Genomic DNA, 230686 nt, shown 5'->3' with positions numbered 1-230686 from the left:
AGGATGTCTACTCGGAAGAGGCGGCGGCCAAGGTTATCGAAACCGACGAGAAGGTGTTCCGCCATAATGTCTCTCTCACCTACGAACAGTGGCTGGATTACCCCGACGGGCGCAAAGCCTGCTTTGAAATCCGTAAAGTGCCTTATTACGACCGCGTGGGCAAACGCCACGGCCTGATGGGCTTTGGCCGCGATATTACCGAGCGGAAGCGTTATCAGGACGCGCTAGAGCGTGCCAGCCGCGACAAGACCACCTTCATCTCGACCATCAGCCACGAGCTGCGTACGCCGCTGAACGGCATCGTGGGGCTTAGCCGTATTCTGCTGGACACGGAACTGACCGGCGAACAGGAAAAATACCTCAAAACTATCCACGTTTCCGCTGTGACGCTCGGTAATATCTTCAACGATATTATTGATATGGATAAGATGGAACGCCGAAAAGTCCAGCTGGATAATCAGCCCGTCGACTTCACCGGATTCCTGGCGGATCTGGAGAATCTCTCCGGTCTGCAGGCGCAGCAGAAAGGGCTGCGCTTTGTGCTGGAGCCTTCACTGCCGCTGCCGCATAAAGTGGTGACGGACGGTACGCGTCTGCGCCAGATCCTGTGGAACCTTATCAGCAACGCCGTCAAGTTCACCCAGAAAGGGGAAGTGGTGGTGCGTATTCGCTTCGATGCAGGCGATATGCTGCACTTCGAAGTGGAAGACTCCGGCATCGGCATTCCGCAGGAAGAGCAGGACAAAATCTTCGCCATGTATTATCAGGTGAAAGACAGCCACGGCGGGAAACCGGCAACGGGCACCGGGATTGGCCTGGCCGTTTCACGCCGTCTGGCGAAGAGCATGGGCGGGGATATTACCGTCTCCAGCCAGCAGGGGAAAGGCTCTGTCTTTACACTGACGGTACATGCGCCTGCGGTTGCAGAAGAGGTGGAAGATACCTTCGAGAACGATGAACTGCCGCTGCCCGCCCTTCATGTTCTGCTGGTGGAAGATATTGAGCTGAACGTGATTGTCGCCCGGTCGGTGCTCGAAAAACTGGGTAACAGCGTCGATGTGGCCATGACCGGGACTGCCGCGCTGGAGATGTTTACGCCGGGGGAGTATGACCTCGTGCTGCTGGATATTCAGCTCCCGGATATGACCGGGCTGGACATCTCCCGCGAACTGACGCGTCGTTACGCGCGCGATGAATTACCGCCGCTGGTGGCCCTGACCGCTAACGTCCTGAAGGACAAAAAAGAGTACCTCGATGCCGGTATGGACGATGTGCTCAGCAAACCGCTGGCGGTGCCTGCCCTGACCGCTATGATCAAAAAATTCTGGGATACCTGTGATGAAGAGGAGAGCACGATGACGCCTGTAGACAGCGAAAAAGCACAATCACTTCTGGATATCGCCATGCTGGAGCAGTACATCGATCTGGTCGGGCCGAAACTGATCACCGATGGGGTGGCAGTGTTCGAGAAAATGATGCCGGGCTATTTAAGCGTGCTGGAGTCCAATCTGACGGCGCGCGACCAGAAAGGTATCGTCGAAGAGGGGCACAAAATTAAAGGCGCTGCCGGATCGGTCGGGTTACGCCATTTGCAGCAGTTGGGTCAGCAGATCCAGTCTCCGGATTTACCGGCGTGGTGGGATAACGTGGGTGAATGGGTTGAGGAGATGAAACAAGAGTGGCAGAACGATGTGGATGTGTTGAAAGCGTGGGTGGAAAATAGCAAAAAATGACCCCGGCTAAACCGGGGTGCGCGAATACTGCGCCAACACCAGGGAAATCTTGGCAGCGCCTGTTTTTTTAGTATTGTGACTGCATGGACGCTGCCCGAAAATTTAGGCCGCACGCAGTTAAGATAGCAAATCTTAAATGATTTGTTACAGGAATCAGTGAAATGTGTGAAGCATAGCGTTTTAATCAGAATTTTTAATGTGCTTCAGAGAGTTGGAGAGAAGGGACGGCGAAATGAAAAAGGTAGGTGTTGTACTGAGCGGCTGCGGCGTTTACGACGGCGCAGAGATTCATGAGTCAGTTCTGACGCTGCTCGCACTGGCGAAACAGGGTGCAGAAGCGATCTGTTTTGCGCCGGATAAAAGCCAGACGGATGTTATCAATCATTTATCTGGTGAATTGATGCCGGAAACCCGCAATGTGCTGATTGAAGCGGCGCGCATTGCCCGTGGCAATATCCAGCCGCTGGCACAGGCCGATGCCGAGGAGCTGGATGCCCTGATCGTGCCAGGTGGTTTTGGTGCCGCCAAAAATTTGAGTAATTTCGCCAGCCAGGGCAGCGAGTGTCGGGTCGATGATGCGCTGAAAGCGCTGGCGCAGCGCATGCACGCCGCAGGAAAACCGCTGGGCTTTATGTGCATCGCCCCTGCGATGCTGCCTAAGATTTTTGATTTCCCGCTGCGCCTGACCATCGGCACTGACATCGATACCGCTGAAGTGATCGAAGAGATGGGCGGCGAGCATGTGCCGTGCCCGGTGGAAGATATCGTGGTCGACGAGGACAATAAAATCGTGACTACACCCGCCTATATGCTGGCGCAATCTATCGCTGAAGCGGCCGTCGGTATTGAGAAACTGGTCGAACGCGTGCTGGTGCTTTCCCGGTGAGTAAAAATCGCTCTCCTGTCGCCTGGGCGAAACGCATTGTGCTGCGCGCGCTGCTGGCGCTTGCGGTGTTCTGGGGCGGTGGCATCGCGCTGTTCAGCATTGTGCCAGTGCCGTTTTCTGCGGTCATGGTTGAGCGCCAGCTCGGCGCATGGCTGACGGGGGATTTCAGCTATGTGGCCCACTCGGACTGGGTGAGCATGGACGAAATCTCCCCGTGGATGGGACTGGCGGTTATCGCGGCGGAAGATCAGAAATTCCCGGAACACTGGGGCTTTGACGTCTCGGCGATTGAAAAAGCGCTGGCTCACAATGAGCGGAATGAAAATCGCGTGCGCGGTGCCTCGACGCTCTCTCAGCAGACGGCGAAAAACCTGTTTTTATGGGATGGCAGAAGCTGGATGCGCAAAGGGCTTGAGGCAGGTCTGACGCTGGGCATGGAGACCGTCTGGAGTAAAAAACGCATTCTGACGGTGTATCTCAATATCGCTGAGTTTGGTGATGGGGTGTTTGGCGTGGAGGCGGCGGCACAACGCTATTTCCACAAACCCGCCAGCCGCCTGACCCAAGCCGAGGCCGCACTGCTGGCCGCAGTGTTACCTAACCCGATTCGCTATAAAGCGGATGCCCCGTCAGGGTATGTCCGCAATCGTCAGGCGTGGATCATGCGCCAGATGCGACAGTTGGGTGGGGAAGGGTTTATGACCAGGAATAAATTGTACCGATGAGGACTTAGTCCTCATCAAATCCGGCGTTGAACAGCGCGACGACCGCAGCCAGCGCTTCGACTTCCTGCGGACCGGTCGCTTCCACTTCAATCTGTCGGCCCTTTGCGGAATCCAGCATCAGCAGCGCAATCACGCTGTTGGCTTCTGCTTCTGTGCCTTCATCGTTACGCAGCAGCACTTCCGCATCAAATCCTTGCATCAGTTCAAACAGTTTCATCGCCGGGCGTGCGTGCATGCCCAGCTTGTTGGTGATCTCAACGGTATGTTTTACGGTCATGTTTTACGTTTTTCCAGCGTGCGATGACGAGACTGAACGTTTTTACCGCGTGAGCGGAAGTAATCAGCCAGCTGTTCGGCTATATACACCGAACGATGTTTACCGCCGGTACAACCAATTGCGACCGTCAGGTAGCTACGATTGTTGGTTTCCAGCATAGGTAACCATAGTTCAAGGTAGCTTCGCGTCTGGTAGATAAAATTGTGAACTTCTGTGTGACGATCGAGGAATGCCGCCACGGGCTTGTCCAGACCGGTCATTGGACGCAGTTTCGGGTCCCAGTGCGGGTTCGGCAGGAATCGTACGTCGAACACATAATCCGCATCGATTGGAATGCCGTGTTTGAAGCCAAAGGATTCGAACACCATGGTCAGCTCGCGCTCGCGTTTACCCAACAGGCGGGTACGCAGCATTTCTGCCAGCTCATGCACGGACATTTCAGAGGTATCGACGATCAGATCTGCACGGGAACGCAGCGGTTCCAGCAGATCGCTCTCTTCGTCGATGGCACTTTCAAGCGACAGATTCTTGCTGGAAAGGGGGTGTAAACGACGGGTGTCACTGTAGCGACGGATTAGCGTGTTACGGTCAGCGTCAAGGAACAGCAGCTGCGGCGTAAAGTTATCCGGCAGGCTGTTCATCGCCTCTTCAAAGATTTCCGGGGATTCCGGCATGTTGCGCACGTCGATACTGACCGCCGCAGAGATCTGCCGGTCAGCAAGCGTTCGCGCCAGGTCGGGCAGCAGGACAACCGGAAGGTTGTCGACGCAGTAAAATCCCATATCTTCGAGCGCTCGCAGGGCCACGGATTTCCCCGAGCCTGAACGACCGCTGACGATCATCAGCACCATGTTCCGTTTCTCCTCACGACTGCAGATGTGAAGGCCATCTCCTGGTTACGCATCATCCTGATTGCCTTCCGCTTCGGTGATAATTTGGTACAGCTCTTCATCACTTTGGGCTGCGCGCAGACGGCGGCAAATTGTTTTATCCGCCAGACGTTTTGCGACCAGAGAAAGCGTATGCAAATGGGTTTTCGTCTGGTCAGCAGGCACCAGCAGAGCGAAAAGCAAATCAACCGGCTGGTTATCAATCGCATCAAAAGCGATAGGCGTTTCAAGCTGCACAAAAACGCCCACGGCGCGTAATGTGTCTTCTTCCAGTTTGCCATGCGGAATGGCGATGCCATTGCCGATGCCGGTACTGCCCATTTTTTCACGGGTCAGAATGGCCTCGAATACCACCTGAGGCGGCAGGCTTAACTGTTTTGCAGCCAGTTCACTGATAATTTCCAGAGCCCGTTTTTTGCTCTGACAGTGAACGCCACTGCGGGTACATTCCTGGTTAAGGACATTACTCAATTGAAGCGAGGAATCGTTGTTCATCATAATTTCACCTAAGCGCTAACTGTACAAATGGCCTGTTGTGTTTGACAACAGGCCGCCCTGCACCCGTTAACTGCCCGGACAATTAGTGTTGTTTCAGTTTATCTTTATGTTTATTAAGCTGTCGTGCCAGCTTGTCAATCAAGCCGTCGATAGCCGCATACATGTCTTGCCCTTCCGCACTGGCATGGATTTCGCCCCCGTTGACATGCAGGGTTGCGTCCGAGATATGAGTCACTTTCTCCACTTTTAACACAATGTAGACCTGATTGATCCTCTCGAAATACTGCTCCAGTTTGGCGAATTTTGTATTCACAAAATCACGCAAGGCTTCAGTGATCTCGACATTCTGTCCTGTGATGTTGAGCTGCATAGTGTCTTCCTTATCGGTTGTGTCAAACCAGTTGTTTACGCTGGTTAGACGGCGGAATGGATAAAGACTCTCGATACTTCGCAACAGTACGACGTGCCACCATAATACCCTGGTCGGACAGCATGGTGGTTAACTTACTGTCACTCAGTGGCTTCGCGGGGTTTTCCGCGGCGATCAACTTCTTCACCAGTGCGCGAATGGCCGTTGACGAGGCTTCGCCACCGCCTTCGGTATTCACATGGCTGGAGAAGAAATACTTAAGCTCAAAAATACCGCGCGGGCTGTGCAGATACTTCTGCGTAGTCACGCGCGAAATGGTCGATTCGTGCATCTCGACGGCCTGGGCGATATCCGCCAGCACCATCGGTTTCATAAACTCTTCGCCCTGATCGAAAAACGCCTGCTGCTGTTCGACGATGCAACGACTCACCCGTAGCAGCGTATCATTTCGGCTCTCAAGGCTTTTGATCAGCCAGCGCGCTTCCTGAAGATTGCTACGAATATATTGATTGTCGGAGTCGTTGCGCACGCTGGTGCACATGGAGGCGTATTGCTGATTGATTTGCAGGCGAGGAATGCTGTCGGAATTCAGTTCAACGGCCCAGCGGCCATTGTGTTTGCGCACCAGAACGTCAGGGATCACGTACTCGGGTTCGCTGGTCTGGATCGACTGTCCGGGGCGCGGATCGAGGGACTGAATCAGATTCACCGCCTCTTTCAGCACATCTTCTTTCAGGCGGGTAACGCGCATCAGCGAGCGGAAGTCGTGATTCGCCAGCAGATCGAGATGATCGCTGATGATCAACCGCGCTTCGTCGATCCACGGCGTCTCTTTCGCAAACTGCGACAGCTGGATCAACAGGCAATCACGCAGATCTTTCGCCGCCACGCCAACCGGGTCAAAGCGCTGGATGCGTTTTAGCACCGCTTCGATCTCATCGAGATCGATATCGCCGTTCCCGATGCTCTCCAGAATATCTTCCAGAGAAACGGTCAAATAGCCGGTGTCATCCACGGCATCGACAATCGAGGTAGCAATCGCGCGATCGGTTTCGGTGAATGGCGTCAGCTCCACCTGCCACATCAGATAATCCTGCAGGGACTGGGTGGTTTCACCCTGATAGACCGGTAGCTCGTCATCCTGGTAATCTGCACGCGTCCCGGAAGGGGTTCCGGCGGTGTAGATTTCATCCCAGCTGGCGTCCAGCGGTAGCTCGTCCGGCATCTCTTTTTGTTCAAGAGCGTCTGCGGTATCAAGCGATTCGGTGTCCTGCTTTTCCTGGGTATCAACCTCGTCATGAAGATCGGTTTGCTCCAGCAGGGGGTTACTGTCCAGCGCCTGCTGGAGTTCCTGCTGAAGTTCTAACGTGGACAGCTGCAACAGACGAATCGCCTGTTGTAGCTGTGGCGTCATTGCCAGTTGCTGGCTGAGCCGTAATTGCAAACCTTGCTTCATGTTCAGAGCGTTTTTCCCCGCTTTGGCGTGACTTAACCTCTACCCTATCAGAGTCTGAAGTCTTCCCCAAGGTACACACGCTTCACATGCTCGTCTTCGAGGATTTCGAGTGGCGTGCCGTGGGCGATTAAATGGCCCTGGCTGACGATATAAGCGCGTTCACAAACTGCCAGCGTTTCACGTACGTTGTGGTCCGTGATGAGCACACCGAGGCCGCTGTCGCGCAAATGCTCGATAATACGTTTGATGTCGATAACGGAGATAGGGTCAACGCCCGCAAAAGGTTCATCCAGCAGGATAAATTTTGGATTCGCGGCAAGCGCACGGGCGATTTCCACGCGGCGGCGTTCACCACCGGAGAGCGCCTGACCGAGGCTGTCGCGCAAATGTTCGATGTGGAACTCTTCCATCAGTTCGTTAGCACGATCCTGACGCTGCTCGGAGGTCAAATCATCACGGATTTGCAGCACGGCCATCAGGTTGTCGAACACGCTCAGACGGCGGAAAATCGACGCCTCCTGCGGCAGATAGCCAATACCACGACGCGCGCGCGCATGCAGTGGCAGCAAGCTGATGTCTTCATCATCAATGATAATGTTGCCCGCATCGCGTGAAACGATGCCGACCACCATGTAAAAGGTGGTGGTTTTGCCCGCACCGTTTGGGCCTAACAGGCCTACGATTTCGCCGGAGTTTACGGTCAGACTGACATCTTCCACGACGCGGCGGCCTTTATAGGCTTTGGCGAGGTTCTTTGCAGTTAATGTTGCCATAACGAATTAGTTACTCTTTTTCTGTGCCGGGGCCTGGTCTTTGTTCTTGTCCTGCAGCTGAGACGGAACCAGAACGGTAGTGACGCGCTTACCTTTTTCGCTGAAAGCCTGCATTTTCTGCTCTTTCACCAGATAGGTGATCTTATCGCCGGTGATGTTGCTATCCAGCTGTTCCAGATAGGCATTGCCGGTCAGGATGACGAGATCTTTAGCCAGCTCGTAGTGCATATGAGAGGCGCGGCCTTTCACCGGCTTGCCGTTATCCTGCATCTGATAGAAGGTGGCCGGATTACCGTAGCCATCAATAATCTCTTTGCCCTGCTCGCCGCCCGGACGGGTGACAACCACTTTGTCGGCATTGATTTTGATCGTGCCCTGGGTCATGACGACGTTGCCGGTAAAGGTCACGACGTTACCCTGCATATCAAGCGACTGAGTGTCAGATTCGATATGGATAGGCTGCTCAGTGTCGCCCGTAACAGCAAGCGCGGGGAGACTGGCGGCCAGCAGCGCGCTGGCAATGATAAAGTTAAGGCTGAGTTTGTTTGTTTTGAATTTCATAGGAGGTTCTAACCTTTTCAATCAGCTCGGCGTTTTTGCTGCGTAAGTTCCCGCGCATTCTTAGACCGCTGGAATTAAATGTTGTGCCGTATAACGTCACCAGATCCTGAGACGTGACATCCTGGGTGACCAGGTTGATCTGGGCATTATCCGTAGTAATTTTGCGCAGTTGAGAATCTGGCGTCAGGGCGTTGACTTCAACATGACCATACAAATAAAGCATACGGTCATTCGTCAATTTTGCTCTGTCAGATTTAATCGACCACGTTGGAATTTTGTTGGTATCAAATGTGGTCATCACCGGCCGGGTGAACCACGAGATGCCATCATCGGAAAAATACTCTACATGCTGCGCAATCAGGCGATAGTTCAGGGCGCCTTCAGGGCTGTAAACCACGGTGTCGCTGTGGTCGCTTTTGTAGGTTGGATCATTGGTGCTGACCACTTCATCCGGCGTGTCGTCCTGGTCGGCGAGATTCACGCCAATCAGAACCAGTACGGCCAGTGAAAGCAGAATGATAACCCAACGTCTGGTTTTACTCATATCGATTGCCCTTTGGCCTCATCAAGCTTGCCCTGCGCCAGCAGTAACAAATCGCAGACTTCACGAACGGCGCCGCGACCGCCGTTGATCCGGGTGACATAGTCAGCGCGCGGGATCAGCAAAGGATGAGCATCCGCCACGGCGATGCTCAACCCGACTTCAGCCATGACCGGCCAGTCGATCAGATCGTCTCCAACGTAGGCGACGTTTTCAGGGGCGATGGCAAGCTTCGCCAGCAAATCCCGGAACGCGACCATTTTGTCGGATTGCCCCTGATACAAATGGGTAATGCCTAATGTTTCGCAGCGATCTTCTACCAGTTTAGCCTTACGCCCGGTGATGATAGCAACTTCGATGCCGGATGTGATCGCACAGCGAATTCCGTAGCCGTCGCGCACGTTGAATGCCTTCAGCTCTTCGCCGTTATTGCCCATAAAAATTAAGCCATCGGACAGTACACCATCCACATCCAGAATAAGCAGACGGATGTTTTCCGCCTTTGCCATCATCTGCGTAGTGACCGGGCCATAACAGGTTGCAAGGGATGCACCCGCATTACTCATTGTCTTATCCTTCATTACACTACGCCTGCGCGCAGAAGATCATGCATATGTACCACACCCAGCAGTTGGTCGCCATCGGCAACCATGGCTGAGGTAATATGACGGGATTGCATCAGGTTCAAAACTTCCACCGCCAGCGTACCAGGCCGGACCCGAATTCCGCCGGGGGTCATCACATCTGCAATGCCCAGCGTGCGCACGTCAACGCCCATATCAAAGACGCGACGCAAATCACCGTCGGTGAAGATGCCTTCGATCTTCATCAGGTCGTCGCAAATGACCGTCATACCGAGATTTTTACGGGTGATTTCCAGCAGCGCATCACGCAGCGAGGCATCTTTGCTGACGTGCGGGATTTCCGTGCCGGTGTGCATAATATCATTCACGCGCAGCAGAAGTTTACGTCCCAACGCACCGCCTGGGTGAGAGAGGGCAAAATCTTCGGGGGTAAAACCACGCGCTTCGAGCAGCGCCACGGCGAGGGCATCGCCCATCACCAGCGCCGCAGTGGTGCTGGACGTCGGCGCCAGGCCGAGCGGGCAGGCCTCTTGCGGGACTTTCACACACAGGTGAATATCCGCCGCACGCGCCATGCTGCTCTCCGGGCGACTGGTCATGCAAATGAGGGGAACGTGCAGACGCTTGAGCACCGGGATCAGCGCCAGGATTTCGTTGGATTCACCGGAGTTAGACAGCGCAATCACCACGTCCTGCGGCGTGACCATTCCGAGATCGCCATGGGCGGCTTCACCCGGATGGACGAAGAAGGACGACGTTCCGGTACTGGCGAAGGTCGCGGCCATCTTACGACCGATGTGACCGGATTTGCCCATCCCCATCACCACGACTTTACCGGTGCAGGCGGCAATTTGCTCACATGCCTGACTAAAGTCCTGATTTATGTATTGATCTAACTGCGCCAGACCTTCACGTTCAATCTCCAGAACTTTTTTGCCTGCTTTCTGAAAGTCAAAACCCGGCTGCAATTCTATTTGCGACATAATGCGTTTCCGTTTACCCAGAGAGAAGAGGCGACAGCCAGTACAGCATCGCCATCCATACGATAAAACCACCTGTCAGCAAGGCGCCCGCCCCTTTGCCTATTTGCTGCTTCCGCCGCCAGCAGAGCAGGGCGAAAATCACGCTGACGAACAGCATCACACCGTAATCGCGGGAGAAGGCCAGCGGGTTAAATGCCCCTGGCGCAATCAGTGCGGGTAAACCCATAACGATAGCGATGTTGAAGATATTCGAGCCAATGATATTGCCAATTGCAATATCACCTTCGCCTTTCCGTGCGCCCGCGATCGCCGTGGCCAGTTCTGGCAGGCTGGTACCGATCGCAATTACCGTCAGGCCAATCGTCAGTTCGCTAATCGCGAAGTAGTTGGCCAGTACCGTGGCGTTGTCGACGACCATGCGGGTGGCCATCGGCATAATAATCAGCGCCACGCCGAGCCACAGCAGGGCAACGGGCAGGGTGCCTTCACGCGGAAGTTCAGCCACCTGCTCACGCGTCAGGCTATCATTCCCCTGTTTTTCCGCCAGCCGGGCAATCTTAACGATATAGAGCAGCCAGATGATCGCCAGCGCCAGCAGTAAAATACCGTCGTCGAAGGTCAGTTGCCCATCATAAAGCACATAGCCTGCCAGCAGGCTGACAATTAACATTAGCGGCAATTCACGGCGCAGAACATCAGAATCCACGCGAAATGGATGCAGCAGTGCGGCAAGGCCCAGGATCAATAAAATATTAACGATATTTGAGCCAATCGCGGTACCAATGGCGAGATCGACCTGGCCATGGAGCGACGCGGAAACAGAGACAATAATTTCCGGAAGCGATGTGCCGACGCTCACCACCGTCATGCCGATAATCAGCGGCGGTATCCCAAAGAGTCTGCACAGGATGGATGCGGCGAAAACCAAACGGTCAGCACTGTAGACCACCAGAAGTAAACCAATTATTAACAGTGCCGTTGCTAAAAGCATCAAAAATCCTTTATTCAGGTATACTCGCCGGTCCACTGAGAATGAATCTCTGGCGCCGCATGCAGTCTGTAGACGTAACGAATTCCTAATTTTGACTTTATGCGCCGGAAAAGTAAAACAAATGCCAGCTTTCGCTAACCTGAGCGGATAATTATCTGCAAAAATGTCGGGTTTAAGGCTGAATTAAGCGCCATGCTTAACCTTGATGGGAAAGAAAGGAACGTTAAATGAGCCAAACGATGGCGAATTTAGTCGACGTCCGTGACGTCAGCTTCTCGCGCGCTAACCGATTGATATTCGAAAACATCACGCTGACGGTGCCGCGGGGTAAGATCACCGCGATCATGGGGCCATCCGGCATCGGCAAAACCACACTGCTGCGTCTGATTGGTGGGCAGATCCCACCGGACCGCGGTGAAATTCTTTTCGACGGTGAAAATGTTCCGCAGATGTCGCGCTCACGCCTGTATACCGTCCGTAAACGGATGAGCATGCTGTTTCAGTCTGGCGCGCTATTCACCGACATGAACGTCTTTGATAACGTCGCCTATCCGTTGCGCGAGCATACGCGTCTCTCCCCGGAACTGTTGAAAACGACGGTGATGATGAAGCTGGAAGCCGTGGGATTGCGCGGGGCGGCCAAACTGATGCCGTCGGAGCTGTCCGGCGGGATGGCGCGTCGTGCCGCACTGGCGCGTGCGATTGCGCTCGAACCCGATTTAATCATGTTCGATGAACCTTTCGTCGGCCAGGACCCGATTACCATGGGCGTGCTGGTCAAATTGATTTCAGAACTGAACAGCTCGCTGGGTGTCACATGCATTGTGGTATCACACGATGTGCCAGAGGTACTGAGCATCGCGGATTACGCCTATATTGTGGCGGATAAAAAGATCGTCGCCCACGGCGGTGCTCAGGCGCTGCAGAACAACAGTGACCCGCGCGTTCGCCAGTTCCTCGACGGGATAGCGGATGGTCCTGTGCCGTTCCGTTATCCGGCGGGTGACTATCATCACGATTTACTGGGAATAGGGAGTTAAGCCGCTGATGCTGTTAAATGCGTTGGCCGCCCTTGGACACCGTGGCATAAAAACCATCAGGACGTTCGGGCGTGCCGGGTTGATGTTGTTCAATGCGCTGGTGGGTAAGCCGGAATTCCGCAAACACTCCCCGTTGCTGATTCGTCAGCTCTATAATGTCGGCGTGCTGTCGATGCTGATTATCATCGTGTCGGGTCTGTTTATCGGCATGGTGCTGGGGCTGCAGGGCTATCTGGTGCTGACCACCTACAGTGCAGAAACCAGTCTCGGTATGCTGGTGGCGCTTTCGCTCTTGCGTGAGCTTGGCCCGGTGGTGGCGGCACTGTTATTCGCCGGCCGCGCCGGTTCTGCGTTAACCGCCGAAATTGGTCTGATGCGTGCGACGGAACAGCTCTCCAGTATGGAGATGATGGCGGTCGACCCGCTGCGCCGCGTGATCTCGCCGCGTTTCTGGGCGGGGGTGATCTCTCTGCCGCTGCTGACCATTCTGTTTGTCGCCGTCGGTATCTGGGGCGGTTCATTAGTTGGCGTGCAGTGGAAAGGGATTGATGCCGGTTTCTTCTGGTCTGCAATGCAGGATGCCGTCGATCTGCGCATGGACCTGGTGAACTGCCTGATTAAGAGCGCGGTATTCGCCGTGACTGTGACCTGGATTGCGTTGTTCAATGGATATGACGCGATACCAACTTCTGAGGGCATCAGTCGCGCGACAACGCGTACTGTGGTTCATTCGTCGCTGGCCGTTCTTGGCCTGGATTTTGTGCTCACCGCACTGATGTTTGGGAATTGAGTTCATGCAAACAAGAAAAAGTGAAATTTGGGTAGGTGTGTTTCTGCTGCTGGCGCTTCTGGCTGCGCTGTTTATCTGTCTCAGAGCGGCGGATATCACCTCCATTCGGACTGAACCCACTTATCGTCTCTATGCGACCTTCGATAATATTGGTGGTCTGAAGGCGCGTTCGCCGGTGCGTATCGGCGGTGTGGTGATTGGCCGCGTTTCAGACATCACGCTGGATGAAAAAACCTATCTGCCGCGCGTCGAAATGGATATCGAAGAGCGCTACAACCACATTCCGGACACCAGTTCGCTGTCTATCCGCACGTCCGGTCTGCTGGGCGAGCAATACCTGGCGCTGAACGTCGGCTTTGAAGATCCTGAGCTGGGAACGTCTATTCTTAAAGACGGCGGCGTGATTCAGGATACGAAGTCAGCCATGGTGCTTGAAGATATGATTGGTCAGTTCCTTTACAGCGGTAAAGGAGATGATAAGAAATCCGACGATACCTCTGCACAGAGTGAAGGCCAAACTGACGTCGCGCCGACCCCTGGCACGACGAATTCATCTCAGGAGAAGTAATTCATGATTAAACGACTGTTAATGGTTGCCATGCTGGTGATTGCCCCGTTGAGTGCAGCTGTTGCTGCGGATCAGAGCAACCCCTATAAACTGATGGATGAGGCGGCGCAGAAGACCTTTGATCGCCTGAAAAACGAGCAACCTAAAATTCGTGCAAACCCGGATTACCTGCGTGATGTGGTGGATCAGGAACTGCTGCCGTATGTGCAGGTGAAATATGCGGGTGCGCTGGTGCTGGGCCGTTATTACAAAGATGCGACTCCTGCGCAGCGCGATGCTTACTTTGCCGCTTTCCGTGAATACCTGAAACAGGCGTACGGCCAGGCGCTGGCGATGTACCACGGCCAGACCTATCAAATCGCTCCGGAACAACCGCTGGGTGACGCGACCATCGTACCGATTCGTGTGACCATTATCGATCCGAACGGCCGTCCTCCGGTGCGCCTGGATTTCCAGTGGCGTAAAAATTCCCAGACGGGCAACTGGCAGGCCTATGACATGATCGCCGAAGGGGTGAGCATGATCACGACCAAACAGAACGAGTGGAGCGATCTGCTGCGTACTAAAGGTATTGATGGCCTGACCGCACAGCTGAAATCGATCTCCAGCCAGAAAATTTCTCTGGACGAGAAAAAGTAATGACGCAGCCATTTAGCTGGTCGCGTGAAGGCGACAAACTCGCGCTGTCCGGTGAACTTGACCAGGATTTGCTCAACCCCCTGTGGGATGTGCGTCGTGACGTCATGCAGGGCGTTAAGCTTATCGATTTAACCCACGTTACCCGCGTGGATACGGCAGGCGTTGCGCTGCTGGTCCATCTGGTGGCTGAAGGTAAAAAGCTGGGCCAGGCGGTCACGTTAAGCGGGGTCAGCGAAAAGGTGCTGACGCTGGTGCAGCTCTATAATCTGCCCGAAGACGTTTTACCTCGTTAATATTTTCAGTGCGTTACTTCTGAAAGCCTCGACTGTTTCATCGTCGGGGCTTTTTGCCTGTTTAAGCCTGCGTCACTTTGCTCTAAGATGTTGGGCTTGTTTCACTACCCGATGATTTAGAACCCATGGAAAATCATGAAATCCAGACAGTGCTGATGAACGCACTCTCCCTTCAGGAAGTCCACGTCACTGGCGATGGCAGTCACTTTCAGGTTATTGCTGTGGGTGAGATTTTCGACGGCATGAGCCGTGTGAAAAAACAGCAGGCTGTCTACGCGCCGCTGATGGAATACATTGCAGATAATCGCATTCACGCTCTGTCGATCAAAGCGTACACCCCGCAAGAGTGGGAACGCGATCGCAAGCTAAACGGTTTTTGAGCTGAGGGTGTCTAGCCCGCAGCACGGTTGAATTCATAAGAGAGCACATCATGGACAAATTTCGTGTACAGGGACCTACGCGTCTCCAGGGCGAAGTCACAATTTCCGGCGCGAAAAACGCTGCGCTGCCGATCCTCTTCGCTGCACTGCTTGCGGAAGAGCCGGTAGAAATCCAGAACGTACCGAAACTGAAAGATATCGACACCACCATGAAGTTGCTCACTCAGCTGGGCACCAAAGTGGAGCGCAATGGTTCCGTGTGGATCGATGCCAGCAACGTCAATAACTTCTCCGCACCGTACGACCTGGTAAAAACCATGCGCGCATCCATCTGGGCGCTTGGCCCGCTGGTGGCACGTTTTGGTCAGGGCCAGGTTTCTCTGCCGGGCGGCTGTGCTATCGGTGCGCGTCCGGTCGACCTGCACATCTTTGGTCTGGAAAAACTGGGCGCAGAGATCAAGCTGGAAGAAGGTTACGTGAAAGCGTCCGTCAATGGCCGTCTGAAAGGCGCGCACATTGTTATGGATAAAGTGAGCGTTGGCGCGACCGTCACCATCATGTCTGCGGCGACGCTGGCTGAAGGGACCACGGTTATCGAAAACGCCGCGCGTGAGCCGGAAATCGTGGATACCGCGAACTTCCTCGTGGCGCTGGGTGCGAAGATCACCGGGCAGGGTACCGATCGCATTACCATCGAAGGCGTTGAGCGCCTGGGCGGCGGTGTGTACCGTGTTCTGCCAGACCGTATCGAAACCGGTACTTTCCTGGTTGCTGCTGCCATTTCTGGCGGCAAAATCATCTGCCGCAACGCGCAGCCGGACACGCTGGATGCGGTTCTGGCAAAACTGCGTGACGCAGGTGCGGATATCGAAATCGGGGAAGACTGGATCAGCCTGGATATGCACGGCAACCGTCCAAAAGCGGTGAACGTGCGTACGGCACCACACCCGGCTTTCCCGACGGATATGCAGGCGCAATTCACGCTGCTGAACCTGGTGGCGGAAGGGACTGGCTTCATCACTGAAACCATTTTCGAAAACCGCTTCATGCACGTACCGGAACTGATCCGTATGGGTGCACACGCAGAAATCGAGAGCAATACAGTTATCTGCCACGGTGTAGCAACGCTTTCTGGTGCGCAGGTAATGGCAACGGATTTACGTGCCTCTGCGAGCCTGGTGCTGGCGGGTTGTATTGCGGAAGGGACGACGATTGTGGATCGTATCTATCATATCGATCGCGGCTACGAGCGTATTGAAGACAAACTGCGCGCGCTGGGTGCAAATATCGAGCGTGTGAAGGGCGAGTAATCGTTCGCGCAGCCCCCTGCCAATATTGACCGGGGGGTTGCTGTTCCTGTCTGAGTCAAAGCGTCAGTTCTGGCGCTCTTTTCCCTCTGTCTTCTTGCGCATCATGCGTGTTCTGTCGATAAATTCGTGGGTAATGGGATCGTGATAGCGCGAGGGCCAGATAATCCAGGGCTGCGTTTCCAGCGCACTGGCAATGATCAACTCTCCCTTGGGCCACGGACGGGTTAACGCGTTAGCCAGCGTAGAAGAACTTAATCCACTTCGTCGCGATTCGGCGGCCAGCGATGTCCCTTTTTTGCGCAATGCGGCAATAATGTCGGCCGAATGCCAGTCGATAAATTTCTTATCCATATCCTGTCCTCTGGTTCAAATACGTCCACGTCATTTCGGCTGAACTGACATGGCGATTATACCTTCTTCGAACGGTCGTTCTAAAAAGTTCGAATAACAGGATGCAACATTCAGAATATAACAAGGGTTTATACACACGGCATGTAAGCCGAATGTGTAACGGAAGATGGGGTGTTTTGAGAACTTATTGAAACTCCCCGCGAATGCCGCGGGGAGAAAAAGGAACTTAACGATCGCGCTGAACGGCGATGTGTGCCAGCCCGATTAGCGCATCTCGCCATGGGCTGTCTGGGATAACCTGAATAGCGGCAATGGCTTTGTCGGCTTCTTCTTCTGCACGCTGACGCGTCCAGTCCAGCGATCCACAGATCGCCATTGTTTCCAGGACGGGTTCCAGAAGATGTCTGCCGTTTCCTTGCTCAATCGCTTCGCGGATAAGCTTAGCCTGCTCTGGGGTGCCGTTACGCATTGCGTGCAGCAGCGGTAGGGTCGGTTTACCTTCGTTCAAGTCGTCTCCGACGTTTTTGCCCAGCGTTTCGCCATCGGCGCTGTAGTCGAGCAGATCGTCAATCAGCTGGAACGCGGTGCCCAGGTAGCGGCCATAATCCTGCAGACCCCGCTCCTGCGCCTCGGTGCAGCCCGCAAGAATACCGGAGCACTGAGCCGCAGCTTCAAACAGGCGCGCAGTTTTACTGTAGATGACGCGCATGTAGTTTTCTTCAGTGATGTCCGGGTCGTTGACGTTCATCAGCTGCAGCACCTCGCCTTCAGCGATGACGTTCACGGCTTCAGACATCACCTCCAGCACTTTGAGCGAGCCGAGACGCGTCATCATCTGGAAGGCGCGGGTATAGATAAAATCGCCGACCAGAACGCTGGCGGCGTTGCCAAAGGCGGCGTTCGCAGTGGCTTTACCGCGACGCATATCGGATTCATCTACCACGTCATCATGCAACAGCGTGGCTGTGTGGATAAACTCAATCAGGGCCGCGATATTGACGTGATCATTTCCCTGATAGCCAATGGCTCTCGCGGCCAGGATGGCGATCATCGGGCGGATACGTTTACCGCCGCCACTGACAATGTAATAACCCAACTGATTGATGAGTTGAACATCAGAGTTGAGTTGCTCCAGGATTGCTGCATTCACACCCGCCATATCTTGCGCGGTTAACTCGTTGATTTTTTCTAAATTCATCGCAAAAGCCGGGCTTCTTATTCTGTTTAGCGCATGACTACTGGGCTAATGAAGGTTTCGGTTTATCAATAGTATTGCTGATTGTACTGAAAAAACGGCTCAGATAAACGTTAGCGTACGCGTTGTGTTTTTTTTCTTCATGTATTGATGGTAGCACTTGTCAAAGGCTCGCGTTTTGCGTAATATTCGCGCCCTATTGTGAATATTTATAGCGCACTCTGAATCACACGAGGATGTGCGCGGAAGCGGAGTTCTATATGTACGCGGTTTTCCAAAGTGGTGGTAAACAACACCGAGTAAGCGAAGGTCAGACCATTCGCCTGGAAAAGCTGGACATCGCAACTGGCGAAGCTGTTGAGTTCGCTGAAGTTCTGATGATCGCAAACGGTGAAGAAGTCAAAATCGGCGTTCCTTTCGTTGATGGCGGCGTGATTAAAGCTGAAGTTGTTGCTCATGGTCGTGGCGAGAAAGTTAAAATCGTTAAGTTTCGTCGTCGTAAACACTACCGTAAGCAGCAGGGCCACCGTCAGTGGTTCACTGATGTGAAAATTACTGGCATCAGCGCCTAAGACCTGAGGAGAGATTTAAATGGCACATAAAAAGGCTGGCGGCTCAACTCGTAACGGTCGCGACTCAGAAGCTAAACGTCTTGGCGTTAAGCGTTTCGGTGGCGAATCTGTTCTGGCGGGTAGCATCATCGTTCGTCAACGTGGTACCAAATTCCACGCTGGCAACAACGTAGGTTGCGGTCGTGACCACACTCTGTTTGCTAAAGCAGACGGTAAAGTGAAATTTGAAGTTAAAGGCCCGAACAACCGTAAATACATCAGCATCGTTGCTGAGTAAGTTTTTCGTGGTCCGGTAACGGATTAAAGCCCCGCAACGTGTTGCGGGGCTTTTTACATTGAAAACCCGGAAAATTTTCTGCAGGGAAAACCGGCATGAAACAGCAGGCTGGCATCGGCATTCTTCTGGCACTCACTACAGCGGTGTGCTGGGGGGCGTTGCCAATTGCAATGAAGCAGGTCCTGGAAGTGATGGAACCGCCGACAGTGGTGTTTTATCGCTTTCTGATGGCCAGTATCGGCCTTGGCGCGATTCTGGCGATAAAAGGCAAACTGCCGCCGCTGCGGATTTTCCGTAAACCACGCTGGCTGGTGCTGCTGGCTATTGCGACGGGTGGTCTGTTCGGTAACTTCATTCTGTTCAGCTCTTCCTTGCAGTATTTAAGTCCCACCGCGTCTCAGGTGATTGGTCAGCTTTCACCGGTTGGCATGATGGTGGCCAGCGTCTTTATCCTCAAGGAAAAGATGCGTGGCACACAGATCATCGGGGCAATCATGTTGCTGTGTGGTCTGGTGATGTTCTTTAACACCAGCCTGATTGAGATCTTTACCCGACTGACAGATTACACCTGGGGTGTGATTTTTGGCGTCGGGGCAGCAACGGTCTGGGTGAGCTACGGCGTCGCGCAAAAGGTGTTATTGCGCAGACTTGCCTCACAGCAGATCCTCTTTTTGCTGTACACTTTGTGTACGATAGCACTACTGCCGTTGGCGAAACCGGGTGTGATTACTCAGTTAAGCGACTGGCAACTGGCGTGCCTCATTTTTTGTGGGCTTAACACGCTGGTCGGTTATGGCGCGCTGGCCGAAGCGATGGCGCGCTGGCAGGCAGCACAAGTGAGTGCCCTGATTACACTCACGCCGCTGTTTACGCTGTTATTTTCAGATTTGTTATCAATGGCCTGGCCCGATTTCTTCGTCAAACCGATGTTAAACCTGTTGGGTTATCTCGGTGCGTTTGTCGTGGTTGCGGGCGCGATGTATTCCGCCATTGGTCATCGTCTTTGGGGACGTTGGCGCAAAAGTGAAGCGGTTGTAGTTGTCCCCCGCTCAGGCGAATGATTTACGGAGAGTAAGATGAAGTTTGTTGATGAAGCAACGATCCTGGTTGTTGCAGGTGATGGCGGTAATGGTTGCGTTAGCTTCCGCCGTGAAAAATACATTCCTCGTGGCGGCCCTGACGGTGGCGACGGTGGAGATGGTGGTGACGTGTGGTTAGAGGCGGATGAAAACCTCAACACGCTGATCGACTACCGCTTTGAAAAATCTTTCCGCGCGGAGCGTGGGCAGAATGGTCAGAGCCGCGACTGTACCGGTAAACGCGGCAAAGACGTCACTATTAAAGTGCCTGTCGGTACGCGTGTTATCGATCAGGGTACGGGCGAAACCATGGGTGACATGACCAAACACGGTCAGCGTCTGATGGTGGCAAAAGGTGGCTGGCACGGTCTGGGTAACAGCCGTTTCAAATCCTCTGTGAACCGTACTCCGCGTCAAAAAACGATGGGTACGCCGGGCGATAAACGCGATCTGCAGCTGGAACTGATGCTGCTGGCGGATGTGGGTATGCTGGGCATGCCAAACGCCGGTAAATCGACGTTCATTCGTGCGGTCTCTGCGGCGAAACCAAAAGTGGCGGATTATCCGTTTACGACGCTGGTACCAAGCCTCGGCGTTGTCCGAATGGATAACGAAAAGAGCTTTGTAGTCGCCGATATCCCTGGTCTGATTGCGGGTGCGGCTGAAGGCGCAGGCCTCGGTATTCGCTTCCTGAAACACCTTGAGCGTTGTCGTGTTCTGTTGCACCTCATCGATATCGATCCGATCGACGGTTCTGATCCGGTTGAGAATGCGCGCATCATCATCGGTGAGCTGGAAAAATACAGCGATAAGCTGGCCGCTAAACCGCGCTGGCTGGTCTTTAACAAGATCGACCTGATGGACAAAGCCGAAGCAGAAGCGAAAGCGAAAGCCATCGCTGAAGCAATGGGTTGGGAAGACAAATACTACCTGATCTCTGCGGCAAGCCAGATGGGCGTGAAAGATCTTTGCTGGGATGTGATGACGTTTATCATCGAAAACCCAGTTGCTCAGGCAGAAGAAGTGAAAGGGCCTGAGAAAGTTGAGTTTATGTGGGATGACTATCATCGCCAGCAGCTCGAAGAACAAGAAGTTGACGTCGAAGATGACGAAGACTGGGATGATGACTGGGACGAAGACGACGAAGAAGGTGTCGAATTCATCTACAAGCACTGATCCGCTAAGAAGCCCCCTCTCGAAGGGGGCTTTTTTTTAGCTCAGCGTGGAGGGCAGCCAGCAACTGGCGATTAACCCGCCCTCAGGCGCATTCTCCAGCGTCAGATTGCCACGGTGCAGCTGCACGATACGCTGGACAATACTCAGCCCCAGCCCACTGCCACCAAAACGTTGGTCGAGACGACGGAACGGCTCGGTAATCGAGTGGCGATGCGCCTCGTCGATGCCTGGCCCCTGATCGATAACGCTGACCTGGGTGCCCTCGTCGTGCTCCGTTAGCGTGACGGTGATAGTCGTACCCGCCGGGCTATAGCGCGCCGCATTCTCCAGCAGATTGCGCAGCATCAATCTCAGAAGTACCGGATCGCCCTGAACGGTCAGTGGACTTTGAACCGGCCAGATGACGTTGTGCTCTTTCGCCTCATGCTCTAACGCCAGCGGCGCGATAATATGCTCACTCCAGTTGACCGTATCATAATGGCCGCTGGCCATTGCCTGCCCCGCTCGCGCCAGCATTAACAGCTGTTCGACGGTGTGCATCAGCTGATCGATGCGATGAATCAGCGTCGCAGCCTGTGGTGAGCCTGACTGAGACATGAGTTCCAGATGAAGCCGGATGCCAGCGAGCGGCGTACGCAGCTCATGGGCCGCGTCAGCCGTGAATAAGCGCTCCTGCTTGATGGTGTGGTCCAGACGCGCAAGCAGCTGATTCAGCGATGTAGTCACCGCTCCAATCTCTTCCATATCGGAAAAAAGAGGCAGGGGAGTGAGATTATCCGCCGAGCGGTTGGCGAGACTGACGCGCAGTTTGTTTAGCGGGCGCGTAATCCAGGTGATGGCCCAGAAGGAGAAGAGCAGGGTAAAACCGACCATGACCAGCGAAGGCACCAGCAGCGAGGCTATGGCTTCGCGAATCTCCTTCTCGACATGTTGGTTACGCGATTTTGCCGACAGGGTTTCACTCACCAGAAAGCCAATTTGCTCGCGGCTTTCGTGCCACAGCCAAATCACACTAATCAACTGGAAAAATAACAGAATGACCGCCAGCAAAACCATCAATCGCCGACGCATGCTGTTCATTTTTGACTCACCAGGCGATAGCCCACGCCGCGAACGGTTTTGATGCGGTCTTTACCGAGCTTGCGCCGCAGATTGTGAATATGGACCTCAAGGGTGTTTGATCCCGGATCGTCCTGCCAGGAATAGATATCCTGCTGGAGAGTTTCGCGGTGCACCGTTTGTCCGGTGCGCATAATCAGCCGCGTGAGCAGAGCGAACTCTTTCGGAGTGACTTCGACCGCCTGCGAATGACGCATCACCTGCTGGGTTTGCAAATTCAGCGTCAGATCGCCATCCGTCACCAGATTGTCACTGTGCCCCTGATAGCGGCGAATCAGCGCCCGAACGCGAGCCTGTAGCTCGGCCAGGGCAAAGGGTTTCACCAGATAATCATCGGCGCCGGAGTCGAGGCCATTGATTCGGTCTGCGAGGGCATCGCGCGCTGTCAGGATCAGCACCGGATTATCAACGCCGCGGCGACGCCACTGGCTCAGCAACGTGGCGCCATCTTTATCGGGCAGCCCTAAATCCAGGATCACCAGGCTGTACTCGCCGCTTTGAATCAGCGAGTCAGCTTCTGCCGCAGTGGCAGCACAATCAAGCGCATATCCTTCGTTGGCCAGCGCCAGCGCCAGACCTTCCTGTAATAACAGGTCGTCTTCAACAATGAGTAATTTCATCGCTAGTTATTCTGGTAGATGTCCTTGTAAAGCCTGCTTTCGAAACGCACCAGAGGGATACGGCGATTACGCTGGTCGCTCGGTTCGACGGCATAGCCGGAAAGATACTGCACAAACGCCATGCGTTGCCCGCTGGCCGTGGTAATAAAGCCTGCCAGGTTATACACCCCTTGCAATGAACCCGTTTTGGCGGAGACTTTTCCGTCTACGCCAGCAGCGTGCAGACCCGCACGGTACTGCAGAGAGCCATCGTAACCCGCGAGAGGGAGCATCGAGATAAAGTTTAGCTCAGTGTCGTGCTGCGCAATGTACTGAAGAACCTGCATCATTGTTGCAGGTGAGATCAAATTATGGCGCGAAAGGCCGGAGCCATCGACCGCAATAGTGTTACCAAGATCGATCCCCGCCTGCTGGCGCAAGATCTGGCGAACGGCATCGGAACCTGCCCGCCATGTACCGGGAACGCCGAATCGGGCATGGCCGATCATGCGGAACACCGTATCGGCGATCATGTTGTCGGACTTTTTCAGCATAATCTTAAGCAGATCGTGCAGCGGCGCGGACTGTTTGCTGGCAATTACCGTACCGGGTTCATTGGACTGCGTCTGGCGCAGCAGCGTCCCGGAATAGCTGATATTGGCCTGTTTCAGCTCGTCTTTCAGAATGGCACCGGCGTAGCTGGCACCATCCTGAATGGCGAACGCTAGCGGCAGCGGGTCGGCACGCTGCGTCAGGCATCCGGTCAGGGTAAAGCGGTTCAGATCGCCGGGTACCACATCCAGCTCGCAATACTGTGCATCAGGCGAGCCTTTCGCCAGCGTTCGTACCTGGCTGAACATGGTGACAGGGTAGTAGGACGCCACGCGAATAAAGGCTAAATCATTGGCCTTAGGCGCGCTGTACAGCGAGACGGAGAAGCAGTTACGGTCGACGATTGCCGCAGACGGCGGGGCGCTAAAGCACTGGGTCATGTCGTTCCACGGCCAGCCGGGGGCTTTATCGTGGCTGGCAAAAATGGAGGTATCGATCAGCACATTGCCGTCGATTTTCTGCACCCCGGACTTTTTCAGCACCGCGACCATATTGCGGATATCCTGACGCTTAAAAGTCGGATCGCCGCCAAAACGGGCGATTAAATCGCCTTTCAGGACGCCGTCATCCACGCTGCCTTTGCTTTCCAGCGTGGTGGTGAAGCGGAAATCGGGCCCCAACTGCAAGAGCGCAGCCAGAGCTGTAATCACTTTCTGTGTACTGGCGGGAAGTGCCATTTGCTGGCTGTGATAGTCAATCTCCGGCGCCTGGGCACCCACTTTTTGCACCATCAGCGCAAGGTTAGCGCCAGCTGGGAGTTGATTAATATACTCATCCACATTCGCTGCCTGGACAGTGAACGCCACACTGGTAGTCAATCCGATGATAAATCTGGAAAATCGCATAATCTCGCGCTAACAACCCGTAAACAAACCGTCATACTACGGTGCAACGCCCTGTAAAGTAAACGATGACCCATAGTGAACTTCGCGGTAAAATGCGCATCAAATTGAAAAATTGCTGCTGACCTGGAACTTTGCTTCCGGGCAGTTTTCTTTTGCTCCCGACCTGTGACACGCTTTGACGCCTGCGAGGCCGGAAGTCGGAGTGAGTGAGTCGCTCCCAACAGGAATGTTTAAGAGGTATAACAAATGCAAGCTATTCCGATGACCTTACGTGGTGCCGAAAAACTGCGCGAAGAACTGGATTTTCTGAAATCTGTTCGCCGTCCTGAAATCATCGCCGCAATCGCGGATGCGCGTGAGCATGGCGACCTGAAAGAGAACGCGGAGTATCACGCCGCGCGCGAACAGCAAGGCTTCTGCGAAGGCCGTATCAAAGATATTGAAGCGAAACTGTCGAATGCACAGGTGATCGATATCAGCAAAATCCCGAACAATGGCCGCGTGATTTTTGGTTCTACCGTGACGGTGCTGAACCTGGACAATGACGAAGAGCAGGCTTACCGCATTGTGGGCGATGACGAGGCGGACTTTAAACAGAACCTCATCTCCGTTAACTCGCCGATTGCCCGTGGTCTGATTGGCAAAGAGCAGGACGATGTGGTGGTGATCCGCACGCCGGGCGGCGAAGTGGAATACGAAATTATCAAGGTCGAGTACCTGTAATTCGCATCTCACCGTAGTTGTTGATACATTGTAAAGAAAGGAAAAAGGCCGCATAGCGGCCTTTTATCAACTCACGGAGCATGGCATTTTGCTCACCTGCTATTGGAAATCCCTCGTTTTACACTGAAAAAGTGTTCGATTCAGGATATTCTTAGCGTGGCAGCGAGATTTTACGCTCTTTAGACGGGCGGTAGAGCACCAGCGTTTTACCGATAACCTGTACATTACAGGCACCGGTATTGCGCACGATAGCTTCCACGATCAGGGTTTTCGTGTCTCTGTCTTCAGAGGCAATTTTCACCTTAATCAGCTCGTGGTGCTCCAGCGCTTGTTCGATCTCGGCAAGCACCCCTTCGGTCAAACCATTGTTGCCAAGCATGACTACAGGCTTGAGTGGATGTGCCAGACCTTTAAGGTGCTGTTTTTGTTTAGTACTCAGATTCATCGTATATTTTTGCTTACGTTGGGATTGAAAACGGTTCATTCTACCGCCATCTCCCTTATATCGCCAAATAGCTGCGTAGAAATTTACGTCAAAGGCAGGTTACGATGAACCAGGACGGAAAGTTAAATGACAGGTAAAAAGCGTTCTGCCAGCTCCAGCCGCTGGCTCCAGGAACACTTTAGCGATAAATATGTTCTTCAGGCACAGAAAAAGGGGTTACGTTCCCGTGCCTGGTTTAAACTTGATGAAATACAGCAAAGTGACAAACTCTTTAAACCGGGAATGACGATTGTTGACCTCGGTGCGGCACCTGGCGGATGGTCACAGTATGCTGTGACACAAATTGGTGGCCAGGGGCGAATCATCGCATGCGATCTTTTACCAATGGATCCGATTGTCGGTGTTGACTTCCTTCAGGGCGATTTTCGTGATGAATTAGTCCTGAAAGCATTACTCGAACGTGTAGGTGACAGTAAAGTTCAGGTTGTCATGTCTGATATGGCGCCAAATATGTGCGGAACACCAGCGGTGGATATTCCCCGTTCCATGTATCTGGTTGAACTTGCGTTAGAAATGTGTCGTGATGTTCTAGCGCCTGGTGGTAGTTTTGTAGTGAAGGTGTTCCAGGGCGAAGGTTTCGAGGAGTATCTTAAGGAAATTCGCTCCCTGTTTGCGAAGGTGAAAGTTCGTAAGCCGGACTCTTCCCGTGCTCGTTCACGTGAAGTGTATATTGTAGCGACCGGGCGGAAATGATAACCGGCTGACTTCGGACGAACGTTCGAAAGACACTGGATAGAGAGTCTCCTGACGCTGTTTTTAACACAGTTGTAATATGAGGTTAATCCCTTGAGTGACATGGCGAAAAACCTAATACTCTGGCTGGTCATTGCCGTTGTGCTGATGTCAGTGTTCCAGAGCTTTGGGCCCAGCGAGTCGAATGGCCGCAAGGTGGATTATTCTACCTTCCTGCAAGAGGTCAATCAGGACCAGGTTCGCGAAGCGCGTATCAACGGACGTGAGATCAACGTTACCAAGAAAGATAGTAACCGTTACACGACTTACATCCCGGTGAACGATCCTAAGCTGCTTGATAACCTTCTGACTAAAAACGTCAAGGTGGTAGGTGAGCCGCCTGAAGAGCCAAGCCTGCTGGCTTCTATCTTCATTTCCTGGTTCCCGATGCTGCTGCTTATCGGTGTCTGGATCTTCTTCATGCGCCAAATGCAGGGCGGCGGTGGCAAAGGCGCCATGTCGTTCGGTAAGAGCAAAGCGCGCATGCTGACGGAAGATCAGATCAAGACCACGTTTGCCGACGTCGCAGGTTGTGACGAAGCAAAAGAAGAAGTGGCGGAACTGGTTGAATACCTGCGTGAGCCGAGCCGTTTCCAGAAACTGGGCGGTAAGATCCCGAAAGGCGTTCTGATGGTTGGTCCTCCGGGTACCGGTAAAACCCTGCTGGCGAAAGCCATTGCGGGTGAAGCGAAAGTCCCGTTCTTTACCATTTCAGGTTCTGACTTCGTTGAAATGTTCGTGGGTGTTGGTGCATCTCGTGTGCGTGACATGTTCGAGCAGGCCAAGAAGGCAGCACCGTGCATTATCTTCATCGATGAAATCGATGCCGTAGGCCGCCAGCGTGGCGCGGGTCTGGGCGGCGGTCATGATGAACGTGAACAGACTCTGAACCAGATGCTGGTTGAGATGGACGGCTTCGAAGGTAACGAAGGTATCATCGTTATCGCGGCGACTAACCGTCCAGACGTACTTGACCCTGCGCTGCTGCGTCCAGGCCGTTTCGACCGTCAGGTTGTGGTCGGTCTGCCAGATGTTCGTGGTCGTGAACAGATCCTTAAAGTCCACATGCGTCGCGTACCACTGTCTCCGGACATCGATGCGGCAATCATCGCACGTGGTACGCCGGGCTTCTCCGGTGCTGACCTGGCAAACCTGGTCAACGAAGCAGCGCTGTTTGCCGCTCGCGGTAACAAACGTGTCGTGTCGATGGTGGAGTTCGAGAAAGCGAAAGACAAAATCATGATGGGTGCGGAACGTCGCTCCATGGTGATGACTGAAGCGCAGAAAGAGTCCACGGCATACCACGAAGCAGGCCATGCGATTATTGGTCGTCTGGTACCGGAACACGATCCGGTGCATAAAGTGACCATTATCCCGCGCGGTCGCGCACTGGGTGTGACCTTCTTCCTGCCGGAAGGCGATGCGATTAGCGCCAGCCGTCAGAAGCTGGAAAGCCAAATTTCGACCCTGTACGGCGGTCGTCTGGCTGAAGAGATTATCTACGGTGTGGAGCATGTTTCTACCGGTGCGTCTAACGACATCAAAGTCGCGACTAACCTGGCACGTAACATGGTTACTCAGTGGGGCTTCTCCGACAAACTCGGTCCGCTGCTGTACGCGGAAGAGGAAGGCGAAGTGTTCCTGGGCCGCTCTGTAGCGAAAGCGAAACACATGTCCGATGAAACTGCGCGTATCATCGATCAGGAAGTGAAGGCACTGGTTGAACGTAACTATGGCCGCGCACGTGAAATCCTGAATGACAACCTGGACATTCTGCACTCAATGAAAGATGCGCTCATGAAATATGAGACCATTGATGCTCCGCAGATTGACGACCTGATGGCTCGCCGCGAAGTGCGTCCACCAGCAGGCTGGGAAGATCCAGGCGCTTCCAATAATTCTGACAACAATGGCACCCCGCGTGCACCGCGTCCGGTCGATGAACCGCGTACGCCAAATCCGGGCAATACCATGTCAGAACAGTTAGGCGACAAATAAGTCACCGCTGAAGATGTATTTATCTTCACCTGAAACCCTGGAGCTTGCTCCGGGGTTTTTCTTATCTGCATAACTCAAAATACCAGGGATTTAGCCATGAAACTTTTCGCCCAGGACACGACTCTCGATCTCTCACATCCCCATGTGATGGGCATCCTGAACGTTACCCCTGACTCCTTTTCCGACGGCGGCACGCATAACACGCTGATTGACGCGGTGAAGCATGCCAATCTGATGATCAATGCAGGCGCAACGATTATTGATATCGGCGGCGAATCGACGCGCCCCGGTGCGGCGGACGTGAGTGTGGAAGAAGAGTTATCACGCGTGATCCCGGTGGTTGAGGCAATCGCCCAGCGCTTTGAAGTCTGGATCTCCGTCGACACCTCTAAGCCGGAAGTTATTCGTGAATCGGCGAGAGTGGGTGCTCACATCATTAATGATATTCGCTCTCTGTCTGAGCCTGGAGCTCTTGAGGCTGCCGCAGAAACCGGTTTGCCGGTCTGCCTGATGCACATGCAGGGCCAGCCAAAAACGATGCAGGAAGCTCCAAAATATTCTGATGTGTTCGCGGACGTGAATCGCTACTTTATTGAGCAAATCGCGCGCTGTGTGCGTGCCGGTATCGCAAAAGAGAAATTGCTGCTCGACCCGGGATTCGGTTTCGGTAAAAATCTCTCCCATAACTATGAGCTGCTTGCACGCTTATCGGAATTTCACCATTTTGGCTTGCCGTTGCTGGTCGGGATGTCGCGAAAAACCATGGTCGGGCAATTGCTGAATGTTGGCCCGAGCGAACGTCTGAGCGGCAGCCTTGCCTGCGCGGTGATCGCGGCTATGCAAGGTGCTCACATTATTCGCGTCCATGACGTCAAAGAGACAGTAGAAGCTATGCGTGTGGTTGAAGCCACATTGTCAGCGAAGGAAAACAAACGCTATGAGTAATCGTAAATATTTTGGCACCGATGGTATCCGTGGGCGCGTGGGTGATGCACCTATTACTCCTGAATTTGTGCTTAAGTTGGGTTGGGCGGCAGGTAAGGTACTGGCGCGTCATGGCTCGCGTAAGATCATCATTGGTAAAGACACCCGTATTTCTGGCTATATGCTGGAGTCGGCATTAGAGGCGGGGCTTTCCGCCGCCGGGCTTTCCGCTTCCTTTACCGGTCCAATGCCAACCCCTGCGGTGGCTTATCTGACGCGCACCTTCCGCGCTGAAGCCGGTATTGTGATTTCAGCTTCCCATAACCCGTTCTACGACAACGGCATCAAATTCTTCTCCATCGATGGCACCAAACTGCCGGATGAAGTCGAAGAAGCCATCGAAGCAGAAATGGAAAAAGAGCTGACCTGCGTTGACTCTTCTGAGCTGGGCAAAGCCAGCCGTATTGTGGATGCGGCGGGCCGTTACATCGAATTCTGTAAAGGCACCTTCCCGAACGAACTGAGCCTGAGCCACCTCAAAATTGTGGTCGATTGTGCCAATGGCGCGACCTACCACATTGCGCCAAACGTGTTCCGTGAACTCGGCGCTAAAGTGATTGCTATCGGCTGTGAGCCAGACGGCGTCAACATCAACGAAGAAGTGGGCGCCACTGACGTGCGTGCGCTGCAGGCCCGCGTTCTGGCTGAAAAAGCCGACCTGGGGATTGCGTTCGACGGTGATGGCGACCGCGTCATCATGGTTGATCACGAAGGTAATAAGGTCGATGGCGATCAGATCCTCTATATCATCGCCCGTGAAGGACTGCGTCAGGGCCAGCTTCGTGGTGGCGCGGTAGGTACGCTGATGAGCAACATGGGTCTCGAGCTGGCGCTGAAGCAGCTGGGTATTCCATTTGCGCGTGCTAAAGTGGGCGACCGCTATGTGCTGGAAAAATTGCAGGAAAAAGGCTGGCGCATTGGGGCTGAAAACTCCGGTCACGTGATCCTGCTCGATAAAACCACTACGGGTGACGGTATCGTGGCCAGTCTGCAGGTGGTTGCCGCGATGGTGCGCAACCATATGAGTCTGCACGATCTCTGCACCGGCATGAAAATGTTCCCGCAGATTCTGGTGAATGTTCGCTTTACCGCGGGTAAAGGCGATCCGCTGGAAAATGAGAACGTGAAAACGGTGATGGCGGACGTCGAAGCTGCCCTCGGGAATCGTGGCCGCGTGCTGCTGCGTAAATCCGGAACTGAGCCGCTTATTCGCGTGATGGTTGAAGGTGAAGACGAGCAGCAGGTCACTGAGTTTGCTCATCGAATCGCCGATGCGGTGAAAGCCGCATAACTTTGCACAGTAAGTGTTTAAAAAGGCGACGCTTGTCGCCTTTATTTTGCCCGACAGATGCGCTTTTGCTGTTTTTTTCCGCAGTTGATACAATGCGCTGAAATTGCCCTTGCGAAGGTCATTCGCTTTGGTTAGTATTCACACCCGCTTCAGTGGGAAACACAATTCCTGCTAAATTGGTCGAAGCATTGGTATGCGGCAACTCCGCAAGGAACAGGTTGATTATGTACGAAGCTCTTTTAGTTGTTTTCCTTATTGTAGCCATCGCTCTTGTAGCGCTGATCATGCTGCAGCAAGGTAAAGGCGCTGATATGGGAGCCTCCTTCGGAGCAGGCGCTTCCGGTACGCTGTTTGGTTCAAGTGGTTCTGCGAACTTCATGACCCGTACAACGGCTATTCTGGCTACGCTGTTCTTCATCATCAGTCTGGCGCTTGGCAATATCAATAGCAACAAGACCACAAAAGGAAGCGAGTGGGACAATCTGAGTGCTCCGTCTAAAACTGAGCAAACTCAGCCAGCTGAACCGGCTAAGCCGACCAGCGATATCCCGCACTAAGTACTCAGTACCGAGGTGGTGGAATTGGTAGACACGCTACCTTGAGGTGGTAGTGCCCTAACGGGCTTGTGGGTTCGAGTCCCATCCTCGGTACCAATATTCCAGAAAAAAGACGTCGAAAGACGTCTTTTTTTTTCGTCTGTATCTTTTGAGTCCCTGTTTCACAGACCCGGTAAACGCAGTACCACCGGCCATAACGAGCTTTTGGCAGTGCGCTTACCCGCCCGACAAAAGAATATCAGGCCAACAAAAAAGGCGCCCTCAGGCGCCTTTTGCATGTCTTTATTAAGAATTACTTCTTGTCGCTGTGTTCCAGGTTCTCAACCTGCGGCAGGCCATTGCCGGAAGAGGCAGAGAGCAGACCGGTTTCGATGTAGTTGAAGAGCTTCTCACGGGTGTCGGTGATATCCAGGTTACGCATGGTTAACTGACCGATACGATCGTCCGGGGAGAACACGGAATCACCTTTCTCCATCGTCAGACGCTCTGCTTTATAGGTCAGGTTGTCAGACACGGTGTTCAGGATGGAATAATCATTGCCACGACGCAGTTCCAGAGTCACTTCACCGGTGATAGCGCTTGCAACCCAACGCTGCAGAGCATCACGCAGCATCAGTGCCTGTGGATCGAACCAGCGGCCCTGGTACAGCAGTTTACCCAGTTGACGACCGTGGGAGTGATACTGCTCAATGGTGTCTTCGTTGTGAATACCGGTCAGCAGACGCTCGTAAGCAATGTGCAGCAGTGCCATCCCCGGGGCTTCATAGATGCCACGGCTTTTAGCTTCGATAATACGGTTTTCAATCTGATCGCTCATGCCTAAGCCATGGCGACCACCGATGCGGTTTGCTTCCAGCATCAGCTCGACGTCATCAGCGAACGTTTGACCATTCAGGGCAACCGGGTGGCCACGCTCAAAGCGTACCGTTACTTCTTCAGCCTGGATTTTGACGTTTTCGTCCCAGAACTTCACGCCCATGATCGGGTTAACGATCTTCACGCTGGAGTTCAGGAATTCCAGGTCTTTCGCTTCGTGCGTCGCACCCAGCATATTGGAGTCGGTGGAGTAGGCTTTCTCAACTGACATTTTGTAGTCGAAGCCGCAGGTGATCATGAATTCGGACATCTCATGGCGGCCACCCAGTTCGTCAATAAAGTCGGTATCCAGCCACGGTTTATAAATCTGCAGCTCGGCGTTTGTCAGCAGACCATAGCGATAGAAACGCTCAATGTCGTTGCCTTTATAGGTGCTACCATCGCCCCAGATGTTCACGCCATCGTCTTTCATGGCGGCAACCAGCATCGTGCCCGTCACCGCACGACCCAGCGGTGTGGTGTTGAAATAGGTCAGACCGCCCGTGGTGTTATGGAATGCACCGCACTGAATCGCAGCGATACCTTCCGCAACCAGCTGCTTACGGCAGTCAATCAGACGTGCGTTTTCTGCGCCATATTCCATGGCACGACGAGGGATCGCATCATAATCTTCCTCATCCGGCTGACCCAGGTTCGCAGTATAAGCATAAGGAACCGCTCCCTTTTGGCGCATCCACAGCAGTGCAGCGCTGGTATCCAGGCCGCCAGAAAAAGCGATGCCAATACGTTGTCCTACCGGAAGATGCTTGAGAATCGTCGTCATAAAATAAAACCCTGCTTGATTGACTGATTAGAGACCGCTTTCGCTCTCATTGCATGTTTATGCAAAATAAGTGAGTTTTCATTTAATCATCTTTTGTCGATGACCGGAAGAGATTCGTGCATTTTTTGTGAAAAATCCTGTGCTGCTGCCTGTTGCGAGGCAAACAGGAAAAAAGACACAAGCCTTTAACGTTATTCAGCGTAGCGCATGGAAACCAGAGTTGACAGCGGAATGCTCTAACCAATATAATGCATGCAGATTTTACGTCCCGTCCTCGGTACCAAATCCCAGCATTATTTGCATTTTTTACCCAAAACGAGTAAAATTTGCCACGTTTCAGGCGCGGGGTGGAGCAGCCTGGTAGCTCGTCGGGCTCATAACCCGAAGGTCGTCGGTTCAAATCCGGCCCCCGCAACCACTTTCCTATAAAGTTCTTTTTCAAATATACTGTGAAGACTCAGAGCCTTCGTAGCTGGATTTGAAAAAATTCTTTCAGAAAGTGCTCCAGGCCGCAGTTGCGGCTATAGGGTTCAGTTATCTAAAGCCCCGATTTATCGGGGTTTTTTGTTATCTGACTACAGAATAACTGGGCTTTAGGCCCTTTTTTTATGTCTTGGGGGTGGGCTTGTCCACATTAGAGCAAAAATTAACAGAGATGATTAAGGCACCGGTCGAAGCACTGGGCTACGAACTGGTCGGCATCGAATTTATTCGCAGCCGCACATCCACGCTGCGCATCTATATTGATAGTGAAGATGGCATCAATGTTGATGATTGTGCTGATGTCAGCCACCAGGTTAGTGCAGTTCTTGACGTTGAAGATCCTATTACTGTTGCCTATAACCTGGAAGTTTCCTCGCCTGGTCTCCACCGTCCGATGTTCACCGCTGAGCACTACACGCGGTATCTCGGTGAAGAAGTGACTGTCGTTCTGCGTATGGCTGTGCAAAACCGCCGTAAATGGCAGGGCATTATTAAGGCCGTTGATGGTGAGATGATTACGGTGACAGTCGAAGGCAAAGATGAAGTGTTCGCGCTGAGTAATATCCAGAAGGCGAACCTGGTTCCCCACTTTTAACAGTCTGGATTGAGGTGAAAAGCCCGCGATGAACAAAGAAATTTTGGCTGTTGTTGAAGCCGTCTCTAACGAGAAATCACTGCCGCGTGAGAAGATTTTCGAAGCGCTGGAAAGTGCACTGGCTACAGCAACCAAGAAAAAATACGAACAAGAGATCGATGTTCGCGTAGAAATCGATCGTAAAAGTGGTGACTTCGATACCTTCCGCCGTTGGGTGATCGTCGAAGAAGTGACCCAACCAACCAAAGAAATCACGCTTGAAGCGGCTCGTTACGAAGACGAAAGCTTCAACGTTGGCGAATATGTTGAAGATCAGATCGAATCTGTCACCTTCGACCGTATCACCACCCAGACCGCTAAGCAGGTTATCGTACAGAAAGTACGTGAAGCTGAGCGCGCGATGGTGGTTGATCAGTTCCGCGAACACGAAGGTGAAATCATCACCGGTGTGGTGAAGAAAGTGAACCGTGACAACATCTCTCTGGATCTGGGCAGCAACGCTGAAGCCGTGATCCTGCGTGAAGACATGTTGCCGCGTGAGAACTTCCGTCCAGGCGACCGTATCCGCGGCGTTCTGTACGCAGTGCGTCCGGAAGCGCGTGGTGCGCAGCTCTTCGTCACTCGCTCTAAGCCAGAAATGCTGATCGAACTGTTCCGCATTGAGGTGCCAGAAATCGGTGAAGAAGTTATCGAGATCAAAGCAGCGGCCCGCGATCCGGGTTCTCGCGCTAAGATCGCGGTAAAAACCAACGATAAGCGTATCGACCCGGTCGGTGCTTGCGTTGGTATGCGTGGCGCACGTGTCCAGGCTGTTTCTACTGAACTGGGCGGCGAGCGCATTGATATCGTGCTTTGGGACGACAACCCGGCACAATTCGTGATTAACGCTATGGCTCCGGCTGACGTGTCTTCTATCGTTGTCGACGAAGACAAGCACACCATGGATATCGCCGTTGAAGCAGGTAACCTGGCACAGGCTATCGGTCGTAACGGTCAGAACGTCCGTCTGGCGTCTCAGCTGAGCGGCTGGGATCTGAACGTAATGACGGTTGATGACCTGCAGGCTAAGCATCAGGCTGAAGCCCATGCAGCGATCGATAACTTTACGAAGTACCTGGACATCGACGAAGATTTCGCCACAGTCCTGGTCGAAGAAGGTTTCTCTTCGCTTGAAGAACTGGCCTATGTGCCAATTAAAGAACTGCTGGAAATTGACGGCCTGGATGAAGCAACCGTTGAAGCCCTGCGTGAACGCGCTAAAAACGCACTGACCACCCTGGCGCTGGCTCAGGAAGAAAGCCTTGGTGATAACAAGCCGGCTGATGACCTGCTGAATCTGGAAGGTCTTGATCGTGCGATTGCGTTCAAGCTGGCTGCCCGTGGTGTTTGTACGCTGGAAGATCTCGCTGAGCAAGGCGTTGATGACCTGGCTGATATCGAAGGTTTAACCGACGAGAAAGCCGGCGAACTCATCATGGCCGCACGTAATATTTGCTGGTTCGGCGACGAAGCGTAATAAACTGTAGCAGGAAGGAACAGCATGACTGATGTAACTGTAAAATCGCTGGCTGCTGAGATTCAGACCCCTGTGGACCGCCTGGTACAGCAATTTGCTGATGCAGGGATCCCAAAGGCTGCTGATGACTCAGTAACTGCACAAGAAAAACAAACTTTGTTAGCGCACCTGAACCGTGAACACGGTTCAACGCCTGACAAACTGACGTTGCAGCGTAAAACGCGCAGCACGTTAAATGTTCCAGGTACCGGTGGAAAAAGCAAATCGGTACAAATCGAAGTCCGCAAGACACGCACCTTTGTAAAACGTGATCCGCAAGAGGCCGAGCGCCTTGCAGCGGAAGAGCAGGCGCAGCGTGAAGCGGAAGAGCAAGCCCATCGTGAGGCAGAAGAAACAGCCAAGCGTGAGGCAGTATTAAAAGCTGAACGTGAGGCCGCTGAAAAAGCGAAACGCGATGCCAGTGATAAAGCAAAGCGTGAAGCTGCGGAAAAAGACAAAGTGAGCAATCAACAAACTGACGAAATGACCAAAACCGCCCAGGCAGAAAAAGCCCGTCGTGAAACCGAAGCAGCCGACCTGAAGCGTAAAGCGGAAGAAGAAGCACGTCGCAAGCTCGAAGAAGATGCGCGTCGCGTGGCTGAAGAAGCACGTCGTATGGCGGAAGAAAATGCCGGTGTTTGGGCTGAGCAAGAAAAAGAGAAAGGTGAAGAGGATAAGAGCGATTATCACGTCACGACTTCTCAGCATGCTCGCCAGGCCGAAGATGAGAACGATCGTGAAGTTGAAGGCGGCCGTGGCCGTACTCGCACGACTAAAGCGGCTCGTCCTCAGAAGAAAGGCAACAAGCACTCAGAATCTAAAGCTGACCGTGAAGAAGCGCGTGCCGCTGTTCGCGGTGGTAAAGGTGGCAAGCGTAAAGGTTCCTCTTTACAGCAGGGCTTCCAGAAACCTGCTCAGGCCGTTAACCGCGACGTTGTGATTGGCGAAACCATCACCGTGGGCGACCTGGCAAACAAAATGGCTGTTAAAGGTTCTCAGGTCATCAAAGCGATGATGAAACTGGGCGCAATGGCAACCATTAACCAGGTTATCGATCAGGAAACCGCGCAGCTGGTTGCTGAAGAGATGGGCCACAAAGTTATCCTGCGTCGTGAAAACGAGCTGGAAGAAGCGGTAATGAGCGACCGTGACACTGGCGCTGCGGCAGAATCCCGCGCACCCGTTGTGACCATCATGGGTCACGTTGACCACGGTAAAACCTCTCTGCTGGACTACATTCGTTCAACGAAAGTGGCCTCTGGCGAAGCGGGCGGCATTACCCAGCACATCGGTGCTTACCACGTTGAAACTGACAACGGTATGATCACCTTCCTGGATACCCCGGGTCACGCCGCGTTTACCTCTATGCGTGCTCGTGGTGCACAGGCAACGGATATCGTTGTTCTGGTTGTTGCAGCAGACGATGGCGTGATGCCACAGACAATCGAAGCAATCCAGCACGCGAAAGCGGCGCAGGTGCCAGTGGTTGTTGCTGTTAACAAGATCGATAAGCCAGAAGCTGACATGGATCGCGTTAAAAACGAACTGTCCCAGTACGGCGTTATGCCGGAAGAGTGGGGCGGTGAGTCTCAGTTCATCCCAGTATCTGCAAAAGCGGGTACCGGTATTGATGACCTGCTGAACGCAATCCTGCTGCAGGCTGAAGTTCTGGAGCTGAAAGCCGTTCGTAAAGGCATGGCAAGCGGTGCCGTTATCGAATCCTTCCTGGATAAAGGTCGTGGTCCGGTTGCAACAGTTCTGGTCCGTGAAGGTACGCTGAACAAAGGCGACATCGTACTGTGTGGCTTCGAATACGGTCGTGTTCGTGCGATGCGTAACGAACTGGGTCAGGAAGTTCTGGAAGCAGGTCCATCCATTCCTGTGGAAATCCTGGGTCTGTCCGGTGTTCCGGCTGCCGGTGATGAAGTGACCGTTGTTCGTGACGAGAAGAAAGCGCGTGAAGTTGCATTGTATCGTCAGGGCAAATTCCGTGAAGTTAAGCTGGCTCGTCAGCAGAAATCTAAACTCGAGAACATGTTCGCTAACATGACTGAAGGCGAAGTTCACGAAGTGAACGTCGTACTGAAAGCGGACGTTCAGGGTTCTGTGGAAGCGATCTCCGACTCTTTACTGAAACTGTCTACCGACGAAGTGAAAGTGAAGATCATCGGTTCTGGTGTCGGTGGTATCACCGAAACCGACGCAACCCTGGCTGCGGCGTCCAACGCGATTCTGGTTGGCTTCAACGTTCGTGCTGATGCTTCTGCGCGTAAAGTTATCGATTCAGAAAGCCTGGATCTGCGCTACTACTCCGTCATCTACCATCTGATCGACGAAGTGAAAGCAGCGATGAGCGGTATGCTGTCTCCAGAACTGAAACAGCAGATCATCGGTCTGGCTGAAGTTCGTGACGTGTTCAAATCACCGAAATTTGGTGCGATCGCGGGTTGTATGGTTACCGAAGGTACCATCAAACGTCATAACCCAATCCGCGTTCTGCGTGACAACGTGGTTATCTACGAAGGCGAGCTGGAATCCCTGCGCCGCTTCAAAGATGACGTTAACGAAGTCCGTAACGGCATGGAATGTGGTATCGGCGTTAAGAACTACAACGATGTTCGCGTTGGCGATATGATCGAAGTGTTCGAAATCATCGAAATCCAGCGTAGCATTGCTTAATCCCCGAAAGGATTAAGAAAATTGTAAGCCGGGTAAGCGAAGCGCCACCCGGCATGAAATATCAAAAGGGGCTTATGGCCCCTTTTTTGTCTGGAGAATTTATTATGGCGAAAGAATTTGGTCGCCCACAGCGCGTGGCTCAGGAGATGCAGAAAGAGATCGCACTCATCCTGCAACGCGAAATCAAAGACCCACGCGTGGGTATGATGACCACTGTTTCGGGCGTTGAGATGTCCCGTGATCTGGCCTATGCCAAAGTGTTCGTCACGTTCCTGAACGACAAAGACGAAGCCGCTGTTAAGAATGGCATTAAAGCATTGCAGGAAGCCTCTGGTTTTATCCGCTCTCTGCTCGGTAAAGCGATGCGTCTGCGTATCGTGCCGGAGCTGACTTTCTTCTACGATAACTCGCTGGTAGAAGGTATGCGGATGTCCAACCTGGTGACCAGCGTGGTTAAACATGACGATGAACGTCGTGTGAACCCGGACGACAGCAAGGAGGACTGATGAGTCGTCCTCGTCGTCGCGGCCGCGACGTGCACGGCGTGCTGCTGCTGGATAAACCTCAGGGCGCATCCAGCAATGACGTGCTGCAAAAAGTGAAGCGTCTTTATAACGCTAACCGCGCCGGGCATACCGGTGCGCTGGACCCACTGGCGACAGGCATGCTGCCTGTCTGTCTGGGCGAAGCAACCAAGTTTTCCCAGTACCTGCTCGATTCTGATAAGCGCTATCGCGTGATCGCGAAACTTGGTCAGCGTACGGACACCTCCGACGCAGACGGTCAGGTTGTCGAAGAGCGTCCGGTGACCTTCAGTGCCGAGCAGCTTCAGGCCGCGCTGGAAAGCTTCCGTGGCGATACTCTGCAGGTGCCGTCCATGTATTCGGCACTGAAGTATCAGGGCAAAAAGCTCTACGAATATGCCCGCCAGGGGATTGAAGTCCCGCGTGAAGCGCGCCCGATCACCGTCTACGAACTGCTGTTCATTCGCCACGAAGGTGACGAGCTGGAGCTGGAAGTTCACTGCTCGAAAGGCACGTACATTCGCACCATCATTGACGATCTGGGTGAAAAACTGGGCTGCGGCGCGCATGTGATTTACCTGCGTCGTCTTGCGGTCAGTAAATATCCGGTTGAACGTATGGTGACGCTTGAGCATCTTCGCGCGCTGGTCGATCAGGCAGAAGAGCAGGGGATCTCCCCGGCCGATTTGCTTGACCCGCTGCTGATGCCGATGGACAGCCCGGCTGCTGATTTCCCGATTGTGAATTTGCCCCTGACTTCATCCGTTTACTTTAAAAACGGCAATCCGGTTCGCACGACAGATACCCCGCATACTGGGCTGGTCCGCGTTACCGAAGGCGAAGAAAACAAGTTTATCGGAATGGGTGAAATCGATGACGAAGGCCGCGTAGCACCGCGTCGCCTGGTTGTTGAATATCCCCTCTAAGCGATTTACTTGCCTTGCGATAAGCAGGGGAGACGGGTAGAATATCGCCGCTTAACGTCGGGCAAATTGTTTAACAATCTGCGCGGCGTAAACTGGGGTTGCTGAATTAGAGATCGGCACCCTTTCATTCTTTATTTTTTGGAGTTCATCATGTCTCTAAGCGTTGAAGCTAAAGCTAAAATCGTTTCCGAGTTCGGTCGTGGTACTAACGACAGCGGTTCTACCGAAGTTCAGGTTGCCCTGCTGACTGCACAGATTAACCACCTGCAGGGTCACTTTGCAGAGCACAAAAAAGATCACCACAGCCGTCGTGGTCTGCTGCGTATGGTTTCTCAGCGTCGTAAACTGCTCGACTACCTGAAACGTAAAGATGTTGCACGCTACACCGCGCTGATCGAGCGTCTGGGTCTGCGTCGCTAAGTCTTGCGAGTTTCAGAAAAAGGGGCCTAATGGCCCCTTTTTTCAACCAGACGGCAGCAATTCACTGGAAACTATTGTATTGTTGCTATAAATGATCTTCATTGCAGAGGTTCGCGCGGCTAATGAGAGGCTTCACCCATGGGGGTGTCGGTTGTCATTAGTCGCGAGGATGCGAAGAAGGTCGGGTTAAATCGACAGCACACCGAAGGTGTGCTGTCATTCATTAAGAAAGGACAGAATTTTGCTGAATCCGATCGTTCGTAAATTCCAGTATGGTCAGCATACCGTCACGCTGGAAACCGGCATGATGGCACGTCAGGCTACTGCTGCCGTTATGGTAAGCATGGATGACACCGCTGTATTCGTGACCGTTGTAGGCCAGAAAAAAGCAAAACCAGGTCAGGACTTCTTCCCTCTGACCGTTAACTATCAGGAGCGTACTTACGCTGCTGGTAAAATCCCGGGTGGCTTCTTCCGTCGTGAAGGCCGTCCAAGCGAAGGCGAAACCCTGATTGCGCGTCTGATTGACCGCCCGGTTCGTCCGCTGTTCCCGGAAGGCTTCGTAAACGAAGTTCAGGTTATCGCGACCGTTGTTTCCGTTAACCCACAGGTTAACCCGGACATCGTGGCGATGATCGGTGCATCCGCTGCACTGTCCCTGTCAGGCATCCCATTCAACGGTCCTATCGGTTCTGCTCGCGTTGGTTATATCAACGACCAGTACGTACTGAACCCGACTCAGGATGAGCTGAAAGAAAGTAAGCTGGATCTGGTTGTTGCCGGTACCGAAGCTGCCGTACTGATGGTTGAATCCGAAGCAGAACTGCTGAGCGAAGACCAGATGCTGGGCGCCGTGGTATTTGGCCACGAGCAGCAGCAGATTGTTATCCAGAACATCAACGATCTGGTGAAAGAAGCCGGTAAACCACGTTGGGACTGGCAGCCAGAAGCCGTTAACGAAGCGCTGAACGCGCGCGTTGCAGCCCTGGCAGAAGCGCGTCTGAGCGATGCATACCGCATCACTGACAAACAAGAGCGTTACGCGCAGATTGATGTCATCAAATCTGAAACCATCGCTACGCTGGTTGCAGAAGATGAATCCCTGGACGCGAACGAGCTGAGCGAAATCCTGCACGCTATCGAGAAAAATGCTGTACGTAGCCGCGTTCTGGCTGGCGAACCGCGTATCGATGGCCGCGAAAAAGACATGATCCGTGGTCTGGATGTGCGTACTGGCGTTCTGCCACGTACTCACGGTTCCGCACTGTTCACCCGTGGCGAAACTCAGGCGCTGGTAACCGCAACGCTGGGTACTGCACGTGACGCACAGAACATCGACGAACTGATGGGCGAGCGCACTGACAGCTTCCTGTTCCACTATAACTTCCCTCCGTACTCCGTAGGTGAAACCGGTATGGTTGGCTCGCCTAAGCGTCGTGAAATTGGTCACGGTCGTCTGGCGAAGCGCGGCGTGCTGGCAGTTATGCCGGAAGCTGACAAATTCCCGTACACCGTTCGTGTGGTTTCTGAAATCACCGAATCTAACGGTTCTTCTTCCATGGCTTCCGTGTGTGGCGCTTCCCTGGCCCTGATGGATGCGGGCGTGCCAATCAAAGCTGCTGTTGCGGGTATCGCAATGGGCCTGGTGAAAGAAGGCGACAACTTTGTTGTTCTGTCTGACATTCTGGGCGACGAAGATCACCTGGGCGATATGGACTTCAAAGTAGCGGGTTCCCGCGAAGGTATCTCTGCACTGCAGATGGATATCAAAATTGAAGGTATCACCAAAGAGATCATGCAGGTTGCACTGAACCAGGCTAAAGGTGCGCGTCTGCACATCCTGGGCGTGATGGAGCAGGCGATCAACGCGCCACGCGGCGACATTTCTCAGTTCGCACCGCGTATCCACACCATTAAGATCAGCCCAGACAAGATCAAAGACGTGATCGGTAAAGGCGGTTCTGTTATCCGTGCTCTGACTGAAGAGACCGGCACCACTATCGAAATCGAAGATGACGGTACTGTGAAGATCGCAGCGACCGATGGCGAAAAAGCGAAATTCGCGATTCGTCGTATCGAAGAGATCACTGCAGAAATCGAAGTGGGTCGCATCTACAATGGTAAAGTGACCCGTATCGTTGACTTTGGCGCGTTCGTTGCCATTGGTGGCGGTAAAGAAGGTCTGGTTCACATCTCTCAGATCGCTGACAAGCGCGTTGAGAAAGTGACCGACTACCTGCAGATGAACCAGGAAGTCCCGGTTAAAGTTCTGGAAGTTGACCGCCAGGGCCGTATCCGTCTGAGCATTAAAGAAGCGACCGAGCAGTCTCAGCCTGCTGCCGCGCCGGAAGCCCCGGCCGCAGAACAAGGCGAGTAAGGTTGCATTTGCCCTCCGCTTCGGCGGGGGGCGTATTATCAGGCAGGACGCCTTGTTAGCAGCCGGGGGACAGGACGTTCATCCAATAGTTGTCTTCGGGAGTGGGAAATGAAGCCTTTTTTGCGCTGGTGTTTCGTTGCGACAGCTTTAACGCTGGCAGGATGCAGCAACTCTGCCTGGCGTAAGAGCGAAGTCCTCGCAGTGCCATTGCAACCGACTTTGCAGCAGGAAGTGATTCTGGCACGCATGGAACAAATTCTTGCCAGTCGGGCTTTAACCGATGATGAACGCGCACAGCTTTTATATGAGCGCGGAGTGTTGTATGATAGTCTCGGTCTGAGGGCACTAGCGCGAAATGATTTTTCACAAGCGCTGGCAATCCGACCTGATATGCCTGAAGTATTCAATTACTTAGGTATATATTTAACGCAGGCAGGCAATTTTGATGCTGCCTATGAAGCGTTTGATTCTGTACTTGAGCTTGATCCAACTTACAACTACGCGCACTTGAATCGCGGTATCGCATTGTATTACGGCGGTCGTGACAAGTTAGCGCAAGATGATCTGCTGGCGTTTTATCAAGACGATCCTAATGATCCTTTCCGCGTCCTGTGGCTTTATATCGTTGAGCAGAAGCTCAATGAGAAGCAGGCGAAAGAGGCGTTAAAACAACGCTTCGAGAAATCGGACAAGGAACAATGGGGATGGAACATTGTCGAGTTCTACCTGGGCAACATTAGCGAAGCAACGCTGATGGATAGGCTCAAGGCGGACGCAACGGATAACACCTCGCTCGCTGAGCATCTCAGTGAAACCAACTTCTATTTAGGTAAGTACTACCTAAGTCTGGGGGATATGGACAGCGCTACGGCACTGTTCAAATTAGCGGTTGCTAACAACGTCCACAACTTCGTTGAGCACCGTTATGCATTGTTGGAATTATCGCTCTTGGGCCAGGAGCAAGACGACCTGGCAGAATCGGACCAGCAATAGCTGACGTCACCACATCAGCCCGTAATCATTTTTTGATTGCCATCACCTTAACTGGTGAGGGCGTTGTTGTTCGTCAATACACCTACTTTGAGCCGGTTCACACTTTTCAATGAAAATTGCTAATCATTTTCACGACGAGTTATGTAGACTGGCCGCCATTAATATCGAGGCACTTGTACTACATGGCTGAATTCGAAACCACTTTTGCAGATCTGGGCCTGAAGGCCACTATCCTTGAAGCCCTTAACGATCTGGGTTACGAAAAACCATCTCCGATCCAGGCTGAATGCATCCCGCATCTGCTCTCTGGTCGTGACGTGCTGGGCATGGCCCAGACTGGTAGCGGTAAAACCGCAGCGTTCTCGCTGCCACTGCTGCACAACATTGATCCGGAACTGCGTGCACCGCAGATCCTCGTACTCGCTCCGACCCGTGAACTGGCTGTTCAGGTAGCGGAAGCGATGACTGAATTCTCTAAACACATGCGCGGCGTGAACGTGGTAGCCCTTTACGGCGGCCAGCGTTATGACGTGCAGTTACGCGCCCTGCGTCAGGGTCCACAGATTGTTGTCGGTACACCTGGCCGTCTGCTGGATCACCTGAAACGCGGTACTCTGGATCTCTCTAAACTGAGCGGTCTGGTTCTGGATGAAGCTGACGAAATGCTGCGCATGGGCTTCATCGAAGACGTAGAAACCATTATGGCGCAGATCCCAGAGGGTCATCAGACCGCTCTGTTCTCTGCAACGATGCCAGAAGCGATCCGTCGTATTACTCGTCGCTTCATGAAAGATCCGCAGGAAGTGCGTATCCAGTCCAGCGTAACCACTCGCCCGGACATCAGCCAGAGCTACTGGTCTGTATACGGTATGCGTAAAAACGAAGCGCTGGTGCGTTTCCTGGAAGCAGAAGATTTTGATGCGGCGATTATCTTCGTTCGTACCAAAAACGCGACCCTGGAAGTGGCTGAAGCCCTGGAACGTAGCGGCTATAACAGCGCAGCGCTGAACGGCGACATGAACCAGTCCCTGCGTGAGCAGACTCTGGAGCGTCTGAAAGACGGTCGTCTGGATATCCTGATTGCAACCGACGTGGCAGCACGTGGTCTGGACGTAGAACGTATCAGCCTGGTTGTGAACTACGACATCCCTATGGACTCCGAGTCTTACGTTCACCGTATCGGTCGTACCGGTCGTGCGGGTCGTGCTGGCCGTGCTCTGCTGTTCGTTGAGAACCGCGAGCGTCGTCTGCTGCGTAACATCGAACGCACCATGAAGCTGACCATTCCAGAAGCAGAACTGCCAAACGCAGACCTGCTGGGCAAACGCCGCCTGGAAAAATTCGCCGCGAAAGTACAGCAGCAGCTGGAAAGCAGCGATCTGGATCAGTACCGCGCTCTGCTGGCGCAAATCCAGCCGACTGTGGAAGGCGAAGAGCTGGACATCGAAACTCTGGCTGCAGCGCTGCTGAAAATGGCGCAGGGCGAACGTGCTCTGATCGTGCCACCTGATGCACCGATGCGTCCTAAGCGTGAATTCCGTGAGCGCGATGAGCGTTTCGAGCGTCGCGGTAACGATCGTAATGACCGTGGTCCACGTGGCGACCGTCCAGAGCGTAGCGGTGAAGACCGTCCACGTCGTGAGCGTCGTGACGCAGGCGATATGGAACTGTACCGCATTGAAGTTGGCCGTGATGATGGTGTTGAAGTTCGTCATATCGTTGGCGCTATCGCGAACGAAGGCGACATCAGCAGCCGTTACATCGGTAACATCAAGCTGTTCGGTACGCACTCTACGATCGAACTGCCAAAAGGCATGCCGGGCGAAGTTCTGCAGCACTTTACTCGCACCCGCATCCTGAACAAACCGATGAACATGCAGCTGATGGGCGATGCCCAGCCGCGTCCTGATCGTGGTCCTCGCCGTGAAGGTGATCGTCCTGCGGGCGAGCGTCGTTTCGGTGGCGGTGAGCGTCGTGAAGGCGGTCGTGGTCCTCGTCGTGATGGCGCAGCACCAGCCGGTGCAGGTCGCTTCAGCGGTGAGCGTCGCGAAAACCGCGGCCCACGTCGCGATGAAGGTACTGCACGTCGTCGTGACGCGTAATTGCCACGCCTGATACACGCCTGATAGCGTAAAGTAATCATTACAGCCCCGATATTTTTTATCGGGGCTTTTTTTATTCCATTTGTACTATCGTACTGGTACAGTGCGACACATTAAAATGCAGTAGCAAAATGTTTAACTGGAGAAACGGCTGTATGGCGACACTAACCACCACACAAACTTCACCTTCGCTGCTCGGCGGCGTGGTGATTATCGGCGGGACGATAATCGGTGCAGGGATGTTTTCCCTGCCGGTGGTCATGTCCGGTGCGTGGTTCTTCTGGTCGCTGGCAGCGCTGGTGTTTACCTGGTTCTGCATGCTGCATTCGGGGTTGATGATCCTTGAGGCGAACCTGAACTACCGTATCGGGTCGAGCTTCGACACCATCACTAAAGACCTGCTGGGGAAAGGCTGGAACCTGATAAACGGCATCTCGATTGCTTTCGTGCTGTATATCCTGACCTACGCCTACATTTCGGCGAGCGGTTCGATACTGCACCACACGTTTTCTGAAATGTCGCTGAATGTCCCGGCGCGTGTGGCGGGTCTGATCTTTGCGCTAGCCGTGGCGTTTATCGTCTGGATGAGCACCAAAGCGGTGAGCCGCATGACCGCCATCGTCCTCGGTGCAAAAGTCATCACTTTCTTCCTGACCTTCGGCAGCCTGCTGGGTCATGTCACGCCCGCGACGCTGTTTAACGTTGCCGAAAGCCACGCATCGTACTCGCCGTACCTGCTCATGACCTTGCCATTCTGCCTGGCGTCATTTGGCTACCACGGTAACGTCCCGAGCCTGATGAAGTATTACGGCAAAGATCCTCGCACCATTATTCGCTGCCTGGTTTACGGCACGCTGCTGGCGCTGGGGCTGTATGTGATTTGGCTTTTGGGGACGATGGGTAACATCCCGCGTCCGGAATTCATCGGCATTGCGCAGAAGGGCGGCAACATCGATGTGCTGGTGCAGGCGCTGAGTGGCGTACTAAACAGCCGCAGTCTGGATCTGCTGCTGGTGGTGTTCTCGAACTTTGCCGTGGCGAGTTCGTTCCTCGGGGTGACGCTGGGGCTGTTTGACTATCTGGCGGATCTGTTTGGCTTTGACGATTCCGCGTTGGGTCGTCTCAAAACCGCGTTGCTGACCTTCCTGCCGCCGATTGTCGGTGGCCTGCTGTGGCCGAACGGGTTCCTGTACGCTATCGGCTATGCCGGTTTAGCGGCTACCATTTGGGCGGCGATCGTTCCGGCGCTGCTGGCCCGTAAATCACGTAAACGCTTTGGCAGCCCAAAATTCCGCGTCTGGGGCGGCAAGCCGATGATTGCCCTGATTCTGATCTTTGGTGTCGGAAACGCGCTGGTACACGTGCTGTCGAGCTTTGATGTGTTGCCGGTGTATCAGTAAGACGATTGCCGGATGGCGGCTGCGCCTTATCCGGCATAAAAATCTGCAGGCCCGGCAGGCGTATCGCCACCGGGCACAAACGCTATCCTAACAACTCTTCTTTAACCTGCATGGCCAGATCAAACGAGTGCAAACGCGCCTGGTGATCGAAAATCTGCCCGTTAACCATAATCTCGTCGGCCTGCGTTTCTCGTAGCACCGCCTCCAGCCCGTGACGCACTTTCGCTTTATCGCCCACCAGCGACATACTGAGCGCCTGCTGTACACCGTACTGTTCCGACGCTGACCACAGCTGATGCATATTCTCCACCGGCGGCGGCAGCTGTCCGCTCTCGCCGCGGCGCAGCTTCGCAAACGCCTGCTGCATGGAGGTAAAGAGGAATTCCGCATCGCGGTTACTGTCGGCGGCGATAATGTTGATACACACCATCGCGTGCGGTTTTTCCAGCCGTTCGGACGGTTTGAACTGAGTGCGATAGAGATGCAGCGCCTGATGCAGCATATCCGGGGCAAAGTGTGAGGCAAACGCAAACGGCAGGCCGAGCTGCGCCGCCAGCTGTGCGCTATACAGACTCGAACCGAGCAGCCACACGGGAATCTTCTCGCCGTACCCGGGGACCGGGCGCACCTGCGGATGAGGATCGCGCGCATCAAACCAGTCCACCAGCTCCGCCACATCGCGCGGGAAGTTATCAATATCACCGCCCATATGACGACGCAGCGCGCGCATAGTCGGCTGATCGCTGCCTGGAGCACGGCCAAGCCCTAAATCAATTCGCCCGGGATAGAGCGTATTCAGGGTGCCAAACTGTTCGGCAATCACCAGCGGGGAGTGGTTCGGCAACATTACGCCGCCCGAGCCGAGATGAAGAGTCGTGGTGTTTGCCGCCAGATAGCCAATCAGCACCGAGGTCGCCGCGCTGGCGATGCCCACCATGTTGTGATGTTCCGCCAGCCAGTAGCGATGATAGCCACGCTGTTCAGCGAGACGGGCGAGATCCAGAGAGTGAGAAAAAGCTTCTCGGGCCGAGGAGCCTTCTGGGATCGGCGCCAGATCGAGCACCGAAAAAGGAATGGATTTATCAGTCATAACAGCTCACTTTGTCGACGGTGAATCTTTTAATAGTGCATTAAAAATTAATAACCGTTGTTAACAAAGTGAGCTTTTACACTTCATCCTTCAAACTGCCTGTGCGTAGGCTTGATCTGTTTATCCCGACACTGACTTGAGTATGGTCCCGTGGATTTCCAGACTTGCCGCTTTCATGCAGCTTAAAAGATGTCTACATTTAGGCCTGCAGCTCCAGCCCGGCCACACGTTTCCAGTAACCGTTGCAGTCGCTGTTTGCCTTCAGCGGCAGGGGAGCGGTGCCATTTTCGTTGGCACGAAACGCATCCAGCATCGCAAACACGTTAGTGTCCAGCGGGGACAGGCGCACCATATCCACCACGCCTTGCATCGACGTCAGCTCGTTGCCGAGATTGTAAACATAGCCGCTCATGGTCTGAATGCCGTTAAGGACAAAGACCTGCTGGTTCTCCTGCGACAGCATATTGCGTCCGTTGGGATACTTGATGCAGCAGGTTTCGCACTCGTCTTTCGGGCGGTCTTCGGAGCGGGCAGTGAAGCAGCGCGCGGAATACGCCAGCGGCAGATGCCCGTAGCTCAACACTTCCACTTCAAACTGATTGCGGATGCCCAGCTCTTCACACTGATTCAGCAGGTTGACCAGCCAGTCGCGGGAGAGTTCCACCGGCATACACCAGCGCGTCATCCCCTGTTTCAGCAGCAGGCGCAGGGTCACGGCGTTATAGCAGTTGAGCGCGTGTCCGGCGACAAACGGCAGATTGCGTTCAGCGCACATGTTCACTACACCGAGATCGCTCGCTTCCAGCAGGAAATCACCGTTCTCGACGTAGCGTTTAATCTCGCCCAGCTCCGATGAGGCCTGCACCAGCGCAAGCGTCGACAGCACCACCTGCTTGCCGCTGCCGGCGAGGCTTTTCGCCATATCCAGCCAGTCGCCCACTTTGGTTGCACGACGTTTGCTGCAGACGGACTCACCGAGATAAATCGTATCGGCGCTACTGCCCGCCGCCTGCTGGTAAAAGTCTTCCAGCGTCTCTTTTGACCAGTAGTAGAGCACGGGTCCTAATGAATATTTCATGGATTATCTCACTGCCATTTACGGTGATACGCGCCAAGCGTGGTTTGCGTGCCTTCGGACATCGCGCCCAGGGTGTCCATCCAGGCCGGTTGTGGGGCGTAATTCTGCGGATCGGCCATGCAGCGATCGATCGCCTGTCGCCACACTTTCGCCACCTGGCTGACGTACGCCGGGCTGCGCTGACGACCTTCGATTTTCACCGAGGCAATGTTCGCCGCCAGCAGTTCCGGCAGCAGTTCCAGCGTGTTCAGGCTGGTGGGTTCTTCCAGGGCGTGATAACGCTCGCCGTCGACCAGATAACGGCCTTTGCACAGCGTCGGATATCCGGCGTTTTCCCCGTCCTGATAGCGGTCGATCAGTACGTCATTCAGACGCGACTCCAGCCCCTGTGGTGTCTGCTGCCAGCGCACAAAGCGGGCAGGGGAGCAGGCCCCGACGGTGTTCGGTGATTCGCCGGTCAGATAGGACGAGAGATAGCAGCGGCCTTCAGCCATGATGCACAGGCTGCCGAACGCAAAAACTTCCAGTGGAACTGGCGAGACCCGCGCCAGTTGCTTAACCTGATGAATAGACAGCACGCGCGGCAACACCACGCGGGCGACGTCAAAGTGACGATGATAAAAGCGCACGGCCTCTTCGTTGGTGGCCGAGGCCTGAACAGAGACATGGCGCTCAATATGCGGATAGCGTTCTGCGGCATACTCCAGCATAGCGAGGTCGGCTAGGATCAACGCGTCTGCCCCGAGCTGTGCCGCCATATCCACCGCGCGCTGCCAGCGTACATAGCCATCGGGATGCGCAAAGGTGTTGATGGCGATATGTAACTTGCGGCGGTGCTGGTGGACGAAATTGACCGCTTCCTGGAGCTTCTTCTCCGTGAAGTTCAGACCAGCAAAGTGGCGGGCGTTGGTGTCATCTTTCAGCCCGATATAGACCGCATCGGCGCCGTTTTCGATGGCCGCTTTAAGTGCCGGAAGGTTTCCGGCTGGACAGAGCAGCTCCATAATTTATCCTGACGTTCGCTGCCCCAGAGGGCACAAAATTGTTAACGAACGGGGAGTTTAATTAACCTCCACGCGACAATTTTTGATTTAAGGCAGTTAATGGCGTATTGATGACACCAATAATCAATCATGCCGCAATACGGTTTGTTGATTTACGCCGCTACGATGGCTGCCGGATATGGCAAAATAACAGGATTATCGACATCAGGGAGTAAAGCTCGTGCTGGAAAAACTGCGTTCACGCCTCGTACAATTTGGTCCATCTCTGCTGAGCGTGCCGGTCAAACTCACGCCGTTCGCTCTTAAACGCCAGGTGATTCAGCAGGTGCTGAGCTGGCAGTTCCACCAGGCGCTGGAAGAGGGTGAGCTGGCGTTTCTCGACGGGCGCTGGCTACGCATCGAGGTGCGTGACATCGGACTGTGCTGGTTTACCTCCGTGGAGAACGGCAAGCTGATGGTCAGTGATTCCGCCCCGGCAGATGTCAGTTTCAGCGCGAATGCCAGCGATCTGCTGATGATCGCCGCGCGTAAGCAGGACCCGGATACCCTCTTCTTCCAGCGTCGTCTGGTGATTGAAGGGGATACCGAGCTTGGCCTGTACGTCAAAAATTTAATGGATGCCATTGAGCTGGATCAGATGCCGAAGGCGCTGCGCACGGTGCTGATGCAAATGGCCGATTTCGTTGAGGCGGGTCTGAAAACCCCGCCCGAAAGTAAACACACTTCAGTAGGTGAGCCATGCTGATTCGAGTTGAAATTGGGATTGATGCCCCTGGCATTGATTCATTATTACGTCGGTCATTCCCGGAAGACGCCGAGGCCCGACTGGTCCACGATCTGCGTGAAGACGGGCTGGTCACGCTCGGCCTGGTTGCGACGGATGACGAAGGACAGGTTGTGGGTTACGTGGCATTTAGCCCGGTCGCCGTTCAGGGCGAAGATCTTCAGTGGGTCGGAATGGCACCGCTGGCTGTCGACGAAAACTATCGCGGTCAGGGGCTGGCGCGCCAGCTGGTCTATGAAGGGCTGGATTCTCTGAATGAGTTCGGATACGCGGCGGTGGTCACGCTGGGCGACCCGTCATTCTATGGCCGTTTAGGTTTTGAGCCTGCCGCCCCTTACGATCTGCACTGCCGCTGGCCGGGTACTGAGACCGCCTTCCAGGTGCATCGTCTGGCAGATGACGCTCTCAATGGCGTCAGCGGTCTGGTTGAGTATCACGAACACTTCAATCGTCTTTAATCGACGCGTTTTGCAGGCTCTCGCGTAGCGCCTCAAACGAATCATCCCCGGCGACGAGGCGCTCTTTCTGGCGCTTCGTCAGCTGCTTAATGCGGTACTCCATCTTCAGTGCCAGTGAGCGCTCACCGACATGCGCCGAAAAGGCCAGCGTCAGTTCACCTTTCCCCCGCAGCGCTTTGGCGCCTTTTCCCATTTGATGTTCAAGGAAACGCCGCGCTACATCGGTGGTAATCCCGGTGTAGAGTGCATTATTGGCCGTTCGGACAAGATAGAGAAACCAGCACACAGTTTGCAGATTCAGTATGTTAAGGTGAACGCACCATAGCATGAGAGAGCGCGAAAATGGAAACTCTGGCCGCTATCAGCCGTTGGCTGGCAAAGCAGCACGTCGTCACCTGGTGTGTCCATCAGGAGGGCGAGCTGTGGTGTGCGAATGCGTTTTACCTTTACGATCCCGAACGCGTCGCGTTTTACCTCTTAAGCGAAGACAAAACCCGTCATGCGCAGATGTCCGGGCCACAAGCGCCTGTCGCCGGCACCGTTAATGGCCAGCCGAAAAATGTCGCGCTGATTCGTGGCGTGCAGTTCAAAGGCGAGATCCGCCGTCTGGAAGAGGAAGAGAGCGACGCGATGCGCAAGCGCTATACGCGTCGCTTCCCGGTGGCGCTTGCCCTGTCAGCGCCCGTCTGGGAAATTCGCCTCGATGAGCTGAAGTTCACAGACAACACGCTGGGCTTTGGCAAAAAGCTTCACTGGCTACGAGCCGAGCAGGCGTAACGCTTCGCGATTAAAGGCGGGAAGATCGTCCGGCGTACGGCTGGTCACCAGCTGATTGTTGTCGACGACCACTTCCTGATCGTAAAAATCAGCGCCCGCGTTTTTAAGATCGATAACGATCGGTTTAACCGCCGTCAGCTTGCGCCCGCGCACCACTTCGGCGCTGATCAGCAGCTGTGGGCCATGGCAGATCGCGAAGACAGGCTTGCCGCTGGAGACAAAATCGCGCGTGAACGTCACAAAGCGCTCGTCACCGCGCAGCGTATCCGGGGAGTGACCGCCAGGCAGCAGCAGGGCGTCGAAATCCGCCGGACGCACCTCATCAATGGCTTTGTCGATAGTAACGCTGGCTTCGCCTTTATGGCCTTTCACCGTTTTTCCGGCCTGCTTGTCGATGGTGATGACCTCATGTCCCGCTTTGCGGAACGCCTCTGCAGGAGAGGTGAACTCTGAATCTTCAAACTCATCGGTGATCAAGACGGCTATTTTCTTGCTCATGCTTCCTCCGTTGTTTTGGCTTCAGACAGATTTTTTGCCGTTTGTGGTAAATACTTACCCGTAACAGACTTTTAAGTGTGGCTAAGCAGACTGAAATCGCAAACGGACTAATCTGCAAAGGAGACAAAATGAGCCAGGTATTAATCACAGGTACCACCGGGCTGGTGGGCGGACACTTGTTGCGAATGCTGATCCAGCAGCCCTGGATCAACTACATTGCCGCGCCGACGCGACGCCCGCTGGCGGATATTTCCGGCGTCTTTAACCCCCACGATCCGCAGCTAACCGATGCACTTGGCCAGGTGCAGGATCCGATTGATATCGCCTTCTGCTGCCTGGGCACGACCCGCCGCGAAGCCGGGAGCAAAGAGGCTTTTATCCACGCCGACTACACGCTGGTGGTGGACACGGCGCTCACGGCTAAACGGCTGGGCGCAAAGCATTTTCTGGTGGTCAGCTCAATGGGGGCCAATGCCAGCTCGCCGTTCTTTTACAACAAAGTGAAAGGCAAAATGGAAGATGCGCTGATTGCGCAAAACTGGGAGCGGCTCACGATTGTGCGACCGTCAATGTTGCTGGGCGATCGCGAAAAGCAGCGTTTTAATGAGTCCATTTTTGCGCCCCTGTTCCAGCTTTTTCCGGGTAACTGGAAATCTATTCAGGCGCGTGATGTGGCGAGCGCTATGCTGCACGAAGCGCGTTCTCCCTCAAAAGAGGGCGTCAATATTATCCCCTCGGCTAAACTGCGTGAAATCGCCAAAGGTGAGGCGTAAACTCCCCGGGCTAAATTAATTACACTCCCCGGGGAATGCTATGACTGGTCAGTCTTCATCTCAGGCGGCAACGCCATTTCAGTGGTGGAAGCCCGCACTCTTTTTTCTCGTCGTTATTATTGGTCTTTGGTATGTGAAATGGCAGCCCTATTACGGCAAAGCGTTCACCGCCGCGGAAACCCACAGCATCGGTAAATCCATACTGGCGCAGGCAGAAACTAGCCCGCTGCAGGCGGCCTGGGATTACGCGATGGTCTACTTTCTGGCGGTCTGGAAAGCTGCGGTACTGGGTGTGCTGCTCGGTTCCCTGATTCAGGTGCTGATTCCGCGCCACTGGCTGATGCGTACGCTTGGACAGCCACGCTTTCAGGGGACGCTGCTTGGCACGATCTTCTCTCTGCCTGGAATGATGTGTTCCTGCTGCGCGGCGCCCGTGACGGCGGGGATGCGGCGCCAGAATGTGTCAATGGGCGGGGCGCTGGCTTTCTGGATGGGAAATCCTGTGCTCAACCCGGCGACGCTGGTCTTTATGGGCTTTGTGCTGGGCTGGCATTTCGCGCTGATCCGCCTGGTGGCCGGGGTGATCATGGTGCTGGTCGTTGCTTCACTGGTGCAGTATCTGGTGAAAGATCGGCTCGTGCAGCCTGTGCCAATCGACGTTGCCACGCCTGAACCGCAAGGGACGTTTTTCTCCCGCTGGGGTAAGGCGCTGTGGCAGCTCTTCTGGAGCACCATCCCGGTCTATATTCTGGCGGTGCTGGTCCTTGGCGCGGCGCGTGTCTGGTTGTTCCCTCATGCGGACGGGGCGATCGATAACACGCTGCTGTGGGTGATTGCGATGGCGGTTGCTGGATGCCTGTTTGTCATCCCGACGGCGGCAGAAATCCCGATTGTGCAAACCATGATGCTCGCGGGGATGGGCGCTGCACCTGCGCTGGCGCTTTTGATGACGCTTCCGGCGGTCAGCCTGCCGTCACTGATTATGCTGCGCAAATCATTCCCGGCAAAAGCCCTGTGGCTGACGGGACTGCTGGTGGCGATAGGCGGGGTTATCACGGGCAGCATTGCGCTGCTTTAAGACATAAAAAACCCGGCAATCGCCGGGTTTTTTATTATTTGATGAAGGTAAAGGCGGTCGTGACTTTCTTCACACCGCTCACGCGGCTGGCAATATCAGCTGCCGCTTTGCCTTCACGATCCGTGACCAGACCGAGCAGGAACACTTCGCCATTCTCGGTGGTCACTTTCACGTTGGACGATTTCACCTGATCGCTACCCAGTAGCTGGGAGCGCACTTTGGTGGTGATCCAGGTATCCGACGACGCAGTGCCCAGACCAATCGGCTGGCCCTGACGCACTTCGTTAAACACCTCGGTGGTGCCTTCTACGCCCATGGCAATCTGTTTCGCACGGGATGCGAGATCCAGATTCGGCGCCTGGCCTGCCAGCAGCACTTTGCCCTGATAGGCGGTGACGTTGATACGCGCTTCTTTCTTAATTTGTTCGTCTTTCGACAGGGCGCTGTTCACGCGCAGTTCCAGCGTACCGTCGTCCACCTGAGTTCCCACAGAGCGCGGGTCGGTTGCGGCTTTGGTGCCAACAGCCGCAGTACCCACAACGGCCGCCGCGATGCATCCCTGAAGCAGCAGCGCAGAAATAAGGACTGCGAGGGGCGTTAATGCCTTCATTAGTACTCCTTAATCATCCTGGTGAGGGAAAAGCGTGTTATCGATCAGATCGCATAAGCAGTTCACCGTCAGCATGTGCATTTCCTGAATGCGCGCGCTGCGATGCGAAGGAATGCGGATTTCCACATCCTGCGGCCCTAAAAGACCCGCCAGTTCGCCACCGTCATAGCCCGTCAGCGCGACGATAGTCATATCGCGCGTCACGGCCGCTTCAACGGCTTTGACGATATCGCGGCTATTACCGCGCGTGGAAATCGCCAGCAGAACATCCCCCGCATGCCCTAAGGCGCGTACCTGTTTTGCGTATATTTCGTCATGCAGACGATCGTTGGCAATCGCCGTTAAGACCACATTATCGGTATTAAGTGCAATGGCGGGTAAACTTGGGCGTTCTGTTTCAAAACGATTGATCATGCTGGCAGCAAAATGCTGTGCGTTGGCGGCCGATGTGCCATTGCCACAACAGAGGATTTTGTTGCCATTAAGCAGGGACTGCACCAGCGTCATCGCGGCACGAGAAATAGCATCCGGGAGGGCTTCCGCCGCTGCAATCTGAGTTTGAATGCTTTCTGTGAAACAAACCTTAATTCTTTCGAGCACGTTATCCCTTTAAAACTTTGTTTTAGACGTCTTCGCCAAAGGCGTTTTTAAGCCATTCTACGTCGTTTCCGGTGAAGGCTACCACATCGAACCGGCAATCCACAGTATCAAAACTCCCATTATGGCGGGCGAGCCACAAGTGGGCAGTTTGTAATAATTTACGTTGTTTGGCGAGCGTCACGCTGGCGGCAGCGCCACCAAAGCGGGACGACTGTCGGAAACGGACTTCAATAAACACGGTGACCTGACCCTCTTTCATGATCAGATCAATTTCGCCGCCCCGTCCACGAACGTTGGCGGCGATAAAGCGCAGTCCTTTGCCTTCCAGCCAGCGACGCGCTGTTAATTCCCACGCGTCGCCCATCTGTTTACGGCTTAACTCGCCGGGACGATCTGCCCCTGCTGGTATTTGAGCCATGATAACTTCCTGTTAATCACGCAATCCTGGGTCGCGGTGAGATCGCCGGTGTTGCCGTTAAGCTCAAAGCCCGGCACCTGACGCATCTGGGTAAAGTGGTTAGCCAGCGCCCACGCATCCACGCCCATCGCATAAAGACGTGCGAGGGAGTAATCATTACGTACGCTGCTCAGCGCCTGCTGCATCAGGGCCGGATTGCTGCCCGCCAGCATTGGAATTTCGCTGTACTGCAGGCCGTCCATCTCCAGACGGAAATCCGGGCCAGCCGTACCTTGCGCGCTACGTGAGCTGGCATACAAGGTTACACCGCTCTGGCTACCGTTACGCATCGCAATCATCGGCTTGATAAAGGCAATCTCTTCTGGCGTGGCGACAATGTACGCCGCGTCCACTTTACCGCCACCGCTGATTTGTGCATCAGTCGGCGGAGCCGGGATGGTCAGGCCGCCGATGGTGACGCTCTGCTGCTGAGGCAGGCTGGCCGAAATCGGGCTGCCAGTCAGGGCGATACCTGAACCGCCGTTGACGCCTGCACGCAGTTCAGACGTTGAACCGAATTTCTGCTGCAGTACCACGCTGCCGCCCAGCTGTTGCCACTCCTGAGCAAACGCATTCGCCACGCGATCGCCGAGAGCACTACGCGGTGTCAGCAGCAGCGGAGCCTGTTTCCCCTGTTCGTGGATATGACGTGCAGCGTCACGCGCCTCATCTTCCGGCGAAAGTGCGAAATAGCAAATGTTCGCGCGGTTTTGCACTTGCTCAGGTTGATTGAGCGCCAGCACGTTCAGCGTGGTGTTGCTCTTCATCAGCTCTTCAACGTTATTCTTCAGCAGCGGGCCGACCACAATGCTGGCACCGTCCTGCTGAACCTGCGCCAGAACCTGATCGATCGGCTGTGAGCTGGTGTCGTAAATCTTCAGTTCGGCGCCTGGATTTGCGGTGGTGGCCGCAACGGCCTGTGGCTGAGCGGCAGGCTGCTGTTCCGGTGCGGTGGTTTGCGGGGCAGTGACAGCGGCATCGGTTGCCGGGGCTGCTGGCGCTTGCGCCGGAGTCTGTTCCTGCGCTTCGGGCGCTGGCGCAGCCACCGGAGGCGTGGTTGGCGCCGTGACCGGATTCTGCATCGTGCCCTGGGCAGGCGCTTGCGAGGTCGTTAAATCACTGGTTTCCGCCGCTGACGGGCTAATCACATCATTGACGTTGGCGGCCTGTGCAGCCTGTGCCGGGACGGCGTTCCCCGCAACGGCGGTGGTGCCGTTTTTCGCCGCTTCAAAGCCCTGCTGAATGGTGCGACCAAACACCGCCGCCTGACCGTTCAGGGGCAGTAACAGGGCGATTTTATTGACGGAAGCCGGTTTGAAGTTCTGCACGTTCACCAGCTGCGTTGGCAGCATTTTCGCGCCTGGATTTTGAGGATAGCGAGTCTGCCAGTCGGTGATCCCGGCTTTGAGCATTTTCGGATCGCTGCGGTTGTTGAACCACATCTGCTGCAAATCCAGCCAGCCCTGAAGTACGTTTTCGTCGGCGTTGATCACCAGCGTTTGCGCCTGTTCCGGCGTCATAGCGGAAAGCGCCTGCCAGGTGGCGTCGATATTTTTCTGCTTAGCATCGCCGCTCAGCAGCGGCTCCTGCGCAATCAGCGCGCGGAGCAGGGCCAGAGAAGGGCGGCCCTGTTCGGCGGCGATGGTCGCCTGCCAGTAGCGTGCCTGTTGGTTGTTATCCAGCGCTTTCACGTCGATATCAGCGAGGATCTTTTTCGCCGCCGCGTAATCTTTCTGCGCGGTTTTCACTTCGGCCGACAGCAGAGTCTGTTCGCGGCGCTGGGTATCGTTCAGTTCCTGCGGCAGCTGGTTGTACAGATCGACCGCTTGCTGCGTTTTGCCTTCTTTCAGCAGTGAACGAATGGCAAGTAATTGCCAGTTGGTCTTGGTATCATCTGAGCTTTGCGACATTTGTTGCAGATAATAGCCAGAATCAGCCTGCGCAGTACCCTGCATATGGGCAGCAGTCTGATCGGGCGCCTGAGTGCCACAGCCTGCGAAAATCAGCGCTGCCAGCACAATGGGCAGGCTGCGCGAAGCTTTTGTTCGAAGAAACGTTAAGGGTACCATACTGTATCCAGTGATATTTTTTAGGCAATGCTCAATATTAAATCGGCAATACGGACTAAACAATGAAACAACACGAAACGGCAGATAATTCTCAAGGCCAGCTTTATATTGTACCTACTCCTATCGGGAATTTGTCTGATATTACCCAACGTGCGCTCACCGTTTTACAAGCTGTTGATTTAATTGCCGCTGAAGATACCCGCCATACTGGCCTGCTGCTGCAACATTTCGCGATCAGCGCCAAAATGTTTGCCTTGCACGATCACAATGAGCAACAAAAAGCCGAATCGCTGGTGGCTAAACTGAAAGAAGGGATGACTATCGCGCTGGTGTCCGATGCAGGGACGCCGCTGATCAACGATCCGGGCTATCACCTGGTGCGTACCTGCCGCGAAGCGGGGATCCGCGTGGTGCCGCTGCCGGGTCCGTGCGCAGCGATTGCCGCTTTAAGCGCGGCGGGCCTGCCATCCGACCGCTTCTGTTACGAAGGCTTCTTACCGGCAAAATCCAAAGGCCGTCGCGATGTTCTGAAGGATCTCGAAGCCGAACCGCGCACGCTGATTTTCTATGAATCAACCCACCGTCTGCTGGACAGTTTAGAAGATATGGTTGCCGTCTGGGGGGAGTCTCGCTATGTGGTGCTGGCCCGCGAGCTGACCAAAACCTGGGAAAACATCCACGGCGCACCGGTCGGTGAACTGCTGGCATGGGTGAAAGAGGACGAAAACCGCCGCAAAGGGGAGATGGTGCTGATCGTCGAAGGCCATAAAGCGCAAGAAGAGGCGCTACCTGCCGAAGCGCTGCGCACTCTGGCGCTCCTGCAAACGGAACTGCCGCTGAAAAAAGCCGCCGCCCTCGCCGCCGAAATCCACGGCGTGAAAAAGAATGCGCTATATAAGCATGCCCTGGAGCAGCAGGGGGAATAATCTATGACCCGCTACCAGCCTCCTTTCACCATTACTCCAACCATCCTCAATCAGGTTGTGGAAATTGGCGAACTGCTGGGACATTGGGCGGCTCAGTCTGGACGCGCGTCACCACTGCTTCGTAAAGAAAATCGAATTCGTACCATTCAGGCATCGCTGGCGATTGAGCATAACTCTCTAACGACCGGCCAGGTGACGGCGATCATGGAAGGCAAGAGAGTGCTTGCGCCTGAAAAGGATATTCAGGAGGTGCGAAACGCAATTCTCGCCTATGAGAAAATGCCTGACTGGAAAGCCTGGCAGCTTAACGATCTCCTGAACGCTCACCGCCTGTTAATGAACGGACTCGTTGATAGCCCCGGGAAAGTGAGGTCTGGTGATGTGGGTGTTTATCGTGGTAACGCGCTGGTGCATATGGCTCCTCCCGCTTCGCAGGTGCCTCGCCTCGTTGATGAACTGCTGGACTGGCTTAAGAAGACAGAGCTCCATCCCCTGATTGCCAGCTCGATCTTTCACTATGAGTTTGAATTTATTCACCCGTTTGCCGACGGAAATGGCCGCATGGGCCGGTTGTGGCAAACCTTGATTCTGAGTCAATGGCGCAATGAACTGGCGTGGTTACCCGTTGAAACCCTGATCCATTACCAACAGGCCGATTACTACCAGATTCTGGGCCAGTGTGATAAAGCGAGCGATTGCACAGCTTTCATCGAATTTATGCTCAGGAATATAGCTGACGCGCTTCGGGAGGGCATATCTCAGTCCCCATCAGTGTCGGAAGAAATGTCGGAAAAAGTGTCGGAAGAAAATGCTGCACATCTTACTGACGGTGAACGCCGCATTCTTAAACTCCTGCAGGATCATCCGAAGATGTCGGCGGCTATGCTGGCGGAACAAATCGGTGTCACGTCGCGAACAATTGAACGTTATCTCAAACAGTTACAGGAAAAATCCCTGCTTCAGCGTATCGGGCCGAAGAAAGGCGGTCACTGGCAGGTGAATTCAGTGTCCCTTGCCGGGCAAGCATAGCTATGCCCGGCACACTCTTAATTACAAAATCCCCAATCCCGACCCCGCAATTGCCAGCACAAAAGTGACGGCAATCAGCATTACCGGATGCGCTTTCTTGACCCGCAGCAGGTAGTACATCAGCAGGGTATAGCCCATCGGCAAAATGTTCGGGAACACCTTGTCGAAGAAGTCCTTCTGCAGCGCCACGCTGTGAGTGGCATCGATGGCAAAGCTGGTGACAACGTTGATATGCACATACGAGGCTATCAGCCCGCCGATCACCGTGATCCCAAGAATGGTTGCCGACCGGGCGATCATCTGTGAATTTTCTCGCACCTTATCGATCGCTTTGATCCCCACCGTATACCCAACATGCGTCCAGCCTACACGCAGGAAGAAGATCGCAAGGTAAACGGCGAAGAACAGTATCGGTCCCAGCAGGTTGCCCTGGCTGGCAAACGACGAACAAATCCCGGCCATGATCGGCAGCAGCGTAAACCAGAAAATCGCGTCGCCAATTCCGGCGATAGGACCAAACAGCGCCACTTTCAACCCTTTAATGGTGCTGCGGTTTTCGCCTTTCTCCTCCATGGAGATCAACAGGCCCATCAGGAACCCCACCAGATTCGGGTGAGTGTTGATAAATTCCAGATGATCCTTCATCGCCGCGCTTAACCCTTCTTTGTCGCCTTTGTAGATCTTTTTCAGGATCGGCAACATCGCCCAGGTAAAACCGCCCGCCTGCATGCGTTCGTAGTTAAAGCTCGCCTGCAGCAGAGAGGAGCGAAAGCCAAGGCGGGTAATGTCTTTTTTACTGATTTCAGATCCCATTACTGTAATCCTCTTCATCTTTTTTCGCAGCAGTGACAGCGGGCTGCGCGGCGTTTTTGGCTTTAGCATTAAAGAACTCATACACCGCAAATCCGGCCCCCAGCACGGCCACCGGAAGTAGGTTGCTCACCTGGATATAACAGACAAACAAGAACCCGGCGATGAGATACGGAATGTACTGCGCCTTGAACATCACGCGCAGCAGCAGGCCGAAACCGACCGCAGGCAGGATGCCGCCCGCGACTTCAAAGCCGTGGGTAAGCCAGGCAGGCATCGCTTTAACCAGCGCCTGCATGGCTCCTTGCGCCAGATAAGTGCAGAGGAAGGTAATGACGGCGTAAGTGCAGGCGACAATCAGCGTCGTTGTCCAGTTCAGATGGGCGAAAGCGGCGGTGTTGGTCTCTTTCGCGTACTTATCGGCCTTCGACATAAACAGCGAGAACGCTGAATAGAAGAACAGAATCACATACTGCATCAGCAAGCTAAACGGCAGCCCAAGACCGATAGCGGTTTTGGCATCGACCCCGGTGGACCAGGCAATGACGGTGGTCATCACCCCGGCCATAATCGGGTTCGGCGGCTGCACACCGCCGGCAGGGGTTAAACCGGCGAACGCCAGCTCCGTCAAACCGCCGGTAATTAAGCCGATGTGGATATCGCCCAGAATCGCCCCGGTGAGGGTACAAACGATGATGGGACGAAACAGAAACAGTGCTTCCAGCCAGAAATCTATCCCTAGAAAAAATACTAAAGCCGCCAGGGATATCCCCTGAATCAATGTTATTTCGTGCATTTTTTTGCCTCGTAATGATGACTTCAGCTATTTGAATGTCGAGACACTGCCACTAATCGGGGATGCCCTCTTTCGCATCACCGGGAACATCCTGGATAAAAAGATTCACGCCGCTGTGCTTGATAAAGCGCAGATCGTCGAGATCCTGTTCGTCGACATACACTTTGCTGCTGATCTGCCGTTTCCCCTCCGAGAAGTGCATATTGCCGACGTTGACATCCTTCAGCGGCACGCCGCCCTCAATCAGTTTCCTGACGATGTCCGGCGTGCGGCAAATCAGGAAAATTTTCTGGTGCGGCGCGGCTTTTTCAATGATGGCGATAGTCTTCTCGATGGAGAAAAAGCGGATACCAAATCCATAGGTATCGGCGGTGATGCCCATCAGTTTTTGCTGGATCTCGTCTTTGGCGACCTCATCGTCAACGACGATCAACAAATTGGCTCCGATGGTCGACGTCCATGTCACACCAACCTGACCATGCACCAGACGATTATCGATACGGGTCAATAAGATATTGGGACTGCTCATAGTCTTCCTTCCTGCCGATGTTGAGTTGTGAGTGTTGTTGTCTTTATCAAACGGTGGCGGAATCGAGCACCAGCTTGTTGGCCGATCCGCAGACGTTTATTTTGTTTTTTACCACCTCTTTCATGGCGTCCATACCCACTCGCATGTAGTAACGCGGATCGTTACCCTGCGGATTTTCGCGAAACCACTCTTTGACCGCCGCGGAAAACGCGATTTTCAGTTCCGTCGCCACATTCACTTTGCACACGCCAAGCTCAATAGTGCGACGCACATATTCATCCGGCACATCGCTCGCGCCGTGCAGCACCAGCGGAATATCCACCACGTCGCGGATTTCACCGAGGCGTTTAAAATCAATTTTCGGCGTTTTGGTATACAGCCCATGCGCCGTGCCGATCGCCACTGCGAGGCTGTCGACGCCGGTCAGTTCGACAAAGCGTTTCGCTTCCTGCGGGTCCGTCAGAAATGCGCTCTCTGCGTCCACGCTCATGTCGTCTTCCATACCGCCCAGCCGTCCCAGCTCTGCCTCGACGCTGCAATCATTGAGATGGCAGAAATCCACCACCGATTTCACCAGCTTCACGTTCTGCTCAAACGGGTAATGACTGCCGTCAATCATCGCGCTGCGCACGCCCGCATGGACCTTGCGACGAATATCGTCCAGTGATTCGTGATGATCGAGATGCAGTGCCAGCGGCATGTCGTAGCTGATGGAGTAGGCGCTGCACAGGGCGTAGATCTCTTCGAAGGCGATATGTTTATAAGTGCCAGGCGTTCCGGCGAGGATCACCGGCGATCGCATTTCGCTGCACACTTCGAGGATCGCCTGGATTGTCTCGGCGTTATGGATGTTAAACGCAGGAACGGCATACCCTTTTGCCTGGGCATCCTGAAGAAGATACTTGGTGGAGATAATACTCATGATGCGCTCCTTGGGGCTGGCCACGGGTGAATCACAACGCCTTGCACTACGCGATTGACGGTACCGCTGGCGGATGGGGTGTCCGGGGTATTGCCGACGCTAATCGACTGGGTCAGGGCAAAGACCTGGGCGTAGATCAGGAAACAAAAGGCCAGTTCCACGTCGATAAAGTCACGCGAGGCGGGCAGCAAAATATGAGGGCCAGCGTCGATCACCGGATCGCGATCGGCGGCGATGGCGATCACATGCATGGCCTGGCCGTCGCGGCGCAGTTCTTCGAGCAGATCAAGATCGTACTGGCGCGTATACGGATGGCTGGAAATAAACACCACCACCAGCGTTTCGTTATCGACCAGCGATTTCGGGCCGTGACGGAACCCGGTTGGGGAGTCGTAAAACGCGACCACTTTTCCGGCGGTAAGCTCCAGCACTTTGAGCGCCGATTCCCGAGCTGCCGCCTGCAATCCGCCGCTGCCGAGATAGACGATGCGCTTCCAGGGCTTATCACCGAACACGCCGTGACTGAAATTGGTTAGCGAGGTGAGGATCGACTGGCAGCGATCCGCCACGTCCTGGAAGGTGTGACAGTTGATCGTATCCGATGCGAAAACCGCGAGGCAGCTCGCCATCATGGTGGTGATGCTGCTGGTCATGGCGAATCCGCGATCGTGCGTTTCAGCAGGCATCAGCAGGGCAAAGGCGTTGTCGCTGGCGACGGCGGTTTGGTACAGGCTACCGGCTTCGTTGCAGGTGATCGTCAGGTGATAGCACGCAGGGACGAACTGGTTTGCCAGCTCGACGGCGGCCACGCTTTCCGGGCTGTTGCCGGAACGGGCGAACGAAACCAGCAGTAAAGGATGCGCAGGATTCAGATAATCCATGGGATTCGTCACCAGATCGGTGGTGGGAATCGCCGTAAAATTTTTTCCGGTGTGGCGCGAAAGCCACGGGGCGATAATGTCGCCGATAAATGCGGATGTTCCCGCTCCCGTCAGAACGATACGCAGATCGTCTTTTTGCAGCAACGGCGAGAGGAAGCGATCGAGAGTCTGTTGGATATTGGCGATATTTTTAAGGGAACGGCTCCAGCAGTCGGGTTGCTGACGGATCTCTTTTTCCGTCCAGGTGCCGGTGGCGGTTTGGCTTTCTGACATAACGCAGTCCTTAGTAAGGTGAAACCCGCGTCAGACGCCAGTGCAGTCACTTTTGCCTTTCGTTTCGTTTCACTTGTTCGATTGATTAAAATCTATCGAAAGGAAAACGAAAGATCAACAAACAAAAAGAAATAAAACGAAAAGTGTGATCAAAGAGACACACAATTTCAATCATCATATTGATAAATAAGAAATATTTTAAAATTAAATGATCTGGTCGTATGGCGACGAAAGGAAAAGAAAGGCCTTCTGGATCTACACCGAAGGCCAAGGCGATACACAATGAAAGGGCTAAGGGGGAGAGCCTGCCCTGAACGAAATGAAAAAGTTGGCGTTAGATCCCTTCCTCAACGGGATTTTCATCCCGACAGCGGCCCAGCTCATCCACCAGACTCGTCAGGCCGCGATGCCCGCACTCCAGCGCCTGTAAGCGAAAGGCTTCGCTGCTCAGGCCGTCGCGCTCCATCACCATCTCCAGCAGCAGCTGCAAATTGGTGCCAGTGATCACTTCCCAGCCCGGCTTTTCCATCGCCATGGTAGAGGCCACGCGGAAAGGCGTACCGCCCAGCAGATCGGTCAGAAAGACAATATCTTCTGCATCACCCAAATCGGCGATCGCCCGTTCCAGCTGTGAGGTCAGCAGGGCAGTGGTGGAAGTGTCGGGAAAGTCGATGGCGACAAACTGCTCCTGCTCACCGAGGATTTGCTTCATCGCTTTTTCCAGCCCGCTGGCAAACCCACCGTGGCCCGTCAAAATAATGCTTAACATCTAAGACCTCTTTGTATTCACAGGAAGTGACAGAATTTACCTACCACGCCAAGCACCACCGTAATGCCGATGAGGCGTAACGGGCTCCAGCCACGGCGGACCAGCCAGAACATGGTCAGGGTGTAGACCAGCGGCAGAAACGCAGGCATCAGCTTGTCGATCACGTCGGTTTGCAGTTTCACCACCGCGTCCCCTGCGGTGATCTCAAGCGTGGTATTCAGGCGCACATAGGTGGCAACCAGCGCACCAATTACGGTCATCCCGACGATGGAAGCCGCGTGGCCGACCTTTTTGGTGTTGGCCTTAATCAGTGGAATGGCGGCGACGCCCATACGATAAGCATAGTGTGCCAGACCAAAACGCAGACCCAGGTGTACCACGTTGAACATCACAATAAACACGACTGCGCCAAGAATTGAGCCTTGCAGCGCAAGACTGGCGCCGATACCGCCGCAAATCGGCAGCAGCGTCAGCCAGAACATGGCATCGCCAATCCCGCCGAGCGGCGCGCCCACCGCAATCTTGGTGCTCTGAATGCTGTTCACATCCTGCTTCGAGCGCTCCATCGCGAGAATAATGCCGATCACAAAGGTTACCAGGAACGGATGGGTATTGAAGAACCCCATGTGGCCCTTCATGGCGCGCGCCAGATCGCGTTTGTTGGTGTGGATTTTTTTCAGCGCCGGAAGCAGGCCGTACAGCCAGCCTGAGGCCTGCATACGCTCGTAGTTGAACGATGCCTGCAGCAGCATCGAACGCCAGGCCACACGGTTGATATCCTTTTTCGTCAGCTCCGCGCCGATAGTCTGATCTTCATAGATATTTTCGTTCACGCCGGACAGAAGCGTCTCGTCGGTTTCGGAGACGGTCGGCAGGGTGGTTTGATTAGATGCCATCTTCGAATTCCTCTTTCTGGGCGACCGGCGTGGCCGGTTCAGGTGATTTACGCAGAAAATCGATCAGCGCCATCGCCAGCGCTGCCGCAGCAATGGCCAGCACCGGCAGTTTGAGCCAGGCGGCGGCGACAAAACCGAGGATGAAATAGGGGATGTAGACGTTTTTCATCATGATTTTCAGCAGCACGGCAAAACCAATCGCAGGCATGATGCCGCCTGCCACGCCCAGACCGTCAATCAGACGGGCAGGCAGAACATCAATGGCCGTTTTCGCGTGCTCTGCCCCGAAGTAAATCGGCAGGAATGCGCAAAGAAAATAGAAGATCCCCAGTGCAAGGAGTGCGAGATAGTTCACCCGCTCGATCCCGTTGGTGTCGGCGTTCGCCGCCATCCGGTCGCAGCGCGCCATCACGCCGGACATGACCGAGAACAGGAAAGTAATCCCCATCTGAACCGCAACAGCGAACGGCACCGCCACACCCACCGCAACCTCCGGTTTTACGCCCGTGGTAATGGCGAACGTCGTCCCGACAATAGTACCGATAATGACGTTCGGCGGTTGCGCGCCCGCCAGCGGTGCCAGCCCCATCCACACTAATTCCAGCGTCCCGCCGGTCAGAATACCCGTATGCAGATCGCCCAGAATCAGGCCCACCAACGGCCCAAGCACCACCGGGCGGTGCATATGCGTTAAGCCGTTGAACATATCCAGGCCCGCGATAAAGGCGAGAATGCCCAACGCAAAGGCCTGCAACAGACTGATTTCCATTGTGAATCCCTCAGAGTAGTTTAAAGAGATCCAAAGCGGGTTCTGTCGGGACGCCCTGCACGAAGCATTCCACCCCGGCGGCTTTCAGGCCGCTAAATGCCGCAATATCACCGGCGTCGACAGAGACCGTTTTGGCAATTTGTTGTTTGCCATTGGCGTAGTGCATGTTTCCTACATTGATACGTTTCACGGGCACGCCGCCCTCAACGAGGGTCAGGAAATCGGCCGGTGACTTGCAGACCAGCAGGATTTTCTGCCGGTCGGCGGCGCGATGAATGTTGTCGATCACTTTTTGCAGGGACCAGAAACGCACCGCGATCCCCTCCGCCAGCACCATTTCCATCAGGTTTTGCTGGACCGAATCCTCAGCGACGTCATCATTAGCGACCAGCACCAGATTCGCGCCTGCGAACCCCACCCACTGAACGCCTACCTGGCCGTGGATTAAACGTTCATCGATGCGGCACAAGACAATGTTTGGCATGGCATTATCCTCTTCGTTGTTATGCGTTTTGGGACGACGCGCCCTGACAGGCTGCGTGATACTGGCGCAGTATGTCCTGAATGTGGTCGATAATGAGTTCCCGTGGCGTCGCCTTGAGAGCCTCCTCGCGAACTTTTCGATATTGCAGCGGCAGGTACTGGCTCACGAGCGGAAGGGGAATCGGCTCATCCGCCAGATTGCGCACCAGCCGTTCGAAGGCGTCGTCGATCTGACTGTCCGGCCAGTAGTAGCGAACGCGATCCGAGTAGCTGTAGCCGCGCGCCAGCCGACGGGCGTTGCCGTCGCCGTGGTAGTGGCTTTGCCAGTATTCCGGGCGGTCGAGCATCACGCTTTCAAGCACCTGACGCAGGCCCGAGCTGGCTTTGGCTGGCAGCAGCTCTTCTTCAATGGCGGCGAGTGAGAACAGCGCTTCGCGCAGGGCGAAGGTGAGAGCCGGGCCGACTTTCAAAATCGCGAAGTGATCTTTTACCAGCTGGCGCAGCGCCTGTGGCGTCTGGTAGTCGGTGGAGTGCGCTTCAAAGACCAGAGAATCCCAGGATGTTGCCATTTCACTGAGCGCAACGGCGTTTTCCGGGCGATAGTCGATCACATGGGTATGGTCGAACTCAACGCCAGGTTGCACCACCAGCCCGATAATGCGTGGCCAGACTGCGCTCAGCCCCTGTTTTTCAAAGGCGTGACGATGGGCTTCCAGCGTGGCGCGAGCGGCCTGTGGTGTAGTCACTTCCAGTTCGGTTAGCGTCTCGTGAGCACCGCCGGGAACCGGCACTTCTGTGCCAATCACGTACACCAGGTCTGATTCACCAAAGCGCTCGCGGCAGGTCTGTTCGGCGATCTTCGCCAGCCGTGCGGCGCGCTCGGCGACGATGGCGTCCGTGAGCGGCACCGGATCGTCCTCGCATGACATGCTGCAATCAAGGTGGATCTTTGTAAATCCAGCGGCCACGTAGCTTTTGATCAGATCGTCGGCGTTGGCCATCGCTTCACTGGCAGTGAGGTTTTGCCAGCGATTAGGGCCGAGATGATCGCCGCCTAAAATCAGCTGCGACAGGGGGAAATTCAGCCCGCTGGCAAGCTGGCTGACAAAAGCGTGAAAATCGGCGGGTGTCATACCCGTGTAGCCGCCGAACTGATCCACCTGGTTGGAAGTGGCCTCAACCAGCAGGGCGGTGTGATGATCGCGAGCGAAGCGAATCGCGGCTTCAAGTACCAGTGGATGTGCGGAACAGACGGCGTAAATTCCGTTGTCTGCCCCTGCTTTGTGCAATTCCACCATTTCAATAAGATGTTTCACTTTCCTCTCCACGTTGGATGGTTTGAGTGCTAATCTTTCGTTTTATTTCACTTTATACTGCGTGATGGTCTTATAAAAATAAAACGAAAGATAATAGTTTTCCGATCTGTTTCACAAAAGAAACATAATGAAAGGTTTCAGCACGGGAAGAATAGGGTGTCGGAAGCGGGATGGGGCTTGCATTCCCTTAAAAGAAAGGCGTTAATAGATAAAACGAAATGAAACGAAAGATTTTCTTAAAGGAGCTCGCATGAGCAGCACCGAATCCTCCACGGAGAAACGTGTGACCGGCACCAGCGAAAGGCGTGAACAAATTATCCAGAGGTTGCGGCAGCAGGGTAGCGTGCAGGTGAACGATCTTTCGCTGCTGTATGGCGTATCAACGGTGACGATCCGTAACGATCTCGCTTTCCTGGAAAAACAGGGTATCGCCGTTCGTGCCTACGGCGGCGCGCTGATCTGCGATGGCAACACACCGGGGCTGGAGCCTTCCGTCGAAGATAAAAGCTCACTCAATACGGCGGTCAAACGCAGCATCGCCCAGGCGGCAGCCAATCTGATCAAACCGGGTCACCGCATCATTCTCGACTCCGGCACCACGACCTATGAAATTGCGCGCATGTTACGCCAACATACGGACGTGATCGCCATGACCAACGGCATGAACGTGGCGAATGCGCTGCTGGAAGCGGAAGGCGTCGAGCTGCTGATGACCGGCGGGCATCTGCGTCGTCAGTCGCAGTCGTTCTACGGCGATCAGGCTGAGCAGTCGCTGCAAAACTACCATTTCGATCTGCTGTTCCTGGGGGTGGATGCTATCGATACGGACCGTGGCGTCAGTACACACAATGAAGATGAAGCCCGGCTGAACCGTAAGATGTGCGAAGTGGCGGAGCGGATAATCGTGGTGACCGATTCCAGCAAGTTCAATCGCTCAAGCCTGCATAAAATCATCGACACCCCGCGTATCGATATGATCATCACCGACGAAGGTATTCCGGCTGAGAGCTTACAGGAGCTTCAGCGTTCGGGAATTGAAGTGGTGCGGGTAAAAGAGTGAGCGCAAATCTGGCCGGGCGGCAGTTGCGCCTTTCCCGGCCTATAAAAGTTTTGTGCCCGGTAAACGTAACGCTACCGGGCACAGGCATCAGGTCACTGGAGCCGGGTTAAACACCGCCAGCTGGTTGTGTAATCCCCATTGATCGGAGAAGGTTTTTTTACGGCCACTCGCGACATCCAGAATAAAGTGGAACAGCTTCCAGCCCACGTCCTCAATCGTCTCTTCACCCGTCGCAATGGTCCCGGCGTTGATGTCCATTAAGTCATACCAGCGGTTTGCAAGCTCGGTGCGGGTCGCCATTTTGATCACCGGAACCGCCATTAGCCCGTACGGCGTGCCGCGCCCGGTAGTGAACACTTGCACCGTAATCCCCGAGGCTACCTGCTGCGTGCCGCAGACAAAATCGCTGGCAGGCGTAGCGGCATAAATCAGGCCGCGTTTGGTCGGGCGCTGACCCGGAGAAAGCACTTCGGAGATGGCGCTCTGGCCGGATTTCGCAATCGAGCCAAGGGCTTTTTCGACGACGTTCGCCAGCCCGCCTTTTTTGTTACCCGGCGACGGGTTTGCGCTGCGGTCGGTCTGTCCCATATCGAGATAGTTGTCGTACCAGGCCATCTCTTCCAGCAGGCGCTTGCCCACCTCTTCGTTGATGGCGCGCGGGGTGAGAAGGTGGATCGCATCGCGCACTTCGGTCACTTCCGAGAACATGACCGTAGCGCCGCAGCGCACAAACAGATCGGAAGCGTAGCCGACCGCCGGGTTGGCGGTCACACCGGAGAAAGCATCGCTGCCGCCGCACTGGGTGCCGACTACCAGTTCAGACGCCGGGCAGGTTTCGCGCTGGCGTTTATTCAGTTTTTCCAGGTGACGCACGGCGACCTGGAGAATATCGTCGACCATGGATTTAAAGCCAACGTGGTGCTCATCCTGCAGACGCACAATGCTGGCGTCATCCACGGCAATCGCCTGGACATCGTCAGTGCCTTGCAGCAGGCGCTCTGGCTGAAGTTTTTCGCAGCCCAGGCCAATCACCATGACCTCGCCGCCAAAATTGGGGTTGAGGGAGATATTATGGATGGTGCGAATGGGTACCACGGCGGCCGGGGCATTAATCGCCACGCCGCAGCCGTACAGGTGGTTCAGACCCACCACGCCGTCGACGTTCGGGTATTTCGGCAGCAGATCGCGTTCGATGATTTTCACCACGTAATCCACCACACCCGCCACGCAATGCACGCTGGTGGTAATGCCGAGCAGGTTTTTAGTGCCAACGCTGCCATCTTTGTTGCGATAACCTTCGAAGGTATAACCTTCCAGTGGCGGCAGCGGTTCCGGTACGCGCGTTGCCAGCGGCAGAGTATTCAGCGGCGGGGCTTTTGGCAGCTCAACGAGTGACTCCTCAATCCAGCTGCCCTGCGGAATCGCCCGCACGGCGTAGCCGATGATCTCCCCGTAACGGACGATTTCGCCGTGGGCAGGGATATCGACCAGCGCGACTTTATGGCCCTGGGGAATATGTTCGATGAGTTCAAGGCCATCGGGGAAGCGTGTTCCAGCTCTCAGGCCATTGTCGTTAACAATAATCGCCACGTTATCCGTGTCGTGTACCTTTATATAGAACGCCGTCGGCGACTTTTGTCGAATTTCGATGTCGGCCATTGCTCATTATTCTCCAGTAAAACTTTAGATATTAAATGCAGTTAAGAGAGTGTTTATTTTCGTATTGTCAGAAATAAAGACGCTGCCTTCTTGAATAAAGAATGTCAGGAGTCGAAAGATAAAAATGTGACCGAGATCACTCCGCGAAACCTGCACCCGCGCCAGCTGGCAGGCAATGCGTAAATCTGTGCATCAGCGCCCATGCGATTGTGCATATGCTCAAAATAACGTTCAAGAAGGCGGTGATAATTGAGCGATGCGACAATGTGCAGGGGCGGGCGGATGTTTATACTTAATCACGATTTCATTGCATCTGGTTAATTAACGGATATTGCCTGCTATCGATAAATAATCAGTAAAGACTTTTCCAAAATAATAAAAATACCAAGATCGATGTGCCTGAGGAAATAAACATGTCACTGGAAACAGCTGTAGAAACGAAAAAGGGTATTCATACCCGCCATTTAATATTACTGATTATATTTATTGTGACGGCAGTGAACTACGCTGATCGCGCCACGCTGTCGATTGCCGGGACAGAAGTGGCAAAAGAGCTGCAGCTCAGCGCCGTATCCATGGGGTACATCTTCTCCGCGTTTGGCTGGGCGTATCTGCTGATGCAAATCCCCGGCGGCTGGCTGCTGGACAAATTTGGCTCGAAAAAGGTCTACACCTATAGCCTGTTTTTCTGGTCGCTGTTTACCTTCCTGCAGGGCTTTGTCGATCTCTTCCCGCTGGCGTGGGCCGGTATCTCCATGTTCTGTATGCGCTTTATGCTCGGTTTCTCCGAAGCACCGTCGTTCCCGGCTAACGCCCGTATTGTGGCGGCCTGGTTCCCGACCAAAGAGCGCGGCACCGCCTCGGCGATTTTTAACTCCGCGCAGTATTTCTCGCTGGCACTTTTCTCCCCGCTGCTCGGCTGGCTGACCTTCGCGTGGGGCTGGGAACATGTCTTCACCGTGATGGGTGTCATTGGTTTCATCCTGACGGCGATGTGGGTGAAGTTCATTCATAACCCAACCGATCACCCGCGTATGTCTGCCGAGGAGCTGAAGTTTATCTCTGACGGTGGCGCGGTGGTCGATATGGATCATAAAAAGCCGGGCGATAAAGCGGCGAGTGGTCCAAAGCTGCATTACATCAAACAGTTATTGACCAACCGCATGATGCTGGGCGTATTTTTTGGTCAATACTTTATCAACACCATTACCTGGTTCTTCCTCACCTGGTTCCCGATTTATCTGGTACAGGAAAAAGGAATGTCGATTCTGAAAGTCGGCATCGTGGCCTCCATCCCGGCGCTGTGTGGTTTTGCAGGTGGCGTGCTGGGCGGTGTGTTCTCGGATCACCTGATTAAAACCGGTAAGTCGATCACCCTGGCGCGTAAGCTGCCGATTGTGCTCGGTATGCTGCTGGCGTCCTCCATTATCCTGTGCAACTACACCAATAACACGGTGCTGGTCGTCGCGCTGATGGCGCTGGCGTTCTTCGGAAAAGGCTTTGGTGCGCTGGGCTGGCCGGTGATTTCTGATACTGCGCCAAAAGAGATTGTGGGCCTGTGTGGTGGCGTGTTCAACGTCTTCGGTAACGTGGCGTCGATTGTCACCCCGCTGGTGATTGGTTATCTGGTGAGTGAACTGCATTCATTCAATGCGGCGCTGGTCTTCGTTGGCTGCTCTGCGCTGATGGCGATGTTCTGCTACCTGTTCGTAGTGGGTGACATCAAGCGTATGGAATTGCAGAAATAAGCGCCTCAACATCACGAATCATTGAAGGTAAAAGCGATGAGTAACGATATTTTCCCGAACAAGTTTAAAGCGGCCCTGGCGGCGAAAGAGATTCAGATTGGCTGCTGGTCTGCGCTGGCAAGCCCAATCAGCACCGAGGTTTTGGGTCTGGCTGGTTTTGACTGGCTGGTGCTCGACGGTGAACATGCGCCGAACGATATCAGCACCTTTATTCCACAGCTGATGGCGCTGAAGGGCAGCAGCAGCGCGCCGGTGGTGCGTGTACCGACCAACGAACCGGTGATTATTAAGCGCCTGCTGGATATCGGCTTCTATAACTTCCTGATCCCGTTTGTGGAAAGTGTGGAAGAGGCGGTGCAGGCCGTGGCGTCGACCCGCTATCCGCCGGAAGGCATTCGCGGTGTGTCCGTTTCCCATCGCGCCAACATGTTTGGCACCGTGCCGGACTACTTTGCGCAGTCCAACAAGAACATCACCATTCTGGTCCAAATTGAGAGCCAGCATGGCGTGGACAATGTGGACGCCATCGCTGCCACCGACGGCGTGGACGGCATCTTTGTCGGCCCAAGCGATCTGGCTGCGGCGTTGGGCCACCTCGGCAATGCCAACCACCCGGACGTGCAGCGCGCCATTCAGCACATTTTCGCTCGAGCGAAAGCTCACGATAAACCGTGCGGCATTCTGGCGCCGGTCGAGGCCGATGCCCGCCGTTATCTGGAGTGGGGCGCCACCTTTGTGGCCGTCGGCAGTGACCTCGGCGTCTTCCGCTCTGCAACGCAGAAATTAGCTGATTCCTTTAAAAAATAACCACCATCGACACGTGAGAGAGAGAACGTTATGACAATGAAAGTTGGTTTTATTGGCCTGGGTATCATGGGTAAACCAATGAGTAAAAACCTCATCAAAGCAGGTTACTCGTTGGTGGTTTCTGACCGTAATCCAGAAGTCATTGCGGAGCTGATTGCCGCCGGTGCCGAAACGGCCCTTACGGCAAAAGCAATTGCCGAGCAGTGCGATGTGGTCATCACCATGCTGCCGAACTCACCCCATGTGCAGGAAGTGGCGCTGGGTGAAAACGGCCTGATTGAAGGCGCGAAGCCGGGCCTGGTACTGATCGACATGAGCTCTATCGCCCCACTGGCGAGCCGCGAAATCAGCGAAGCGCTGAAAGCGAAAGGCGTGGACATGCTGGACGCGCCGGTGAGCGGCGGCGAGCCAAAAGCCATCGACGGCACCCTCTCGGTGATGGTGGGCGGTGATAAAGCGATTTTCGACAAATATTACGATCTGATGAAAGCGATGGCCGGTTCCGTTGTACATACGGGTGAAATCGGTGCAGGTAACGTCACCAAGCTGGCGAACCAGGTGATCGTTGCGCTAAACATTGCCGCGATGTCTGAAGCGCTAACGCTGGCGACCAAAGCGGGCGTCAACCCGGATCTGGTGTATCAGGCCATTCGCGGCGGTCTGGCGGGCAGCACCGTGCTGGATGCTAAAGCGCCGATGGTGATGGATCGCAACTTCAAGCCGGGCTTCCGCATTGATCTGCACATTAAAGATCTGGCTAACGCGCTGGACACCTCCCATGGCGTCGGCGCACAGCTGCCGCTGACCGCTGCGGTGATGGAGATGATGCAGGCCCTGCGCGCCGATGGTCTGGGAACGGCGGACCATAGCGCCATTGCCTGCTACTACGAAAAACTGGCGAAAGTGGAAGTCACTCGCTAATGACGTTCTGCCCGGATAGCGCACAGCGATCCGGGCCTACCCTGTAGGCCGGATAAGTGAAACGCCATCCGGCGTTGTGCAGTAACAGGCTACAACTATGAAAATCGTAATCGCCCCTGACTCTTATAAAGAAAGCCTTTCTGCCTCCGAGGTAGCTCAGGCGATAGAAAAAGGTTTTCGGGAAATTTTTCCTGATGCTCAGTATGTGTCTGTGCCGGTCGCTGATGGCGGAGAAGGCACGGTCGAAGCGATGATTGCCGCCACCCAGGGCACTGAGCAACACGCCATTGTCACGGGTCCGCTGGGCGAAAAAGTGAATGCCTGCTGGGGAATGTCCGGCGATGGCGCAACGGCGATTATCGAAATGGCCGCAGCCAGCGGCCTGGCGCTGGTGCCACTGGCGCAGCGTAATCCGCTGATTACCACCTCTCGCGGCACGGGCGAACTGATTCTGAATGCGCTGGATAAAGGAGCGCGCAACATTATTATCGGCATTGGCGGCAGCGCGACCAACGACGGAGGTGCCGGTATGGTGCAGGCTCTGGGCGCGAAGCTGTGTGATGCCAACGGCACGGAGATCGGCTACGGCGGCGGCAGCCTGATGGCACTGAACAGTATCGACATTTCCGGTCTGGACCCGCGCTTAAAAGGCTGCACGATTCGCGTGGCCTGTGACGTCACCAATCCGCTGATCGGTGAGAATGGCGCATCACGTATTTTTGGTCCGCAAAAAGGGGCCGATGAGGCGAAGATCGTCGAACTCGATCGCAATCTCAGCCATTTTGCTGACGTGATTAAGAAATCCCTGTCGATTGACGTTAAAAATGTCCCTGGCTCCGGCGCGGCAGGGGGGATGGGCGCGGCGCTGATGGCGTTTCTCGGCGCGGAGTTGCGCAGTGGGATTGAGATTGTCACCCAGGCGCTGAACCTCGAAGAACATATCCACGACTGCACCCTGGTGCTCACCGGCGAAGGGCGGCTCGACAGCCAGAGCATTCACGGCAAAGTGCCGGTTGGCGTGGCGAACGTCGCCAAAAAATACCATAAACCGGTGATCGGCATTGCAGGCTGTTTGACCAGCGACGTCGGTGTGGTGCATCAGTACGGTATCGATGCGGTGTTCAGCGTGCTGAACAGCATTGGCTCGCTGGAAGAGGCCTTCCGTGGGGCGTTTGACAACATTTATCGCTCGTCACGCAACATCGCAGCGACTTTGCAGGTGGGGATGCGCACGCAAGGGTGACAGCGGCGTCTAAACCCTCTATACTTCGCGCCGAAGCTGACCAGACAGTCGCCGCTTCGTCGTCGTCCCCTTTCGGGGGGAGACGGGCGGAGGGGAGGAAAGTCCGGGCTCCATAGGGCAGGGTGCCAGGTAACGCCTGGGGGGGAAACCCACGACCAGTGCAACAGAGAGCAAACCGCCGATGGCCCGCGCAAGCGGGATCAGGTAAGGGTGAAAGGGTGCGGTAAGAGCGCACCGCGCGGCTGGTAACAGTCCGTGGCACGGTAAACTCCACCCGGAGCAAGGCCAAATAGGGGTTCACAAGGTACGGCCCGTACTGAACCCGGGTAGGCTGCTTGAGCCAGTGAGCGATTGCTGGCCTAGATGAATGACTGTCCACGACAGAACCCGGCTTATCGGTCAGCTTCAACTATTAAGAAAACCCCGCTTTGGCGGGGTTTTTGCTTTTTGCTCCTCACCACCGCCTTCATGAAACCGAACGAATTCCCATTTTTGCGACAATAAGCACATTTCACTGCTTTTGAGTGGAATGATGTTTTTTTACCGAGATTAGAGATCGCATTCACAAAATTACGCGCTAAAAATTCGCCATTTTGCAGTGTTGACTTGATGTTGCTGTTGTTGCTGAAGTGTGTCTTCTTTATGGCGTATAAATTAATGAAATCTTTCCTTTCAATACATTTGCCCTGTGAATGTGTGATGCCCTCGACGCTTTTTCCCCTGCGAGCAAATATTTATTAACTTATTTGATAATATACAAAAATGTTTAAAGCAAATAACGTCTATTTATTCGCCTTTAATTGCCTGAAATATCACCTTTATTCCCTCTGGTTTATTGCCATAAATAGATCGTGGTTATCGCCATAAAATTAATTTATCTCCCTGAGATTTATTGATCAATATCAGGCGTTTTATTGATAAAGTAAATGATAACATTATGATTTATATGCATTAATCAGTGTTTTTTCGAAGGTGTGAATGGTATGAAAAAGTAATCTGTGAGTAACAGCACATACCCTCGTCATCAATAATGGGTAGAATCCTGCCACGGATAAGGAAATAAGAGCAGAATATGATGAGCACTATTATTCTACCGAAAACACAACATTTAGTTGTATTTCAGGAAGTCATTAAAAGTGGATCTATTGGTTCTGCCGCCCGTCAACTTGGCCTGACTCAACCCGCCGTCAGCAAAATCATTAACGATATCGAATCCTACTTTGGTGTCGAACTGATTGTGCGCAAGAACACCGGCGTGAAGCTGACCAGCGCAGGGCACACGTTGCTCGCGTACTCCGAGTCCATCACCCGCGAAATGAAGAATATGGTCAGTGAGATGAACAACCTGAGCTTCAGCACCGTTATAGACGTTTCGTTCGGCTATCCGTCGCTGATTGGTTTTACGTTCCTCTCCAGCATGATCAAAAAATTCAAAGAAGTGTTCCCGAAAGCGCGAGTCTCGATGTTTGAAGCACAGCTCTCCTCGTTCCTGCCCGCCATCCGCGATGGGCGACTGGATTTCGCCATCGGTACCCTGAGCGATGAAATGCTGTTGCAGGATCTGCACGTTGAGCCGCTGTTTGAATCGGAATTTGTGCTGGTGGCCAGTAAAACGCGAACGTGCACCGGAACGACGACACTGGCATCGCTCACCAACGAGCAGTGGGTGATGCCGCAAACCGATATGGGCTACTACAAAGAATTATTAACCACTCTTCAGAACAACCACATCAGCATCGAAAACATCGTCCAGACCGATTCCGTCGTCACCATCTATAACCTGGTTCTCAACGCCGATTATCTCACCGTGATCCCAAGAGACATGATTACGCCATTCGGTTCCGACCAGTTTGTCGTACTGCCCGTGGAAGATGAATTACCCATTGCACGTTATGCCGCCGTCTGGTCAAAAAATTATCGTATTAAAAAATCCGCTTCGGTATTAGTGGAGTTGGCGAAGCAATATTCCGCGCAAAACAGTGAAAGGCGAAAACAGCTCACCATAACTGAACAATGAATTGAGACGTACCATTTTAAAACACCCGGTGAGGGCATTCCCTCGCTGACACCCAGACTTTGCTTACAGAATATGAATTATTATAAAGAGGATTATATGCACATTACTTACGATCTTCCGGTAACGATTGAAGAAATACAAGATGCCCGCAAACGACTGGCTGGTAAAATTTATAAAACCGGCATGCCGCGTTCTAATTATCTGAGCGAGCGCTGCAAAGGCGAAATTTTCCTGAAGTTTGAAAATATGCAGCGCACCGGTTCGTTTAAAATTCGCGGGGCTTTTAACAAATTAAGTTCCTTAACCGAAGCTGAACGCCGCAAAGGTGTGGTGGCGTGTTCCGCCGGAAACCATGCTCAGGGTGTGTCGCTCTCCTGCGCCATGCTCGGTATTGACGGCAAAGTTGTCATGCCGATGGGCGCGCCAAAATCGAAAGTGGCCGCCACGCGTGATTACTCCGCTGAAGTGGTACTGCATGGTGAGAATTTTAACGACACCATCGCCAAAGTCAGCGAAATCGTCGAGCAGGAAGGGCGCATCTTTATTCCGCCGTATGACGACGTAAAAGTGATTGCCGGACAGGGCACCATTGGTCTTGAAATTCTCGAAGACTTATATGATGTCGATAACGTGATTGTCCCTATCGGCGGCGGCGGATTAATCGCCGGGATCGCCACGGCCATTAAATCCATCAACCCGACCATTAATATTATCGGCGTGCAGTCTGAAAACGTGCACGGTATGGCGGCGTCTTACTACGCCGGGGAAATTATGAATCACCGTACCACCGGCACATTAGCCGACGGCTGCGACGTTTCTCGTCCAGGCAATTTAACCTTCGAAATTGTTCGTGAATTAGTCGACGACATCGTGTTGGTGAGCGAAGACGATATTCGTAACAGCATGGTCGCACTGATCCAACGAAATAAAGTGGTGACAGAAGGCGCTGGCGCGCTGGCAACGGCTGCATTATTAAGCGGAAAACTGGATCATTATATTCAGGGGCGCAAAACGGTTAGTATTATTTCCGGCGGCAATATCGACCTTTCCCGCGTTTCCCAAATTACCGGCCTCGTTGATGCATAAATAAGGATAAATTATGAGCAACTCTGAAACTATCATTGCCAGTCAGACAAAAACGTCTTCCTGGCGAAAATCAGATACCACCTGGACACTGGGGCTGTTCGGTACGGCAATAGGCGCGGGCGTGCTGTTCTTCCCGATTCGCGCGGGCTTTGGCGGGCTGATACCGATTCTGCTGATGCTGCTGCTGGCCTATCCTATTGCCTTCTATTGCCACCGCGCGCTGGCGCGTCTGTGCCTGTCCGGCAGCAATCCGTCCGGCAACATTACCGAGACGGTGGAAGAGCATTTTGGTAAGACTGGCGGGGTGGTGATCACTTTCCTCTACTTCTTTGCGATTTGCCCGCTGCTGTGGATTTACGGCGTCACCATTACAAACACCTTTATGACCTTCTGGGAAAACCAGCTCCAGCTTCCCGCACTGAACCGTGGCTTTGTGGCCCTGTTCCTGCTGCTGCTGATGGCATTCGTTATCTGGTTTGGTAAAGACCTGATGGTGAAAGTGATGAGCTTCCTGGTCTTCCCGTTCATCGCCAGCCTGGTGCTGATCTCCCTGTCCCTGATCCCTTACTGGAACTCGGCGGTTATTGACCAGGTTAACCTGAGCGACATCTCCTTCACCGGACACGATGGCATTCTGGTCACCGTCTGGCTGGGGATTTCCATCATGGTCTTCTCCTTCAACTTCTCGCCAATTGTCTCCTCATTCGTGGTGTCGAAACGTGAAGAGTACGAAGGCGAATTCGGTAAAGAGTTCACCGAGCAGAAATGTTCCAAAATCATCGGTCGCGCCAGCATGCTGATGGTGGCGGTGGTGATGTTCTTCGCCTTTAGCTGCCTGTTCACGCTCTCTCCGCAGAACATGGCAGAAGCCAAAGCGCAGAACATTCCGGTGCTTTCTTACCTGGCCAACCACTTTGCTTCGCTCTCCGGGACCAAATCGACCTTCGCCACCGTGCTGGAGTACGGCGCGTCGATCATCGCTCTGGTTGCCATTTTCAAATCCTTCTTCGGCCACTACCTGGGCACGCTGGAAGGGCTGAACGGTCTGGTCCTGAAGTTTGGCTACAAAGGCGATAAGAAGAAAGTTTCCGTCGGCAAACTGAACACCATCAGCATGATCTTCATCATGGGCTCCACCTGGGTCGTGGCGTACGCCAACCCGAACATTCTGGACCTGATTGAAGCGATGGGTGCGCCGATTATCGCCTCTCTGCTGTGCCTGCTGCCGATGTATGCCATCCGCAAAACGCCAGCGCTGGCGAAATACAAAGGCAGAACCGAGAACATCTTTGTGACGGCGATTGGCCTGCTGACCATTCTGAATATCGTATACAAACTTTTCTGATTCAAAGCTCAGGATGAGCGGAGTGAAGACATGAATGAATTTCCGGTTGTATTGGTCATTAACTGTGGATCGTCATCTGTGAAGTTTTCGGTGCTGGACGCAGCGAGCTGTGACGCGCTGATGACCGGCATTGCAGATGGCGTGAACACTGAAAGTGCCTTTATATCCGTGAACGGGAGCGGGCCAGTCACCCTGGCTCGCAAGGACTACGAAGGGGCGCTGGCTGCCATCGCCCTGGAGCTGGAAAAGCGCGATTTGATGAGCAGCGTGGCCTTAATTGGCCACCGCATCGCTCACGGTGGCAGCCTGTTCAGCGAGTCCACCCTGATCACCGATAAGGTCATCGATCAGATTCGTCAGGTTTCGCCTCTGGCCCCGCTGCACAACTACGCCAATCTCAGCGGCGTGGAAGCGGCTCAGCAGTTGTTTCCCGGCGTGCAGCAGGTCGCGGTGTTTGATACCAGCTTCCACCAGACGCTCGCGCCCCAGGCCTATCTTTACGGCCTGCCATACCGCTTCTTCGAAGAGCTGGGCGTGCGCCGTTACGGGTTCCACGGCACATCGCATCGCTATGTTTCGCAACAGGCGTATTCGCTGCTGAATATTGCCGAAGCCGATAGCGGACTGGTGATTGCACACCTGGGCAACGGGGCGTCCATTTGCGCGGTCCGCAACGGGCGCAGCGTGGACACCTCCATGGGCATGACGCCGCTGGAAGGGCTGGTGATGGGGACGCGCTGCGGCGACGTCGATTTTGGCGCAATGGCCTGGATTGCACAGCAAACCGGGCAAACGCTGGAGGATCTTGAGCGCGTGGTGAATAAAGAGTCAGGTTTGCTGGGGCTTTCCGGCCTCTCGTCTGATTTACGCACGCTGGAAAAAGCCTGGCACGACGGTCACGAGCGCGCCCGCCTCGCGATTGAGACTTTTGTTCATCGCATCGCTCGCCATATCGCCGGTCACGCCGCTTCCCTGCACCGTCTGGACGGCGTGGTCTTTACGGGAGGAATTGGTGAAAACTCCAGACTGATACGCCAGCTGGTGGCCGATCACCTGAAGGTTTTCGGTATCGAGCTGGATGAGCAGAAAAATGCCCTGCCTGGTAGTGAGGGTGAACGCATCATCTCCGCTGACACCTCCCGCGTGCCGTGCGCCGTGATCCCAACCAACGAAGAAAAAATGATCGCACTGGATGCCCTCCGTCTTGGAAAGGTCCGTCTGGCTGCGGAAATCGCCTGACACAGAGAGAAACTCATGAAGGTAAATATCGATATTCGTGTCGCTCCCTACAGCGACGCGTGGGCCGGCTTTTGCGGAAATGACTGGCAGGAAAGCATTAATGTGCGGGATTTCATCCAGCAAAACTACACCCCGTACGAGGGCGATGAGCACTTTTTAGCGCCTGCCACGCCAGCCACCACGGCGCTGTGGCAGAAGGTAATGGAGGGGATTCGTCAGGAGAATGCCACTCACGCCCCCGTTGATTTCGACACCAACGTCGCGACCACCATTACCGCTCACGGGCCGGGCTATATTGAGAAAGAGCTGGAAACGATCGTCGGCCTGCAAACGGATCGTCCGCTGAAACGCGCCCTGCATCCGTATGGCGGGATCAACATGATCCGCAGCTCGTTTGAAGCCTACGGACGCGAGATGGACCCGCAGTTCGAGTATCTGTTCACCCATCTGCGTAAAACCCATAACCAGGGCGTGTTCGACGTCTATTCGCCGGAGATGATGCGTTGCCGTAAATCCGGCGTGCTCACCGGCCTGCCGGATGGATACGGGCGCGGACGTATTATTGGCGACTATCGCCGCGTGGCGCTGTACGGCATCAGCTATCTGGTGCGCGAACGTGAACTGCAGTTTGCCGATCTGCAGCCGAAAATGGAGCGCGGTGAAGAGCTGGAGGCGACCATTCGCCTGCGCGAGGAGTTGTCTGAGCACCGCCGAGCACTGCTGCAAATCCAGGAGATGGCGGCGAAATATGGGTGTGATATCTCACGTCCAGCCATGAACGCTCAGGAAGCGGTGCAGTGGCTCTACTTTGCCTATCTGGCGGCGGTAAAATCGCAGAACGGCGGGGCGATGTCCCTGGGCCGCACTGCGACCTTCCTTGATATCTATATCGAACGTGACATGAAGGCCGGGCGCCTGAATGAGCAACAGGCTCAGGAGCTGATCGACCATTTCATCATGAAGATCCGCATGGTGCGCTTCCTGCGTACCCCGGAATTCGACACCCTGTTCTCGGGCGATCCAATCTGGGCCACGGAAGTGATCGGCGGGATGGGGCTGGATGGGCGTACGCTGGTCAGCAAATCCTCGTTCCGCTATCTGCACACGCTCAATACCATGGGGCCTGCTCCGGAGCCAAACCTGACAATTCTGTGGTCAGAACAGCTGCCGATTGCCTTCAAAAAATATGCCGCGCAGATGTCGATCGCCACCTCCTCGTTGCAGTATGAAAACGACGATCTGATGCGCGCCGATTTCGACAGTGATGACTACGCCATTGCCTGCTGCGTCAGCCCGATGGTGATTGGCAAGCAGATGCAATTCTTTGGAGCGCGCGCCAACCTCGCCAAAACGCTGCTGTACGCAATCAACGGCGGGGTGGATGAGAAACTGAAAATCCAGGTCGGACCTAAAACCGAGCCGCTGCTGGATGACGTGCTGGATTACGACACCGTGATGGCGAGCCTTGACCACTTTATGGACTGGCTGGCGGTGCAGTACATCAGCGCCCTGAACCTTATCCACTTTATGCACGACAAATACAGCTATGAAGCTTCCCTGATGGCCCTGCACGACCGTGACGTGCATCGCACGATGGCCTGCGGGATTGCGGGCCTGTCGGTGGCAGCGGATTCCCTGGCGGCGATCAAGTACGCCACGGTGAAACCGGTGCGCGACCATACGGGCCTGGCCGTCGACTTCGTGATTGAAGGGGAGTATCCGCAGTACGGTAACAACGACGACCGCGTGGACAGCATCGCCTGCGATTTGGTTGAGCGCTTTATGAAGAAAATTCAGGCGCTGCCAACCTACCGCAACGCCGTGCCGACCCAGTCGATTCTGACCATCACCTCAAACGTGGTGTACGGCCAGAAAACGGGTAACACCCCGGATGGACGTCGCGGCGGAACACCGTTTGCGCCGGGCGCGAACCCGATGCACGGACGCGATCGCAAAGGGGCGGTAGCGTCGTTAACGTCTGTTGCAAAATTGCCGTTCACCTACGCCAAGGATGGGATCTCTTACACCTTCTCGATTGTGCCGCAGGCGCTGGGCAAAGACGAAGGGGTGCGTAAAACCAACCTTGTCGGCCTGCTGGACGGGTATTTCCACCACGAGGCGGCCATCGAGGGCGGGCAGCATCTGAACGTCAACGTCATGAACCGGGAAATGCTGATGGATGCCATTGAACATCCGGAGAATTATCCGAACCTGACCATCCGCGTTTCGGGCTATGCGGTGCGCTTTAATGCTCTGACGCGCGAGCAGCAGCAGGACGTTATTTCACGAACCTTTACCCAGGCCATTTAAGCCAACACCACTGAACACGCCCCCTTCGCTGAAGGGGGCTTTTTTTTGCCCGCTGCACATACAAATTTGTTTATATAATTGATCACACATCTTCATCCGGTCTTGAAAAACAATGCACCTGCTTTTCCCTCTCCCAATTTAAGGACAGTAAGATGATGAAAATAACCCGTATCGCTCTGCTCGCGCTTTCACTGGCGGGTGGTAGTTTTGCAGCGCAGGCGGCAAACGTTGAAGCCGCACCGTCCCCCTCACAAGATCCTCTTGTTCAGCATCTGAAACTCAGCAACGATCAGGTGAAGAAAATTGAAGATCTGCATCAGAAACTGGAAGACAACGTCAGCAAAATCCCGATGACCGGCGTAAAAGATGGCGCGTTGGTGGATATGTTTCAGGCCGGAAAATGGGATGAAAGCGTGGTGAAAAACCAGCTCGCGGCCTTCAGCAAGGTGGAAGAGCAGGCGCGTTATTACCGCGTGAAATACTACTTCGACGTCAGCCAGGTGCTCACGCCGGAACAGCGTAAGCAGATCAAAACGGATATGGCGAACGCGCTGAGCGAATAATTCGATGCCCGCGTTTGTCGCGGGCGTTTATGAGATAGGTGATGATGGTTTATTCTTTTGGACTGATTAAAAGAGCGTGTTAATTCACCATTCACCGTAGGGGTAGGTTTTGCCTTTAATGAATTCAGGCGTTTCTCCATAGTAGAGATAACCATTGGGGTGCTGAGTGCTCCCTTTACAGCCGTCTAGTTTATCGCCCGACAGGGTAGAGATCTTTGTTGGTTCTATGGGCAAGTTATCGCCACCGGCGGTATTTTGCAGCCAGACTCTAACTTTACCTTCTGGGGCAAGACCAAAAAGAATCGTGCTGTACCACGCTTTTTCTCCAAACATGTCTATTCCCGTTGAGATGTACATTTTTTTTCTCATAGACTCAGGGAATGTAATCCGCGTTTCATACGTTTTTTTATCGATGACTGAATCCCAGCAAAACAGCATCGTCACGGGCGGATGGCGGGCTTTATTAAACTGCGCAAAACGCATATAACGTTTATCCCATTGCTCTACGCTTGAATAATCATCCTCCACGCTATCAAGTGTTTTGAATGAATAGATAACCTTTTTGTCATCAATGAAACCCACGTAAGTGACATCAGCAGGCAACGCCTTTGGTGTAAAAAAAGCGAAGCCCAACATGCCAAACGGCATTTCGCCAGTGTTTTCTGGCGTTGAGGAGGCACCAGAATGGCAGCCTGTTATCGTCAGCATCAGCGCAAGGGAGAATAGTTTTCCATATCTCATCGTTTATTGCCGTCCATGTTGTAGGTTGTGCGCTGCCAGTTATCATCTGGGCGGTTTACAAAACTGAGCCGCAGTTTTTCATTCTCATTAATGGCGGTGGTCAGGAGAGGCGAGCTTTTGTCGGTGGGTTTGGTGAAGCGCAGGCCCTGATGATACACGCCGCCCGCAGTGCTGACGCTGCTGGAGGAGAGCTGATAAACCAGAATTTCGTTTTCATGGCGATACTGAAAGCGATTACCAATAGATTTTTCTGTTCCACAGCCTGAGGATATTTCCCCCTGACGCTCACCCGTCAGCGTTAAATAGATAACGTTGCTCACTTAATGATGTCCTTATCATTATTTAACAAAATGTATTGCGACAATTAATTATGCGGATGAGGAGTGTATCCTTTTTAATTCACTCAATAATGTCGTCAAAGTCATGGAATCAAAAAGTAAATATTATGACGCGTGAAATTTCCCGCAGGGAAATGTCGAGGTAATAAGAGGGGGATTAGTGGGGCGTTATCTTCTTGCGAAGTCTCTTGAGCTAAAAAGCTTATCAAGAGACAACGCAAAAAAATAACCAATATCACACCGGCAAATCAATCAACAGCGCGCGCAGGGGAGTGTCGGCGACCAGCGTGATGTTCGTTTCATCGCGGATAAACGCGCCATCGCCGCAGGTGAGCGCTTCTTTCTCTTCCGTGTGCGTCAGAGCATGCACCGTGCCGTGGATGGATTGTAGGTAGGCACGCGGCCCGTGGAGCTGGAAGCTCGCCTGTTCACCTTTTTTCAGCTCGATATGGTGCAGCCACACCTGCTGGCGCAGTTGCAGACTGCCGTGACTGCCATCCGGGGACGCAATCAGCTGTTGCTTGTCGCCGCTCAGGTTGAGCTTTTGCACCAGCGGGTTTTCCCGCTCCGGGCAGGCGTCCAGCCACAGCTGCATACGCGTCAGCGTTTTGTCTTTGCTGAGATTATGTTCGCTGTAGCTAATGCCTGGCTGCGTTGATATCAGCAACGCTTCGCCCGCCTTCGCCTGGACATGGTTGCCCTCGCTATCGCGATATTCTGCTTCACCTTCCAGTATCAGATTCAGGATATCCACTTTCGGGTACGTGCGTGGCTGGAAGGAAGCGCCCGGTGCGAGAACTTCCTGATTCAGCACGCGCAGTGAGGCGTAACCGAGCAGTTTTGGGTCAAAGTAGTGTCCAAAGGAAAAGGTGTAGCGGGCCTGCAGCCAACCAAAATCGGCTTGTCCGCACTGTTTTGCTGTTCTTGTCGTAATCATAAAACTGACCTCTCTTTACACTAAAACAATGGTAAAGGTATGGACGCTTCATTGTTAGCCAGATATTCTGCCCGGTATGTTCAAATTTCCTGAATGAGAACGAGATGGCAAAAGAGAGAGCATTGACGCTTGAGGCGCTACGCGTCATGGACGCGATAGACCGGCGTGGCAGCTTTGCCGCTGCGGCAGACGAGCTAGGGCGGGTTCCGTCGGCCCTGAGTTACACCATGCAAAAGCTGGAAGAAGAGCTGGATGTGGTGCTTTTCGACCGCTCCGGTCACCGAACAAAATTCACGAATGTTGGGCGTATGCTGCTGGAGCGCGGACGCGTTCTGCTGGAGGCCGCCGATAAACTGACCACCGACGCCGAAGCGCTGGCACGCGGCTGGGAAACGCACCTGACGCTGGTCACCGAGGCGCTGGTGCCGACATCGGCCCTGTTCCCACTGGTCGAGCGCCTGGCCGCCAAAGCCAATACGCAGCTCTCTGTCATTACCGAAGTGCTGGCAGGCGCGTGGGAGCGGCTGGAGACGGGCAGGGCGGACATTGTGATCGCCCCCGATATGCACTTTCGCTCCTCGTCCGAAATCAACTCGCGCAAGCTCTACAGCGTGATGAACGTATATGTGGCTGCACCGGATCACCCGATTCATCAGGAGCCGGAGCCACTATCCGAAGTGACGCGTGTGAAATATCGCGGCGTGGCGGTGGCGGATACCGCACGTGAGCGCCCTGTGCTCACGGTGCAGCTGTTGGATAAACAGCCGCGTCTGACGGTGACCTCTCTGGAAGACAAGCGTCAGGCGCTGTTAGCGGGCCTCGGGGTGGCGACAATGCCTTATCCGTTTGTGGAAAAAGATATCGCCGAAGGGCGCTTGCGCGTGGTCAGCCCGGAATACACCAACGAGGTGGATATCATCATGGCATGGCGCCGTGACAGCATGGGCGAGGCCAAGTCCTGGTGCTTACGCGAAATCCCAAAACTGTTCGCGCATAATAAGTAGTGCAGTGTGCAGGCCCGGATCGCGACGCGTCACCGGGCAATGCTCACGGCTGTAATTTTGGATCTGGCCCAAAGCGGTTTTCGCCCGCTGTACCGGCCTGGCAGTTAAAGGCCAGAATGATCAGCCAGCCCACGATCGGGATCAAAATCAGCAGCAGCCACCACGCCGAACGATCCGTGTCGTGGAGCCTGCGGAACAGTACCGCCAGCGACGGCAAAAAGACCAGGAGTGCGTAGATTGTGGTGAGAATGCCTTCGCCACCTGCGCGGTCCCACCCCAGAATTTTATCAACGATACCCAGCACCAGGGTGAGGATGAAGTTCACCAGAACGAACATCCAGTACTCTTTGCGACGAGCGCGACCACTAAACCCAACGTAATTTCTCAGTACTTTTAGATACCAGTCCATTTGTATGCCTCGATAATCAGACAATCTCTTGTTTTTTAAGCGATCGAGGTAAGGATAGTTGCAGATAGTGAAATAAAAAAGGGCATCCATGGATGCCCTTAAAATTTAGCGAAAACGTGTATCGCGGCCGTGCGGTTCGTTCAGATCCTGCCACGGCCCGATGGAGATAATCCCCGTAGGGTTAATCGTTTTGTGGCTGCGATAGTAGTGGGTGCGGATGTGGTTAAAATCGACGGTTTCCGCGATGCCCTCCATCTGGTAAATATCCCGCAGGAAACCATACAGATTCAGGTAGTCGCTGATGCGGTGTTTGTCGCATTTAAAGTGGGTGACGTACACCGGATCGAAGCGCACCAGCGTGGTCCACAGGCGAATGTCGGCTTCTGTCAGGCGGTCGCCCGTCAGATAGCGGTGCTGCCCGAGAATTTGTTCCAGACGCGCCAGGGATTCAAACACCTTGCTGACCGCTTCGTCGTAGGCCTCCTGGCTGGTCGCGAAACCGGCCTTATAGACGCCGTTATTGACGTTGTCGTAAATCCAGCTGTTCAGTTCATCGATCTTATCGCGCAGCTCTGGCGGATAATAATCACCCGCCCGTGCACCGTGCGCGTCAAACGCTGTATTAAACATGCGAATGATCTCGGCGGATTCATTGCTGACGATAGTCTGGTTTTTCTTATCCCACAGAACAGGTACGGTGACGCGTCCGGTGTAGTGCGGGTCTGCGCGCAGATAGAGCTGGTAGAGGAAATCGTGGTGGTAAAGGTCGTCGCCGGTGGCCGCCGGAAAATCCCTGTCGAAGGTCCAGCCGTTTTCCAGCATCAGCGGATTCACCACAGAAACCGGAATTAACGCGTCCAGCCCTTTGAGTTTGCGCACGATAAGCGTTCTGTGCGCCCACGGACAGGCGAGGGAAACATACAGATGATAGCGATCTTTCTCCGCCGCAAAGCCGCCTTCACCGCTAGGGCCGGGGGCACCATCGGCGGTGAGCCAGTTACGGAAGGCCGAAACAGAGCGCTTGAAGCGTCCTCCAGTGGATTTGGTGTCATACCAGATATCCTGCCAGACGCCGTCGACTAATTGTCCCATTGATTCCTCCGTCTTTATTCCGTCTTCAAATAGCAAAAGCGAGGAGATATCTCCTCGCTTTTTTATTCAGTATAGCGTGCTTACCACTTCTTATTCAGAACACGGTCGATGCTGAATGCGCCAGGACCGGTGATAGCCAGCAGCAGGAAACCGCCTGCGATGGTCAGGTTTTTCATGAACATCAGGGAGTTCATCCCTTCCGCAAAGTTGCTGTGGAAGATGAACGCGGTCAGCAGGGTGAAGCCTGCGGTGAACAGCGCCGTGGTACGCGTCAGGAAGCCGAACAGAACCGCCAGGCCGCCGCCAAACTCAAGCAGGATGGTCAGTGGCAGCAGGAACCCTGGGACGCCCATGGCTTCCATGTACTGTTGCGTACCGGCATAACCGGTGATTTTGCCCCAGCCCGCGGTGATAAACAGAATTGGCATCAGAATGCGTGCAACCAGTAAACCAACATCTTCTAATTTTTTCATTTTACTCTCCAGAAAACCACTTACGCGGCTGACGATTTTTTGTGTGCAAATCCGGGTAGATACCGCGTGTTTGCTGTCGATGGAGAGGATAATAAACGTGACGAATGACAATTGTTAGCAAGGAAAACTGTCAATCTTCTTCAAAGATATTGAGTGAGAGTTGCGAATGAAGGGAAGAGGGAAAATAGAAGCCGGGTAAGACGGAATCGCCACCCGGCATAAAGAGCAGTGGTGTCAGGAACGTAACTGCTGCTGACGTAGCGTTGATTTGACCAGACGCCATGCACTCCAGGCGCCAAAGCCACGTCTGGCCCAGCGGACCAGCATGCTGGGGTGACGAACGGACCAGACGGCCATCACGCTACTGCCTACCAGCACCCAGGAGCGCAAGCTCAGTAACGTGTTCCAGCCATGATCGTACGAACGGGTCACTTCCAGCCAGTCGCGACGGCAGGCAGTCAGATCCAGCCGTTGCTGCTGGATCTGGCTTAGCAGATACGCTTTGCGCTTGCGACGCTCTGTTGTGCTACTCACGGCTTGTCATCCTCCAGCAGTGCGCGATCGTTGGCCAGCTCCTGACGGGTATGACGCAGCAGCGTAGAACTGCGCGCTTTATACATCGTCCAGATCCCGCCAATCAGTGCGGCCACCAACAGCACAACCGTTGTGGCGATCATCGCGTTGAGGCGATACTGCGGATCAATCGCCCAGATGATTAACACCATCAGGCTCATCAGCCCAAATGCGGCGAAGAGCATGGTGAGCCCCAGCATCAGCAGCATCTGGAAGAGATTCGCTTTCTCCTCTTCCAGCTCCACCACTGCCAGTCGAACTCGCGTTTCGGCAATACCCACCAGCGTCGTCAAAATACGCTGGCCGATGCCGAGGACGTTTTTAGCCGGCCCTTGTGCGTGACGTGGATCGTCCATGATTAACGACGCGTCAGCAGAACGCCCAGAACCACGCCCACCGCGGCGCCAATACCTACGCCGGTCCATGGGTTATCGCGCACATACTCATCGGCCTTCGCAGCGGCTTCACGGGTCTGTTTAGCCAGCGCATCACCGGTTTCACCCAGGCGATGACGGCTCTCTTTCAGCGCGCTTTCCGCTTTAGAGCGCAGCTTGCTCAGCTCTTCTTTGGATTTGTCCGTTGAAGAGTTCAGTACCTCTTCCAGGGTATCCGCCAGGGATTTCAACTCAGCGCGCAGATGTTCTGAAGTAGTATCTTTAGACATGATTTTCTCCTGTTGAGATTTCCGTTAACTCAATAATCGCGAGCTTCCAGGGCTTTCAGTTCTTCCTCGGCCTCTTTCAGCTTATCTTCACGCTTAGCAATCTTCTCCGCATCCCCTTTCTCTTTCGCTTCTTTCAGGTCTTGACGGCGTTCAGCAATCTCGTCCTTCTGTTCAGCGATTTTCTTTTGGTGATCGGCACGCAGCTTGCTATCCGAGCAGTTGGCTTTCACTTCGCTCAGCGCTTTTTTCAGACCGTCGATACGGTGCTGGTTGTTATGCTTTTCGGCATAACTGATTTCGCGCTGGATGTCCTTTTCTTTCTCCTGACAGAGAGTGTTCGCAAAGGACGCGGTGCTCAAAGACAAAAGGGCCAAAGCCAGAGTGATGCGGTATTTCATTGTAGAAACCTTCCATTGTGTTACGGCAGTCCGAAGAGTATGCCGCGTTTCCAGTGTCATGCGGAGAACATCTGAGGGGTGCTCCGCGTACTTAAGCATAGTAAGTAAACGGGGTTATCACCAAAGTGAGTGAAAAGATTCAGAATCCTGGTAATTATCCAAACCGGTGCGAGGTGTCTCGCAGGCGCGTTAACCACAATGCGGTCTGACTCTCATCGTCCTGCAGTGCAACGATATAACCCCGCGGCAGGGAGCGGTCTAGCACCTCTTTCGCGGCGGCGCTTTGAGCACTGGAGTCAAACTTAATCAGCAAAACGTCGTCCTGCGGCGTAATGCTTTTAAAACGAATTCCGTTGGCATCAAGGTGGTGCCAGACAGAAAAACCGTCCGGCACGCTGGCACCCTGGTTCATCGGGCGAATGGCCAGCGTCGATTCCTGATGCTGAACCGCCGTCCAGATAAGCACCATCGCGCTGAGGATCATCAGCGCGATCAGGGCGTAGGACAACCGGCGCAGGGAATGCGGCGAGATGACCATATTAATCCCTGGCCCCGTATTTTTTCTTCAGCAGCACGTATACCGAACCGAGCAGACCAAAGACCAGCAGCACCACCGGCAGCAGCATCAGGCAGGACATCAGCTGATCTTCATATTTCAGGAACACCGGCGTTTTGCCCAGCAGGTAGCCGAGGGTCGTCAGAATCAGCACCCACAGCAGACCGCTCATCCAGTTGAAGAACTGGAAACGGGTACTGCTCAGGCCAGAAAGCCCCGCGATGGTCGGCAAAAGGGTACGGACGAAAGCGATGAAACGCGCAATCAGCAGCGCGGAGAGGCCATGCTTGTGGAACAGATGGTGTGCGCGCTGGTGATAGTGGGCCGGCAGATGAGATAGCCAGTTCTGAACGATCCGCGTATTACCAAGCCAGCGTCCCTGAATGTAGCTCAGCCAGCAGCCAAGGCTGGCAGCGATAGTGAGCAGTAACACCGTTTGCGGAAATGCCATGGCCCCTTTAGCGCATAACACGCCGACCAGCACCAGAAGGCTGTCACCCGGCAGAAAGGCGGCAGGAAGCAGTCCGTTCTCAAGGAACAGAATCATAAACAAGACGAAATAGAGCATGCCTATCATGGACGGATTGGCCAGGGTTTCGAAATCCTGAGCCCATAAGGCGTTCAGTAATTGGGTCAAAAGTTCCATTCAGTGTTCCTGGAAATCGGTTAACGTCTCGCCTGTTATTCGGGGTAAACAGCTCAGCGACATCGTTTATGATTTCATTATGGTCGCTCGCGGACACATTGTGGTGGCCAGAACTGATCCCTGTTTAATGGCTAGGTAAGCAAGCACTAACTAAAAAATGCAATTTGCATCCAATTGTAACAAAGCCCAACGTAATACGTCACAGATTTTGCGATCGGCCGGGGAAATGATTTTGGCCTATGGAGAGGAAGTGACGCGAGGGTATTTACACAGGCTGACACTATATATGTTTACTGACTCACAGCGAGCCGGAAGGCGCAGCGGTGCGCCTGCCAGCGATAAGGGGAACTATTTTGCCTGACTGGTTGCGGTATCGAGATGAACCACCGGATTATCGGCAAAAAGATAGCGGTCGGCATTAAATTCAAAGTCGTCGCTGGTTTCGTTGAACAGCATCAGCTTGGTGTTTTCCAGATGCTGCCACATCGCCAGTTTCGCCGCATGCGGGTCTTTACGAATCAGCGCTTTAAGGATCTGATCGTGATCATCGCACCAGTTGTCGACAGTACGGGAATCAATGTGATCGTGTAATTTCTTCCAGTACGGGTTGTGAACGCGCTGAGTCCACATTTTTTCGACGATTGCAGCGAGGGCGGTATTTTGCGTCGCCAGCGCCACCTGAACGTGGAACTGCAGGTCCCATTCGGAGTCGCGGAAACATTTTTCTTTGCGCGCCTGATCCTGGATTTCCATCAGTTTCATGATGTCCTGCTTGGTCACCTGGGTCGCGGCAAATTCCGCAATGTTGCTTTCGATCAGCTGACGGGCCTGGAGCAGTTCAAACGGACCGTAGCTGGCGAACTCCAGACTTTCATCCGGCACCGGGGAGTGTTTTGGCAGATTGGAAATCACATGAATGCCGGAGCCTTTGCGCACCTCAACGTAACCTTCTACCTCGAGCATGATGATCGCTTCACGCACCACGGTGCGGCTGACGCTCTTTTCATCAGCAATAAAGCGTTCGGCTGGCAGTTTATCACCGACGAGATAGACACCTTGCTCGATGCGATCTTTCAGCTCGGCAGCAAGTTGCTGATACAAACGACGTGATTCGGTGATTTCCATATGCGCTCCAGGCAGGGTACGGCGGATGATTTGTTATACCACTTTTGCGAGCCAGTCTCCAGATTTCCCCATGAAAAAGCCGCCCGGAGGCGGCTTTAGTTGATCTCAGATCAAACCCTAACTTTGTTCGGCGGGTCCACCCACCGAGCTATTGAGTAGCTCCTCGGCAGACTGGTTCTTCAGTACCGTCCAGATCACCACGGCACCCATCAGGTCGAAGATAGCCAGCACGGCGAACAGCGGGCTGAAGCCGATGGTGTCAGCCAGTGCACCGACCACCAGAGCAAACAGGGTGCTCGCAGTCCAGGCGGCCATCCCGGTCAGGCCGTTGGCGGTCGCCACTTCGTTGCGTCCAAAGACGTCAGAAGAGAGGGTAATCAGTGCGCCAGACAGAGACTGGTGCGCAAAACCACCGATACACAGCAGGCCGATTGCCACGTATGGGCTGGTGAACAAGCCGATCATCCCTGGGCCAATCATCAGCAGTGCGCCCATGGTCACCACCATTTTGCGGGACACGATCAGGTTCACGCCGAACCAACGCTGGAACAGCGGTGGCAGGTAGCCGCCGACGATACAGCCGAGGTCAGCAAACAGCATTGGCATCCAGGCGAACATCGCGATTTCTTTCAGGTTAAAGCCGTAGACTTTAAACATGAACAGCGGGATCCAGGCGTTAAATGTGCCCCAGGCCGGTTCTGCCAGGAAGCGCGGCAGTGCAATACCCCAGAACTGACGGGTACCCAGAATCTGCCAGACGGACATTTTTTTACCGTTGTTGGTCTGGTGATGGGATTCCTGACCACCAATGATGTAGTCGCGTTCTTCGTCAGACAGTTTCTTCTGATCGCGCGGGTGTTTGTAGAAGATCAGCCACGCCATCGCCCAGGCAAAGCTCAGCACACCGGAAATAATGAACGCTAACTGCCAGCTGTGCATCACAATCGCCCACACGACCAGCGGCGGAGCAATCATCGCACCGATAGAGGAACCGACGTTGAAGTAGCCTACAGCGATAGAACGCTCTTTTGCCGGGAACCACTCAGAGCTGGCTTTCAGACCCGCAGGGATCATCGCCGCTTCTGCCGCACCGACCGCACCACGCGCCAGTGCCAGTCCACCCCAGCTGCCTGCCAGCGCTGTTGCGCCGCAGAAGATAGCCCAGGTCACGGCGAAGAAGGCGTAGCCCACTTTGGTACCGAGGATATCGAGAAGGTAGCCCGCAACTGGCTGCATGATGGTATAAGCCGCGGAGTAGGCCGCGATAATGTAGGAATACTGCTGTGTGGAGATGTGCAGCTCTTCCATTAGCGTTGGCGCAGCCGCCGCTATGGTGTTACGCGTCAGGTAGCCCAGCACGGTGCCGAGCGTCACCAGTGCAATCATGTACCAACGTAACCCTTTAATTTTACGCATGTAAAACCTCATCGTTATAGTATTGCCGCGCCGGGGCACGGTACATCTCGACCGTTGCCGGGAGCTGTCTTGTAACGGGAGGGCGTAGCCGGGAGTGACTCCCGGAACGGCCCGAACCTTGCCAGTTGTAATCGTGCATAAGTCGGTATCCGTACCGCTAATTCCGATGATTTCACACCGGTAATGCATTCCGTCGGCATATATGTTGCGACGGCAAAAAGATAACTTGTCATACAACTTTAAAAGGTGAGTGACATCACAAAAGTGTGAATCTTTGTAGGGTCATTATTCACCCCACGCAAAGCCAGGATTGGCGCGGGTTACGACGGGGTTTGCTCCTTTAGGGGTAATTTATTTGTCGACGTTTATTGATCTAACTCACGAAAAAAACATCGGTCTCTGGAAATTGGTGTGATAACTTTGCAGCATCTGAACATAAGCAATAGCTTTCTGACGCTCTCGTTATAGAGGAAGACGATAATGACGCCGTTTATGACCGAAGATTTCCTGTTAGATACCGAATTTGCCCGCCGTCTGTACCACGACTACGCAAAAGATCAGCCGATTTTCGACTACCACTGCCATTTACCACCGCAGCAGGTTGCCGAAAATTACCGTTTCAAAAACCTGTATGACATCTGGCTGAAGGGTGACCACTACAAATGGCGCGCGATGCGCACCAACGGCGTGGCCGAGCGCCTGTGTACCGGCGACGCGTCGGACCGCGAGAAGTTTGACGCCTGGGCCGCGACCGTGCCGCACACTATCGGCAACCCTCTCTACCACTGGACCCATCTGGAATTGCGTCGTCCGTTCGGTATCACCGGCAAACTGCTTTCGCCTTCAACTGCTGACGAGATCTGGAACCAGTGCAACGAGCTGCTGGCGCAGGATAAATTCTCCGCGCGCGGCATCATGAAGCAGATGAATGTGAAAATGGTCGGCACTACTGACGATCCGATTGATACGCTGGAACACCACGCGGTTGTCGCTAAAGACACCTCTTTTGATGTCAAAGTGCTGCCAAGCTGGCGCCCGGATAAAGCGTTCAACATTGAGCAGGCGACCTTTGGCGACTACATGGTGAAGCTTGCCGAAGTGTCTGACACCGATATCCGTCGTTTCACCGATCTGCAAACGGCGCTCACCAAACGTCTGGACCACTTTGCGGCTCACGGCTGTAAAGTTTCTGACCATGCGCTCGACGTCGTGTTGTTTGCGGAAGCGAATGAATCCGAGCTGGACAGTATCCTGGCGCGTCGTCTGGCGGGTGAGTCCCTGAACGAACACGAAGTGGCTCAGTTCAAAACGGCCGTGCTGGTCTTCCTCGGCGCGGAATACGCGCGTCGCGGCTGGGTGCAGCAGTACCACATCGGTGCACTGCGCAACAACAACCAGCGCCAGTTCAAACTGCTGGGTGCCGACGTGGGCTTCGACTCCATCAACGACCGCCCGATGGCGGAAGAGCTGTCAAAACTGCTGAGCAAACAGAACGAACAAAACCTGCTGCCAAAAACCATTCTTTACTGCCTGAACCCGCGCGACAACGAAGTGCTGGGCACCATGATCGGTAACTTCCAGGGCGAAGGGATGCCAGGCAAGATGCAGTTTGGTTCCGGCTGGTGGTTCAACGATCAGAAAGACGGCATGGAACGTCAGATGACGCAGCTGGCGCAGCTGGGCCTGTTGAGCCGTTTCGTGGGGATGCTGACCGACAGCCGTAGTTTCCTCTCTTATACCCGCCATGAATATTTCCGCCGCATTCTGTGCCAGATGATTGGCCGCTGGGTAGCTGCGGGTGAAGCGCCAGCCGATATCCAGCTGCTGGGCGAAATGGTGAAAAACATCTGCTTTAACAATGCGCGCGACTACTTCGCCATTGAACTGAACTAAGGCCGTTTGAGGTTGATATGCAATACATCAAGATCCATTCGCTGGATAACGTTGCCGTAGCGCTGGCGGATCTGACCGAAGGCGCGGAAGTCACCGTGGAAAACCAGACCATCACCCTGCGTCAGGCAATTGTTCGCGGGCATAAATTTGCCGTGTTCCCCATCGCGAAAGGCGAGAATGTGGTGAAGTATGGTCTGCCGATCGGTCATGCGCTGGCGGATATTGCGCCGGGTGAACATATTCATTCCCACAATACCCGCACCAATCTCAGCGATCTGGACGAGTACAGCTATCAACCTGATTTTCAGGCTGAAGAAGGGCAGGGGGAGGATCGCGATGTTCAGATCTACCGCCGCGCCAGCGGAGAAGTCGGGATCCGCAACGAACTGTGGATCCTGCCAACCGTCGGCTGCGTAAATGGGATTGCGCGTCAAATACAGAATCGTTTTCTGAAAGAGACCAACAATGCCGAAGGCACCGACGGCGTGTTCCTGTTCAGCCACACTTACGGCTGCTCGCAGCTGGGCGACGACCACATTAACACCCGCACCATGCTGCAAAACATGGTGCGCCACCCGAATGCGGGTGCGGTGCTGGTGATTGGCCTTGGATGTGAAAACAACCAGGTCGACGCCTTCCGCGAAACGCTGGGGGATTTCGACCCAGAGCGCGTGCACTTTATGGTGTGCCAGCATCAGGACGACGAAGTGGAGGCGGGTCTCGAACAGCTGCATCAGCTGTATGAGGTAATGCGTCACGACACGCGCGAGCCGGGCAAACTGAGCGAGCTGAAGTTCGGTCTGGAGTGCGGCGGTTCCGACGGTCTGTCGGGCATCACCGCCAACCCGATGCTGGGCCGCTTCTCGGATTACATGATCACCAACGGTGGGACCACCGTGCTGACCGAAGTGCCGGAAATGTTCGGCGCGGAACGCATTCTGATGAGCCACTGCCGCGACGAAGCGACGTTTGAAAAAACTGTCACCATGGTGAACGACTTCAAACAGTATTTCATCGCGCACAATCAGCCGATTTACGAAAACCCATCACCGGGCAACAAAGCGGGCGGCATTACCACGCTCGAGGAGAAATCCCTAGGCTGTACGCAAAAAGCCGGTGCCAGCCAGGTTGTGGACGTGCTGCGCTATGGCGAACGCCTGAAAACGCACGGTCTGAATCTGCTCAGCGCGCCGGGGAACGACGCCGTCGCGACCAGTGCGCTTGCGGGCGCGGGCTGTCATATGGTGCTGTTCAGCACCGGACGCGGCACGCCGTACGGCGGTTTTGTGCCAACGGTGAAAATTGCCACCAACAGCGAGCTGGCGGCCAAGAAAAAGCACTGGATCGATTTTGACGCCGGGCAGCTGATTCACGGCAAAGCCATGCCGCAGCTGCTGAATGAGTTCATCGACACCATCGTGGAGTTTGCCAACGGCAAGCAGACCTGCAACGAGCGTAACGATTTCCGCGAGCTGGCGATTTTCAAAAGCGGCGTGACGCTGTAAGTCCATTAGCGTTAGCATAAGAAACGGCGCTTTCACTCTGAGGCGCCGTTTGTTTTTGTCTGAACAGGAAATTTTCATGACCACGTATTGGCTTGCCCAGGGCGTTGGGGTCATCGCCTTTCTGGTGGGAATCACCACCTTCATCAACCGCGACGAGCGGAAATTCAAAAAACAGCTTTCGGTCTACAGCGCCATTATCGGCGTGCATTTCTTTTTAATGGGTGCGTTTCCGGCCGGATCGAGCGCGATGCTCAATGCGGTACGAACGCTCATCACTCTGCGCACGCGCAGCCTGTGGGTTATGGCGATTTTTATCGTCCTGACCGCCGGACTGGGGCTGGCGAAATTCCATCATCCCATCGAGCTGCTGCCGGTGGCCGGCACGCTGGTGAGCACCTGGGCGCTGTTTCGCTGTAAAGGCCTGACCATGCGCTGCGTCATCTGGTGTTCCACCTGCTGTTGGGTGATCCACAATTTCTGGCTGGGCTCGATTGGCGGAACACTGATTGAGGGGAGTTTTCTGCTGATGAACGGCCTGAATATTATCCGCTTCTGGCGGATGCAGCGGCGGGGAATCGATCCGTTTAAAGTGGAAAAAGCGGTGCAGGAAGAGAGCCCCTCCGTCCGCTGACGGAAGGGCGAGGGCGCACTTACTGCGCCTGTTGTTTCTTATCGTTTTGGTGGTTAACCCAGGCGTTAATGATCAGCGTCAGCGCCAGAATACCAAACACTACGCCCAGCGAGACGGCGATCGGGATATGGTAGAAATCGACGATCAGCATCTTGATACCGATAAACACCAGGATGATCGACAGCCCGTATTTCAGCATCGAGAAGCGCTCCGCCACACCGGCCAGCAGGAAGTACATCGCACGCAGACCGAGGATCGCAAACAGGTTAGACGTCAAGACGATGAACGGGTCGGTGGTCACCGCGAAGATAGCCGGAATACTGTCGACCGCGAAGATCACGTCGCTCAGTTCAACCAGAATCAGCACCAGCAGCAGCGGCGTGGCAAACAGCAGGCCGTTCTTACGCACGAAAAAGTGCTCGTTGTCGATGGTGTCGGTCATGCGCAGATGCCCACGGATCCATTTCACCAGCGGCTTCTCGCCAATCCCCGTTTCATCCTCTTTCGCCAGCGCCATTTTCACACCGGTGAAGAGCAGGAACGCGCCGAAGACATACAGCAGCCATTCGAACTGCGTAATCAGCCAGCTACCGGCAAAGATCATCACCGTACGCAGAATAATCGCGCCCAGCACGCCGTAGACCAGCACGCGACGCTGCAACGCAGCAGGCACCGCAAAATAGCTGAACAGCATCAGCCAGACAAAGACGTTATCAACGGCGAGGGCTTTTTCAATCAGATAGCCCGTGAGGAAGGCCAGCGCCTGCGGGTCGGCCACCGCGCGGCCTTCCGTTGATGCCAGATACCACCAGAACGCGGCGCAGAACAGCAGAGAGAGCGTAACCCACACCAGCGACCAGGCCGCGGCCTGTTTCATGGTCATGCCATGTGCGCCGCGACGGCCCTGTAAAAAGAGGTCGATCGCCAGCATGATGACCACCACGACTGCGAAACCGCCCCATAACATTGGAGTGCCGACAGAGTGCATAGAGATTTTTCCTTCCATAAAAACAAAAACGGCCAACGTCAGAAGACGATAGCCGTTGCGTTATTTATGCAGGGACCTCGCCTTCCGGCAAGGTCTCACTTACAACCAAAAAGAACACGTTTCGTGACTCTTTTTCGTTGCCCGGCGACCGGATGCGGTATTGCACGCATCGTAATGACGACCCACCGGCAATGAAGTTACTCCCCTTTGCAGGTAACAAAATATGTCAGGACACGGTTTTCGTCAATGCCCTTAACGATTCTATTACACAGCTTTACGCGAGCGCTGTCGTGCTCACGTCATCCGCAGGGAACACCACGCCGGTTTGACGGCGGATTTCGGTCTGCAGTTTCGCCGTCGTGCGGCTCACGGCAAGCCCTGGGTGGTTCACTTCATTGGTCTCTACCAGACGTGCGAACACCTCTGCCTCATACAGCATAGTGTTAATATGCTGAGGCTGCGTCAGCTCCTGGGCCTTACCGCCACGCGCGATAAAGCTGACTTTCTGACACTCCGAGATCTTCTCAACCACCAGTGCGCCATTTTCGCCCTGAATCTCACTCGGCAGCACAGAATCACTGACTTTGGAGTGCTGGAGCGTGACGCTGAAATCGCCGTAATCCAGCACCACGACGCCATGAGCATCGACACCGCTGTCGAGCAGGCTGGCGGTCGCGATCACGCCGTGCGGCTCGCCCCACAGGGCCACCGCAGAGGCCAGACAGTAAAAGCCAATATCCATAATCGAGCCGTTCGAGAAGGTCGGATTAAAGGTATTAGGGTTTTCGCCGTCGAGATAGCGCTGGTAGCGCGAGGAGTACTGGCAGTAATTGATAAAGGCTTTGCGCACTTTGCCAAGCTTCGGCAATGACTGCTGCAACAGCAGGAAGTTAGGCAGGCTGGCGGTTTTAAACGCTTCGAACAGCACCACCTGGTTTTCCCGCGCCAGTTGAATGGCAGCTTCCACTTCCTGAATATTGGACGCCAGTGGCTTCTCGCAAATCACATGTTTTTTGTGGGCGAGGAACTGCAGTGTTTGTGGGGAGTGAAGCGAATTCGGGCTGGCGATATACACCGCGTCAATGGCATCGCTCTGCGCCATCTCCTCAAGGGAGGTAAACAGATGCTCGACAGGATAATCGTTAGCAAAAGTCTGCGCCTGTTCAAGGCTGCGGGAATAGACGGCGGTGAGTTTGAATTTGCCGGTTTCATGGGCGGCGTCGACGAACTGGCGCGTGATCCAGTTCGTGCCTATAACTGCGAAACGTATCATAAACGTTCACGTACTCCGTAACGGGGAACCTTTTGTCACTTTAGCACGCACACATGACAAAACCAGTGCGTTAACCCTCATTACTCTTTAACGATAAATGCGTAAGCCACAGGCGCGTATCAAACTCCAGCTGGTGGTATTGCGGTTCCATGTGGCAGCACAAGGCGTAGAAGGCTTTGTCGTGCTCTTTTTCTTTCAGATGCGCCAGCTCATGCACCACGATCATCCGCAAAAAAGCCTCCGGGGCATTGCGAAACACGGTGGCGACGCGGATCTCGGCTTTGGCCTTCAGCTTTCCGCCCTGCACGCGGGACACGGCGGTGTGCAAACCCAGCGCGTTTTTCAGCACGTGGATCTTGTTGTCATACATCACTTTATTGATGGGCGGGGCGTTACGCAGAAACTGACTTTTCAGATCCTGGGTGTACTGCCAAAGTGCTTTATCCGTCGCGAAGCTGTGTGTTCCTGGATAACGTTTTTCAAGAACGCTGCCCAGGCGCTGTTCGGCAATTAAGGTGCGGACCTGGGAAAGTAAATTCTCCGGATAGCCCTGGAGATAACTAAGATTGCTCATCAACGCTCCACCTGAATAATAAAAAGGGTATACTCACGCACCCTTTTCAGGGATAACGCCAAATTTTACCACTCAGGAGGGCCGATGAGCCACTTAGACAACGGTTTCCGTTCACTCAATCTTAAACGTTTCCCGGAAACGGACGACGTTAACCCGCTTCAGGCGTGGGAAGCGGCGGATGAATATCTGCTGCAACAGTTGGATGACACTGAAATTGTCGGCCCGGTTCTGATCCTGAATGACACCTTTGGTGCGCTGGGTTGCGCGCTGGCCGAACACACACCTTACAGCATCGGCGATTCCTATTTGAGCGAGCTTGCGACGCGTGAAAACCTGCGTCACAACGAGATTGCGGAATCGAGCGTTAAGTTCCTCGACAGCACGGCAGAGTACCCGCAAGCACCGGGCGTTGTGCTGATCAAGATCCCTAAAACGTTAGCGCTGCTGGAGCAGCAGCTGCGCGCGCTGCGTCATGTGGTGACACCGGAAACGCGGATTATTGCGGGCGCCAAAGCGCGTGATATTCACAACTCGACTCTTGAGCTGTTCGAAAAGGTTCTGGGTCCTACCACCACGACGCTGGCGTGGAAAAAAGCCCGTCTGATTAACTGCACATTCAGCAATCCTGAGCTAAAAGACGCGCCAGAAACCCTGAGCTGGAAGCTGGAAGGAACCAACTGGACCATTCACAACCATGCGAACGTCTTCTCGCGCACGGGGCTGGATATCGGCGCTCGCTTCTTCCTGGAACATCTGCCGGACAATCTGGAAGGCGAAATTGTCGATCTCGGCTGTGGTAACGGCGTTGTCGGCCTGACTCTGCTTGAGAAAAACCCGGAAGCCAGCGTTATCTTCACCGATGAATCGCCAATGGCCGTGGCCTCAAGCCGCCTGAACGTTGAAACCAACATGCCGGAAGCGTTGGATCGCTGCGAGTTTATGATCAACAACGCGCTGTCGGGCGTCGAGCCATTCCGCTTTAACGCGGTGGTGTGCAACCCGCCGTTCCACCAGAAACATGCCCTCACGGATAACGTGGCCTGGGAAATGTTCCACCACGCGCGTCGCTGCCTGAAAATTAACGGTGAACTGTACATCGTGGCGAACCGCCACCTCGACTACTTCCACAAGCTGAAGAAGATCTTCGGTAACTGCTCTACGGTCGCCACCAATAACAAATTTGTGGTGCTGAAAGCCGTGAAACTGGGGCGTCGTCGCTAAGCTGGCCCTGCTGCGACGATTATGCCCGGTAGCGCTATGTTTACCGGGCGTACATGACCTAGATTTCCAGCGCCAGACGGGTTCCCTGCGCAATCGCGCGCCGGGCGTCCAGCTCCATCGCCACATCGCACCCGCCAATCAAATGCACCGTTTTCCCGGCCTCGCGCAGCGGATCGGCCAGATCGCGTTTCGGCTCTTGCCCGGCACATAAAATCACATGATCCACGCGTAGCACCTGCGGTTCACCCGCAAGAGTGATATGCAGCCCTTCATCGTCGATCTTCTGATAACTCACCGCCGGGATCATCTTCACGCCGCGAGAAAGCAGCGTCGCGCGATGGATCCAGCCGGTAGTTTTCCCCAGCCCATCGCCCGGTTTGCTGGCTTTGCGCTGGAGCATCACAATCTGGCGCGGGCTTTTCGGCAGCTGCGGTCCTTCCGGACGCAGGCCACCGGACTGTTTCAGGCTGGTGTCGATACCCCATTCCACGCAAAACTCGGCGATGTTCTGGCTGGTCGCTTCGCCCGGCTGGCTTAAATACATGGCCGTATCAAAGCCGATGCCGCCGCAGCCGATAATTGCCACCCGTTCGCCGACCGGAACTTTGTCGCGCAGCACGTCGAGATAACTCAACACTTTTGGATGATCGACCCCTTCGATCGCGGGTGTGCGTGGGGCGATCCCGCTGGCGAGGATCACTTCGTCATACGCCGCCAGATCCTCCGCGCGGACAAACTGATTAAGCCGCAGATCCACGCCCGTCAGGGCGATCATTCGGCGGTAATAGCGCAGGGTTTCATAAAACTCCTCTTTGCCGGGGATCTGTTTGGCGATATTAAACTGCCCGCCGATCTCCGCCAGCGCGTCAAACAGCGTCACCGAATGGCCGCGCGACGCGGCATTCACTGCGAACGCCAGTCCCGCAGGGCCTGCGCCGACCACGGCCAGTCGTTTGGTTTTCACCGCAGGCACAATCGGCATTTTGGTTTCATGACAGGCGCGCGGATTGACGAGGCATGAGGTGACTTTACCGACGAAGATCTGATCCAGGCATGCCTGGTTACAGCCGATACAGGTATTGATCTCATCCGCGCGGCCGCTTTGCGCTTTGGAAAGCAGCTCGGCATCGGCGAGGAACGGACGCGCCATCGACACCATATCCGCATCGCCTTTTGCCAGCACATCATCTGCAACCTGCGGATCGTTAATACGGTTGGTGGTGACCAGCGGGATCGACACTTTGCCCTTCAGTTTGCGCGTTACCCAGCTAAACGCTGCGCGCGGGACCGGTGTGGCAATCGTAGGGATACGCGCCTCGTGCCAGCCGATGCCGGTGTTGATGATGGTCGCGCCTGCCGCTTCGATGGCCTGCGCCAGCTGGAGGGTCTCCTCGAATGTGCCACCGCCTTCGACCAGATCGAGCATCGACAGGCGGAACACGATAATAAAATCAGCCCCGGCGCGCTCGCGCACGGCGCGTACCACTTCCACGGCAAACCGCATCCGGCGGGGATAATCGCCGCCCCATTCGTCGTCGCGCTGGTTCGTACGGGCGGCCAGAAACTCGTTAATCAGATAGCCTTCGGAGCCCATGATCTCAACGCCATCGTAGCCTGCTTCACGCGCCAGCGCGGCGCAGTGGGCGAAGTCATCGATCAAGGCGAGGATCTCTTCGTGGGTGAGGGCGTGCGGCTTAAAGCGATTAATCGGCGCCTGTATGGCGGAAGGGGCCACCAGATGCGGCTGATAGCTGTAGCGCCCGGTGTGCAGGATCTGCAGGGCGATTTTACCGCCCTCTTTGTGCACCGCATCGGTGACAAGCCGGTGATGGGGCAACTGGCTGGCATCGTTCAACACCGCACCGCCTTCCATGCCAACACCCGAGGGGGCAGGGGCGACACCGCCGGTGACAATCAGCGCCACGCCGTGACGCGCACGTTCGGCGTAAAACGCCGCCAGACGCTCTGCGCCGTCAGGATGCTCCTCCAGACCGGTATGCATAGAGCCCATCAACACGCGGTTTTTGAGCGTAGTAAACCCCAGATCGAGGGGGGCAAAAAGCGACGGATAGCGGCTCATAATCTCTTCCAGTGTAAAATTATTGTTATGTGGTCGGATGAGTTACTAATTTAGCCACTCGCGGGCAAAAGAGGAAAAGAGGCGTGTGATGATTGTGATGGGATTCAAAGATTAGGAGTGCCGTCACTCATTCGGAAGTATTGTAACAACATACAAATGCACATTCAGAATGTGAGATTGGGTACTTTTTTTTTAGAAAAACATGATTAAATGCACTTCATTTAATGGTGATAACTTGTTGTTATTCAAGGAGGAAATCATAATGGAGTATCCATCAAAATTATCAATAGATTGTCCCTGTACTCTGTTTAAAACGATCAACCCATTTAATGATTATTCTGCGGATGATATGCAATGTGGGGATATGAATGAGCAGCAGTTAAGATCACTTGGGTTGCACGATATCTCAGGCCAGGTGGACCCTTATCGGCTAATTTGCTACGACGTTCCGAACGTACCAACGATATTTGGTGGGTACACTACCCCCTCCGATGGAAGAAAAGTGTCTCACGAAGAATGCGTAAATATTTTATTCAATGAAATGACTGAACTTTCAAATGAATTTTCGCGCATAGGAAAATATCAGCATCTAATTAAAGAGATGATCTCTCATTTTAGATATGGTGATGGAAAACCTTTTTATAGCACATCTCTTAATGTTGCGTTCGAAAACCGTGTGAATGACCCAAAACCTAACAGTTCAATATCAATAATAAAGAGCACCATTGAGGATAAATCTGGTGCTGGTTTTTTCTGGAGTGCATATACACCACTCGAGGATAGTATTGCATTAGCACTTCATGATTCAATTTTACCAAAATTCAATAAAGTGCAAGACAACATTAATGGTCTTGGAATAACGGTGCATGATATCCATGCTCAGAAGATAACGCTTCTATTCATTGAAAAATATGCAATAGGATGGGAGGCTGAAATCCTCTTTGAGGCACAGGACCACTTTGGTCTTGATTGTATTGATATTAAAAGTGAATTTTATAGCCAGTTCCGTTTTTTTCGCATCTGGTTCTTTCTTCAACGGCACAAAGACTTCGCCTTTCGACCTTTCTTTACGAATTTTTCTGCGTTTGCAAGAATTGGAAGTTATCAATGAAAAACAAAAAAAAGCGATTAATTGGCATTTTTGTTATTATTGCAATGTGTAATCTTTGGTCGCTTCGACCAGTTAAAATATTACATGTTTATTCTGACTTCAATTCTTCGGTCTTCGTTGTAGTCGATCATTTACCATGGGCTGACAGTGATAAAATTGGTTGGTTTTTATCACGAAGGGAAAAATTAATGAATGATTATCCCTTAATCGATGGTATTCCTCATTCTTATTATATTATGGATGTAGGTGAAGGGTTTACAAATTATAAAGAAAACCCGAAGGAAGATCTGTTGTGTTTTTCAATGGGAAAGAAGGAGCATAATTGTATTATTAAAAATAATCCGATGGTTATGAGTGAACGGCCCTATGAAAATATTAATTTTCAGATATCTTCTGAATGGGCAGTTTATAATTATGAATTAACTCACGAAGGCAAAATTGAATATAGCCATAGAGAGAGGTAGGCCGGATAAGCGCATCGCCATCCGGCCCGTTTTTATGGTGCAACAGCCCGCACAAGCCCCGGGGCCTGCCACATCGACGTGGTCAGCCCGCTGTCGACCAACCCTAGCTGGTCGGCGTACACCGCCTGCCATTTCTGCATCATGCCGTCGTACAGTTCGCGGTGTTCTGGGTTGGGGGTAAATTCCCGGCTCCAGCGCACCAGTTTTTCCCCCGTCGATGCCATATCGGCATACAACCCGGCACCGGTGCCTGCTGCAATGGCGCAGCCCAGCGCGGTCGCCTCTTTGACTTCCGGCACGCGCACCGGCAGTCCGGTGACGTCGCTTAAAATCTGGCTCCAGAGCGCGCCTTTTGCGCCGCCGCCTGCAAACACCAGGCTCTCAAACTTTACCCCGGAAAAGTGCGAAATCTGCGCCAGATTACAGGCGGAGACAATCGCCGCATTCTCTTCCAGCGCGCGGAACAGCGTGGCTTTATTGCATTTTTCCGGATCGATGGAGAGATTAATAAACGACGGTGCGGCGTGGTACCACTGCTTAAAATGCATCGCATCGGAAAAGATCGGCATCACGCCGTGCGATCCCGCCGGAACACGGGCTGCCATCTCTTCAAGCAGGGCGTAAGTGTCCATCCCCATCCGCTCGGCAATGAGTTTCTCTTCAGCGCAAAACGCGTCGCGGAACCAGCGCATCGTCAGCCCGGTGAAGAAGCTAATGGATTCCGCCTGCACCATACCGGGTATCACGTGCGGATTAACGCGAATATTCATCTCCGGATCGGTACGCACCTGCGGCAAATTCACCACCTGCTGCCAGAACGTTCCGCCCAGCACCGCGGTTTGCCCGGCGCGGACCACGCCCAGCCCCAGACAGCCCAGTTGCACGTCGCCACCGCCCATTACCACCGGCGTGCCTTCGCGCAGCCCACTCTGTTGCGCCGCTTCGCGGGTCACCGCTCCCAGCACCGTGCCCGTCTCTTTGACAGGGGAGAGAATATCGGCCCGCAGCCCGGCCATATCCAGCAGAGCAGGGCGCCAGTCGCGGCTGAAGAGATCGAGCATCCCGGTAGTGCCTGCATTGGAAGGATCCACCGCCAGCTCGCCCGAAAGCTTCGCCGCCAGCCAGTCGCTGATCATGGTGATGGTCGCCGCCTTGCGATAGATATCCGGACGATGGTGCGCCAGCCACAGCAGACGCGGCATGGCGCTCAGGGCCAGCGTCTGGCCGGAGACGTCATACACTTCGGATTCAAAACGGTAGTCATGGATCTCTTTGAGTTCAGCCACTTCCCGGCTGGCGCGGGCATCGACGTTAGCGCAGGCCCAGATGGCATCGCCGTTGCGGTCGTAAAGCACGATCCCCTCGCGCATCGAACAGCAGGCGACGGACTGGATATCCGCTGCGCTCAGGTGCGCGCGCTCCAGCGCCTGATGAATGCACTGGCAGGCCAGCCGCCAGTTGGTGTCGAGATCGAACTCCATCGAGCCTGGCACGTTCTCCACGCTCAGGTGTTTCCACTCCGCCTGGCCGACGGCGACCTGGTTGCCCTGCAAATCAAATACAACGGCGCGAACGCTTCCCGTCCCTGCATCTAACGCTAAAAGGTAACTCATGAGCTTGCCTCGTGTTGGCACGGGGCACGTGGCTTATTTCGCCAGGGCAAGCACCGCGCGGGCTGTCGTCTCTTCCGTCACCAGGCCATTAATAAGGCGACCTTTCAGTGCGGCGTAAATCGCATCTGCTTTCTCTTCCCCTCCGGCCACGCCGACGATGGTTGGCAACTGCGCCAGTTCATCGAGCGTGACGCCGAGCAATTCCTGATGAATCTCCAGGTCGGGCACCCGTTCGCCTGCGGCATTGAGGAAATAGCCGAGGATGTCGCCGACCGCGCCTTTGCGCGCATACATGAGCTGCTCGCCTTCGCTGATATAGCCCGAGCGCAAAATGGTGGCGTCACGGCGCTGATTCACGGAGCCAATACCCACCACGGCGGCGTCGGCGGCGGTGGCGGCGAGGATCACGTCCCGCACGCTGGCTTCGCGTTTTAAAATGCCGGCAACGTCTGCCGATGAAACCCGCAGCGGGGCCGGGATCATGCTGATGCTACAGGCCGCATCCAGCTGACCGATGCCGGTCATATAAGGGCCCACGCCGCCGGAAAGCGTCACCAGCCGCACCTGCTGTGAGCTAATAAAGCCGCTTAAGTGCTGAATGCAGCTCATGGTTGCTTCACCAAATCCCACCGCCAGCAGCTGTCCCGGTTCCAGTAACCCCATCAGCGACTGCGCTGCGCCAATCCCCAGCCGCACGTTCATCGGCGCAGTATTCAGAGCTGGCACCACGCGAACCATTTTCAGGTTAAAGCGCTGCTGCAGCTCAGTCTCCAGCGCCAGACACCCCTCATAGCGGGAATTTATCTGTACGCGGATCACCCCGGACTGACGCCCTTTTTCCAGTAAACGGGAGATCTTCAGGCGCGGCAGCCCTAAGCGCTCGCCAATATCGTTCTGCGTCAGGCCGTCGTGGTAGTAACACCACGCCACCCTGGCGACCAGTTCTTCCTCTGCCAGCGCCAGTCCGGCAAATCGACTCTCTTCGGCAGTGCGTTTATCGCCCATATTTGAACTCTTATAAAAATTTAGATCATATGTTCGCTCAGACGCGGGCAGAAAGTGTGAGCCACGCGGCAAAACGGATCTTTAAAGAAACAACGCAGAGTTATCAGGATCTGAATCGATAAAACTGTGATCCCTGCACGGTTGTAAATATAGTTCACCGTCTACGCTTTTGAACATTATTAAATCAAAAAATCATTTGTTCAATAGCGGAGCGATGATGACAGTCCTGATCGAAGCGCGTGATATCCACAAGCAGTTCTCCGGCGTACTGGTGCTGAAAGGCATTGATTTCACGCTGCTATCCGGTCAGGTCCATGCTCTGATGGGCGGCAACGGCGCGGGAAAATCGACGCTGATGAAAATAATCGCCGGGGTGGAAACGCCCGACTGCGGTGAACTTTATGTTGAAGGCAAGCCATTTGCGCGCCTCAAGCCCGGCCAGGCACACCAGCTGGGGATCTACCTGGTGCCGCAGGAGCCGATGCTGTTTCCCAATCTCACCGTGCGCGAAAACATCCTCTTTCGTCTGCCGCGCGGAACGCAACACGAAAAACGCCTCGCCGACAAACTCCAGCAGCTGCAGTGTCAGCTGAATCTCGACGCCGCTGCCAGCACCCTCGAAGTGGCAGATCAGCAGATGGTGGAGATCCTGCGCGGATTAATGCGCGAGGCGAAGATCCTGATCCTCGATGAACCGACCGCTTCACTCACGCCGGGGGAGACGGAACGCCTGTTCCGCCAGATCCGCGCATTACAGGATCTCGGGGTCGGCATCGTGTTTATCTCTCATAAATTGCCGGAGATCCGCCAGCTCGCCAGCCACATCTCGGTGATGCGTGACGGGGCGGTAGTGTTGAGCGGCGAAACCTCGGCCTATGACGACAGCGCCTTAATCGCCGCCATGACGCCGGTCAGCCGCGAGCACGCCTTAAGCGACACGCAAAAACTGTGGCTGGCGCTGCCGGGCAATCGCCGCACGCAGGCGCAGGATTTCCCGGTGCTGCGGGTGGAAGATCTGACGGGCGAAGGCTTTATCGATCTCAATGTCGAGATCTACGCCGGGGAGATCGTCGGCCTCGCCGGGCTGGTGGGATCCGGGCGCACCGAGTTCGCGGAGACGCTCTACGGGCTGCGACCCGCACGCGGCGGGCGGATCTGGCTTGAGAACCAGGAGATCGGCGGCGATTCCGTCCTGTCGCGTCTCGCCAAAGGGCTGGTCTATCTCCCGGAGGACAGGCAGGTTTCCGGATTGTTTCTCGATGCGCCGATCCGCTGGAACACCGTGGCGCTGAACGAGCCGTCTCTCTGGCAGCAGCGCAAGCGGGAAGCGGCGGTGGTGGAGCGTTACCACCGGGCGCTTGGGATCAAGCTCAACCACCCGGATCAAACCGTGCGCACGCTCTCCGGTGGCAATCAGCAGAAGGTGCTGCTGGCCCGCTGTCTGGAAGCCAATCCGCTGCTGCTGATCGTGGATGAGCCGACGCGCGGCGTCGATGTTTCGGCGCGTGCGGACATTTATCAGCTGATCAAAAGCGTGGCGGCGCAGAACGTGGCGGTGCTGATGATCTCCAGCGATCTCGATGAATTTCCGGGTCTCGCCGACCGCGTGCTGGTGATGCATCAGGGCGTGCTCAGCGGTGAACTGCCGCGCCACGCCGTCAGCCTCGATCGGATGATGGCGCTGGCCTTTGGAGGACAATCATGAAGACGTTACTGAAGAACCGCGAGCTGAGCGCCTTTCTCGCCATTCTGGCGCTGTTCGGCGTACTGGTGGCGCTCAATCCGGCGTATTTGAGCTTTCAGACGCTGGGGATGATTTTCGCCAGTTCGCAAATCCTGATCCTGCTGGCCCTCGGCGCGACGCTGGTGATGCTGACGCGCAACATTGATGTGTCGGTTGGCTCGACGGTCGGGCTGTGTGCGATTGCCGTCGGCGTGGCGCTCAACAACGGCTACAGCCTGCCGGTGTCGATGCTTTTTGCGGTCGCCATTGGCGCGCTGGCCGGGGCCTTTAACGGCCTGCTGGTGGTTGGGCTGCGTATTCCGGCGATTGTCGCCACTCTCGGCACGCTGGGGCTATATCGCGGGACGATGCTGCTGTGGACCGGCGGGAAGTGGATCGAAGGATTACCGTCGAGCCTGAAAGCCCTGTCGGAACCCGTCGCCGTCGGTGTTTCGCCGCTGGGTATGGTGGTGCTGTTTCTGGCGCTGATTGGCGCGTGGACGTTGTCGCGCACCGCGTCAGGCCGTGATTTTTATGCCGTGGGCGATAACCTGGCCGCTGCGCGTCAGCTCGGCGTGGCGGTGAACCGCACCCGGATGATCGCGTTTACCCTCAACGGCGTGCTGGCCGCCTGCGCCGGGATCGTCTTTGCGTCGCAGATCGGTTTTGTACCGAACCAGACCGGCAGCGGGCTGGAGATGAAAGCCATCGCCGCCTGCGTGCTGGGCGGAATCTCCCTTCTCGGCGGAACCGGGACCCTGATTGGCGCGTTTCTCGGCGCCTTCTTCCTCACGCAAATCGACACCGTGCTGGTGCTGTTCAAGCTCCCGGCCTGGTGGAATGACTTTATCGCCGGGCTGGTCTTGCTCGGTGTGCTGGTCCTCGACGGGCGCCTGCGTCAGGCGCTGGCGCGTCATCAGCGCGCGCTGAAGTACAGCCGTTTCCAGCCCGGCAACAAAGGGGGAAAGCACGTCACCCCGTTTCCGAAACGCAAAAAAGAGGTGGCGTAAATGAAGCTTAACTGGGAAAGCGCGCTGCTGATTTTACTGGTGCTGGAGATCCTGCTGTTCGGGGCCATCAACCCACGGATGCTGGATATCAACATGCTGCTGTTCAGCACCAGCGATTTCATCTGCATCGGTATTGTGGCGCTGCCGCTGACGCTGGTGATCATCAGCGGCGGGATTGATATTTCGCTCGGATCGACCATTGGCCTGTGCGCGATTGCGCTGGGCGTGATGATGCAGGCCGGCTGGCCCATGACGCTGGCGATACCGCTCACGCTGGTACTCGGCCTGCTGTGTGGCCTGTTTAACGCGGCGCTGATCCACTACACCGGCATCAGCCCGCTGGTGATTACCCTCGGTACGCTCTACCTCTACGGCGGCGGGGCGCTGCTGCTCTCCGGCATGGCAGGCGCGACCGGCTACGAAGGCATCGGCGGCTTCCCGGACAGCTTTACCGCCTTCGCCAATCTGACGCTGTTCGGCCTGCCGATTCCGCTGGTGTTGTTCGCGGTGATTTCCTTCTTCTTCTGGCTGATCACCCATCGCGGGCGCTTTGGTCGGCACCTGTTTTTGATTGGGCAAAACCCGCGTGCGGCGCGCTACGCCGCCCTGTCGGTGAACGGGATGCCGTATGCGTTGTACGGGCTGGTGGGCGTGGCGTCGGCGATCGCCGCGCTGGTGATGGTCTCCTATTTCGGCTCGGCGCGCTCCGATCTGGGGCGCGATCTGCTGATGCCCGCGCTCACGGCGGCGGTGCTCGGCGGGGCGAATATTTATGGCGGTTCAGGTTCGGTTGTGGGTACAGCGCTGGCGGCATTGCTGGTGGGGTATCTGCAACAGGGTTTACAGATGGTCGGCATCCCCAACCAGGTGTCGAGCGCGCTGTCAGGGGCGCTGTTGGTTGTGGTGGTGATGGGACGTTCGCTGAGTCTGCACCGTGAATGGCTGCGCACTCTTCTCACAAAACATACCCGGAGCGTAAGATGAAAACAAAACTGATAGTCCTGGCGATGGCGTTAAGCTTTGCCTCGGCGCAGGCCGCCGAACGGATTGCGTTCATTCCTAAACTGGTGGGCGTCGGCTTCTTTACCAGCGGCGGGAACGGCGCAAAAGAGGCGGGTAAAGATTTGGGCGTGGACGTTACCTACGATGGCCCGACCGAACCGAGCGTCTCCGGCCAGGTGCAGCTCATCAACAACTTCGTTAACCAGGGCTTCAACGCCATTATCGTCTCCGCCGTATCGCCGGACGGACTCTGCCCGGCGCTCAAACGCGCGATGCAGCGCGGCGTGAAAGTGCTGACCTGGGATTCCGACACTAAACCCGAATGCCGCAGCATCTATATCAATCAGGGTACGCCGGAGCAGCTCGGCAGCCTGCTGGTGGATATGGCCGGAAAACAGGTCACGAAACCGGACGCCAAAGTCGCGTTCTTCTACTCCAGCCCAACCGTGACGGACCAGAACCAGTGGGTGAAAGAGGCGAAAGCCAAAATCGAGAAAGACCACCCGCAGTGGCAAATCGTCACCACCCAGTTTGGCTATAACGACGCGACCAAATCCCTGCAAACCGCCGAGGGGATCTTAAAAGCCTACCCGGATCTGGATGCGATCATCGCGCCGGACGCTAACGCGCTGCCAGCGGCGGCGCAGGCGGCGGAGAATCTCAAGCGCGAAGGGGTGGCGATTGTCGGTTTTAGTACGCCGAACGTGATGCGTCCGTACGTCGAGCGCGGCACGGTAAAAGCCTTCGGCCTGTGGGATGTGGTCCAGCAGGGCAAAATTGCGGTCAATGTCGCCGATCATTTGCTGAAAAAAGGCGATCTTAACGTGGGCGACAGCGTGGATGTGAAAGGCATCGGCGTGCTGAAAGTCGAGCCTAACAGCGTGCAGGGTTATCAGTATGAGGCGAAGGGGAATGGCATCGTGCTGCTGCCGGAGCGCGTGGTGTTCACCAAAGAGAACATTGATAAATACGACTTCTGACGGGGGAGAACATGGCTGATTTAGATGACATCAAAGACGGAAAAGATTTCGGTATCGGCACGCCGCAGCAGAACGTGCCCTTTACCCTGAAGGGCTGCGGCGCGCTGGACTGGGGGATGCAATCCCGGCTTGCGCGCATCTTCAACCCGAAAAGCAACCGCACCGTGATGCTCGCCTTCGACCACGGCTATTTCCAGGGGCCGACCACCGGGCTTGAGCGTATCGACCTGTCGATTGCTCCGCTGTTTGCCGAAACCGACGTGCTGATGTGTACCCGTGGGATTTTGCGAAGCACCGTTCCGCCAGCTACCAACAAACCGGTGGTGCTGCGCGCGTCGGGCGGTAACTCGATTCTGGGCGAGCTGTCGAACGAGTGCGTGGCGGTGGCAATGGAGGACGCGCTGCGCCTGAACGTCTGCGCGGTGGCGGCGCAGGTGTATATCGGCAGCGAGTTTGAGCACCAGTCTATCAATAACATTATCAAGCTGGTGGATGCGGGCAATCGCTACGGCATTCCGACCCTGGCAGTGACCGGCGTCGGGAAAGAGATGGCCCGTGACGCGCGCTATTTCTCGCTCGCCAGCCGTATTGCCGCCGAAATTGGCGCGCAGTTCGTCAAAACCTATTTCGTGGAAGAGGGCTTCGAAAAAGTCACCGCCAGCTGTCCGGTGCCGATTGTGATCGCCGGGGGGAAAAAATTGCCCGAACACGAAGCGCTGGAGATGTGTTTCCGCGCCATCGATCAGGGGGCGTCAGGCGTGGATATGGGGCGCAACATCTTCCAGTCCAGCGCGCCGCTGGCGATGCTGAAGGCGGTGAAGAAAGTGGTTCACGAGAACATGAGCGCCCGCGAGGCGTTCCAGTTCTGGCAGGAAGAGAAACAGGGAGAGGTGAAATGAATGTGACGTTAGTGGAAATCAATATTAAACCGGAGCGCGTGGATGAGTTTCTGGAGATGTTTCGCGCCAATCATGAGGGCGCCATTCAGGAGCCGGGAAATCTGCGTTTTGACGTGTTACAGGACCCGCGCGTCAAAACCCGGTTCTTTATCTACGAAGCTTACAAAGACGAAGAGGCGGTGCTGGCACATAAGAAAACGCCGCACTATCTGGCCTGCGTGGAGAAACTCGAAGCGCTGATGTCGGAGCCGAGGAAGAAGCGGAGCTTTGTCGGGTTAATGCCGGCGTAAAAATCGCCGGAGGCACTGCGATTTACCCGGCCTACCGATTGCGTAGGCCGGATAAGTGCAGCGCTATCCGGCGAGAGAGTGGTCGTTACGCCTCTTCCACACTCACCCTCATTGCCGCCAGCGCCTTGCGGGCCGCTTTTAATACGGCCTCGCACTGCTCAATGGTCAGCGTCAGCGGGGGTTCGATACGGATGGTTTTCGAGTTGTTCAACGTTCCGGCCACCAACACGCGCTGGCGGAACATCTCGCTTGCGAAGTTGTAGCCGATTTCGTTATCCACAAACTCGATGGCCATCAGCATCCCTTTGCCGCGTGCATCCTGCACCAGATCCGGGTATTCACGCCCTAACTGCAGGAAACCGTCCAGCAACATATCGCCTTTCTGCTCCGCCTGCGCGGGCAGATTCTGCTCCAGCAGCACGTTGATGGTGGCCAGCGCGGCCGCACAGGCCAGCGGGTTACCGCCAAAGGTGGTGGTATGCAGGAACGGATTATCGAACAGCACCGAGAACACCTCTTCGGTGGCAACGGTGGCACCAATCGGCATCACGCCGCCGCCGAGGGCTTTCGCCAGGCACAGGATATCCGGCTGCACGTTCTCATGCTCGCAGGCAAACATCTTGCCGGTGCGCCCCATTCCGGTCTGCACTTCATCCAGAATCAGCAGCGCGCCAAACTCGTCGCACAGCTTACGCACCGCAGGCAGATAGCCCTGCGGTGGCAGGATCACTCCGCCTTCGCCCTGAATCGGCTCGAGGATCACCGCAGCCACGTCGTCGCCGGTTTTACGGCACTCGGAGAGCACGGTACGCATCGCGTTGATATCACCGAAAGGCACGTGGCGGAAACCCGGCAGCAGCGGCATAAAGGGTTTGCGGAACGTCGATTTTGCCGTTGCCGACAGTGCGCCCAGCGACTTGCCGTGGAACGCGCCCGTGGTCGCGATAAAGGTAAATTTCCCGCGCGGCGACTGGTACGCTTTGGCGAGTTTCAGCGCCGCTTCGACCGACTCCGTGCCGCTATTGCAGAAGAAGCTGTATTTCAGTTTGCCGGGCGTTAACGCTGCCAGCGTTTTCGCAAGCATGGCGCGAAGTGGGTCGAGCAGCTCCTGGCTGTGAAGGGGTTGTTTCTCGAGTTGATTCTGTACGGCGGAAACCACAGTTGGATTACGGTGCCCCACGTTGAAAATTCCAAAACCACCCAGGCAATCTATAAACTCCTGTCCCTGGGTGTCGACAAGCGTATTTAGACTTCCCGCTTGCCACTCTACGGCTCCGTAATCCCCGCCAGCGGTAACAGATTTTCGGTACTCTAAAAATCCCGGATTCACATGTTCTTTAAAGTAATCAATCACCTCTCGATTAAGTTGTTTCATCTCCTCATGGTCAAGCGTTCGCTTTTCGATGAGATTCAGTGCGTGCGCGGTACAGGCGAGAGCCGAGGCGCTGGAAGGTAACCTGTTCAAAATGAGCTCCGGGGGATCGCGTATCACATGATACTGAATTAATTATTGCAGGGATTACGCCACTTCCCGTGACTTAACGAAAATCGGGATAAATGCCAGGTCAACATAATGTTGTGCAAAATTTAATCGTGCCGGACGAAAAGATACGCGCTTTGCCGCTGGGCTATCTGGCCTGGCGACTGCCCTGGAATTCGTCAATTGCACCCTTGTAGTGCATGGTTTGCCACTTAAGGAGGCGTTAACTGGTGAGCATTTATGGGTAATTTCTTTGCGAAAGTATTTGAAATCAATCAATTAGAAATGCGTACAAAAAGTGCGGTTTAACTGCAATTTGCGATCTCGATCGGATTTAACAACTAAAGATAAATTATTTACCGCCGAAAAAAGATAAACCCACAAAATTAACATTCAAATAACCTGCAAGGGATGCCCATCATGTCCGCTCAACCGTATGTCACTCAGAATGAATATCCTCTGAACGACGATACCACCCTCATGTCCACCACCGATCTCCACAGCCACATGACCCACACCAACGACACCTTCGTGAAAGTGAGCGGCTACCAACTGGATGAACTTCTGGGCCAGCCGCACAATCTGGTGCGCCACCCGGATATGCCTAAAGCGGCCTTTGCCGATATGTGGTACACGCTGAAACAGGGCGAGCCATGGAGTGGAATTGTGAAAAACCGCCGTAAGAATGGCGACCACTACTGGGTGCGCGCCAACGCCGTGCCGATGGTGCGCGGCGGAGAGGTGACGGGCTACATGTCGATTCGCACCCGAGCCACGGCGGAGGAGATCGCCGCAGTCGAACCGCTGTATAAAGCCCTGAACGAAGGGCGCTGCAATAAACGTGTACATAAAGGGCTGGTGGTGAGTAAGGGCTGGCGCGGGAAATTACCGGCGATGCCGCTGCGCTGGCGGGTGCGTGGCGTGATGGCAGGCCTGTTTGTGGCACTGGCTGCCACGCTTATTGCCACTCATGCGAGCTGGGCGGCGCTGGGCGCGAGCGCGCTGGTGATGCTGCTGGGCACTCTCCTGTTCGAGCAGCAAATCGTGCGCCCGATAGAGAATGTGGCGCGTCAGGCGCTCAAAGTGGCGACCGGCGAGCGTAACAGCGTTGACCATCTGAACCGCAGCGATGAGCTGGGGCTGACCCTGCGCGCGGTCGGACAGCTGGGGCTGATGTGCCGCTGGCTGATCAATGATGTTTCCAGCCAGGTGGTAAGTGTGCGCGATGGCAGCGACCGACTGGCGAAGGGCAATGAAGATCTCAACGATCGCACCCGCCAGACGGTCGAGAATGTGCAGCAGACCGTGACGACGATGAATCAGATGGCGGCGTCGGTGCAGAGCAACTCTGAAACCGCAGCGGCGGCCGATAAACTCTCGATAGTGGCGAGTGACGCGGCAGCGGAAGGGGGCCACGCGATGCAGACCGTGGTGAAAACCATGGATGATATTGCCGACAGCACCCAGCGAATTGGCTCCATCACCAAGCTTATCAACGATATTGCCTTCCAGACCAATATTCTGGCGCTGAACGCGGCGGTTGAAGCGGCGCGTGCGGGCGAGCAGGGTAAAGGCTTTGCCGTGGTGGCCGGAGAGGTGCGTCATCTGGCAAGCCGCAGCGCCAGCGCCGCCAACGATATTCGCAAGCTGATTGATGCCAGCGCCAGCAAGGTGCAGTCGGGCTCCGATCAGGTTCACGCCGCCGGGCGCACCATGGACGACATCGTGGAGCAGGTGCAAAACGTGACGCGCCTGATTGCCCAGATCAGCCACTCGACCTCCGAGCAGGCGACCGGTCTGTCTGATCTGACCCGTGCGGTTGCCGAACTGGATGACATCACGCAGAAAAACGCCGATCTGGTGGAAGAGAGCGCCCGCGTCTCGGCGATGGTGAAGCACCGCGCCGGACGTCTGGAAGATGCGGTCACGGTTCTTCATTGATTCAGTAACGTTCAAGAAAAAGCCCGCTTGTTTCAGCTGAAATAAGCGGGCTTTTTTATTCCCGGCGTTGTAATTATATTTACGCTGAAATGTTAATTTTATATTAAATAACTAAAGTAATTGACTCAGTTATTTATCCCCACCTAAGCCAATTTACCCCAACGCTATTTCAAAAATCACCTGTCTGACGGTTAAGTAACGATCGATGGCGCGTTATTAATAGATTCAGCCTATCCATTGCAGTGGTTATGAAATATAAAAACGATCAAAGTCATAAAGTTAGCGTGAAAGTTACCGATAACGCTGATCGTCTGAGAAATAATCACATCGATGGAGTATATATGTTCTTACATGACGTAAAGATCGGCACAAAATTATTTCTGGCCTTTGGATTCTTAATTGTTCTGATGGTGGTGAGTGCCAGCCTGTCGCTCCTGAGCCTTAATCGGGCAAATAACGGGATGCAAACCATCATTACCCACGATTACCCGACGACGGTAAAAGCCAATCAGTTAATTGATAACTTCCAGGAATTTGTTAGCACTCAACAGCTCATGCTGCTGGATGAGCAGGGCAAGTATGCTGCCCAGTCGCAGCAGCGGCTGAAAGCGATCAGCGAACAGATTACCGTCATTCTGACTGACCTGAATAACTCCCTGAAAGACGCAAAATCGCAACAGATCCTGACCGGCATCCGCGACGTGCGTCAGCAGTATCTCGACTCCCGCTATCGGATTTTGCAGGCCGTGCAGAACAACGACCGCGCGGGGGCGATCCAGGAGATGATGACCCACACCGTGGATCTGCAACAGGCTTACAAGGCCAAAGTGCAGGAGCTGATCGCGGTGCAAAACAGCGAAATGCAAAGCGCCGGAAAGCAGGTGGACGGCGATTTCAACACCAACCGCTTGCTGCTGGTGATCCTCACCGCGTTTAGCGTGCTGATCGGCAGTACGATTGGCTGGTTTATCGTGCGATCCATTACCCGTCCGCTGGGCGAGGCGGTGGCGTTTGCTGAAGCCATTGCTGAAGGCGATTTAACCCGCAACATCACCACCCGCACGAAAGACGAAACAGGCTTGTTGCTGCATGCCCTGATGGAGATGAAAACCCGTTTACTGGAAATTGTGCAGCAGGTGCAGTCTGGCTCGGAAAATATCTCCAGCGCGGCGGCGCAGATTGTGGCGGGGAACCAGGATCTGGCGGCGCGTACCGAAGAGCAGGCCAGTTCCGTAGAACAAACTGCGGCTTCGATGGAACAGATCACCGCTACGGTGAAAAATACTGCGGCACATACGGGTGAGGCGACGAACCTCTCCGCTGATGCGGCGAGCGTGGTGAAAAACAACGGCGAGATGATGAAGCAGGTGACGCAGAAAATGCGCCTGATTAACGAAACCTCTAACCGCATGTCGGATATCATCAACCTGATCGATGCGATTGCCTTCCAGACGAATATTCTGGCGCTGAACGCAGCAGTTGAGGCGGCGCGTGCCGGTGAGCATGGGCGCGGTTTTGCGGTGGTGGCCGGAGAAGTGCGCCAGCTGGCGCAGAAAAGCGCTTCGTCTGCCAGCGAGATCCGCCAACTGATCGAAAGCTCAACCAGTCAGACCCAGGACGGGATGAACCTGGTGGAAAAAGCGAGCGGGCTGATTAACGGCATGGTCGGGAACGTGGAGGAGATGGACGTCATTCTGCGTGAGATCCGTCAGGCGAGCCACGAGCAGACGGAAGGCATCTCGCAAATTAACAGCGCGATTGGCCTGATTGACTCCACCACCCAGCAGAACTCTGCCCTGGTGGAGGAGTCGGTAGCGGCAGCGGCCTCGCTTAACGATCAGGCGATGCACCTGAAAGAGCTGGTAAAAGTGTTCCGCGTGCGCGAGGACGTGCTGGCTTAATCCAGCTGGGAGATCTCCAGCGCCGCGCGGTCGATCACGCCGATGATCTGTTTGAGCTGCGCGTCGCTGATCTCCCCCTGATTCACTCTCAGGTCGAGAACCGCTTTGAAATTATCCAGCGCCCGCTTCATCTGCGGGTTTTTACGCAGCTGGAAGCCCACGCAGCGCGCTTTAATACGTGCCTGAATGTGTTCCAGATGTTCCTGATTTTCGTCAAGCCATTGCTGCCCGGCAACGGTGATCGCAATCTTCCTGCGCCCGCCTTCCTCTTCCGAAATGGTAATAAACGCCTGATCCTGCAAGAAATCGAGGGTCGGATAGATCACGCCCGGGCTGGGGGTGTAGTTCCCCTGAGTCATGCTCTCAATCTCTTTAATCAGTTCGTAGCCGTGGCTGGCGTTACGGGTCAGAATCTCCAGAATCACCAGGCGTAGCTCGCCGTGGCCGAAGAAGCGCTGACGTCGTCCACCGCCGCCGCCGTGATGGTCTGAGCCGCGGCCATGATGGTGATGGTCTCTATCGAAATCGTCGTGGGAATGTCGCATCGGTTTTCTCCTTAATTTGATATATCTAATTTATATCTAAAGTTATCGGATTAGCAATGTTGTTTTCTGTGTTTGTGATATCTATATGAATTTATGTAATTTAATTATGAATTGGTGTAGCGAGAAATCCTTGTGATAGCTATATCAAAAAAAGACTTGCAATCTCGTTTGTTAGCAATCATTATCATTTAAAATTAATTTAGATATATCGTATTCACTTCACGAAGGCATAAACATGACATCGACCCGCTACCCACAACGTGTACGCAATGAACTGCGCTTTCGCGAGCTGACCGTGCTCCGCGTTGAGCGTATAAGTGCTGGCTTTCAACGTATCGTCTTAGGCGGCGACGCGCTGGAGGGCTTTAGCTCAAAGGGTTTTGACGACCACACTAAAGTCTTTTTCCCGGCGCCGGGCGCGACCTTTGTCCCGCCGGTAGTCACTGACGAAGGCATCGACTGGGGCGACGGTGTGCGTCCTATGGCGCGTGACTACACGCCGCTGTACGACGAAGCACGCCACGAACTGGTGCTCGATTTCTTCGTGCACGATGGCGGTGTCGCCAGCAACTGGGCGGTGCAGGCGCAAGAGGGCGATAAACTGACGATCGGCGGTCCGCGCGGATCGCTGGTTGTGCCCGAAGATTACGCCTGGCAGCTGTACGTGTGTGATGAGTCAGGAATGCCTGCGCTACGTCGCCGTCTGGAGGCTATCGCACAGCTACCGGTTCGCCCGGAGATTCACGCAGTGGTGACCGTGGGTGACGAAGCGTATAAGGACTATCTGGCGCATCTGCGTGATTTCAACATCACCTGGATTGTCGGGCACAGCGAGCAGGCGGTGGCGGATCGACTGGCGACGTTGAACGTGCCTGCGGGGGATTACTTTATCTGGCTGACCGGGGAAGGGAAGGTGGTGAAAAACCTGGGCCGCCAGTTTGAGACCGACGCGATTGATCCACAGTTGGTGCGTGCCAGCGCGTACTGGCACGCGAAGTAATCAGGCCACTTCGTCGAGCTGCGCTGCGTTCACCTGATGTTCAAGCGCGGCGCGCACGTCGTGCAGCGCTTTCTCCTGCTGGGCAAAATAGGACTCCATATTGCTCAGCGAGGAGACCAGCAGCCAGGACTCTTCTTTTTCCAGCTCTGCCAGTTCGTTCACTAATGTGTCAATTTGCTCGCGTACCTGCGCCATTTTTTTGCGAATACGTTCCAGATCGTTCAGGCGGTCGCTTGCCATTAGCGGCTCAAAGCCCTGCTGCAGACGCGCAACCAGCGAACGAATGGCTTTCACATCGCCGCGCTGTTTGGCCTGGTTGAGCTGCACCATCATGGTGTTGGCTTCTTCTTTCAGATCGTCCGCCACCAGATCCGGGTGGCAGAGCTTACTGGCCTGACGCCAGAGCCGTTTCAGCTCGTTCTGATCCTCTTCCGACAGATCTTTGCCTTTGCGCAGACGCACTTCAGCATCGTGGTGCTGCTCGCGGTATTTCTCGTACTCTTCGTTGGCCTCGTCCCGCGCCTGACGCGCTGGCTCCTCTTCGCGCGTTAAGCCCATTTCCAGCTCTTGCGCCTCGGCCAGCAGATTGGCAATCAGATCGCTTTGCTGCTGCAGATGCTTACGCGCTTCGGCGGCCTGCACGGAGTCGGCGGGCAGGGCGCGCCAGCGCTGAGTCAGCGTCGCCAGCACTTCTACGGCCTGCGCCATATATTGCTGGCAGCGGCGATAATCCTCTTCACGACGACGCGCCTCCGCCTGCTGGCGACGCAGGTTCAGCTCCGCCAGGGTTTTGCGCAGTTGCAGGATTTGTGACATCAGCGGGCCAAGGCGGGAGAAATAGAGATCGTTGAACTCGTCGAGCTGCTGCACGCGGGCGTTGCGGCGGTCAATCAGATCGCGCAGACGCTCTTCTAATGCTCTCAATTCGAGTTTGCTGGCAGCCACCTGCGGGTCGCGCCACTGGGTCAGTGAGCGCTGACTCTGCAACCAGGCAGTGATGGCAGCCATCGCTGCCGTGTAGTTCTTATTCTCAAGCGCCGCGACGATCGCCTGTAGCTCATCGTCAAACGCTTCACTTTTCAGCCGTGCCAGCTGACTGTAAATGATGTCGTCATCTTCCAGTTCAATGGCATTTTTTATGATTTCTAGCCGCTTGATCGGTGTGCTCATGATGCCTTTCGCTTTAGCGCTTAAGTATTTGAGTTAAGGTTAGTTGTGGTAAGAGCTACAGGAAATAATACACACGGATGATGATCGGCGCGACGAGGGATTTCTTTAGTTTTAGATGTTTGTGAGGGGGTTAATGGTTCGGGTGTGTGGATTGTGCAATGCTTTATGAATGTACCGGAGCGCTCAAGGGTAAGAGAGGGTTTCCGGTGCCGTGACAATCTCTTTGAATTTCCGATCAATTTCAGGCCCTGGTAAAGCGTCGTTACCAGATGGTTAATTTTAAGGATAAGAGTATGCCAACAGTCATTGAGAAAGCATTGGATTTCATTGGTGGTATGGACACTTCCGCGTCAGTGCCGCAGTCGATGGACGAAAGTACCGCGAAGGGAATATTCAAGTATTTGAAAGAGTTGGGTACACCAGCCAGCGCCGCTGATGTGATGGCGCGCGGCAGCCAGGAGGGATGGGATCCGGACTTCACCAATAAAGTCGCCGGATGGGCTGAGAAAATTAACTCAACTGACCATGTCGTTATCAAGAACCCTGAATACTTTTCTGCGTATATGCAGGAGCAACTCCGGGAGCTCGTGTGAGTTATCCACGCCGCTGATTCATGAATCCTGAAAAAACTAAGGGCTTACGTTTTGGCGTAAGCCCTTTATGTTTGGTGGCCCCTGCTGGACTTGAACCAGCGACCAAGCGATTATGAGTCGCCTGCTCTAACCACTGAGCTAAGGGGCCGTGGCGGTGAATTATAAAGTAACTCCCTGCTGCAATCCAGCCATTCCCTCCTGCCTGCTGTTTTTATAAACAACGCATTATCAATCCTTTATACTAACTACAAGATACATTCATCGGGGAGTGAGATGATCAACGATATTCTGGCACCGGGGCTGCGGGTGGTGTTCTGCGGGATCAACCCAGGCAAGTCTTCCGCCCATACGGGTTTTCACTTCGCCCATCCGGGAAATCGTTTCTGGAAGGTCATTCATCAGGCAGGATTCACCGATCGGCTGCTCAAGCCTGAAGAGGAGCAGCATCTGCTGGATACCCGCTGCGGGATTACCATGCTGGTGGAGCGCCCGACAGTCCAGGCTACAGAGGTGAATCTGCATGAGCTGCGTAGCGGCGGGCGGGAACTGGTGAAGAAAATAGAAGATTACCAGCCTTCGGCGCTGGCGATCCTTGGCAAGCAGGCGTATGAGCAGGCCTTTAGCCAGCGCGGGGCGCAGTGGGGCAAACAGAGGATTACGATTGGCATGACGCAGGTGTGGGTACTACCAAATCCGAGTGGGCTGAACAGGGCGACGCTCGACAAGCTGGTCGAAGCCTATCGCGAACTCGATGAGGCGTTGATGGTGCGAGGGCGCTAGGGGGTTGTGGTTCTGCTGTGCTGAAAAAGGACGAAAAAAAAGCTCCCGGTTGGGAGCTTTTTACTTTTCAGGGCCGATTAATCGTCGAGGAAGCTACGCAGAACTTCAGAACGGCTCGGGTGGCGCAGTTTGCGCAGGGCCTTCGCTTCGATCTGACGAATACGTTCGCGGGTAACGTCGAACTGTTTACCCACTTCTTCCAGCGTGTGGTCGGTATTCATATCGATACCGAAACGCATACGCAGGACTTTCGCTTCACGCGCGGTGAGGCCCGCCAGAACGTCGTGAGTGGCAGCACGCAGGCTCTCGGTAGTCGCAGAGTCCAGCGGAAGCTCGAGGGTAGTATCCTCGATGAAATCACCCAGATGCGAATCTTCATCGTCGCCGATTGGCGTTTCCATGGAGATAGGCTCTTTGGCAATTTTCAGCACTTTACGGATCTTGTCTTCTGGCATCAGCATGCGCTCTGCCAACTCTTCTGGCGTCGGCTCGCGGCCCATCTCTTGCAGCATCTGACGGGAGATACGATTGAGTTTGTTAATCGTCTCAATCATATGCACCGGGATACGGATGGTGCGCGCCTGATCCGCGATAGAGCGGGTGATCGCCTGACGGATCCACCAGGTTGCGTAGGTGGAGAACTTGTAACCACGGCGGTATTCAAACTTATCAACCGCTTTCATCAGACCGATGTTACCTTCCTGGATCAGATCCAGGAACTGCAGACCACGGTTGGTGTATTTCTTCGCGATAGAAATAACCAGACGTAAGTTAGCTTCAACCATCTCTTTCTTCGCACGACGGGCTTTCGCTTCGCCGATGGACATGCGACGGTTGATATCTTTAACCTGCTCGATAGTCAGGCCGGTCTCTTCTTCGATTTGACGCAGTTTCTGCAGGCCGCGCTGAACATCATCAGCCACGTCGTGCAGTTTTTCAGACCAGGGTTTGTTCATCGCGATAGCCGCGTTGAACCAGGTTTCGCTGGTTTCGTTGCCGGTGAACAGAGTGATGAAGTTCTTTTTCGGCATTTTGCACTGTTCAACGCACAGCTTCATGATGATACGTTCCTGAGTACGAACGCGGTCCATCATGACGCGCATGCTGTTCACCAGGTAGTCGAACTGTTTCGGCACCAGGCGGAACTGTTTGAAGACTTCAGACAGTTTCTGAATCTCGGCCTGAGCGGCGGCATGGCTGCGGCCTTTGGCTTTGATGGTGTCGCGAGCCAGTTCGTACTGGGTACGCAGTTCGCCAAACTTCTCGCGTGCCAGCTCAGGATCGATGCTGTTGTCGTCATCGCTGCTGTCATCGTCGCCGTCTTCTTCCTCTTCGTCTTCGTCATCATCCATCTCTTCCTGAGACAGTTCAGAACCGACGTGGGTCGCGGTTGGCGCCAGATCTTCTTCAGCATTCGGATCGACAAAACCGGTGATCAGGTCAGAAAGACGCGCTTCTTCGGCTTCGACGCGATCGTACTGCTCAAGCAGATAGGTGATCGCTTCAGGGTATTCGGCAACGGAGCACTGAACCTGGTTGATCCCATCTTCGATGCGTTTCGCGATGTCGATTTCGCCTTCGCGGGTCAACAGTTCAACGGTGCCCATTTCGCGCATGTACATGCGCACCGGGTCAGTGGTACGCCCGATTTCAGACTCAACGCTGGACAACACCTGTGCAGCGGCTTCTTCTGCATCTTCGTCGGTGTTGTTGGAGTTTTCAGCCAGCAACAGATCATCGGCATCCGGTGCTTCTTCCATCACCTGAATGCCCATGTCGTTGATCATTTGGATGATGTCTTCGATTTGATCTGAATCGACGATATCTTCCGGCAGATGGTCATTGACCTCGGCATAGGTCAGATAGCCTTGCTCCTTACCACGTTGGACAAGAAGTTTCAGCTGTGACTGCGGGTTTTGCTCCATAAGACGGTATCCACACTTAATTCGTTTAATTGGTGTCGGCGGTGTCGCTGCCAACCTTTGAAGCGAGGGCGTACTTATATTTTTGCCGCTGCCTCTCAGTGCGGCTGCCGGGGGCTTCCCGATCGATATTCGGCACTTAAGCCGTTAAATGCTGCATCCTTCACGTTGTCTCTGCTTTGATACAACGTGAACGGTTTTTGTTCAGTTTATTTCTTCGCCAGTTCCTGATTTAACATCCAGAGTTCCCGGCGCTCTTCGCTGCTTAAGCCATGTGTACGCTCGCGAGCAATTAGCTCTTCCTGGCGCAGTTCAAGCATCGAATCAAACATATGGTTGAGTGAGTCGGTGAACGTTTTTTCTGCAATGTCCTTATCAGCTATATCGTCCCACATCGACAGTTTTTCAAGGGTGGCGGCCTCTTTTGTGCCGCGATAGTGCTCTAACAGTTGGCCGGTAGTCAGACCTGGTTGCGACAGACACGTGTTGACCAGTTCTGAAAATAAGCCAAGTCCTGGCAGCTTTTCATGGTTCAACCCCGCGAGCGGCGGCACTTGCGGCGCCAGCTCAGGGTTTTGCACCAGTAACCCTATCAGTATACGCATGGTTGTGCGTTTTAGCTGTGGCGCGGGGCGAACCGCACCGCTTTCAGCCAGTTTAGGCATTAAACGTTCAAGCTGACTGTCATCCAGAATGCCGAGCTTGTTGCCGAGCTCCTGGCGCAGGTAAATGCGCAGCGTTTCGCCCGGAACCTGAGAAATCAGCGGCAGTGCCAGCGTGCTCAGCTGGGCGCGTCCGTCTGGCGTGCTCAAATCCACCTGCGGCATCAGGCTGTTGAACAGAAACGTGGAGAGTGGCTGAGCCTGCTCCATCCGCGCTTCAAACGCCGCTTTGCCCTCTTTACGCACCAGCGTATCCGGGTCTTCACCGTCGGGCAGGAACATAAAGCGCAGCTGGCGCCCGTCGGTCATATAAGGTAGTGCAGTTTCCAGCGCACGCCAGGCGGCATCGCGTCCGGCACGGTCACCGTCATAACAACAGATGACGTTATTCGTCGCCCGGAACAGGAGCTGAATGTGGTCGGCGGTGGTGGACGTTCCCAACGACGCAACCGCGTAGTTGATGTCGTACTGCGCCAGCGCGACCACGTCCATATAGCCTTCGACCACCAGTAAACGCCGGGGTTCAGCGTTATCCTGCTGGGCTTCATAAAGGCCATACAGCTGGCGACCTTTGTGGAAAATATCGGTTTCCGGGGAGTTGAGGTATTTCGGCATGCCGTCACCCAGCACGCGTCCACCAAAACCAATTACCCGGCCTCGTTTGTCGCGAATGGGGAACATCACCCGCTCGCGGAAACGGTCATAGCTTCGTCCCTGATCGTTTGTCACCAGCATGCCGGCATCGATCAGAGATTTACGATCTTCGCTATTGCCACCAAAACGCTTTAATACGTTGTCCCAGCCGGGCGGGGCGTAACCAATAGCGAAACGCGCAATCACATCGTCGCTCAATCCGCGCTGTGTCAGATACTGACGCGCAGGTTCAGCTGCATGTTGCTTAAGAGACTGTTGGTAAAACGAATTCAGACCGTCCATCAGCTGGTAAAGCGTTTGTCGTTGATGGCGTTCTATCTGACTCGGACCGCTGCCTGCTTCGTAAGGCACTTCAAGGTTGTGCATCGCCGCCAGTTCTTCGACGGTTTCCACGAACTCGAGCTTGTCGTAGTTCATCAGGAAATCGACAGCATTCCCGTGCGCGCCACAGCCAAAGCAGTGGTAAAACTGTTTTTCACCGTTAACGGTGAAAGAGGGGGTTTTTTCGTTATGGAACGGACAGCACGCATGGTAGTTCTTGCCCTGCTTTTTGAGCTTTACCCGCGCGTCGATAAGATCGACGATGTCGGTTCTGGCCAGCAGGTCATTGATAAATACGCGTGGAATTCGTCCAGCCATAGGCCCCGTAAAATTACACCTTATCCCTCAAGCTGCTTCTGCGTTGGCTGCGCTCGTTCACCCTGCCACTTACTGATGTAAGCGCTGAGGATTCACTCCCTTGCCGCCGTGATGCGTCTTGAATGATTTTGTGTATTTGCTAACGCATAAACGAAAATAAGCCGCGCATTCCTTCCGGAAGCACGGCCTTACGACTATAACTCAGTCTGACCATTGAGGGCGTGTGCCCTCAACAGATTAGTACAGACGAGTACGGCGTGCGTTTTCGCGAGCCAGTTTCTTCGCGTGACGTTTCACAGCAGAAGCTTTAGCGCGTTTACGTTCGGTAGTCGGTTTTTCATAGAACTCACGACGACGAACTTCCGCCAGAACACCTGCTTTCTCGCATGAACGCTTGAAGCGACGCAGTGCTACGTCGAACGGCTCGTTTTCACGTACTTTAATTACCGGCATGTAACTCTCACCTTTGATAAATTCGGTTTGCCGCTGGCATCGGCGCCAGCTTATTTCAAAATGGTGCGGAATTTTACTGCAACTCATGCTGCTTTGTAAAGCACCAATGCCGTTTTTGAACGGGACTTTTGTAAGGGGTAAGAGTATACACGAACTCACCCCTCAGGGTATACATCGACCCGCATTCGCCCTACACTGCGCGGTACAGAAAAGAGGTAAATTAAGCCATGCGTGTACTGGGTATTGAAACATCCTGCGATGAAACCGGCATCGCCATTTACGACGACGAAAAAGGTCTGTTAGCCAACCAACTGTATAGTCAGGTGAAATTACACGCTGATTACGGCGGAGTGGTGCCGGAGCTGGCGTCGCGCGACCACGTGCGTAAAACAGTTCCCCTGATTCAGGCGGCGCTGAAAGAGTCCGGTTTGACCCCAAAAGATATCGATGCGGTTGCCTATACTGCAGGCCCGGGTCTGGTCGGTGCGCTGCTGGTTGGTGCCACCGTAGGGCGTTCGCTGGCGTTTGCGTGGGATGTTCCGGCGATTGCGGTTCACCACATGGAAGGGCACCTTCTGGCACCGATGCTGGAAGAGAATCCGCCTGAGTTTCCGTTTGTGGCGCTGCTGGTCTCCGGCGGTCATACCCAGTTGATCAGCGTGACCGGTATAGGCGAGTACGAACTGCTGGGCGAGTCCATTGATGATGCCGCCGGTGAAGCTTTCGATAAAACCGCCAAACTGCTGGGCCTGGATTATCCGGGTGGCCCAATGTTGTCGAAACTGGCGTCTCAGGGCGTTGAAAAACGTTTTGTTTTCCCGCGTCCGATGACCGATCGCCCTGGGCTGGATTTCAGCTTCTCAGGCCTGAAAACGTTTGCGGCGAATACCATTCGCAACAATGAAAATGACGATCAGACTCGCGCTGACATCGCTCGCGCCTTCGAAGATGCAGTGGTGGATACCCTGATGATCAAGTGCAAACGCGCGCTGGATCAGACCGGCTTTAAGCGCCTGGTGATGGCGGGGGGCGTGAGCGCTAACCGTACGCTGCGCGCGAAGCTGGCGGAGATGATGCAAAAACGTCACGGCGAAGTGTTTTACGCGCGTCCGGAATTTTGCACCGATAACGGCGCGATGATCGCTTACGCGGGCATGGTGCGTGCGAAAGCAGGCGCGACGGCGGATTTGAGCGTTTCTGTGCGCCCACGCTGGCCGCTGGCGGAGCTGCCTGCGGCGTAAGTGTCTGTCTTGCCCGGTGGCGCAACGCTCACCGGGCCAACAAATATGCGGCCTGCAATGCCTGCGAATCCCGCTTAAACCTTCAGCATCCCTTTCACTTCTAAAAAATCTATAATCTTCGCTAACCCGTCGCCTGCTTTCAGGTTGGTAAAGGTCCACGGGCGTTCACCGCGCATCCGGTTTGTGTCGCGCTCCATCACCTCAAGAGACGCCCCGACGTACGGCGCCAGATCCGTTTTATTGATCACCAGGAAATCCGATTTAGTGATCCCCGGCCCCCCTTTGCGCGGGATCTTTTCCCCTTCGGCAACGTCAATCACATAGATCGTCAGGTCCGCCAGCTCCGGGCTAAAGGTGGCGCTCAGGTTATCGCCGCCGCTTTCAACAAAAATCAGATCCAGATTGCCAAACTTCTCGCTCAAGGCCTCAACGGCGGCGAGATTCATGGAGGCATCTTCACGGATCGCAGTATGCGGGCAGCCACCAGTCTCCACGCCGACAATGCGATCCGGCTCCAGCGCTCCGGCTTCCGTCAGGATGCGCTGATCCTCTTTGGTGTAGATATCGTTAGTCACAACGGCGAGCTGGTAGGTGTCGCGCATCGCTTTGCACAGGGATTCCAGCAGAGCGGTTTTACCCGACCCGACCGGGCCACCCACGCCCACGCGCAGGGGATGTTTGTATTCAGCCATAAAAAATCCTCAGGATCGGAATAACCGTGAATATTGTGTTTCGTGACGCGCAGAGGCGATGGCCGAGAGCGGCGTCGCCGCCCCCAGCTCGTCATCGCTGCGCTCCCACGCCTGACCGAGCTTTGCAGCAAAATGGTCGCTCAATTCGATAATCAACTGCTGCGCGGCCTGCTGTCCGAACGGCACCAGTTTTACGCCCGCCATGACGGCGCTCTCCATCCAGCTGTAGCCAAGGCTCAACGCTAACGCCTGGACGTCAATGTCCCAGCGCACACCGAGCCACGCCATGCCGCACAGCTGGCTGCTGGAAAACAGCGGTAACCACTCGGGCGGGCAATCCGGCTCCCAGCTCTTAATTAGCCGGGTAAAGGCCGCGCCGCGATTGCGCTCTTCCTCACGCAGCTCACGCGTTTCGCGGCAGGCGAGCAAATACGCCGTCCAGCGTTTTGCGGCGGCAATGTCGTGCTGCTCACAGGCGCGGTACAGACGGATAAACAGCGGCAAATCGACGCACAAAAAGCTCCGCTCCATCTGCTGAATTTGCCACTGCCTGAACTCAGCCGCGGTGGAAATCCAGCCCGCTTCCACCGCCCACTCCAGCCCCTGGGACCAGGTGAAAGAGCCGACCGGCAGACTGCTGCTGGAGAGCTGCATCAGGCGTAACTGCTGGCGGTTGTGCTCCATTCCTTCATAGCACCTTAATGGGAATGCGCATGCGCATGACCGTGGGTTTCGCTGGCATAGGCCCCGGCTTCCGGTTCAAACGGCAGATGAGCAAAGGTCACGTCGAGATCGAACTGGCGCAACATGTCATCGAGCACGTGATCGTGGTGGTAGCGCAGCTCGCCGGGCATGATTTGCAGCGGAACGTGACGGTTGCCGAGGTGATAACAGGCGCGCGCGAGCAGATAGGGATCGGCGCAGCGCACTACCGATACGGACTCCGGCGCGGCAATCACTTCGATCACTTCCAGACCGTCGTCGGTGGTGAGCAGATCGCCGCCTCTTAGCAGCAGCCCGCGTGGCAGCATCAGCCCCGCTTCGCGCCCGTCGTTCAGCGCCACGCGGGCGCGGCTTTTCACCCGCACATCAATCGGCAGCGTGACGCTTGCGGTGACCGGGTGCGGGTGATCAAGGCGTTGGGTTAAGTAGATCATCATCTCTCCTCAGAACAGGAAATAGCGTTGCGCCATCGGCAGGACATCTGCCGGTTCGCTGGTTATCAGTTCACCGTCCACGCGCACCTCGTAGGTTTGCGCATCCACGGTGATATTCGGCTGCAGGCTGTTGTGGATCATGTCGGCCTTTTTCACCGTCCGGCAGCCTTTCACCACGGCGATGGCGCTTTGTAAGTTAAGTTGCTGCGGGATACCGCCGGTCGCTGCGGCCTGGGAGACAAACGTCAGCCGCGTGGCGTGGCGTGCGGCGCCCAGCGAGCCAAACATCGGGCGATAGTGCACCGGTTGCGGCGTGGGAATCGATGCGTTGATATCCCCCATCGGCGCACAGGCGATCATTCCGCCTTTAACGATGGTGGCGGGTTTAACGCCAAAAAACGCGGGTGACCAGACCACCAGATCCGCCAGTTTTCCCGCTTCAATCGAACCGACCTCGTGGGCGATCCCATGGGTCAGTGCCGGGTTAATGGTGTACTTGGCGACATAGCGTTTGACGCGGAAGTTGTCGTTCTCCCCGGACTCTTCCGCCAGCGGCCCGCGCTGCACTTTCATGCGGTGCGCCACCTGCCAGGTCCGGATAATCACTTCGCCCACGCGGCCCATCGCCTGGGAGTCTGAAGAGGTCAGCGAGAAAGCGCCGATATCGTGCAACACATCTTCGGCGGCTATGGTTTCCCGGCGGATACGTGATTCGGCAAAAGCCACGTCCTCGGCGATATCCGGGTCGAGGTGATGGCAAACCATCAGCATATCGAGGTGCTCGTCGATGGTGTTAACCGTGTACGGCAGCGTCGGATTGGTGGAGGAGGGCAAAATATTCGGGTGCGCGCAGGCGGTAATAATATCTGGCGCATGGCCGCCGCCCGCCCCTTCGGTATGGAAGGTGTGAATGGTTCGCCCGCCAATCGCCGCCAGCGTATCTTCGACAAAGCCCCCTTCGTTCAGCGTGTCGCTGTGCAGCGCCACCTGAATGTCCATCTCTTCGGCAACCTCCAGCGAGCAGTTGATCGCCGCAGGCGTCGAGCCCCAGTCTTCGTGGATTTTCAGCCCGATAGCGCCCGCTGCAACCTGTTCGCGCAGGGCGTCGTGATTAGACGCGTTGCCTTTGCCCAGCAGGCCGATATTCACCGGCAGGGTATCGGCGGCCTGTAACATTCGCGCGATATACCACGGCCCCGGCGTGCAGGTGGTGGCGTTGGTGCCTGCCGCGGGGCCGGTTCCGCCGCCTATCATGGTGGTGACGCCGGAGACCAGCGCCTCTTCCGCCTGCTGCGGACAGATCCAGTGAATGTGGGTGTCGATCCCGCCGGCGGTGACGATCTTACCTTCGGCGGCGATCACTTCTGTCGCCGCGCCAATCGGGATCGTCACGCCGGGCTGGATATCCGGGTTCCCGGCTTTGCCGATGGCGAAGATTCGGCCATCTTTGATGCCGATATCCGCCTTCACGATCCCCCAGTGATCGACGATCAGCGCGTTAGTCAGCACCAGATCCACGCACGCCTGCGCCGTCATCTGCCCCTGGCCCATGCCGTCGCGGATCACTTTTCCGCCACCAAATTTCACCTCTTCGCCGTAAATCGTGAGATCGTTTTCCACCTCAATCCACAGTTCGGTGTCGGCCAGCCGCACTTTATCGCCCGTGGTAGGGCCAAACATATCGGCATACGCCTGACGCGAAATCTCAGCCATTGTGGTCCTCCAGTTCGCCCATCACTTCCCCGCGAAAACCGAAAATGCGCTGCCCCCCTGCGACCTGTACCAGCGTCACTTCGCGCTTTTGCCCCGGTTCGAAGCGCACCGCAGTGCCCGCCGGAATGTTAAGGCGATAGCCTTTTGTGAATTCGCGATCGAATTTCAACGCCGGATTCACTTCGTAAAAGTGGTAATGCGATCCCACCTGAATCGGTCGATCGCCGTGATTTTCGACGATCGTGCGCTGGGTTTTGCGCCCCACGTTAAGGGCGATCTGGCCGGGTTTAATCTGATATTCGCCTGGGATCATCGGTTTCCCCTCACAGGATCGGGTTGTGAACGGTGACGAGCTTAGAGCCGTCCGGGAAGGTGGCTTCCACCTGAATATCCGGGATCATCTCCGGCACGCCCTCCATGACCTGCGCGCGCGTCAGCACATGGCGACCCGCTTCCATTAGCTCCGCCACGGTTTGCCCGTCGCGCGCCCCTTCCATAATGAAGGCGCTGATCAGCGCGACCGATTCCGGGTAATTAAGTTTGACGCCACGTGCGAGGCGGCGCTCCGCGACCAGCGCGGCGGTGAACAGCAACAGCTTGTCTTTTTCTCTGGGAGTCAGTTCCATAGGATTCTCTTAGGTCTGCCAGATTCGGGGGGCGTGAGGCGCTTTAGCGGTAACCTGCGGTCGCAGGTATTGCCAGATGTCGCGCATCGCCTGCTGGCAAATCAGGTTGTCGTGAGAGAGAAAACGCACCGACAGCAGGCCATCGGTGAGCGTTGCTCCGGCAAAATTCCCAAGGGCTGCCAGCCGTTCGCGCACGCCGTCCAGCAAAGCTTCGTTTGCCGGATAACAGAGCAGGGTGCCTGTCCACGGATGAGTCGCCACCGGCGTGAGATCGCCGTCGCGCAGGTGCTGACGTTCCACGAGCAACGGTTCATCGTCGAGCCACACCTCCAGCCGACTTTCCAGGGTGCCATGGCTGAAGGTTTCACCGATCACCGGACGGCCCAGGCACAGCAGCTCCCACGCCAGCAGGGTACTGGAGTGATGCAGATGGAACACCGAACGAAGCCGGGCGTCAGCGCCGGGGAAAAAAATCGTGTCCTGCGGCAGCCACTCAAGCGTTGCCTGCTCCTCAACATAAAAATGCTGATTAAGATGCGCCTGTGCGCCGCTGCTACGGTAAAACTTGCTGGCACCCGGCATGGTGATCAGCGCATGGCTGTTCGCTGCCAGCTGGACTGAAATATCGAGCGAATCGCCGCCGACAATGCCACCGGGCGGGTGCAACAGATAGAGATGGCAGGTTTCGTCTTCGGGATAAAACGGACGTTGAACGGTAAGGGGGCCGATGTGTCGCGCCGAGTGCAGGACGGTTTTTTGAGGGGTGTGGCGAAACTGCAACGCAAGCGACGCCTGCCAGCCTTTATACGCGTTATCAGTCACCTGGGTTGCTAACATGCTGCATCCATCCGCTCGCTATTTTCTGCTTCAGTATGCCCTGGCAGAAATGAACCCTGTCATATGAGTCGCTTATGGATAGATGAAAAAAAACCGGCTCATTTCTGAGCCGGTTTCTGGAATTCTCGTTGTCCGAACTACTGCGGATCTTTTTTCTTTCTCTTAAATCGGGTCCAGATTTTTGTTTCCTGACGGCGCCACAGACGCTGAATGTTGTCGTGATGACGCAGGAGAATCAGGCAGGAGAGCATGGAGACCGGGAAGGTGAACTGGGGTTTAAACCACCAGACATAGAACGGGGCGATCAGCGCACTGACAATTGCGCCCAGCGACGAGTAGCCGCTCAACAATACGCTCAGCAGCCAGGTGCCAGCCATCACGCCGGTCAAATCCCAGCCGATGGGGGCGATTGCGCCAAACGCAGTGGCGACGCCTTTGCCGCCTTTAAAACCAAAGAATATCGGCCAGATGTGGCCCAGACAGGCAGCGATGGCGATAAGCCCCAGCCAGAACGGCGTGACGCCCAGCGCATAGGCGCCCCAGACGGGTAACATCCCTTTCAGAACATCAAAGATCAATACCGCTACGGCTGCTCCCTTGCCGCCAATTCGTAATACATTGGTCGCCCCTGGATTCCCGGAACCGCTGACGCGAGGGTCAGGCAATCCGGCGATGCGGCAGACCAGAATGGCGCTGGAGATTGAGCCGCAAAGGTAAGCGAGGAAGATCATTCCAGGCGCGATTGCACTCATAACGCTGTTCCGTTTTGAAAATGTATCTGTATTCTCTGCATCTGTGGATAATACGCATAATTCGCCGGAAGTGGTATCCGGTTTAGCCAAAAAGCAGGCAGGTCGTGATGGATATTGTATTTATAGAGCAACTTTCGGTAATCACCACAATTGGTGTTTACGACTGGGAACAGACCATCGAGCAGAAGCTGGTGTTCGATATCGAAATGGGCTGGGATAACCGCCTGGCCGCAAAAAGTGATGATGTTAAAGACTGCCTGAGCTATGCGGATATTAGCGAAACGGTGGTGAAGCATGTCGAAGGGCAACGTTTTGCGCTGGTGGAGCGCGTGGCGGAAGAGGTGGCCGAACTGCTGTTAAGCCGTTTTAATTCGCCGTGGGTGCGCATTAAACTCAGCAAACCGGGGGCCGTGGCGCGCGCGGCGAACGTCGGCGTGATCATTGAGCGTGGCAAAAATCTTAAAGCAAAGATTTAACGTCATAATCGCTAAACCATTTTCGGTTATACCGGTCTTAAAGCTGTCTCTTTCACGGCGTCCATTGAGGTTCGCCGTTTTTTACATTTTTAGAAGGGTTAATAGATGAGCGATGTACACTCGCTGCTGGTGGCGGCAATACTGGGTGTGGTCGAAGGATTGACGGAGTTTTTGCCCGTTTCCAGTACCGGACACATGATCATTGTCGGTCATTTGCTCGGCTTTGAAGGCGAAACGGCAAAAACGTTTGAAGTGGTCATTCAACTGGGTTCCATTCTGGCCGTGGTGGTGATGTTCTGGCGTCGCCTGTTCGGTCTTATCGGCATTCACTTTGGCCGCCCGCCGCAGCACGAAGGCGAAGGGAAAGGGCGTCTGACGCTGATTCACATCCTGCTTGGGATGGTTCCGGCGGTGGTGCTGGGGCTGGTTTTCCACGACACGATCAAATCGCTGTTTAACCCGATTAACGTGATGTATGCGCTGGTGGTCGGCGGCGTGCTGCTGATAGCGGCGGAACTGCTGAAACCCAAAGAGCCGAAAGCGCCGGGTCTGGACGATATGACCTACCGCCAGGCGTTTATCATCGGCTGCTTCCAGTGTCTGGCGCTCTGGCCGGGCTTTTCCCGTTCAGGGGCGACCATTTCCGGCGGGATGCTGATGGGGGTGAGCCGCTATGCGGCGTCCGAGTTCTCATTCCTGCTGGCGGTGCCAATGATGATGGGTGCCACCGCGCTGGATCTCTATAAGAGCTTCCACTTCCTGACGGTGGGTGACATTCCGATGTTCGCCGTGGGCTTTGTGACCGCGTTCCTGGTCGCGCTGGTGGCGATCAAAACCTTCCTGCAGATCATCAAACGTATCTCGTTCATCCCGTTTGCGATCTACCGCTTTATCGTCGCAGCGGCCGTTTACGTGGTCTTCTTCTAAGCCACTCACTGCCCTCAGTCTTTTGGCTGAGGGCAACGCGTTTCCTTCCAGTCCGTTACCGCCTGAATCCGCCGTTTCGTTAACTCGTCGCGGATTGCCGGGCCTTTAAATCCGGCTTCAACCACGTCTTTCGTCGGCACCGCTCTGGCGATCTCCCACGCTTCGCGCAGCAAACGTCCTTGCGGATAGTCGCAGGCTTCAAAGCCGGTGCGCCCACGTACGTCTGCTTCGCTGGTCAGGGCGATCTGCTCCACGCGCTGCGGTTTTCGCCACGCGTCAATGCTGTCGAACAGCTTCACGATGGTGGCCGGTTTGAGGATCGGGAAGGTGTGGATCAGGTCGTGGAATTCAGCGACCAGCTTCGCCAGATCGCGGATCTCATTGGGCACGCGCAGGCGCTGGCAAATATTGTCTACCAGTTTGACGCCCGCCGGGCCGTGCCCGTGATGGCGCGGCCAGAGCGCTTTCGGCGTTAATCCTTTGCCCAGATCGTGACAGAGCGTCGCGAAACGCACATCCACGTCCGGGCTGAGCATCGCCGCCATGCTTAACGTCATCAGGGTATGAACGCCGGTATCGATTTCCGGATGCCACTTCGCCGGAGCCGGGACGCCAAACAGGGCGTCGATTTCCGGGAACAGCACCTTCAGCGCGCCGCAGTCGCGGAGCACCTGGAAAAAGACCTGCGGATTGCGGGTAGTAAGGGCGTTCTCCGTCTCTTTCCAGACGCGTTCCGGCGTGAGATGTTCCAGCTCGCCCGCGTCGGTCATGGCGGTCATTAAGGCCATGGTTTCGTCGGCAATACGGAAGCTCAGATGGGCATAACGGGCAGCGAAGCGCGCCACGCGCAGGACGCGCAGCGGATCTTCAGAGAAGGCCGGGGAGACGTGGCGTAAAATTCGGTTGTGCAGATCGTTCTGGCCGCCGTAGGCGTCGACGATATGACCGTCGTCGTCCTGCGCCAGGGCGTTAATCGTCAGATCGCGGCGCAGCAGATCCTGCTCGAGCGTAACGTCCGGCGCGGCATAGCAGGTAAAACCGGTGTAACCAAAACCGGCTTTGCGCTCCGTGCGCGCCAGGGCGTACTCTTCGCGGCTTTTAGGGTGAAGAAACACAGGAAAATCGCGGCCTACCTGCTGGTAGCCCGCGTTAAGCATCTCTTCTGGCGTGGCGCCCACCACGACCCAGTCTTTATCTTTGACCGGCAGACCTAACAACGCATCACGAACCGCACCACCGACCAGATAAATCTTCACGCCGTAAACTCCCCAATTCTCTTTTCACCTGATAATACGTAAGTATGGTGAATAAGACGAATTAGTTCATCCAGCGATCTTTACGCTTACGGCTTGGGATCAGATGTGGCAGAACCAGACCGAGTACCAGACCTACGCCCAGCACGCCGCCGCCATACATAAACCACTGCATGATGATGGTGCGCTGTTTGTCATCGAGCTGCAGATTGGCGGCGCTCACTTTTTTCTGCGCCACAATCAGCTCGTTTTTAAGCTTCTGGTTCTCTTCTTTCAGGCCGTTGATCACGCTGTCACTCTGGGCCACTTTCTGCTGCATTTCAGCCGTGCGCTGGTTCCAGGTGGTATCGATATTAGTCAGCTTATCGGTCAGGGTTTTCACCTGATTTTCCAGATCCGGCACGCGGGTGCGCAGGCTCGGCACGGTGCTCAGCTCTTTCAGCGGGATCCATGAAGTACGGCCGGTACTGTCGCGCACCTGACCGTAATTACTGTCCTGATTTGTTTGTAACAGAACCACTTCCTCGCCGGCATTCACCGTACCCACGAGGCGATAATTATCTCCAGGGCCGCTACGTACCCAGGTGTTCAATTCGTCGGAAACATAACGTTTCTCTTCAGCGTGGACCGCAGTCGCGGCGCTGAAAGCAAGTAAAGTCAGTCCAATCAGGCGTAATTTAAGCATCATTAGTCGTTATTTTCATAAAAAGTGGAACGATAGTAGTGGCAACAGTGTCTCCACGCAAAGCATTCGTCAGCAATCGGAATCATCTGTGTCACGGCTTCAGACTTTTACACCCCTCAAATTGCTCATTGCGTGGCAATTTGGCGCAAAATACTATGTACTGACAAACAAATGGCGAGGAAGTTCGCCTTCATTGACGCGGCTGTGACGCAACCGAAAGTACAGGGCTATGGCACAAGAGATCGAATTAAAATTTATCGTCGAAACGGGCAGCGTTGATGCGCTGCGTAACCATCTGAATCAGCTGACCAGCGAGCACCACGAGCCGGTGCAACTCCTCAATATCTATTACGAAACGGCGGATAACTGGCTGCGTCGTCACGATATGGGGCTGCGCATCCGTGGTGCGAACGGGCGCTATGAAATGACGATGAAAATTGCCGGGCGTGTGGTAGGTGGTTTGCATCAGCGTCCTGAATACAATATCGACATTGAAAAGCCAGAACTTGAGCTGAATCGTCTTCCGGCGGAAGTCTGGCCGAACGGTGAACTGCCGGACGGGCTGTCAGCGCAGGTTCAGCCGCTGTTCAGCACCGATTTCTGGCGTGAAAAATGGCTGGTGAACGAAGGCAAAAGCCGCATCGAAATTGCCCTCGATCGGGGCGAAGTGAAAGCGGGTGAGTTCCAGGAACCGATTTGCGAGCTGGAGCTTGAACTGCTGGAAGGCAGCGCTGACGACGTGCTCAAACTGGCACGTAAGCTGGTGGGCCAGTCGGGTCTGCGTCAGGGCAGCCTGAGCAAGGCCGCGCGCGGCTACCATCTGGCGGCGGGAAATGCGCCGCGTCAGGTGAAAGCCACCACCATCCTGCACGTGCCACCTAAATCCAGCGTTGAGCAGGGTCTGGAAGCCTCGCTGGAGCTGGCCCTGAGCCAGTGGCAGTATCACGAGGAGCTGTGGATACGCGGCGTGAGCGACGCGAAAAAACATGTGATTGCGGCGATGGGCCTGGTGCGCAGCACCCTGACGCTATTTGGCGGCGTCGTACCGCGTAAAGCGAGCACTCACTTACGTGATTTCCTGACCCAGACCGAAACGCTGATGGCCACTGATGTTTCTGCCGAAACGGCGGTCTACAGCCCGCAAACCGCGGCTGCCAAACTGGCGTTAACGGAATTCCTGGTGACGCGCGGCTGGCAGCGTTTTCTGGATGATAAAACCCAGAAGAAAATCGCCGAGTCGTTTAAGCGTTTTGCGGATACCCATTTGTCCCGCAGCAACTCCGAGCTGAAAACCATTTTTGACCGCCCGCTGGGCGATCAGTACAGCGATCAGCTGGTACGTCTGAACCGTGATATCGACAGCGTTCTGCTGCTGTCGGGAAGTTACGATGGGCCGAAAGCGCAGGCGTGGCTGGAGAACTGGCAGGGGCTTCGCCATGCCATTGAGACGCGCCAGCGTATTGAAATTGAACATTTCCGTAACGAGGCTATTTCGCAAGAGCCGTTCTGGCTGCACAGCGGAAAACGTTAACTCAGGCAAGGAACCCCATGATGCCGCTTTCTTCACAGCTTCAGCAGCACTGGCAGACGGTTTGTGCGCGTCTGCCGGAGTCATTACCCGCCGCCTCACTGAGTGAGCAGGCGCAGCAAGTGCTTACTTTTAGTGATTTTGTGCAGGAGAGCATCACCGCGAATCCAGACTGGCTGGCTGAACTGGAAGCGGCACCACCGCAGGCCGACGAATGGCAGCACTACGCTCAGTGGCTGAGCGACGCGCTGGTAGAGGTGGCAGACGAGCCGACGCTGATACGCGTTTTACGCCAGTTCCGCCGTCGCGTGATGGTGCGTATCGCCTGGGCGCAGTCGCTGGCGCTGGTGAGCGAAGAGAGCACTCTGCAGCAGCTGAGCTGTCTGGCGGAAACGCTGATTGTCGCCGCGCGCGACTGGCTCTACGACGCCTGTTGTAAAGAGTGGGGCACGCCGTGCAGTGAAGAGGGCACGCCGCAGCCGCTGATGATTTTAGGCATGGGGAAACTGGGCGGCGGTGAGCTGAATTTCTCGTCGGATATCGACCTGATCTTCGCCTGGCCGGAAAAGGGCGCGACCCGTGGGGGCCGCCGCGAACTGGATAACGCGCAGTTCTTCACCCGTCTCGGCCAGCGGCTGATCAAAGCTCTGGATCAGCCAACCCAGGACGGTTTCGTCTATCGCGTGGATATGCGCCTGCGCCCGTTCGGTGATAGCGGCCCGCTGGTGCTGAGCTTTGCCGCGCTGGAAGATTATTACCAGGAGCAGGGGCGCGACTGGGAGCGCTACGCGATGGTCAAAGCACGGATCATGGGCGACAAAGACGACATCTACGCCAGCGAATTGCGCGCCATGCTGCGCCCGTTCGTGTTCCGCCGCTATATCGATTTCAGCGTCATTCAGTCTCTGCGTAATATGAAAGGGATGATTGCCCGCGAGGTGCGCCGCCGGGGTCTGAAAGACAACATCAAGCTCGGCGCGGGCGGTATCCGGGAAATCGAATTTATCGTGCAGGTGTTCCAGCTGATTCGCGGTGGGCGTGAGCCGTCCCTGCAGTCCCGCTCGCTGCTGCCGACGCTGAAGGCCATCGAACAGCTGCATCTGCTGCCGGAGGGTGACGCGCAGACTCTGCACGATGCCTATCTCTATCTGCGTCGCCTCGAAAACCTGCTGCAAAGCATCAATGACGAACAGACCCAGACGCTGCCGGGCGACGATCTGAACCGCGCGCGGCTGGCCTGGGGCATGCGCGTTGACGACTGGCAGGGGCTGACGGAGACGCTGGACGCCCATATGGCGGGCGTTCGACGCATCTTTAACGATTTGATTGGCGATGACGAGAGCGAATCGCCGGACGATTCGCTGTCCGAACACTGGCGCGAGCTGTGGCAGGATGCGCTGCAGGAAGATGACACCACGCCGGTACTGGCGCATTTGAGCGACGACGACCGTCATCGCGTGGTGGCGCTGATCGCCGATTTCCGCATGGAGATGAACAAGCGCGCCATCGGCCCGCGCGGGCGACAGGTGCTCGACCACCTGATGCCGCACCTGCTGAGCAACGTCTGCTCGCGGGCGGATGCGCCGATTCCGTTGTCGCGCCTGACGCCGCTGCTCACCGGCATCATCACCCGCACGACCTATCTTGAGCTGCTGAGTGAATTCCCCGGTGCGCTCAAACACTTAATTTCACTCTGCGCCGCGTCGCCGATGGTGGCGAGCAAACTGGCGCGCTATCCGCTGCTGCTGGATGAGCTGCTTGATCCTAACACCCTCTATCAACCGACAGCGATGGATGCGTATCGCGACGAACTGCGTCAGTATCTGCTGCGCGTGCCGGAAGAGGACGAAGAGCAACAGCTCGAAGCGCTGCGTCAGTTTAAACAGGCCCAGATGCTGCGCGTGGCGGCGGCCGATATCGCGGGCACCCTGCCGGTGATGAAAGTCAGCGACCATTTAACCTGGCTGGCGGAAGCGATCATCGACGCGGTAGTCCAGCAGGCCTGGAGCCAAATGGTGGTGCGCTACGGTCAGCCAAAACATCTGGCGGATCGCGAAGGACGGGGTTTTGCCGTGGTCGGCTACGGCAAACTCGGCGGCTGGGAGCTGGGCTACAGCTCCGATCTGGATCTGATTTTCCTGCACGATTGCCCGGTAGATGTCATGACCGATGGCGATCGCGAAATCGACGGGCGTCAGTTCTACCTGCGTCTGGCGCAGCGCATTATGCACCTCTTCAGCACCCGCACCTCCTCCGGTATTTTGTACGAAGTGGACGCGCGCCTGCGCCCGTCCGGGGCGGCGGGGATGCTGGTCACGTCTACCGAGTCGTTTGCGGATTATCAGCAAAACGAAGCCTGGACGTGGGAACATCAGGCGCTGGTGCGTGCCCGCGTGGTTTATGGCGATCCGCAGCTGAAAACGCAGTTCGACGCCATTCGCCGTGAAGTGCTTACCGCAACGCGTGAGGGCGAAACCCTGCAAACCGAAGTACGAGAGATGCGTGAGAAGATGCGCGCCCATCTCGGTAACAAGCATCGCGATCGCTTTGATATCAAAGCCGATGAGGGGGGGATCACCGATATCGAGTTTATTACGCAGTATCTGGTGCTTCGTCATGCGCACGACAAGCCGAAGCTGACGCGCTGGTCTGATAACGTGCGCATTCTGGAACTGCTGGCGCAAAACGACATTATGGATGAGCAAGAGGCGCAGGCGTTAACCCACGCCTACACCACGCTTCGCGATGAATTGCATCATCTGGCGTTACAGGAGCAGCCGGGCCATGTGGCGGCGGAATGTTTCAGCATTGAGCGAGAACGCGTTCGAACCAGCTGGCAGAAGTGGCTGGTGGAACCGTGCGTAACAAAACAAGTGTGATATTATCGCGCGCAAATTGTGAATCTTTCTGGAGTCAGGAATGAAAGTAACACTGCCAGAGTTTGAACGTGCTGGGGTTATGGTTGTCGGTGATGTGATGCTGGACCGCTACTGGTACGGGCCGACAAGCCGCATCTCCCCGGAAGCACCGGTCCCGGTCGTCAAGGTCGATACCATTGAAGAGCGTCCCGGCGGCGCGGCAAACGTGGCGATGAATATTGCTTCTCTCGGCGCGCATTCGCGTCTGGTAGGGCTAACCGGCATTGACGACGCGGCACGCGCGCTCAGCAAAACGCTGGCCGACGTGAATGTGAAGTGTGATTTCGTTTCTGTGCCAACGCATCCAACCATCACCAAACTGCGCGTGCTCTCCCGCAACCAGCAGCTGATCCGCCTCGACTTTGAAGAAGGTTTTGAAGGTGTTGATCCTGAGCCACTGCACGAGCGTATCGCGCAGGCGCTGGGCAATATCGGCGCACTGGTGCTGTCTGACTACGCCAAAGGTGCGCTTGCCAGCGTACAGCAGATGATTCAGCTGGCGCGTAAAGCAGGTGTGCCGGTGCTGATCGACCCGAAAGGGACCGATTTTGAACGCTATCGCGGCGCGACGCTGCTGACGCCTAACCTCTCCGAATTTGAAGCGGTGGCGGGCAAGTGCAAAAACGAAGAAGAGATCGTGGAGCGCGGGATGAAAATCATCGCCGATTTCGACTTCTCCGCGCTGCTGGTGACCCGCTCTGAGCAGGGCATGACGCTGCTGCAGCCGGGCAAAGCGCCGCTGCATATGCCGACGCAGGCGCAGGAAGTGTACGACGTGACCGGTGCAGGCGATACGGTGATTGGCGTGCTGGCGGCGACGCTGGCGGCGGGCAATTCACTGGAAGAGGCTTGCTACTTTGCGAACGCGGCGGCAGGCGTTGTGGTCGGTAAGCTGGGGACGTCTACCGTTTCGCCGATCGAGCTGGAAAATGCGGTACGCGGACGTGCGGATACCGGTTTTGGTGTGATGAGCGAAGACGAGCTGAAAACTGCGGTGGCTGCGGCGCGCAAGCGCGGCGAGAAAGTGGTCATGACCAACGGCGTCTTCGACATTCTGCACGCAGGCCACGTTTCGTATCTGGCGAATGCGCGTAAGCTTGGCGATCGTCTGATTGTCGCGGTGAACAGCGATGCGTCTACCAAACGTCTGAAGGGCGAAACGCGTCCGGTGAACCCGCTGGAGCAGCGCATGATTGTGCTCGGCGCGCTGGAAGCGGTCGACTGGGTGGTCTCTTTTGAAGAAGACACGCCACAGCGTCTGATTGCTGGCATTCTGCCGGATCTGCTGGTGAAGGGCGGCGACTATAAGCCGGAGCAGATTGCGGGGAGTGAAGAGGTCTGGGCCAACGGCGGCGAAGTGATGGTGCTCAATTTTGAGGACGGGTGTTCCACCACCAACATCATTAAGAAGATCCAGAAAGACAGCCAGTAAAATGGGATTGGTGCGGGCTGATGCTCTCACTTAACCTTCTCCACAGCGAGAGAGGGCGCAAATACAAAAAACGGCAACTGAGGTTGCCGTTTTGTTTTCCGATTTGCAGGCCGGGTAAGGCGCAGGCGCCACCCGGCTTTTTTATGCTTCGTCGACGGGCGGAATCGCCGGTGCCGGTTTCACTTCTGCGGGCTGGCTGCGGTTTTCCAGCTCGGTCAGGCGTTGCTCCAGCAGCGCCAGCTTTTCGCGGGTGCGCAGCAGCACTTGCGTCTGCACGTCGAACTCTTCACGGCTCACCAGATCAAGACGCGTCAGCTGCGACTGTAGCACCTGGCGGATTTTCTTCTCGACGTCATCGCCAAACTCACGAATACCTTTCGGCATAGATTCATGAACCTGACGGGCAATTTGTTCAATTTTTTTCGGGTCAATCATGGTCGTTTCCCTTGATCAGAAGGTGTTAGCGAACATTGTAGCGCGTTACCCGCGATCTTTTGCACAAAATCATTTGCGATGCGGTAAGCATGAAATCCACCCAAAGTCACGTTAACGATGTGAACGGGGATTGAGGGGGCCGTCGACGCAAAGGCAATTTGGATGATGAAATGCAAATCCAGAATTGTTTGATGCTTATGCATTGCCCAGCATAATCAATAGCGTTATAGTTATCTCGCTTATTCTCAGGGCGGGGCGAAATTCCCCACCGGCGGTAAATCAGCCTTGCGCTGAAAGCCCGCGAGCGCTTTGGGTGAAAACTCAAAGGTCAGCAGATCCGGTGTAATTCCGGAGCCGACGGTTAGAGTCCGGATGGGAGAGAGTAACGATCAAGCCGGGCAAGGCCCGCTCACGTTATTTTTTTACCGCTTACGCGGTGCTCCTAAGACTGCCCTGATTCTGGTAACCATAATTTTAATGAGGTTTTTTTACCATGAATCAGACGCTACTTTCCGCTTTTGGCACCTCTACTGACCGTGTAGAGCTTGCTCTTACCGCACTCCGTGAACATCGCGGTGTGATGGTTCTCGATGATGAAGACCGTGAAAACGAAGGCGATATGATTTTCGCCGCTGAAACCATGACCGTTGAACAGATGGCGCTGACCATTCGTCACGGCAGTGGCATCGTGTGTCTTTGTTTGACCGACGAACGTCGTAAACAGCTCGATCTGCCGATGATGGTCGAAAACAACACCAGCGCATTCGGTACCGGTTTTACCGTCACCATCGAAGCCGCGCACGGTGTGACCACCGGCGTTTCTGCTGCTGACCGCCTGACGACCGTGCGTGCCGCCACCGCGGATAATGCTAAGCCATCAGACCTGAACCGTCCTGGCCACGTTTTCCCACTGCGCGCGCAGCCGGGCGGCGTGTTGACGCGCGGCGGCCACACTGAAGCGACCATCGATCTGGTGACGCTGGCAGGCTTTAAATCTGCGGGTGTGCTGTGTGAACTGACCAACGATGACGGCACCATGGCGCGCGCGCCAGAGTGCATTGAATTTGCGAAGAAACACAATATGGCTGTGGTGACCATCGAAGATCTGGTGGCCTACCGCCAGGCGCATGAACGTAAAGCCAGCTAAATAAAAAACGCCGGGTTATCCCGGCGTTTTTTTATCCAATTCCTGCTGTTTGTAGCAGTACCAGACTTAATCCCATCACCGACATTCCACATAGCACGCCGTAGCTGGGGTTATTGTTAGGGTCGATCTCTTTCGCCAGCGGCATCAGTTCGTCTACGGACAGTGCGACCATAATCCCCGCCACCGCAGCCATAATTGCGGCCATTACCACCGGAGAGATCATGCTGCCCAGAATCAGCCACGCCAGCACGCCGCCTAATATCTCCGCCAGACCCGAAATCCCGGCCCAAAAAACCGCCGTGCGTTTTGAGCCTGTCGCAGCATAAACCGGGCCAGCGACGGCCAGTCCTTCAGGAATATTGTGCAACGCCACCGCCAGCGCAATTCCAAAGCCCAGCTCAAGGTTATTGCTCGCCGTCACGTAGGTGGCGACACCTTCAGGGAAGTTGTGCAGACTGATGCCGAGGGTGAGCAAAATGGCCGTGCGTTTGATGTTGCCGTGCGACGGTTTGACGCTTTTCTGCATCAGATCCTGCGGATGCGCATGGGGTAACATCCGGTCGAGACCGAAATACCCCAGCAGGCCCACGACGAACATGCTGTAGCCGAGAACCGGCGACATCCCTTCGGTGCCGAGTGCCGCAGGCAGCATCTCCATCAGGGAGATCAGCAGCATAATCCCGGCGGCAAAGCCGAGAGAAAACGCCAGCACGCGGTTCGAAGGCTTCTGTCCGAGCACGCCAAGAATGGCACCGATGAAGGTGGCGGCACCCGCAAGTATCGTCAGAATCAAGGGTACTGACATTCAATGCTCCTTATGATAATGATTCTCATTAATGTTAATGGCTAATCTGCCGCAAAGCGAGAGGGCATTCCCGGCTTTACATATTTCTTACATTCAAATTTTCTGAAGATCTTCATCACGCTTATCTGAGTTCTTGTTGTGCAGATAGCGGGTAATGTAGTGACATTAAATAAACACCCTATGTAAGGATATCACCATGACTTCTTCTCGTATGCCAGCACTGTTTTTGGGCCACGGTAGTCCGATGAACGTTCTGGAAGATAACGTCTATACGCGTGCCTGGCGTCACCTGGGCGAGACGTTGCCGTGTCCGAAGGCCATCGTGGTGATCTCTGCACACTGGTTTACGCGCGGCACCGGCGTCACGGCCATGGAAGCACCGAAAACCATTCATGATTTTGGCGGCTTCCCACAGGCGCTGTATGACACCCATTACCCTGCACCGGGTTCGCCAGCGCTGGCACAACAGCTGGTGGAGTTGCTGGCGCCTGTTCCGGTGACGCTGGATAAAGAGGCCTGGGGCTTCGACCACGGCTCCTGGGGCGTGCTGATCAAAATGTATCCGGATGCCGATATCCCCATGGTGCAGCTGAGCATCGACAGCACCAAACCGGCGGTGTGGCACCTTGAGATCGGTCGCAAGCTGGCAAAACTGCGCGATGAAGGCATCATGCTGGTGGCGAGCGGTAACGTGGTGCATAACCTGCGCACGGCCCGCTGGCACGGTGAAAACACGCCATACCCATGGGCCACGTCGTTCAATGATTTTGTAAAAGCTAATCTCACCTGGCAAGGACCTGCGGAAGAACATCCGCTGGTGAACTATCTGGATCACGAGGGCGGTTCGCTCTCTAATCCAACGGCGGAGCACTTCCTGCCGCTGCTGTACGTGCTGGGCGCGTGGGATGGCAGTGAACCGGTGACCGTGCCGGTGGATGGGATCGAGATGGGCAGTTTGAGTATGCTGTCGGTACAAATTGGCTAACGAAAAGCCCGGTAGCGCTGCGCTTACCGGGCTTCAGGTTCGTGCGATTTTGCAGGCCGGGTAAGGCGAAGCCACTACCCGGCAAATCCATCACTCCACAAAAATATGCGGATAGAAGCGCGACAGATCCTGGGTGATCAACGCGCGATCTTCGCGAATCCCAATCCCCGCAGGCTGATCGTTGATAAGCCAGCTGCCAATCAGCACATAGCTGTCGCCAAATTTCGGCAGCGGATAGAACTCCTGCACGATCATCCCTTCTTCGCCGTACGGGCCTTCCGCCGCTTCGAGGGTTTTGCCGTTTTCAATAATAGAAACGTTCGCCCCTTCGCGGGAGAAGATCGGCTTAATGACGTATTTATCCATCGGCGGATAATCATCTTCGGCGAAATACGCAGGCAGCAGGTTAGGGTGATTCGGGAACATCTCCCACAGCATCGGCAGCAGCGCTTTGTTAGAGATAATGCTCTTCCAGGCCGGTTCCAGCCAGCGTACGCCCGCGTCTTCCAGCTTGGTGGAGAACACTTCACGAAGCATGTATTCCCACGGATAGAGCTTGAACAGATTGCTAATCACTTGGTCCTGCGTATCCGTAAACTGGCCGCGCTCGCCTAAACCGATATCTTCGATATACAGGAACTCAGTGGCCACTTCCGCTTCGGCTGCGCAGTCCTGCAGATACTGCACGGTCCCGCGATCTTCAACGGTATCGCGACAGCAGGCCAGATGCAGATAATTAAATCCGTGCTGCTCGCGCAGTTCAGCGAAGCGCTCGATTAATTTTTCCTGCAAGGAGTTGAACTGATCGCTGCCTTCCGGCAGATTGCCCGCCGCCGCCTGATCTTCAAGCCAGATCCACTGGAAGAACGCTGCTTCGTACAGCGAGGTTGGCGTATCGGCGTTATTTTCCAGCAGCTTAGGATCGCCCACGCCGTCCCACGCAAGATCGAGACGTGAATAGAGCGAAGGCTGGTGGGTCTGCCAGGCGTGACGTACAAAACCCCAGGTGTGCTTTGGAATGCGGAATTTGGTCATCAGCTCATCGCTGGCAACCACCTTTTCCACCACCTTGAGGCACATCTGGTGCAGTTCGGCAGTTACCTCTTCCAGTTTTTCGACCTGGGCGAGGGTGAGCTTGTAATAGGCATCTTCACACCAGTACGGTTCGCCGTACATGGTGTGGAAGTTGAAACCATATTCGGTGGCTTTTTCGCGCCAGTCCGGGCGCTCGACAATACTGACTCGTTCCATTATCAGCCGCCCATTGAGCGAGTGGTGGAACCTGTCGCGCTACGCTGCATGGTCGCTTGTTTCGCCACGGAGTCGCCAAAGCCACCGCGCGTCACGGTGCTGGTGGTCGCAGGTTTTGGCGCCATCGCGGTTTTCGGAACCGTCATCGAACGGCCAGGCGTCGCCGCGCCGTAGTTTTTGCCGCTCGCATCGGTGTATTTACCGTAGGCCGGGCTGGATGGATTTTTGGAGCTGAACAGCGGCTGTTGCTGGAAGCCCATTCCACCGCCCATCATGCGGCCCATCATGTAGCCTGCCATCAGCGGCATCCAGAAGCTGCCGCTGGACTGGGCCTGCGCCTGGTTTTCAGGTGCCATGCCAGCCTGAGCCGGTGCCTGCTGGCACTGGCCTTCACCGAACTCGGCGATACAGTCTTCACGGGTGGCGTATTTCGGCGCGGTACGTTCTGCTTCTTTCAGGGCATTGTTATAGGCAGTGGTACATTCCGCGCTTTTACCGGTGGCTGACGAGCAGTCATCGGCATTCTGATACATCGAGACTGTTTCATCGGATTGCTCACAGCCTGCCAGCATAAATACGGCGGTGAACGCCAGGGCGACAGGGGTGAGATGGCGTGCGTTCCAGTTTTTGCGGAACGAAGCGTGATTGATCGTTTTTGTCCGTTTCATTTTGTCTTCCAGGACCCAGTGGTAGAACGAAGTAAATAAGGCTCAGGATAGAGGATGAGTGGTCGAAAATGAAGCGCAGAGGGGGATTCGGGGGGATCTTTACGTTGGCTTACGTTCAAATGTGACCCTCTCCCGAAAGGGAGAGGGATTATTCAACAATTAGTTACGGAACGGGTTGTTTCCGGTGCTATTTGTTGTGGTGGTGCGCGCCGCGGCTGGCTCAGCGGCAGGGGCGGTGCTGTTGGCATTGTAGCCATCAGCGCTGGCGTCCTGCTGTGGGTTTTCCGGGGCAACGCTTTCAGGCGTTGTTGAAACCGGTTTACCCAGCGTGCTGTTCAGCATTTGCAGATCCTGCTCGTTCAGCGTACCCAGCGCGGATTTAATATTCAGCTGGTTAATCAGGTAATTATAACGAGCGCTGGAGAGCTGTTGCTTCGCGTTATACAGCGTGGTGGTCGCATCCAGCACATCAACGATGGTACGTGTACCGACGGAGTAACCTGCTTCCATCGCATCCAGGGAGCTTTGTGCAGACACAACGGCCTGTTTGTAAGCGTTGATGCTGCTGATGGAGGCGTTCACGTTGTTAAAGGAAGAACGAACGGTCTGAACAACATTGCGGTGCGCGCTTTCAAGCTGCTCGCTCGCGCCAACAAAGTTGTACTGTGCCTGTTTCACCTGAGAGTTCACCATGCCGCCCTGGTACAGAGGCAAAGAGAAGTTCAGGCCGATTTTGTTCTGTCCCTGGTTGCTGTCATCGTATTGAGCGGTGTTGGTTTTTGAGCCACTGTAGGTGGTATCAGAAATACCCGTCGATGCGGTCAGCCCCACGGTTGGCAGATGGCCATCCTGCGCCTGGCGGATTTGCTCGCGCGCCAGATCCTGGCTCAGACGAGCCTGCAGCAGCGCCAGGTTACGGTTTTCAGCTTCTTTCAGCAGGGCGTTAACCGCCTGCGGTTTGTCAGTCTTGAAGTTATCAACGTTCAGAGACGCCAGCTCTGGGTAGTAATTGCCGGTCACCTGACGCAGAGATTCGAGTGCGTTGTCGAGGTTGTTACGGGCAGTCACTTCGTTCGCCAGCACGCTGTCGTACTGTGAACGGGCGTTTTGCACGTCAGTGATGGCGACCAGGCCTACGTTGAAACGCTGGGTGGTTTGGTCCAACTGACGGTAAATCGCCTGTTTCTGCGCTTCGGTGTAGGAGAGCGAGTCGATCGCGCTCAGTACGTTGAAGTAAGCGGTAGCGGTGTTCAGGATCAGCGTTTGCTGATCGGTCTGATAGGTTACGTCCTGAATACCGGCGCTCTTTTCCTGCAAGGAGAGGGCACGCCATTTGGACATATCAAACAAGGTCTGCGTTAATTGCAGTGAAGCGCTGGTGCCATTGGAGTTCACACCGTTGTTGTCACGGAATCCATTGCTGTAGGTATAATCTGCACCTAAACCCAATTGCGGCAGCAGCGGGCTACGTGCTTCATTAATCTTTTCGAACGCAGCATCACGGTCGGCGGCTGACTTACGCAGCTCAGGGTTGCCCAGACGTGCTTGCTGATAAACCTGTAACAGGTTTTCTGCCTGGCTCATCGCGCTGAAGCCCGTCAGGCTCAGGCCGATAAGGATGGGGAGCAATTTCTTCATTTGCATTCCTTGTTGTGAAGCAGTATTAGCGCTGATCTAATTAAAAATAATTGCCGATTCTAACAGAATCATCCACGCCAAAAGGTTGGCGTTACGTGCCATCTGGCGGTAATTTGCACCAATCTATCATATAGCCTGTCAAACGGCAGCCAAACAGCCTTGAAATTCATGATTTCAACACAATTGTGACCAGGATATCGCCATGCAAAAACCAGATAAGTTGCCAGTGACGCTCTCTAAAAACGATGTAGAAATTATTGCACGGGAAACGCTTTATAGCGGTTTTTTTTCACTGGAACTTTACCGTTTTAGGCATCGCCTGTTTAACGGTGAAATGAGTGGCGAAGTTCGACGTGAAATTTTTGAGCGCGGGCATGCCGCAGTCTTGCTACCCTTTGACCCAGTGCGTGACGAAGTGGTATTGATTGAACAGATCCGGATTGCCGCGCTGGATACCAGCGAAAGCCCATGGCTGCTGGAGATCGTCGCGGGAATGATCGAAGAGGGCGAAACGCCGGAAGAGGTCGCCCGCCGCGAGGCGCAGGAAGAAGCCGGGCTGATTGTCGGCAGGACCAAACCGGTGCTGAGCTTCCTGGCAAGCCCAGGTGGAACCACCGAGCGCTCTTCCATTCTGGTGGGTGAAGTGGACGCCACGACCGCACAAGGTATTCACGGTCTGGCAGATGAAAACGAAGATATTCGTGTTCATGTGGTGAGTCGGGAGCAGGCTTATCAATGGGTCAATGAGGGGAAAATCGACAACGCAGCGTCTGTCATCGCTTTGCAATGGCTACAGCTGCATTATCAAGACTTACGAAAAGAGTGGAAAAAATGAAGCGTTATACACCTGACTTCCCAGAAATGATGCGTCTGTGCGAGACCAACTTCGCACAATTACGTCGCCTGTTGCCGCGCACCGATGCGGCCGGCGAAACGGTGAGCTATCAGGTGAGCAATGCGCAATATCGATTAACGATTGTGGAATCCACTCGCTACACTACGCTGGTCGAGATTAAACAAACGGCGCCGTCCGTCAGCTACTGGAGCCTGCCGTCGATGACCGTCAGGCTTTATCACGACGCGATGGTGGCTGAAGTGTGTTCGAGTCAGCAGATCTTTCGCTTCAAAGCGCGATATGATTATCCTAATAAAAAGTTGCATCAACGCGACGAAAAGCATCAAATTAACCAGTTTTTAGCTGACTGGCTAAGATATTGTTTAGCACATGGAGCAATGGCGATTCCGGTTTGTTAGCGTCATAAACCTACCTAAGGACACCATTTGGAAAGCCTGTTGAACCTGACTGTTGCTGGTGGGGCGCCAGTCAGGATATTACAAATTACTGATACTCACCTGTTCGCCGAAAAGCATGAAACGCTGCTGGGTGTGAATACCTGGGAGAGTTATCAGGCTGTACTTGATGCCATTCACCTCGAAAATCGCGACTGTGATTTGATTGTTGCGACGGGGGATTTGGCACAGGATCAAAGCGCCGCGGCCTATCAGCATTTTGCTACAGGGATCGCGAGCTTCAGCGTGCCTTGCGTCTGGTTACCGGGTAATCATGACTTCCAGCCTGCCATGTACAGCGCGCTTCAGGACGCGGGTATTTCACCGGCCAAGCGTGTGTTTGTGGGCGATCACTGGCAAATTCTGCTGCTGGATACCCAGGTCTTCGGCGTGCCGCACGGCGAGCTGAGCGATTTCCAGCTGGAGTGGCTCGAAAGCAAACTCATTGACGCACCTGAACGCCATACCCTGCTGTTGCTGCATCACCATCCGCTCCCGGCGGGATGCAGCTGGCTCGATCAGCACAGCCTGCGCAACTCTGCCGCGCTCGACCGCGTGCTGTCGAAATATCCTCATGTGAACAATCTGCTGTGCGGACACATTCATCAGGAACAGGATCTCGACTGGAATGGCCGCCGTCTGCTGGCGACGCCGTCGACCTGCGTGCAGTTTAAACCGCACTGCGCCAACTTCACCTTAGATACCATCGCGCCGGGATGGCGCTGGCTGGAACTCCATGCGGATGGCCGGCTGACCACGGAAGTGTGTCGTCTGGAAGGGGCACAGTTCCGTCCAGATACCGCTTCAGAAGGATACTGATGTCTACGCTCCTTTATCTGCACGGGTTTAACAGCTCGCCGCGCTCCGCGAAGGCGACCCAGTTTCGCCAGTGGCTCAGCGAACATCATCCGCATATCGAGATGATCGTCCCGCAGCTGCCGCCGTATCCAGCGGATGCGGCAGAGATGCTGGAGTCCATCGTGATGGAACACGGCGGCGAATCCTTCGGCGTTGTCGGCTCGTCGCTCGGCGGTTATTACGCCACCTGGTTGTCCCAATGCTTTATGCTGCCAGCGGTCGTCGTTAACCCGGCGGTACGCCCGTTTGAGCTGTTGACGGACTTTCTCGGCCAGAACGAGAACCCCTACACCGGGCAGCAATATGTGCTAGAGTCTCGCCATATTTACGACCTCAAAGTGATGCAAATAGATCCGCTTGACGCGCCAGATCTCCTCTGGCTGCTGCAACAGACGGGTGATGAAGTGCTGGATTACCGCCAGGCGGTGGCGTATTACGCCTCTTGCCGCCAGACTGTAGAAGAAGGCGGAAACCATGCTTTCACGGACTTTGAGAATCATTTCACCCAGATTGTCGATTTTCTTGGGCTGCACAGCCTCTGACAACCAATGCGAATTGCTAGCTAAATCATGACGCAAACCTATAACGCTGATGCCATTGAGGTACTCACCGGGCTTGAGCCGGTTCGCCGCCGCCCTGGGATGTACACCGATACCACTCGCCCAAACCACCTGGGCCAGGAAGTGATTGATAACAGTGTGGACGAAGCGCTGGCAGGCCATGCCAAACGCATCGATGTGATCCTGCATGCCGACCAGTCCCTCGAAGTGATCGACGACGGGCGCGGTATGCCGGTCGATATTCACCCGGAAGAGGGTGTCCCTGCTGTCGAACTGATCCTTTGCCGTCTGCACGCGGGCGGTAAGTTCTCCAATAAAAACTACCAGTTCTCCGGCGGCCTGCACGGCGTGGGGATCTCCGTGGTCAACGCCCTCTCTAAGCGCGTGGAAGTGACCGTGCGCCGCGACGGCCAGGTCTACAACATCGCCTTTGAAAACGGCGACAAAGTTCAGGACCTGCAGGTCATCGGCACCTGCGGCAAACGCAATACCGGGACCAGCGTCCATTTCTGGCCCGACGAAAGCTTCTTCGACAGCCCACGTTTCTCCGTTTCGCGCTTAACGCACATTCTGAAAGCGAAAGCGGTGCTGTGCCCTGGCGTTGAAATTACCTTCAAAGACGAAGTGAACGGCAGCGAGCAGCGCTGGTGCTATCAGGATGGTCTGAACGACTATCTGGGCGAAGCGATTAACGGCCTGCCAACCCTGCCAGAAAAACCGTTCCTCGGTAACTTCTCCGGTGATACGGAAGCGGTCGACTGGGCGCTCTTGTGGCTGCCCGAAGGCGGCGAGCTGCTGACCGAAAGCTACGTCAACCTGATCCCGACGATGCAGGGCGGTACGCACGTCAACGGTCTGCGTCAGGGTCTGCTGGATGCGATGCGTGAGTTTTGCGAATACCGCAATATCCTGCCGCGCGGCGTGAAGCTGTCGGCGGAAGATATCTGGGATCGCTGTGCGTATGTCCTGTCGGTCAAAATGCAGGACCCACAGTTTGCCGGTCAGACCAAAGAGCGTCTCTCTTCGCGCCAATGTGCGGCCTTTGTCTCCGGCGTAGTCAAAGACGCCTTCAGCCTGTGGCTGAACCAGAACATTCAGACGGCAGAAATGCTGGCTGAAATGGCGATTTCCAGCGCCCAGCGCCGTATGCGTGCGGCGAAGAAAGTGGTGCGTAAAAAGCTGACCAGCGGTCCGGCGCTGCCGGGTAAACTGGCCGACTGCACGGCGCAGGATTTGAATCGCACCGAACTGTTCCTCGTCGAAGGTGACTCGGCGGGCGGCTCAGCCAAACAGGCGCGCGACCGTGAATATCAGGCGATCATGCCGCTGAAGGGTAAGATCCTCAACACCTGGGAAGTCTCCTCCGATGAGGTACTGGCGTCTCAGGAGGTGCATGACATCTCGGTTGCGATCGGCATCGATCCGGACAGCGACGATTTAAGCCAGCTGCGTTACGGCAAGATCTGTATCCTCGCGGATGCGGACTCCGATGGTCTGCACATCGCCACGCTGCTGTGCGCCCTGTTTGTGAAACACTTCCGCGCGCTGGTGAAGAACGGTCACGTTCACGTTGCGCTGCCGCCGCTGTACCGTATCGACCTCGGCAAAGAGGTCTATTACGCCCTGACGGAAGAAGAGAAAGCGGGTGTGCTGGAGCAGCTGAAGCGCAAGAAAGGCAAACCTAACGTGCAGCGCTTTAAAGGGCTGGGCGAAATGAACCCGATGCAGCTGCGTGAAACCACGCTGGACCCCAATACTCGCCGTCTGGTGCAGCTGATTATCAGCGACGAAGACGAGCAGCAGACCAACGCAATGATGGATATGCTGTTAGCCAAGAAGCGTTCCGAAGACCGACGCAACTGGTTGCAGGAAAAAGGCGATATGGCGGATATTGAGGCCTGATGTCCTCATGCTGACTCACTCCCGAAAGGGAGTGGGAATAAATTCTAAGCCCGGTAAGCGTAGCGCTACCGGGCTTTTTTACATCAAAAATCCATCTTCACCGTAAACTGCACTTCACGCGGATCGCCAATCTGGTTCCCCAGGTTATTGGTGCCAATCGACGACGTGTAATAAGTCTTATCAAACAGGTTTTTCACGTTCAGCTGGAGCGTCAACGGATACTGCAGCTTCAGTTTGTACGCGGCAAAAGCGTCGGCCACCACGTAGCCCGGCAGATAATAATCCGCGCCGTTGGTGGCGGAGCGACGACTCACGCCATGCCCGCCGCCGCCGAGCGTCAGGGTATTCCCGCCGATCACATTGTTAATGTCGTAAGTCAGGAACAGAGAACCTGTGTGACGCGGCACGTTTGGCAGCGGTTTACCGGCGTAATCCGGATCTTCCAGCACCTTCGCGTCCGTGTAGCCATAGCTGGCGATCACATTGGTGTTCTCGGTTAACCGGCCTGCCAGATCCACTTCCACGCCCTGCGAACGCACACGCCCGGCGGTTTTCGCCACCGTCTCATCACCGACGCTCTCGGTGTAAAGCACGTTGCGTTTATGGATATCAAACAGCGCGATATTAGCGGTAATCCCGTCGAACAGGTCAAACTTCGCGCCCACTTCGTAGGCATTGGATGTTTCCGGCGGCAGGTTACCAATGTAGCTGGCGATAGACGACTGCGGCATAAACGTCTGCGAGTAGTTGGCGAACAGCGACACCGACGGCGTGAGCTTGTAAACCAGCCCCGCTTTCGGCGTCCACTGGTCGTCGTGGCTGTCGGTATTGACGTTAAACGGACGGCCTTTTCCCGCATACTGCGTGTAGGACTGATAGCGCAGGCCGGTGACGGCGATCCATTTATCCGTCAGATAGAGGGCATCCTGCACGTAGGCGGAATAGCTCTCCTGCTTAATGGTCTGATCGCTGTCCGACGCTGACACGGTCGTGCATTTGCTCAGATTGCCGTAGGACGGGTTGTAAATATTGAAATCTTTAACGTTCTTACAGCGGATCATATCCGTGCGCAGCAGATCGTAATTCTCATAAGAGACGCCGGTCAGGATCTCATTGTAAAACCCGGCAATATCCACATTCCCCTGCAGATCCGCACGCGTGGAGTGCATGCGCTGAGTCGAGCCTTGCGTGGCGTCCACGCGGCGGGTCAGATTGCCGGTGGCGGAATCGTAGGCCATCACGCGCGCCTGGTTATCCGTGTATTTATCCTGGCTAAAGCTGTAGTCGAATTTGGCGGTCCACTGGCTGTTGAGACGGTACTCCGCGTTCAGCTGGGCCAGATCGGATTCACCGTCGGTAATGTTGAACGGTTCGTCAAAGCGCGTCTTGCGATCCACATCGACCGGCTGTTTGGTCGTTAAATCGAAGATCGTTCCGCGATCGAATGGCGTCTGATAATCGCGATGAGAATAGAGCACCGTGACGGTGGCATCATCGCCAAACCAGGTCAGAGACGGCGCGATAAAGGTGCTGCGCTCTTTGCCGAAATTACGCCAGTAATCCTCTTTCTGATACTCACCCGTCAGGCGATACGCCAGACGTGTACCTTCAATCGGTCCGGTCACATCGAGCTGCCCGGTGCCGCCGCCAAAGCTGGTGGAGGTCGCCGAGATCGAACCGCCGAACTCTCTTTCCGGGCGCTTCGTCACCACGTTAATCAGCCCGCCAGGATCGAGGATCCCGTACAGCGTCGACGCCGGGCCTTTCAGCACTTCGACGCGCTCCGTCGAAGCGTTAAAGCTGCGGGGCAGCACGGTGCGCAGGCCGTTGGTCATGATCGACCCGTCACGGTTTGCGCCAAAACCACGGCGCACAAACGCATCCTGCGTCCCGCCAAGGGTGTTGGTTTGCACCACGTTGCTGACGTTGTACAGCGCCTCGTCGAGCGTGGTGGCGTGCTGATCTTCCAGCACCTGATCGCTCACGGTATTGACCACCTGCGGGATGTCCAGCATCGGCATAGTCGTGAGCGTGGCGGTGGAGGTGTTCAGCGGCTGATAGCCGTTAGTGGCATCGGTTTTCGCGGAAGGATCGGCGGTGACGGTCAGCGTTTCGCCGTCTTTCGCGGTGGTGCTGTCAGCCGCCTGCGCCAGCGGCGCGAGGAACAGCAGTGAAAAGAGCGCGCGCCCTTTAATCCCAGAGAATGAAGGTGTGTACATAGCCATTGGATCTGTTTTCCCGAAATACCCGCGCATGGTCGCGAGTGAAGATGGTGTGTCATTGCCCGTAAAGCGCTACCCGTTTGCCTGTGCGGAGTCGGGTATGTAATTGAGAATCATTCAATCATGCAGGAATGTAGTAGTAAATGGAAAAAAGCAAAATTCGGCTACAGCAAAAAATCGCTTGATCTGGGATGCCTGTAAAAAAAGTAATTAACTGAAAATAATCAATTAATGACTTTTGTGTTACATGCGTATCGGTCGACTAATCCCTGGTTTTTCCAGGGTGTTTATCCCCTTGACTACTACATGGCGCAGCGGCAAACTCACAAAAGAGAATGAGATTTATTTTTATTTATTTGTTATTTGATTAAGTTGGCGCACACGTGGCTCATAACGCGACAAAGCAGGGGTTGGTTGTCGAAAACCTCTCTGCTGGCTATCAGAAAAAAATCATCGTCGATGATATTTCCCTCACTATCCCTTCTGAAAAAATGACCGTGCTGGTCGGGGCGAACGGCTGCGGGAAATCGACGCTTCTCAGTACGATGGCGCGCCTGTTACAGCCGATGGGCGGCGCGGTGCTGCTCGACGGCAAAGTCCTGCACGATCAGCCAACCAAAGCAGTTTCACGCGAACTGGGCATTCTGCCGCAGTCGCCTTTGCTGCCGGAAGGGCTGACGGTGTTTGAGCTGGTCTCGCGCGGGCGTTTTCCCTGGCAGAATTTTATGCGCCAGTGGACCGATGCCGACGAACAGGCCGTGGAAGAGGCGCTGCGTCTGACCGGCACGCAAGCCTTCGCCCATCTGCCCGTCGAGAGTCTCTCGGGCGGTCAGCGCCAGCGCTGCTGGATCGCAATGGCGCTGGCGCAGCAAACACCAGTGATTCTACTGGACGAGCCGACGACTTTTCTCGATCTGCGCTATCAGGTGGAGATCCTCGAACTCCTGCACGATCTCACCCGTCACCACGGCCGGACGGTGGTGGTAGTCCTCCACGATCTGAACTTTGCGGTGAACTACGGCGATACGCTGGTCTTCTTACGCGAAGGCAAAGTGCAGGGCGTGCTTCATGAGGGCGACGTCTGCACGCCGGAACTCATCAAAACGGTGTTTGATGTCGATGTGCAAATGTCGATCAACCCAATGACCGGCAAACCGTTCTTTATCCCGTTTCGTCGCGGTAGCGAAAAAGCATGATGCGCACAGGACTGGCTTCTGCCCTGTTTTTGGCGCTGCTGCTTATGGGCGCGATTATCCATCTGGGCCTCGGCGCGCGGTTTATCGCCCCGCAGACCGTGGTGCAGGCGTTTCTGGCGTTTGACCCGCGCAACTTCGATCACAATGTGATCATCAACCTGCGCCTGCTGCGTCTGGCGGCAGCGCTTACTACCGGCGCTGCGCTTGGCGTGGCGGGTGTACTGCTGCAGGCGGTGATCCGCAATCCACTGGGTGAACCGCATATTCTGGGGCTAAACGCCGGAGCCGCACTGGCAGTGGTTTTAACCAGCGCCCTCGGGCTGGCGCTGCCGTTTGGGCGGCCGCTGATTGCGGCGGCGGGCGCGGCACTCCTGTTCCTGCTGGTGCTCGCGCTGTCGTCTGCCGGTCGCACTGGCCTGACGCCGATGAAAGTGACGCTCTGCGGCGTGGCGCTGTCGGCTTTCGCCTCATCCATCACCGCAGCGGTGCTGATTCTTGATGAACAAACCCTGCTGGCGATGCGCACCTGGCTGGCGGGCGATCTGGCAGGATTAAGCTGGGCGGCCACGCAAAACGCCGCCTGGGTCGCGGCGGCCGGATTGGCCCTTTCCATAGCCATTTCACCTTCCCTGAACATGCTGGCGCTGGGCGATCGTATGGCGCAGGGGCTAGGCGTGTCCCTTATCCGCACGCGGATACTCGCGCTGATCGCCATCGCGTTACTGTGCGGTGCCGCCGTGTCGATCGCCGGGCCGATTGGGTTTATCGGCCTCGTCGTTCCGCAGCTGATTCGCCGTCTGGTGTCGGTGGATTTGCGCGTCATGGTGCCGCTCTCGGCCTGCTGCGGCGCGCTGGTGTTACTGCTGGCAGATATCGCCGCGCGCACCCTGTTTATACCCCACGAACTGGCGACCGGCGTGATGACCGCGCTGGTGGGCGCGCCCGTGTTTATTCTGATTGCCGCGAGGATGTTCCGATGAGCCGGGCCGTGCTGCACGCCGAATTACGCCCGCTGCGTTGGGGCCGATTTTCAACCCTAATCCGCCCCAAAGCGCTGGTGTGGTTAGCTGTTTTAACCGCGTTGATCTCCGCGCTGCTGGTCATGGGCTTGACCCAAGGCACACTTCCGGTTCCTACCTCAGACGTGGCCCGCGCGCTGTTTTCTCCTGACGCTCTTAGCCCCGACGCGCGCTACATCGTGCAGGATATCCGTCTGCCGCGCCTGCTGATGGCTGTGCTCTGTGGGGCGATGCTGGGCATGGCGGGTGCGGCGATGCAGTCCATCACCCGCAACGGTCTGGCCGATCCGGGGCTGATCGGCGTGAAAGAGGGGTGTAGCGTGGCGGTACTGCTGCTGATTTTCCAGTTCCCGGCGATGTCGGTGTTCTGGCGTCCGGTCGTGGGGATGGCGGGCGGCTTGATGACGGCGCTGCTGGTGGTGGTGCTCGCCCGCGATATTTCTCGTCCGCGTTTTATCCTGATTGGCATCGGCGTCTCCTGGACCTTCGCCGCTGGAATGGGCGTCTTTATGACGACGGCAGACGTGCGCGACGTGCAGACCGCGCTGCTGTGGCTGGCTGGTAGCCTGCATGCCGCCAGCTGGCCGCTGGTGAGCGTGGCGGCAGGCTGGTCGCTGCCCGGGTTTACGCTGCTGCTGTTAACGGCCCGCGCGGCAGATGTCGCGCTGCTCGGTAACCAGACGGCCACCGGGCTGGGTGTGCGCACCGCACGTCTGGCCCTGATTCGCGTGCTGGCCCCGGTGCTGCTGACGGCCGCCTGTGTGTCATGCGTCGGGAGCATTGGATTTGTCGGTTTGATTGCGCCGCACATGGCGCGTTTTCTGCTGCGCGGCGGCCAGACCACGTTGCTTGTGGGCAGTGCGGCGCTGGGCGCGCTGCTGGTTCTGCTGGCAGATAATGTCGGGCGGCTGGCGTTTCTGCCGCTGCAACTGCCTGCGGGCATTGTTATCTCGCTGATTGGCGGGCCGTTTTTCCTGGTGCTGCTCTGGGCGCGCCGGGACCGGTTTTAAAAGGGGAGTGTTATGCGCGTAGTGTTAATGTTGCTGTTGCTGGCGGGGTTTTCCGCAAGCGCCGCTGAACCTGTTCAGACCTTTACCGACGATCTGGGGCGCACGGTCACGGTGCCGCTACACCCGAAACGCATCGTGTCGCTGCACGATCTCGACATCACCATTCCGCTGATTGAACTCGGCATGCCGCCGGTGGCGAGCCACGGACGTACGCGCCCGGACGGCAGCCATTTTATTCGCTCCGGCGGGCTGCTAACGGGCGTGGATTTCGATAACTCTGCGATTCAGTTTATCGGCACTGCGGATATCGATATTGAAGCCATCGCCGCCGCCAGGCCGGATCTGATCATCACCGAACCAACCCGCAATACGCCTGTCGCGATGCTGGAGAAAATCGCGCCGACGGTGAGCATCGATCACCTCGACGGCGGGGCGCCGGAAATCTACCGCAAGCTGGCGCAGTTAACCGGCACGCAGGCACGGCTGAAAATTCTTGAACGTCGCTACCAGGAGCAGATCAAGGCGCTAAAAGCGACGATTGATACGCACAAAATCAGCGTCGCGGTGATTCAGGCTAATCAGGGAAAAATCACTGTGATGCACAGCTATCACTCTTTAGGGCGCGTACTGCGTGATGCCGGATTCACCTTCCCGAAACTCATCGACGCGATTCCTGAAGGCGAGCGTATCGACGTCAGCGCTGAGCGTCTGCCGGAGCTGGATGCGGATTTCGTCTTCGCCACCTGGCGCGGCGATACGGGCGGTAAACCGCAGGATGAGCTGGCAGCGATGGAGGCGGTGATGCCCGGCTGGTGTCAGTTTCTTAATGCCTGTCGCACCGGACATTACGTGCTGATCTCACGCGAGGAGGCGATCTCCAACTCCTTTGCCTCGCTGGGATTAATGGCAGCGCAGGTGCAGTCACAAATCGCCGGGCGTCCGCTGCCGGAGGCGAAATGATCAGAAAAGACAAATCGCGGGTCGATCTCTACGGCGAGCGTTTTCGTGCTCGCGGGCATCAGCTGACGCCGCGTCTGCTGCTGGTGGCCAGCTACATCAACGACAATCGCGAAGCGGTGATGGAGCAGACGGCGATGGAAATTGCCGCGCTGCTGAAAACCTCTGATGCCACCGTGGTGCGGGCGATTCAGGCGCTGGGCTTTGCCGGTTTACGCGACCTCAAACAGACGCTTGAGCACTGGCTTGGCCCCACGCTCAGCTCCAGCGAAAAGATCACCACCACGGTGAAAGCGCTGACCAGTGACGTCAATTCCAGCATCGATTTCGTCCTCGAAGGGCATCAGCACACCTGCGAAGTGCTGTCTGAACCGGCCAACCGCTACGCCCTGGCGCAGGCGGTGGCGTTGCTGGGCGAAGCGCGGCAGGTGGCGATTTTTGGCATCGGCGCGTCGGGAATTCTGGCGGAATACACCGCGCGACTGTTCAGCCGCATTGGCCTGCCGGCGACGGCACTGAACCGCACCGGAATTAACCTTGCCGAGCAGCTGATCGAACTCCAGCGCGGGGATGTGCTGGTAATGATGGCGCAAAAATCCGCGCACCGGGAAGGGCAGACGACCCTTCGCGAAGCCCGGCGTCTGGGGATCCCAACCATCCTGCTCACCAACGCCGTCGATTCGCGTTTCAGTAAAGAGGCGAGCGTGGTGATCCACGTTCCGCGCGGCAATGAGAAAGGCAAAATCCCGCTGCATGGTACGGTGATGCTGTGCCTGGAGATGATTGTGCTGTCGGTGGCCTCCACCGCGCCGCAGCGCACGATTAAGTCCATGAAGCGTATCAATGAATTTCACCGTGGATTAAAGCCCGGTAAGAAAAGCGCGTGAAGCTGCCGGGCAAAATACCGCTTAATGGCCCGAATGATTTTTCCGGTACTGAAGGGGTGTCTCGCCGATGCCCTTCCTGAAGGCGCTGATAAAATAGGTCACGTCAGAAAACCCGACCCGCGCACCGATATCCCGCACGCTCTCTTCGCTGTGTAACAGGCATTCACAGGCTTTTCGCAGCCGCAGCGTATTCAGGTAATCATGAATTTTCTCGCCCGTTTCCAGATGGAATTTGCGGGAAACGTAGCTGCGGGATTTGCCCAGTTCCGTCGCCAGCGCATCGAGGCTAAATTTAACCTGATAGTTCTCATCCAGCCAGAACATCACCTGGCTGGCGATGCCGTTGCTGCTGCCGGGCGCGCCGTCGCTGTCGTCCGGCAGCATGGCAAACAGCGCAATCAGCAGGCTGGCGATGCTTTCACTGTTCATCGGCGGCTGGTAGCAGCTCAGCAGGTGATGGATGTGCACCTGACAGTGAGCAACATCAGCGACCCAGGCCGGCCCGCCGCGTCGTGACAGTTTTTGCAGCCGCTGCTGCGCCTGCGGAAAATCTCGCAGCACTTTCAGCACCGCGTGATGATCGAGATGGATAATGGTACGGCGATAAATCGCTTCGGCCTGTTCATCCACCATCACCTTATGCAGGGTGAACGGCGGGAAGAAAAACAGCCGTCCGGGGCGCATGGTGTAGTGGCGGTTATCGACAATCGCCACGCCAAATCCCTCTTCGACATAGAGAATTTCCAGACACTGATGCCAGTGGTGATAGCGCACAGTATTGGCGAACAGGCGGCTGAACGACACGATGGTGTCATTCAGGGCGATCAGCTCCAGATGGTCGGATTTTGGCGTGTCGCGCATAGTGCAATAAAACTCAACTTTTCCCCGTCTCTTTCTCGTTATAAACCACCTTTTTAAATTTTCTCAACTTCAGGTTTATTCATCTCTCTTCCCTGTGACACGGCTAACATTTCTGAGGGTTATGCATTCACTATTCTTTGCCGCAGATGATTACGAGGACGAGCGTATGTGGGCGGCAAAGAAAGAAACATCAAATCCGTTGTCTTCCCGTCAGGATGTGGTGGCGGAGCTAAATACCCTGTTAGGTGCGCTGGACAAGCAGTTTGCGCCGGACAGTTCACGCATTTCGCTGGGTGATACCTGCGCGCACTACGCGACGGATATTGCCGAAATGGAAGGGCTGTCGCGTGCCCTGTGGGGGCTGTTTCCACTGCTGGCTTCCGGCGAGCGCACCCTTTACAGCGAGAAATACATCACTGCGATTAAACAGGGCACGGACCCGCAAAGCGCCGGTTACTGGGGCGAAACCGCGCCTTACGATCAGCGTCTGGTGGAGATGGCGGCCTATGGCCTTGGGCTTGCGCTGTTGCAGAACCGGCTCACGGATCTCTTCAGCGAGCGGGAGGTGCAGAACCTGCACGCCTGGCTGAATCAGATCACCGATGCTCAAATGCCGGACAGCAACTGGAACTATTTTGCCATTATGGTCCAGCTTGGTTTTAAACGCGCCGGACTGTCGTTCGATCAGTCTGCCATCGATCGTCGCTTTGCGCTGATGGACGCTTACTACCTCGGCGACGGCTGGTATTCCGATGGCGTGGGCCGCCCGAAAGACTATTACATCTCGATGGCGTTCCACTTCTATGGCCTGATCTACGCCACCCTGAGCGGCGACGAGGCGCGGGCCGCAGTGCTGCGCGATCGCGCCCGCCAGTTTGCCGACGATTTTATCTTTATGTCTGCCGCCGACGGGGCATCGATCCCCTTTGGCCGCAGCCTGACCTACCGTTTTGCGATGGTCGCGTTCTGGAGCGCGGTGGCATTTTCTGAACTGGATGTTTTCACGCCGGGCATTGTGAAAGGGATCATTCTGCGTCATCTGCGCTGGTGGCAGCAGCAGCCGATCCTCGATCGCGACGGCATTCTGACGCTCGGTTTTGCCTATCCCAATCTGGCGATGTGCGAGGATTACAACTCGCCGGGATCGCCGTACTGGGCGCTGAAAACCTACCTGATCCTGGCGCTGGGTGAAGATCATCCGTTCTGGCAGGCACAGGAACAGCCTTTGCCGGAACGCGCTGAAAAACACGTTATCTCCAACGCGCAGCAGATCCTGATCCACGCCGACAATTCACAGCACGCGACCCTGCTCACCGCCGGGCAGCTGGAGCTGAACAACTACGTCAACACCGAGGCGAAGTACACCAAATTTGCCTACTCCAGCCGCTTTGGTTTCACCATTGAGCGCGGACGCTACGGCATTAAACACGCGGCCTGCGACTCGATGCTGCTGCTCAGCGATGGCGATAACTATTTCCGGGGTCGCCGCGACTGCGACGCGGTGCGCGTTGATGAGAACTTCATTTTCTCGCGCTGGTCGCCGTGGCACGACGTGCAGATCGACACCTGGCTGGTGCCGTTCGGCGAGTGGCATCTGCGTCTGCATCGCATTAATAGCGCGCGCACCTTGCAGACGGTGGAAGGGGGCTTTGCGGTGATCAAAACGGCGCATCGCCTGCAGGCGCGCGGCTGTGTTCTGAATGCGGAAAATGGCAGCAGCGTGATTGTCGATCTGTCGCCCGATCTTTCGCGCCAGCCCGACAGCATCGTTACGCCGCCGAACAGCAGCGTGATGTTTGCGCAATGCGCATCGATTCCTGTGCTTGCCACACAACTCCCGGCCGGGGAAAGCTGGCTCTGCTGCGCTGTCACCGCTTCCGGGGAGCAGAAAAACTACGCGGTCACGCCGCAGCTGAAAATAAACAATAACCAGGTCGTGATTCACGAACCGGGCAGCGAACGTCAGTTGTCGTTCTTTATATAAACACTCTGGACCCTACCTGTTGGCGAGGATTCTATGAAAATCAGCTCAACGAATAAAACCGAATATTACAAAATCAGTACCTTTATTTTTCTCTATTTCTTTACCTGGTCGGCCAGTATTGGCCTGCTGGCCATCTGGCTCGGCCAAAAAGCGAACCTGAGCGGTTCGGTGATTGGTACGGTATTTGCGGTTAACGGTGTCTTCTCCGTTATTCTGAAACCTATTTACGGCTATATTCTCGATAAAATCGGGATGAGCAAATATCTGCTCTATTTTGTAGTGGCCATGTCGGCCCTGATGGCACCGTTCTTTATTTACGTCTATCAGCCGCTGTTGATGTCCAACACCCTGCTCGGGATTATTATCGGTGCGCTCTATTTAAGCTTTGCCTGGTATGCGGGCGTGGCGGCGTGCGAATCCTATTCCGATCGCTTTAGCCGGTTGAACGGCATGGAGTTTGGTCAGATTCGTATGTGGGGTTCCCTCGGCTGGGCGGTGGCGTCATCCTTCTCCGGCCTGCTGTTTAACCTCTCTCCGGCGTATAACTTTATTATGGGCAGTGTCGCGTCGGTCATCATGCTGATTGTATTGCTAAACCTGAAAGTGAACACTAACTCCGTTCATGCCGGGGAGGTGCTGACCAAAGAGAAAATCGCGCCGTCGGACGTCTACGCGCTGCTGCGTAACCGCAAGTTTTGGGCCTTCTGCCTGTATGTGGCGGGCGTGGCGTGGATGATGTTTATTGCTGAGCAGCAGTTCTCGCGCTACTTCGTCACCTTCTTCGACGATGTGCATCAGGGCAACGCGGTCTTTGGCTATCTGGGCACGGTACAGTCGGGGATGGAATTCCTGATGTATATGGTGATCCCGCTGTTCGTTAACTTTATAGGTGCCAAACGCGGATTATTAATTGTGGGATTAGTGGTGGGCGCACGCCTGATTATTTCCGGCATGTGCGATTCCCACCTGTTAATTTCGATTCTGAAACCGTTATACGGCCTGGAAATCTGTCTGCTGCTGGTGTCGGTATTTAAATATATCGCCGAGCATTTCGACAAACGCGTCAACGCCACCATGTATTTATTAGGCTATCAGGCGATGCTGTATGTCGGAAATGTGGTGGTCTCATCGCCTGCCGGATATATGTATGACCGTATCGGCTTTGAGCAGACTTATATCATCATGGGTGCCACGGCGCTGACATTTACCCTTATTTCTGCCTTTACCTTATCCGCCTGCCAGAGCAAATGGCGCGGCGCGCAGGCCATCAACATCGCAGAACAAAATCCATCACGCTAATTTTTGCTGTCAAAGAAGGAACCGAAATATGTTAAATCGTATCGCAGAGGAACGCCTGTCCGATATTCCTGCACCCGTTGATGCGCGCGTGTTCAGTGATGAATTAAGCTCGGCGCGGGATCATGTCCTCGAACTGATTAGCCGTCATTTAACGGAGTTCGGTGAAAAATTCCCGGCTGAAACCTGTGTAGAGGGCTTTTATCCCCTGACGGAAAACGTGGAGTGGACCACCAGTTTCTGGACCGGGCAGCTTTGGCTGGCGTGGGAGATGAGCGGTGACGAGAAATTCCGTGCGCTGGCCGAGAAAAACGTCCGCTCGTTTGGCCTGCGCATCGCCGGGCGAAATGATACCAATACCCACGATTTAGGCTTCCTCTATACCCTGTCGTGCGTGGCGGCCTGGCGTCTGACGGGCAATCGCGAGGCGCGTGGTTTCTCGCTGCTGGCCGCCGAAGCGCTGCTTGAGCGCTTCCACGAGAAGGCGAAGATCATCCAGGCGTGGGGCGATCTGTCCGACCCGGAGCAGGCCGGACGAATGATCATCGACTGCAACATGAACCTGCCGTTGCTCTACTGGGCGACGGAGCAGACCGGCGATCCGCGCTTTGCCGACGCGGCGGAAGCGCACGTCATGCAGGCGGCGACCTATCTGATCCGCGAGGACGCGTCGACGTTCCACACCTACTACATGGACGTTAAAACCGGTGCGCCGCGCTACGGCAATACGCAGCAGGGCTACGCGGATGACTCCTGCTGGTCGCGCGGGCAGGCATGGGGAATTTACGGTTTCCTGCTGAGCTACATCTATACCGGCGACGAGACGATGATCGCCTTGTCGAAACGGCTGGCGAACTATTTCCTGAATCGTCTGCCGGAGGATTATGTTTGTCACTGGGATCTGGCGCTCGTGGGCACCGATGCCCTGCGCGATTCATCGTCGGCGGCGATTGCGGTGTGCGGCCTGCTGGAGCTTGTGAAGCACCTGCCGGTGACGGACCCGGATCGCGAGCGCTATCTGGAGTGGGCGAAAGGGATGATGTCATCGTTGACCCGTCACTATCTGATGGGTAAAGACGAGAAGGGTAACGGGCTGCTGAAGCACTCGGTTTACCATCTGGCGAGCAATAAAGGCGTGGATGAGTGCGCGAGCTGGGGGGATTACTTCTACGTGGAGGCGCTGGTGCGTTTTACTCAGAGCTGGAAGTTGTACTGGTAATAAAAAAGCCCGGTGGCGCTAAGCTTACCGGGCCTCTGGCTCAGGTTTTGAATGCCGGGTAAACGCGGTGTCGCCCGGCAAAATACAAAAACTTAAACCCCTTGCTCCAGAATACGGATATGCGTTTCCAGAACGTTCCCTTTCACCGCTTCGCTCCACGCTTTCATGTGCGCGGTTTGCAGATGCGCTTCCAGGTGTGCCACGGTTTCCCACAGTTCAACCATGATGATCGAATCGGGCGCGGTGGTCTGGAAGCTTACGCCTGCGGCAGCGTCAACCATCGGCGCGTAGCCGTGGCAGCCTTCTTCTTTCAGAACGGTCGGGATAATTTTCACGAATTCATCCAGCACCGCCTGACGGTGATGTTGACCTGGACGAGTGCGAATTTCAGCAATGACGGTAAGCATGGTTAACTCCTTCTCTACCCGGCATACTTCAAGTTGCAGCTGCGTTGGCTGCAACTTGAATTAATTGGGTCTTAATTGAATAACCAGTTAAGCAAAAATCTCAGCCAGATGCTTGCGATATTCTGCGATATAGCGCGGCACGTCCGGCATTTTAATCACGTCGTTGACGATAAAGGTCGGCAGTGGCTCCAGCGCCAGGAACTGGTTGGCTTTATGGAACGGCAGGTAAGCCCCGTCCACGCCAACGCCGTGGAAGAACTGATCTTCATCGGTGAAGGCATCCAGCGGCGCGTTCCAGGTCAGGGACAGCATGTATTTTTTACCGTGCAGCAGACCACCGGAACCGTATTTTTTAGAGGCGTCGGAACGGGTGCGGCCATCGCTGGCGTACAGAGAACCGTGACCTTCGGTGAAGACATCGTCCATGTACTTTTTGACGGTCCACGGTGCGCCCATCCACCAGCCTGGCATCTGCCAGACAATCACGTCGGCCCACAGGAAATTCTGCACTTCGGTTTTGACGTCGTAATCGCTGTCGGCGCGAACCACTTTAACATCATGCCCGGCGTCGCGCAGGAAACCATCCGCGACCTCGGTCAGGGTGTCATTCAGTTGGCCGTTAGAGTGGGCGAATTTTTTCGCACCGTTGATAATCAGAATGTTGCTCATAATTTGTCCTCAGACTGGCAAGTTTGGCAGTCATGTTACCCGTAATAACGGTGCGGAAAAATGAGCAAAATGTGCAAAGTCTTTTGCTTATAGCGCAATAATCCAACTACCAGCTTACTGTCACTTCAAACCCACCTTCGCGCGCGTTGGCGAGCGTTACCCGCATGCCGTGCAGCGTCGCGATGCGTTTGACGATGGATAATCCCAGCCCGCTGCCGGTCTGCTCCTGGCCCGGAGGACGATAAAAACGCTCGCCGATGCGCGCCAGCGCGTCCGGCGAAATCCCCGGCCCGTTGTCGCGCACGGTAAAACTCTGCGCATCCAGCGTGACATCGACCACGCTTCCACGCGGGCTGTAGCGCACGGCGTTATCCAGCAGGTTGCGCACCAGCAGGCTCAGCAGCAGCGGCTGGCCGGCGCGCGCCACCTGAGGCGCGTGAATGTTGAGGCGCAATTCGATGCCCGCCTGCTGCGCCGAATAGTAGCTGTCCATCACCGACGATTGCAGCAGATCGGCCATCGCGATCGTCTGAACATCATCGAGGTTTTCCAGTGAGTCGAGGCGCGACAGCGTGAGGAGCTGATCCACCAGCCGCGAGGCACGGTCGATGCCTGCGTGAAGCTGGTTGAGCGCTTTCGCCTGCGCCTCGGGATCGTCCAGCGACAGTTGCGCCACTTCGGTTTGCACCTTCAGAGCGGTGAGCGGGCTGCGCAGTTCGTGGGCGGCATCTGAGGTAAAGCGCCGCTCGCGGGTCATCATCTCCTGCGTGCGGGCAAAAAGATGGTTCAGGGCGTCGAGCAGCGGGCGCACCTCCGTCGGCAGCCCATCGGTTGCAAGCCGGTCGGTGGCGTCGGGCGAACGACGGCGCAAGGTCAGGGCGAGGTTTTTCAGAGGGCGCAGTTCGCGCGCGAGTAAAACAATCAGCAAAAGCAGCATCAGCGGCAGCGCCACCAGCCAGGGGGTCAACTGCGAAGTGACAATATCCAGCGCCATCTCCTGGCGATACTCCCACTCTTGCCCGACGACAATCCGGTATTTCCCGTTCGGCGCGGTCAGCCACAGGAAACGCCACGCGTCGTTGTCATCCTTCAGCCGCCCGTCGGTAAAACCGTCGCGACGGTAGTGATAAGGAATATCCCGGCCATTTTCGCCGTCGTTCAGCAGCATTTTCCCGTCGCTGGCGTAGATGGCAAACGCCAGCGCGTCGTCATCAAGATGGCCGTGTTTGGCTTTTTTGGGCACATCGCTCATCCGCACCGGCGCGTTAAGCTCGTCGAGATCCATGGTCATCAGCCGTTTGGCAAACAGCATCTGCTGGGTATCGAACAGTTTATCGAGCTTGTGGGTGGTCTGCTGCCAGGCCACCACGCTTGCCGCCAGCCATGCGCCGAGAGACAGCAAGAGAAAAAGTAGCGTCAGGCGCAGTTTCAGGCTTAAGCGTTGTGTCAGTTTCATGCGTCACCCAGGGTATAGCCGATGCCGTGAACGGTGCGGATAAAATGGCTGCCGAGCTTGCGGCGTAAATGGTGAACGTGGACTTCGACGGCGTTGCTGGAGACGTCGTCATCCCAGGTATAGAGCTTTTCTTCGATAAGCTTGCGCGGCAGCACGCGCCCGGCGTTACGCATCAGCAGCTCCAGCAGGGCGAACTCTTTCGGTTTGAGGGCCAGCGTTTCGCCGTTAAGCGTAGCGACCAGGCTTGTGGGGTCCAGCGTCACGTTGCCGTGGCGCAGTTCGCTGCGGGATTTGCCGTGGCTGCGGCGCAGCAGTGCTTCAAGCCGCGCCGCCACTTCGACCAGGGCAAAGGGTTTGCACAGATAGTCGTCCGCGCCGAGACGCAGACCTTCGACGCGCTGATCGAGGGCATCGCGCGCGGTGAGGATCAGCACCGGCTCGCTGCGCCCGTTTTCGCGCCAGTCGCGCAGGATGTCGAGGCCGTCCATGCCCGGCAGCGTCAGGTCGAGTACCACCGCATCGAAAGGGGCGGTATAGAGCGCGGCCTTGCCTGTGCTGCCGTCGGTAAACCAGTCAACGCTAAAGCCCATTTTGCTTAAGCCCGCTTTGATGCCGTCGCCAATCAGCCTGTCGTCTTCTACCAATAAGATGCGCATGTTCCCCTCCTTGATGCTGCGGTTTATGTGCAGTAAACCCCCTGTGACATCATGCTGTACAGCAAAAAAATTTAAATTTTCCCCTTAAGAAGTTGTTAAGGTTTACCCTGTTTAATGGCGTTCTAAACAACATTAAAGGGAGAGATAACGATGAAAAAATTCGCAGCTATTACGGCAATCATGATGATGACAACGGCTCCGGTATTTGCTGCAGAAGGCGGCTTTAACGGTCCATCTGCAACGCCTGCGCAAACCCAAACCCAGCAGGGCGGATTTGTGGACAATAACGCTAACCTGACCACCGCGGCCAAAGTCAAAGATCAGAAGGACGACAGCTGGGTCAAACTGCGCGGTAACATTACCGAGCGCCTGTCCGACGACCGCTACCTGTTCCGCGACACCACCGGTACGGTAAATGTGGAAATTGACCACAAACGCTGGAACGGGCAGACCATCACCCCGCAGGATCAGGTCGAGATTCAGGGTAAGGTCGATAAAGAGTGGAATGAGTTTGAAATCGACGTCAAACAAGTTATCAAACTGAACAAATAATGACGAAAAGGGCCGATTCTGCGGCCCTTTTTCTTTGTGACTCAACTCGTCAGATAGGGTAGTATCTGCGGCAATATTGCCTGAAACCCACAGGTTTCTGAGTTGAGGAATGACATTTAATGAGCGATATGGCAGAGCGCCTCGCGCTACATGAATTCACTGAAAACGCCTATCTGAACTATTCCATGTACGTCATCATGGACAGGGCACTGCCGTTTATCGGCGATGGCCTGAAACCCGTTCAGCGTCGCATCGTTTACGCGATGTCTGAGCTGGGCCTGAACGCCAGCGCCAAATTCAAAAAATCCGCCCGTACCGTGGGTGACGTGCTGGGTAAATACCATCCGCACGGCGATAGCGCCTGTTACGAAGCGATGGTGTTGATGGCGCAGCCGTTCTCCTACCGTTATCCGCTGGTCGATGGCCAGGGAAACTGGGGAGCACCGGACGATCCGAAATCTTTCGCCGCGATGCGTTACACCGAATCGCGCTTATCAAAATATGCAGAACTGCTGCTCGGCGAACTCGGCCAGGGCACGGTGGACTGGGTGCCAAACTTCGACGGCACGATGCAGGAGCCGAAAATGCTGCCTGCCCGTCTGCCGAATATCCTGCTGAACGGCACCACCGGCATCGCGGTTGGCATGGCGACGGATATTCCGCCGCACAACCTGCGCGAAGTGGCGAAAGCCGCCATTACCCTGATTGAACAGCCGAAAACCACGCTGGATGAACTGCTGGATATTGTGCAAGGGCCGGACTATCCGACCGAAGCGGAGATCATCACCTCCCGCGCTGAAATCCGCAAAATCTACCAGAACGGTCGCGGCTCTGTGCGCATGCGCGCGGTGTGGAATAAAGAAGACGGCGCCGTGGTCATTACCGCGTTGCCGCACCAGGTGTCCGGCGCGAAAGTGCTGGAGCAGATCGCCGCCCAGATGCGCAATAAAAAGCTGCCGATGGTCGACGACCTGCGCGACGAATCGGACCACGAAAACCCGACGCGTCTGGTGATTGTCCCACGCTCTAACCGCGTCGATATGGACCAGGTGATGAACCACCTGTTCGCCACTACCGATCTGGAAAAAAGCTACCGCATCAACCTGAACATGATCGGTCTGGATGGTCGTCCGTCGGTGAAAAACCTGCTGGAGATCCTGACTGAGTGGCTGGCGTTCCGTCGCGATACGGTACGCCGTCGTCTGAACTATCGTCTGGAAAAAGTCCTTAAGCGCCTGCATATCCTTGAAGGTTTGCTGGTGGCGTTCCTCAATATCGATGAAGTGATTGAGATCATCCGCACCGAGGACGAGCCGAAGCCCGCGCTGATGTCGCGTTTTGGCATTAGCGAAACCCAGGCTGAAGCCATTCTCGAACTGAAATTGCGCCACCTCGCCAAACTGGAAGAGGTGAAAATTCGCGGCGAACAGAGCGAGCTGGCGAAAGAGCGCGATCAGCTGCAGGCGATTCTGGCGTCAGAACGCAAGATGAGCAATTTGCTGAAGAAAGAGCTGCAGGCGGATGCGGAAGCCTTCGGCGACGACCGTCGTTCACCGCTGCAGGAGCGCGAAGAAGCGAAAGCGATGAACGAGCACGACATGCAGCCGTCTGAGCCGGTGACTATCGTGCTGTCCCAGAGCGGCTGGGTGCGCAGCGCGAAAGGCCACGATATCGACGCGCCGGGGCTGAGCTACAAATCTGGCGATAGCTTCAAATCGGCGGTGAAAGGCAAGAGTAACCAGCCGGTGGTGTTCCTTGATTCGACGGGGCGCAGCTACGCCATCGACCCGATCACGTTGCCGTCGGCGCGCGGGCAGGGCGAGCCAATCACCGGCAAGCTGACGCTGCCACCGGGTGCGACCGTTGATCATATGCTGATGGAAGGTGAAGAGCAGAAACTGCTGATGGCCTCCGACGCCGGCTACGGTTTCATCTGTACCTTCAACGATCTGATTGCCCGTAACCGCGCGGGTAAAGCGATGATCAGCCTGCCGGATAACGCCCACGTTATGCCGCCGCTGGTGATTGAGAACGACAGCGATATGCTGCTGGCGATCACCCAGGCTGGACGGATGCTGATGTTCCCGGTCAGCGACCTGCCGCAGCTGTCGAAAGGCAAGGGCAACAAGATCATCAATATCCCGGCGGCGGAAGCCGCAAAAGGCGAAGACGGTCTGGCGCATCTCTTCATTCTGCCGCCGCAAAGCACGCTGACCATTCATGTCGGCAAGCGTAAGATCAAACTGCGTCCGGAAGAGTTGCAGAAAGTGGTGGGCGAGCGCGGGCGTCGCGGCTCGCTGATGCGCGGGCTGCAGCGTATCGACCGCGTGGAGATTGACTCTCCACTGCGTGCGAAATCGGGCGATAGCGAAGAGTAATGTGCCTCTCCCCCTCCGTTCGGGAGGGGGTTCTCGCTAAAATTATCTGTCTTTACACAAAGTCCTTACCTGGCTGGCATTGGAGTATATAATTGTCAGCTGTTAGGGCTTCTGAGGTCGCTATGCTATTCATTGTTCGTGCAATTCTCACCGTTATCTACTGCATTCTGGTCTGCGTGTTCGGCTGCATTTACTGCCTGTTCAGCCCGCGTAACCCGAAGCATGTCTCCACCTTTGGCCGCATGTTTGGTCGACTGGCGCCGCTGTATGGCCTGAAGGTCGAAACCCGCTTGCCGGAAGGCGCAGAAAATTTCGGCAACGCCATCTATATCGGTAATCATCAGAATAACTACGATATGGTCACCGCCGCGAACATCGTGCTGCCGCCAACGGTCACGGTGGGTAAAAAGAGCCTGCTGTGGGTGCCGTTCTTCGGCCTGCTGTACTGGCTCACGGGTAACTTGCTGATCGATCGTAATAACCGCGCCAAAGCGCACAGCACCATTGCCGAAGTGGTCAATCACTTTAAGAAACGCAAAATCTCTATCTGGATGTTCCCGGAAGGGACGCGCAGCCGTGGTCGCGGCCTGCTACCGTTTAAAACTGGCGCGTTTCACGCCGCAATTGCTGCAGGTGTGCCAATTATTCCTGTGTGTGTTTCCAATACTTCGAATAAAATTAACCTTAACCGCCTGAAAAACGGGCTGGTAATTGTTGAGATGCTGCCACCCGTGGACACCAGCAAATACGGTAAAGACCAGGTGCGTGAACTGGCTGCCCATTGCCGTGAGCTGATGGCGCGTCAAATCGAAGTGCTCGACAAAGAAGTCGCAGAGAGAGAAGCCTCCGGCAAGATTTAACCGGAGTTTCAGGGAAATGAATTCCCGCGTTTTATCGTCGTTTCACATGGAGCAAATATGTCACTCAGTCGGCGTCAGTTTATTCAGGCTTCGGGAATCGCCCTTTGTGCTGGCGCGGTTCCGCTGACAGCCAACGCCGCCGGGCAGCAACAGCCGCTGCCCATTCCGTCGTTACTGGAATCTCGTCGTGGGCAACCGCTTTTCCTCACCATGCAGCGCACACACTGGTCCTTTACCCAGGGCACGCGCGCATCGGTCTGGGGGGTGAATGGCCGCTATCTCGGGCCGACGATCCGCGTCTGGAGCGGGGATGACGTAAAGCTCATTTACAGCAACCGCCTGGCGGAAAACGTCGCCATGACCATCAGCGGATTGCAGGTCCCCGGCCCACTGATGGGCGGCGCGGCGCGCATGATGACGCCGAGCGCTGACTGGGCACCCGTACTGCCGATTCGCCAGAGTGCCGCGACATTGTGGTATCACGCGAACACGCCAAACCGCACAGCGCAGCAGGTCTACAACGGTCTGGCCGGAATGTGGCTGGTGGAAGACGACGTGAGTAAATCGCTGCCGATCCCGAACCACTACGGTGTCGATGATTTCCCGGTCATCATTCAGGACAAACGCCTCGATAACTTTGGCTCGCCGGAGTACAGCGAGCCGGGCAGCGGCGGTTTTGTCGGCGATACGCTAATGGTGAACGGCGCGCAAAGCCCGTACGTCGAAGTCTCTCGCGGCTGGGTCCGTCTGCGTCTGCTGAATGCGTCCAACTCCAGGCGCTATCAGCTGCAGATGAGCGATGGTCGCGCGCTGCATGTGATCTCCGGCGATCAGGGCTTTTTACCTGCACCGGTTTCCGTTAAACAGCTGGCGCTGGCGCCGGGTGAACGGCGTGAAATCCTCGTCGATATGACCAACGGGGATGAAGTGTCGATTACCTGCGGCGAGGCGGCGAGCATCGTGGATCGTATTCGCGGCTTCTTTGAGCCGTCGAGCATTCTGGTGTCTACGCTGGTGTTGACCCTGCGTCCGACAGGCCTGTTACCGCTGGTGACGGACAGCCTGCCGATGCGTTTGTTGCCGGAGGAGATCCTGAGCGGGACGCCGGTGCGCAGTCGTGATATCAGCCTTGGCGACGATCCGGGGATCAACGGTGCGCTGTGGGACGTCAATCGTATTGATATTACAGCGCAGCAGGGCACCTGGGAGCGCTGGACGGTGCGTGCAGAGATGCCGCAGGCGTTTCATATCGAAGGGGTGAGTTTCCTGATCCGTAACGTCAACGGTGCGATGCCGTTCCCGGAAGATCGCGGCTGGAAAGATACGGTCTGGGTCGATGGGCAGGTAGAGCTGCTGGTCTACTACGGGCAGCCTTCATGGCCGCACTTCCCGTTCCTGTTCCACAGCCAGACGCTGGAGATGTCAGATCGCGGTTCCGTAGGGCAACTGCTGGTGAATCCGCTGGCCTAGCACGCTTTTACAGGCCGGGCGGTGGCTTCGCCTTACCCGGCTTACAGAATCCGCGAACCCAGGCACGCTAAGCGCAGCGCTAGCGGGCGAGCGACGGAAATGCCCGCATAATACCCCTTCATTTCATGTATAAATCCAGCGTATAATCCCCGCCCTTTGTCTATTTTTTCTTCGGAAGCATTATGAGCGCAATATCCCTGATCCAGCCGGATCGAGACCTCTTCTCCTGGCCCCAATACTGGGCAGCCTGCTTCGGACCGGCGCCATTCCTGCCGATGTCCCGCGAAGAGATGGACCAACTGGGCTGGGACAGCTGCGATATTATTCTGGTGACGGGCGATGCATACGTCGATCACCCGAGCTTCGGCATGGCCATTTGTGGCCGTATGCTGGAGGCGCAAGGCTTCCGCGTAGGGATCATCTCCCAGCCAGACTGGAACAGCAAAGACGCGTTCATGAGCCTCGGCAAACCCAACCTGTTCTTCGGTGTTACCGCCGGGAACATGGACTCGATGATCAACCGCTACACCGCCGATCGCAAACTGCGCCACGACGATGCCTACACCGCCGATAACGTCGCCGGTAAGCGTCCGGATCGCGCCACGCTGGTGTATACCCAGCGCTGCAAAGAAGCATGGAAAGACGTGCCGGTCATCCTGGGGGGAATCGAAGCGAGCCTGCGCCGTACCGCGCACTACGATTACTGGTCTGATACCGTGCGCCGTTCGGTGCTGGTGGATTCCAAAGCCGATATGCTGATTTTCGGCAATGGCGAGCGTCCGCTGGTGGAAGTGGCGCACCGTCTGGCGCAGGGCGAACCTGTCGCTAACATCCGCGACGTGCGTAACACGGCGATCATGGTGAAAGAAGCGCTGCCGGGCTGGAGCGGGGTGGATTCCCGTATCATCGACATGCCGGGCAAAATCGACCCGATCCCGCACCCGTATGGCGAAGATCTGCCGTGTGCGGACAACAAACCGGTTGAACCGAAGAAAGCCGAAGCCAAAGCCGTAGTCGTGCAGCCGCCGCGCCCAAAACCGTGGGAAAAAACCTACGTTCTGCTGCCGTCCTTTGAAAAAGTGAAAGGCGACAAGGTGCTTTACGCGCACGCGTCACGCATTCTGCATCATGAAACTAACCCAGGCTGCGCACGTGCGCTGATGCAAAAGCACGGCGAGCGCTATATCTGGGTTAACCCGCCAGCCATTCCGCTCTCAACCGAAGAGATGGACAGCGTGTTTGCACTGCCGTACAAACGCGTGCCGCATCCTTCCTATGGCAATAGCCGAATTCCTGCCTACGAGATGATCCGCTTCTCGATCAACATCATGCGCGGCTGCTTCGGCGGCTGCTCGTTCTGTTCGATCACCGAGCACGAAGGGCGCATTATTCAGAGCCGCTCTGAGGATTCGATCGTTAACGAGATCGAAGCCATTCGCGACACGGTTCCGGGCTTTACCGGCGTGATCTCCGATCTGGGCGGCCCGACCGCCAACATGTATATGCTGCGCTGCAAATCACCGCGCGCGGAGCAGACCTGCCGCCGTCTGTCGTGCGTCTATCCGGATATTTGTCAGCACATGGACACCAACCACGAGCCGACGATCAACCTGTACCGTCGCGCCCGCGATCTAAAAGGCGTCAAAAAGATCCTGATCGCCTCCGGCGTGCGTTACGACATCGCCGTGGAAGATCCGCGCTACATCAAAGAGCTGGCGACCCATCACGTTGGCGGCTATCTGAAGATCGCCCCTGAGCATACGGAAGAAGGCCCGCTGTCGAAGATGATGAAGCCGGGCATGGGCAGCTACGATCGCTTTAAAGAGCTGTTTGACACCTATTCGAAACAGGCGGGTAAAGAGCAGTACCTGATTCCGTATTTCATCTCTGCGCACCCTGGTACGCGCGATGAGGATATGGTGAATCTGGCCCTGTGGCTGAAGCAGCGTCGTTTCCGTCTCGATCAGGTGCAGAACTTCTATCCGTCGCCGCTCGCTAACTCGACGACCATGTATTACACCGGCAAGAACCCGCTGAGTAAAATTGGTTACAAGAGTGAAGATGTGGTGGTGCCGAAAGGTGACAAACAGCGTCGACTGCATAAAGCACTGCTGCGCTATCACGATCCGGCCAACTGGCCGCTGATCCGTCAGGCGCTGGAGGATATGGGTAAAAAGCATCTGATTGGCTCGCGCCGCGAATGCCTGGTGCCCGCGCCGACGCTCGATGAGATGCGCGAAGCGCGTCGCCAGAACCGCAATACCCGTCCGGCACTGACCAAACACACGCCTGTTGCGCATCAGCGCCAGACGCCGGCGGCGAACAAAAAACGCGGGAAAGTGGCAGGGCGCTAAGCCTGTCGCCCGGCAATAAAAAAGCCCGACGTTTGTCGGGCTTTTGAACGAGGGTATTACCCCCCAAACTGATCCGGATCTGGCCCCAAACGCTTGCCCTGATCCAGCTTCGCTATCTCGCTTAACTCCTCTTTATCCAGGCGGAAATCCCAGACGTCGAAGTTCTCGGCGATACGCGCCGGGGTGACCGATTTCGGGATCACCACCAGACCGCTGTCCAGATGCCAGCGAATGACGATCTGCGCGGCGGTTTTGCCGTACTTCTCGGCCAGGTCGCGAATAATTTTCTGATCGAACACGCCTTCGCCGCCCTGAGCCAGCGGGCTCCAGGATTCGGTCTGAATTTTGTGCGTGGCGTTCCAGGAGTGCAGCTGACGCTGCTGCATGAGCGGATGCAGCTCAATCTGGTTGATCACCGGCGCGACGCCCGTTTCATCAATCAGCCGCTGCAGATGATGGATCTGGAAATTACAGACGCCAATGCTCTTCACCAGCCCCTCTTTTTGCAGATCGATCAGACCTTTCCAGGCCTCAACGTAGTGATCGATTGCCGGAACCGGCCAGTGCATCAGATAGAGATCGACGAAATCGAGCTGAAGTTTTTCCAGGCTTTCCAGCAGGGCTTCGCGTGGGCGTTTCTGGTCGTCGTTCCACAGTTTAGTGGTGATGAATAACTCATCGCGCGGGATGCTGGCGCTGGCCAACGCTTTGCCGACGCCGTCTTCATTTTTGTACGCGGCGGCGGTATCGATAGACCGATAGCCGACTTCCAGTGCTTTGTGAATGGCGGACACGACCTCGTCATTACCGGCTTTCCATACGCCCAGTCCCAGCTGGGGCATGACGTTGCCGTCCTGAAGCTTAATTACGGTTTGGTTTGCCATTTTTCCTCCTCCATTTGCTCATCACCGGGGGTGTCCCCGGTGATGTGGTGTGCATTAAGTCTGGACGAAATGTCAAAAAACGAAAGGCGGGATGACAAAAACGCTTAGCGGGCCGCTTCGTAAATGCGACGGCTGACGTCCAGCGTAATGTCGTGATTCTCGCCCAGTTGCGTCATGCCGTGCTCTTCGAGTTTAGCCAGCAGGGCAGGGATAGAGCTGCCATCCAGGCCGTAACCGGAGAGGCGAGTCGGCACGCCCAGCTGCTCGAAGAAGTTACGGGTCGCCGCGATTGCCGCGTCGATACGCTCGTCTTCAGAACCGGAAGTGATGTTCCATACGCGCTCTGCATACTGCAGCAGTTTGGCACGTTTGGTGTCGCGTTTTTCATTCCACAGGGCAGGCAGAACCACCGCCAGCGTCTGGGCGTGATCGAGGCCGTGCATCGCGGTCAGTTCGTGGCCCAGCATGTGGGTCGCCCAGTCCTGCGGCACGCCTGCGCCAATCAGGCCGTTCAACGCCTGAGTCGCCGCCCACATCACGTTTGCGCGCACATCGTAGTTTTCTGGCTCTTGCAGCGCTTTCGGGCCGTCTTCTACCAGCGTCAGCAGAATACCTTCCGCGAAGCGATCCTGAATTTTGCCGTTGACCGGATAAGTGACGTACTGCTCAACCGTGTGAACGAAGGCATCCACGACGCCGTTAGCCACCTGACGCGGCGGCAGGGTGTATGTGTAAACCGGGTCGAGCACCGCAAACACAGGCTGAACGTGTTCGTTCATAAAGGCCTGTTTGTCACCGGTGGTTTTACGGGAGATGACCGCGCCTTTGTTGGATTCAGAACCGGTCGCTGGCAGAGTCAGTACAGAGCCCATCGGGATGGCGCTGGTGATTTTGCTGCCGCCGGTCTGCAGGATTTCCCACGGATCCACGCCATCGGCGTAATGGGCCGCAGCTGCAATGAACTTGGTGCCGTCGAGAACCGAACCGCCGCCGACTGCCAGCAGGAAGGTGATGTTCTCTTCACGGGCGATGTTAACTGCGTTCATCAGCGTTTCGTAGGACGGGTTTGGCTCGATGCCGCCGAATTCACGTACGTCCACGCCTTCCAGTGCGCTGTACACCTGGTCCAGCACGCCGGTTTTTTTGACGCTGCCGCCACCGTAAGTGATCAGGACGCGCGCGCCGGCTGGGATCTGGTCGCGCAGATCGGCGATGGCGTCTTTACCAAACAGAATGCGGGTTGGGGTATGCAGATTAAAATTATTCATTGCTCGTTCCCTTATGTGGGTGAAAAACGTGGCGGCGTCGATGGCTGCCTGATGGTGCCCATTGTGGCCATCGAAGGCACGCCTCTCAATGCACATTCCTGCCGTTGTCTTGCCCATTTCTACAGAGGGCTGGAGAAAATGCGAAAAGGTGCGCAAACTGGCAACAATGGAAACCGTATCGGGAGTAAACCTGAATGAACCGCGATGAGATTTGCCTGCAATTGACGGGGCAAATTAACAGACTGAAAGATAAAGAAAATACGCTCACTGAGCTGCTGCCGGATATCCGTCTTTTATACGGCACACAGCCCGGCACGCGCACGCCGGTGATGTACCAGCCCGGCATCGTATTTCTCTTTTCAGGCCATAAAATTGGCTATATCAATGAGCGCGTGTTCCGTTACGACACCAACGAATATTTACTCCTCACAGTACCTTTACCCTTTGAATGTGAAACCTATGCGACTGAGGCCGTTCCGCTGGCGGGCATTCGCGTCAACGTTGATATTCTCCAGCTTCAGGAACTGCTGATGGATATCGGTGAAGACGAACTGTTCCAGCCCGCGATGGCGGCGAGCGGCATTAACTCCGCGACGCTCTCCGATGAGATTTTGTGCGCCATTGAGCGCCTGCTGGACGTTATGGAACGCCCGCTCGACGCACGTATTCTCGGCAAGCAGATAATCCGCGAGATCCTCTATCACGTCCTGATGGGACCGGGCGGCGGAGCGCTGCTGGCGCTGGTGAGCCGTCAGACCCATTTCAGCCTCATCAGCCGCGTATTAAAACGTATTGAGAGCCAGTACACGGAAAACCTGAGCGTGGATGAGCTGGCGTCAGAGGCCAATATGAGCGTCTCGGCGTTCCACCATAACTTTAAATCCGTCACCAGCACGTCGCCGTTGCAGTACCTGAAAAGCTATCGCCTGCACAAAGCGCGGATGCTGATGATTCACGACGGGATGAAAGCCAGCGCTGCGGCGATGCGCGTTGGGTATGAAAGTGCGTCGCAGTTCAGCCGTGAGTTTAAACGCTATTTTGGCGTGACGCCGGGGGAAGATGCGGCGCGTATCAGAACGATGCAGGGAATGTAAAGCGTCCTCTCCCGGGGAGGGAGAGGACGGACAAGATTAGACGTTACAGCATTTCTTCTTGATCACCACAAACAGCGTCCCGACGAGGCCTGCAACCAGCAGGAAAATCGGCAGGATCATCAGGAAAGTCATCACCTGATCTTCGTGGTGCTTCACAAACGGGATCATGCTCAGGGCATAACCCAAAGAGGTCACAACGCCGACCCACAGCAGGGCGCTCAGCCAGTTGAAGAACTGGAAGCGGCGGTTCGACAGGCCAGAAATCCCGGCCATCGTTGGCAGCAGGGTGCGAATAAACGCCAGAAAACGTCCGGCGAGCAGAGCCAGCAGGCCGTGGCGGTCAAACATGCAGGTGGCGCGCTCGTGGTATTTCACGGGCAGTTGCGCCAGCCAACCTTTCACCACGCGCGTATTGCCGAGCCAGCGGCCCTGCACATAGCTCAACCAGCAGCCGAGGCTGGCGGCCGACGTTAAAATCACGATCGTGGGGGCGAAGTCCATAACGCCTTTACCGATTAACGCCCCGGCTAATAACAGCAGGCTGTCGCCCGGAAGAAACGAGGCCGGCAGCAGACCGTTTTCCAGAAAAAGCGTGGCGAACATAACGAAATAAACAACACCTACAACGTGCGGGTCCGCCAGCGCTGCAAAGTCGTGTTGCCAGAGCGCAGCGATAATATCTTGAATGACAGCCATGGACTTTCCTGTGGAACAACTGATATGTGGCTATTGTACTCCTGATTTCGCCCAGTGGGGTTGATCGGGGACCCAACAAATGCAGTCTTTTCTGCTGCACGTGTCTGTAAAACGGTCCGGGAGTACATTTACAGCCCGCACTCTACACGATGCGTTCGAAACCTGCCGATAAATCCGCGATCAGATCATCAACATTTTCTAAACCGATGTGCAGTCGGATCAGCGTGCCGGTAAAGTCGATTTCTCCGCCAGGGCGCAAACCGGCAAGTTGTTCAGGCTGATTTGGCAGAATGAGCGATTCAAAGCCGCCCCAGGAGTAAGCCATGCTAAAGAGCGAGAAGTTATCCAGGTAGGCGGCCAGCTCGTCGTTACTCAGTCGCTTATTGAGAACAAATGAGAACAGGCCGCAGCTGCCCGTAAAGTCACGTTTCCAGAATTCGTGGCCTTTGCTGCCCGGTAGTGCAGGGTGATTCACGCGAGCGACCTGCGGATGTTGCGCCAGCCATTCGGCCACTTTCAGACTGCTTTCGTGATGCTGACGCAGACGCACGCCCAGCGTACGAAGCCCGCGACTGGTCATATAAGCGGTATCGGCATCCACCATCTGCCCCATCAGGTAGGCGTTTTCGCGCAGCTGATCCCAGCAGCGGGCGTTAGACACCGCCGTGCCAATCATGCCGTCTGAGTGGCCAATCAGGTATTTCGTTGCCGCCTGAATCGAGATATCGATGTCAAACTCAAGGGCTTTAAACAGTACGCCCGCCGCCCAGGTGTTATCGATCATGATGATAGCGTCTGGCGCCACGCGACGCACCGCGCGCACAATCGCCGGAACGTCATGCACTTCCATGGTGATAGAGCCGGGAGATTCCAGGAACACAATGCGCGTATTCGGCTGGATAAGCTCCGCAATGCCTTCGCCGATCAGCGGATCGAACCAGCCGGTGGTGACACCCAGACGGGTCAGGATTTTGGTGCAGAAATCCTGGCTTGGCTCATAGGCGGTGTTGGTCATCAGGATATGATCGCCCTGTTCAACGAACGCCAGAATCGTATTCGCCACCGCAGCGGCACCGCACGGGAACAGGGCACAGCCGACGCCACCTTCCAGCTCGCACATCGCTTCCTGCAATGAGAAATGGGTCAAGGTGCCGCGACGCCCGTAAAACAGCTCGCCTTTCGCGCGGTTGCGGGTGGCGTGTTTCTTGGCCTCAACAGTATCGAAGACCAGCGAGGAGGCGCGTTGAATCACGCTATTTACCGAACCCTGAGTGTACTTTTTACTGCGTCCTGCCTGCACAAGCGTGGTATCAAGATGCTTCTCTGTCATGTTCGCTAAACCTGTTTTTATCCGTCTGGACGTCCAGACTACCACGATTGCGAAAATCTGCACCCGGATGCTTAGCGAATAAGCACAATATTTTATGAAAAATACGCATAAGAAATTTTTACTGCGTAAGCGCAAGGAAAATGAGCGAAAATTACGGCACTATGCAAATACTAATGAGAACTACTATCAATTCGACGTGGTTTTGATATTATTATGCTCAGAATTTGTGATTTGCGTCCTGGAGATACAGAGTGGGTAATAATTTGATGCAGACGGATCTCTCCGTTTGGGGCATGTATCAACATGCTGACATCGTGGTTAAGATTGTGATGATCGGCCTGATTCTGGCGTCCGTGATCACCTGGGCAATTTTCTTCAGCAAAAGCGTTGAGCTGATTTCTCAAAAGCGCCGCCTTAAGCGCGAGCAACAGCAGCTGGCTGAAGCACGCTCGCTGAATCAGGCATTTGACATCACCTCAGCGTTCCATGCGAAAAGCCTGACCACCCAATTAGTCAACGAAGCTCAGAACGAACTGGAACTCTCCGCAGGCAGTGAAGATAACGAAGGCATTAAAGAGCGTACGGGCTTCCGCCTGGAACGTCGCGTTGCCGCCGTGGGCCGTCACATGGGCCGCGGAAATGGTTATCTGGCAACTATCGGTGCGATCTCCCCGTTCGTGGGTCTGTTTGGTACCGTGTGGGGCATCATGAACAGCTTCATCGGTATTGCTCAGACGCAAACCACCAACCTCGCCGTAGTGGCACCGGGCATCGCGGAAGCGCTGCTGGCAACGGCGATCGGCCTTATCGCTGCTATTCCGGCGGTGGTTATCTATAACATCTTCGCGCGTATGATTGGCAGCTACAAAGCCACGCTCGGTGATGTTGCCGCACAGGTTCTGCTGCTGCAAAGCCGCGATCTCGACCTCAGCGCCAGCTCCGTTAAGCCGGTACATTCTGCTTCGAAACTGCGTGTAGGTTGATACGTTATGGCAATGCGTCTTAATGAAAATCTGGACGATAACGGCGAAATGCACGAAATCAACGTAACGCCGTTTATCGACGTTATGCTGGTTCTGCTGATTATCTTCATGGTGGCCGCGCCTCTGGCGACGGTGGACGTGAAGGTCAATCTGCCGGCCTCTTCCAGCCAGCCGCAGCCGCGTCCGGAAAAACCGATTTACCTGTCGGTGAAAGCTGATAAATCGATGTTCCTGGGCAACGACCCGGTCACCGATCAATCCGTTATTCCGGCACTGGATGCGCTGACCCAGGGCAAAAAAGACACTACCGTCTTCTTCCGCGCGGATAAAACCGTCGACTACGAGACCATGATGAGAGTGATGGATACGCTGCACCAGGCGGGCTATCTCAAAATCGGACTGGTCGGCGAAGAGAAAACGGCGGCGAAATAAACGTAAAAACGGCAACGCAAGTTGCCGTTTTGTTTTCTCTCTTTCGTAAGTAACGCGTAAGCGAAAGTATCAGGCGGGACAAACCCGCAGGCGCGATATTCGTAGCGCCCCCGGGCAGACTGACAGCACTAGCCTAAATGTTCCCCGCCGCACACGCCGTGCACTTCCGCCGTAACGTAGCTCGACTCCTGACTCGCCAGATAGACATACACTCCAGCCAGTTCAGCAGGCTGCCCCGCACGTTTCATCGGCGTCTTCTGACCAAACTGCGGAATTTTCTCCTGCGTCTGGCCGCCAGAAATTTGCAGTGCCGTCCAGATCGGGCCAGGGGCAACCACGTTAACGCGAATGCCTTTCTCTGCCACCTGTTTTGCCAGCCCACGGCTGTAGTTCAGTATCGCCGCTTTCGTCGAGGCGTAATCGAGCAGATGCGGGCTTGGCTGATAGGCCTGAATGGACGAGGTGGTCACGATGCTGGAACCGGCTGGCAGGACGGGAATTGCCTCCTGCGTGATCCAGAAAAGTGCCAGCACGTTCACCGCGTAGGTTTGCGTAAACTGTTCGGTGGTCAAATCGGCAATCTTCTCGACAGCGACCTGTTTACCGGCAACCAGCGCCAGTGTATCCAGTCCGCCCAGCGCTTCGCGGGCTTTATGCACCAGCGAGCGGGCAAAGGACTCATCGCTCAGATCGCCTGGAATCAGCACCGCTTTGCGGCCCGCCTCTTCGATCAGCTGTTTGACCTCCTGGGCGTCCTCTTCTTCCGCTGGCAGATAGTTAATTGCCACGTCAGCGCCTTCACGCGCGTAAGCAATGGCGGCGGCGCGCCCGATACCGGAATCACCCCCAGTCACCAGTGCCTTACGATCCTGGAGCCTGCCGCTACCTTTGTAGCTCTTCTCGCCGCAGTCGGGCACGGGCGTCATCTTCGCTTGCACGCCAGGCGCTGGCTGCTTTTGCTTAGGGTAGTCGCCGGTGTAGTACTGGGTGGTTGGGTCCTGGATATGTGTCTGATGTTTTGACATAAGGCCTCTCCTGTTGGGTGAGTTAGGCCATTAAGTGTAGAAGAGCGAGAGGAGGAGGTTGTCGTATTCGGGGGAATCTGACTGGTGAAGCTATTTCGGCTCAGCAGGCGCGTGGGAAGGGGCGTCCACTTTTGCCGCCAGCGCATCTTCATCCAGAGCGACGGTCGTGACGTTCGAGGTGTGATAGCCACCGTCAGCCAGTTTGCGCGTCAAACGCAGCGTGGAGGCCTCTCTGGAGAGCAGATGCTGGTAGTTGCTCTCAATGCGGCCCATGATTTTCTCTTTCAGTTCGGGCTTGAGGGATATCACCGCGTTAATCATCGCGCCATAAATCTCTTCTTTCACCTGCAACGAGTAGATCTCGCGGCGATTTTCCCACTTCAGGCGAACCAGCGCGGCCGGGATCGATACCATGTCTTGCGCAATGCGGGTCATCTCGTCATTTTTATGTTTTATTAATGCGTCGAGATTTTGCTTTAAGATAAACTCATCGCTTTTATGGTTATCTAAAGTCAAATAAACGTTATTATCTTCAACTTCTTTCACGTTAATCATCCTCTAGTTTATAAAAAATAGGGTTGTTTTTTTCTCGGGTAATTAGATTAAGCCAAATTTCGTTGCCAGCTTCGTTTATTTCTTCGGTTTTTTCAGCCATTATTTGACTTAATGTTTGAGCGTCTATTTCTCCCTCGGCCTGCAGGTCGTTAAGCAGGTGGGCAAAGGCTTCAATCTTCACCACGCGAAATAGCCGATCTTTTATATGGCGGTCATGCTCTTCTAACAGCATATTACGTGATTTACCGGTACGGGTAACACCAATTAATATGTCAGCCTCAAAATCGGATAGTTTTCTTTTTCCCTGAGTGAAATTAGCATTGCTTTCTGCTTCCGCCGATTTAGGGACCACAGAGGCGATGTGGTACCGGACCGGCACAAGATTGTCGGGCAGCATTTTAATATCCTTTAATTTCAACAGGGTAGGTTCAAATAGGGCGTGAGATTCGTTGACAATAACATGAGGCAAATTTAAAATCAAAAAAAATGGAGCCATCCCATGAACAGCATTTTTTATTCTGTCATTACATTGCTATTGCTTACCGCTGGTGTTCTTTTATTGATGCGTGAGTTCAATAAAACGAAAGACTTACAGCAAACTGGCGAGTCATCCCAGCCGATTCCGATGACCAAAGAAGAGGGTGAGGACCATTTCTCACTGCTGATGAATGCGATAACACCGGTATGGTACTGGCGCGTCAATCATGAATATATCGACTTTCTTCATGCCACAATTAAGCGGATGAAGATGACGGAAATAAACGACAGGCCCGGTCTTTTTGAAGCCCAGCGTCGCTGCAGCGATCTGAACTCGGCGGTCTATAAATATTATGACAATATCAAAAAGCGCTGCCTGAATGGTGAGAAGGTCTCGCATTCCGATCTGGACGTGCTGAATTTACGTCAGTGTTTCCGCGAATTCAGTCTGGAAGCCTATCCGGAGCTGGTGGTGCTGGTCTGGCCGGAGTACGAGCGCCCGGTGGTGGACCCTGCTACGGTGTAGGCTTTGCAGGCCCGGTGGCGCGACGCTTACCGGGCCATGAGAGGCGACGGAGGGCATCACGCCGCGTTCTCTATTTATCTGACGATGCCTGCCACAAATTCAACTCTCCATCCGCGACATGCTGATCAATCCTCTTCAACTCATCGTCGCTAAAGTGCAGATTTTGCAGCGCCTGAATGTTCTCTTCGATCTGCTCAGGGCGGCTGGCGCCGATGAGCACAGACGTCACGCGCTCATCTTTTAGCAGCCAGCTCAGGGCCATCTGTGCCATTGACTGCCCGCGCGCCTGCGCCATTTCATTGAGCAGTCGCAGGCTGTTCAGGTTCGCGTCGGTCAGCATCTTCTCCGTCAACCCGCGCACCTTTTTGCCTTCACGCTGCATACGCGAACCATCCGGAATACCGTTCAGGTATTTGCCCGTCAGCAGCCCCTGCGCCAGCGGCGTAAAAGCAATACAGCCGGTGCCGTTTGCCACGAGGGTATCCAGCAGGCCGCTTTTATCCACCCAACGGTTTAACAGGTTGTAGGACGGCTGATGGATCAGTAGTGGAATTTTCCACTCGCGCAGCAGCTCAGTCATTTTCTGCGTGCGTTCCGGCGAGTAAGAGGAAATCCCCACGTAGAGCGCTTTCCCGCTCTGAACAGCCTGTGCCAGCGCGGCGGCGGTCTCTTCCATCGGCGTGTTTTCGTCAACGCGGTGGGAATAGAAAATATCGACATACTCTACGCCCATGCGTTTCAGGCTCTGGTCGAGACTGGCGAGCAGATACTTTCGCGAACCGCCAGACCCGTACGGGCCAGGCCACATGTCGTACCCGGCTTTGGTGGAGATAATCAGTTCATCGCGATACGCGGCAAAATCCTCGCGCAGCAGACGACCAAAATTCTCTTCCGCGCTGCCCGGAGGCGGGCCGTAGTTATTCGCGAGATCAAAATGGGTAATACCTGAATCAAAAGCTTTGCGCAGCAGTGCGCGCTGGCTGTCCAGCGCCTGAACGTGACCAAAGCTGTGCCACAATCCAAGTGATAGCGCGGGCAAACGCAGGCCGCTCTTCCCGCAGTAACGGTACTGCATGGTGTCGTAGCGGCTCGAAGTAGGGGTCCAGGACATGATATCTCCTTTTTTAGTGATGAATTTTCGAAACAGCGTTTTCATTCTATCCTTATAAAATCACAATTCCTGGAGATATGCGATGACCCGGCTGACCGCGAAAGATTTTCCGCAAGAATTGCTCGATTACTATGACTATTACGCCCACGGCAAAATAACCAAACGCGAATTTCTCAATCTTGCGGCGCGCTACGCGGCAGGCGGTGTCACGGCGCTGGCGTTATTCAATATGCTCAAACCGAATTACGCCCTTGCCGAACAGGTGAAATTCACCGATCCCGATATTTTGCCGGAATACATCCACTACCCTTCACCCAACGGTCATGGTGAAGTGCGGGGTTATCTGGTGAAGCCTGCGAAGACGACGGGAAAAGTCCCGGCGGTGGTCGTGGTCCATGAAAACCGCGGTTTAAATCCGTATATCGAAGACGTTGCTCGCCGGGTGGCGAAAGCGGGATATATTGCGCTGGCACCGGACGGATTAAGTTCCGTCGGCGGATATCCAGGGAATGATGAAGAGGGGAAAGTGCTGCAGCAGAAAGTGGACCCCACCAAATTAATGAACGATTTCTTTGCCGCCGTGGAGTTTATGAAAAAACATCCCGATGCGACGGGCAACGTGGGGATTACCGGATTTTGCTACGGCGGCGGCGTCTCGAATGCCGCCGCGGTGGCCTATCCGGAGCTGGAGTGCGCGGTGCCGTTTTATGGCCGCCAGCCCGCGGCGTCTGATGTCCCGAAAATCAACGCGCCGCTGCTGTTGCACTATGCCGAGCTGGATAAGAACATCAACGAAGGCTGGCCAGCGTATGAAGCCGCCCTGAAAGCGAATAATAAAGTCTATGAAGCCTATATTTACCCCGGCGTAAATCATGGCTTTCATAATGACTCGACCCCACGTTATGACGAGCCTGCAGCGGAGCTGGCATGGAAACGGACTCTGGGATGGTTTGAGAAATATTTGAAGTAATATGAATTTAATGTTTCAAAAAAGGGCCGGAAAATTCCGGTCTTTTTCTATTATATTTGCGTGCTAATTATAAGGGTATTAGGCAATACTATTTTTTTAAAAGTTAAGATGTGCAAGTTTTTATAAAAATACTCCTTAAAGTGTAGGCATTGCCGATAACGAAGATAAGACTCGTCTCAAGCGAGTTTTCCCTAACGGCAAGGATACTCTTATGCAAATGCTTCGTAATTTTACTATCCGGTTCGTCATGCTGACGATTCTGGGTATTTTTTGTTTGATGTGGGCAGGGGTTGGGCTTTACAGCACCTGGTCACTTTCCAGGGTCTCAGACGGTAATGACATCGATCGCCAGATCGTGAAACAAATGACTATTTTGAGTCAGGGTAACGATCAATATTTCCGCTTTGTCACGCGCCTCAGCCGCGCAATGGAAGCCAAAGTTGCGGGTGGAAATCCCGATTTAGCCCCCGCGCAGCAGGCGCTGGAGAATATGAGCAAGAAGCTGAACGAGATGAAGGCCATCTCGCCAGGCCCGATGGACGAAAGCGTCTCTGCTGAAGTGATTAGCAGCTGGCAGGCGTTACTGGATCAGGGGATTGCCCTGCAAATGCAGCAGGCGCAACAGGGGACGATCGAGGGATATCGTCAGCAGGCCAACAACGTCACGCCACCGCTGAGCCGCGCTTTCGGTGCAGCGGCGGATAAATTCAACACTTCCGCCGCCAGCACGCTCGACAGTACGCGTGACGTGGTGGACAGCCTGACGAGCATGACGCGCGTTGTGATTATCGCCGCGACGATTATCGGTCTGCTGATCCTCCTCTTTACCGACCGCTACCTGGTGGCGATGCTGGTGAAACCGCTGGACCGCATTCGCGAGCATTTCCGCCAGATTGCGCAGGGCGATCTCAGTCAGCCCATTACACCATTTGGGCGTAACTGCGTGGGCCGACTGGTGCCTCTGTTAACCGCGATGCAGGACAGCCTGCGCGAAGCGGTCAGCTCGATCCGCTCCGGCAGCGAGAATATCTGGCGCGGAGCCACTGAAATTTCCAGCGGAAACAACGATCTCTCTTCACGCACCGAAGAGCAGGCCGCCGCACTGGAAGAGACCGCCGCGAGCATGGAACAGCTCACCGCCACGGTGAAACTCAACGCCGAAAATGCGCGTCAGGCGAGCCAGCTGGCCGATGTTGCCTCCACTACCGCAAGCCGTGGCGGTTCGCTGGTGGATGACGTGGTGACCACCATGAGCGGAATTTCCGCCAGCTCGAAGAAGATTGCCGAGATCACTACCGTCATCAACAGCATCGCTTTCCAGACCAATATTCTGGCACTCAACGCGGCGGTTGAAGCGGCGCGTGCCGGTGAACAGGGCCGTGGATTTGCCGTGGTGGCAGGCGAAGTGCGTAACCTGGCCAGCCGAAGCGCAAATGCGGCGAAGGAGATCGAAGGCCTGATCGCCGATTCCGTTTCACGCGTCGAGCAGGGGTCGAAAATCGTCAGCGATACCGGGACCACCATGGAAGCGATCCTGCGCGCCGTGACTGAAGTGACCACCATCATGAAGCAGATCGCGTCGGCGTCGGAAGAGCAGAGCAAAGGCATTTCCCAGGTCGGTGTGGCGATCACCCAGATGGACGGCGTAACGCAACAGAACGCCTCGCTGGTGGAGCAGGTTTCCGCCGCCGCCTCGGCGCTGGAACGTCAGACGGAAGAGCTACAACGCTCAGTACAGAAATTCCGCCTGTCCGCGCAGGAACCGCAAAACGGTGCGCCTACTGCGTCGCCGAAAGCGCCCATGCGGCCTAACGCATCGGGTACGCCCGATGAGTGGGTTTCGTTCTGATTCATCCCTAAAGGCCGCCCCGTGCGGCCTTAATTTCCACTAGCCATCGCTCAAAATATCGCTATATAATTTAATATATATCGATTGAGGGTAAATCAATGGAAAACCATTTTGGCAAAGGGTTGATGGCGGGGATGCGCGCGGCGCAGGCGGATACCGCAAAGAACGTCGCGCATTTCTGTTCTGACTATAAACGGGGATTTGTGCTCGGTTTTTCGCACCGGATGTTTGAGAAAACCGGCGATCGCCAGCTCAGCGCGTGGGAGGCCGGTATCCTGACACGCCGCTACGGGCTGGACCGCGATATGGTGATGGATTTTTTCAAAGAAAATCAGTCGAGTACCACACTGCGCTACTTTATGGCGGGCTACCGTCTGGAGGGGTGAGCATCGGTAATCATCTGCGTCACCTGCGACAGCGAGCCAATTTTGACTTCGCTCGCACGCTGAAATTTACTCTTATCAATCAACAGCAGCGACTGGCTGGCGCGGCGTAACAGCTGCGTTTTAAAGAGCGCACTGTGCTCGGCCGGGTCCCACATATCACCCTGTTCGTCCACCCCCTCACAGGAAAAGATAAACAGGTCGATCTCCACGCCTTTCAGCAGGGAGATCAGCGCCGGATTGACGTAACAGCGATACTTACGGTCCAGCGTGCCGCCGGTGCAGATCAGGGTGATGCGCTCGCGTTTCGCCATTTCATGACAGATGGGCAGGCTATTAGTAAACACCGTCAGGTCCATGTCCGGAAGCTGGCGCGCCAGATGAAAACAGGTCGAGCTGGCGTCGAGGGCAAGAGTCATTCCGCTACTGACCCAGTCCAGCGCGCGGTGGGCGATATCCACTTTATCGGCGTAATGGCTCTTTAGGCGTGCGCCAAACGGCTCACCGCCGTCGCGGTTGTCCGGGTGAATGGCCCGCGCGCGGCCATGGTGACGCACAATTTTCCCCTGCTGCTGCAACCCTTTCAAATCGCGGCGAATAGTCTCTTTGCTGACCGCCAGCTGCTCTGCCAGCGCGTCGGTGGTCAACCCGTCGCAGTCGCTCAGTAGCTGGATAATGCTCTGCTGGCGGCTGGCCTTCACGCGTCCGTTCCGGTACGGGAAATCGAGATAAGCGTGGAGCCGATCGCCACGCCGTTCTTTCCGGTGTGTTTGATCTGGTACATCGACTGATCGGCGCGGCGCAGGGCGTTTACGAAATCATCCTGCGGCTGAACCTCATCTATCCCAATCGATGCCCCCACCTGCGCCTGGCCGTTATCCAGCTCGAAAGGGGTTAGCGCCGCGCGCAAACAGCTGTGCGCGGTGCTGTTCACCCACAGACTCGAAAGCGGGAAGGGCAACAGCAGAACAAACTCATCGCCGCCCAGACGCCCGACGACAGAACCCTGCGGGCAGGTTTCGCGCAGGCGCTGGCTCAGTTGAATCAGCAGTTCATCGCCGCTGCGATGGCCAAAGGTGTCGTTAACGGTTTTGAAATCATCCAGATCGATAAAAGCCACGCAGAGCGGACCCTGCTCTTTCAGGGCGCGGAACTGTTTAATCAGCGCATGACGATTGGCAAGGCCGGTCAGCGGATCGTGGTTCGCCAGCAGCGCGAGTTGCTCCTCGTACTGCTTTTCCTTCGTCATATCAATGTGGGTGCCGGTGACCTTGAGCGGATTCCCGTGCTCATCCCATTCGCTGACACGCCCGCGATCGAGCACCCAGCTGACGGTGCCATTTTTATGCTGCATGCGGTGCAGCGCTTCGTAGAACGGGGTTTTGCCGTGGAGATGGTCATAAAACGCATCCAGCACCATCTGTTTATCATCGGCATGAAGGTGCTCGCGCCAGACGTCGAACTGCGCATTCAGCTCTTTCGGCTGGTACCCGAGCATCGAGCCCCAGCGGCGATTGTAGATAATTAACTTCCCACTGGGCACGTCGAGCTGCCACAGACACAGACCCGTGCCGTCCAGCGCAGCGCTGAGCTTGCTGCGGGCGTCACGCGCCAGCCTGGCAAGCCGGGCGTTATGCTTTTTCAGATTCTGAATCTGCTGTCGTAGCGCCTGTTCTGACATGGGACGTTTCTTAGGGGAAATAAAAATTATTCTTGCCAGTTTAGCGTCGGTTGTAAATATGCTGTTGAAAAAAGAGCGTGATTTGCAATAAGTACATCTGTTTTCTTTTAAGAAAATAGGGGTGAAATAATTTTTCGCAGCGGATTATTTTTTCACTCTCGCCCTTTGCCTTTTATTTGCAAAAGACAAAACCGGTCCGGGAATTATTTAATGCCGGGGTGTTCATTTTTTTCATGGCAATAATGCCTACCCACAAAGCAGGCGAAGATCTGCGTCACAAATCGTTATATAATCCTGTGCATAACGAAAGTGCGAGGGCATTATGAACAATCGATTTTGGCAGGCAGTTACCTTTAGTTTACTGATTTTACTCCCGTTATCTTCTGAGGCATCCCGCCAGATAACCGATCAAATTGGCCGCACCGTCACCGTTCCCGATAAGGTCGACCGCGTGGTAGTGCTTCAGCATCAGACGCTGAACTTACTGGTGCAAATGAACGCGACCGACAAAATCGTCGGCGTGATGGCGAACTGGAAACAGCAGCTTGGCGAGGGCTACGCCCGCCTGGCACCGGAGCTGAACCAGAAAGCGACGCTCGGCGATCTCACCCATGTGGACCCGGAAAAACTGATCGCTCTGCATCCGCAGGTGGTGTTTGTCACCAACTACGCGCCGCAGGAGATGATCGACAAAATCAGCAGCCTGGGTATCCCGGTGATCGCTATCTCCCTGCGCCACGACGCGCCGGGCGAAAAAGCGAAGCTGAACCCAACCCTTGCCGACGAAGAAAAAGCCTACGATCTGGGTCTGCGCGAGGGGATCACGCTGATCGGTGAGATCGTCAACAAACCGCAGGAGGCCAACGATCTGATCGCCGCCACCGATAAAGGGCGCAAGATGGTCAGCGACCGTCTGAAAGATATCCCTGCAGAGAAACGTATTCGCGCCTATATGGCCAATCCGGAACTGACCACCTACGGCTCGGGGAAATATACCGGCCTGATGATGGCCCATGCGGGCGCAGTCAACGTGGCGGCGGCGACCATTCAGGGTTTTAAAACCGTGGCGATGGAGCAGGTTATCGCCTGGGATCCGCAGGTCATCTTTGTGCAGGATCGCTATCCATCGGTGGTCGATGAAATCAAGGGTTCGGCCCAGTGGCAGGTGATCGACGCCGTGAAAAACCATCGCGTCTACCTGATGCCGGACTACGCCAAAGCCTGGGGCTACCCGATGCCCGAAGCGATGGGCATTGGCGAACTGTGGATGGCGAAAAAACTCTATCCTGAGAAGTTTAAAGACGTTGATATGCGCAAAATCGCCGACGAATGGTATCAGCGTTTCTACCGCACCCATTACCAGGGTATCGACTGATGCGCGTACTGGCAGCGGGCAGCCTGCGCGATATATGGCCGCAATTACTGGTCCATTTCCCGCACCCTGTTGAGACACAGTTTGGTCCGGCCGGATTGCTGCGGGAACGGATTGAAACCGGGGAGCCGTGTGATCTGTTTGCGTCAGCAAATATCGCCCATCCGCAGGCGTTGCTCATAAAGGGGCTGGCATCTTCCGTGGCGGTATTTGCCCGCAATCAGCTCTGCCTGACAGCGCGCAGCGAGGTGCTTCGCGACGACGATGACTGGTTCTCGCTGCTTACGCGGCCCGATTTGCGCCTCGGCACCTCCACGGCGGGGTGCGATCCCTCCGGCGACTACACCCAGGAGCTGTTCACACGTATGGGCGAGGCGGGCATCCCTGTGCGGGAGCGGGCGATGGCGCTGGTCGGTGGGCGCGCGTCTGCGCCCATTCCGCAGGGTAAACTGGCGGCAGAGTGGATCATTGAAAGTGATCAGGCGGATCTGTTTATCGGCTACGCCAGCTATGCGCCCGCGCTTCGTCAGATTGCCGGCCTGAGCGTGCTGAACATACCTGCGCCTTTTAACCCGCGAGCGGAATATGCAAGCGCGGTAATGACGCCACAGGGGCTGGTGCTGGCGGATTATTTACAGTCGGATCAGGCAAAAGCGATTTTGCTGCAGGGCGGTTTCGGCGTGTAATTTTGCCCGGTGAGCGCAGCGCCACCGGGCAATCTGTCAGCGCATTACGCCTGACGTTTGTCTTCGGTCTGGGTGTCGAAGTCGCTGGCGGCATGGCGCTCATGCAGCTGTTCGCTCGGCTCGCCAAAGGTACGGTTGACGATGCGACCGCGTTTCACCGCCGGGCGCTCGGCAACGTCTTTGGCCCAGCGCTGAACGTTCTTGTAACTGCCTGCATCCAGGAACTCGGCGGCGTTGTACACGTTGCCAAGCACCACGTTGCCGAACCATGGCCAGATGGCGATATCGGCGATGCTGTACTCATCTCCCGCGACAAAACGACCGCGCCCCAGCTGCTTATCCAGAACGTCGAGCAGGCGTTTTGATTCCATGGTGAAACGGTCAATCGCGTACTCAATTTTCACGGGTGCATAGTTAAAGAAATGGCCGAAACCGCCGCCAAGGAACGGGGCAGAGCCTTGCAGCCAGAACAGCCAGTTCAGGGTTTCGGTGCGTCCCGCTGGATCTTTTGGCAGGAAGTGACCGAATTTTTCTGCCAGATAAAGCAGGATATTGCCGGATTCAAATACGCGCAGTGGCGGGTTCACAGAGTGGTCACGAAGTGCCGGAATTTTCGAGTTTGGGTTCACGTCCACAAACCCGCTGGAGAACTGATCGCCTTCACCGATGCGGATCAGCCACGCGTCATACTCCGCGCCTGTCACACCAAGTGCCAGCAACTCTTCCAGCATGATCGTCACTTTCTGGCCGTTTGGCGTGCCGAGGGAGTAGAGCTGAAGTGGATGCGCGCCCACTGGCAGCGTTTTCTCATGCGTCGCGCCAGAAACCGGGCGGTTGATATTGGCGAACGCGCCGCCGTTACTGTTCTGTTTCCATTCCCACACTTTCGGTGGCTGGTAGGTGTTGTCTGACATGTTGATCTGCCTTTTTAGTGATGTGTTGAGGCAGTGTAGCAGGAGATTCGTGAACCCTTTAACGTTGCGAGCGCAATTGATTAGGCCCTATTCCTTCTGGCGCTTATATATATCAAATTGGTTATAAGCTTAATCGAAAATCGCATTTTCATTGTTAATGCGCAATATGACAAAGCTGAATATGATGCTCCTGAATAAAAAGAACTTTTCAGTATTTAATATTATTGAGGCAAGGAGTGAGTGAGATATGCGCAAGCTACTGTTATCTGCTGTTCTGGTGTCCATAGCATTGGCCGCAGCGGGCTGTGACGATGCTAAAAAGAATGAAACGGCGAACGCGCCAGCAGCAAAAAGTGATGCGCCAAAAGAGGGTGGCTCGCTCATTATCGGTATCACGTCCGGCGATCCGCTGGCCGTAAACCCACTCTACGCCAGCGACCGTACCACGCTGACCATCATGCAGGCGCTGTACGCGCCGCTCTACAGTTTTAACGACGGCAAAATCGAATGGGGCCTGGCCGAAAGCCTGACGCCGTCCGCCGATAATCTTAGCTATACCCTGACCTTAAAACCGAATCTGAAATGGCAGGATGGCCAGCCGCTGACCGCCTCCGACGTGGTCTTCACCTTTAATAAGCTCCTCGAAGCCAAACAGCACAGCTTCTTCCGCAGCATGTTCACCTACGGCGGTAAGCCTGTCGAAGTGAGTAAAGTCGACGATCGCACCGTGAAGTTCACATTGCCACAGGTCAGCGCCGCCTTTACCGGAACGCTGGTGCAGATCTACCCGATTCCGGAACACGTGTTCGCAAAAGAAGCGGATCTGGAAAAGAGCACCAAAAACGATGCGCCGGTAGGTTCTGGTCCGTTCAAGTTTAAAGAGTACCGCGCGGGGCAATATTACGCCGTGACCCGTTTTGACGATTACTGGAACGGCAAAGCGAAGCTCGACTCCGTGACCTATCGCTTTGCCAAAGACAGTAACTCCGCAAACCTTGCGCTGCAAAACGGCGAAATCAATCTGAAGATGGTGGACCCGCAGGACGTCAGCCGCCTGAAGAATACCGGCAAATTTGATTTTGTGGTCTATCCGGAAGGCCGTCTGGCGTACATGACTTTCAACCAGAACGTGCCGGTGATGAAAAGCAAACCGCTTCGCCAGGCGATTGCCTATGCCATCAACAAAGACGAACTGACCCAAACCGCGTTCACCTCGCTGGATTATGCTAAACCGGCCAGCTCGTTCCTGACGCCGGACACGCTTTATCAGACCAACGACGTTGAGCAGTACACGTTCGATCAGCAAAAAGCCAAAGAACTGCTGAAAGCGTCCGGCGCGCCAGCCGATCTCAAGCTGCGCCTGGCCTATGTGAACACCAACAAAACCCAGGAGAGCATGGCGCTCTACATTCAGCAACAGCTGAAAGGCATTGGCGTGAATGTGGAACTGATGCCGCTCGACTCCAACGCTATGTCTCAGCGCAGCCTGGATATGAACAACACCGCGTGGGAGCTGAACCTCGGCGGTTACATCATGGGCGCGGAGCCGGATGGCTACAAATCCCTGTTCATGAGCAACGAAGCCTACAACTATGCGCACTATAAAAACCCGCAGTTCGACGCCCTGTGGGACAAAGGCGCAGTAGAAACCGACAGCGGCAAACGTGCTGAAATCTACAAGCAAATTCAGCAAACCGTCGCCAACGACATGACCTACTACCCCATCGCCTACACCAATGCGACAGTCGCCGTGGACAAACGCTTTGGCGGGACGCAGGAAGCCGAACCGAAACCGGTTTATATGTTCCAGGACCTTTCAAAAATCTATCAAAAATAAGTCGTTGCCCCGGCCAACTGGCCGGGGTGTTTTTTTAAGGGCATGTCGTGAACACATTACTGACGCGTCGGCTGCTGCAACTGCTGCCGATGCTTTTCTTTATTTCGCTGGTGGCGTTTTTGCTGGTCAAACTCGCGCCCGGCGATCCGGTGGCGGCGTACATCACGCCGAGAATGGCCCCGGAAGATATCGAACGTATCCGCCAGAGCATGGGGCTGGATAAGCCCCTGGTGACGCAATACGTTCTGTGGCTGAAAAACGTTTTGCAGGGCGACCTAGGCTATTCGCTGATTTACCATCGCCCGGTGCTGGAGATGATCGGCGAACGCATTCCGGCCACGCTTGGGCTGATGGGCGCGTCGCTGGTGATGGCGATCCTCCTCGCAATTCCGCTGGGGCTGCTCGCGGGCGCGTTCAAACACCGCTGGCTGGATCACATCCTGAATTTATTCGCCTATATCGGTATTTCTGTACCCATTTTCTGGTTCGGTATTCTGCTGATCACCATTTTTGCTGTGCAGCTGAACTGGTTCCCCAGCATGGGGATGCGCACTATCGGTATGGAGGACAACTGGCTCGACGTGGTGCGTCACGGCGTGCTGCCGTGCATTGCGCTGACCTTCTATAACCTCTCCAGCTACGTGCGCTATATCCGCTCGAACACCATTTCGCAGCTCTCCGCCGACTATGTGCAAACCCAGCTGGCGTATGGCGCCACACGCACCAGTATCCTGTTCCGCCATGTGCTGAAAAACGTGCTGTTGCCGGTGATCACCCTGTTTGGCCTGTCGTTTGGCGAGCTGGTTGTGGGCGCCTACGTAACCGAAAGCGTCTTTTCGTGGCCGGGGATGGGGCTGCTGGGCATTCAGTCGATCACCTCGCTGGACTACCCGCTGATCATGGCGATCATCATGCTGTCGTCGATGATGCTGATCGTCGGCAATCTGATCGCCGATCTGCTCTATCGCTTCGCCGATCCCCGTATTCGTACCCTGAGGTAACCCCGGATGAGCAGACGCTGGCAACAAGTTCGCCACCAGCTGCGCCGCAACCGTCCGGCGCAGTTTTCACTCTTTGTTCTCTTTATTTTTATCGTCGCCGCCCTTTGCGCGGGGCTAAGCCCTTACGATCCGGATCAGATGTCCCTTGGCGCGCGCACTCTGCCGCCTGACGCGGCGCACTGGTTTGGCACCGACGAATACGGGCGCGATTACTTCACCCGCGCCCTGTACGGCGGGCAGATCTCCCTGATGGTCGGTTTTCTGGCGATGCTTTTTTCCACGCTGATCGGCACGCTTGTCGGCACCATCAGCGGCTATTTTGGCGGCTGGCTCGATAACCTGATGATGCGCGTCGTCGATATTCTGATGGCCATTCCGGCGTTTTTCCTGCTGCTGGTGGTGAACGCCTACCTCAAGCCGGGCGTGGATAACATCATCCTGATTATTAGCCTGTTGACCTGGATGAGCATGTCGCGGCTGGTGCGTGCCGAAACGCTCAGCGTCAAGGAGCGCGAATATGTTCTGTATGCCCGCGCGTCCGGCGAGCATCCGCTGCGCATTATTCTGCGCCATATTATTCCCGGCGTGCTGCCGACGATTATTGTGGCGGCGACGCTGAATATCGCATCGGCCATTCTGATGGAATCGACCCTCAGTTTCCTCGGGCTGGGCGTGCAGGCGCCCGCTGCGTCGTGGGGGAGTATGCTCAACAACGCCCAGTCGTACATCGGCGAAGCCTCCTGGCTTGCGATGTTCCCCGGCATTTTGATTTTGCTGACGGTGTTTAGTTTTAACGTGCTCGGCGACGTATTCCGCACCGCCTTTGAGCCGGGAGCGAACCGCGATGAATAACTTATTAGAACTCGACAATCTGCACACTTCGTTTCGCACCCGCGATGGCAACGTACAGGCGGTGCGCGGCGTGAGTTTTCATGTGCAGGCCGGGGAGCTGGTCGGCATCGTCGGCGAATCCGGGTGCGGGAAAAGCGTCACCTGCAAATCGATCATTCAACTGCTCGGCAGCAACGGGCACATCTCCGGCGGCAGTATTCGCTTTCAGAATGACGATCTGGCGAAGAAGACCCCCGAGCAAATGCGCAAGATCCGTGGCAACGACATTGCGATGATCTTCCAGGACCCGATGACCGCCCTGAACCCGGTGGTGACCATCGGCAGACAGATGTCGGAGATCCTCATTCGCAACAAAGGGCTGTCCAAAAAGGCGGCAAAAGCGGCGGCCATTGCCATGCTCGATCAGGTGGGGATTGCCGAAGCGGAGCGCCGTTACGATCAGTTTCCCCACGAGTTTAGCGGCGGGATGCGCCAGCGCGTGATGATCGCCATCGCGCTCTCCTGCAACCCGAAACTGCTGATCGCCGACGAACCGACAACCGCGCTGGATGTGACCATTCAGGCGCAGATCCTTCGCCTGCTGAAAAGCCTGCAACAACAGACTCAGACGGCCATTCTGCTGATCACCCACGATCTCGGCGTGGTGGCGCAGGTGTGCAGCCGTGTCGTGGTGATGTACGGCGGGCAGGTGATGGAAGAGGGGAGTGTGGAGGATATTTTTTATCGTCCGGCGCACCCGTACACCCAGGGGTTACTGGCCTCCCTGCCGCGCGCGGACGAGGCAAATCACCGCCTGTCACCTATTGAAGGAACGCCGCCTGGCCTGCTCAATCCGCCGCCGGGCTGCCCGTTTGCCGAGCGCTGTCCGAAACGGATGCCGCAATGTGAGCGACAACCCGCATTTTATTCCGTTGGCGAGGGCCACCGTGCGGCCTGCTGGTTATGGGCTGATAAGGAGGTTCAGGCATGAGCGAGCAAAATGCCCCTTTAGTGAGCGTCCGTGAACTGCGTAAACACTATCCGGTTCAGGGTGGGCTGCTGCGCAAAGGCGTGGCGGTGAAAGCGGTCGACGGCGTGAGTTTTGATATTCATGGCGGAGAAACCTTTGGTCTGGTGGGCGAATCAGGCTGCGGAAAATCGACGCTTGGGCGCGCAATGCTGCGCCTGTTTGATATCACCTCCGGCGAAATTCACTTTGCCGGACAGGAGATTGCGCAGGCCAGCGAAAAACAGCTCAAGCCACTGCGTAAAAGGATGCAGGCCATTTTCCAGGACCCGTACTCGTCGCTCAATCCGGGTATGACGGTGCAGCAGCTGGTGGCCGAACCGATGCAGATCCACGGCTACAGCCGCGAGGAGCAGCGGGAACGTACGGAAACCCTGCTCTATAAAGTGGGGCTTAAACAGGAACATCTGCAGCGCTTCCCCCATGAATTCAGCGGCGGTCAGCGCCAGCGCATTAGTATTGCGCGTGCCCTGTCGGTGCGCCCGGAGTTTGTGCTGTGCGATGAACCGCTCTCGGCGCTGGATGTGTCGGTGCAGGCGCAGGTGGTGAATATTTTGCAGGACCTGCAGCAGGAACTGGGGCTGACCTATCTGTTTATCGCCCACGATCTGTCGATGGTGCGCCATATCTCCAGCCGTATCGGGGTAATGTACCTCGGAAAGCTGGTGGAAGTGGCCCCGGCGGGCGAGCTGTATTCCCATCCGGCGCACCCCTATACGCGCGCGCTGCTGGCCGCCGTTCCGCTGCCCGATCCGCGCATCCGCCATCTTGAGCAGGCAACCCTGCGCGGGGAGATCCCCGGCCCTACGTCGGTGCTTCCTGGCTGTAAATTTTGCAGCCGTTGCCCGCACGTCATGCCGGTTTGCCGCTCGCAGGAGCCCGCCATGCAGGAGATCTCGCCGGGGCATTTTGCGGCCTGTTGGTTATTTAAGGTCTAAGGTGCCGCGAACAACGCCGGGCGGCGCGAAGGCGTGCCCGGCTCGCACTGTGAATTGTCCCTTTATCAGGTGTATGATAAATCCTCTTCTGTCTGATTCATGTCAACACGCAGACGACAACCCTCATCATCTTGCCGCCTGCCTTTTTAGGTTGGATTCATGCGAAATAATGGAAAGCAAAGCAGTGACGCTCCGTTTGGGACGTTGTTAGGTTATGCGCCGGGTGGCGTGGCAATTTACTCCTCGAACTACAGCAGTCTTGACCCGCGCCAGTACCCCGAAGACGCGGAGTTTCGTAGCTATATCGGCAACGAATACATGGGCCACAAATGGCAGTGCGTGGAGTTCGCGCGCCGCTTCCTGTTCCTCAACTACGGCATGGTATTTACCGACGTCGGCATGGCGTGGGAGATCTTCTCCCTGCGCTTCCTGCGCGCCGTGGTGAACGACACCATCCTGCCGCTGCAGGCGTTTGCCAACGGATCGAAACGCGCGCCAAAAGCCGGTTCGCTGCTCATCTGGCAAAAGGGCGGTGAGTTTCATGAGACCGGCCATGTGGCCGTTATCACTCAGTTGATGGGCGATAAAGTGCGCATTGCCGAGCAGAACGTACTCCATTCGCCGCTGCCGGTCGGGCAGCAGTGGACGCGCGAGCTGCGCCTGTCCGTCGAAAAAGGCTGCTACACCCTGCACGACACCTTCACGGATACCACTATTCTGGGCTGGATGATCCAGACCGACGACACAGAGCACAGCCTGCCGCAGCCGGAAATCGGCGGTGAACAGCTGAAAATCAGCGGGGCGCGACTGCCCAACAAACGCCAGTTCGACGGGAAATGGCTCAACGAAAAGGATGCTCTGCAGCAGGCTTACGTTCGCGCCAACGGGCATGTGATCAACAAAGATCCCTGCCAGTATTTCACCATCACCGAAAGTGCCGAGCAGGAGCTGATCAAAGCCACCAACGAGCTGCATCTGATGTATCTCCACGCCACCGATAAAGTGCTGAAAGACGACAACTTACTCGCGCTTTTCGACATCCCGAAAATCCTCTGGCCGCGCCTGCGCCTCTCCTGGCAGTGGCGTCGTCACCATATGATCACCGGTCGTATGGATTTTTGTATGGATGAGCGCGGGCTGAAGGTGTACGAGTACAACGCCGATTCCGCCTCCTGCCATACGGAAGGCGGTTTGATCCTTGAAGAGTGGGTGAAAAATGGCTATCGCGGCACCGGGCATAACCCGGCGGAAGGCTTGTTCGAAGAGCTGACCGGCGCGTGGAAACACAGCCACGCGCGTCCGTTCGTGCATATCATGCAGGACAACGATATCGAAGAGGATTATCACGCGCTCTTTATCCAGCGCTCGCTGATGCAGGCCGGTTTTGACACCAAAATTCTGCACGGCCTGGAAGCGCTAAGCTGGGATGCGGCAGGGCAGCTTATCGATGACGAAGGTCGCGCGGTGAACTGTGTCTGGAAAACCTGGGCGTGGGAAACGGCGATCGAGCAGGTGCGTGAAGTGAGCGAAACCGAATACGCCGCCGTGCCGATTCGCACCGGTCATCCCCAGCAAGAGGTGCGTTTAATTGACGTGCTGCTGCGCCCGGAAGTGCTGGTATTTGAACCGCTGTGGACCGTGATCCCCGGCAACAAAGCGATTCTGCCGGTGCTGTGGCAGTTGTTCCCGAACCACCGTTACCTGCTGGATACGGATTTCGAGGTCAACGAATTGCTCACCAAAACCGGCTATGCGGTGAAACCTATCGCCGGTCGCTGCGGCAGCAATATCGATCTGATCAGCGCCGAAGAGGAGCTGCTGGATAAATCCAGCGGTAAATTCACGGATCGTAAAAACATCTACCAGCAGCTGTGGTGCCTGCCGAAAGTGGACGGGAAATACATCCAGGTCTGCACCTTTACCGTCGGCGGCAACTACGGCGGCACCTGCCTGCGCGGGGATGATTCGCTGGTGATCAAGAAAGAGAGCGATATCGAGCCGTTGATTGTGGAGAAGGATAAGGAGAGCTAATCCGGCACAACGCGCGTCGAAACGGTAAAACCCGCAGATTCCCCTGCGGGTTTTTTATTGCCGTTTTCGGGCTGATGCCATCGATTGATGAATAAACGTAATGAATTATCCCGAATGTGCTAATAATTCACCTGTTATATTGTTATTGTTCTGTTTATTTTTTCACATTTAGATTGAATGACTGCTTATAAATAAATTACTGGTGTTAAATGCCGATTATTAACAATTGATGGCGCAGTATCCTGTTTCTTAAGGGATAATTTTTTCTGTGTTGTTGAAATAATAACCACAGCACTAAAACTGACATTTCTTTGAAAATCTTTGTGTCATATTCATTGAGAAATAAACGCAAAAATGTACAGGCAGGTATTTTAAATATTTTCTTAAATAACAATGCGTTTATTCCAGGCCGATTTAGGCCCTATTTTCACGGTTTGTCTGGAAACCGCATTTTTTCTCTTAGCATTAACACCTTGTTAACATTGTGGGTATAGTTCCACTTAAGACATTTTGTTATGCTCGCCGTTAAGAAATGTTGAATAAGTAAATTCTTAAAAACGATTATCTGCTACTGATTTCCGTTAGTGAAAATTGGTGCTTAGGCTTTTTCGCACATTCATTAAACGTTGAAAAATTCTTACGTGTAAGATTTTTACCACTGGCTAAGTGGGGGAGGCGAAGAAAACGATATACACCATCCTCAGGGGTGGAATAGTAAGGGAGATCTATCTTGAGAGCGTTTAAATATACCCAGATACCTGCCGCCCTTGTTTTATTTGCGGCCACGATGTCCTCATCGATGGCAAATAACGGGACGATTGGCAGCGCCCCCGTCGCACGCACGTCATTAAAAGAGAGCATTCTTTTTGCTTTCGATCGCGATCCCTCCGTGAGCCAGCAAGCCGCTCAGATGGGAATTGGTCAGGCCCAGATTGATGAAGCCCGAAGCGGGTGGATGCCGCAAATTTCACTGAACGGCAATACGGGCCATAGCCAGACGACGGACTCCAGCGGTTCGCTGAAAAATTCGGCGGCGTGGGGCTTGAGCCTGACGCAGCTCGTGTACGACTTTGGCAAAACCAATAGCGCGATCAGCCAGTCTTCCGCCCAGCATGACAGCTATCGGTATCAGCTGATGGCGACGTTATCGTCGGTCGCGGAGAAAACCGCGCTGAGCTATGTGGATGTGAAACGCTATACAGACCTGACCCAGGCCGCGCAGGAGAACATCCTGGCCCTGAAAAATGTGCAACAGCTGGCGAAATTACGTTCCAGCGCGGGCCTTAGCTCCACTTCTGATGAGCTGCAAACGCAAACCCGCGTGGCGGGAATGCAGGCAACCCTTGAGCAATACAACGCGGCGCTGAAAAGTGCCCGCGCCAGGCTGTCGGTTCTGACGGGGATTGATGCACAACAGCTCTCTCCGTTGCCGGCCACGCTTGAGGTGCAGCAGGATTCCCTTGATAGCATCGACTACACGTTGATCCCCTCCGTTCTGGCGGCGAGAACCATGGAGAGTTCTGCCCAGTACGGCATTGAACGGGCGAAATCCCAGCACTGGCCGACCCTGAGCCTGAAAGGAGGAAGAACGCGCTATGAATCGGATAATCGCTCCTATTGGGACGACCAGATCCAGCTGAATATTGATGCTCCGCTCTACCAGGGCGGCGCGGTGTCCGCCAGGGTTCGCCAGGCTGAAGGGGCGCGTGCTATGGCCGCTTCGCAGGTGGATCAGGCTCGCTTTGATGTCCTGCAAAAAGCCTCAGTCGCAATGGCAGACTGGAGCGGGGCGCGTGGCCGAATGGAGGCCGGAAATGTCCAGCTGGAAAATGCGTTACGCGCCCGTGAAGTTTATAAAAATGAATATACCCTCGGTAAGCGAAGTATTAACGATCTCCTGAGCGTCGAACAAGATGTCTGGCAGGCAACCTCCTCCAAAATATCAGCAGAATATGATAGCTGGGCGAGTGCAGTTAATTATGCGTCAGCCGTTGATAATCTCATGCAACGTATTGGAATTGAAAAAAACGCTGCGGCCAAATTACCTGATTTAAGTTAGAGAAACGCGGCTGACGCTGCGGATATAAGTTCAAGAAGAATGGGGGATTTTCATTCCCGGGGATAGTCACATCCTCAGGATAGAAATACTCACAGGCACCCGTGTACCTGCAAGGAGAGAAATATGAGTAACGCTAAGATTGTCGATGTCATTATTCGCAAAACCGCTGAGAAAACAGTATTGACCGGAGAGGGAAATCTCTCGGTATCTGTTTCTGCACCCAGTGTCATTGAAATCCACGGATCGGCCCAGGATGTCGCACGTTATATGCGCCAGGGTAAGGATCTGCTGATTTACATGAAAGATGGCAGCGTGATTCGATGCAATAACTATTTTCTCGACGATCCAGAGGGCAAAAACCATTCCGAACTGGTGTTTAACGACCAGCAGGAACTGACTCATATCACCTTTGCAGAGACGGAAGAGGCCGCGGGGATGGCGGCGGTGGAATTAAGCGCGCAGGCCACGCCGATTTCCACCATCGAGCCGTTCCTTGAGCAGGCCAGTAGCTTAAGCGATGCCCCGTGGGGCTGGATCGCCGGGGCCGCGTTAGGCGGCGGGGCGATTGGCGCGCTGCTGGCGCACGGCGGTGATGGTGACACCAAAACCAAAGTCATCGACAACACCAAAGAGGTCGAAAGCGCGACGCCGACCTTCCTCGTGACGGATAAACAGGGTGACAAGCAGGGTGTGCTGAGTGCAAAAGAGGTCACGGACGATAACACCCCGACCTTTAGCGGCACCGGCCAGCCGGGCGCGACCATTCAGATCAAGGACAGCAGCGGCAACACCATCGCCAGCGCGATGGTCGGCACCAATGGCACCTGGACGGTAAAACTGCCGACGCAAGCCGACGGTGAACACACCTGGTCGGTAGTGCAAATCGACGGCAGCAAAACGACTTCTGCGGGCAGCATCACCGTGAATGTGGTCACCGCCGATGCCAGCGTGACGTTGAGCACCACTGCCGGAGATAACGTCATCAATGCCAGCGAGCAGTCCGCAGGATTTGCCTTGTCCGGCACCAGCAAACATCTCGCGCAGGGCACCGACCTGACCGTCACGCTGAACGGTAAGACCTACACCACTGAAGTCGGCGCGAACGGCGCATGGAGCGTTAACGTTCCGGCGGCTGATGCGAAGGCATTGGCGGACGGCACCAGGACGGTCACCGTGACCGGCAAAGACGCGGCGGGCAATACCGTCACCGGAAATCAGACGCTGAACGTAGATGCCCACGCGCCGACGCTCTCCGTGGATGCCATTTCGCAGGACAACATCCTCAACGCCGCCGAGCACGGCCAGCCATTAACGCTGAGCGGTAAAACCAACGCCGAGGCCGGGCAAATTGTCACGGTCTCCCTCAACGGTAAAAACTACACCACCACCGTCGGCAGTGACGGCACATGGTCCCTGACCCTGAATAACAGCGACGTCAACGCACTCGCTGAGGGTTCCCATACGGTCACCGTAAACGTCAACGACAAAGCCGGAAATCCCACCTCCACCACCGCTGATTTCAGCGTCGATACCGTAGCCCCTGTCGTGACGGTGAACGCCGTCGCGGGTGATGACGTGATCAATGCCGATGAGCAGGGTCAGGCGCAGATTATTTCCGGTCGCGCGAGCGGCGCAGCCGAAGGTGACGTGGTTACCGTGACGCTGGGCGGTAAGCACTATACGGGCGTCGTGCAAGCCGATGGCAGCTGGAGCGTAGGCGTTCCGGCGAACGACATCCGTGCGCTCGGCGAAGGTCACTTTACGCTCTCTGTTGCAGTGACGGATGCGGCCGGTAACACCGGGAATGCCACTCACGATTTTACCCTGAGCGGTGCAGCACCTGAGTTGACGATCGACCCTATCAGCCAGGACAACGTGCTGAACGCTCAGGAAGCGATGTTGCCACTCGATCTCAGCGGCACCAGTAATCTGCCGAACGGCAGCGCGGTAACCGTAACCCTGAATAACATCAGCTACCAGGCCACCGTGGAGAACGGCGTCTGGTCGGTACAGGTGCCGGTGACTGACGTGCTGAATCTGGCGAATACCCTCTACACCGTAAGCGTGAGCGGAACGGACAGCGTGGGCAACGTCGGCAGCGCGGACGCCATGCTGCTGGTGGATACGGCGCTGCCGCAGGTGATCATCAATACCTTTGCGGGCGATAATCTGGTCAACAATGCGGAAGTCGCCGTTGACCAGACGCTCAGTGGCCGCGTCGTTGGTGCGGCTGCGGGCGACACCGTCTCCATTACCGTCGGCGGCAAAAGCTACACCGCCATCGTCGGCAACGACCTGAGCTGGAATGTACTGATTCCGTCCGCCGATCTGAACGCGTTTGGCGACGGCGATCTGACCTTCACGGCATCGGTGACCAACGCCCACGGCAATACGGGCACCGGCGAGCGCGATATTAATATCAACGCCGCCTTGCCGGGCCTGCGCGTCAACACCATCTCTGGCGACGACGTTATTAACGCCATCGAGCAGCATCAGGATCTGACTGTCACTGGCTCAAGCAGCCACCTGGCGCCAGGCTCACAAATGACCGTCACCATCAACAATATCGATTATCCGGCGGTCATTGCCGCCAACGGCAGCTGGCAGATCGGTGTTCCGGCGGCAGACCTGCAAAACTGGAGCGCGGGCGATATTCTGGTTGTGGCCAGCGCGCAGGATCAGTGGGGCAATACCGTTTCCGCTGAACATCCCATTGAACTGAATCTCTCCCCTGTCGCCGTGTCCATCGATACGGTGACCCTTGATGACATGCTGAATGCCGCCGAAAAAGCGGCTGACCTCACCCTTTCCGGCCAGACGCAGGGCGTCGAAGCGGGCCAGACGGTGGTAGTGAAATTTGCCGATCAGACCTTCACGGCCCAGGTTCAGCAGGACGGCTCCTGGAGCCTGACGGTCCCTTCCAGCGCGATGGACGGGCTGAGCGACGGGCGCGCGCAGGTTAGCGTGAGCGTAGCCAACACCAGCGGCAACAGCGCCGATGCGTCACGCGTGATCACGGTGGACACTCAGCCGCCGACGATTGCTATCGACAACCTGACCGACGACAACATCATCAACGCTGCAGAAGCGCAGCAGGATCTGATTTTAAGCGGCAGCACCAGCGCGCAAGCGGGCCAGACCGTGACCCTCACCCTGAACGGCAAAACCTATCAGGCGATTGTGCAGAATGACGGCAGCTGGCAGCTGAGCGTTCCTGCCGCCGATGTGGGTGCCCTCGCCGACGGCAACGTGACGATCAACGCGAGCGTCAGCGACGTGGCCGGAAACAGCGCCAGCACCGATCGAATCGGCCTGGTCGACGCTACGGTTCCGCAGGTGACGATTAATGATTTTGTCACCGACACTAACACCGTGAACTACACCGCCCACTCGCAGGCGCAGATTTTAAGTGGCTCGGTGACGGGCGCGGCCGCAGGCAATCTGGTGACCGTCACCATTGACGGCGTGAATTACACCACCGCCGTGGATGCGGCGGGCAACTGGAGCCTGGGCCTGCCCGCCTCCGTGATTCAGGGGCTGGCAGACGGAACCTGGACAATCGACGTCTCCGTGACTGACAGTGCCGGGAATACGGGCAGTAACTCGGTGGACGTGGTGGTGAACACCGCAAAACCGGTGATTGCGATTAACACGCTTGCCGATGACGACGTGATCAATGCGGCTGAAAAAGGCGCAGATCTGGCACTTTCTGGCACCAGCGACCAGCCGCAGGGCACGGTGATCACCGTCACGCTCAACGGCATCCAATACACCGCCATCGCGGATGACAGCGGGAACTGGACGGTAACCGTTCCGGCCTCGGCGGTCAGCGCGCTGGGTGAGGCGAATTACACCGTGACGGCCAGCGTCACGGACAGCGCGGGCAATAACAGCAGCACCACGCACGACGTGCTGGTCGACAGCGCCCTGCCGGTGATCACCCTCAATGCCATCGCCAGCGACGATATTATCAACGCCTCGGAAGTGGCGACCGGGCAGACCCTCAGCGGTAAAGTCAGCGGCGCGGCGAACGGCGATACCGTTACGGTGACTATCGGCGGCAACACCTACACCACGACCGTTAAAAGCGATCTCAGCTGGTCGGTGGATGTCCCGGCAGACGTGCTGAGCGCAATCGGCAACGGCGATCTGACGGTAGAAGCATCGGTCACGAATGGTCACGGCAATACCGGTACGGGTGAGCGCGATATCACTATCGACGCCAATCTGCCGGGGCTGCGCGTGGACACGGTGGCGGGCGACGATGTGATTAACATCGTTGAACACGGCCAGCACCTGATGGTGACGGGCACCAGCACCGGCCTGTCGGCAGGCTCCGCGCTGACCGTAACGGTCAACGGCAAAACCTATCCGGCGACGGTCCTCGCGGACGGCACCTGGAGCGCCGCCGTTCCTGCGGCAGACGTCGGTGCGCTGGCGGCAGGCAACGTCACCATCACGGTGGCAGGCCAGAGCAGCGCCGGGAATCCGGTCTCTATCAGCCATGACGTGAAGGTTGATCTGGCGGATGTGGCAATCAGCATTGACGCGATTGCCAGCAACGATGTGATCAACGCGGCGGAGAAAGGGACCGATCTGTTGCTCTCCGGCACCACGGCGAACGTCGAAGCAAACCAGACGGTCACCCTGACCTTTGGGGGCAAAACCTATACCACGACCGTTGATGCCAACGGCAACTGGACGTACACCGTGCCATCGGCGGATCTGGCGGGTCTCAAAGACGGCGATGCCAGCGTGCAGGTGAGCGTCACCAACGTCAACGGCAACAGCGCCTCGGCAGGCCGCGAGTACAGCGTCGATGCTACCGCGCCGTCACTTTCAATCGAGATCATCAGCGATAACAACATCGTCAATGCGGCGGAAGCGCAGCAGGATCTGGTGGTGAACGGGACGACCAACGCCGAAGCGGGTCAACCCGTAACCGTCACGCTGAACGGAAAAGAGTACACCACCACGGTTCTGGCGGGGGGCAACTGGAGCGTCACCGTTCCGGCGGCCGATTTGGCCGGAATCAGCGACGGTCAGTACACCGTGACCGCATCCGTGGCCGACAAAGCGGGCAACCCGGCGAGCGCCGATCGTGATGTGCTGGTGGACGCCACGGTGCCGCAGTTAACCATCGATACCCTTTCCGGCGATGACATCATCAACAGCACCGAGCACGGCCAGGCGCTGATCGTCACGGGCCACGTGACGGGTGCTGAAGCGGGCGATGTCGTGACCGTCACCCTCAACAACAAATCTTACACCGCCACGCTGGATGCCTCTGGCAACTGGATCGTGGGCGTTCCGGCGGCAGACGTAGGAGCCTTGATCGCGGGCGATCATACCCTCACGGCAACGCTGACGGACAAAGCGGGTAACAGCGACACCACCACCCATGACGTGGCGGTCAACCTCACTGCGCCGGTCTTGACCATTGATACGGTCTCCGGTGACGACGTTATCAACAACGCCGAAAAAGCCCAGGAGCTGACGATCAGCGGTACCGCGACGGGCCTGGCGGCTGGCGCGATGGTGACGGTGATGCTCAATGGCAAAGCCTACAGCGCCATCGTCAACGGCGAGGGCAAATGGACCACCACCGTTCCGGCGGATCAGGTCGGGGCGCTGGGTGAAGCGCTGTATGACATTAGCGCGTCGGCAACCGACAGCGCAGGCAACAGCGGGAGCGCGGTGCATACGGTTAACGTGGAATCCGTGCTGCCAGGCGTCACCATCAACGCGATTGCTACGGACAACGTGATCAACGCCGACGAAGTGGCGGCGGGCCAGACCATCAGCGGCACGGTGGTGAACGCCCAGCAGGGCAACACCGTGACCGTCACCATTGGCGGCAACACTTACACCACCACGGTGCAGAACGATCTGAGCTGGTCGGTGAACGTCCCGGCGGACGTGCTGACGGCGCTGGGCAACGGCGATCTGACCGTCACCGCCTCCGTCACCAACGGCGTGGGTAACAGCGGTTCCGGCGAGCGCGACATCACCATCGACGCCAGCCTGCCGGGCCTGCGCGTGGATACCGTGGCGGGCGATGACGTGATCAACCGCATCGAACACGGGCAGAACCTGATTATCACCGGCGACAGCGACGGTCTCCCGGCGGGCAGCGCCCTGACCGTCACCGTCAACGGCAAAACCTATCCGGCGACGGTGCTGGCGGACGGCACCTGGAGCGCCGCCGTTCCTGCGGCAGATGTCGGTGCGCTGGCGGCAGGCAACATCACTATTACAGTGGCCGGCCAGAGCAGCGCCGGAAACCCGGTCTCCATCAACCACGATGTGAAAGTGGATCTGGCGGACGTGGCGATCAGCATTGATGCCATTACGACCGACGATGTGATCAACGCGGCGGAAAAAGGGGCGGACCTGGTGCTTTCCGGCAGCACCACGAACGTCGAAGCGAACCAGACGGTCGACATTACCTTTGGCGGGAAATCCTATACCGCGCAGGTGGATGCGGACGGGAAATGGACCGTCACGGTGCCATCGGCAGATCTTAACGGTCTGAAAGAGGGCGACGCCAGCGTGCAGGTGAGCGTCACCAACGTCAACGGCAACAGCGCCTCGGCGGGACGCGAGTACAGCGTCGACAGCACCGCGCCGGGCGTGACGATCAACACTGTTGCGGCAGACGACATTCTCAACGCGGCAGAAGCGCAAGCTGATCTGACGATCGGCGGCACCAGCACGGCGGAAGCGGGCCAGCCGGTCGTCGTGACGCTGAACAATAAAACTTACACCACCACGGTAGGCGCAGACGGCAGCTGGACGCTGGACGTTCCGGCGGCGGATGTGGCGAGCCTGGCGGACGGCATTACCACGATCCACGCCTCGGTGGCTGACAAAGCCGGTAACCCGGCGTCGGTTGATCGCAACCTGACGGTGGATGTCACCGTTCCGGTGATCACCATCAATACCATCGCGGGCGATGACGTCATTAACGTGGCCGAGCACGCTCAGGCGCAAATCATCAGTGGTTTAGCCACCGGCGCGGCGGCAGGCGATAGCGTCACTGTGACCATCGGCGGCCAGACGTACACCACGGTGCTGGATGCCAGCGGCAACTGGAGCGTTGGCGTGCCAGCCAGCGTGATTTCGGCGCTCAGCGATGGCACGGTGACGGTCTCCGTGAACGTCACCGATGCAGCCGGTAACACCGGCAGCGGCAGCCATAACGTAACTGTCGATACCGGTTTGCCGTCTCTGGGCTTCAATGCCATTTCCGGCGATAACGTGCTGAACGCCGTAGAAAAAGGTCACGACCTGAGCGTCGACGGGATCAGCGCAAACCTGGCCGAAGGCACACGGGTGACGGTCACGCTGAACGGTAAGCAGTACACCGCCACAACGGCCGCAGATGGCCGCTGGAGCCTGACAATACCGGCAGCCGACCTCGCGGGTCTCGGCGAAGCAAACTACACCCTTAACGTCAGCGCCACCAACAGCGTGGGCAACAGCATCAGCGGCAGTGCAAACCTGCAGGTGGATACGGCGCAGCCAGGCGTCACCATCAACGCGATTGCTACGGACAACGTGATCAACGCCGACGAAGTGGCGGCGGGCCAGACCATCAGCGGCACGGTGGTGAATGCCCAGCAGGGCAACACCGTGACCGTCACCATCGGTGGCAACACCTACACCACCACGGTGCAGAACGATCTGAGCTGGTCGGTGAACGTCCCAGCGGACGTGCTGACGGCACTGGGCAACGGCGATCTGACCGTCACCGCCTCTGTCACCAACGGCGTGGGCAACAGCGGTTCCGGCGAGCGTGACATCACCATCGACGCCAGCCTGCCGGGCCTGCGCGTGGATACCGTGGCGGGCGATGACGTGATCAACCGCATCGAACACGGGCAGAACCTGATTATCACCGGCGACAGCGACGGCCTCCCGGCGGGCAGCGCCCTGACCGTGACCGTCAACGGCAAAACCTATCCGGCGACGGTGCTGGCGGACGGCACCTGGAGCGCCGCTGTCCCTGCGGCAGACGTCGGTGCGCTGGCGGCAGGCAACATCACCATTACGGTGGCCGGCCAGAGCAGCGCCGGGAATCCGGTCTCGATCAACCACGACGTGAAAGTCGATCTGGCGGACGTGGCGATCAGTATCGATGCCATTACGAGCGACGATTTGATCAATGCGGCGGAAAAAGGGGCGGACCTGGTGCTCTCCGGCAGCACCACGAACGTCGAAGCGAATCAGACGGTCAACATCACCTTTGGCGGGAAAGCCTATACCGCGCAGGTGGATGCAGACGGGAAATGGACCGTCACGGTGCCATCGGCAGATCTGAACGGTCTGAAAGAGGGCGACGCCAGCGTGCAGGTGAGCGTCACCAACGTCAACGGCAACAGCGCCTCGGCGGGTCGCGAGTACAGCGTCGACAGCACTGCGCCGACCGTCACGATTGATACGGTCGCCGGGGATAACGTCATTAACGGTAGCGAAGCCGCCGCAGGGATTGTGATTTCCGGTACCACTACCGCAGAAGTGGGCCAGACGGTGACCGTCATGCTGGGCGGTAAAACGTACACCGCCCAGGTAGAGGCCGGCGGTAGCTGGAGTCTCTCTGTTCCGGCGGGCGATCTGGCGGCGATGGCGGATAACGGCTATTCGGTGCAGGTCAGCGTGAGCGATAACGCCGGAAACCCGGGCAGCGCCAGCAAGGCGATCACTCTCGATACCACGCCGCCCGTTATCAGCTTCAATACGGTGGCGGGCGATAACGTCATCAACAGCGTTGAGCACGGACAGGCGCAGATTGTCAGCGGTACGGCGACGGGCGCGGCGGTGGGCGATAAGCTCATTATCACGATCGGCGGCCAGCAGTACACCACCACGGTGGATGCCAGCGGCAAGTGGAGCGTCGGTGTGCCAGCCAGCGTGATTTCAGCGTTGCAGGACGGTACGGTAACCATCAGCGCCACCGTGACGGACAGCGCGGGTAACAGCAGCACCCAGACGCACGACGTGGTGGTGAACACCGCTTCTGTCTCCCTGACGGTGGCAACCATCAGCGGCGATGATGTGATTAACGCGGCGGAAGCGGGCAGCGCGCTGACCATCAGCGGCTCAAGCACCCAGTTCGCCAGCGGGACGCAGGTGACCGTTACGCTGAATGGTAAAAACTATACGGCGAACATCCAGAGCGATGGCTCCTGGACAACCACTGTTCCTGCGGCAGACGTCGCGGGGCTGGCGGATGGCGCGCACTATCAGGTGTCCGTCTCCGCCCAGGACAGCGCGGGTAACAGTGCGTCAGCCACCCACACGGTGAGCGTCGATACCACGCCGCCGGTGGTCAGTATCGCCACGCTCGCGGGCGACGATGTTCTGAATGCCGTCGAACAGCAGCAGCCGCTGACGATCCACGGTTCGTCCAGCGCGGAAGCGGGACAAATGGTTACTGTCACGCTGGGCAGCAAGACCTATACCGCCCAGATTGCCAGCGACGGAACCTGGACGCTGAATGTTCCGGCAACGGATCTTGCGGCGCTGAACGAAGGGGCGTTAACCGTCACCGCGTCGGTAAGCGATAAAGCCGGTAACAGCGGGCAGACCACCCATACCCTGACGGTGGATACCGTTGCGCCGGTCATTACCATTGATACCGTGGCGGGCGACGATATCGTGAACAACAGCGAGCAGCTGGCGGGGCAAACCCTCAGCGGCACATCGACCGCCGAACAGGGCCAGAGGGTGACGGTGACCTTCAACGGCCACAGCTATCAGGCGATGGTTGACGCCGACGGTAAATGGTCGGTGTTTGTCTCCGGGCGCGATTTCCTCGGCCTGAGCGACGGTGATTACACCATTACCGCCTCCGTCAGCGATAAAGCCGGAAACCCTGGCAGCACCACGCATGACGTGACCCTGAACGGTGACGTGCCGACCATCAGCATCAACACCTTTGCCGACGATGACATTATCAACGCCGCAGAGCACGGCACTCCGCTGGTGATCAGCGGCACCACCGACGCGCCTGCGGGCCGCACGGTCACCCTCACGCTGAACGGCAAAACTTACACCACAACCGTTCAAAACGACGGCAGCTGGGAATACACCCTGGGCAGCGCGGATGTGACCGCACTGGCCGACGGTGGCGCATATGTCATTCATGCCGAGGTCAGCAACACCATCGGCAACAGCGCCAGCGATAGCCATAACGTGACGGTGGATCTGACTGCGCCGTCGATGGGGATCAGCATTGATTCTCTGCACAACGACACCGGCCTGAGCAGCAGCGATTTCATCACTAACGATAATCAGGTTATCGTCAACGGCTCCCTGACCGCGCAGCTCGGCAATAACGAGAAGGCGCAGATCAGCCTTGATGGCGGCGTGACCTGGAGCGATCTGACGGTCACCGGCACGCAATGGCGCTATACCGATGGCCGCACGCTGACGGACGGGACTTACACGTATCAGGTCCGGGTGGTGGATAACGCGGGTAACGTGGGCGCGACCGACAGCCAGAACGTGGTGGTCGATCTCACCGCACCGGCCTCCACCACCATTACCGTGGATTCTGTGACCCAGGATACGGGGCTGTCCGGCAGCGATTTTATTACCAGCGATAACCAGATCACCCTGAAAGGGACGCTGGGCGCGGCGTTGGGCAACGGCGAACACGCGCAAATCAGCACTGATGGTGGCGTCACCTGGACTAACGTAAGCGTGAGCGGCCTGGGCTGGACCTGGGTCGATGGCCGCACGCTGGCCGACGGCGATTACAACTATCAGCTGCGCGTGATTGACGACGCAGGCAACATCAGCGCCACCACCAGCCAGGTGGTGACCATTGATACGGTGGTGCCGGACGCGAGTAAAACCGTCACCATCGACAGCATCAGCGACGACACCGGGCTGAGCAACAGTGACTTTGTCACCCAGGATACCTCCCTGACTCTGCACGGCTCGCTGGGCGCGACGCTGTCGGACGGCGAGTACGTGCAGATTAGCCTCGATGGCGGCAATACCTGGCAGAACGTCACCGTGGTAGGCAATAGCTGGTACTACGCGGACGGTCGCACGCTGCAAAACCAGACTTACGACTACTGGGTACGCGTCATTGATACGGCGGGTAACGTGGGGGATTCCGCTCATCAGCAGGTGACTGTCGATACGATTGCGCCTGATGCGGCGATTACCGTTACGGTGGATAACATCACCGTCGATACTGGCTTTGATAACAATGACTTCCTGACCAGCGAAACCTCTTACACGCTGCATGGCACGCTGGGGGCAACGCTCGGGGCGAATGAGTTTGTCCAGGTGAGTCTCGACGGTGGGCAGACCTGGGTCTATGCCACGGTCAACGGCATCCAATGGCAGTATGCCGACACGCGTACGCTGGGCGATGGCGACCATAGCTATCAGGTTCGCGTGGTGGATCAGGCGGGCAACGTGGGCGCGACCACCTCGCAGGTGGTGACTGTCGATACCCAGGCACCGCAATACGGTATTACGGTTGATGCCATCAGCGATGACACCGGGCAATCCGCGAGTGATTTTATCACCAACGATACCACCCTGACGGTCAGCGGATCGCTTGGCAGAGCGCTTGCCAGCGACGAGCGCGTGCAGATTAGTATGGATGGCGGTGCCACCTGGACCGATGCCACGGTGACACAGACGCAGTGGAGCTACACCGATCCTCGCGTGCTCCCGGAAGGTGACCACACCTACCAGGTGCGCATTATCGATGAGGCGGGCAACGTCGGCTCGACCGCGCAGCAGGTGGTGACGGTTGATACCACACCGCCTGTCACGCAGGGTACCGTGGTGAGCTACACGGACAACGAAGGCGAGCGCCAGAGCGATTTCGGATCGTCTGTCGCCACCGATGACACCACGCCACAGATCAACGGGACGCTGAATCAGGCCCTGGCGGCGGGTGAAATTGCCGAACTGTACCGCGACGGCGTGAAGCTGGGTCAGGTCACGATGAACGGGGCGACCAGCTGGTACTTCCAGGACAGCGGTCTGATCGACGGAAACCACACCTACGTGCTGCGTGTCACCGACACGGCGGGGAACAGCACGGATTCCGATGATTTCGTGCTGCGCGTCGATACCAGCATTCCGACCACTACGGCGGCGATCACCGGGCAGACCACGTCGGACACCACGCCGATCCTGAGCGGGACCTTGTCCGCTGAGCTGACCAACGGCGAGTATCTGGTGGTCACAGTTAACGGCAAAACCTACACCTCCGAAACCGGCGGTGCGGTAGTGGTCGACCCGAATCACAACACCTGGTATGTGCAGATACCGGACGGCGATGCGCTGGCTGCCAGCAGCTACAGCGTGACGGCGCAGGTGAAGAGCAGCGCGGGTAACGGCAACACGACAGGCACCACCACCGGCAGCCTGACCATCGGAACCGACTCGGTGAATACCGACTGGGCCAGCACCACCGGCAGCAGCGACAACTCCACCCTGACGCTCGGCATGAACAGCAGCGGGTTGTGGAATATCATCGCCAACGGACGCTCGTATTCCAGCAGCGATATGTCGACCTACAGCAATACCGCCCTGACCAACACCCGTGGCTATAACGTGGTGAGCCAGACGGCGGCAGATTTCGACCGAAACGGTACAGCGGATATTTTCGCCACGGAGACCACCTACGCCGGTTCAACGCAGGTGATGTGGACCTACAACGGCACCAGCTACACCGCCAGCCAGCTGGCGATGGGCACCACTATCTGGTACGGCGGCGTGATTGCCTACGACAAGACCGGTGATGGTTATCTGGACATGGCCTACGGCGATGCCGGGATGGACTCCCTGACCTACCTGATCAACAACAACGGCACGCTGACACCGGATGGAACCGGCGGGGAAGGCGGTTTCTACGGCCAGTTTGACTCAGGACGTGAAATCTCCGGGGTGGACATTAACAACGACGGCACCGTGGATATCGTCCAGCACACCAACCGCAGCGGTGCGTACTCGATGACGGTCATCAACAACGGCGGGAATGGCACACTCACGGTCGGGCAAACCATCACCAATGTGTTTGTGGTGAACGCGGCAAACACCACCACGGCGGCGTCGATGACCTGGGCTGATTTCAACGGCGACGGGTATATGGATCTCTATCTCGGCAGCAGCTACGGCAATACCGGCGGTGTGATCTATTACAACGACGGTAACGGCCAGCTGTCGGCCTCGAAGAGTGCAGTGGAAGCCTCAAACGCCACGGCGGGTTATCTGTCGGCGGCGGTGGACTGGAACGGTGACGGCCAAATGGACGTGATCAAGTTCAGCACCTACGGCGGATCGCAAACCGCGACGTTGTTCACCAACAACAATAACGGGACGACGTGGACGTCAAGCCAGCTGGCAACTGGCCTGGTGAATGTCACCGGGATTGCGGCGGTGGATTACAACTGGGATGGCGCGAAGGATCTGCTGGTGTCTCAGCAAAACGGCAAAGTGGTCTATGTGCAGAACAAACAGACCATTGCAGACGGCACGGCCATGCACCTGCGTATTGTCGATAGCGAAGGCATCAACAGCTATTACGGCAACACCGTGAATCTGTACAACGCGCGCGGTGAGCTGGTGGCGTCGCAAATCATCAACGCCCAGTCCGGTTTCGGGGTGAATGACAGCTCGGCGCTGGTCAGTTTCTACGGCCTAAATCCGGATGAAACCTACTCCGCAGAGATTGTTAAGTTCACCAACGGCGCTTCCGCCAACGTGACCTGGGACGGACTGGAAGCAGGCAACGGCAAAGAAGGCTACGTGCTGACAGCCGATGCCGCGACGGGGGGGCACAGCGGAACGCTGACCGGGACCGGCTATAACGACACCTTTATCGCCGAAGAGGGAAGTTATACCTACAACGGTTCCGGCGGCTGGAGCACCACGTCGGATCACGATACCTGGAGCAACACCGGCGGGATGGATGTGGTCGATTACCGCAATGCGAGCGCGGGCATCACGGTGGACCTGAGCGTCACGACGGCCCAGAACACCGGGTTTAACACCACCACCCTGAAGAATATTGAAGGGATTGCTGGCTCAGACTTCGACGACGTGATCACCGGCAACAGCGGGGATAACCAGTTCGAAGGCCGTGGCGGGAACGACACCTTCAATATTGGCAGCGGCGGGCACGATACGCTGTTGTACAAGCTCATCAACGCCGCTGACGCCACGGGCGGTAACGGCAGCGATCAGGTTAACGGTTTTACCGTCGGGACCTGGGAAGGGACGGCGGATACCGACCGTATCGATCTGCGCGAGCTGTTATCCGACAGCGGGTATACCGGCACCGGCTCGGCGAGCTATGTCAACGGTGTTGCCACTCTGGACAGCAGCGCGGGGAATATTACGGATTATCTGCGCGTGGTGCAGAACGGCAGTAACACCGAAATTCAGATCGACCGAGACGGAACGGGCAGCCAGTTCGATCCGACCACGGTGGTCACTCTGAACGGGGTACAGACGGATCTGGCCACCTTGCTGGCAAACCATCAGCTGTTAGTTGCGTAAACCTCAGGCCGCGAGAAGCGATTCTCGCGGCATTTTTCGTATCTTTACAGTAATACGACTAACCACATAAATATTAAGGTATTTTTGTCGACACGTTCAGAAAGGGTTTACATTCTGGCCGTTCCACAGGGATATCATTTCAGAGCGACATCGTCGCCCTGAACAGGACGTTGCTAAATGAAGACTCACCCGCAGTACGAACCCTGGCTTGAGGCCATGGTGCTCGTTGCAAAACATTACCGGCTGGACTATTCACAAGAACACGTCCGGGTCACGATTCATCACGAGAGCCACTCTCCGCGAGAGCAGGTGCTCAACGATATGGCACGCCAGCTCGGGCTTAGGCTGCGCGTTGTGCCGGCGGATGCGGCACTGATTGATCCGTGGCGTCTGCCGCTGTTAGCGGAGTTTGATAGCGGGCAGGTTGCGGTCATCAACCGGATGGACAAAGAGGGCAACGTCAGCCTGCAGTTCAGCGGTGACGGTGGACTGGAAACGAGCCTGACGCGCGACGCGCTGGGTACCCGTTTGACGGGGTTAATCGTGCTGCGCCCGCTGGAGTCGACGCCCGACGCGAGGGTCGATGACTACATCAAACCTTATGAAAAGAACTGGTTCTGGCAGCTGGCGCTGAAAGACTGGCGTCGCTACAGCGACATCATGCTGGTGGCGCTGGTGGCGAACGTGCTGGCCCTGTCTGGGATGGTGTTTTCCATGCAGGTTTACGATCGCGTGGTGCCGTCCCAGTCTGAGGCCACCCTGTGGGTGCTGTTTGGCGGCGTGATGCTCGCCATCACCTTCGAGTTTGTGATGCGTATGCTGCGGGTACACATCTCAGACGTGATCGGGAAGCGCGCCGATCTGCGCATTTCGGAGCGGGTGTTCGCCCATGCCCTGCGCATTAAAAACGGCGCCCGCTCAAAATCAACCGGCTCCTTTATCGCTCAGATCCGCGAGCTGGAGTCCGTTCGCGAGCTGATCACCTCCACGACGATTGCGGCGATTTCCGATCTGCCGTTTTTCCTGCTGTTCGTTTTCATTCTGTGGATGATCGGCGGCCCGCTGGTGTTGGTGGTGCTGCTTGCGGTACCGCTGCTGCTGATTCCGGGTCTGTTGATCCAGCGTCCGCTTGGAAAGCTCTCCACGGAAGGGATGCGCGAATCGGCTATTCGTAACGCCACGCTGGTCGAGGCGGTGCAGGGCATCGAAGACATTAAACTGATGCGCGCGGAGCAGCGTTTTCAGAACCAGTGGAACAACTCGAACGACGTGGCGGCGAGCGTCGGGATGAAACAGCGCTGGCTCACCGGCCTGCTTCTGACGTGGACGCAGGAAGTTCAGTCGATTGTCTATGCCGTGGTCCTGCTGATTGGCTGTTATCTGGTGATCAGCGGTGACATGACCACCGGTGCGCTGGTGGGGACATCGATTCTCGCCTCGCGCACTATCGCGCCGCTGTCGCAAATTTCCGGCGTGTTGTCGCGCTGGCAGTCGGCAAAGGTGGCCCGCAAGGGGCTGGACGACCTGATGCAGCGTCCGATTGACGATCCCCTGCAAGGTAAAAAGGTGCATAAAGCCCATCTGCGCGGCCACTACGTGCTGGAGGAGGTCGGCTTTTATTACGACGAAGAAGAGAAGCAAAACGTCCTGAACATCCCCCGTTTGAGCATCAATGCGGGCGAGCGGATTGCGATTCTGGGGCGCAATGGTTCCGGCAAAAGCACGCTGTTACAGCTTCTGGCGGGGATGCAGGAACCGCAGCAGGGCACCATTTTGCTCGATGATGTGGCGCTGAATCACCTCGACACGGCCGATCTGCGCCGCGATATGCAGTTCCTCAGCCAGCAGGCGCGCCTGTTCTTTGGCTCCGTGCGCGACAACATTGTGATGGGGAATCCGCTGGCGACTGACGAGGAGATTCATCAGGCATTAACCGTCAGCGGGGCGCTGGAGTTTGTTCGCAAGCAAAAAATGGGGCTGAACTATGTGATCAGCGAAGGCGGGGCCGGGTTGTCTGGCGGCCAGCGCCAGGCCCTATTGCTGACGCGCGCGTTACTCACCGCACCGAATATCCTGCTGCTTGATGAGCCGACCGCCTGGCTTGATGAAGTGAGCGAAAAGCAGTTTATCCATCATCTCAAAAACTGGCTCGGCGACGGGCGAACGCTGGTGGTGGCCACGCATCGTTTACCGATTCTGGAACTGGTCGATCGCATCATCGTGCTGGAAAACGGCAAAATTATTATGGATGGCCCGCGCGACAACATCCTGAATAACCATGGTATGGCCCCGCAGAAGGCGGCGCAGCGCACCGTGAAAATGAAGCCGTCCGCTCCCGCGAAGGCCGCAACCGAGGAGGGGATGGCATGAGTGATTTTTCTCGTTTCAACAGCCGTCTGCAGGAGCCTAAACTCCCGCGCTCGACGCTGGTGGCCTGGTCTCTGTTTGCGCTCTTTGCCCTCTTTACGATCTGGGCAAGTATGTTCCAGCTTGATGAAGTGACCACCGGGAGCGGTAAAGTGATTCCCTCTTCGCATGAGCAGGTTATTCAGTCGCTGGAAGGGGGGATTATTCATAAGCTGCTGGTGCGCGAGGGGGATATCGTCGAGCGTGGTCAACAGCTGGCGCAGCTGGATCGCACCAAAACCGAGTCCAGCGTGCTGGAGAGTGAATCCCGGCTGAATGCCGCGATGGCAACCGCCGCGCGCCTGAACGCGGAGGCCAATCAAAGTGCGCTGGTTTTCCCGCAAGAGCTGGACGATGACGTTGAGCTGGTCAAACAGGAGACCGCGCTGTATCACTCTCGCCGCGACAGCCTGGAAAAAGGGCTTACCGGTTTGCGCCAGGGGGTAACACTTATTCAGCGCGAGCTATCATTGACCCGACCGCTGGTCACCCAGGGGGCGGCCAGCAAGGTGGAAGTTCTGCGTCTTGAGCGTCAAAAAAATGAGCTTGAGAATAAAATCACGGAAATGCAAAACCAGTATTACGTTCGCGCCCGTGAAGAGTTAGCCAAGGCGAATGCGGAAATCGAAGCCCAGCGTTCGGTGATGAAAGGGCGTGAAGATTCCCTCACCCGTCTGACATTTAACGCGCCGGTTCGCGGAATTGTTAAAGATATTGATGTCACCACCGTCGGGGGCGTGATCCCGCCAAATGGAAAATTGTTGAGCCTGGTACCGCTCGACGATCAGATGGTGATTGAAGCCAAAATTTCCCCGCGCGATGTGGCCTTTATCCATCCAGGGCAAAAAGCGCTGGTCAAAGTGACGGCCTATGACTACTCCATCTATGGCGGGCTGGAAGGCGAAGTGACCATGATTTCTCCTGATACGATTCAGGATGATGTTAAAAGAGATGTTTACTATTACCGGGTCTATATCAGAACCACGAGTAATCACCTGACGAATAAGCAGGGGAAAGAATTTCCTGTTTTTCCAGGGATGATTGCGACCGTGGATATTAAAACGGGCAGTAAAACCATCATTGACTACCTGCTGAAACCGTTGAATAAAACCAAAGAGGCCCTGCGCGAAAGATAAAGAATACTGGCGATCGGAAAACCGCTCGCCAGTTCAATTTTCCGCTGGAATTTAATCAGACAGAAGACAGTCGCTCTTTAGGATGTATGTTCAGATAATGCGTGACGTAGGCAAAGTAAAGTCCGGCATAGTTTTCCACCAGCTGTAAGAAGTTTGGATAAATACTGATGCGTCCATCTTCTCGCTCTTTCAGGTAGCCGGCCTCCTGAGCGGATTTCATGATCCGGTTTACATGAATTCTGGAGACGAAAAACTCTTTTGCCAGCACGCTGGCTGAATAATCAATAGTTGCACCGTGAGCATTTTTATTCTTCATCGCCTGCAGATAAAGATACAGCATGATCATGCGCCCGCCATCTTTCTCAATAAATAATCCTACCTCTGGCAAAATCTTTTTAAAGGTGACACCACGAAAAAGATATTCTGCGGCCCGCCGGAAAAAACTGTGTCTGAGCGTATCATTATCCAGCAGGTTAATATTGACGTTGTAATCAGGATATAAAGTGCTTACCGGTAAAAAGGCCCCGGACATATAATTTTTAAGTTCGTCTAATCCTTTTTTTGTTGGTTCGATGATGGTCTTGCGCCGATCCTCAGTGCACCGCCAGGTTTTAATTCTGTTGGTAGTTCTGAGTAAAGTAATGATGGCTATGACACTGTTTGGACTGGCAATTTTATATCGGGTGCATAACTCTTTTATTTCTGATACTGAAGAGGCCTGATCGCCAAAAACAAAACAGCACATCGATAACACAATATTGAACCGTGACTCCTGGAGCATCGTTTTGTAGAACAAAGGTTGTTTTTTGTAGATGGCATCATTAATGGTGAAGTGTTGTTTTATTGCTTCGCTGAATCTTGGATTATTTTTAATCACATCCCTTCGAAGCAGTAAAGCCCTTGATGATATATGGATATCCATACGGTTGTCCTATGTTGAGACGAGCCAATGGGGGTATTCATTTCTCTATTGAATGATTAGCGTCACTATTATACATGTGATAAGTGGAATTTACTTTTGGTATTTATGAATAATATTCAGGAAGTGTGTATTTGCGTGGTGGGCAGAGGATGACGAAATGAAGTTGAATGAATGTGTGGATGTTTACTGAATGAACATATTTACGTTAAATACGTTGGGTAATTAACGTAAATATGTCCATCTGTCGCGATGAGTAATGTTTTTGTTTTAAACAAAAAACACAGGAGATACCTGTTTTATACAAAAATACGATATTAAATCTATGGTGATAACATTCCTGGTTTGTTATGATCTCGCTATTCAGAGACGCAGTGGCGAAGGTGTCAAAGGCGTTCGCAAACATCATTCTTTTTTATTTCTGGTCATTGATTTTGACAGCTATCGTCTTTTCGCAATAAACATTTTTACCCTCATTTATATTTCGCTGGAGATTATCATGGCCTGGGATGCACGTGCCAACTACCTGAAACGTTTTCAGAATCGATACGTCATTTCTTCCTGCAGCTATGCCTGGCAAGGGTATGAAATGCTTCTGAATAACAGCGGGATCTGCGCTTACCGTATTATGGTCGATGGTGATGAGCCATCCCAGGAAGAACTGAATGCGGTGTACGCCAGTGCAGGTGCTACGATTTCTGTATTCCTTAAAGGAGATATCTGCGAAATTTTAGGTTCGTTGAAAAAAATGATCGTCTTGCTCAACGCCAAACCTGCGAAAGTCACCGTCCTTATTTACAGTCAATTACCGGCAAACTGGCTTTACCGCACATTGTACAGTTTGATCAGGGATAAAAATAAACTCAGAAATATACGCGTCGCGAATTTAGCGCACCCCTGTCAGGATATTGTGACGGCAGTGTTCCCGCCGCTGGAAGAGGCCGCGTTCCTTGAGAGAAAGATAAAAGATTGTTTTGAAAAGGGTTTGACGAGCCGGGAGTTAGATTCTGTGCTCTCTTTCTATCGTGGCGTGTCGGTTAAAGCCCAGGCAAAAGCCTGTGGTCTGGCGATCAAAACGATATACGTTTATCGCAAAGAGGGCCTGCGAAAATTACAGCTGATCAATACCTTTTTAAGCCGTGGCGCGCTGTTTCGGGCGACATTCGCTGTTTCAGGCGAGCCTGTGAGTCATGATAATGCATATTTAGACGGACGTTTCACCACCGCACTGATAAATAAAGAAATATTCCCGGTGTATCAGATTATTACCGACAGTGATAAAAGAGGCGTTGGCTTTGAAATATTACTGCGCTGGAACCGTAAAGGCGTCATCCTTAAACCGGCAGATTTTCTGGCAAACTTGCATGATAAAAATATCTGGTTGCAACTGATGGCTCTGGTTATTGATGCCGCCGTTCGCGGGATTAACAAATATAATGGAAAATATTATTTCTCCGTTAATATCCCACCCGAACTGGCATCCGGAAATGCCTTACCAGGGATGGCAAAAAAAGCCGTTGAAATGTTAAGTGATGAACACTGGGCAGAAAAACTGGTGTTTGAGTTCGCCGAAACGATTGATGTAACGCTGGATAAAGGGATTGCGGACACCATGCAGCGCTTGCGCCAAACGGGGTGCAGACTTTTTTTAGATGACTGTTTTTCAAGCGATCACGTTATGTTCCCGGTGAGACAAATTCCCTTTGATGGCCTAAAACTTGATAAAGATATCGTTGATAAATTTGCCGCAAACGACAGTGATTTCAGTCTGATTAAAGCGATGCAGTATTACAGCGATATTACTGGCGTTGCCTGTGTCGCCGAAGGGGTGGACAGCGAGGAAAAATTTAATACCTTATCCGCCGCTGGCATCAAAAGTTTTCAAGGGTATTACCTTGCCAGAGCGGTAAAAGAAGAGGATCTCGATTTTCTGGTGCGTAAATTTAGCTAACAGCGATACATTTTTTATGGTCGGGCGAAACTTTTGCTCGCGGGCTAACGAACTATTATTCAGATAGCCCCCTTTTCCCTGATGGAGTTGACCATGAAACGTTTGAAAATCGCGTCCGCCGCCGCCGTACTGACCCTTTCACTGTTTTCCATGAACACCCAGGCCGCGCTCGAAGCCGGAGCGAAAGCGCCCGATTTTACCCTTCAGGGCGCGCTCGGCGGTAAACCGCTGACGTTCACCTTACAGCAGGCGCTGCAAAAAGGGCCGGTGGTGCTCTATTTCTTCCCGGCGGCATTTACCAAGGGCTGCACGCTGGAAGCCCACGCCTTCGCCGAAGCGACGGATGATTTCAAAAAACTGGGCGCCACGGTGGTGGGGGTGACCGCCGGGAACGTCGACCAGGTGGATGAATTCTCGAAACTGGAGTGCCGCGATAAGTTTGCGGTGGCAGCCGATCCTGGTGCGAAAGTGGCGGCCGAGTATGAAACGCTGATGCAGATGAACGGTAAAACCCTCTCCGATCGCACCTCTTTCGTCATCGCCTCGGATGGCAAAATTCTGCTGAGCTACACCGACCGCAACCCGGATGCGCACATTCAGAAAACGATGGACGCCGTGAAGCAATATGCGAAATCGCACTCCTGATTAACGCCGACGTTCGCATTCGAGGTTTGCTATGTTAACCGCCATTTTTGCCGCCTTTCTGGGCGGCGTGATCCTGAATTTCATGCCCTGTGTTTTCCCGGTGATCTCCCTGAAAGCGCTGGGGATCATGCGCCATCAGGGCGACACGAAAAGCGCACGAACCGAAGGGCTGGGTTTTCTGCTCGGGGTGATTTTCACCATGATGGCGCTGGCGGCGCTGCTGCTCGCACTGCGCGCCGGGGGCACCGCCGTGGGATGGGGATTTCAGCTGCAGTCGCCGCTGGTGATTGCGGTTCTGGCGCTGATTATTCTCGGGGCTGCGCTCAACCTGCTCGGTGTATTTGAGGTTGGACTGTCGCTGCAGCGGGCAGGGGAGATCTCTGTCTGTCGCGGAGCGTTTGTTCGTTCTGCCCTGACCGGCGCGCTGGCGATTGTGGTGGCCACGCCGTGCTCCGCGCCGTTTATGGCGGGTGCCGTGGGCTACGCTCTGGTGCAGCCGCCTGCGGTTTCACTGGCCATTTTCTTCGCGCTGGCGCTCGGTTTTGCCGCCCCCTTTACCCTCGTCTCCCTGTTCCCGGCAATTGCCCGTCGCCTGCCGCGCCCTGGTGCGTGGATGGATGTGCTCAAGCGCGGGCTGGCGTTTCCAATGCTGGGCGCCTTTGCCTGGCTGGTGTGGGTGCTGGCGCAGCAGGCCGGCACCACGGCGCTGGCGGTGATGCTGGCGAGCGCCGTGGTGGTGAGCTTTGCCGCGTGGCTGTACGGTATCGCGCAGCGCAGACGCTATCTCGGCCACTCTTACAAAGTGCTGCTGGCTATCACGGTGGCGTTTTTTGTTGTCGCCATCGTGCCGTTACCGAGGGCGATCAACGCAGGAACAACGGTGCCTGTGACCGCAGTGGCGGATAACGCGGCGCCCGTGAAGTGGTCTCCGCAGAGCGTGGAGGCCCTGCGCGGTCACGGCAAAGCGATCTTCGTAAACTTTACCGCGTCGTGGTGCATCACCTGTCAGGTTAACGATCGCACATCGCTCTCTACGCAGGCGGTGAAAGAGGCGATGGCCCGCACTGGCGCAGTGTATATGGTGGCGGACTCCACCAAATTTAACGCGGACATCGATAATGCGATGAACACGTTCGGCCAGGGCGGTCTGCCGCTGTACGTGGTCTATCCGGCAGACGGAAGCGCGCCGCACGTGCTCCCGCAGGTGCTGACGCCCTCAATCGTGGTGAATGCCCTGAATCAGGCGGCTGATAAAAAAG

Annotated in this window: 212 protein-coding genes, 3 tRNA genes, 1 other RNA gene, 1 pseudogene and 1 riboswitch (2 of these 218 cut by a window edge); of the genes and pseudogenes, 119 read left to right on the top strand and 98 right to left on the bottom strand. The window is 55.5% G+C overall.

The genetic code is table 11. The features are described from left to right. From arcB to mtgA, 3 genes are all read left to right on the top strand, one after another. Window positions 1–1733 carry the 3' portion of an aerobic respiration two-component sensor histidine kinase ArcB gene (gene arcB / locus C0560_RS18430; RefSeq protein ID WP_248859229.1) on the top strand. The gene continues 601 nt to the left of window position 1, outside the view, so 1733 of the gene's 2334 nt are visible here — the last part of the coding sequence; its start codon lies off the left edge, out of view; the stop codon is at window positions 1731–1733. Window positions 1734–1965: 232 nt separating this feature from the next. Next, window positions 1966–2619, top strand: coding sequence for an isoprenoid biosynthesis glyoxalase ElbB (elbB, locus tag C0560_RS18425; RefSeq protein WP_248859228.1), 654 nt, complete (start codon window positions 1966–1968; stop codon window positions 2617–2619). Further along, window positions 2616–3344, top strand: coding sequence for a monofunctional biosynthetic peptidoglycan transglycosylase (gene mtgA / locus C0560_RS18420; protein ID WP_248859227.1), 729 nt, complete (start codon window positions 2616–2618; stop codon window positions 3342–3344). Before elbB ends, mtgA begins: the two co-directional genes overlap by 4 nt. A gap of 4 nt (window positions 3345–3348) precedes the next feature. Here the strand turns inward: mtgA and npr are convergent, their stop codons facing one another. The 11 genes from npr to C0560_RS18365 form a co-directional block, all read right to left on the bottom strand. Continuing rightward, window positions 3349–3621: a PTS phosphocarrier protein NPr gene (npr, locus tag C0560_RS18415; RefSeq protein WP_095283587.1), complete on the bottom strand. Its 273-nt coding sequence runs from the start codon at window positions 3619–3621 to the stop codon at window positions 3349–3351. Beyond that, on the bottom strand, window positions 3618–4472 hold the full coding sequence (gene rapZ / locus C0560_RS18410; protein ID WP_100778723.1) for an RNase adapter RapZ: 855 nt from the start codon (window positions 4470–4472) through the stop codon (window positions 3618–3620). Before rapZ ends, npr begins: the two co-directional genes overlap by 4 nt. Window positions 4473–4517: 45 nt before the next feature. Continuing rightward, entirely contained in the window at window positions 4518–5009 is a 492-nt protein-coding gene (ptsN, locus tag C0560_RS18405) for a PTS IIA-like nitrogen regulatory protein PtsN (protein ID WP_100778724.1), read from the bottom strand. A gap of 82 nt (window positions 5010–5091) precedes the next feature. Continuing rightward, window positions 5092–5379 (bottom strand): ribosome hibernation promoting factor, encoded by a 288-nt coding sequence (gene hpf / locus C0560_RS18400; RefSeq protein WP_100778725.1) that lies wholly within the window; start codon window positions 5377–5379, stop codon window positions 5092–5094. A 22-nt stretch (window positions 5380–5401) separates the two neighbouring features. After that, window positions 5402–6835, bottom strand: a complete 1434-nt coding sequence (gene rpoN, locus C0560_RS18395) for an RNA polymerase factor sigma-54 (RefSeq protein ID WP_102105493.1) — start codon at window positions 6833–6835, stop codon at window positions 5402–5404. 47 nt (window positions 6836–6882) lie between these two features. After that, window positions 6883–7608, bottom strand: coding sequence for an LPS export ABC transporter ATP-binding protein (lptB, locus tag C0560_RS18390; RefSeq protein ID WP_100778727.1), 726 nt, complete (start codon window positions 7606–7608; stop codon window positions 6883–6885). 6 nt (window positions 7609–7614) lie between these two features. Continuing rightward, entirely contained in the window at window positions 7615–8169 is a 555-nt protein-coding gene (gene lptA / locus C0560_RS18385; RefSeq protein ID WP_100778728.1) for a lipopolysaccharide ABC transporter substrate-binding protein LptA, read from the bottom strand. Continuing rightward, complete coding sequence (gene lptC, locus C0560_RS18380; RefSeq protein WP_100778729.1) at window positions 8138–8713, bottom strand: LPS export ABC transporter periplasmic protein LptC; 576 nt, start codon at window positions 8711–8713, stop codon at window positions 8138–8140. Before lptC ends, lptA begins: the two co-directional genes overlap by 32 nt. Next, window positions 8710–9276, bottom strand: a complete 567-nt coding sequence (gene kdsC, locus C0560_RS18375) for a 3-deoxy-manno-octulosonate-8-phosphatase KdsC (protein ID WP_248860308.1) — start codon at window positions 9274–9276, stop codon at window positions 8710–8712. Before kdsC ends, lptC begins: the two co-directional genes overlap by 4 nt. Before the next feature lie 14 nt (window positions 9277–9290). Further along, window positions 9291–10277: an arabinose-5-phosphate isomerase KdsD gene (kdsD, locus tag C0560_RS18370; protein ID WP_248859225.1), complete on the bottom strand. Its 987-nt coding sequence runs from the start codon at window positions 10275–10277 to the stop codon at window positions 9291–9293. 13 nt (window positions 10278–10290) lie between these two features. Beyond that, window positions 10291–11268 carry a calcium/sodium antiporter gene (locus tag C0560_RS18365; protein ID WP_102105490.1) on the bottom strand — a complete coding sequence of 326 codons (978 nt, stop codon included), beginning with the start codon at window positions 11266–11268 and terminating at the stop codon, window positions 10291–10293. Window positions 11269–11495: 227 nt separating this feature from the next. On the opposite strand from C0560_RS18365, the gene mlaF reads away from it, so the two are divergent. The 7 genes from mlaF to murA all read left to right on the top strand — a co-directional run bounded on the left by mlaF (window position 11496) and on the right by murA (window position 16288). Next, window positions 11496–12308 carry a phospholipid ABC transporter ATP-binding protein MlaF gene (gene mlaF / locus C0560_RS18360; protein ID WP_100778733.1) on the top strand — a complete coding sequence of 271 codons (813 nt, stop codon included), beginning with the start codon at window positions 11496–11498 and terminating at the stop codon, window positions 12306–12308. Window positions 12309–12315: 7 nt separating this feature from the next. Then, window positions 12316–13098: a lipid asymmetry maintenance ABC transporter permease subunit MlaE gene (gene mlaE / locus C0560_RS18355; protein ID WP_100778734.1), complete on the top strand. Its 783-nt coding sequence runs from the start codon at window positions 12316–12318 to the stop codon at window positions 13096–13098. A gap of 4 nt (window positions 13099–13102) precedes the next feature. After that, the gene (mlaD, locus tag C0560_RS18350; protein ID WP_100780811.1) at window positions 13103–13666 is read left to right on the top strand and encodes an outer membrane lipid asymmetry maintenance protein MlaD; all 564 of its coding nucleotides are present in this window, start codon (window positions 13103–13105) and stop codon (window positions 13664–13666) included. A 3-nt stretch (window positions 13667–13669) separates the two neighbouring features. Beyond that, window positions 13670–14305, top strand: a complete 636-nt coding sequence (gene mlaC, locus C0560_RS18345; RefSeq protein WP_100778735.1) for a phospholipid-binding protein MlaC — start codon at window positions 13670–13672, stop codon at window positions 14303–14305. Next, window positions 14305–14598 (top strand): lipid asymmetry maintenance protein MlaB, encoded by a 294-nt coding sequence (mlaB, locus tag C0560_RS18340; protein WP_100778736.1) that lies wholly within the window; start codon window positions 14305–14307, stop codon window positions 14596–14598. The genes mlaC and mlaB overlap by 1 nt, the downstream gene beginning before the upstream one ends. 125 nt (window positions 14599–14723) lie before the next feature. Then, on the top strand, window positions 14724–14978 hold the full coding sequence (gene ibaG / locus C0560_RS18335; protein ID WP_100778737.1) for a BolA family iron metabolism protein IbaG: 255 nt from the start codon (window positions 14724–14726) through the stop codon (window positions 14976–14978). A 50-nt stretch (window positions 14979–15028) separates the two neighbouring features. Beyond that, window positions 15029–16288: a UDP-N-acetylglucosamine 1-carboxyvinyltransferase gene (gene murA, locus C0560_RS18330; RefSeq protein WP_100778738.1), complete on the top strand. Its 1260-nt coding sequence runs from the start codon at window positions 15029–15031 to the stop codon at window positions 16286–16288. 63 nt (window positions 16289–16351) lie between these two features. Here murA and sfsB read toward each other — a convergent pair whose 3' ends face one another. Together sfsB and ispB are read right to left on the bottom strand one after the other, a co-directional pair. Then, window positions 16352–16639 (bottom strand): DNA-binding transcriptional regulator SfsB, encoded by a 288-nt coding sequence (sfsB, locus tag C0560_RS18325; RefSeq protein WP_100778739.1) that lies wholly within the window; start codon window positions 16637–16639, stop codon window positions 16352–16354. 226 nt (window positions 16640–16865) lie between these two features. Beyond that, complete coding sequence (gene ispB, locus C0560_RS18320) at window positions 16866–17837, bottom strand: octaprenyl diphosphate synthase (protein WP_102105489.1); 972 nt, start codon at window positions 17835–17837, stop codon at window positions 16866–16868. Between the two features lie 257 nt (window positions 17838–18094). On the opposite strand from ispB, the gene rplU reads away from it, so the two are divergent. The 4 genes from rplU (at window position 18095) to cgtA (ending at window position 20938) form a co-directional block, all read left to right on the top strand. Beyond that, a complete protein-coding gene (gene rplU, locus C0560_RS18315; protein WP_095284390.1) occupies window positions 18095–18406 on the top strand; it encodes a 50S ribosomal protein L21 in 312 nt (103 codons plus the stop codon). A 19-nt stretch (window positions 18407–18425) separates the two neighbouring features. Beyond that, window positions 18426–18683, top strand: coding sequence for a 50S ribosomal protein L27 (gene rpmA / locus C0560_RS18310; protein WP_004385076.1), 258 nt, complete (start codon window positions 18426–18428; stop codon window positions 18681–18683). 95 nt (window positions 18684–18778) lie between these two features. Next, the gene (locus tag C0560_RS18305) at window positions 18779–19744 is read left to right on the top strand and encodes a DMT family transporter (protein ID WP_100778741.1); all 966 of its coding nucleotides are present in this window, start codon (window positions 18779–18781) and stop codon (window positions 19742–19744) included. A gap of 15 nt (window positions 19745–19759) precedes the next feature. Next, a complete protein-coding gene (cgtA, locus tag C0560_RS18300) occupies window positions 19760–20938 on the top strand; it encodes an Obg family GTPase CgtA (RefSeq protein ID WP_100778742.1) in 1179 nt (392 codons plus the stop codon). Between the two features lie 36 nt (window positions 20939–20974). Here cgtA and pmrB read toward each other — a convergent pair whose 3' ends face one another. The 3 genes from pmrB to dacB are packed head-to-tail and all read right to left on the bottom strand — an operon-like array spanning window position 20975 to window position 24113. Further along, entirely contained in the window at window positions 20975–22018 is a 1044-nt protein-coding gene (gene pmrB / locus C0560_RS18295; RefSeq protein ID WP_181826915.1) for a two-component system sensor histidine kinase PmrB, read from the bottom strand. After that, on the bottom strand, window positions 22015–22677 hold the full coding sequence (pmrA, locus tag C0560_RS18290) for a two-component system response regulator PmrA (RefSeq protein ID WP_248859224.1): 663 nt from the start codon (window positions 22675–22677) through the stop codon (window positions 22015–22017). Before pmrA ends, pmrB begins: the two co-directional genes overlap by 4 nt. Before the next feature lie 2 nt (window positions 22678–22679). Then, entirely contained in the window at window positions 22680–24113 is a 1434-nt protein-coding gene (gene dacB, locus C0560_RS18285; RefSeq protein WP_100778745.1) for a serine-type D-Ala-D-Ala carboxypeptidase, read from the bottom strand. 246 nt (window positions 24114–24359) lie between these two features. Between dacB and greA the strand changes: the two genes are divergently transcribed. After that, entirely contained in the window at window positions 24360–24836 is a 477-nt protein-coding gene (gene greA, locus C0560_RS18280; protein ID WP_100778746.1) for a transcription elongation factor GreA, read from the top strand. A 151-nt stretch (window positions 24837–24987) separates the two neighbouring features. Here the strand turns inward: greA and yhbY are convergent, their stop codons facing one another. Then, a complete protein-coding gene (yhbY, locus tag C0560_RS18275; RefSeq protein WP_095283563.1) occupies window positions 24988–25281 on the bottom strand; it encodes a ribosome assembly RNA-binding protein YhbY in 294 nt (97 codons plus the stop codon). A 126-nt stretch (window positions 25282–25407) separates the two neighbouring features. On the opposite strand from yhbY, the gene rlmE reads away from it, so the two are divergent. From rlmE to C0560_RS18245, 6 genes are all read left to right on the top strand, one after another. Further along, complete coding sequence (gene rlmE, locus C0560_RS18270; protein ID WP_100778747.1) at window positions 25408–26034, top strand: 23S rRNA (uridine(2552)-2'-O)-methyltransferase RlmE; 627 nt, start codon at window positions 25408–25410, stop codon at window positions 26032–26034. A 102-nt stretch (window positions 26035–26136) separates the two neighbouring features. After that, complete coding sequence (gene ftsH / locus C0560_RS18265; RefSeq protein ID WP_100778748.1) at window positions 26137–28071, top strand: ATP-dependent zinc metalloprotease FtsH; 1935 nt, start codon at window positions 26137–26139, stop codon at window positions 28069–28071. 96 nt (window positions 28072–28167) lie between these two features. Further along, window positions 28168–29016 carry a dihydropteroate synthase gene (gene folP / locus C0560_RS18260; protein WP_123428241.1) on the top strand — a complete coding sequence of 283 codons (849 nt, stop codon included), beginning with the start codon at window positions 28168–28170 and terminating at the stop codon, window positions 29014–29016. Further along, window positions 29009–30346, top strand: a complete 1338-nt coding sequence (glmM, locus tag C0560_RS18255; RefSeq protein WP_123428243.1) for a phosphoglucosamine mutase — start codon at window positions 29009–29011, stop codon at window positions 30344–30346. The genes folP and glmM overlap by 8 nt, the downstream gene beginning before the upstream one ends. 224 nt (window positions 30347–30570) lie before the next feature. Next, a complete protein-coding gene (gene secG / locus C0560_RS18250) occupies window positions 30571–30903 on the top strand; it encodes a preprotein translocase subunit SecG (RefSeq protein WP_100778751.1) in 333 nt (110 codons plus the stop codon). Between the two features lie 9 nt (window positions 30904–30912). Then, window positions 30913–30999, top strand: a tRNA-Leu gene (locus C0560_RS18245). A 196-nt stretch (window positions 31000–31195) separates the two neighbouring features. Here C0560_RS18245 and argG read toward each other — a convergent pair. Further along, on the bottom strand, window positions 31196–32542 hold the full coding sequence (gene argG / locus C0560_RS18240; protein ID WP_123428245.1) for an argininosuccinate synthase: 1347 nt from the start codon (window positions 32540–32542) through the stop codon (window positions 31196–31198). Between the two features lie 341 nt (window positions 32543–32883). Here argG and C0560_RS18235 point away from each other — a divergent pair. From C0560_RS18235 to mtr, 12 genes are all read left to right on the top strand, one after another. Next, window positions 32884–32960: transfer RNA gene (locus C0560_RS18235), tRNA-Met, on the top strand. A gap of 207 nt (window positions 32961–33167) precedes the next feature. After that, on the top strand, window positions 33168–33620 hold the full coding sequence (rimP, locus tag C0560_RS18230) for a ribosome maturation factor RimP (RefSeq protein WP_142503648.1): 453 nt from the start codon (window positions 33168–33170) through the stop codon (window positions 33618–33620). A 28-nt stretch (window positions 33621–33648) separates the two neighbouring features. Then, a complete protein-coding gene (gene nusA, locus C0560_RS18225; protein WP_100778754.1) occupies window positions 33649–35136 on the top strand; it encodes a transcription termination factor NusA in 1488 nt (495 codons plus the stop codon). A gap of 24 nt (window positions 35137–35160) precedes the next feature. Next, window positions 35161–37854 carry a translation initiation factor IF-2 gene (gene infB / locus C0560_RS18220; RefSeq protein WP_100778755.1) on the top strand — a complete coding sequence of 898 codons (2694 nt, stop codon included), beginning with the start codon at window positions 35161–35163 and terminating at the stop codon, window positions 37852–37854. A gap of 104 nt (window positions 37855–37958) precedes the next feature. After that, window positions 37959–38360, top strand: a complete 402-nt coding sequence (gene rbfA / locus C0560_RS18215; protein WP_100778756.1) for a 30S ribosome-binding factor RbfA — start codon at window positions 37959–37961, stop codon at window positions 38358–38360. Next, window positions 38360–39304: a tRNA pseudouridine(55) synthase TruB gene (gene truB / locus C0560_RS18210; protein WP_248859223.1), complete on the top strand. Its 945-nt coding sequence runs from the start codon at window positions 38360–38362 to the stop codon at window positions 39302–39304. The genes rbfA and truB overlap by 1 nt, the downstream gene beginning before the upstream one ends. Before the next feature lie 150 nt (window positions 39305–39454). Further along, window positions 39455–39724 carry a 30S ribosomal protein S15 gene (gene rpsO / locus C0560_RS18205; protein ID WP_003861789.1) on the top strand — a complete coding sequence of 90 codons (270 nt, stop codon included), beginning with the start codon at window positions 39455–39457 and terminating at the stop codon, window positions 39722–39724. 241 nt (window positions 39725–39965) lie between these two features. Then, window positions 39966–42101: a polyribonucleotide nucleotidyltransferase gene (gene pnp / locus C0560_RS18200; RefSeq protein WP_095283551.1), complete on the top strand. Its 2136-nt coding sequence runs from the start codon at window positions 39966–39968 to the stop codon at window positions 42099–42101. A 108-nt stretch (window positions 42102–42209) separates the two neighbouring features. Then, the gene (nlpI, locus tag C0560_RS18195) at window positions 42210–43094 is read left to right on the top strand and encodes a lipoprotein NlpI (protein ID WP_100778758.1); all 885 of its coding nucleotides are present in this window, start codon (window positions 42210–42212) and stop codon (window positions 43092–43094) included. Between the two features lie 109 nt (window positions 43095–43203). Beyond that, a complete protein-coding gene (yrbN, locus tag C0560_RS18190) occupies window positions 43204–43284 on the top strand; it encodes a protein YrbN (RefSeq protein WP_097919743.1) in 81 nt (26 codons plus the stop codon). Then, on the top strand, window positions 43277–45196 hold the full coding sequence (locus C0560_RS18185) for a DEAD/DEAH family ATP-dependent RNA helicase (protein WP_100778759.1): 1920 nt from the start codon (window positions 43277–43279) through the stop codon (window positions 45194–45196). Before yrbN ends, C0560_RS18185 begins: the two co-directional genes overlap by 8 nt. Before the next feature lie 155 nt (window positions 45197–45351). Then, on the top strand, window positions 45352–46596 hold the full coding sequence (mtr, locus tag C0560_RS18180) for a tryptophan permease (RefSeq protein ID WP_129035379.1): 1245 nt from the start codon (window positions 45352–45354) through the stop codon (window positions 46594–46596). Between the two features lie 82 nt (window positions 46597–46678). Here the strand turns inward: mtr and C0560_RS18175 are convergent, their stop codons facing one another. The 3 genes from C0560_RS18175 to C0560_RS18165 form a co-directional block, all read right to left on the bottom strand. Then, entirely contained in the window at window positions 46679–47686 is a 1008-nt protein-coding gene (locus C0560_RS18175; protein WP_100778761.1) for a luciferase-like monooxygenase, read from the bottom strand. 199 nt (window positions 47687–47885) lie between these two features. Next, window positions 47886–48764, bottom strand: a complete 879-nt coding sequence (locus C0560_RS18170; RefSeq protein ID WP_248859222.1) for a U32 family peptidase — start codon at window positions 48762–48764, stop codon at window positions 47886–47888. A gap of 8 nt (window positions 48765–48772) precedes the next feature. Then, the gene (locus C0560_RS18165) at window positions 48773–49768 is read right to left on the bottom strand and encodes a peptidase U32 family protein (RefSeq protein ID WP_100778763.1); all 996 of its coding nucleotides are present in this window, start codon (window positions 49766–49768) and stop codon (window positions 48773–48775) included. A gap of 220 nt (window positions 49769–49988) precedes the next feature. On the opposite strand from C0560_RS18165, the gene C0560_RS18160 reads away from it, so the two are divergent. Both C0560_RS18160 and C0560_RS18155 read left to right on the top strand, forming a co-directional pair. Then, the gene (locus C0560_RS18160; RefSeq protein ID WP_248859221.1) at window positions 49989–50513 is read left to right on the top strand and encodes an SCP2 domain-containing protein; all 525 of its coding nucleotides are present in this window, start codon (window positions 49989–49991) and stop codon (window positions 50511–50513) included. Next, window positions 50507–51010, top strand: coding sequence for a GNAT family N-acetyltransferase (locus C0560_RS18155; protein WP_248859220.1), 504 nt, complete (start codon window positions 50507–50509; stop codon window positions 51008–51010). The genes C0560_RS18160 and C0560_RS18155 overlap by 7 nt, the downstream gene beginning before the upstream one ends. On the opposite strand, the gene C0560_RS18150 is transcribed toward C0560_RS18155, so the two are convergent. Continuing rightward, window positions 50997–51338, bottom strand: coding sequence for a GIY-YIG nuclease family protein (locus C0560_RS18150; RefSeq protein ID WP_248859219.1), 342 nt, complete (start codon window positions 51336–51338; stop codon window positions 50997–50999). The two genes, C0560_RS18155 and C0560_RS18150, sit on opposite strands and share 14 nt — an antisense overlap. A gap of 14 nt (window positions 51339–51352) precedes the next feature. Here C0560_RS18150 and C0560_RS18145 point away from each other — a divergent pair, with 14 nt between their 5' ends. Next, window positions 51353–51787, top strand: a complete 435-nt coding sequence (locus tag C0560_RS18145; protein WP_248859218.1) for a YhbP family protein — start codon at window positions 51353–51355, stop codon at window positions 51785–51787. On the opposite strand, the gene C0560_RS18140 is transcribed toward C0560_RS18145, so the two are convergent. Then, entirely contained in the window at window positions 51767–52285 is a 519-nt protein-coding gene (locus tag C0560_RS18140) for a type 1 glutamine amidotransferase domain-containing protein (protein ID WP_100778768.1), read from the bottom strand. The two genes, C0560_RS18145 and C0560_RS18140, sit on opposite strands and share 21 nt — an antisense overlap. Window positions 52286–52413: 128 nt before the next feature. On the opposite strand from C0560_RS18140, the gene C0560_RS18135 reads away from it, so the two are divergent. Further along, window positions 52414–53058, top strand: coding sequence for an NAD(P)H-binding protein (locus C0560_RS18135; protein WP_142503649.1), 645 nt, complete (start codon window positions 52414–52416; stop codon window positions 53056–53058). A gap of 40 nt (window positions 53059–53098) precedes the next feature. After that, entirely contained in the window at window positions 53099–54136 is a 1038-nt protein-coding gene (locus C0560_RS18130; protein WP_123428259.1) for a permease, read from the top strand. Window positions 54137–54170: 34 nt separating this feature from the next. On the opposite strand, the gene dolP is transcribed toward C0560_RS18130, so the two are convergent. The 4 genes from dolP to C0560_RS18110 are packed head-to-tail and all read right to left on the bottom strand — an operon-like array spanning window position 54171 to window position 57872. Further along, a complete protein-coding gene (dolP, locus tag C0560_RS18125; protein WP_100778770.1) occupies window positions 54171–54746 on the bottom strand; it encodes a division/outer membrane stress-associated lipid-binding lipoprotein in 576 nt (191 codons plus the stop codon). Between the two features lie 9 nt (window positions 54747–54755). Then, window positions 54756–55346, bottom strand: coding sequence for a DnaA initiator-associating protein DiaA (gene diaA / locus C0560_RS18120; RefSeq protein ID WP_003861754.1), 591 nt, complete (start codon window positions 55344–55346; stop codon window positions 54756–54758). Between the two features lie 22 nt (window positions 55347–55368). Continuing rightward, entirely contained in the window at window positions 55369–55764 is a 396-nt protein-coding gene (locus C0560_RS18115; RefSeq protein WP_123428261.1) for a YraN family protein, read from the bottom strand. Then, entirely contained in the window at window positions 55722–57872 is a 2151-nt protein-coding gene (locus tag C0560_RS18110) for a penicillin-binding protein activator (RefSeq protein ID WP_123428263.1), read from the bottom strand. Before C0560_RS18110 ends, C0560_RS18115 begins: the two co-directional genes overlap by 43 nt. 62 nt (window positions 57873–57934) lie before the next feature. On the opposite strand from C0560_RS18110, the gene rsmI reads away from it, so the two are divergent. Further along, window positions 57935–58798, top strand: coding sequence for a 16S rRNA (cytidine(1402)-2'-O)-methyltransferase (gene rsmI, locus C0560_RS18105; protein WP_102105472.1), 864 nt, complete (start codon window positions 57935–57937; stop codon window positions 58796–58798). A 3-nt stretch (window positions 58799–58801) separates the two neighbouring features. Further along, window positions 58802–59827 carry a Fic family protein gene (locus C0560_RS18100; RefSeq protein ID WP_248859217.1) on the top strand — a complete coding sequence of 342 codons (1026 nt, stop codon included), beginning with the start codon at window positions 58802–58804 and terminating at the stop codon, window positions 59825–59827. Between the two features lie 21 nt (window positions 59828–59848). On the opposite strand, the gene agaD is transcribed toward C0560_RS18100, so the two are convergent. The 10 genes from agaD to kbaZ form a co-directional block, all read right to left on the bottom strand. Beyond that, window positions 59849–60640 carry a PTS galactosamine transporter subunit IID gene (gene agaD, locus C0560_RS18095; RefSeq protein ID WP_100778775.1) on the bottom strand — a complete coding sequence of 264 codons (792 nt, stop codon included), beginning with the start codon at window positions 60638–60640 and terminating at the stop codon, window positions 59849–59851. After that, on the bottom strand, window positions 60630–61433 hold the full coding sequence (gene agaC / locus C0560_RS18090) for a PTS galactosamine transporter subunit IIC (RefSeq protein WP_248859215.1): 804 nt from the start codon (window positions 61431–61433) through the stop codon (window positions 60630–60632). Before agaC ends, agaD begins: the two co-directional genes overlap by 11 nt. Before the next feature lie 52 nt (window positions 61434–61485). Next, entirely contained in the window at window positions 61486–61962 is a 477-nt protein-coding gene (gene agaB, locus C0560_RS18085; protein ID WP_100778777.1) for a PTS galactosamine transporter subunit IIB, read from the bottom strand. A gap of 46 nt (window positions 61963–62008) precedes the next feature. Continuing rightward, entirely contained in the window at window positions 62009–62884 is an 876-nt protein-coding gene (gene kbaY / locus C0560_RS18080) for a tagatose-bisphosphate aldolase subunit KbaY (RefSeq protein WP_123428268.1), read from the bottom strand. Continuing rightward, entirely contained in the window at window positions 62881–64038 is a 1158-nt protein-coding gene (locus C0560_RS18075) for an SIS domain-containing protein (protein ID WP_248859213.1), read from the bottom strand. Before C0560_RS18075 ends, kbaY begins: the two co-directional genes overlap by 4 nt. 334 nt (window positions 64039–64372) lie before the next feature. Further along, entirely contained in the window at window positions 64373–64807 is a 435-nt protein-coding gene (gene agaF, locus C0560_RS18070; protein ID WP_181826904.1) for a PTS galactosamine/N-acetylgalactosamine transporter subunit IIA, read from the bottom strand. A 17-nt stretch (window positions 64808–64824) separates the two neighbouring features. After that, on the bottom strand, window positions 64825–65703 hold the full coding sequence (gene agaE / locus C0560_RS18065) for a PTS N-acetylgalactosamine transporter subunit IID (RefSeq protein WP_095283527.1): 879 nt from the start codon (window positions 65701–65703) through the stop codon (window positions 64825–64827). Further along, a complete protein-coding gene (gene agaW, locus C0560_RS18060) occupies window positions 65693–66472 on the bottom strand; it encodes a PTS N-acetylgalactosamine transporter subunit IIC (RefSeq protein WP_102105468.1) in 780 nt (259 codons plus the stop codon). The genes agaE and agaW overlap by 11 nt, the downstream gene beginning before the upstream one ends. Before the next feature lie 10 nt (window positions 66473–66482). Further along, window positions 66483–66956, bottom strand: a complete 474-nt coding sequence (gene agaV / locus C0560_RS18055; RefSeq protein ID WP_107702780.1) for a PTS N-acetylgalactosamine transporter subunit IIB — start codon at window positions 66954–66956, stop codon at window positions 66483–66485. 19 nt (window positions 66957–66975) lie between these two features. Continuing rightward, on the bottom strand, window positions 66976–68271 hold the full coding sequence (gene kbaZ / locus C0560_RS18050) for a tagatose-bisphosphate aldolase subunit KbaZ (protein WP_123428274.1): 1296 nt from the start codon (window positions 68269–68271) through the stop codon (window positions 66976–66978). Between the two features lie 250 nt (window positions 68272–68521). Here kbaZ and C0560_RS18045 point away from each other — a divergent pair, with 250 nt between their 5' ends. Then, window positions 68522–69331 (top strand): DeoR family transcriptional regulator, encoded by an 810-nt coding sequence (locus C0560_RS18045; RefSeq protein ID WP_100778785.1) that lies wholly within the window; start codon window positions 68522–68524, stop codon window positions 69329–69331. Window positions 69332–69418: 87 nt separating this feature from the next. Here the strand turns inward: C0560_RS18045 and garD are convergent, their stop codons facing one another. Continuing rightward, complete coding sequence (garD, locus tag C0560_RS18040) at window positions 69419–70990, bottom strand: galactarate dehydratase (protein WP_102105464.1); 1572 nt, start codon at window positions 70988–70990, stop codon at window positions 69419–69421. Window positions 70991–71403: 413 nt separating this feature from the next. Here garD and C0560_RS18035 point away from each other — a divergent pair, with 413 nt between their 5' ends. From C0560_RS18035 to C0560_RS17985, 11 genes are all read left to right on the top strand, one after another. Then, window positions 71404–72738, top strand: a complete 1335-nt coding sequence (locus C0560_RS18035) for an MFS transporter (protein WP_100778793.1) — start codon at window positions 71404–71406, stop codon at window positions 72736–72738. 36 nt (window positions 72739–72774) lie between these two features. Further along, on the top strand, window positions 72775–73545 hold the full coding sequence (garL, locus tag C0560_RS18030; protein ID WP_142503651.1) for a 2-dehydro-3-deoxyglucarate aldolase: 771 nt from the start codon (window positions 72775–72777) through the stop codon (window positions 73543–73545). A gap of 30 nt (window positions 73546–73575) precedes the next feature. Further along, the gene (garR, locus tag C0560_RS18025) at window positions 73576–74466 is read left to right on the top strand and encodes a 2-hydroxy-3-oxopropionate reductase (RefSeq protein WP_100778795.1); all 891 of its coding nucleotides are present in this window, start codon (window positions 73576–73578) and stop codon (window positions 74464–74466) included. A 97-nt stretch (window positions 74467–74563) separates the two neighbouring features. Beyond that, window positions 74564–75709 carry a glycerate 2-kinase gene (gene garK / locus C0560_RS18020; RefSeq protein ID WP_100778796.1) on the top strand — a complete coding sequence of 382 codons (1146 nt, stop codon included), beginning with the start codon at window positions 74564–74566 and terminating at the stop codon, window positions 75707–75709. Between the two features lie 32 nt (window positions 75710–75741). Then, an RNA gene (gene rnpB / locus C0560_RS18015) (RNase P RNA component class A) lies at window positions 75742–76120 on the top strand. A 664-nt stretch (window positions 76121–76784) separates the two neighbouring features. Next, window positions 76785–77726: a transcriptional regulator TdcA gene (tdcA, locus tag C0560_RS18010; RefSeq protein WP_248860306.1), complete on the top strand. Its 942-nt coding sequence runs from the start codon at window positions 76785–76787 to the stop codon at window positions 77724–77726. Between the two features lie 96 nt (window positions 77727–77822). Next, window positions 77823–78812: a bifunctional threonine ammonia-lyase/L-serine ammonia-lyase TdcB gene (gene tdcB / locus C0560_RS18005; RefSeq protein ID WP_100780814.1), complete on the top strand. Its 990-nt coding sequence runs from the start codon at window positions 77823–77825 to the stop codon at window positions 78810–78812. Window positions 78813–78825: 13 nt separating this feature from the next. Next, a complete protein-coding gene (gene tdcC / locus C0560_RS18000; protein ID WP_100778797.1) occupies window positions 78826–80157 on the top strand; it encodes a threonine/serine transporter TdcC in 1332 nt (443 codons plus the stop codon). A 30-nt stretch (window positions 80158–80187) separates the two neighbouring features. Next, complete coding sequence (gene tdcD, locus C0560_RS17995) at window positions 80188–81396, top strand: propionate kinase (protein WP_123428279.1); 1209 nt, start codon at window positions 80188–80190, stop codon at window positions 81394–81396. Between the two features lie 15 nt (window positions 81397–81411). After that, window positions 81412–83706 (top strand): formate C-acetyltransferase, encoded by a 2295-nt coding sequence (gene pflB / locus C0560_RS17990; RefSeq protein ID WP_123428281.1) that lies wholly within the window; start codon window positions 81412–81414, stop codon window positions 83704–83706. 152 nt (window positions 83707–83858) lie between these two features. After that, on the top strand, window positions 83859–84269 hold the full coding sequence (locus C0560_RS17985; protein ID WP_248859212.1) for a Spy/CpxP family protein refolding chaperone: 411 nt from the start codon (window positions 83859–83861) through the stop codon (window positions 84267–84269). A gap of 84 nt (window positions 84270–84353) precedes the next feature. Here the strand turns inward: C0560_RS17985 and C0560_RS17980 are convergent, their stop codons facing one another. The 3 genes from C0560_RS17980 to C0560_RS17970 all read right to left on the bottom strand — a co-directional run bounded on the left by C0560_RS17980 (window position 84354) and on the right by C0560_RS17970 (window position 86285). Continuing rightward, entirely contained in the window at window positions 84354–85010 is a 657-nt protein-coding gene (locus C0560_RS17980; RefSeq protein WP_248859211.1) for a DUF2931 family protein, read from the bottom strand. Further along, entirely contained in the window at window positions 85007–85330 is a 324-nt protein-coding gene (gene tssD / locus C0560_RS17975; protein WP_142503652.1) for a type VI secretion system tube protein TssD, read from the bottom strand. The genes C0560_RS17980 and tssD overlap by 4 nt, the downstream gene beginning before the upstream one ends. Window positions 85331–85583: 253 nt before the next feature. Continuing rightward, complete coding sequence (locus tag C0560_RS17970; protein ID WP_100778801.1) at window positions 85584–86285, bottom strand: pirin family protein; 702 nt, start codon at window positions 86283–86285, stop codon at window positions 85584–85586. A gap of 104 nt (window positions 86286–86389) precedes the next feature. Between C0560_RS17970 and C0560_RS17965 the strand changes: the two genes are divergently transcribed. Then, entirely contained in the window at window positions 86390–87289 is a 900-nt protein-coding gene (locus C0560_RS17965) for a LysR family transcriptional regulator (protein ID WP_100778803.1), read from the top strand. A 43-nt stretch (window positions 87290–87332) separates the two neighbouring features. Here the strand turns inward: C0560_RS17965 and C0560_RS17960 are convergent, their stop codons facing one another. The 11 genes from C0560_RS17960 to C0560_RS17910 all read right to left on the bottom strand — a co-directional run bounded on the left by C0560_RS17960 (window position 87333) and on the right by C0560_RS17910 (window position 94641). Then, the gene (locus C0560_RS17960) at window positions 87333–87698 is read right to left on the bottom strand and encodes a DUF805 domain-containing protein (RefSeq protein ID WP_102104846.1); all 366 of its coding nucleotides are present in this window, start codon (window positions 87696–87698) and stop codon (window positions 87333–87335) included. 105 nt (window positions 87699–87803) lie between these two features. Continuing rightward, window positions 87804–88790: a glutathione S-transferase family protein gene (locus tag C0560_RS17955; protein ID WP_248859210.1), complete on the bottom strand. Its 987-nt coding sequence runs from the start codon at window positions 88788–88790 to the stop codon at window positions 87804–87806. A gap of 80 nt (window positions 88791–88870) precedes the next feature. Continuing rightward, window positions 88871–89263 (bottom strand): DoxX family protein, encoded by a 393-nt coding sequence (locus C0560_RS17950; RefSeq protein WP_184957379.1) that lies wholly within the window; start codon window positions 89261–89263, stop codon window positions 88871–88873. Between the two features lie 234 nt (window positions 89264–89497). Continuing rightward, window positions 89498–89797 (bottom strand): YqjK-like family protein, encoded by a 300-nt coding sequence (locus C0560_RS17945; protein ID WP_100778806.1) that lies wholly within the window; start codon window positions 89795–89797, stop codon window positions 89498–89500. Continuing rightward, window positions 89794–90192 (bottom strand): phage holin family protein, encoded by a 399-nt coding sequence (locus tag C0560_RS17940; RefSeq protein WP_123428289.1) that lies wholly within the window; start codon window positions 90190–90192, stop codon window positions 89794–89796. The genes C0560_RS17945 and C0560_RS17940 overlap by 4 nt, the downstream gene beginning before the upstream one ends. Window positions 90193–90194: 2 nt before the next feature. Continuing rightward, window positions 90195–90500 carry a YqjD family protein gene (locus C0560_RS17935; RefSeq protein WP_100778808.1) on the bottom strand — a complete coding sequence of 102 codons (306 nt, stop codon included), beginning with the start codon at window positions 90498–90500 and terminating at the stop codon, window positions 90195–90197. Between the two features lie 29 nt (window positions 90501–90529). Continuing rightward, complete coding sequence (locus tag C0560_RS17930; RefSeq protein WP_100778809.1) at window positions 90530–90898, bottom strand: DUF1090 domain-containing protein; 369 nt, start codon at window positions 90896–90898, stop codon at window positions 90530–90532. Between the two features lie 154 nt (window positions 90899–91052). Then, a complete protein-coding gene (gene mzrA / locus C0560_RS17925; protein ID WP_100778810.1) occupies window positions 91053–91436 on the bottom strand; it encodes an EnvZ/OmpR regulon moderator MzrA in 384 nt (127 codons plus the stop codon). A gap of 1 nt (window position 91437) precedes the next feature. Beyond that, on the bottom strand, window positions 91438–92100 hold the full coding sequence (yqjA, locus tag C0560_RS17920; RefSeq protein ID WP_100778811.1) for a DedA family general envelope maintenance protein YqjA: 663 nt from the start codon (window positions 92098–92100) through the stop codon (window positions 91438–91440). 348 nt (window positions 92101–92448) lie between these two features. Beyond that, on the bottom strand, window positions 92449–93225 hold the full coding sequence (gene exuR, locus C0560_RS17915; RefSeq protein WP_100778812.1) for a transcriptional regulator ExuR: 777 nt from the start codon (window positions 93223–93225) through the stop codon (window positions 92449–92451). Window positions 93226–93342: 117 nt separating this feature from the next. Further along, entirely contained in the window at window positions 93343–94641 is a 1299-nt protein-coding gene (locus C0560_RS17910) for an MFS transporter (RefSeq protein WP_100778813.1), read from the bottom strand. A 480-nt stretch (window positions 94642–95121) separates the two neighbouring features. Between C0560_RS17910 and uxaC the strand changes: the two genes are divergently transcribed. The 3 genes from uxaC to C0560_RS17895 all read left to right on the top strand — a co-directional run bounded on the left by uxaC (window position 95122) and on the right by C0560_RS17895 (window position 98670). Then, window positions 95122–96534 (top strand): glucuronate isomerase, encoded by a 1413-nt coding sequence (gene uxaC, locus C0560_RS17905; RefSeq protein ID WP_248859209.1) that lies wholly within the window; start codon window positions 95122–95124, stop codon window positions 96532–96534. A gap of 17 nt (window positions 96535–96551) precedes the next feature. Next, complete coding sequence (locus tag C0560_RS17900) at window positions 96552–98039, top strand: UxaA family hydrolase (RefSeq protein WP_100778815.1); 1488 nt, start codon at window positions 96552–96554, stop codon at window positions 98037–98039. 76 nt (window positions 98040–98115) lie between these two features. Further along, complete coding sequence (locus C0560_RS17895; protein ID WP_102104842.1) at window positions 98116–98670, top strand: YgjV family protein; 555 nt, start codon at window positions 98116–98118, stop codon at window positions 98668–98670. A 19-nt stretch (window positions 98671–98689) separates the two neighbouring features. Here the strand turns inward: C0560_RS17895 and C0560_RS17890 are convergent, their stop codons facing one another. From C0560_RS17890 to C0560_RS17880, 3 genes are all read right to left on the bottom strand, one after another. Then, window positions 98690–99658: a TerC family protein gene (locus tag C0560_RS17890; RefSeq protein WP_100778817.1), complete on the bottom strand. Its 969-nt coding sequence runs from the start codon at window positions 99656–99658 to the stop codon at window positions 98690–98692. 274 nt (window positions 99659–99932) lie between these two features. Further along, window positions 99933–100931 (bottom strand): Gfo/Idh/MocA family protein, encoded by a 999-nt coding sequence (locus C0560_RS17885; protein ID WP_123428293.1) that lies wholly within the window; start codon window positions 100929–100931, stop codon window positions 99933–99935. Window positions 100932–101001: 70 nt separating this feature from the next. Beyond that, window positions 101002–101505 (bottom strand): M48 family metallopeptidase, encoded by a 504-nt coding sequence (locus C0560_RS17880; RefSeq protein WP_107702789.1) that lies wholly within the window; start codon window positions 101503–101505, stop codon window positions 101002–101004. An 84-nt stretch (window positions 101506–101589) separates the two neighbouring features. Between C0560_RS17880 and rlmG the strand changes: the two genes are divergently transcribed. Next, window positions 101590–102726 (top strand): 23S rRNA (guanine(1835)-N(2))-methyltransferase RlmG, encoded by a 1137-nt coding sequence (rlmG, locus tag C0560_RS17875; protein ID WP_107702790.1) that lies wholly within the window; start codon window positions 101590–101592, stop codon window positions 102724–102726. A 58-nt stretch (window positions 102727–102784) separates the two neighbouring features. On the opposite strand, the gene C0560_RS17870 is transcribed toward rlmG, so the two are convergent. After that, window positions 102785–104806: an NADPH-dependent 2,4-dienoyl-CoA reductase gene (locus C0560_RS17870; RefSeq protein ID WP_248859208.1), complete on the bottom strand. Its 2022-nt coding sequence runs from the start codon at window positions 104804–104806 to the stop codon at window positions 102785–102787. Window positions 104807–105068: 262 nt separating this feature from the next. Between C0560_RS17870 and C0560_RS17865 the strand changes: the two genes are divergently transcribed. Together C0560_RS17865 and C0560_RS17860 are read left to right on the top strand one after the other, a co-directional pair. After that, window positions 105069–105917, top strand: a complete 849-nt coding sequence (locus C0560_RS17865; protein ID WP_248859207.1) for a YPO3983 family protein — start codon at window positions 105069–105071, stop codon at window positions 105915–105917. Next, the gene (locus C0560_RS17860; RefSeq protein WP_248859205.1) at window positions 105914–106381 is read left to right on the top strand and encodes a DUF943 family protein; all 468 of its coding nucleotides are present in this window, start codon (window positions 105914–105916) and stop codon (window positions 106379–106381) included. Before C0560_RS17865 ends, C0560_RS17860 begins: the two co-directional genes overlap by 4 nt. A 32-nt stretch (window positions 106382–106413) precedes the next feature. Here the strand turns inward: C0560_RS17860 and lsrK are convergent, their stop codons facing one another. After that, window positions 106414–107994: an autoinducer-2 kinase gene (gene lsrK, locus C0560_RS17855; protein WP_248859203.1), complete on the bottom strand. Its 1581-nt coding sequence runs from the start codon at window positions 107992–107994 to the stop codon at window positions 106414–106416. Between the two features lie 33 nt (window positions 107995–108027). Next, window positions 108028–108999, bottom strand: coding sequence for a transcriptional regulator LsrR (gene lsrR / locus C0560_RS17850; protein ID WP_100778825.1), 972 nt, complete (start codon window positions 108997–108999; stop codon window positions 108028–108030). Window positions 109000–109216: 217 nt separating this feature from the next. Here lsrR and lsrA point away from each other — a divergent pair, with 217 nt between their 5' ends. From lsrA to lsrG, 6 genes are read left to right on the top strand one after another with little or no spacing between them, the layout of a single operon-like run. Beyond that, window positions 109217–110704, top strand: a complete 1488-nt coding sequence (lsrA, locus tag C0560_RS17845; RefSeq protein WP_248860303.1) for an autoinducer 2 ABC transporter ATP-binding protein LsrA — start codon at window positions 109217–109219, stop codon at window positions 110702–110704. Continuing rightward, window positions 110701–111732 (top strand): autoinducer 2 ABC transporter permease LsrC, encoded by a 1032-nt coding sequence (lsrC, locus tag C0560_RS17840; RefSeq protein ID WP_248859201.1) that lies wholly within the window; start codon window positions 110701–110703, stop codon window positions 111730–111732. The genes lsrA and lsrC overlap by 4 nt, the downstream gene beginning before the upstream one ends. Beyond that, window positions 111733–112716 (top strand): autoinducer 2 ABC transporter permease LsrD, encoded by a 984-nt coding sequence (lsrD, locus tag C0560_RS17835; RefSeq protein WP_123428304.1) that lies wholly within the window; start codon window positions 111733–111735, stop codon window positions 112714–112716. Continuing rightward, window positions 112713–113714 (top strand): autoinducer 2 ABC transporter substrate-binding protein LsrB, encoded by a 1002-nt coding sequence (gene lsrB / locus C0560_RS17830; protein WP_100778829.1) that lies wholly within the window; start codon window positions 112713–112715, stop codon window positions 113712–113714. Before lsrD ends, lsrB begins: the two co-directional genes overlap by 4 nt. 11 nt (window positions 113715–113725) lie before the next feature. Continuing rightward, window positions 113726–114613, top strand: coding sequence for a 3-hydroxy-5-phosphonooxypentane-2,4-dione thiolase (lsrF, locus tag C0560_RS17825; protein ID WP_100778830.1), 888 nt, complete (start codon window positions 113726–113728; stop codon window positions 114611–114613). Next, on the top strand, window positions 114610–114903 hold the full coding sequence (gene lsrG, locus C0560_RS17820) for a (4S)-4-hydroxy-5-phosphonooxypentane-2,3-dione isomerase (protein WP_123428306.1): 294 nt from the start codon (window positions 114610–114612) through the stop codon (window positions 114901–114903). Before lsrF ends, lsrG begins: the two co-directional genes overlap by 4 nt. An 85-nt stretch (window positions 114904–114988) precedes the next feature. Here lsrG and ygjG read toward each other — a convergent pair whose 3' ends face one another. After that, the gene (gene ygjG / locus C0560_RS17815) at window positions 114989–116368 is read right to left on the bottom strand and encodes a putrescine aminotransferase (RefSeq protein WP_181826894.1); all 1380 of its coding nucleotides are present in this window, start codon (window positions 116366–116368) and stop codon (window positions 114989–114991) included. 435 nt (window positions 116369–116803) lie between these two features. Here ygjG and C0560_RS17810 point away from each other — a divergent pair, with 435 nt between their 5' ends. Beyond that, complete coding sequence (locus C0560_RS17810) at window positions 116804–118324, top strand: PAS domain-containing methyl-accepting chemotaxis protein (RefSeq protein WP_123428308.1); 1521 nt, start codon at window positions 116804–116806, stop codon at window positions 118322–118324. A gap of 341 nt (window positions 118325–118665) precedes the next feature. Then, entirely contained in the window at window positions 118666–120225 is a 1560-nt protein-coding gene (locus tag C0560_RS17805; RefSeq protein ID WP_123428871.1) for a methyl-accepting chemotaxis protein, read from the top strand. On the opposite strand, the gene C0560_RS17800 is transcribed toward C0560_RS17805, so the two are convergent. Continuing rightward, window positions 120222–120770: a PadR family transcriptional regulator gene (locus C0560_RS17800; RefSeq protein WP_231275955.1), complete on the bottom strand. Its 549-nt coding sequence runs from the start codon at window positions 120768–120770 to the stop codon at window positions 120222–120224. The two genes, C0560_RS17805 and C0560_RS17800, sit on opposite strands and share 4 nt — an antisense overlap. Before the next feature lie 235 nt (window positions 120771–121005). Here C0560_RS17800 and C0560_RS17795 point away from each other — a divergent pair, with 235 nt between their 5' ends. Then, the gene (locus C0560_RS17795; protein ID WP_248859200.1) at window positions 121006–121770 is read left to right on the top strand and encodes a siderophore-interacting protein; all 765 of its coding nucleotides are present in this window, start codon (window positions 121006–121008) and stop codon (window positions 121768–121770) included. Here C0560_RS17795 and C0560_RS17790 read toward each other — a convergent pair whose 3' ends face one another. Continuing rightward, entirely contained in the window at window positions 121771–122940 is a 1170-nt protein-coding gene (locus tag C0560_RS17790; RefSeq protein ID WP_248859199.1) for a DNA repair protein, read from the bottom strand. It abuts the gene before it with no gap. A gap of 269 nt (window positions 122941–123209) precedes the next feature. Between C0560_RS17790 and C0560_RS17785 the strand changes: the two genes are divergently transcribed. Further along, entirely contained in the window at window positions 123210–123533 is a 324-nt protein-coding gene (locus tag C0560_RS17785; protein WP_123428316.1) for a DUF1889 family protein, read from the top strand. A 72-nt stretch (window positions 123534–123605) separates the two neighbouring features. Here the strand turns inward: C0560_RS17785 and C0560_RS17780 are convergent. Continuing rightward, window positions 123606–123681 (bottom strand) — tRNA-Ile (locus C0560_RS17780). A 125-nt stretch (window positions 123682–123806) separates the two neighbouring features. Between C0560_RS17780 and mug the strand changes: the two genes are divergently transcribed. Further along, entirely contained in the window at window positions 123807–124313 is a 507-nt protein-coding gene (mug, locus tag C0560_RS17775) for a G/U mismatch-specific DNA glycosylase (protein ID WP_100778871.1), read from the top strand. A gap of 77 nt (window positions 124314–124390) precedes the next feature. Here the strand turns inward: mug and rpoD are convergent, their stop codons facing one another. The 3 genes from rpoD to rpsU form a co-directional block, all read right to left on the bottom strand. Further along, a complete protein-coding gene (gene rpoD, locus C0560_RS17770; RefSeq protein WP_100778872.1) occupies window positions 124391–126238 on the bottom strand; it encodes an RNA polymerase sigma factor RpoD in 1848 nt (615 codons plus the stop codon). A gap of 206 nt (window positions 126239–126444) precedes the next feature. Then, window positions 126445–128190 (bottom strand): DNA primase, encoded by a 1746-nt coding sequence (dnaG, locus tag C0560_RS17765; protein WP_100778873.1) that lies wholly within the window; start codon window positions 128188–128190, stop codon window positions 126445–126447. 237 nt (window positions 128191–128427) lie between these two features. Continuing rightward, entirely contained in the window at window positions 128428–128643 is a 216-nt protein-coding gene (gene rpsU, locus C0560_RS17760; RefSeq protein WP_001144069.1) for a 30S ribosomal protein S21, read from the bottom strand. Window positions 128644–128870: 227 nt separating this feature from the next. On the opposite strand from rpsU, the gene tsaD reads away from it, so the two are divergent. Beyond that, window positions 128871–129884, top strand: a complete 1014-nt coding sequence (gene tsaD / locus C0560_RS17755; RefSeq protein ID WP_248859198.1) for a tRNA (adenosine(37)-N6)-threonylcarbamoyltransferase complex transferase subunit TsaD — start codon at window positions 128871–128873, stop codon at window positions 129882–129884. Window positions 129885–129958: 74 nt separating this feature from the next. Here tsaD and ureG read toward each other — a convergent pair whose 3' ends face one another. The 8 genes from ureG to plsY all read right to left on the bottom strand — a co-directional run bounded on the left by ureG (window position 129959) and on the right by plsY (window position 135661). Beyond that, window positions 129959–130576 carry an urease accessory protein UreG gene (ureG, locus tag C0560_RS17750; protein ID WP_102104800.1) on the bottom strand — a complete coding sequence of 206 codons (618 nt, stop codon included), beginning with the start codon at window positions 130574–130576 and terminating at the stop codon, window positions 129959–129961. A 9-nt stretch (window positions 130577–130585) separates the two neighbouring features. Beyond that, on the bottom strand, window positions 130586–131260 hold the full coding sequence (locus tag C0560_RS17745; RefSeq protein WP_107702816.1) for an urease accessory protein UreF: 675 nt from the start codon (window positions 131258–131260) through the stop codon (window positions 130586–130588). 14 nt (window positions 131261–131274) lie between these two features. Continuing rightward, window positions 131275–131733: an urease accessory protein UreE gene (gene ureE, locus C0560_RS17740; RefSeq protein ID WP_100778877.1), complete on the bottom strand. Its 459-nt coding sequence runs from the start codon at window positions 131731–131733 to the stop codon at window positions 131275–131277. A 9-nt stretch (window positions 131734–131742) separates the two neighbouring features. After that, a complete protein-coding gene (gene ureC, locus C0560_RS17735) occupies window positions 131743–133446 on the bottom strand; it encodes an urease subunit alpha (RefSeq protein WP_100778878.1) in 1704 nt (567 codons plus the stop codon). Then, complete coding sequence (locus C0560_RS17730; RefSeq protein ID WP_123428400.1) at window positions 133439–133759, bottom strand: urease subunit beta; 321 nt, start codon at window positions 133757–133759, stop codon at window positions 133439–133441. Before C0560_RS17730 ends, ureC begins: the two co-directional genes overlap by 8 nt. A 10-nt stretch (window positions 133760–133769) precedes the next feature. After that, complete coding sequence (locus tag C0560_RS17725; protein WP_039031754.1) at window positions 133770–134072, bottom strand: urease subunit gamma; 303 nt, start codon at window positions 134070–134072, stop codon at window positions 133770–133772. Window positions 134073–134081: 9 nt separating this feature from the next. Then, window positions 134082–134909, bottom strand: coding sequence for an urease accessory protein UreD (locus tag C0560_RS17720; protein ID WP_123428402.1), 828 nt, complete (start codon window positions 134907–134909; stop codon window positions 134082–134084). A 137-nt stretch (window positions 134910–135046) separates the two neighbouring features. Then, a complete protein-coding gene (plsY, locus tag C0560_RS17715) occupies window positions 135047–135661 on the bottom strand; it encodes a glycerol-3-phosphate 1-O-acyltransferase PlsY (RefSeq protein WP_100778881.1) in 615 nt (204 codons plus the stop codon). A 107-nt stretch (window positions 135662–135768) separates the two neighbouring features. Here plsY and folB point away from each other — a divergent pair, with 107 nt between their 5' ends. Both folB and bacA read left to right on the top strand, forming a co-directional pair. Then, window positions 135769–136137 (top strand): bifunctional dihydroneopterin aldolase/7,8-dihydroneopterin epimerase, encoded by a 369-nt coding sequence (gene folB / locus C0560_RS17710; protein WP_102104794.1) that lies wholly within the window; start codon window positions 135769–135771, stop codon window positions 136135–136137. A 105-nt stretch (window positions 136138–136242) separates the two neighbouring features. After that, window positions 136243–137064 (top strand): undecaprenyl-diphosphate phosphatase, encoded by an 822-nt coding sequence (bacA, locus tag C0560_RS17705; protein WP_100778883.1) that lies wholly within the window; start codon window positions 136243–136245, stop codon window positions 137062–137064. A gap of 14 nt (window positions 137065–137078) precedes the next feature. On the opposite strand, the gene C0560_RS17700 is transcribed toward bacA, so the two are convergent. Both C0560_RS17700 and C0560_RS17695 read right to left on the bottom strand, forming a co-directional pair. Next, window positions 137079–138320, bottom strand: a complete 1242-nt coding sequence (locus tag C0560_RS17700; protein ID WP_107702818.1) for a multifunctional CCA addition/repair protein — start codon at window positions 138318–138320, stop codon at window positions 137079–137081. A 61-nt stretch (window positions 138321–138381) separates the two neighbouring features. Further along, window positions 138382–139002 carry a TIGR04211 family SH3 domain-containing protein gene (locus tag C0560_RS17695; RefSeq protein ID WP_100780817.1) on the bottom strand — a complete coding sequence of 207 codons (621 nt, stop codon included), beginning with the start codon at window positions 139000–139002 and terminating at the stop codon, window positions 138382–138384. Between the two features lie 229 nt (window positions 139003–139231). On the opposite strand from C0560_RS17695, the gene C0560_RS17690 reads away from it, so the two are divergent. Genes C0560_RS17690 through hldE form a run of 3 tightly spaced genes read left to right on the top strand, consistent with a single transcriptional unit; the run spans window position 139232 to window position 144880 of the window. Beyond that, window positions 139232–140533, top strand: a complete 1302-nt coding sequence (locus tag C0560_RS17690; RefSeq protein ID WP_248859197.1) for an inorganic triphosphatase — start codon at window positions 139232–139234, stop codon at window positions 140531–140533. 17 nt (window positions 140534–140550) lie between these two features. Continuing rightward, a complete protein-coding gene (gene glnE / locus C0560_RS17685; RefSeq protein WP_248859196.1) occupies window positions 140551–143409 on the top strand; it encodes a bifunctional [glutamate--ammonia ligase]-adenylyl-L-tyrosine phosphorylase/[glutamate--ammonia-ligase] adenylyltransferase in 2859 nt (952 codons plus the stop codon). Window positions 143410–143449: 40 nt separating this feature from the next. Continuing rightward, entirely contained in the window at window positions 143450–144880 is a 1431-nt protein-coding gene (hldE, locus tag C0560_RS17680; protein WP_100778887.1) for a bifunctional D-glycero-beta-D-manno-heptose-7-phosphate kinase/D-glycero-beta-D-manno-heptose 1-phosphate adenylyltransferase HldE, read from the top strand. Between the two features lie 141 nt (window positions 144881–145021). Here the strand turns inward: hldE and ubiK are convergent, their stop codons facing one another. Further along, the gene (ubiK, locus tag C0560_RS17675) at window positions 145022–145315 is read right to left on the bottom strand and encodes a ubiquinone biosynthesis accessory factor UbiK (protein WP_100778888.1); all 294 of its coding nucleotides are present in this window, start codon (window positions 145313–145315) and stop codon (window positions 145022–145024) included. Between the two features lie 237 nt (window positions 145316–145552). After that, a riboswitch (FMN riboswitch) is annotated at window positions 145553–145703 on the top strand. Between the two features lie 105 nt (window positions 145704–145808). Between ubiK and ribB the strand changes: the two genes are divergently transcribed. Beyond that, window positions 145809–146462 carry a 3,4-dihydroxy-2-butanone-4-phosphate synthase gene (gene ribB / locus C0560_RS17670; protein WP_095283406.1) on the top strand — a complete coding sequence of 218 codons (654 nt, stop codon included), beginning with the start codon at window positions 145809–145811 and terminating at the stop codon, window positions 146460–146462. A gap of 31 nt (window positions 146463–146493) precedes the next feature. On the opposite strand, the gene zupT is transcribed toward ribB, so the two are convergent. Further along, window positions 146494–147267 (bottom strand): zinc transporter ZupT, encoded by a 774-nt coding sequence (gene zupT, locus C0560_RS17665; RefSeq protein WP_248859195.1) that lies wholly within the window; start codon window positions 147265–147267, stop codon window positions 146494–146496. Window positions 147268–147463: 196 nt separating this feature from the next. Here zupT and ygiD point away from each other — a divergent pair, with 196 nt between their 5' ends. Next, on the top strand, window positions 147464–148252 hold the full coding sequence (ygiD, locus tag C0560_RS17660) for a 4,5-DOPA dioxygenase extradiol (RefSeq protein ID WP_181826884.1): 789 nt from the start codon (window positions 147464–147466) through the stop codon (window positions 148250–148252). A 90-nt stretch (window positions 148253–148342) separates the two neighbouring features. Here ygiD and C0560_RS17655 read toward each other — a convergent pair whose 3' ends face one another. The 3 genes from C0560_RS17655 to tolC all read right to left on the bottom strand — a co-directional run bounded on the left by C0560_RS17655 (window position 148343) and on the right by tolC (window position 151809). Next, a complete protein-coding gene (locus tag C0560_RS17655) occupies window positions 148343–149503 on the bottom strand; it encodes a glutathionylspermidine synthase family protein (RefSeq protein WP_100778891.1) in 1161 nt (386 codons plus the stop codon). 2 nt (window positions 149504–149505) lie between these two features. Beyond that, window positions 149506–150171: a DUF1190 family protein gene (locus C0560_RS17650; RefSeq protein WP_100778892.1), complete on the bottom strand. Its 666-nt coding sequence runs from the start codon at window positions 150169–150171 to the stop codon at window positions 149506–149508. A 159-nt stretch (window positions 150172–150330) separates the two neighbouring features. Then, entirely contained in the window at window positions 150331–151809 is a 1479-nt protein-coding gene (tolC, locus tag C0560_RS17645) for an outer membrane channel protein TolC (protein ID WP_248859194.1), read from the bottom strand. 202 nt (window positions 151810–152011) lie between these two features. On the opposite strand from tolC, the gene nudF reads away from it, so the two are divergent. The 5 genes from nudF to parE are packed head-to-tail and all read left to right on the top strand — an operon-like array spanning window position 152012 to window position 156419. Beyond that, window positions 152012–152644, top strand: coding sequence for an ADP-ribose diphosphatase (gene nudF, locus C0560_RS17640; RefSeq protein WP_248859192.1), 633 nt, complete (start codon window positions 152012–152014; stop codon window positions 152642–152644). Then, window positions 152641–153063, top strand: coding sequence for a DUF1249 family protein (locus tag C0560_RS17635; protein WP_102104786.1), 423 nt, complete (start codon window positions 152641–152643; stop codon window positions 153061–153063). Before nudF ends, C0560_RS17635 begins: the two co-directional genes overlap by 4 nt. A gap of 27 nt (window positions 153064–153090) precedes the next feature. Next, on the top strand, window positions 153091–153918 hold the full coding sequence (cpdA, locus tag C0560_RS17630) for a 3',5'-cyclic-AMP phosphodiesterase (RefSeq protein WP_100778895.1): 828 nt from the start codon (window positions 153091–153093) through the stop codon (window positions 153916–153918). After that, a complete protein-coding gene (gene yqiA / locus C0560_RS17625) occupies window positions 153918–154499 on the top strand; it encodes an esterase YqiA (protein ID WP_102104785.1) in 582 nt (193 codons plus the stop codon). Before cpdA ends, yqiA begins: the two co-directional genes overlap by 1 nt. 27 nt (window positions 154500–154526) lie before the next feature. After that, window positions 154527–156419: a DNA topoisomerase IV subunit B gene (gene parE / locus C0560_RS17620; protein WP_102104784.1), complete on the top strand. Its 1893-nt coding sequence runs from the start codon at window positions 154527–154529 to the stop codon at window positions 156417–156419. A gap of 83 nt (window positions 156420–156502) precedes the next feature. Here the strand turns inward: parE and C0560_RS17615 are convergent, their stop codons facing one another. Further along, window positions 156503–158644: a TonB-dependent siderophore receptor gene (locus C0560_RS17615; RefSeq protein WP_248859191.1), complete on the bottom strand. Its 2142-nt coding sequence runs from the start codon at window positions 158642–158644 to the stop codon at window positions 156503–156505. Window positions 158645–159024: 380 nt separating this feature from the next. Between C0560_RS17615 and C0560_RS17610 the strand changes: the two genes are divergently transcribed. Genes C0560_RS17610 through C0560_RS17590 form a run of 5 tightly spaced genes read left to right on the top strand, consistent with a single transcriptional unit; the run spans window position 159025 to window position 163710 of the window. Continuing rightward, window positions 159025–159837, top strand: coding sequence for an ABC transporter ATP-binding protein (locus C0560_RS17610; RefSeq protein WP_248859190.1), 813 nt, complete (start codon window positions 159025–159027; stop codon window positions 159835–159837). Further along, complete coding sequence (locus tag C0560_RS17605) at window positions 159834–160817, top strand: iron ABC transporter permease (RefSeq protein ID WP_248859189.1); 984 nt, start codon at window positions 159834–159836, stop codon at window positions 160815–160817. Before C0560_RS17610 ends, C0560_RS17605 begins: the two co-directional genes overlap by 4 nt. Next, complete coding sequence (locus C0560_RS17600) at window positions 160814–161866, top strand: iron ABC transporter permease (protein WP_248859188.1); 1053 nt, start codon at window positions 160814–160816, stop codon at window positions 161864–161866. The genes C0560_RS17605 and C0560_RS17600 overlap by 4 nt, the downstream gene beginning before the upstream one ends. A gap of 12 nt (window positions 161867–161878) precedes the next feature. Continuing rightward, window positions 161879–162826: an ABC transporter substrate-binding protein gene (locus tag C0560_RS17595; RefSeq protein ID WP_248859187.1), complete on the top strand. Its 948-nt coding sequence runs from the start codon at window positions 161879–161881 to the stop codon at window positions 162824–162826. Next, entirely contained in the window at window positions 162823–163710 is an 888-nt protein-coding gene (locus tag C0560_RS17590; protein WP_248859186.1) for a MurR/RpiR family transcriptional regulator, read from the top strand. Before C0560_RS17595 ends, C0560_RS17590 begins: the two co-directional genes overlap by 4 nt. A gap of 21 nt (window positions 163711–163731) precedes the next feature. Here C0560_RS17590 and C0560_RS17585 read toward each other — a convergent pair whose 3' ends face one another. Then, the gene (locus tag C0560_RS17585; RefSeq protein WP_248859185.1) at window positions 163732–164571 is read right to left on the bottom strand and encodes an AraC family transcriptional regulator; all 840 of its coding nucleotides are present in this window, start codon (window positions 164569–164571) and stop codon (window positions 163732–163734) included. Between the two features lie 166 nt (window positions 164572–164737). On the opposite strand from C0560_RS17585, the gene C0560_RS17580 reads away from it, so the two are divergent. From C0560_RS17580 to C0560_RS17570, 3 genes are read left to right on the top strand one after another with little or no spacing between them, the layout of a single operon-like run. Beyond that, window positions 164738–166555: a DUF2264 domain-containing protein gene (locus C0560_RS17580; protein WP_123428425.1), complete on the top strand. Its 1818-nt coding sequence runs from the start codon at window positions 164738–164740 to the stop codon at window positions 166553–166555. Between the two features lie 33 nt (window positions 166556–166588). Next, window positions 166589–167854 (top strand): oligosaccharide MFS transporter, encoded by a 1266-nt coding sequence (locus C0560_RS17575; RefSeq protein ID WP_100778906.1) that lies wholly within the window; start codon window positions 166589–166591, stop codon window positions 167852–167854. A gap of 28 nt (window positions 167855–167882) precedes the next feature. Then, a complete protein-coding gene (locus C0560_RS17570; RefSeq protein ID WP_248859184.1) occupies window positions 167883–169070 on the top strand; it encodes a glycoside hydrolase family 88 protein in 1188 nt (395 codons plus the stop codon). 92 nt (window positions 169071–169162) lie between these two features. Here C0560_RS17570 and C0560_RS17565 read toward each other — a convergent pair whose 3' ends face one another. The 4 genes from C0560_RS17565 to qseB form a co-directional block, all read right to left on the bottom strand. Further along, on the bottom strand, window positions 169163–169477 hold the full coding sequence (locus C0560_RS17565) for a putative quinol monooxygenase (RefSeq protein ID WP_100778908.1): 315 nt from the start codon (window positions 169475–169477) through the stop codon (window positions 169163–169165). A gap of 87 nt (window positions 169478–169564) precedes the next feature. Continuing rightward, window positions 169565–170146 carry an NAD(P)H-dependent oxidoreductase gene (locus C0560_RS17560; protein ID WP_100778909.1) on the bottom strand — a complete coding sequence of 194 codons (582 nt, stop codon included), beginning with the start codon at window positions 170144–170146 and terminating at the stop codon, window positions 169565–169567. A gap of 106 nt (window positions 170147–170252) precedes the next feature. Then, window positions 170253–171602 (bottom strand): quorum sensing histidine kinase QseC, encoded by a 1350-nt coding sequence (gene qseC / locus C0560_RS17555; RefSeq protein ID WP_181826877.1) that lies wholly within the window; start codon window positions 171600–171602, stop codon window positions 170253–170255. After that, window positions 171599–172258, bottom strand: coding sequence for a quorum sensing response regulator transcription factor QseB (gene qseB, locus C0560_RS17550; protein ID WP_102104774.1), 660 nt, complete (start codon window positions 172256–172258; stop codon window positions 171599–171601). The genes qseC and qseB overlap by 4 nt, the downstream gene beginning before the upstream one ends. Before the next feature lie 150 nt (window positions 172259–172408). On the opposite strand from qseB, the gene C0560_RS17545 reads away from it, so the two are divergent. The 5 genes and pseudogenes from C0560_RS17545 to C0560_RS17525 all read left to right on the top strand — a co-directional run. Beyond that, a complete protein-coding gene (locus C0560_RS17545) occupies window positions 172409–172810 on the top strand; it encodes a YgiW/YdeI family stress tolerance OB fold protein (RefSeq protein WP_100778912.1) in 402 nt (133 codons plus the stop codon). Between the two features lie 119 nt (window positions 172811–172929). Beyond that, window positions 172930–175188, top strand: coding sequence for a DNA topoisomerase IV subunit A (gene parC, locus C0560_RS17540; protein ID WP_100778913.1), 2259 nt, complete (start codon window positions 172930–172932; stop codon window positions 175186–175188). A 122-nt stretch (window positions 175189–175310) separates the two neighbouring features. Beyond that, the gene (gene plsC / locus C0560_RS17535; protein ID WP_100778914.1) at window positions 175311–176048 is read left to right on the top strand and encodes a 1-acylglycerol-3-phosphate O-acyltransferase; all 738 of its coding nucleotides are present in this window, start codon (window positions 175311–175313) and stop codon (window positions 176046–176048) included. A 57-nt stretch (window positions 176049–176105) separates the two neighbouring features. Continuing rightward, window positions 176106–177518 (top strand): cell division protein FtsP, encoded by a 1413-nt coding sequence (gene ftsP, locus C0560_RS17530; protein WP_181826876.1) that lies wholly within the window; start codon window positions 176106–176108, stop codon window positions 177516–177518. Window positions 177519–177638: 120 nt separating this feature from the next. Further along, window positions 177639–179869: pseudogene (locus tag C0560_RS17525) on the top strand (YgiQ family radical SAM protein); the annotation flags it as partial. A 59-nt stretch (window positions 179870–179928) separates the two neighbouring features. Here C0560_RS17525 and dkgA read toward each other — a convergent pair. Together dkgA and yqhD are read right to left on the bottom strand one after the other, a co-directional pair. Further along, a complete protein-coding gene (gene dkgA / locus C0560_RS17520; RefSeq protein ID WP_100778917.1) occupies window positions 179929–180756 on the bottom strand; it encodes a 2,5-didehydrogluconate reductase DkgA in 828 nt (275 codons plus the stop codon). Between the two features lie 104 nt (window positions 180757–180860). Continuing rightward, window positions 180861–182024, bottom strand: a complete 1164-nt coding sequence (gene yqhD, locus C0560_RS17515; protein WP_100778918.1) for an alcohol dehydrogenase — start codon at window positions 182022–182024, stop codon at window positions 180861–180863. Here yqhD and C0560_RS17510 point away from each other — a divergent pair. Both C0560_RS17510 and C0560_RS17505 read left to right on the top strand, forming a co-directional pair. After that, window positions 182004–182222 carry a hypothetical protein gene (locus tag C0560_RS17510; RefSeq protein WP_102104772.1) on the top strand — a complete coding sequence of 73 codons (219 nt, stop codon included), beginning with the start codon at window positions 182004–182006 and terminating at the stop codon, window positions 182220–182222. The two genes, yqhD and C0560_RS17510, sit on opposite strands and share 21 nt — an antisense overlap. Then, entirely contained in the window at window positions 182219–183118 is a 900-nt protein-coding gene (locus C0560_RS17505; protein ID WP_100778920.1) for an AraC family transcriptional regulator, read from the top strand. Before C0560_RS17510 ends, C0560_RS17505 begins: the two co-directional genes overlap by 4 nt. A 36-nt stretch (window positions 183119–183154) precedes the next feature. Here the strand turns inward: C0560_RS17505 and yghB are convergent, their stop codons facing one another. After that, window positions 183155–183814, bottom strand: coding sequence for a DedA family general envelope maintenance protein YghB (yghB, locus tag C0560_RS17500; protein WP_100778921.1), 660 nt, complete (start codon window positions 183812–183814; stop codon window positions 183155–183157). Between the two features lie 142 nt (window positions 183815–183956). Next, a complete protein-coding gene (gene metC / locus C0560_RS17495) occupies window positions 183957–185144 on the bottom strand; it encodes a cystathionine beta-lyase (protein ID WP_123428444.1) in 1188 nt (395 codons plus the stop codon). A gap of 251 nt (window positions 185145–185395) precedes the next feature. Between metC and exbB the strand changes: the two genes are divergently transcribed. Both exbB and exbD read left to right on the top strand, forming a co-directional pair. Then, window positions 185396–186127, top strand: coding sequence for a tol-pal system-associated acyl-CoA thioesterase (exbB, locus tag C0560_RS17490; RefSeq protein WP_100778923.1), 732 nt, complete (start codon window positions 185396–185398; stop codon window positions 186125–186127). Window positions 186128–186133: 6 nt separating this feature from the next. Continuing rightward, the gene (gene exbD / locus C0560_RS17485) at window positions 186134–186559 is read left to right on the top strand and encodes a TonB system transport protein ExbD (protein WP_129035160.1); all 426 of its coding nucleotides are present in this window, start codon (window positions 186134–186136) and stop codon (window positions 186557–186559) included. A gap of 128 nt (window positions 186560–186687) precedes the next feature. Here the strand turns inward: exbD and C0560_RS17480 are convergent, their stop codons facing one another. From C0560_RS17480 to C0560_RS17470, 3 genes are all read right to left on the bottom strand, one after another. After that, complete coding sequence (locus C0560_RS17480; RefSeq protein ID WP_100778925.1) at window positions 186688–187584, bottom strand: SDR family oxidoreductase; 897 nt, start codon at window positions 187582–187584, stop codon at window positions 186688–186690. Window positions 187585–187674: 90 nt separating this feature from the next. Then, on the bottom strand, window positions 187675–188139 hold the full coding sequence (locus tag C0560_RS17475) for a cytoplasmic protein (protein WP_181826874.1): 465 nt from the start codon (window positions 188137–188139) through the stop codon (window positions 187675–187677). Then, a complete protein-coding gene (locus C0560_RS17470; protein WP_095283367.1) occupies window positions 188132–188536 on the bottom strand; it encodes a hypothetical protein in 405 nt (134 codons plus the stop codon). Before C0560_RS17470 ends, C0560_RS17475 begins: the two co-directional genes overlap by 8 nt. A gap of 102 nt (window positions 188537–188638) precedes the next feature. Here C0560_RS17470 and C0560_RS17465 point away from each other — a divergent pair, with 102 nt between their 5' ends. Further along, on the top strand, window positions 188639–189142 hold the full coding sequence (locus tag C0560_RS17465) for an ESA_00282 family adhesion-associated protein (protein ID WP_100778927.1): 504 nt from the start codon (window positions 188639–188641) through the stop codon (window positions 189140–189142). Window positions 189143–189212: 70 nt separating this feature from the next. Here the strand turns inward: C0560_RS17465 and C0560_RS17460 are convergent, their stop codons facing one another. Further along, a complete protein-coding gene (locus tag C0560_RS17460; protein WP_102104854.1) occupies window positions 189213–190253 on the bottom strand; it encodes an aldo/keto reductase in 1041 nt (346 codons plus the stop codon). Window positions 190254–190335: 82 nt separating this feature from the next. On the opposite strand from C0560_RS17460, the gene yghX reads away from it, so the two are divergent. The 3 genes from yghX (at window position 190336) to C0560_RS17445 (ending at window position 193458) form a co-directional block, all read left to right on the top strand. Then, complete coding sequence (gene yghX, locus C0560_RS17455) at window positions 190336–191223, top strand: YghX family hydrolase (RefSeq protein ID WP_129035158.1); 888 nt, start codon at window positions 190336–190338, stop codon at window positions 191221–191223. Window positions 191224–191434: 211 nt separating this feature from the next. Further along, window positions 191435–193072, top strand: a complete 1638-nt coding sequence (locus tag C0560_RS17450) for a methyl-accepting chemotaxis protein (RefSeq protein WP_248859182.1) — start codon at window positions 191435–191437, stop codon at window positions 193070–193072. 98 nt (window positions 193073–193170) lie between these two features. Then, the gene (locus C0560_RS17445; protein ID WP_095283363.1) at window positions 193171–193458 is read left to right on the top strand and encodes a DUF2623 family protein; all 288 of its coding nucleotides are present in this window, start codon (window positions 193171–193173) and stop codon (window positions 193456–193458) included. Here the strand turns inward: C0560_RS17445 and fucR are convergent. Both fucR and C0560_RS17435 read right to left on the bottom strand, forming a co-directional pair. Beyond that, on the bottom strand, window positions 193440–194156 hold the full coding sequence (gene fucR / locus C0560_RS17440) for an L-fucose operon activator (protein ID WP_248859180.1): 717 nt from the start codon (window positions 194154–194156) through the stop codon (window positions 193440–193442). The two genes, C0560_RS17445 and fucR, sit on opposite strands and share 19 nt — an antisense overlap. Then, window positions 194153–195136, bottom strand: coding sequence for a sensor domain-containing diguanylate cyclase (locus C0560_RS17435; RefSeq protein WP_100778931.1), 984 nt, complete (start codon window positions 195134–195136; stop codon window positions 194153–194155). The genes fucR and C0560_RS17435 overlap by 4 nt, the downstream gene beginning before the upstream one ends. Before the next feature lie 322 nt (window positions 195137–195458). Here C0560_RS17435 and C0560_RS17430 point away from each other — a divergent pair, with 322 nt between their 5' ends. Together C0560_RS17430 and C0560_RS17425 are read left to right on the top strand one after the other, a co-directional pair. Next, the gene (locus C0560_RS17430) at window positions 195459–196511 is read left to right on the top strand and encodes an ABC transporter substrate-binding protein (RefSeq protein WP_248859178.1); all 1053 of its coding nucleotides are present in this window, start codon (window positions 195459–195461) and stop codon (window positions 196509–196511) included. Next, window positions 196511–197194 (top strand): molybdate ABC transporter substrate-binding protein, encoded by a 684-nt coding sequence (locus C0560_RS17425; protein ID WP_248859176.1) that lies wholly within the window; start codon window positions 196511–196513, stop codon window positions 197192–197194. The genes C0560_RS17430 and C0560_RS17425 overlap by 1 nt, the downstream gene beginning before the upstream one ends. Before the next feature lie 44 nt (window positions 197195–197238). Here the strand turns inward: C0560_RS17425 and yghU are convergent, their stop codons facing one another. Then, window positions 197239–198108, bottom strand: coding sequence for a glutathione-dependent disulfide-bond oxidoreductase (yghU, locus tag C0560_RS17420; RefSeq protein WP_100778934.1), 870 nt, complete (start codon window positions 198106–198108; stop codon window positions 197239–197241). Window positions 198109–198355: 247 nt separating this feature from the next. Between yghU and C0560_RS17415 the strand changes: the two genes are divergently transcribed. From C0560_RS17415 to C0560_RS17370, 10 genes are all read left to right on the top strand, one after another. Continuing rightward, entirely contained in the window at window positions 198356–199945 is a 1590-nt protein-coding gene (locus tag C0560_RS17415; protein WP_248859174.1) for an ABC transporter substrate-binding protein, read from the top strand. A 47-nt stretch (window positions 199946–199992) separates the two neighbouring features. Then, window positions 199993–200946 (top strand): ABC transporter permease, encoded by a 954-nt coding sequence (locus C0560_RS17410; protein ID WP_129035152.1) that lies wholly within the window; start codon window positions 199993–199995, stop codon window positions 200944–200946. Between the two features lie 6 nt (window positions 200947–200952). Continuing rightward, the gene (locus C0560_RS17405) at window positions 200953–201798 is read left to right on the top strand and encodes an ABC transporter permease (RefSeq protein ID WP_100778937.1); all 846 of its coding nucleotides are present in this window, start codon (window positions 200953–200955) and stop codon (window positions 201796–201798) included. Beyond that, a complete protein-coding gene (locus C0560_RS17400) occupies window positions 201791–202768 on the top strand; it encodes an ABC transporter ATP-binding protein (protein WP_248859173.1) in 978 nt (325 codons plus the stop codon). The genes C0560_RS17405 and C0560_RS17400 overlap by 8 nt, the downstream gene beginning before the upstream one ends. After that, window positions 202765–203742: an ABC transporter ATP-binding protein gene (locus C0560_RS17395; protein WP_248859171.1), complete on the top strand. Its 978-nt coding sequence runs from the start codon at window positions 202765–202767 to the stop codon at window positions 203740–203742. The genes C0560_RS17400 and C0560_RS17395 overlap by 4 nt, the downstream gene beginning before the upstream one ends. Window positions 203743–203901: 159 nt before the next feature. Continuing rightward, window positions 203902–205773 carry a bifunctional glutathionylspermidine amidase/synthase gene (gene gss, locus C0560_RS17390; RefSeq protein WP_248859169.1) on the top strand — a complete coding sequence of 624 codons (1872 nt, stop codon included), beginning with the start codon at window positions 203902–203904 and terminating at the stop codon, window positions 205771–205773. 799 nt (window positions 205774–206572) lie between these two features. Next, window positions 206573–207832 (top strand): TolC family outer membrane protein, encoded by a 1260-nt coding sequence (locus C0560_RS17385; RefSeq protein ID WP_228483243.1) that lies wholly within the window; start codon window positions 206573–206575, stop codon window positions 207830–207832. 123 nt (window positions 207833–207955) lie between these two features. After that, on the top strand, window positions 207956–222370 hold the full coding sequence (locus C0560_RS17380) for an Ig-like domain-containing protein (RefSeq protein WP_248859167.1): 14415 nt from the start codon (window positions 207956–207958) through the stop codon (window positions 222368–222370). 177 nt (window positions 222371–222547) lie between these two features. Then, window positions 222548–224740, top strand: a complete 2193-nt coding sequence (locus C0560_RS17375; RefSeq protein WP_248859165.1) for a type I secretion system permease/ATPase — start codon at window positions 222548–222550, stop codon at window positions 224738–224740. Next, window positions 224737–225912 (top strand): HlyD family type I secretion periplasmic adaptor subunit, encoded by a 1176-nt coding sequence (locus C0560_RS17370; protein WP_100778944.1) that lies wholly within the window; start codon window positions 224737–224739, stop codon window positions 225910–225912. The genes C0560_RS17375 and C0560_RS17370 overlap by 4 nt, the downstream gene beginning before the upstream one ends. Window positions 225913–225967: 55 nt before the next feature. Here the strand turns inward: C0560_RS17370 and C0560_RS17365 are convergent, their stop codons facing one another. Continuing rightward, the gene (locus C0560_RS17365; protein WP_102104758.1) at window positions 225968–226834 is read right to left on the bottom strand and encodes a MarR family transcriptional regulator; all 867 of its coding nucleotides are present in this window, start codon (window positions 226832–226834) and stop codon (window positions 225968–225970) included. Window positions 226835–227156: 322 nt separating this feature from the next. On the opposite strand from C0560_RS17365, the gene C0560_RS17360 reads away from it, so the two are divergent. From C0560_RS17360 to C0560_RS17350, 3 genes are all read left to right on the top strand, one after another. Next, on the top strand, window positions 227157–228782 hold the full coding sequence (locus tag C0560_RS17360) for an EAL domain-containing protein (RefSeq protein WP_371923356.1): 1626 nt from the start codon (window positions 227157–227159) through the stop codon (window positions 228780–228782). 93 nt (window positions 228783–228875) lie between these two features. After that, window positions 228876–229427 carry a peroxiredoxin gene (locus C0560_RS17355; protein ID WP_248859163.1) on the top strand — a complete coding sequence of 184 codons (552 nt, stop codon included), beginning with the start codon at window positions 228876–228878 and terminating at the stop codon, window positions 229425–229427. A gap of 31 nt (window positions 229428–229458) precedes the next feature. Continuing rightward, window positions 229459–230686, top strand: partial view of a protein-disulfide reductase DsbD gene (locus C0560_RS17350; RefSeq protein WP_248859161.1) — the 5' portion only. 5 nt of this gene lie beyond the right edge of the window; the window shows 1228 of its 1233 coding nt (coding positions 1–1228); its start codon is at window positions 229459–229461; its stop codon lies beyond the right edge, outside the window.

Source organism: Lelliottia sp. AC1 (genome assembly GCF_023278595.1).
GTDB classification, from domain to species: domain Bacteria; phylum Pseudomonadota; class Gammaproteobacteria; order Enterobacterales; family Enterobacteriaceae; genus Enterobacter; species Enterobacter nimipressuralis.
The sequence above is the reverse complement of the archived record's forward strand: the minus strand, read 5'-3'. Positions and strand labels throughout refer to the sequence as shown.

Coding starts and splice junctions, on each gene's coding strand:
- C0560_RS17595 (WP_248859187.1), top strand. CDS start 161,879: ATGCGCGTAGTGTTAATGTTGCTGTTGCTGGCGGGGTTTTCCGCAAGC.
- agaF (WP_181826904.1), bottom strand. CDS start 64,807: ATGTTAAGCATTATTTTGACGGGCCACGGTGGGTTTGCCAGCGGGCTG.
- yrbN (WP_097919743.1), top strand. CDS start 43,204: ATGAAAATTGCTAATCATTTTCACGACGAGTTATGTAGACTGGCCGCC.
- agaD (WP_100778775.1), bottom strand. CDS start 60,640: ATGGGATCTGAAATCAGTAAAAAAGACATTACCCGCCTTGGCTTTCGC.
- C0560_RS18155 (WP_248859220.1), top strand. CDS start 50,507: ATGCTGATTCGAGTTGAAATTGGGATTGATGCCCCTGGCATTGATTCA.
- mlaC (WP_100778735.1), top strand. CDS start 13,670: ATGATTAAACGACTGTTAATGGTTGCCATGCTGGTGATTGCCCCGTTG.
- yghU (WP_100778934.1), bottom strand. CDS start 198,108: ATGTCAGACAACACCTACCAGCCACCGAAAGTGTGGGAATGGAAACAG.
- parC (WP_100778913.1), top strand. CDS start 172,930: ATGAGCGATATGGCAGAGCGCCTCGCGCTACATGAATTCACTGAAAAC.
- agaC (WP_248859215.1), bottom strand. CDS start 61,433: ATGCACGAAATAACATTGATTCAGGGGATATCCCTGGCGGCTTTAGTA.
- C0560_RS17475 (WP_181826874.1), bottom strand. CDS start 188,139: ATGATTAACGTGAAAGAAGTTGAAGATAATAACGTTTATTTGACTTTA.
- mlaB (WP_100778736.1), top strand. CDS start 14,305: ATGACGCAGCCATTTAGCTGGTCGCGTGAAGGCGACAAACTCGCGCTG.
- C0560_RS17470 (WP_095283367.1), bottom strand. CDS start 188,536: ATGCTGCCCGACAATCTTGTGCCGGTCCGGTACCACATCGCCTCTGTG.
- ubiK (WP_100778888.1), bottom strand. CDS start 145,315: ATGATTGACCCGAAAAAAATTGAACAAATTGCCCGTCAGGTTCATGAA.
- C0560_RS17400 (WP_248859173.1), top strand. CDS start 201,791: ATGAATAACTTATTAGAACTCGACAATCTGCACACTTCGTTTCGCACC.
- dkgA (WP_100778917.1), bottom strand. CDS start 180,756: ATGGCAAACCAAACCGTAATTAAGCTTCAGGACGGCAACGTCATGCCC.
- C0560_RS17385 (WP_228483243.1), top strand. CDS start 206,573: ATGGCAAATAACGGGACGATTGGCAGCGCCCCCGTCGCACGCACGTCA.
- C0560_RS17730 (WP_123428400.1), bottom strand. CDS start 133,759: ATGATCCCAGGCGAATATCAGATTAAACCCGGCCAGATCGCCCTTAAC.
- C0560_RS17370 (WP_100778944.1), top strand. CDS start 224,737: ATGAGTGATTTTTCTCGTTTCAACAGCCGTCTGCAGGAGCCTAAACTC.
- tsaD (WP_248859198.1), top strand. CDS start 128,871: ATGCGTGTACTGGGTATTGAAACATCCTGCGATGAAACCGGCATCGCC.
- yghB (WP_100778921.1), bottom strand. CDS start 183,814: ATGGCTGTCATTCAAGATATTATCGCTGCGCTCTGGCAACACGACTTT.
- argG (WP_123428245.1), bottom strand. CDS start 32,542: ATGACGACGATTCTCAAGCATCTTCCGGTAGGACAACGTATTGGCATC.
- C0560_RS17785 (WP_123428316.1), top strand. CDS start 123,210: ATGGTTAATTTTAAGGATAAGAGTATGCCAACAGTCATTGAGAAAGCA.
- C0560_RS17725 (WP_039031754.1), bottom strand. CDS start 134,072: ATGGAACTGACTCCCAGAGAAAAAGACAAGCTGTTGCTGTTCACCGCC.
- C0560_RS18035 (WP_100778793.1), top strand. CDS start 71,404: ATGTCACTGGAAACAGCTGTAGAAACGAAAAAGGGTATTCATACCCGC.
- C0560_RS17560 (WP_100778909.1), bottom strand. CDS start 170,146: ATGAGCAACATTCTGATTATCAACGGTGCGAAAAAATTCGCCCACTCT.
- lsrK (WP_248859203.1), bottom strand. CDS start 107,994: ATGAGTTACCTTTTAGCGTTAGATGCAGGGACGGGAAGCGTTCGCGCC.
- C0560_RS18165 (WP_100778763.1), bottom strand. CDS start 49,768: ATGGAGCTGCTCTGTCCAGCCGGAAACCTTCCGGCACTTAAAGCGGCC.
- C0560_RS17425 (WP_248859176.1), top strand. CDS start 196,511: ATGCGCGTACTGGCAGCGGGCAGCCTGCGCGATATATGGCCGCAATTA.
- rpsU (WP_001144069.1), bottom strand. CDS start 128,643: ATGCCGGTAATTAAAGTACGTGAAAACGAGCCGTTCGACGTAGCACTG.
- lsrC (WP_248859201.1), top strand. CDS start 110,701: ATGAAGACGTTACTGAAGAACCGCGAGCTGAGCGCCTTTCTCGCCATT.
- qseB (WP_102104774.1), bottom strand. CDS start 172,258: ATGCGCATCTTATTGGTAGAAGACGACAGGCTGATTGGCGACGGCATC.
- tdcA (WP_248860306.1), top strand. CDS start 76,785: ATGAGCACTATTATTCTACCGAAAACACAACATTTAGTTGTATTTCAG.
- parE (WP_102104784.1), top strand. CDS start 154,527: ATGACGCAAACCTATAACGCTGATGCCATTGAGGTACTCACCGGGCTT.
- tdcC (WP_100778797.1), top strand. CDS start 78,826: ATGAGCAACTCTGAAACTATCATTGCCAGTCAGACAAAAACGTCTTCC.
- truB (WP_248859223.1), top strand. CDS start 38,360: ATGAGTCGTCCTCGTCGTCGCGGCCGCGACGTGCACGGCGTGCTGCTG.
- rpoN (WP_102105493.1), bottom strand. CDS start 6,835: ATGAAGCAAGGTTTGCAATTACGGCTCAGCCAGCAACTGGCAATGACG.
- C0560_RS17380 (WP_248859167.1), top strand. CDS start 207,956: ATGAGTAACGCTAAGATTGTCGATGTCATTATTCGCAAAACCGCTGAG.
- dolP (WP_100778770.1), bottom strand. CDS start 54,746: ATGAAGGCATTAACGCCCCTCGCAGTCCTTATTTCTGCGCTGCTGCTT.
- lsrG (WP_123428306.1), top strand. CDS start 114,610: ATGAATGTGACGTTAGTGGAAATCAATATTAAACCGGAGCGCGTGGAT.
- C0560_RS17590 (WP_248859186.1), top strand. CDS start 162,823: ATGATCAGAAAAGACAAATCGCGGGTCGATCTCTACGGCGAGCGTTTT.
- rlmE (WP_100778747.1), top strand. CDS start 25,408: ATGACAGGTAAAAAGCGTTCTGCCAGCTCCAGCCGCTGGCTCCAGGAA.
- mlaF (WP_100778733.1), top strand. CDS start 11,496: ATGAGCCAAACGATGGCGAATTTAGTCGACGTCCGTGACGTCAGCTTC.
- C0560_RS17985 (WP_248859212.1), top strand. CDS start 83,859: ATGATGAAAATAACCCGTATCGCTCTGCTCGCGCTTTCACTGGCGGGT.
- ygiD (WP_181826884.1), top strand. CDS start 147,464: ATGACTTCTTCTCGTATGCCAGCACTGTTTTTGGGCCACGGTAGTCCG.
- C0560_RS17355 (WP_248859163.1), top strand. CDS start 228,876: ATGAAACGTTTGAAAATCGCGTCCGCCGCCGCCGTACTGACCCTTTCA.
- C0560_RS17745 (WP_107702816.1), bottom strand. CDS start 131,260: ATGGAGCACAACCGCCAGCAGTTACGCCTGATGCAGCTCTCCAGCAGC.
- C0560_RS17430 (WP_248859178.1), top strand. CDS start 195,459: ATGAACAATCGATTTTGGCAGGCAGTTACCTTTAGTTTACTGATTTTA.
- lptC (WP_100778729.1), bottom strand. CDS start 8,713: ATGAGTAAAACCAGACGTTGGGTTATCATTCTGCTTTCACTGGCCGTA.
- C0560_RS17585 (WP_248859185.1), bottom strand. CDS start 164,571: ATGCGCGACACGCCAAAATCCGACCATCTGGAGCTGATCGCCCTGAAT.
- kbaY (WP_123428268.1), bottom strand. CDS start 62,884: ATGAGTATTATCTCCACCAAGTATCTTCTTCAGGATGCCCAGGCAAAA.
- zupT (WP_248859195.1), bottom strand. CDS start 147,267: ATGTCAGTACCCTTGATTCTGACGATACTTGCGGGTGCCGCCACCTTC.
- C0560_RS18365 (WP_102105490.1), bottom strand. CDS start 11,268: ATGCTTTTAGCAACGGCACTGTTAATAATTGGTTTACTTCTGGTGGTC.
- C0560_RS17460 (WP_102104854.1), bottom strand. CDS start 190,253: ATGTCCTGGACCCCTACTTCGAGCCGCTACGACACCATGCAGTACCGT.
- rsmI (WP_102105472.1), top strand. CDS start 57,935: ATGAAACAACACGAAACGGCAGATAATTCTCAAGGCCAGCTTTATATT.
- C0560_RS17930 (WP_100778809.1), bottom strand. CDS start 90,898: ATGAAATACCGCATCACTCTGGCTTTGGCCCTTTTGTCTTTGAGCACC.
- C0560_RS17600 (WP_248859188.1), top strand. CDS start 160,814: ATGAGCCGGGCCGTGCTGCACGCCGAATTACGCCCGCTGCGTTGGGGC.
- rapZ (WP_100778723.1), bottom strand. CDS start 4,472: ATGGTGCTGATGATCGTCAGCGGTCGTTCAGGCTCGGGGAAATCCGTG.
- mlaE (WP_100778734.1), top strand. CDS start 12,316: ATGCTGTTAAATGCGTTGGCCGCCCTTGGACACCGTGGCATAAAAACC.
- C0560_RS17395 (WP_248859171.1), top strand. CDS start 202,765: ATGAGCGAGCAAAATGCCCCTTTAGTGAGCGTCCGTGAACTGCGTAAA.
- glmM (WP_123428243.1), top strand. CDS start 29,009: ATGAGTAATCGTAAATATTTTGGCACCGATGGTATCCGTGGGCGCGTG.
- C0560_RS17545 (WP_100778912.1), top strand. CDS start 172,409: ATGAAAAAATTCGCAGCTATTACGGCAATCATGATGATGACAACGGCT.
- elbB (WP_248859228.1), top strand. CDS start 1,966: ATGAAAAAGGTAGGTGTTGTACTGAGCGGCTGCGGCGTTTACGACGGC.
- C0560_RS17605 (WP_248859189.1), top strand. CDS start 159,834: ATGATGCGCACAGGACTGGCTTCTGCCCTGTTTTTGGCGCTGCTGCTT.
- garL (WP_142503651.1), top strand. CDS start 72,775: ATGAGTAACGATATTTTCCCGAACAAGTTTAAAGCGGCCCTGGCGGCG.
- dnaG (WP_100778873.1), bottom strand. CDS start 128,190: ATGGCTGGACGAATTCCACGCGTATTTATCAATGACCTGCTGGCCAGA.
- C0560_RS17795 (WP_248859200.1), top strand. CDS start 121,006: ATGACATCGACCCGCTACCCACAACGTGTACGCAATGAACTGCGCTTT.
- C0560_RS17655 (WP_100778891.1), bottom strand. CDS start 149,503: ATGGAACGAGTCAGTATTGTCGAGCGCCCGGACTGGCGCGAAAAAGCC.
- C0560_RS17955 (WP_248859210.1), bottom strand. CDS start 88,790: ATGGGACAATTAGTCGACGGCGTCTGGCAGGATATCTGGTATGACACC.
- agaW (WP_102105468.1), bottom strand. CDS start 66,472: ATGGAAATCAGTCTGTTGCAGGCCTTTGCGTTGGGCATTCTCGCCTTT.
- lsrA (WP_248860303.1), top strand. CDS start 109,217: ATGACAGTCCTGATCGAAGCGCGTGATATCCACAAGCAGTTCTCCGGC.
- C0560_RS17650 (WP_100778892.1), bottom strand. CDS start 150,171: ATGAAACGGACAAAAACGATCAATCACGCTTCGTTCCGCAAAAACTGG.
- agaB (WP_100778777.1), bottom strand. CDS start 61,962: ATGAGCAGTCCCAATATCTTATTGACCCGTATCGATAATCGTCTGGTG.
- rpoD (WP_100778872.1), bottom strand. CDS start 126,238: ATGGAGCAAAACCCGCAGTCACAGCTGAAACTTCTTGTCCAACGTGGT.
- rpmA (WP_004385076.1), top strand. CDS start 18,426: ATGGCACATAAAAAGGCTGGCGGCTCAACTCGTAACGGTCGCGACTCA.
- garD (WP_102105464.1), bottom strand. CDS start 70,990: ATGGCCGACATCGAAATTCGACAAAAGTCGCCGACGGCGTTCTATATA.
- C0560_RS17360 (WP_371923356.1), top strand. CDS start 227,157: ATGGTGATAACATTCCTGGTTTGTTATGATCTCGCTATTCAGAGACGC.
- C0560_RS17800 (WP_231275955.1), bottom strand. CDS start 120,770: ATGCGACATTCCCACGACGATTTCGATAGAGACCATCACCATCATGGC.
- C0560_RS17465 (WP_100778927.1), top strand. CDS start 188,639: ATGAACAGCATTTTTTATTCTGTCATTACATTGCTATTGCTTACCGCT.
- C0560_RS17580 (WP_123428425.1), top strand. CDS start 164,738: ATGTGGGCGGCAAAGAAAGAAACATCAAATCCGTTGTCTTCCCGTCAG.
- C0560_RS17635 (WP_102104786.1), top strand. CDS start 152,641: ATGAAGCGTTATACACCTGACTTCCCAGAAATGATGCGTCTGTGCGAG.
- C0560_RS17510 (WP_102104772.1), top strand. CDS start 182,004: ATGCAGATTAAAATTATTCATTGCTCGTTCCCTTATGTGGGTGAAAAA.
- C0560_RS18045 (WP_100778785.1), top strand. CDS start 68,522: ATGAGCAGCACCGAATCCTCCACGGAGAAACGTGTGACCGGCACCAGC.
- C0560_RS17965 (WP_100778803.1), top strand. CDS start 86,390: ATGGCAAAAGAGAGAGCATTGACGCTTGAGGCGCTACGCGTCATGGAC.
- rbfA (WP_100778756.1), top strand. CDS start 37,959: ATGGCGAAAGAATTTGGTCGCCCACAGCGCGTGGCTCAGGAGATGCAG.
- C0560_RS17900 (WP_100778815.1), top strand. CDS start 96,552: ATGCAATACATCAAGATCCATTCGCTGGATAACGTTGCCGTAGCGCTG.
- garR (WP_100778795.1), top strand. CDS start 73,576: ATGACAATGAAAGTTGGTTTTATTGGCCTGGGTATCATGGGTAAACCA.
- C0560_RS18185 (WP_100778759.1), top strand. CDS start 43,277: ATGGCTGAATTCGAAACCACTTTTGCAGATCTGGGCCTGAAGGCCACT.
- pflB (WP_123428281.1), top strand. CDS start 81,412: ATGAAGGTAAATATCGATATTCGTGTCGCTCCCTACAGCGACGCGTGG.
- C0560_RS17720 (WP_123428402.1), bottom strand. CDS start 134,909: ATGTTAGCAACCCAGGTGACTGATAACGCGTATAAAGGCTGGCAGGCG.
- C0560_RS17435 (WP_100778931.1), bottom strand. CDS start 195,136: ATGTCAGAACAGGCGCTACGACAGCAGATTCAGAATCTGAAAAAGCAT.
- mzrA (WP_100778810.1), bottom strand. CDS start 91,436: ATGGTCATCTCGCCGCATTCCCTGCGCCGGTTGTCCTACGCCCTGATC.
- tdcD (WP_123428279.1), top strand. CDS start 80,188: ATGAATGAATTTCCGGTTGTATTGGTCATTAACTGTGGATCGTCATCT.
- gss (WP_248859169.1), top strand. CDS start 203,902: ATGCGAAATAATGGAAAGCAAAGCAGTGACGCTCCGTTTGGGACGTTG.
- exbD (WP_129035160.1), top strand. CDS start 186,134: ATGGCAATGCGTCTTAATGAAAATCTGGACGATAACGGCGAAATGCAC.
- C0560_RS17810 (WP_123428308.1), top strand. CDS start 116,804: ATGTCCGCTCAACCGTATGTCACTCAGAATGAATATCCTCTGAACGAC.
- lsrB (WP_100778829.1), top strand. CDS start 112,713: ATGAAAACAAAACTGATAGTCCTGGCGATGGCGTTAAGCTTTGCCTCG.
- agaE (WP_095283527.1), bottom strand. CDS start 65,703: ATGGCATCTAATCAAACCACCCTGCCGACCGTCTCCGAAACCGACGAG.
- tdcB (WP_100780814.1), top strand. CDS start 77,823: ATGCACATTACTTACGATCTTCCGGTAACGATTGAAGAAATACAAGAT.
- metC (WP_123428444.1), bottom strand. CDS start 185,144: ATGACAGAGAAGCATCTTGATACCACGCTTGTGCAGGCAGGACGCAGT.
- C0560_RS17375 (WP_248859165.1), top strand. CDS start 222,548: ATGAAGACTCACCCGCAGTACGAACCCTGGCTTGAGGCCATGGTGCTC.
- C0560_RS17805 (WP_123428871.1), top strand. CDS start 118,666: ATGTTCTTACATGACGTAAAGATCGGCACAAAATTATTTCTGGCCTTT.
- C0560_RS17405 (WP_100778937.1), top strand. CDS start 200,953: ATGAGCAGACGCTGGCAACAAGTTCGCCACCAGCTGCGCCGCAACCGT.
- kdsC (WP_248860308.1), bottom strand. CDS start 9,276: ATGAGTAATGCGGGTGCATCCCTTGCAACCTGTTATGGCCCGGTCACT.
- ureG (WP_102104800.1), bottom strand. CDS start 130,576: ATGGCTGAATACAAACATCCCCTGCGCGTGGGCGTGGGTGGCCCGGTC.
- C0560_RS18175 (WP_100778761.1), bottom strand. CDS start 47,686: ATGACTGATAAATCCATTCCTTTTTCGGTGCTCGATCTGGCGCCGATC.
- tolC (WP_248859194.1), bottom strand. CDS start 151,809: ATGAAGAAATTGCTCCCCATCCTTATCGGCCTGAGCCTGACGGGCTTC.
- C0560_RS17615 (WP_248859191.1), bottom strand. CDS start 158,644: ATGGCTATGTACACACCTTCATTCTCTGGGATTAAAGGGCGCGCGCTC.
- hpf (WP_100778725.1), bottom strand. CDS start 5,379: ATGCAGCTCAACATCACAGGACAGAATGTCGAGATCACTGAAGCCTTG.
- ftsP (WP_181826876.1), top strand. CDS start 176,106: ATGTCACTCAGTCGGCGTCAGTTTATTCAGGCTTCGGGAATCGCCCTT.
- ftsH (WP_100778748.1), top strand. CDS start 26,137: ATGGCGAAAAACCTAATACTCTGGCTGGTCATTGCCGTTGTGCTGATG.
- mtr (WP_129035379.1), top strand. CDS start 45,352: ATGGCGACACTAACCACCACACAAACTTCACCTTCGCTGCTCGGCGGC.
- C0560_RS18130 (WP_123428259.1), top strand. CDS start 53,099: ATGACTGGTCAGTCTTCATCTCAGGCGGCAACGCCATTTCAGTGGTGG.
- C0560_RS18140 (WP_100778768.1), bottom strand. CDS start 52,285: ATGAGCAAGAAAATAGCCGTCTTGATCACCGATGAGTTTGAAGATTCA.
- sfsB (WP_100778739.1), bottom strand. CDS start 16,639: ATGGATAAGAAATTTATCGACTGGCATTCGGCCGACATTATTGCCGCA.
- C0560_RS17695 (WP_100780817.1), bottom strand. CDS start 139,002: ATGCTTAAATTACGCCTGATTGGACTGACTTTACTTGCTTTCAGCGCC.
- infB (WP_100778755.1), top strand. CDS start 35,161: ATGACTGATGTAACTGTAAAATCGCTGGCTGCTGAGATTCAGACCCCT.
- bacA (WP_100778883.1), top strand. CDS start 136,243: ATGAGCGATGTACACTCGCTGCTGGTGGCGGCAATACTGGGTGTGGTC.
- plsY (WP_100778881.1), bottom strand. CDS start 135,661: ATGAGTGCAATCGCGCCTGGAATGATCTTCCTCGCTTACCTTTGCGGC.
- uxaC (WP_248859209.1), top strand. CDS start 95,122: ATGACGCCGTTTATGACCGAAGATTTCCTGTTAGATACCGAATTTGCC.
- pmrB (WP_181826915.1), bottom strand. CDS start 22,018: ATGAACAGCATGCGTCGGCGATTGATGGTTTTGCTGGCGGTCATTCTG.
- C0560_RS17880 (WP_107702789.1), bottom strand. CDS start 101,505: ATGAGCAATCTTAGTTATCTCCAGGGCTATCCGGAGAATTTACTTTCC.
- rplU (WP_095284390.1), top strand. CDS start 18,095: ATGTACGCGGTTTTCCAAAGTGGTGGTAAACAACACCGAGTAAGCGAA.
- ispB (WP_102105489.1), bottom strand. CDS start 17,837: ATGAATTTAGAAAAAATCAACGAGTTAACCGCGCAAGATATGGCGGGT.
- C0560_RS17960 (WP_102104846.1), bottom strand. CDS start 87,698: ATGGACTGGTATCTAAAAGTACTGAGAAATTACGTTGGGTTTAGTGGT.
- C0560_RS17790 (WP_248859199.1), bottom strand. CDS start 122,940: ATGAGCACACCGATCAAGCGGCTAGAAATCATAAAAAATGCCATTGAA.
- C0560_RS18150 (WP_248859219.1), bottom strand. CDS start 51,338: ATGCTATGGTGCGTTCACCTTAACATACTGAATCTGCAAACTGTGTGC.
- C0560_RS17940 (WP_123428289.1), bottom strand. CDS start 90,192: ATGGACGATCCACGTCACGCACAAGGGCCGGCTAAAAACGTCCTCGGC.
- npr (WP_095283587.1), bottom strand. CDS start 3,621: ATGACCGTAAAACATACCGTTGAGATCACCAACAAGCTGGGCATGCAC.
- ptsN (WP_100778724.1), bottom strand. CDS start 5,009: ATGATGAACAACGATTCCTCGCTTCAATTGAGTAATGTCCTTAACCAG.
- C0560_RS18135 (WP_142503649.1), top strand. CDS start 52,414: ATGAGCCAGGTATTAATCACAGGTACCACCGGGCTGGTGGGCGGACAC.
- C0560_RS17505 (WP_100778920.1), top strand. CDS start 182,219: ATGAACCGCGATGAGATTTGCCTGCAATTGACGGGGCAAATTAACAGA.
- yqiA (WP_102104785.1), top strand. CDS start 153,918: ATGTCTACGCTCCTTTATCTGCACGGGTTTAACAGCTCGCCGCGCTCC.
- C0560_RS17415 (WP_248859174.1), top strand. CDS start 198,356: ATGCGCAAGCTACTGTTATCTGCTGTTCTGGTGTCCATAGCATTGGCC.
- nlpI (WP_100778758.1), top strand. CDS start 42,210: ATGAAGCCTTTTTTGCGCTGGTGTTTCGTTGCGACAGCTTTAACGCTG.
- C0560_RS17690 (WP_248859197.1), top strand. CDS start 139,232: ATGGCACAAGAGATCGAATTAAAATTTATCGTCGAAACGGGCAGCGTT.
- ibaG (WP_100778737.1), top strand. CDS start 14,724: ATGGAAAATCATGAAATCCAGACAGTGCTGATGAACGCACTCTCCCTT.
- C0560_RS17970 (WP_100778801.1), bottom strand. CDS start 86,285: ATGATTACGACAAGAACAGCAAAACAGTGCGGACAAGCCGATTTTGGT.
- C0560_RS18305 (WP_100778741.1), top strand. CDS start 18,779: ATGAAACAGCAGGCTGGCATCGGCATTCTTCTGGCACTCACTACAGCG.
- C0560_RS18075 (WP_248859213.1), bottom strand. CDS start 64,038: ATGTCAGAAAGCCAAACCGCCACCGGCACCTGGACGGAAAAAGAGATC.
- C0560_RS17895 (WP_102104842.1), top strand. CDS start 98,116: ATGACCACGTATTGGCTTGCCCAGGGCGTTGGGGTCATCGCCTTTCTG.
- C0560_RS18100 (WP_248859217.1), top strand. CDS start 58,802: ATGACCCGCTACCAGCCTCCTTTCACCATTACTCCAACCATCCTCAAT.
- C0560_RS17910 (WP_100778813.1), bottom strand. CDS start 94,641: ATGCGTAAAATTAAAGGGTTACGTTGGTACATGATTGCACTGGTGACG.
- yghX (WP_129035158.1), top strand. CDS start 190,336: ATGACCCGGCTGACCGCGAAAGATTTTCCGCAAGAATTGCTCGATTAC.
- C0560_RS17480 (WP_100778925.1), bottom strand. CDS start 187,584: ATGTCAAAACATCAGACACATATCCAGGACCCAACCACCCAGTACTAC.
- C0560_RS17860 (WP_248859205.1), top strand. CDS start 105,914: ATGAAAAACAAAAAAAAGCGATTAATTGGCATTTTTGTTATTATTGCA.
- C0560_RS17885 (WP_123428293.1), bottom strand. CDS start 100,931: ATGATACGTTTCGCAGTTATAGGCACGAACTGGATCACGCGCCAGTTC.
- murA (WP_100778738.1), top strand. CDS start 15,029: ATGGACAAATTTCGTGTACAGGGACCTACGCGTCTCCAGGGCGAAGTC.
- lsrD (WP_123428304.1), top strand. CDS start 111,733: ATGAAGCTTAACTGGGAAAGCGCGCTGCTGATTTTACTGGTGCTGGAG.
- C0560_RS17950 (WP_184957379.1), bottom strand. CDS start 89,263: ATGAAAAAATTAGAAGATGTTGGTTTACTGGTTGCACGCATTCTGATG.
- ureE (WP_100778877.1), bottom strand. CDS start 131,733: ATGATCTACTTAACCCAACGCCTTGATCACCCGCACCCGGTCACCGCA.
- pmrA (WP_248859224.1), bottom strand. CDS start 22,677: ATGAAATTACTCATTGTTGAAGACGACCTGTTATTACAGGAAGGTCTG.
- yqhD (WP_100778918.1), bottom strand. CDS start 182,024: ATGAATAATTTTAATCTGCATACCCCAACCCGCATTCTGTTTGGTAAA.
- C0560_RS18170 (WP_248859222.1), bottom strand. CDS start 48,764: ATGAAATATTCATTAGGACCCGTGCTCTACTACTGGTCAAAAGAGACG.
- cgtA (WP_100778742.1), top strand. CDS start 19,760: ATGAAGTTTGTTGATGAAGCAACGATCCTGGTTGTTGCAGGTGATGGC.
- rlmG (WP_107702790.1), top strand. CDS start 101,590: ATGAGCCACTTAGACAACGGTTTCCGTTCACTCAATCTTAAACGTTTC.
- C0560_RS17980 (WP_248859211.1), bottom strand. CDS start 85,010: ATGAGATATGGAAAACTATTCTCCCTTGCGCTGATGCTGACGATAACA.
- ribB (WP_095283406.1), top strand. CDS start 145,809: ATGAATCAGACGCTACTTTCCGCTTTTGGCACCTCTACTGACCGTGTA.
- garK (WP_100778796.1), top strand. CDS start 74,564: ATGAAAATCGTAATCGCCCCTGACTCTTATAAAGAAAGCCTTTCTGCC.
- C0560_RS17575 (WP_100778906.1), top strand. CDS start 166,589: ATGAAAATCAGCTCAACGAATAAAACCGAATATTACAAAATCAGTACC.
- C0560_RS17865 (WP_248859207.1), top strand. CDS start 105,069: ATGGAGTATCCATCAAAATTATCAATAGATTGTCCCTGTACTCTGTTT.
- secG (WP_100778751.1), top strand. CDS start 30,571: ATGTACGAAGCTCTTTTAGTTGTTTTCCTTATTGTAGCCATCGCTCTT.
- folP (WP_123428241.1), top strand. CDS start 28,168: ATGAAACTTTTCGCCCAGGACACGACTCTCGATCTCTCACATCCCCAT.
- C0560_RS18115 (WP_123428261.1), bottom strand. CDS start 55,764: ATGGCTCAAATACCAGCAGGGGCAGATCGTCCCGGCGAGTTAAGCCGT.
- C0560_RS17365 (WP_102104758.1), bottom strand. CDS start 226,834: ATGGATATCCATATATCATCAAGGGCTTTACTGCTTCGAAGGGATGTG.
- C0560_RS18145 (WP_248859218.1), top strand. CDS start 51,353: ATGGAAACTCTGGCCGCTATCAGCCGTTGGCTGGCAAAGCAGCACGTC.
- mug (WP_100778871.1), top strand. CDS start 123,807: ATGATCAACGATATTCTGGCACCGGGGCTGCGGGTGGTGTTCTGCGGG.
- C0560_RS18110 (WP_123428263.1), bottom strand. CDS start 57,872: ATGGTACCCTTAACGTTTCTTCGAACAAAAGCTTCGCGCAGCCTGCCC.
- C0560_RS17570 (WP_248859184.1), top strand. CDS start 167,883: ATGTTAAATCGTATCGCAGAGGAACGCCTGTCCGATATTCCTGCACCC.
- C0560_RS17870 (WP_248859208.1), bottom strand. CDS start 104,806: ATGAGCCGCTATCCGTCGCTTTTTGCCCCCCTCGATCTGGGGTTTACT.
- glnE (WP_248859196.1), top strand. CDS start 140,551: ATGATGCCGCTTTCTTCACAGCTTCAGCAGCACTGGCAGACGGTTTGT.
- plsC (WP_100778914.1), top strand. CDS start 175,311: ATGCTATTCATTGTTCGTGCAATTCTCACCGTTATCTACTGCATTCTG.
- lsrR (WP_100778825.1), bottom strand. CDS start 108,999: ATGGGCGATAAACGCACTGCCGAAGAGAGTCGATTTGCCGGACTGGCG.
- yhbY (WP_095283563.1), bottom strand. CDS start 25,281: ATGAATCTGAGTACTAAACAAAAACAGCACCTTAAAGGTCTGGCACAT.
- exuR (WP_100778812.1), bottom strand. CDS start 93,225: ATGGAAATCACCGAATCACGTCGTTTGTATCAGCAACTTGCTGCCGAG.
- hldE (WP_100778887.1), top strand. CDS start 143,450: ATGAAAGTAACACTGCCAGAGTTTGAACGTGCTGGGGTTATGGTTGTC.
- kdsD (WP_248859225.1), bottom strand. CDS start 10,277: ATGTCGCAAATAGAATTGCAGCCGGGTTTTGACTTTCAGAAAGCAGGC.
- folB (WP_102104794.1), top strand. CDS start 135,769: ATGGATATTGTATTTATAGAGCAACTTTCGGTAATCACCACAATTGGT.
- qseC (WP_181826877.1), bottom strand. CDS start 171,602: ATGAAACTGACACAACGCTTAAGCCTGAAACTGCGCCTGACGCTACTT.
- lptB (WP_100778727.1), bottom strand. CDS start 7,608: ATGGCAACATTAACTGCAAAGAACCTCGCCAAAGCCTATAAAGGCCGC.
- rpsO (WP_003861789.1), top strand. CDS start 39,455: ATGTCTCTAAGCGTTGAAGCTAAAGCTAAAATCGTTTCCGAGTTCGGT.
- nudF (WP_248859192.1), top strand. CDS start 152,012: ATGCAAAAACCAGATAAGTTGCCAGTGACGCTCTCTAAAAACGATGTA.
- mlaD (WP_100780811.1), top strand. CDS start 13,103: ATGCAAACAAGAAAAAGTGAAATTTGGGTAGGTGTGTTTCTGCTGCTG.
- yqjA (WP_100778811.1), bottom strand. CDS start 92,100: ATGGAACTTTTGACCCAATTACTGAACGCCTTATGGGCTCAGGATTTC.
- C0560_RS17450 (WP_248859182.1), top strand. CDS start 191,435: ATGCAAATGCTTCGTAATTTTACTATCCGGTTCGTCATGCTGACGATT.
- lptA (WP_100778728.1), bottom strand. CDS start 8,169: ATGAAATTCAAAACAAACAAACTCAGCCTTAACTTTATCATTGCCAGC.
- dacB (WP_100778745.1), bottom strand. CDS start 24,113: ATGCGATTTTCCAGATTTATCATCGGATTGACTACCAGTGTGGCGTTC.
- ureC (WP_100778878.1), bottom strand. CDS start 133,446: ATGGCTGAGATTTCGCGTCAGGCGTATGCCGATATGTTTGGCCCTACC.
- C0560_RS17935 (WP_100778808.1), bottom strand. CDS start 90,500: ATGTCTAAAGATACTACTTCAGAACATCTGCGCGCTGAGTTGAAATCC.
- C0560_RS17890 (WP_100778817.1), bottom strand. CDS start 99,658: ATGCACTCTGTCGGCACTCCAATGTTATGGGGCGGTTTCGCAGTCGTG.
- greA (WP_100778746.1), top strand. CDS start 24,360: ATGCAAGCTATTCCGATGACCTTACGTGGTGCCGAAAAACTGCGCGAA.
- lsrF (WP_100778830.1), top strand. CDS start 113,726: ATGGCTGATTTAGATGACATCAAAGACGGAAAAGATTTCGGTATCGGC.
- C0560_RS17445 (WP_095283363.1), top strand. CDS start 193,171: ATGGAAAACCATTTTGGCAAAGGGTTGATGGCGGGGATGCGCGCGGCG.
- C0560_RS17565 (WP_100778908.1), bottom strand. CDS start 169,477: ATGCTTACCGTCATTGCTGAAATTCGCACTCGTCCAGGTCAACATCAC.
- nusA (WP_100778754.1), top strand. CDS start 33,649: ATGAACAAAGAAATTTTGGCTGTTGTTGAAGCCGTCTCTAACGAGAAA.
- agaV (WP_107702780.1), bottom strand. CDS start 66,956: ATGCCAAACATTGTCTTGTGCCGCATCGATGAACGTTTAATCCACGGC.